Genomic DNA, 211093 nt, shown 5'->3' on the forward strand with positions numbered 1-211093 from the left:
GCAGTTCAGTCAACGCGGCGCGATCCTGCGGATTGGCCGACCAGCGCGGCAGGTATTCGTGGAGAACCTCAAGGACCTCGTCGGTCTCTTCGAGAAACACTTCGCGCAGTTCATCGTCGACCGGCTCTTCATCGGCCGGTGGCGGCATCAGGCTGCCAGGAGTAATCAGAGCCGGCGGGTTGAGCGCCGAAACCGGGCTGGCCAGAACATCGGCCAGCGACTGCACGGTTTCCGGATCATCGAGCGCCTGCATGTCCTGCATCACCAGCGCTTCGCTGGGGCTGAGAACGTCTTCAAGCACTGGCACATGCTGCGCGCCGGGCTGCTCATCGGGAAAGAAACCCAGACTGGCGAGGGACTTCTGCGCGACATCCAGCAATTGTTCGCCCGGTGCCTGCGGATCATCGCTCAAGCGTTCGAGGTAATACTCAAGGCTACTGATGACATCGGCCAGATGATCGAGTTGTTCCCAACCCGGCTCATGCGGATCGAGCAGCAAATGTTCGCGGATAAAACCGTTGCAGGCTTCGACCAGACTCGCCGCACGGCTGAGTGGAATCATCGCCAGCGCACCGCGCACTTGGGTCAGCAGCGCCGGCAGCGGTTGCAGTTGCTGGCGATCCCAATCGGCGTCGATGTAGTCGACGATCATGTCCTTGGCCTGTTGCAGGCAGATGCGCGCTTCCTTGATGACGATCTGATGGATCTGCGTCAGGTCGGTGGTCGGCAGGCGCGAATCTTCCGGGCTTTCCGGCTCGACGGTGCCGACCATTCCGGCCAACGTCGCTTCGACGTAAAGCAGCGCACCGGCAACGTCCATGAGGATCGCGTCATTCGGTTCGCGCTGGCCTTGGGCAAGGCTGAGTACCACGGCCAATTGATCGATGATGACTTTGCGCGGTTGGCCAAAACCGAGCACGGCCAACGTGTCGGCGATTTGCCGCAGCGGCGCCAGCAAGCTCTCCAGATCCGAGGTGTGCTGGCGGTCGCTGCGCACGAACAGATCGAGGCGCTCCTTGACCCGCACCAACTCTTCGCACAATGCCGCCAGCACCGAGCGCATCGCATCGCGGTCGGGGCCGGCCAGGCGTGCGCGTTCTTCGTCGACCATCGCGCTGTCGGGCAACGCGTCGTCCAGGGAGTAGCGATCTTTCATGGTCAGCATCTGCCCGGTGGGATGTTCGGCTTTGGCAATATAGAACAACAGGCTTTTCAGCAGCTCTGGCGGTGGCGGCCGGTTGAGGCCGGCCATGCCTTGTTCGAGCAGGCGCTTGAGCTCTTTGTCGGCGTCCTTGAACAGGCTGCGCAGCGCCGGGCTGTTGGCGATCACGCCCTCGCGCATGCCTTCGACCAGCGCCGAGGCGATTTGCCACAGCGGGCTCAGGGGCGAATCGCCGCTCAGCACTTCGAGGCGGGTAAAGACTTTGGCCAGATAACCGAGGTGGGTCTGGTCATCCTGCTCGCGCAGCAAACCGACCAAAGCCATTTGCAGCATCTGGCGTAATTTGCGCAGCACGTTCGGCAACTCTGCCGGCTCAAGCAGCGCCAGTGCTTCGGCGCTCAAGGGCGGTAACTCAGGCAGTTGCGGGCTGAACAGGCTGGTTTCAGACAACAGGCTTTCGCCACGAGCACTGCGCAGATCGTTGAGCAGCGGCAGCACCACGAGCGGCAAATCACGGCGAGCGCTCTGCACGCGGTCGAGGTAGATCGGCAATTGCCCGAGGGCTTGCAGCAACAGATGCAGGGCTTCGTCGCGATGGTTGACGCGCTCGTGCTGCAGGGCTTCGACCAGATGCTCCATTTCTTCGGCGAGCAAGGCTGCGCCGTAGAACTCGACCATCTGCAAACTGCCGTGGACCTGATGGATGTAATCCAGGCACTCGTCCAGCCCGGGAAAGGCCTGCGGATCATCAAGCACGGCTTCAATCGCCTGATGCGCCAGCCTCAGCGTTTCGGCAATTTCGCCTTTGACCCATTCGAGGGCCACATAGTCGTGCCGATCACCCATAACCACTCCACTCACGCTTTATCTGTCGCCGCCGGCAAGGTGAAGCCGGACACCGAACGCCGTAGCTGACTGGCCATTTTCGTCAGGTTGCCGATGCTTTCGGCGGTGGCCGTGGAGCCGGACGAGGTTTGCGAGGTGATTTGCTGGATCACGTTCATCGTCAGCGAGATCTGCCCGGCGGAAGTCGTCTGCTGCTGCGCTGCATTGGAGATGCTTTGAATCAGCGCCGCGAGGGTCTTCGATACGCCTTCGATTTCTTCCAGGGCCACACCGGCATCCTGCGCCAGTCGCGCGCCGCGCACCACTTCGGTGGTGGTTTGTTCCATCGAAATCACCGCTTCGTTGGTATCGGTCTGAATCGCCCGCACCAGGGTTTCGATCTGCCGGGTGGCGGCGGACGAGCGTTCGGCCAAGCGCTGCACTTCGTCGGCAACCACGGCAAAACCGCGCCCGGCATCACCGGCCATCGACGCCTGAATCGCCGCGTTGAGGGCGAGGATGTTGGTCTGATCGGCAATGTCGTCGATCAGGCTGACGATGTCGCCGATTTCCTGCGACGACTCGCCGAGGCGCTTGATGCGTTTGGCGGTGTCCTGAATCTGCTCGCGAATGTTGTCCATGCCGTGGATGGTGTTGTGCACCACCTCGTTGCCCTTGTTGGCGATTTCCACCGAACGCTCCGCCACCGCAGAAGACTCGGCGGCGTTGGCCGAGACCTGATCGATGGATTCGGCCATGTCGCTGATTGCCGTCGAGGCTTCGGAAATCTGCTGGGCCTGATGCTCCGAGGCCTGCGCCAGGTGCATCGCGGTGGCCTGGGTTTCCTGCACCGCTGCGGCGACCTGGCCGGCGGTGAGGTTGATCGTCGCGACGAGATCGCGCAGTTGGTCGACGGAATAGTTGATCGAGTCGGCGATGGTGCCGGTGAAGTCTTCGGTCACCGAGGCGGTCACGGTGAGGTCGCCGTCGGCGAGGTCTTCGATCTCGTCGAGCAGGCGCATGATCGCGTTCTGATTGCGCTCGTTCTTCTCAGCGGTTTCGCGCAACTGGCGATTGGTTTCCCGGACCATCACCAGACCAATGAGGATGATCGACGCCAGCGCCAGCAACCCGAGGACGTAACCGCCGATGGTGTCGGTATTGCGCCCGCCGGCAAGGTTCTCGAAACGAGTGGCCAGGTGCGAGGCTTCGTCGAGCAGGGTTTGCGAGAGGCTGAATATGTTGCTCGCCGATTCACGGACCTTGAACAGCTCTGGCGAGGTTTCGAGGATTTCATCGACGGAGCCGGAGACGAACTGGAACAGCTCAGAGATTTCACTCAGGCGCGCACGGGCGTCGCGGTCTTCGACCTGGCTGATTTTCAGTGCCGGGTTGCCTTGCAGCATGCCGTTGAGCACTTGGCCGAAACGGGTGGCGTCGCGGCCGAAGGCATCGGCGGCTTGCTGGGAGTTTTCGTCGCCGGCGAGCACGGTGTTGACCGCGCCGAGAATGCGTTCGGCCAGCAGCGACTGACGCTGGGCCATCGCCACCTGCGCCGCCGGGGCACCACGCTGGAGGAGTATTTCGACGACTTTTTCGTATTCGATCTGCAACTGCGGCACGGTTTCGGCCAGGGTTGCGGCGACCTGATGCAGCGACAGCACGGTCTGTTCGCTGGAAAGAATCGCGTCGGTGTTTTTCAGCAGGCGTTCCCAGTCGAGCTGCACGGCGCGCATTTCCGGGCGCACAGTGGCCGGCGCTGGAGGCAGGCCGGTGGCCGGGTCGCCCTTTTTCAGGTAACCCCAGCGCTGAGCGAAATCGTTGCGCGCATCGCTGAGCAACTTGAATGCGGCGGCCTTGCCGGCGGCGGCTTCGGTGGCGTTCTTGGCGATACGTTGCGAGAGCACGCGCAGCTCACCGGCGTGGCCGATGTACTGTTTGTCGTAGTTCGCCTGGGTGTTGAGGTACGCGAAGTTGGCGAACAGCAGCATGATGAACACGATCAGTGCGATGAACAGCACGATGATCTGCGAGCGACTGCGCGACCCTTCCGCCGGCTTGCCTGTTTTTGCTTTTGTCATCGGTCCTCGCCTTTAACCCACACCTTTGAGGCCTGCTGCAATCCCTGTGGGAGCGAGCCTGCTCGCGAAAGCGCTGGGTCAGCCAATATTTATCTTGCCTGACACGCCCTCTTCGCGAGCAGGCTCGCTCCCACAGGGGACGGTGTTGAATCGGTTATATCGCGACGCTCATGAACACCGGGGATTTCGCCAACGCGAACAAACTGAACACTCGCCAGTTCTGCTCACGGCGGAAATAGCCTTTGACGAACTCGGCCTTGGAGCCCTGGCGTTTGCTGATCGATAGCGGTTCAAAGCTGTTCTGCTCAAAGTGCTGCAGGCCGATGACTTCATCGACCATCAAACCGGCGAACACATCACCATGCTCGACCACCAGGACCCGTCGCTGTTTACGCAGCGGCGACAGTTCATGACCGAAAAATCCGCACAAATCCATGATCGGCAACAGCCGCCCGCGCAGGTTAGCCACGCCTTTGACCCACGGCTTGACCCCGGGCAACTGGGTGAAGCGCGGTTCATGCAGCACTTCGCTGACTTCGCCCATCGGCGCCACATACCAATGCTCGCCGAGGCGAAAGCCGATGCCGCTCCAGCGATCCTGGCGCGCCGGTTGCGACGGCAGGTCCGCCGCCAGCAAGCGGCAGCGCTGGTCGATCTGCCAGAGCAGTTCGAACGCGGTCAGCGATTCGCTCATGGTCGCGCGATCAGCCTTTGAGCACGTTGTTCAGGGTCTTGATCAGGGTGTCTTCGTCGACCGGTTTGGTCAGGTAGTCCTTGGCGCCCTGACGGGTGCCCCAGACCTTGTCGGTTTCCTGATCCTTGGTGGTGATGATGATCACCGGGATGTGGCTGGTGTCGGCATCCTTGGTCAACTGGCGGGTCGCCTGGAAACCGTTGAGGCCGGGCATGACGATGTCCATCAGTACCGCGTCGGGTTTTTCCTGACGGGCCAGGGCCACGCCGTCGGCGCCGTTTTCGGCCTTCAGCACTTCATGGCCGTGCTTTTCGAGCATGCCGGTGAGTTTGTACATTTCAGTCGGCGAATCATCGACGATCAGGATACGTGCCATGGTTTTCCCCATTTTTCTTGTCGACGCCCGGCCCGCTGGCCGAGCGTCACTGTACGTGTCTTACTGCGGCAAAACGGCGGCGAAGCCCGGAACATGGGCCTGGATCGCGTTGAGCAGTTCTTCCTTGCTGAAAGGCTTGGTCAAAAATTGATCAGAACCGACAATCCGCCCCTTGGCCTTGTCGAACAGCCCGTCACGCGATGACAGCATGATCACCGGCGTCGCTTTGAACGCGCTGTTGTTCTTGATTAAAGCGCAGGTCTGATAACCATCCAGACGCGGCATCATGATGTCGACAAAAATGATCCCGGGATGGTTATCGGCAATCTTCGCCAAAGCGTCGAAACCGTCGATCGCCGTGATCACTTCGCAGCCGACATTCTTCAACAATGTTTCGGCAGTGCGACGAATCGTTTTCGAGTCGTCGATCACCATGACCTTCAAGGCGCTGGACTGCTGTTCCATAAGAGGGCTCTACCGTCGCCTTTGCGAATCAAATTGTCCGTTTTGCGATGAGTAATGGCTGGAAACCCTTGATGTTCAAGGGCCAGCACCGCTTGGCAGCCTTTTTAGCACAGTCTCCAGATGCAATCTATCGACGGGTTTTTCCTTGACCGAAAACCCGCCCGGCGCCACTCTGGCGGCACTTTTTCAATACCGATCCGGTAGCCAATTTTCGAGGAAAACCCAATGAGCGTTCGCGTCGGGATTGTCATGGACCCTATCGCCAGCATCTCCTATAAAAAGGATAGCTCGCTGGCCATGCTGCTGGCCGCGCAGAAGCGCGGCTGGGAACTGTTCTATATGGAACAGCGCGACCTGTATCAGGGCGAAGGTCAGGCACGAGCGCGCATGAAGCCGCTGAAAGTCTTCGCCAACCCGGAAAAATGGTTCGAACTGGACGCCGAGCAGGACAACCTGCTGAGCGATCTGGACGTGATCCTGATGCGCAAGGATCCGCCGTTCGACATGGAGTTCGTCTACTCCACCTACCTGCTCGAACAGGCCGAAACCGCTGGCGTACTGGTGGTGAACAAGCCGCAGAGCCTGCGCGACTGCAATGAAAAGCTGTTCGCCACGCTGTTCCCGCAGTGCACGCCGCCAACCGTGGTCAGCCGCCGCGCCGACGTGCTGCGTGAGTTCGCCGCGAAACACGGCGACGTGATCCTCAAGCCGCTGGACGGCATGGGCGGTACTTCGATTTTCCGTCACCGCGCCGGTGATCCGAACCTGTCGGTGATCCTGGAAACCCTGACCGCCCTCGGTGGCCAGCAGATCATGGGCCAGGCTTACCTGCCAGCAATCAAGGACGGCGACAAACGCATCCTGATGATCGACGGCGAGCCGGTGGATTACTGCCTTGCGCGGATTCCGGCGCAGGGCGAAACCCGTGGCAACCTCGCTGCCGGTGGCCGGGGTGAAGCGCGGCCGCTGACTGACAAGGATCGCTGGATTGCTGCACAGGTCGGCCCGACCCTGCGTGAGAAAGGCCTGCTGTTCGTCGGTCTCGATGTGATTGGCGAAAGCCTGACCGAAATCAACGTCACCAGCCCGACCTGCATCCGTGAAATCGACAATGCCTTTGGCACCGATATCGGCGGCATGCTCATGGATGCGATCGAGAAGAAGCTGCAAGCCTCTAACCGTAAGCAGCAAGCCTGACGGCCAGCTACAAGCCGCAAGCCATGAGCTACAAGCTTTTACTTGCAGCTTGCCACTCGAAACTTGCAGCTGCCCTTATGCATCTTGTCGCTTGAAGCTCGTCGCTTGCAGCTAAAAACCAACATTGCGTTATCATGCCGTGCCTTTAAAAACGCGATGTTGGTTTTTCTGTCATGACCCTCCCGTCCGATCTGCCCGCAGAACTCGCCCACCGTGGCGTGCGCCCGGCCGATCGCCTCGGTTTTACCCTGTTCCTCGCGGCGCTGATTCATTTGGCGCTGCTGCTCGGCGTCGGCTTCACGATGGTCGAGCCCAAGCAAATCAGCAAAACCCTGGAAATCACCCTCGCCACCTTCAAGAGCGAAAAGAAGCCGGAGAAGGCTGACTTTCTCGCGCAGGAACACCAGGAAGGCAGCGGCACGCTGGACAAGAAGGCGATCCCCAAGACCACTGAAGTGGCGCCCTTCCAGGACAATCAGGTCAAGAAAGTCACCCCGCCACCGGCCGCCAAGCCGGAAGTGCAGGAGGCCGCGCCGAAGGCTGCGGTGACCACCGTCGCGCCGAAGCCAAAAAAGGCGCCGACCAAGAAAGAAGAAAGCAAGACCGAGGTCAAACCGACGGTCGATGCGCCAGAATTCGACAGCTCGCAGCTGTCCAGTGACATTGCCAGCCTTGAAGCCGAACTGGCCAAGGAACAACAGCTGTACGCCAAACGACCGCGCATTCACCGTTTGAGCGCGGCTTCGACTATGCGTGACAAGGGCGCCTGGTACAAAGACGACTGGCGCAAGAAGGTTGAGCGCATCGGCAACCTCAATTACCCCGAAGAAGCACGGCGCAAGCAGATCTACGGCAATTTGCGCCTGATGGTCTCGATCAACCGCGACGGTTCGCTGTATGAAGTGCTGGTGCTGGAATCGTCCGGCCAGCCGCTGCTGGATCAGGCGGCGCAGCGCATTGTCCGACTGGCGGCACCGTTTGCGCCGTTTACCGGGGACTTGTCGGACATCGACCGTCTGGAAATCATTCGCACCTGGAAATTTGCTCGCGGCGACAAGCTCTCCAGCAATTGACACACCACAGAACCCTTGTGGGAGCGAGCCTGCTCGCGAAAGCGGTGTGTCATCCAACATTGATGTGACTGATCCAGCGCTTTCGCGAGCAGGCTCGCTCCCACATTGGATCGGTGTGTCACCTGCATCTCCAGCTTGTCAGTTTGCCCCCCGAACGCCACACTAGCGCACATGAAAAACGTCAGCCCCAGCTACCTCAAGCATCAATTCCTGATCGCCATGCCACACATGGCCGACCCGAACTTTGCCCACACCTTGACCTACATCGTCGAGCACACGGCCAACGGCGCTATGGGGATTGTGGTCAATCGACCGCAAGAGCTGAATCTGGCCGACATCCTTGAGCAATTGCGCCCGGACATCGATCCGCCAGCACTGTGCCAGCACGTACCGATCTTTATCGGCGGGCCAGTGCAGACCGATCGCGGTTTTGTGTTGCATCCGGCGGGCAAGACCTTCCAGGCCACCGCGCAACTGGACGGTGATCTGGCCCTGTCGACCTCGCAGGATGTGCTGTTCGCCATCGCGGACGGCGTCGGCCCGGCGAAAAGCCTGATTGCCCTCGGTTACGCCGGTTGGGAAGCCGGGCAGCTGGAAGCGGAACTCGCCGATAACGCTTGGCTGAACTGCCCGTACGACGCCGATATCCTGTTCAACACCAGCAGCGAACTGCGCCTCGAAGCGGCGGCCAGGCATTTGGGGATCAACCTCAGCCTGCTGACCAGCCAGGCAGGTCACGCCTGATGGCCCTGCGCCTGATTCTCGGCTTCGACTACGGCACCAAACAGATCGGCGTCGCGGTCGGCCAGGTGATTACCGGCCAGGCCCGCGAGCTGTGCACCTTGAAGGCACAGAACGGCGTTCCCGACTGGAACCAGGTCGAAGCCCTTATCAAAGAATGGAAACCCGACGCCGTCGTTGTCGGCCTGCCGTTGAACATGGACGGCACACCGAGCGACATGTGCCTGCGCGCGGAGAAATTCGCCCGCCGCCTCAACGGCCGCTTCAATCTGCCCTTCTATACCCACGACGAACGCCTGACCACGTTTGAAGCCAAGGGCGAGCGCCTGGCCCGTGGCGGTCAGAAAGGCAGTTACCGCGACAACCCGGTGGACGCCATCGCCGCCGCTCTGCTGTTGCAGGGCTGGCTCGATGAAAACACTGCATTGTTTGAATCCTGACAAGCGCTTCGGCGCTTTTCTTTTGAGTGAAAAACCGAGTCGCGTCCAAGGACCTGACTCGCCCCTAACAAGGAGCAACCATGAGCCTGCCAAATCCCGCCGATCTGATCAGCCAGATGGCGACCCGCCTCAAGGCGCACCTTGCCCAGCGTGACATCACTGAACCGCGTTACATCGGCATCCGCACCGGCGGCATCTGGGTCGCGCAGGCCTTGCTCAAGGAACTGGGCAGCGACGCGCCACTGGGCACGCTCGACGTGTCTTTCTACCGCGACGACTTCAGCCAGAACGGCCTGCACCCGCAAGTGCGCCCTTCCGCCCTGCCCTTCGAGATCGAAGGCCAGCATCTGGTGCTGATTGACGATGTGTTGATGAGCGGCCGCACCATCCGCGCCGCCATGAACGAATTGTTCGACTACGGCCGCCCGGCCAGCGTGACCCTGGTCTGCCTGCTGGACCTCGACGCCGGCGAGCTGCCGATCCGCCCGAACGTGGTTGGCGCGACGCTGTCACTGGCCGCTCACGAACGGGTCAAGCTGTCGGGCCCCGAGCCGCTGACGCTCGAACTGCAAGACTTCAACCTTTAATCCGCCCTATTGAGAGTCCCCCTCGCGATGACGCCTCTAGATACCAAGCGCCCGCTGCAGCTCAATGATCAGGGCCAGCTGCGCCACTTCCTCTCGCTCGACGGCCTGCGCCGCGAGTTGCTGACGGAAATCCTCGACACTGCCGACTCGTTCCTCGAAGTCGGTGCCCGGGCGGTGAAGAAAGTCCCGTTGCTGCGCGGCAAGACCGTGTGCAACGTGTTCTTCGAAAACTCCACGCGCACCCGCACCACCTTCGAACTGGCGGCCCAGCGATTGTCGGCGGACGTGATCACCCTGAACGTGTCGACCTCGTCGGCAAGCAAAGGTGAAACCCTGCTCGACACCCTGCGCAACCTCGAAGCCATGGCCGCCGACATGTTTGTCGTGCGCCACGGTGATTCCGGCGCCGCGCACTTCATCGCCGAACATGTTTGCCCACAAGTGGCGATCATCAACGGCGGCGACGGCCGTCACGCCCACCCGACGCAGGGCATGCTCGATATGCTCACCATCCGTCGGCACAAGGGCGGTTTCGAAAACCTCTCGGTGGCCATTGTCGGCGACATACTGCACTCGCGGGTCGCGCGTTCGAACATGCTCGCGCTGAAAACCCTCGGTTGCCCGGACATCCGCGTGATTGCGCCGAAAACCCTGCTGCCGATCGGCATCGAGCAATACGGCGTGAAGGTCTACACCGACATGACCGAAGGCCTGAAGGACGTCGACGTGGTGATCATGCTGCGCCTGCAGCGTGAACGCATGACCGGCGGCCTGCTGCCGAGCGAGGGCGAGTTCTACCGCCTGTTCGGCCTGACCACCGCGCGTCTGGCCGGGGCCAAACCGGATTGCATCGTCATGCACCCGGGGCCGATCAACCGAGGCGTGGAAATCGAGTCCGCAGTGGCCGACGGCCCGCACTCGGTGATCCTCAATCAGGTCACCTACGGCATCGCGATTCGTATGGCCGTGTTGTCCATGGCCATGAGCGGGCAAACCGCCCAGCGCCAATTCGAGCAGGAGAACGCCCAGTGAAGCTCAGCATTCTCGGCGCACGCGTCATCGATCCAAGCAGCGGCCTGGATCAAGTTACCGACATTCACGTTGAAGCCTGCAAGATCGTCGCCCTCGGCGCGGCCCCAGCGGGTTTCACGGCAGTAGAAACCATTGATGCCCAAGGCCTTGTCGCCGCTCCGGGCCTCGTTGATCTGAACGTGGCCCTGCGCGAGCCGGGTTACAGCCGCAAAGGCTCGATCATCAGCGAAACCCGCGCAGCGGCCGCCGGTGGCGTGACCAGCCTGTGCTGCCCGCCGAAAACCAAACCGGTGCTCGACACCTCCGCCGTGGCCGAACTGATCCTCGACCGCGCCCGTGAGGCCGGCAACACCAAGGTGTTCCCGATCGGCGCGTTGAGTAAAGGCCTGGACGGCGAACAACTGGCTGAGCTGGTGGCGTTGCGCGACGCTGGTTGTGTGGCGTTCGGCAACGGTCTGGAGAGTTTCCGCAACACCCGCACTTTGTGCCGGGCGCTGGAATACGCAGCGACCTTCGACCTGACAGTGATCTTCAACTCGCAGGATCACGATCTGGCCGAAGGTGGTCTGGCTCACGAAGGCGCGGTGGCCAGTTTCCTCGGCTTGCCGGGGATTCCGGAAACCGCTGAAACCGTGGCATTGGCCCGTGACCTGCTGCTGGTCGAGCAGACCGGCGTGCGTGCGCACTTCAGCCAGTTGACCAGCGCTCGCGGCGTGGCATTGATCGCTCAGGCGCAGGCGCGTGGTTTGAAGGTGACGGCGGATGTCGCGCTGTATCAGCTGATTCTTACGGACGAAGCGCTGATCGACTTCAGCAGTCTGTACCACGTGCAGCCGCCGCTGCGTACGCGTGCTGACCGTGATGGCCTGCGTGAAGCGGTGAAGTCCGGCGTTGTGTCGGCGATTTCCAGCCATCACCAGCCGCACGAACGCGACGCCAAACTGGCGCCGTTCGGCGCGACAGAGCCGGGCATCAGCAGTGTTGAACTGTTGCTGCCACTGGCGATGACGCTGGTTGAGGATGGTTTGCTGGATCTGCCTACCTTGCTGGCGCGTTTGAGCGCAGGCCCGGCTGAAGCGCTACGTCTGCCGGCTGGCAAACTGGCGGTGGGTGGGGCGGCGGATATCGTGCTGTTCGATCCGCAGGCTTCGACGGTGGCCGGTGAAAACTGGTTGTCGAAGGGTGAGAACTGCCCGTTCATTGGGCACACTTTGCCGGGTGTGGTTCGCTACACGCTGGTGGATGGGCGGATCAGCCACCAGGCTTGATACCGGGTTGCCCCCATTCGCGAGCAAGCTCGCTCCCACAAGGATCACCGCGAACCCTGTGGGAGCGAGCTTGCTCGCGAAGACTTACTGGAAAGCGCCTCTGCCTTCGGCGTTACGCAACGAGACCTGATCATTCAGCGTCCAGAAGTCATACAACACCCCCAGAAAGAACAACCCGCCCGTCAGCAGATAGATCAGGCCACTGATCCACTTGCCCTGATACATCCGGTGCACGCCGAGCGCGCCAAGGAACGTCAGCAGAATCCACGCCACGTTGTACTCGATCGGCCCGGCGGTAAAACGCAGATCCGCCTCGCGATCCATTGCCGGGATCAAGAACAGGTCGATCAGCCAGCCAATACCCAGCAAACCGAAGGTGAAAAACCAGATCGTCCCGGTCACCGGCTTGCCGTAATAGAAGCGGTGAGCACCGGTAAAACCGAAAATCCACAGCAGATAGCCGATGATTTTGCTGTGCGTATCCTGCTGCTGAACAAATTGTTGATAGGGGTTCATGAAGACCTCGATTCACACGATAGATAAATATTCTTGAATTCTTTGTGACTTTTTTACAGGTAGCCGACGTACGGCAAATGTTACCGTTGCTACCGTCAAAGCCTTATAGCACCTGACTTCTGTCCGACAATTGCGTCCATTTGCCGCTTATTTGGTTCCGTTGGCCTCCAACTGAATCGACCAACGGCCTCGGAATGAAAAAAAACTCTGTTATAAAGTTGCGCGCTATCACTTAAGAGCCACGCCTAATGCGACCATTTTTCAAGACATGGCTAACCATCTGCCTATTAATGCCACTGGCCGCCCACGCCACCAATCGTGAGCAACGTCTTCCTAACGTTAACGGCTTTACCCCTAAATCCCATGCTTCGGCTCCTTCGAGCAAAAGCAGCAAAAGCAAAACCACCACGCTGAGCAGCAAGAGCCACAGCAAGCTGGTGCCACCGATGGCGAGCAAGGAAAGCAGCAATGTGCTGAGCCGCGCTGTGAACGTCCTCGGTACACCTTATCGTTGGGGCGGCAGCAGCCCAAGTAAAGGCTTCGATTGCAGCGGTCTGGTGAAATACGCGTTCAACGACGCTACGTTCGACCTGCCACGCACCTCCAACGCCATGGCCAGCGGTCACGGCGAGAAAGTCGAACGCAAGGATCTCAAGCCGGGCGACCTGATTTTCTTCAATATCAAAAGCCGTCGGGTCAACCACGTTGCCATCTACCTGGGCAACGACCGCTTCATCCACGCCCCGCGTCGTGGCAAAGCGGTGAGCATCGATACGCTGAACAAGCCGTACTGGCAGCAGCATTACGTGGTTGCCAAACGTGTGTTGCCGAAAGAACAACAGCAGATGCGCGTGGTTCAGCGCTGAGCTGACTGATCCGGAATCTGCTCAAGCAGTACTGGCCCCTTCGCGAGCAGGCTCGCTCCCACATTGGAATGCATTTCCATGTGGGAGCGAGCCTGCTCGCGAAGGGGCCGGTAATAGCAACACAACTCCCCCTCAGAAATTATCCGGCGTCCGCGCCTTCTCCCGCGCATGCTCGCGGCTGATCAAACCCTTGGTCACCAGATCCTTCAGGCACATGTCCAGTGTCTGCATCCCCAACGATCCCCCCGTCTGAATCGCCGAATACATCTGCGCGACCTTGTCCTCACGGATCAGGTTACGGATCGCCGACGTGCCCAGCATGATCTCGTGTGCCGCCACCCGCCCGCCGCCGATCTTCTTGATCAGCGTCTGCGAGACCACCGCCAGCAACGACTCCGACAGCATCGAACGCACCATCGACTTCTCGTCGCCGGGGAACACGTCGACCACCCGGTCAATGGTTTTCGCCGCTGAGGTGGTGTGCAGCGTGCCGAACACCAGATGCCCGGTTTCCGCAGCGGTCAGCGCCAGGCGAATGGTTTCCAGGTCACGCATCTCACCGACCAGAATCACGTCCGGGTCTTCGCGCAGCGCTGAACGCAAAGCCGTAGCGAAACTGCGGGTATCACGGTGAACTTCACGCTGATTGATCAGGCATTTGCGCGATTCGTGAACAAACTCGATCGGGTCTTCAATAGTCAGGATATGGTGATGACGGTGGGTGTTGAGGTAATCGATCATCGCCGCCAGTGTGGTCGATTTGCCCGAGCCGGTCGGCCCGGTGACCAGCACCAACCCGCGCGGGGCATCGGTGATCTTGCGGAAGACGTCGCCCATGGCGAGGTCTTCCATGCTCAGCACCTTCGACGGAATCGTACGAAACACCGCCCCGGCGCCACGGTTCTGGTTAAAGGCGTTAACCCGAAAGCGCGCGACACCGGGGACTTCGAAGGAAAAGTCGGTTTCCAGATGTTTCTCGAAGTCGACCCGCTGGGTGTCGTTCATGATGTCGTAGATCAGCTCATGCACTTGCTTGTGATCCAGCGCCGGCAGATTGATCCGCCGCACATCGCCATCGACACGGATCATCGGCGGCAGACCGGCCGACAGGTGCAGGTCGGAAGCGCCCTGTTTGGCGCTGAAGGCCAGCAATTCAGTGATATCCATAGCGCTCCTCAATTCCAGTAGAATGCCGCGAACCTTCAGACCGCTGGCGCCTCTTGATGTCCACGATAGCAGACAACATTTTCCACGTTGGTTCGCGCATCCAGACCGCGACCCAAGCCGCACACCGTCCTGAAAACAGCGTCCAGTTGCTCGCCGTGAGCAAGACCAAACCCGCCGAAGCGCTGCGCGAAGCGTATGCCGCCGGCCTGCGCGACTTTGGCGAGAACTACCTGCAGGAAGCCCTGGGCAAACAGCTCGAACTGGCCGGCCTGCCCTTGATCTGGCACTTCATCGGCCCCATTCAATCGAACAAGACTCGTGCGATTGCCGAGCATTTCGACTGGGTGCATTCCGTGGATCGCCTGAAAATCGCTCAACGTCTGTCCGAACAGCGCCCGGCTGAACTGCCGCCGTTGAACATCTGCATTCAGGTCAACGTCAGCGGTGAGGCCAGCAAGTCCGGCTGCACGCCTGACGATCTGCGGGCATTGGCCGCTGCCATAAGCGCTTTGCCGCGCCTGAAACTGCGCGGCTTGATGGCGATTCCCGAGCCAACCGACGACCGCGCCGAGCAGGACGCGGCCTTCGCCGCCGTGCAGAAATTGCAGGCCAGCCTCGAACTACCGCTCGACACGCTTTCCATGGGCATGAGCCACGACCTCGAGTCGGCCATTACCCAAGGCGCCACTTGGGTGCGGATTGGTACCGCCCTGTTTGGCGCCCGTGATTACTCCCAGTCTTGAACGTTTCCAGATAAGGACCACACATGAGCAACACACGTATTGCGTTTATCGGTGCGGGCAACATGGCGGCCAGTCTGATTGGCGGCCTGCGCGCCAAGGGGCTGGAAGCCGGGCAGATCCGTGCCAGCGACCCGGGTGAAGAAACCCGCGCCAAGGTCAGCGCCGAGCACAGCATCGAAACTTTCGCCGACAACGCCCAGGCCATCGACGGCGTCGATGTGATCGTGCTGGCGGTCAAGCCGCAGGCCATGAAAACCGTGTGCGAAACGATTCGCCCGAGCCTGAAGCCGAATCAATTGGTGGTATCGATCGCAGCGGGCATCACCTGCGCAAGCATGACCGCGTGGCTTGGCGAGCAGCCGATCGTGCGCTGCATGCCCAACACCCCGGCGCTGCTGCGTCAGGGCGTCAGCGGTTTGTACGCAACCAGCGAAGTCACTGCTGAGCAACGTCAGCAAGCCGAAGAGCTGCTGTCCGCTGTCGGCATTGCCCTGTGGCTGAATGAAGAACAGCAACTGGACGCCGTTACCGCTGTGTCCGGTTCCGGCCCGGCCTATTTCTTCCTGCTGATCGAAGCCATGACCGCTGCTGGCGTCAAACTCGGCCTGCCGAAAGACGTCGCAGAACAACTGACCCTGCAAACCGCACTGGGCGCGGCGCACATGGCGGTCTCCAGCGATGTCGACGCTGCCGAACTACGCCGCCGTGTGACCTCGCCAAACGGCACCACGGAAGCTGCAATCAAATCATTCCAGGCCAATGGCTTTGAAGCCCTGGTCGAAACCGCACTCGGCGCCGCCGCGCACCGCTCGGCCGAAATGGCCGAACAACTGGGCAAATAAGGAGCCTTACATGATTGGATTGAACACTGCAGCGGTTTACGTGCTGCAAACCCTCGGCAGTCTGTACCTGCTGATCGTGCTGCTGCGCTTCGTGCTGCAACTGGTACGGGCGAACTTCTACAACCCGCTGTGCCAGTTCATCGTCAAAGCGACCCAGCCACTGCTCAAACCACTGCGCCGGATCATTCCGAGCATGTTCGGTCTGGACATGTCGTCGCTGGTGCTGGCGATTCTGGTGCAACTGGCGCTGATGGCGCTGACCCTGCTGCTGACTTACGGCACCACCGGTAATCCGCTGCAACTGTTTATCTGGTCGCTGATCGGCGTGACCGCGCTGTTCCTGAAGATCTTCTTCTTCGCCCTGATCATCAGCGTGATTCTGTCGTGGGTTGCACCGGGCAGCCACAATCCGGGCGCTGAGCTGGTCAACCAGATCTGCGAGCCGGCGCTGGCGCCGTTCCGCAAAATCCTGCCAAACCTTGGCGGTCTGGATCTGTCGCCGATCTTCGCCTTCCTCGCGCTGAAGCTGATCGACATGCTGGTGATCAACAATCTGGCGGCGATGACGATGATGCCGGAAATCCTCCGTCTGCTGATGTGAGCTGGTTTCGATGGGACGGTGACGACTTGATCCTCGAGTGTCACCTGCAACCGGCAGCCCGCAGCGATGACTTCGCCGGGCTGCATGGGGATCGCCTGAAGATTCGTCTGACTGCGCCGCCGGTCGAGGGCAAGGCCAATGCTTATCTCATGGGCTTTCTGGCCAAGGCGTTTGGGGTGTCCAAGAGCCAGGTCAGTTTGCTCAGTGGCGAGTTGAACCGGCAGAAGCGAGTGAAGATTTGTTCGCCGAAGAAGTTGCCGGATTTGCCGGGGTTGGTTGGGCGCTTGTCTTGAGTTTGGCGGCGTCTGTACCCCTCACCCCAGCCCTCTCCCCCTGGAGAGGGAGCCGATCTATGGTGTTTTCAAAACTTGAGTTCGACTCGATATCTCACGTCGGCGTATCTCGAACATCCACCCCAGTCAGTCCCATCTCCCTCCGGGAGAGGAACCTGACTTGGCTGGTTTTCAAGGCCTGAGTTCAACTCGATAGATCAGGTCGGCGTAGCTCAAAAGAACACCTCGGTCAGTCCCCTATACCTCTGGGAGAGGGTTAGGGTGAGGGCTGCTTGCCGCTAACCCCCCCGGTCTTTAGACTTACGCCTCATTTCAACGAGAGCAGGGTCGATGCCAACTGCCTTTCCCCCCGATTCTGTTGGTCTGGTGACGCCGCAAACCGCGCACTTCAGCGTTCCGCTGGCGCTGGCCTGTGGCCGCTCGCTGGCCGCCTATGACCTGATCTACGAAACCTACGGCACGCTGAACGCGCAGGCGAGCAACGCCGTGCTGATTTGCCACGCCTTGTCCGGCCATCATCACGCTGCCGGCTATCACAGCGTCGACGACCGCAAACCCGGTTGGTGGGACAGCTGCATCGGCCCGGGCAAACCGATCGACACCAACAAGTTCTTCGTGGTCAGCCTGAATAACCTCGGCGGCTGCAACGGCTCCACCGGCCCGAGCAGCATCAACCCGGAGACCGGCAAACCGTTCGGCGCCGACTTTCCGGTACTCACCGTGGAAGACTGGGTGCACAGCCAGGCGCGTCTGGCCGACCTGCTCGGCATCGGCCAGTGGGCGGCGGTGATTGGCGGCAGCCTCGGCGGTATGCAGGCGTTGCAATGGACCATCACCTACCCTGATCGCGTGCGTCATTGCCTGGCCATCGCCTCGGCACCGAAGTTGTCGGCGCAGAACATCGCCTTCAACGAAGTCGCACGTCAGGCGATCCTCACGGATCCGGAATTCCACGGCGGTTCGTTCCAGGAAGCGGGCGTGATCCCCAAGCGCGGCTTGATGCTGGCGCGGATGGTCGGGCACATCACCTACCTGTCCGACGATTCCATGGGCGAGAAATTCGGCCGTGGCCTCAAGAGCGAGAAGCTCAACTACGACTTCCACAGCGTCGAGTTTCAGGTCGAAAGCTACCTGCGTTATCAGGGCGAAGAGTTCTCCGGACGCTTCGACGCCAACACCTATCTGTTGATGACCAAGGCACTGGATTACTTCGATCCGGCGGCGAACTTCGACGATAACCTGGCGAAAACCTTTGAGAACGCCACGGCCAAGTTCTGCGTGATGTCTTTCACCACTGACTGGCGCTTCTCCCCGGCCCGTTCGCGGGAACTGGTGGATGCGCTGATGGCGGCGCGCAAAGACGTCAGCTATCTGGAAATCGATGCGCCGCAGGGCCACGACGCCTTCCTGATTCCGATCCCGCGCTACTTGCAGGCGTTCGGTAATTACATGAACCGCATCACGCTGTGAGAAAGCCATGAGAGCTGATCTGGAAATCATCCAGGAATGGATCCCCGCCGGCAGCCGCGTACTCGACCTCGGTTGTGGTGACGGCGAGCTGCTGACCTGGCTGCGCGACAACAAGAATGTCACCGGTTATGGCCTGGAAAACGACGCCGACAACATCGCCGAGTGCGTGGCCAAGGGCATCAACGTTATCGAGCAGGATCTGGACAAGGGGCTGGGCAACTTCGCCAGCAACAGTTTCGACGTCGTCGTCATGACCCAGGCCCTGCAAGCCGTGCATTACCCGGACAAGATCCTCGACGAAATGCTCCGGGTCGGTCGTCAGTGCATCATCACCTTCCCGAATTTTGGTCACTGGCGCTGCCGCTGGTACCTGGCGAGCAAGGGCCGCATGCCTGTCTCCGAGTTCCTGCCGTACACCTGGTACAACACGCCGAACATTCACTTCTGCACCTTCGAAGACTTTGAAGAACTTTGCCGCGAACGTGATGCGAAGGTCATTGATCGGCTTGCCGTGGATCAACAGCACCGCCACGGGTGGGCCAGTAAGCTATGGCCTAATCTGTTAGGTGAGATCGGTATCTACCGCGTCAGCAGCCCGCAGCTTGCAGACCACAAAGTCGCGGTCTGAATCCCGTCATTTCGAGGAGCACGATCATGGGTCGTTTAGCGTTGTTGTTATTGACTGCCTGCCTGAGCGCCAGCGCTCTGGCGGCCGACGTCATCAAAGGTGAGCGCAAGGAAACCTTTGGCGACGTGACGGTGCACTACAACACCTTCAACTCGACGTTCCTGCAACCGGACATCGCCAAGGCCGCGGAGCTGATCCGCAGCAAGAATCAGGGCGTGATCAATGTCTCGGTGATCAAGGACGGCAAACCGCTGGTCGCCAACGTCACCGGCACGGTCAAAGACCTGACCAGCCAGAGCGTGCCGCTGAATTTCCGCCAGATCACCGAACAGGGCGCGATCTACTACATCGCCCAGTATCCGGTTGAGCAGCAGGAAACCCGCACCTTTGAAATCAAGGTGCAGAACGGCGACAAGATCCACACCATCAATTTCAACCAAGAACTCTTTCCCGGCGAATGATGAACATCAAGCAGCTCGTACTGGCCAGCCATAACGCCGGCAAACTCAAAGAACTCCAGGCCATGCTCGGCGAATCGGTGCAACTGCGCTCGATTGGCGAGTGGAGCAAGGTCGAGCCGGAAGAAACCGGCCTGTCGTTCGTCGAGAACGCCATTCTCAAGGCGCGCAATGCCGCGCGCATTTCCGGGCTGCCGGCGCTGGCCGACGATTCCGGTCTGGCGGTGGATTTCCTCGGCGGCGCGCCGGGCATCTATTCGGCGCGCTATGCCGACGGCAAGGGCGATGCGGCGAACAACGCCAAACTGCTCGACGCGCTGAAGGATGTGCCGGAAGCCGAGCGCGGCGCGCAGTTTGTTTGCGTGCTGGCGCTGGTACGTCACGCCGATGATCCGTTGCCGATCCTCTGCGAAGGCTTGTGGCACGGGCGCATTCTGACGGCTGCCAGTGGCGAACACGGTTTCGGCTACGACCCGTTGTTCTGGGTGCCGGAGCGTGACGTCTCCAGTGCCGAACTGAGCCCGGCCGACAAGAACCAGATCAGCCACCGCGCCCGTGCAATGGATCTGCTGCGCCAGCGTCTGGGCTTGAAATGACCCGTGACTCTTCCGCGTCGTCGCTGATTGTCGGCGGCGCCGCCTCTTCGCCTCGGGCGCCGCTGCCAACGCTGCCGCCCCTGGCGTTGTACATCCACATCCCGTGGTGTGTGCGCAAATGCCCGTATTGCGACTTCAACTCGCACACTGCCAGCCCGGTGTTGCCGGAGCAGGAATACGTCGACGCCTTGCTGGCCGATCTCGATCAGGATCTGCACGCGGTTTACGGCCGCGAAATCAGCTCGATCTTCTTTGGTGGCGGCACGCCAAGCCTGTTCAGCGCCGAAGCGCTTGGGCGTTTGCTTGAGGGCGTCGAGCAGCGCATCCCGTTTGCCCACGACATCGAAATCACTCTGGAAGCCAACCCCGGGACCTTCGAGCAGGAGAAGTTCGTCGCGTATCGCAAGCTGGGGATCAATCGCCTGTCGATCGGCATCCAGAGCTTCCAGCAGGAAAAGCTCAAAGCGCTGGGCCGCATTCATAACGGTGACGAAGCAGTGCGCGCGGCGGGGATGGCGCGGCAGGCCGGGTTCGATAACTTCAACCTCGACTTGATGCACGGCTTGCCCGATCAGTCGCTGGACGATGCCTTGAGCGATCTTCGCCAGGCCATCGAACTGAATCCGACGCACATTTCCTGGTATCAGCTGACACTGGAACCGAACACCGTGTTTTGGAACCAACCGCCAGTGCTGCCGGAAGACGACACGCTGTGGGACATTCAAGAGGCCGGGCAAGCGCTGCTGGCGGAACACGGTTATGCGCAATACGAAGTCTCGGCTTATGCACAGACCGGACATCCTGCGCGGCATAACCTCAATTACTGGAGTTTCGGCGACTTCATCGGCATCGGCGCTGGCGCCCACGGCAAGCTGAGCCATCCGGACGGACGCATCGTTCGTGCCTGGAAAACCCGTTTGCCGAAGGACTATCTCAACCCGGCAAAAAGCTTCCAGGCTGGCGAAAAAGCGCTGACCAATGACGAGATGCCGTTCGAGTTTCTGATGAACGCTTTGCGCCTGACCGCCGGGGTTGAATCGCGCCTGTATCCGGAGCGTACCGGGCTGTCGCTGGAAAGCCTCGCCGAAGGCCGGGCAGCAGCAGAACAAAGCGGTCTGTTGCAGGTCGAACCGTCACGTCTGGCGGCCACCGAGCGCGGACAGCTGTTCCTCAACGACTTGCTGCAACAATTTCTGACCTGACTTCAGTCCCAAGGGAAAACGCATGGATTTGATACTCGACCTGCTCGCCACCGTCTCCCGCTGGAGCCGCAGCAACCTCTCGGAAATCGCCCTGGCGCTGGTGGGCTGCCTGCTGGTGCTGTTCGGCGCCGACTTCAAAGGCTGGGTCGAACAACGCCTGGGCAGCATCGCCGGCGCCCTGCGCGTGCCGCTGATGGCCCTACTGTGCGTGATCGGCAGCGGCGCCGCGCTGATCTACGCCACGCCGTGGGTGATCAAAGGGTTGAGCCAATTCAACAACTACAGTTTGGCGCCGGTGCTGTTGGTGGTGCTGGTGCTGATCGGCGTAGTCGCCGACCGCCGCTGACTTTCAGTACATACAAAACAACTGTAGGAGCTGCGGCACGCTGCGATCTTTTGATCTTGAGACCAAATCAAAAGATCGCAGCGTGCCGCAGCTCCTACATGGGAATACGTCGAGAATCAGGGAAGTTCATGAGTAAGAAACGGCTGGACGAAACAAGTAAGTTTCTCAGTTTCGTGTTGCGCCACGAGCCTCAGGCGATTGGGCTGACGCTGGATTCTGAAGGCTGGGCGAATATCGACGCACTGATCAGCGGTGCTGCCGGTGACGGCCGAAACCTGGACCGCACACTGATTGAAAGCGTCGTCGCGAGCAGCGACAAAAAGCGCTTCTCGATCTCCGAAGACGGCCAGTCCATTCGCGCTGTTCAGGGGCATTCGACGAAAAGCGTAGCGCTTCAGCTTGAAGAAAAGCAGCCACCGGAAACGCTGTATCACGGCACGGCGACGCGCTTCATCGACTCGATCAACCAGCAAGGCCTGATCCCGGGATCGCGTCACCATGTGCATCTATCGGAAGAGTCCGCCACTGCCTCAGCCGTAGGGCAACGCTACGGAACCGTGGTCATTCTGAAAGTCGCCGCGCAACAGATGCAGGAACAAGGTTTCAAGTTTTATCAGGCCGAGAATGGCGTCTGGCTGACAGAACACGTGCCGGTCGACTTCATTTCCTCCTGACCATCCCCCAAAAACAACTGTAGGAGCTGCGGCACGCTGCGATCTTTGATCTTGAAAAACAAGATCAAAGATCGCAGCGTGCCGCAGCTCCTACCTTGGGTATTGCGTGATGCTCAGGACTGCTTTTCGAACTTCAGGTCCCACACGCCATGGCCAAGACGTTCGCCGCGGCGTTCGAACTTGGTGATCGGGCGTTCGGCCGGGCGTGGGACGCACTTGCCGTCTTCGGCGAGGTTGCGATAGCCCGGGGCGACGTTCATCACTTCCAGCATGTATTCGGCGTACGGCTCCCAGTCGGTGGCCATGTGCAGAATGCCGCCAACCTTCAACTTGCTGCGCACCAGTTCGGCGAACGAGGCCTGAACGATACGACGCTTGTGGTGGCGGCTCTTGTGCCACGGATCCGGGAAAAACAGCATCAGGCGATCGAGGCTGTTGTCGGCGATGCAGCGATTGAGCACTTCGATCGCGTCGCAATCGTAGACCCGCAGGTTGGTCAAGCCCTGAGTCAGCACGCCATTGAGCAGCGCGCCGACACCCGGACGGTGCACTTCAACGCCGATGAAATCCTGCTCCGGCGCTGCCGCAGCCATTTCCAGCAGCGAGTGGCCCATGCCGAAACCGATCTCCAGCGACCGCGGCGCCGAACGGCCGAACACTTGATCGTAATCCACCGGCGCATCGGCCAAAGGCAGCACGTACAGCGGCGCGCCCTGATCCAGACCGCGTTGCTGGCCTTCGGTCATGCGCCCGGCGCGCATCACAAAACTCTTGATGCGGCGGTGTTGGCGCTCGTCGCCTTCTTCCGTCTGGATAGGCGTGTCGTTCGATTCAGTCATCAATGGCTCTTACTTGATCAGACCATCCAGCGGCGAAGAGGCGCTGGCATAGAGTTTTTTCGGCATACGGCCAGCGAGGTAGGCCAGACGGCCTGCAACGATGGCGTGTTTCATGGCTTCAGCCATCATCACCGGTTGCTGGGCGTGGGCGATGGCCGAGTTCATCAGCACCGCATCGCAACCCAGTTCCATGGCGATGGTCGCGTCGGAGGCAGTACCGACACCGGCATCGACCAGCACAGGAATCTTGGCTTCTTCAAGGATGATCTGCAGGTTGTACGGGTTGCAGATCCCCAGACCGGAACCGATCAGACCGGCCAGCGGCATCACCGCGATGCAGCCGATTTCTGCCAGTTGGCGGGCGATGATCGGGTCATCGCTGGTGTAGACCATCACGTCGAAACCTTCCTTGACCAGCGTTTCCGCGGCCTTGAGGGTTTCGATGACATTAGGGAACAGGGTCTTCTGATCAGCCAGTACTTCCAGCTTCACCAGATTGTGGCCATCGAGCAGCTCACGGGCCAGGCGGCAGGTGCGCACGGCTTCGATGGCGTCGTAGCAACCAGCGGTGTTCGGCAGGAAGGTGTAGCGCTCCGGCGACAGCACGTCGAGCAGGTTCGGCTCGCCTTCGATCTGACCCAGGTTGGTGCGGCGCACGGCGAAGGTGACGATCTCGGCACCCGAGGCTTCGATGGCCTGACGGGTTTCTTCCATGTCACGGTACTTGCCGGTACCGACCAGCAAACGCGACTGGTAAGTACGACCGGCCAGCACAAAAGGCTTGTCGCTACGAACGATGCTCATGGGGAATCCTCTTTAGGAGTGAGGGTCTTGCAGAATTCTGTGCCCTCGCGGGCCGGGCGATCAGCCGCCGCCGATGGCGTGCACCACTTCAACGTTGTCACCATCGTTGAGCGTGGTGTCGGCATGCTGACTGCGCGGGACGATATCCAGATTGAGTTCGACTGCCACCCGGCGTCCAGTCAGTTCCAGACGGGTGATCAGGGCCGCAACGGTCTCGCCGTCGGGCAGTTCAAGGGATTCACCGTTCAACTGAATGCGCATGCGTAACGCCGCCATCATTTTTAGGGGCTGGCATTCTAGCCCGATCATGACCTAAAGGTCAGCACCAAGCGTCAAGCGGTTGGTTGCAAGCGCCAAGCGGCGAGCCCCAGGCACAGCCAGCCGACCAGAAATGCCAGGCCACCGAATGGGGTGATGATGCCGAGCTTGCTGATGCCGGTGGTGGTCAGCACGTACAGGCTGCCGGAGAACAGCAGGATGCCAATGGTGAACGACACGCCGGCCCAAGTGACCAGTCGGCCCTGAATCTGCGTGGCCAACAGCGCCACACCGAACAGCGCCAAGGTATGCACCAGTTGATAGGTCACGCCGGTGTGGAAGATCGCAAGATACTCGGGCGTCAGGCGGTTTTTCAGGCCATGGGCGGCGAAGGCACCCAAGGCGACCCCGGTGAAACCGAAAAAAGCGGCCAGCATCAAAAAGCCACGCAGCATTGGGAACTCCAGTCAGACGCGATCGGCAGGGTCTGTATAATGGCCCGCTCCACCGGTTCGGCCAAGCCATCTCTATGCTGCGTACTATTTTCCGTCGTCTCACGAAGGCCCTGCTCTGGTTCGCCGGTGGCAGCGTTTTGCTGGTGCTGGTGTTTCGCTTCGTGCCGCCGCCGGGAACGGCGTTGATGGTCGAGCGCAAGATCGAATCCTGGGTCGATGGCGAGCCGATTGACCTGCAGCGCACGTGGAAACCGTGGGACGAGATCTCCGATGATCTCAAAGTGGCGGTCATGGCCGGCGAGGATCAGAAATTTCCCGAGCATTGGGGTTTTGATTTCAGCGCAATCCAGGCTGCACTGGCGCATAACGAGCTCGGCGGCTCGATTCGCGGGGCCAGCACCTTGAGCCAGCAAGTGTCGAAAAACCTGTTTCTGTGGGCCGGACGTAGCTATCTGCGTAAAGGCCTGGAGGCATGGTTTACCGCGCTGATCGAAGTGCTCTGGCCCAAGCAGCGGATTCTTGAGGTGTATCTGAACAGCGTCGAGTGGGATGACGGGGTGTTTGGCGCCGAAGCTGCGGCCCGCCATCACTTTGGCGTGAGCGCGAAATCCTTGTCACGGCAGCAGGCGAGTTATCTGGCGGCTGTTTTACCCAATCCGCGTGTCTGGAGTGCCAGCCATCCGACGGCTTATGTGTCGCGCCGGGCCGGGTGGATTCGGCAGCAGATGAGTCAGTTGGGTGGGGATAGCTATTTGCTTGGCCTCAACGATTCGCGGCGGGCACCGTGGTCTCGATAACCAGTCACGAATCTTCCAAACCCTGAAGACCCCCTGTGGGAGCGAGCCTGCTCGCGAATACGGTGTGTCAGTCAACATCAGTGTTGAATGAACATCCGCTTTCGCGAGCAGGCTCGCTCCCACAGGGGCCAGTATGTCCGCACAAATGAAAACGCCCCGATCATCGCTGATCGGGGCGTTTTTTATTGCCTGCTCGCCGGTTATGCGGCAATCGACAACTTGAGCTTGTTCATCGCGCTCTTCTCGAGCTGACGGATCCGCTCGGCCGACACGTTGTACTTCTGCGCCAGGTCGTGCAGCGTGGCTTTCTCTTCTGCCAGCCAGCGCTGGTAGAGGATGTCGCGGCTGCGTTCGTCCAGCACTTCCAGCGCTTCGTGCAGGTTGTGGTTGGAGTTGTCGCTCCAGTCGGCATCTTCCAGTTGACGCGCCGGATCGTACCGGTGGTCTTCCAGATAGTTGGCCGGCGACTGGAAAGCACTGTCGTCGTCCGCTTCCGCGGCCGGGTCGAAGGCCATGTCATGGCCGGTCAGGCGACTTTCCATCTCGCGCACTTCCCGCGGTTCAACGCCGAGGCTTTCCGCCACACGGTGGACTTCCTCGTTGTTCAGCCACGCCAGACGTTTCTTCTGGCTGCGCAGGTTGAAGAACAGCTTGCGCTGGGCCTTGGTGGTCGCGACTTTCACAATGCGCCAGTTGCGCAGGATGAACTCGTGAATTTCCGCCTTGATCCAGTGCACGGCGAACGACACCAGACGCACACCCATTTCCGGGTTGAAGCGCTTCACGGCCTTCATCAGGCCGACGTTACCTTCCTGGATCAGGTCAGCCTGAGCCAGACCGTAGCCGGAATAGCTACGGGCGATATGTACAACAAAACGCAGGTGGGCGAGCACCATCTGCCGAGCCGCCCCCAAATCCTGCTCATAGTAGAGACTCTCGGCCAGTTCACGCTCCTGCTCCGGCGTCAGCAATGGAATGCTGTTGACGGTGTGCACGTAGGCTTCCAGGTTCGCACCCGGAACCAACGCATACGCAGGTTGCAAAGAATTGGTCATACGAAAAAACCTCCCACTTACATACTCGTGCCTCTCGGCACTGCGAAAAATTGACCGGGAATTCAAGTGCAAGTTCCCAAAAAAACCGCGAGGTCAATCACGCGCAAAAAAGATTCTACTTCGGCGCCAGCTCCCTGAGATGGCGTGCGACTGCAATCCATGCACCGATATAACCCAACAGCACCGCGCCAAGCAAGAGCGACAGACCGTCGGCAACTGGCACTCCGGCCAGCGCGAAATCACTGCCGTACAAGCCGGCCAACCCAACCACCGCATCGTTCAGCCAGTTCAGGCCAAACGCCAATACACCCCAGGACAACAGTCCCGCACCGAAGCCATACAACGCCCCCATATAAAGGAAGGGGCGACGCACATAGCTGTCAGTGCCGCCGACGAGTTTAATCACTTCTATCTCGGTGCGGCGGTTTTCAATATGAAGACGAATGGTATTGCCTATCACCAAAAGTAATGCAGAAACCAAAAGCACCGTCAGACCGAAAACAAAACGATCGCCAAGCTTGAGGATGGCCGCCAGACGCTCGACCCAGACTAGATCAAGTTGCGCCTGTTGTACCTTGGGCAGCTCGGAAAGTTTTTGTCTTAATGCTTCCAGCGTCGGCTTGTCGACTTCGTTCGGGGTCACCAGCACCACGCCCGGCAACGGGTTCTCCGGCAGCTCACGCAGGGCTTCGCCCAGTCCGGACTGTTGCTGGAACTCCTCCAGCGCCTGATCGCGGCCGACATATTCAGCATCAGCTACGCCGGGCATGCCTTTGATCTGCTCGCGCAACGACTCGCCTTGCTCCGGGCTGGCGTCGAGTTGCAGATACAACGAGATCTGCGCCGCCCGCTGCCACGAACCGCCAAGACGCTCGACGTTGTTGAGCAACAGCGAAAGCCCCATCGGCAGGCTCAGCGCCACCGCCATGACCATGCAGGTGAAAAAACTGCCGATCGGCTGTTTGCCCAAACGACGCAGGCTGTCGAGCAGGCTGGCGCGATGGCTTTCGACCCAGGCACGGAACAACGTGGCGAAATCCGGGCCATCGTCATCGTCGTGCTTTTTCTTCTTCGGCGGCTGCGGATCGGCGGCTTTCGGGGCCACGCGTTCGGAAACCTTCGGACTGCGTGTCGCACTCATACCCCGGCCTCCCCGTCACCGATCAATCGGCCACGTTGCAGGGTCAGCATGCGATGACGCATGCGCGCGATCAGTGCCAGGTCGTGACTGGCGATCAGCACGCTGGTGCCCAGACGGTTGATGTCTTCGAACACGCCCATGATCTCGGCCGCCAGACGCGGATCGAGGTTACCGGTCGGTTCGTCCGCCAGCAGCAAGGCCGGACGGTGAACGATGGCGCGAGCAATACCGACACGCTGCTGCTGACCGGTGGACAGGTCGCCTGGGTACAGATCGGTTTTATCCGACAGCGCCACGCGCTCCAGTGCCGAATCGACACGCTTGGCGATTTCGGCCTTGGACAGCCCGAGAATCTGCAGCGGCAAGGCGACGTTGTTGAACACCGTGCGATCGAACAGCAACTGGTGATTCTGGAACACCACGCCGATCTGCCGGCGCAGGAACGGAATCTGCGCGTTGCTGATAGTGCTCAGGTCTTGCCCGGCCAGCAGCAGTTTGCCGCTGGTCGGACGTTCCATCGCCAGCAACAGGCGCAACAAGGTGGATTTACCGGCACCGGAGTGGCCGGTGACAAACAAGAACTCGCCACGACGGACTCGAAAGCTCAGCTCATGCAAGCCGACGTGACCGTTCGGGTAGCGTTTACCGACCTGTTCGAAACGAATCATGAACGCTCCCGCTCGGCAAACAGTGCCTGGACAAAGGGTTCGGCTTCAAAGGTACGCAAATCGTCGATGCCTTCACCGACGCCGATGTAGCGGATCGGCAGGCCAAATTGCTTGGCCAGGGCGAAAATCACCCCGCCCTTGGCGGTACCGTCGAGTTTGGTCAGCGCCAGGCCGGTCAGTTCGACGGTCTGGTTGAATTGCTTGGCCTGATTGATCGCGTTCTGGCCAGTACCGGCGTCGAGCACCAGCAGCACTTCATGCGGTGCGTCGGCGTCGAGCTTGCCGATCACCCGGCGAACCTTCTTCAGTTCTTCCATCAGGTTGTCTTTGGTGTGCAGACGACCGGCGGTGTCAGCGATCAGTACGTCGATGCCACGAGCCTTGGCAGCCTGCACGGCGTCGAAGATCACCGAAGCCGAGTCGGCGCCGGTGTGCTGGGCGATGACTGGAATCTTGTTGCGCTCGCCCCAGACCTGCAATTGCTCCACCGCAGCGGCACGGAAGGTGTCACCGGCGGCGAGCATGACTTTCTTGCCTTCCAGTTGCAGCTTCTTCGCCAGTTTGCCGATGGTGGTGGTTTTGCCGGCGCCGTTGACGCCAACCACCAGAATCACGAAAGGCTTGTTCTGCGAGGCGATTTTCAGCGGTTGTTCGACCGGTTTGAGCATCGCGGCCAGTTCGGCCTGCAGGGATTTGTACAGCGCGTCGGCGTCGGCCAGCTCTTTGCGGGCGACCTTCTGGGTCAGGCGCTGAATGATCTGCGTGGTGGCTTCGACGCCGACGTCGGCGGTGAGCAGACGGGTTTCGAGGTCATCGAGCAGATCGTCATCAATGGTTTTGCGGCCAAGGAACAGGCTGGCCATGCCCTCGCCGATACTGGCGCTGGTTTTCGACAGGCCTTGCTTGAGACGGGCGAAGAAACCGGCTTTGGTTTCTTCGGTGCGCGGGGCTTCGACTGGGGCCTCGGCAACCACTTCGACCGGCACGGCTGGAGCTGCAACTACGGGAGCAGGTTCCGGCTCGGGCTGTTGCACGACTGGAGCAACAGGAGCAACAACGACCGGAGCAACAGGCTCAGGCGCAATCATTTCAGGAGCAGGTTCAGCAACCACCCGCACAGGTTCGATGATCGGCTCAACCACTGGCGCCGGCGCCACTTCAGGCACAAACGCAGCAGGTGCAGGAATTTCCGGGGTGATGTGCGGCGCAGCCTCTTCAACCAATGCCACCGGCTCTTCCGCCACTGGCAAGGTCAGCCATGGCTCAGCCGCCGGAGTCAGCGGCAGCTCAGCCGCCACAGGCGCTTCAGGCTCTGGTTCTGGCTCAGCCGGTTGCAACACCGGCTCGGCAATCGGCAGCACAATCGGAGCCGGCTCTTCTTCTATTAAAGGAGCAGGCGCCGGGGCCGGTTCAGGAATGGCGGGCGGCTGTTCGACGACGGGTTCCTGCGGTTTCTTACGCAGCCATCCGAACAGGCTTTTCTTCTCGCCAGCCGCAGCTGGGGTCTTCTTGTCGTCGTTGGAACCAAACATGGAGGACGGCTATCTCACGGTAGCGACGCGCCATAAGGGCGCCCCGGCAAATAAATATTCGATGCAGAACAGACTGTGTTTCATCCAGCTTGTTCACGCGCAACATTTTGTCGAGGCGCCACAGGCACCTCAAAGGTCGATTAATACGAAGGACTGGAACGGCATCGTCGGCGAAAACGCAGAGTTTAGCTGACAAACTCAAAGCTTCTTCCGGGAACCCATACAACCTATCGACCGATCAGTGGCTTGATAGGCGTGGCCGCCAGTAAAACGGATCAGTATCCTAGCACCCTCTCGCCCGCTGACGCTAAGACCAAGCGGGCAGCCCAACAGGTTAAAAAACGAATGAATGCTCTAGCCCGCCGCGCTGCAGGCCTGCTGCTCAGCACAGTCTGCCTGCCCCTTTCGGCCCTGGCGGCCGACCCGCAACCGACTCACGAATTCACCCTCGACAACGGCCTCAAGGTCGTCGTGCGCGAAGACCATCGCGCGCCAGTGGTGGTGTCGCAGGTCTGGTACAAGGTCGGTTCCAGCTACGAAACCCCGGGCCAGACCGGTCTTTCCCACGCGCTTGAGCACATGATGTTCAAGGGCAGCGAGAAAGTCGGCCCCGGCGAAGCGTCGCTGATCCTGCGCGATCTGGGCGCCGAAGAGAACGCCTTCACCAGCGACGACTTCACCGCTTATTACCAAGTGTTGGCGCGCGACCGTTTGGGCGTAGCCTTTGAACTGGAAGCCGACCGCATGGCCAATCTGCGCCTGCCGGCCGACGAGTTCGCCAAGGAAATCGAAGTCATCAAGGAAGAGCGCCGCTTGCGCACCGATGACAAGCCGATGTCCAAGGCTTACGAGCGCTACAAGGCCATGGCCTACCCGGCGAGCGGCTACCACACGCCAACCATCGGCTGGATGGCTGACCTTGACCGCATGAAGGTCGAAGAGCTGCGCCACTGGTACCAATCCTGGTACGTGCCGAACAACGCCACGCTGGTGGTGGTTGGCGACGTCACCCCGGACGAAGTGAAAACCCTCGCTCAACGCTATTTCGGCCCGATCGCCAAGCGCGACGTGCCACCGGCGAAACAACCGCTGGAACTGGCCGAGCCCGGCGAACGCAAAATCACTCTGCATGTGCAGACACAGCTGCCTAGCCTGATGCTCGGCTTCAACGTGCCGAGCATCGCCACTGCCGAGGACAAACGCTCGGTCAACGCGCTGCGGTTGATTTCGGCGCTGCTCGATGGCGGCTACAGTGGACGCATTCCCACACAACTGGAGCGCGGCGAAGAGCTGGTGTCCGGCGGCTCGTCGAGCTACGACGCCTACACTCGCGGCGACAGCCTGTTTACCTTGTCGGCCACGCCGAACACCCAGAAGAAAAAGACCATGGCGCAAGCCGAGGCCGGTCTGTGGAAGTTGCTGGAGCAGTTGAAAACCACCGCGCCGTCCGCCGAAGAACTGGAACGCGTGCGTGCACAAGTGATCGCCGGCCTGGTTTTCGAACGTGATTCGATCACCAGCCAGGCCACCGCAATCGGTCAACTCGAGACCGTAGGCCTGTCGTGGAAACTGATGGACACCGAACTCGCCGATCTGGAAAGCGTGACCCCGCAAGACATCCAGAACGCCGCCAAGCTGTATTTCACCCGCGAACGTCTCAGCGTCGCCCACGTCCTGCCACTGGAGACGACTCATGAGTGAGCGCAAAACCCCACGCCTGCTGCTCGGCTTGATCGCTGTCGCGGTGATCGGCTCCGCCGCGTTTTACCTGACACCAAGTGCTGACAGCAAAGCGAGTGAAGCCCTCGACAACGCCAAGACCAGCCAAAAGCTGCAATCGCTGGCCGAGCTCGACGGCAAGGCCCCGGCCAGCCGCAAACTCGACGTACAGACCTGGAGCACCGCCGCAGGCGCCAAGGTGCTGTTCGTCGAAGCCCATGAGTTGCCGATGTTCGACATGCGCCTGATCTTCGCTGCTGGCAGCAGCCAGGACGGCAGCGCTTCGGGTCTGGCAGTGCTGACCAACGCGATGCTCAACGAAGGTGTCGCCGGCAAAGACGTCGGCGCCATCGCTCAGGGCTTTGAAGGCCTGGGTGCGGATTTCGGCAACGGTGCGTTCAAGGACATGGCGCTGGCCTCGCTGCGCAGCCTGAGTGCTGCCGACAAGCGTGAGCCTGCTTTGAAGCTGTTCTCGGAAGTCATCGGCAAACCGACCTTCCCGGCCGACTCCTTCGCGCGCATCAAGAACCAGATGCTTGCCGGTTTCGAGTACCAGAAACAGAACCCCGGCAAACTCGCCAGCCTTGAGCTGATGAAGCGTCTGTATGGCGATCACCCGTACGCGCATTCGAGCGACGGCAATCCGCAGAGCGTGCCGAAGATCACTCTCGCGCAATTGCGTGAGTTCCACGCCAAGGCCTACGCGGCCGGCAACGTAGTGATCGCATTGGTCGGCGACCTGTCTCGCACGGAAGCCGAAGCGATTGCCAATCAGGTTTCCAGCGCACTGCCGAAAGGCCCGGCGCTGGCGAAAATCGCTCAGCCGCAGGAACCGAAAGCCAGCATCAACCACATCGAGTTCCCGTCAAAGCAGACCAACCTGATGCTCGCGCAACTGGGCATCGACCGTGACGACCCGGATTACGCGGCGCTGTCGATGGGCAACCAGATCCTCGGTGGCGGCGGTTTCGGCACACGCCTGATGAGCGAAGTGCGTGAAAAACGTGGCCTGACTTACGGCGTATATTCGGGTTTCAGCCCGATGCAGGCTCGTGGCCCGTTCATGATCAACCTGCAGACTCGCGCGGAAATGAGCGAAGGCACCCTGAAACTGGTGCAGGACGTGCTCGCCGACTACCTGAAAACCGGTCCGACGCAGAAGGAGCTCGACGACGCCAAACGCGAACTGGCCGGCAGCTTCCCGCTATCGACCGCGAGCAATGCCGATATCGTCGGCCAACTCGGCGCGATGGGCTTCTATAATCTGCCGCTGAGCTACCTGGATGACTTCATGCGTCAGTCCCAGAGCCTGACCGTCGAACAAGTCCGCGACGCCCTGAACAAACACCTGAGCACGGACAAAATGGTCATCGTCACTGCTGGCCCGACCGTGCCGCAAAAGCCGTTACCGGCCCCATCTGATAAACCTGCCGAGCAACCGCTCGGGGTTCCGGAGCATTAATGGCAACTCGTTCCCCTAAAAAACCTGCGCAAAACGTCCACAACGGTGTGAACCAGTTGCGCATCATTGGCGGCCAATGGCGCAGCCGCAAGCTGAGTTTCCCCGATGCGCCGGGCCTGCGCCCGACGCCGGACCGAGTGCGTGAAACCCTGTTCAACTGGCTCGCACCGTACGTTGAAGGGGCCAAAGTGCTCGACCCGTTCGCCGGCAGCGGCGCGCTGTTTCTCGAAGCACTGTCCCGCGGCGCGGCCATGGGTCAGGCGCTGGATGCCAGCAACATCGCTGTCTCCAGTCTGAAGGAACACCTCGGCACCCTGCGCTGCACCAACGGTCAGGTGCAGACCGCCGACGCCCTGCGTTATCTGGAAACCCAGACCGCCAGTGCGTTCGACCTGGTGTTCCTCGACCCGCCGTTCAATCAGAACCTGCTGCCGGCCGTTTGTACCTTGCTCGAAGAGCGTCAGTGGCTGGCGCCCGACTCGTGGATCTACACTGAAAGTGAAACAGCGCCATCAACGCTGGGCCTGCCGGGCAACTGGCGCCTGCACCGCGAGCAGAAATCCGGCCGGGTTTACTACGCGCTGTGGCAACGTACGGCAGAGATCGCCGGTTAACCGACCGGCCTGAACAAGCGGCGCGCCTCGACCGAGGCCGCCGCGCTGCATCGAGAACCATCGTGCCCCTTTCGTCAGAACGCTTCACACCCGCCTTCGGCCTCGGCAATCCGCACCTGCAAACCTTGTGGGGGCCGCTGTGGCGCAAAACCGTGCATATCGAACGTGAACGCGAACGCCTGTGGCTTGAGGATGGCGACTTCCTCGACCTCGACTGGCATGGCCCGCACACCGCCGATGCGCCCCTGGTGTTGGTACTGCACGGCCTGACCGGCTCCTCCAATTCGCCTTATGTGGCTGGTATCCAGCAGGCGCTGGCCGATCAAGGTTGGGCCAGTGTTGCGCTGAACTGGCGCGGCTGTTCCGGTGAACCGAATCTGCTGCCGCGCAGTTATCACTCCGGCGCCAGTGAAGACCTCGCCGAAACCATCAGACACCTGCGCGCCAAGCGACCGTTGGCACCGTTGTATGCCGTTGGCTATTCGTTGGGCGGCAATGTGTTGCTCAAACATCTTGGGGAGACCGGCAGCGCCAGCGGTGTGCTAGGTGCCGTGGCGGTGTCAGTGCCATTTCGCCTCGATCAATGCGCCGACCGCATCGGCCAGGGATTTTCCAAGGTCTATCAAGCGCATTTCATGCGCGAGATGGTCGCCTACATCAAGAACAAGCAACGGCAGTTTCAGCATGACGGCCGCGAAGACGGACTCGCCGCGCTAGCAGCCCTCGGTTCGCTGGAAAACATGCGCACCTTCTGGGATTTCGATGGCCGGGTGACCGCGCCGTTGCACGGCTTCAATGATGCCGAGGATTATTATCGTCGCGCCTCAAGCCGCTATTTCCTCGGTGAGATCCGCACGCCGACGCTGATCATTCAGGCGGCCGACGATCCGTTCGTGTTCCCGCACAGCTTGCCGCAGGCCAGTGAGCTGTCGCCGTCGACCGCCTTCGAATTGCAGGCACGCGGCGGGCACGTCGGCTTCGTCGATGGCTCGCTGCGCCAGCCCGGTTATTACCTGGAACGACGCATCCCACAGTGGCTGGCTCGCGTGCCCGCATGAGCGATCAGGGCGAGTCGATCCGTTTCTGGCAAACCGCGCCACTGGCCGGGGTCGAGTTGTTGTCGGCACGCTACATCGAGCATCGTTTCGCCCCGCATGTGCATGACGGCTATGTGATCGGCATGATCATGGCCGGCGCCCAGCGTTATCGCTATCGCGGCGCCGAACATCTGGCCGGCAGCGGCACGCTGGTGCTGATCAATCCGGACGAACTGCACACCGGGCACAAGGGCACCGAGGATGGCTGGCTGTATCGGGCGTTTTATCCCGATACCGCGCAAATCGTTTCGCTGCTGGATGAGCTGGAGCTGTCCACCAGCAACCTGCCGGCGTTCGGCGCCACGCTGTACCTCGATGCGGATCTGGTCAACGGCTTTGCGCAGTTGCACCGTTTGCTGGAAAGCCCTGCCACCGCACTGCAACAGCAAACGCTGTGGCGCGAGATGATGTTGCGGCTGTTGCAGCGCCATGCGGCAGTGCCGGTGCCCGGTCGAGCCGGCAAGGAACACCGCGCGGTGCTGTTGGGCAAGGAATTGTTGCACGCACAATTGGCGGCGCCACCGTCACTGGAAGAGCTGGCGGCGGCGGTCAATCTGTCGCCCTTCCATTTCGCCCGGGTGTTCCGCCGCGCCACCGGCATGCCGCCGCACACCTGGCTGATGCAGCAACGCATCGCTCAGGCGCGCGCACTTCTGCAACACGGCTGCCTGCCGGTGGAGGTCGCCACGCAATTGGGGTTTGCCGACCAGAGCCATTTGAGCCGGCAGTTCAAGCAGGCTTATGGCGTCGGCCCCGCCGCGTACCGCAGCGCCCGGATGGAAAGCTAAAAGATCGCAGCCTTCGGCAGCTCCTACAGGGAAATGCATTCCAATGTAGGAGCTGCCGAAGGCTGCGATCTTTTGATCTTATTCGCCGGTGGCGATACCGCGCGAAGGCTCGTTGATCCACTCGCTCCACGACCCGGCGTACAACGATCCCAGCGGATAACCCGCCAGGCACAACGCAAACAGGTTGTGACACGCCGTCACGCCAGAACCGCAATAAGCCACCAGATCCGCTGGCGAACGTTCACCGAGCTTCGCGGCAAAACGCTGCTTGAGCTGATCGGCGGGCAGGAAGCGCCCATCGCTGCCGAGGTTGTCGGTGAATGCCGCGCATTGCGCGCCGGGAATGTGCCCGGCAATCGGATCAATCGGCTCAACCTCACCTTTGAAACGCGGCAAAGCCCGGGCATCAATCAAGGTCAACGCAGGTTGACCAAGACGCTTTTGCAATTTTTCGGCGCTGAGCAGCAGGCTCATGTCCGGCTGACCACTGAAAGTGCCGCGACTGACCGTAGGCGCATCCAGACTCAGCGGCAGCCCCGCCGTATGCCACGCCTTGAGCCCGCCATCGAGAATGAACACGCCATCGCGCTTGCCCAGCCACGCCAGCAACCACCACGCCCGCGCCGCGTAGGCACCGGGACCGTCGTCGTACAAAACCACGTCGCTGTCAGCATTGATGCCCCACACTTGCAGCCGCTCGATCAACGCCGCTGGCTCGGGCAACGGATGCCGACCGGTCACGCCTTTGACCACTGTGCCGCTGAGGTCACGCTCAAGGTCGGCGAAGCTCGCCCCGGCAATGTGCCCTTCGGCATAGCTGCGCTGACCGTAGTCCGGGTCTTCGAGGGCAAAACGACAATCGAGAATCACCAGCCCCGGCTGCGCCTTGCGGGCATCCAGTGCTTCGGGGCTGATCAGTTGCGCAATCGGCATAACAGGCTCCTGAGGGATTTCAACAGAACGGTTTATTTCACGTCTTCGAGGGCCTGGGCCAGCGGCACGTAGAACTCCTCGAACAACGCATTGACCTCGTCACGCGCCTGCTCGGTGACAAACCCGGCTTCCAGCACCAGCACCTGGTACACGCCACGTTTAATGGCTTGCTCACTGAGGTGGTTGGAGTTTTCACGGGTGGTGCACAGGAAGCGCACCCACGACGTCAGGATGATCCAGGCATTGAGGGTCAGGGATTCAATCTGCACGCGGTCCATATCGAGAATCCCGGCGGCGACAAAACCTTCGTAGATCGCCGCTCCCTGAATCACGCAGCGTTGCGAGAAGCGCCGATAGCGGGCGGCCAACTCCGGATCGCTGTCGAGTAGGTGCTCCAGATCGCGGTGCAGAAAGCGGTAGCGCCACATCGCCGAAAGCAATTCCTTGAGATAGAAACGCTTGTCCTCGACCGTCGCCGCACGCCCCTGCGGCGGGCGCAGAAAACTGTCGACGAGGCTTTCGTACTCACTGAACAACACGGCGATGATCGCCTGCTTGTTGGGGAAGTGGTAGTACAGGTTGCCGGGAGAAATCTCCATGTGGGCAGCGATGTGATTGGTGCTGATGCTGCGCTCGCCCTGCTGATTGAACAGCTCAAGGCTGTTCAGCACGATACGCTCGCTGGTTTTTATTCGTGGGGCCATGGCTTGAGCTTTAATTCAGAGTGCGTTGGGGGGCATCTTACGACCTAACCGGAAATGGATAAAACACTGCTGTGCAAGGAAGTCATTTGACTTTCTAGAGCATAGACTCTAAAAAGTTCATCACTACAATAAATCCGGAGCAGACCATGACTGCCGACATTGCTTACCTGCAAACGCTGCAACTACCACTGGCAGAGCTGGATCGGTTGTTCGCGGCGCAGCGGGCCGCGTATGCCGCCAATCCGATGCCGCCCGCCGCTCAGCGCCAGCAATGGCTCAAAGCGCTGAGTGATTTGCTCAGCAACGAGCGGCAAGCGTTGATCGAGGCGATCAGCTCCGATTTCAGCCATCGCAGCGCCGATGAAACCCTGCTCGCAGAGTTGATGCCAAGCCTGCACGGCATTCATTACGCCAGCCGTCATCTCAAAGGCTGGATGAAAGCTTCGCGACGCAAGGTCGGCATCGCGTTCCAGCCTGCTTCGGCAAAAGTGGTGTATCAGCCTCTCGGCGTGGTCGGCGTTATCGTGCCGTGGAATTACCCGTTGTATCTGGCCGTCGGCCCGCTCGTCGGCGCCTTGGCGGCGGGTAACCGGGTGATGCTCAAGCTCAGCGAATCGACCCCGGCCACCGGGCAATTGCTCAAGGAATTGCTGGCGCGAATCTTCCCCGAAGACCTGGTCTGCGTAGTGCTCGGTGAAGCCGACATTGGCGTGGCGTTCTCGCGGTTGCGCTTCGATCATTTGCTGTTCACCGGCGCCACCAGCATCGGCAAACACGTGATGCGCGCCGCCGCCGAAAACCTCACCCCGGTGACACTGGAACTGGGCGGCAAGTCGCCGGCCATCGTCTCCCGCGATGTACCGCTCAAGGATGCTGCCGAGCGCATCGCCTTCGGTAAAACTCTCAACGCCGGGCAGACCTGCGTTGCCCCGGATTACGTGCTGGTGCCGGAAGATCGGGTCGGCGGCTTTGTCGAAGCCTATCGCCGGGCCGTGCAGGGTTTTTATCCGACACTCACCGACAATCCGGACTACACGGCGATCATCAACGAACGCCAATTGGCGCGACTCAACGGCTACGTCAGCGACGCGACCAGCAAGGGCGCGCTGTTGATTCCGCTGTTCGAGCAGGGCCAGGGCCGACGCATGCCGCACAGTGTGTTGCTGAATGTCAGCGACGAGATGACGGTGATGCAGGACGAAATCTTCGGCCCGCTGCTGCCGATCGTGCCGTATCAGGATCTCGAGCAGGCATTTGCTTACATCAATCAGCGGCCACGACCTCTGGCTCTTTACTACTTTGGCTACGACAAACGCGAACAGAACCGCGTGCTGCACGAAACCCATTCCGGCGGTGTGTGCCTGAACGACACCTTGCTGCATGTGGCTCAGGACGACATGCCGTTCGGCGGCATCGGCGCTTCCGGCATGGGCCACTACCATGGCCACGAAGGCTTCCTGACCTTCAGCAAAGCCAAAGGCGTGTTGATTAAACAGCGCTTCAACGCGGCCAGGCTTATTTATCCGCCCTACGGCAAATCGATTCAGAAACTGATCCAGAAGCTGTTCATTCGCTAAACCTTCGTCACCGCCGGGTAATAAAAACAATGCACCCAAGCCTGACCGAAACACCTGCTCTGTCACGCCGTGGCCTGCTGAAATTCAGCCTCGGCGCCACGGCATTCCTCGCCACTGCCGGGCTCGGCGCCAGCCTCAGCGGCTGCTCGTCGAGCGTCGCGGCCAACGGTTTTGTCTCGTTGCGTGACGGCGATCTGCTGTTTCTGCGCGCACTGATTCCGGTAATGCTCGATGGCGCTGTGGCGGCTGAAAAAATGCCGGGCGCTGTTGATGGCACGCTCAAATCGCTGGACTACAGCCTCGATCACCTGTCGCCGGAAATGCTCAAACTCACTCGGCAACTGTTCGACGTCCTCGGCATGGCGGTGACGCGCGGGCCGCTCACCGGGATCTGGGGCAGTTGGGAAAACGCCAGTGCCGAGGCCATGCGGCATTTCCTTGATCGCTGGGAAAACAGTTCATTGAGTTTGTTGCGCATGGGGCACAGCTCGTTGCAGCAGATGGTGATGATGGCCTGGTACACCCGCTCTGAATCGTGGGCGCATTGCGGCTATCCCGGCCCGCCTACTGTTTGAGATTAGCGGCGCGGCCTTCGCGAGCAGGCTCGCTCCCACAGGGGAATGCATTCAAATGTGGGAGCGAGCCTGCTCGCGAAGAGGTCGGCCGCCACACCGCCGCATCCAAAAATAATAAAGAGAACCTGATCGATGCCCGTACCCGACCCGTTCCGCGAAGGCCTCGCCCGAGGCTGGAAAACCTACAACGGCGCACAGCTGAGCGACGACCTCACCCTTGAGGCCGACGTGGCGATCATCGGCAGCGGCGCCGGTGGCGGCACCACCGCCGAAATCCTCAGCGCCGCCGGTTTCAAAGTGCTGTTGATCGAAGAAGGCCCGCTGAAAACCAGCTCCGATTTCAAAATGCTTGAAGACCAGGCCTACAGCAGCCTCTATCAGGAAGGCATCGGCCGCATGAGCAAGGACGGCGCGATCACCATCCTCCAGGGTCGCGCGGTTGGCGGTACGACGCTGATCAACTGGACCTCGAGCTTTCGCACCCCGCAACCGACCCTCGAACACTGGGCCAAGGAACACAACGTCAAAGGCCACAGCCCCGCCGAGATGGCGCCGTGGTTCGAGAAAATGGAACAGCGCCTCGGCGTCGCGCCGTGGATGGTCCCGCCCAATGCCAACAACGACGTGATCCGCAAAGGCTGTGAGCAACTCGGCTACAGCTGGCACGTGATCCCGCGCAACGTGCGCGGCTGCTGGAACCTTGGTTACTGCGGCATGGGCTGCCCGACCAACGCCAAGCAATCAATGATGGTCACGACCATTCCGGCGACGCTGGAAAAGGGCGGCGAGCTGCTTTATCTGGCCCGCGCGGAGAAGCTGCTGATCAACGGCGACAAAGTCACTGGCCTGCAATGCGTGGCGATGGATGAGCGCTGTGTCGAACCGACCGGGCGCAAGATCAGCGTCAAGGCGCGGCATTACGTATTGGCCGGCGGTGGCATCAACAGCCCGGCGCTGTTGCTGCGCTCGGACGCTCCGGACCCGCATAAAACCTTGGGGAAACGTACCTTCTTGCACCCGGTGAACATGTCCGCCGCGCGATTCGACGAGGTCATCAACCCGTTCTACGGGGCGCCGCAGTCGATCTATTCCGACCATTTTCAGTGGAAGGACGGCACCACCGGGCCGATGGCCTTCAAACTGGAAGTACCGCCGCTGCACCCGGCACTGGCGGCCACCCTGCTCGGCGGCTTTGGCGAGGAAAGCGCGCAACACATGGCGGACCTGCCGCACACCCACGCCATGTTGGCCTTGCTGCGTGATGGCTTTCACCCGGACAGCACCGGTGGCACAGTCGAATTGCGTGGCGATGGTTCGCCGGTGCTCGACTATCAGGTTTCGCCCTACGCCTGGGAAGGCCTGCGCCGGGCCTTTCAGGTCATGGCCGAAATCCAGTTCGCCGGCGGCGCAAAATCGGTGATGCCGATGCACGCCGACGCCCGTTACGTGAAAACCCTGGCCGAAGCGCGCACGCTGATCGATGGTTTGAGCCTGGAGCTGTACCGCACCCGCTTGGGCAGCGCCCACGTCATGGGCGGCTGCGCGATGGGTGAAGAGCCGAAAAGCGCGGTCACCGACAGTCTCGGCCGGCATCATCAACTGGCTAATCTGTCGATCCACGACGGCTCACTGTTCCCCACCAGTATCGGCGCCAACCCGCAGCTGTCGGTGTATGGCCTGACCGCGCAACTGGCGACATCCCTCGCCGATCGGCTGAGAAACCCGTGAAAAAACCCATTATCGCGATCGTCTATAGTGCTTTCTTACCCAACAGGCGACTTGGCCGACCGGGACGGCTGCGATACCATCCGACTCCCCAACGGACTCCCGCCAGGACGACGCGATGAACCGAGTGTTGTACCCAGGTACCTTCGACCCTATTACCAAGGGCCATGGCGATCTGGTCGAACGCGCCTCGCGCCTGTTCGACCACGTGATTATTGCGGTCGCTGCCAGCCCGAAGAAAAACCCGCTGTTCCCGCTGGAACAACGGGTCGAACTGGCTCGCGAAGTCACCAAACATCTGCCGAACGTGGAAGTGGTCGGCTTCTCGACGCTGCTCGCGCATTTCGCCAAAGAGCAGAACGCCAACGTTTTCCTGCGTGGTTTGCGTGCGGTGTCGGACTTCGAATACGAATTTCAGCTGGCCAACATGAACCGCCAGTTGGCCCCGGATGTGGAGAGTCTGTTTCTCACGCCGTCCGAGCGTTACTCGTTCATTTCCTCGACGCTGGTGCGGGAAATTGCCGCGCTGGGCGGCGATATCAGCAAGTTCGTCCACCCGGCCGTGGCTGATGCGCTGACCCTGCGCTTTAAAAAGTAGACGTTGCCGAAGGCTCGGGCTGCGATCCTGGCTGTTGATTACAGCCCTTGATCGCAGCAGCGTGCACTGCGCGCGCCAATGCGGCACAATTGCGCGCATTGATTTATAGCGCCCGGGCCTGCCGCCCCGGCTGGAGTTAGCATGTCCCTGATCATCACCGACGATTGCATCAACTGCGACGTCTGCGAACCCGAGTGCCCGAACGCCGCCATTTCCCAAGGCGAAGAGATCTACGTGATCGACCCCAACCTGTGCACCCAGTGCGTCGGCCACTATGACGAACCGCAGTGCCAGCAGGTTTGCCCGGTGGATTGCATTCCGCTGGACGAAGCGCATCCGGAGACTGAAGAACAGTTGATGGACAAGTACCGCAAGATTACCGGCAAGGCCTGATCCGCCGGATTTGTAGCGCTCTCTCGGGCCTCTTCGCGAGCAGGCTCGCTCCCACATTGGAATGCATTTCAAATTGTGGGAGCGAGCCTGCTCGCGAAAGGGCCGTCAGCCACACAGCAAAACCCTGATCAGCTCACTCGCGCTGCTCAAACCCCTCCCCGATACACCCCAGACACCGCACAAAAGCGGCTTTCGCCGGATCCACCACCAACGCCTGCCCGGCATCGCCAATTCCTCCACCCAGTGCGGTAAATGGCAAAGAAACGACAAACGCCCCCGCACCGATCACCGTCGCCACCACCAATAAAGGGCGGGCAATCAGCAGATCGCCAAGCATGGCGTAGGCCGGTGGATTCTGGATGGTGTAGCGCGGGTCACCGCTGCCATTTTCCGCGGCCTGAACAGTCAGACTGGAACACAGCAGCAGCGCAACAAAGAGGACTTGCAAGGACTTCATGGCACGATCCTTCGGGCTGAACAGTGAGACAACTCACTATAGACCGTAGGACTTTTTCAGCTTTTTGCCTCAGCTCTGACAGCGCGGGCAGAACACACTGGCACGCTGGCCCAGCTTCACTTCACGCAGCCCGGTGCCACAGACCTTGCAGTGTTCACCGCCACGGCCATAGACAAACAGCTCCTGCTGGAAATACCCCGGCTGACCGTCACCGCCAATAAAATCACGCAACGTGGTGCCACCGCGCTCGATGGCGGCGGCCAGAATGCGTTTGATCTCGATCGCCAGCTTCAGATAACGCCCCCGGGAAATGCTCCCGGCCTCGCGACGCGGGTCAATCCCGGCGGCGAACAATGCTTCGGTTGCATAGATATTGCCGACCCCGACCACCACCGCGTTGTCCATGATGAACGGCTTGACCGCCATCGAGCGCCCGCGTGACAGCTGAAACAAACGCTCACCATCGAACAGATCGGTCAGTGGCTCCGGGCCGAGGCGAATCAGCAGTTCGTGATTGAGTGGATCATTGCTCCACAACATCGCGCCGAACCGTCGCGGATCGGTGTAGCGCAGCGCCAGCCCCGACTCCAGTTCGATATCGACGTGTTCGTGTTTGAGCGCCGGCAAACCGGCTTCGACCAGACGCAAATTGCCCGACATGCCCAAATGGCTGATCAACGTACCGACCTCGGCGTTGATCAACAGGTACTTGGCGCGGCGCTCGACCAGCACGATGCGCTGCCCCGACAGGCGCACATCGAGGTCTTCGGGGATCGGCCAGCGCAACCTCCGGTCGCGAACAATCACCCGACTGACACGTTGGCCTTCCAGGTGCGGGGCAATCCCGCGACGGGTGGTTTCGACTTCCGGCAGTTCAGGCATAGCGTCCTCGAATCAATGCGCGCCGAGGTCGCGGATCGTTTGTTTGAGGGTTTCGAAGTCGTAATCCGACAGCCCTACATAGTCGAGTACCAACGGCCCGACGGCGTTCCATTCGAAATCTTCGGTCTGGTTGCCCAGCACGCGGTAAGACGCACAAATGTGCTCGGCCATCTTCAGGATCGCCAGCAGGTTTTTCAGCTGACTGTTGCGCGACGACTCATCGCTGAAAATTGCCAGGGCATTGTGGTGATTGGCGATGGCCGCGCTGACATGCTCCGGCAGGCGCCAGGATTTGGCGGTGTAGTAGCCGACCACCGCATGGTTGGTGTTGAACTCGCTGTTCTCGGTGTCCACTACTCGACATTCGGCGCTGGCATTGGCGTAGGCCGTTTCCAGCACCGTCATGTAATTGGGGAACCGCTGCAACATCAACGGCACGCCGCAATCGTGGAACAGGCCCAAGGCGTAAGCCTCATCGCCCGCCTGAGTGCCAATACGCTTGGCTAGCGTCAGGCACGTCATCGCCACGTCCTGGGCGGTGTCCCAGAAACGGTTGAGCGTGACGATGGTGTCGTCGTTCATCTCGCCTTTGATCGACTGCGCGTTGATCAGGTTGATGATCGAGCGGCTGCCCAACAGATTCACCGCGCGTTGAATCGAGGTGATCTTGTTGCTCAGGCCGTAATACGGCGAGTTGACGATTTTCAGCAGCGAGCCGGACAGACCGGGATCCTGAGCGATCAGCTTGGCGATCACCTCCAGGTCCGGGTCGGGCATGTACTGCTCCATTTGCAGATCCACCATGATCTGCGGTTGCGCCGGCACACTGATGCCTTGCAGCGATTGTTGAATCTGTTCGGTGGTCAGCTCTTGGGACATAAGTACACACTCTGGGACAGGCGGCGATTCTAACCTCTAAAAACCGCGAGACGACACACCAGTGGGCAATTGTCAGGAACTTTCATTCACGCGCAGGCTTCGGAATCTGTAATGCCCAACGGGTCACACCGGCCCATTGCGGCGGCAAACTCCCACAGACTCAGGAGCTTATCGATGGCCACTTCCCTCAACGGCAAACGCGTCGCCATTTTGGTAACAGACGGTTTCGAACAGGTCGAACTGACCGGTCCCAAGCAGGCACTGGAGCAAGCCGGCGCGCAAGTCGACATCCTTTCGGCCGAGGCTGGCAAGGTCAAAGGCTGGAATCACGACAAACCGGCGGATGACTTCAAGGTCGACCAGACCTTTCAAGGAGCCAGCAGCGAGCAGTACGACGCGATCGTCCTGCCGGGCGGCGTGCAGAACTCCGACACCATCCGCATTGATCAGGATGCCCAACATCTGGTCAAGACCGGCGCGTCTGCCGGCAAACCGATTGCGGTGATCTGCCATGGCGGCTGGTTGCTGATCTCGGCGGGGCTGGTCAACGGCAAAACCATGACCAGTTACAAGACGCTCAAGGACGACCTGGTCAATGCCGGGGCCAATTGGGTCGATAAAGAAGTGGTCAAGGATGGTCACCTGATCAGTAGCCGTCAGCCGGATGATATTCCGGCGTTCAACAAAGAGCTGATCGACGCACTGTCTGCGTAGCATTGGGGACCGCATTCGCGAGCAGGCTCGCTCACATTGGTCTTGTGTCCGCCACAAATCCCCTGTGGGAGCGAGCTTGCTCGCGAAGGCGTCGTCAGCGTTTCATCGCTCATCAAACCCGACACAAGTCGCAACACGCTATACTCCCGCTCTTTTTTCCGGAGCGACGTCATGTCCCTGCCTAGCTTGCGCCTCAAAGCCAACGCCGACCGTCGCCTGCGCGCCGGTCACCTGTGGGTCTACAGCAACGAAATCGATGTAGCCGCCACCCCTTTGCACGGCTTCCAGGCCGGCGATCAAGCCATCCTCGAAGCCGCTGGCGGCAAGCCGTTGGGCATCGTGGCGATGAGCCCGAACAACCTGATCTGCGCCCGCCTGCTGTCGCGCGACATTAAAGTTGCGCTGGACAAATCGCTGCTCGTGCACCGCCTGAACGTGGCCCTGTCGCTGCGCGAGCGCCTGTTCGACAAGCCGTTCTATCGTCTGGTCTACGGTGACTCCGACTTGCTGCCAGGTCTGGTGGTCGACCGTTTCGGCGACATCCTTGTGGTCCAGATCGCCTCGGCGACCATGGAAGCGCATAAAGATGACGTGATCGCGGCGCTGACCCAAGTGCTCAAGCCAAGCGGCATTCTGTTCAAGAACGACTCCGCCGCGCGTGACGCCGAAGGCCTCAACCGCTACGTCGAAACCGTGTTCGGCCTGGTGCCGGAGTGGGTGGCGCTGGAAGAGAACGGCGTGAAGTTCGAAGCGCCAGTCATTCAGGGCCAGAAAACCGGCTGGTTCTACGACCACCGCATGAATCGCGCCCGTCTGGCCCCTTATGCCAAAGGCAAACGCGTCCTCGACCTCTATAGCTACATCGGTGGCTGGGGCGTGCAGGCTGCCGCTTTCGGCGCCAGCGAAGTGTTCTGCGTCGATGCCTCGGCGTTCGCCCTCGACGGTGTTGAGCGCAACGCTGCGCTGAACGGTTTCGCCGACAAGATGACCTGCATCGAAGGCGACGTTTTCGAAGCCCTGAAAGAACTCAAAGCCAGTGAAGAGCGCTTCGACGTGATCGTTGCCGACCCGCCAGCGTTCATCAAACGCAAGAAAGACATGAAAAACGGCGAAGGCGCCTACCGTCGCCTGAACGAGCAAGCCATGCGCCTGCTCAACAAGGACGGCATCCTGGTCAGCGCGTCGTGCTCGATGCACCTGCCGGAAGACGATCTGCAGAACATCCTGCTGACCAGCGCCCGTCACCTGGATCGCAATATCCAGCTGCTGGAACGTGGCGGTCAGGGTCCGGATCACCCGGTGCACCCGGCGATCGCCGAAACGCGCTACATCAAGAGCATCACCTGCCGCCTGCTGCCTAACAGCTGATCAATGCGGATGACGGGGAGCCAGCAGGCTCCCCGTTTGCTGTACGCCTGGCCCTCGCAGTCATTCCGCGCCTGTTAATTCTTCCGACGTTTACGACTTCCTACACTTGCCTTCCTATGAACGTGCAGGATATTTCCTTACATCTTTTAATTATTGAAACTTACCCTACAAAATCGATCTCCAGCTAAAGATTATTCCGACAAAATTACTGGAGCATTCCTACTTAATATCCACTTGCCAATAATCCATTACAAACTATTATGAAGTCGTCACCACGAGGTGACTTAAAATTTCAACGAACAAGGAGTTCACATCATGAAAAAGATTTCTCTGGAAACCAACAAAATCGCAAACCTGGCTTTTCTGGTTGCTCCTAAAGCCCGTTAAGTAAGGCAGGACGCTGGGGAGTGCCGGCAACTCAGCGTCCTTTCGACTTCAGCCAGAGTGAACAGCCCCATGTACATCAACCCTTATCTTTTTATATTGCCGCGCTCACCAGGACAAATAGTATGGAATTACAAAGACCACACTCAACATGAACTCGATATCAACTATTCATCGCGCCTTGCCCAACTAATAAACAACCCAGACCTGTTCGACACCCACAACATCATAGATACACAACTATTAAGCGCGGGCATTCTAACCATTGCAAAAATCGACACCCCGCAATGGGGCTGGGATGAATTATCAAAGATCTATCACATCGGCACTCAAAACATTCCCTGCGAACACTCACCACAGAACATTCATGAGTGGTCCAGACAATATCTGGCGCACTGCAACGAAGTATTGGCTTGCCCGCCCCCCGCGACTGAACGCCTACAGCATGAGACTGATCAGCGCATTGCGCTGCCCGTCCCGTACGCATTGAGCAACGACAGCCTGAATAACGCGTTGCTTCAGCGAAAGACCTGCCGCTCCTTTACCGATGCAGCGATGACGCTCAGCGACGTCGGCACCCTGCTTTATCTTTCACTCGGTTATCTCCACGAGCGCGACATCGATCGCGACGACAGCATCGCCCAAGGCCTCGGCGCACGTCGCAGCAGCCCCTCCGGTGGCGGCCTGAACGCCTGTGAAGGCTTTCTGCTGGTACAAAATGTCGAGAATCTGGAACCCGGCATCTACGCCTACCACCCGGCGCAACACACCCTGAGCCGGGTCAATCCATTGCCACAACCGGCGCTGGGCGATTTGCTCGGCGGCCAGCATTTCATCAACAACCTGCCGCTTGGGTTGTTCATCACGGCCCGATTTGATCGGCTCTGGTGGAAGTACGAGCACTCACGGGCCTATCGAATGGCGTTCGTCGAAGCCGGTCATCTATCGCAGAGCTTTCAACTGGTTGCCACAGCGCTTGGCCTTAACACCTGGCTGACCGGTGCGTTTGCCGACAAGCAAGTCGAAACACTGCTCAAACTTGAGGGAAGCGCTGAACAACCGCTGTTCTTTGTCGGCTGCGGTGCGAGCGACGGGCACGTGATGTGCGCGGAAATGCGCGATCTGCTGCGCGAGGTCCAGGCATGACCCTGCTGATCCCCGATCCGAATGAAGTACCGGTGTCATGGGCGCTCAAGTTCACCCTCAGGGACTGGGACAGCCGAGCCTCGGTACGCAGCAGCACCCACGACTATCAATTGCCGGACGACGTGCAGCAGCAACTGCAAAGCCGCTACTGGTTCCCGCCCGCCTTCCTGCCCTACCTGGCTCATCCAGCAATCCAGGCTGCGGGGCGCGAGGTGTTGCATCGACTGACGGCCAATCACTTGGTGCACTTCCTCGACTACACCACGCTGCTCGAACACCGCATCGTCAACCGCGCGGTTGAAGTCATTGCGCATCGGGAACTGCCCATTTACGTGCCTCTGCCGATGAAGCACGCGGCGCTGCAACTCTACACCGATGAGGGTTACCACGCGCTGTTCTCCAATCGTCTCGCGGAGCAGATCGCCGGGCTTTACGGAATCACCGGACGGCCGACGATCCCCAGGCGGATCACCCGCATGAACGCAATGATCGCCCGCACCCCGGAGAAGAACCGCGCACTGGCATGGTTTCTGCTCGGCTTCGTCTCGGAGACCATCATTGCCCGCGAGCTGCTGGACATCTGCCGCGACACTCTGGTGTCCAGCGTGAACGACATGCTGCGCGACCATCTGGCCGACGAAGCCCGCCACAGTCGCTACTTTGCCGAAGTGTTCCACTACTGCTGGCTGTCCATGAACAGCCGCCAGCGTACGTTTGTGAGTAGAACGCTGCTGGAGATCATCGGGATTTTCTTCGAGGTCGACGAACGCTGGCTGCAACAGAGCCTGCGTGGCGCGGGCATCGCCGACAGTGACGTGATGGAGATAGTCGGCGGCATGGCAACGGTGCAGGCCAACCGCGCGCGTGCACGATCAGGTTGCATCGCTACGGTGGATGCATTGCGCAAGGCCGGATTTTTCGCCACACCCCATAACCAGACACTTTTTGCCAAGGCAGGACTGATCGATGGATAAAGGAAAATCCGTGGTAACTCCCCGTCAACGTCGCGGGGCGGTCAGCCTGTTGCTCGCAATGGTGCTGCTTGGCGTGTTTCCACTGGATGTCCTGCTGCCTTCGTTTCCGGCACTGGCGGCGCATTTTCGCAGTACACCGGCGGACATCGCACTGTCGATCAGTCTGTTCGCCGTAGGTATCGCGTTTGCCCAGGTGTTGATCGGCCCACTGTCCGACGTGATTGGCCGCAAGGGTTTGTTGCTCGCCGGCATGAGCGTATCGATGCTCGGTGCCGTCGGTTGCGTGATGACCAGCGATTACGCACTGTTCCTGGTGTTCCGGGTAGTACAGGCCTTGGGGTGCGGCTGCTTCGTACTGTCCCAGGCACTGGTGCAGGATCTGTTCGAAGGTGAAGAGCGTGATCGTCTGCGTATCCTGATGGTTACGGCCACCGGGATTTTCATCTCCGTATCGCCGCTGGCCGGCACCTTTCTGCAAGCAACCCTTGGCTGGCGCGGCAGCTTCTGGGTGTTCACTGCGCTGGCTGGCGCAGTGTTGCTCAAGGCCTGGATTTTCCTGGAGAACACCCGCCCCGTTGTCAGCGGCCCTCCCATGAGTTTCCTCAAGGCCTATCGACGGGTGTTGGGAGATTTCGACTTCGTCGGCTACTGGCTGATTTCAGCCTTCGCATTTGCCTGCCATTTTTCCTTTATCGTGATTTCACCGCTGATTTTCATGGACCAACTGCAAATGTCGGCCTATGAGTTTTCGCTGATCCTGCTGGTGTACGGCGCCGCGTATGTCGTGGGCGGCATCATTGCCACCGTATTGAACCGACGTATCACGCCGGGCCGGCAAATCATCACCGGGCTAAGCCTGATCCTGCTGTCGGGACTGGTCATGCTGTATCTCGCCGCCCACCATGCTTTGGCCCCCGCCACGGTGCTGATCCCGATGCTGATCTGCACCGCCGGCACCACCATCACGCGTCCAGCCGCCACCTCCCGGGCCATGGGGCTGTTTCCCGAAAATGCCGGCACATCAGCCTCGGCCGGCAGCACAATCATCTTCATCTGCGGCGGGTTGATCAGCGCATTGATCAGCCTGAGTCCGACCAATATGCAATCGACGCTGGGATACAGCTTCGTGCTGCTCAGCGGCATCGCGCTGATACTCAACAGCCGGATAAGCCAACGCGCCAGGAACCTTGCAGACAATGCGCTTGCGCAACCGGGTGGGGATTAAACCTGCCGATCGTCATCCCACACGCACCGTCGGCACTGGAACAACACTTTGCGCCATTCCCTCCAGACGCCAGCGGTGTAGAATCGGCTGATTCATCGCCATTCATCCCCCGGCGGGTTTATGAGCTCAGGCTGAGACCAGCGGCGATCCCGCAACGTCATCGGCAACATCACGGACACACGGCCATTTCTGAGTGTTCCAGACGTCAATAGAAGCTCACTCCCCTTTTGCACCTGATTAGTAAGCGATTAGCCGCCCGGAGTGCTCCATGCCAGATTACCGCTCGAAAACATCCACCCACGGCCGCAACATGGCCGGTGCCCGCGCACTGTGGCGCGCCACGGGGATGAAAGATGACGACTTCAAAAAGCCGATCATCGCCATTGCCAACTCGTTCACCCAATTCGTACCGGGCCACGTGCACCTGAAAGACCTGGGTCAACTGGTCGCCCGCGAAATCGAACGCGCTGGCGGTGTAGCGAAAGAATTCAACACCATTGCCGTGGATGACGGCATCGCCATGGGCCACGACGGCATGCTGTATTCGCTGCCGAGCCGCGAGATCATCGCCGACTCCGTCGAGTACATGGTCAACGCCCACTGCGCCGACGCCATCGTCTGCATTTCCAACTGCGACAAGATCACCCCCGGTATGTTGATGGCTGCTCTGCGCCTGAACATTCCGGTGATCTTCGTTTCCGGCGGCCCGATGGAAGCCGGCAAGACCAAACTCGCCTCCCACGGCCTCGACCTCGTCGACGCCATGGTGATCGCCGCCGACGAAAGCGCTTCTGACGAGAAAGTCGCCGAGTACGAGCGCAGCGCCTGCCCGACCTGCGGTTCGTGCTCCGGCATGTTCACCGCCAACTCGATGAACTGCCTGACCGAAGCCCTGGGTCTGGCCTTGCCGGGCAACGGTTCGACCCTCGCCACCCACAGCGACCGCGAACAGCTGTTCCTGCAGGCCGGCCGTACCATCGTCGAACTGTGCAAACGCTACTACGGCGAGAACGACGAATCGGTACTGCCGCGCAACATCGCCAACTTCAAGGCGTTCGAGAACGCGATGATGCTCGACATCGCCATGGGCGGTTCGACCAACACCATCCTGCACTTGCTCGCTGCTGCCCAGGAGGCAGAAATCGACTTCGACCTGCGCGACATCGACCGTCTTTCGCGCACCGTTCCACAGCTGTGCAAGGTTGCGCCGAACATCCAGAAGTACCACATGGAAGACGTGCACCGCGCCGGCGGCATCTTCAGCATCCTCGGCTCGCTGGCCCGTGGTGGTCTGCTGCACACTGACCTGCCGACCGTGCACAGCCGCAGCATGGAAGAAGCCATCGCCAAGTGGGACATCACCCAGACCACCGATGAAGCGGTGCATCACTTCTTCAAGGCCGGCCCGGCCGGGATTCCGACCCAAACGGCGTTCAGCCAGTCGACTCGTTGGGAAACTCTGGATGATGACCGTGAAAACGGCTGTATCCGCAGCTTCGAACACGCCTATTCGCAGGAGGGTGGTCTGGCTGTGCTGTACGGCAACATCGCTCTCGACGGCTGCGTGGTGAAAACCGCCGGTGTCGACGAATCGATCCACGTCTTCGAAGGCAACGCGAAGATCTTCGAGAGCCAGGACAGCGCCGTACGCGGCATCCTCGCTGACGAAGTGAAAGCTGGCGACATCGTCATCATTCGCTACGAAGGCCCGAAAGGCGGCCCGGGCATGCAGGAAATGCTCTACCCGACCTCGTACCTGAAATCCAAAGGCCTGGGCAAAGCCTGCGCCCTGCTCACCGACGGTCGTTTCTCCGGCGGTACTTCCGGTCTGTCCATCGGCCACGCTTCGCCAGAAGCCGCCGCCGGTGGCGCGATCGGTCTGGTGCAGGACGGCGACAAAGTGCTGATCGACATTCCTAACCGCTCGATCAACCTGTTGGTCAGCGACGAAGAACTGGCTGCACGCCGCGCCGAACAGGACAAGAAGGGCTGGAAACCGGTCGAGATTCGTCCACGTAAGGTGACGACCGCCCTCAAAGCCTACGCCCTGTTGGCGACCAGCGCCGACAAGGGTGCTGTGCGTAACAAAGCGATGCTCGACGGCCTGTAAGCGTCAAATCGCCGAAACAAAAATGCCCCGCCAAGTGCGGGGCTGATCGTTCCCACGCTCTGCGTGGGAATGTCTCAAGGGACGCTCCGCGTCCAGTGACGCGGAGCGTCACGGGCTGCATTCCCACGCAGAGCGTGGGAACGATCAATGGTGACTGACACTACGCTTTCGCGAGCAGGCTCGCTCCCACATTGGATCGGTGTGGCTTACTGAATTTCCTCAGGCTTGACGATCACCCAGTTCTTGTCCGCCGTCACCGGCAACCCTTCCTTGGCCTGCGCTGCCGCATGCTTGGCCATCATGCCGTTCAACTGCGTCATGTACTTGTCCTTGCGGTTGACCCACAAGTGAATCCCTCCCTTGGCCACGTCAACATCGTGGAACAGCATGTAACCATCGCTGGTCGGGGTATCGCCGCCAACCAACACCGGTTTTTTCCATTCATCGATGTAGGTGAGAATCGCCGCGTGCTTGCCGGCCATCCACGTCGCCGGCGTCCACAGGTACGGCGTCAGCTCAAGGCCGAGGTTGGCCTTCTCGTCATATTTGCCGGCGGTAATCTGCTTGCGTGCGGTGGTCAGTTCGTTGGTTTCGCGGTTCTTCAGCAGCGTGGTTACGCCGATGACGTTCTGCGGTTTGACGTTGTAGCCATACTTCGGATCCGCCGCGACCATGCGCACCAGCTCTTCAGACGCGGCGGTCATCACGTAGACCTCGATGCCGTTCTCCATCAGCTTGTTGTACAGCTCTTGCTGGCCGGTGAAGATCTTCGGCGGATTGACGTCGAGCTTCTTCACCACATCGCCTTCGTAATAAGTCGCCGGCACCGGTTTGCCCGAAGCCATCAGCTCATCGACGTAGCCTTTGAGTTCCTTGAGGGTGAAACCGGAGAACACCTGCGCCACCCACGGGTAGCAGACCATGTCGTCGACTTCGCAGAGGCGATAGTAGTAACTGAACAGGCTTTCCTTGTGGTCGGCGGTGTCCTTGAACGGCATCAGTTTCAGGGAAGGGTCGAGTTTGTCGCGGGTGATCAGGCCCTTGTTTTCCATGAACGGCAACAAGGATTCTTCGAGGTCGTAGCGGTAACTGGTGTTGTCCATGTCGAACACCGCGTAGTTACCTTTGTTGGCGTTGGCGGCGATCATCGCGTCCAGCGCCTTGGCCTGATCGGCCGGCCAGTGTTTCAGGTCGGTGGCGAAGGCCTGAGTGGCCAGGCCCATGCCCACAGCCAGTGCGACAGCCAGAAATTTCGGTGCGAACTTCATAAGCCTCTTCTCCCTGATTCAAAGAGATCGACGCTAACAAATATGTGTGACAGTCCTCGTCTGTCAGCGACCGCCCACGTCCCTATCGCGCCAGATGCATTGCCGAGAGCGACACGGGCTTATTCCAAAAACGACGGACGCCCTAAGATTTCGGTATTAAATCATTGCAAATCAAGCTGTTAGGCTTGCCGGTTCGCAGCAGCCCCGGAAGGCTGTTAGCAAAGTCTTTCTGGAGTTCTCATGAACCTACCGTTGATTCTCAACTTGCTGGTGTTCCTCGCCCTGCTCTTCGGTCTGGCGCAAACCCGCCACACCACCTGGAGCCTGGCGAAAAAAGTCCTGCTCGCGCTGGTGCTGGGCGTCGCGTTCGGCGTGGCCCTGCACACCGTTTACGGTGCCGGCAACCCGGTGCTGAAAGCGTCGATCGGCTGGTTCGATCTGGTCGGTAACGGTTACGTGCAGTTGCTGCAAATGATCGTTATCCCGCTGGTGTTCGCCTCGATCCTCAGCGCCGTGGCGCGTCTGCACAATGCTTCGTCGCTGGGCAAGATCAGCTTCCTGACCATTGGCACCCTGCTGTTCACCACCGCGATTGCGTCGCTGATCGGTATCGGCCTGACCAACCTGTTCGGCCTCACCGCTGAAGGTCTGGTCGCCGGCACCCAGGAAATGGCCCGTCTGCAAACCATTCAGTCCGACTATGCCGGGAAGGTTGCCGACCTGAATGTGCCGCAACTGCTGCTGTCGTTCATTCCGCAAAACCCGTTTGCCGATCTGGCGCGGGCCAAGCCGACCTCGATCATCAGCGTGGTGATTTTCGCCGCATTCCTCGGGGTTGCCGCGCTGCAACTGCTCAAGGATGACGTCGAGAAAGGTCAGAAAGTGATCAATGCCATCGACACCCTGCAAGCCTGGGTGATGCGTCTGGTACGACTGGTGATGAAACTGACCCCTTACGGCGTGCTGGCGCTGATGACCAAAGTGGTCGCCGGTTCCAACCTGCAGGACATCATCAAACTCGGCAGCTTCGTCGTTGTGTCGTACCTCGGTCTGGGCCTGATGTTTGTCGTGCACGGCTTGCTGGTGTCGGCCGCCGGGATCAACCCGCTGCGTTTCTTCCGCAAGATCTGGCCGGTGCTGACGTTCGCGTTCACCAGCCGCTCCAGCGCGGCGAGCATTCCGCTGAGCATTGAAGCGCAGACTCGGCGTCTGGGGATTCCGCAATCGGTGGCGAGTTTTGCCGCATCGTTCGGTGCGACCATCGGCCAGAACGGTTGCGCCGGTTTGTACCCAGCAATGTTGGCGGTGATGGTTGCGCCGACCGTAGGCATCAACCCGCTGGATCCGCTGTGGATCGCGACGCTGGTGGCGATTGTGACGTTGAGTTCGGCGGGCGTGGCCGGGGTCGGTGGCGGCGCGACGTTTGCGGCGCTGATCGTGCTGCCGGCGATGGGTTTGCCGGTGTCACTGGTGGCGTTGCTGATTTCGGTTGAGCCGCTGATCGATATGGGGCGGACGGCGTTGAACGTGAGTGGTTCGATCACTGCTGGCGCGATTACCAGTCAGGTGATGCAGCAGACTGATAAAGAGTTGCTGGATGCTGATGAGCATGCGGAACTTGCTCAGGCTTGATTAGCGCCTGACAGACCGCTATCGCGAGCAGGCTCACTCCTACATTGGAATGCGTTTCCCTGTAGGAGTGAGCCTGCTCGCGATGCTTTTTAGGCTTTTTCCCAGACTTCGAAGTTGTACGCTGGCTTATCTTCAACCGCCGGGTTTTCAACGTTGGAAACCAGTTTCCACTGGCTCGAATCAAACTCCGGAAACCACGCATCCCCTTCCGGGCTCAACGCCACGCGAGTCAGATACAGACGATCCGCCTGCGCCAGCCCTTGCGCGTACAACTGCGCGCCGCCAATCAGCATCAGCTCATCAACGCCCTGCGCCTTCGCCCATTCCTCGGCGCGAACCACGGCCGCTTCCAGCGACGGATAAACCTCGGCACCTTCGAGCACCAGACCGGCCTGACGGCTGACCACGATATTCAAGCGCCCCGGCAATGGCCGACCGAGCGAATCCCAGGTCTTGCGACCCATGATGATCGGCTTGCCCAAGGTGGTGGCCTTGAAGTATTTGAAGTCCCCCGGCAGGTGCCAGGGCATGCTGTTGTCGACGCCGATCACGCGGTTTTCACCGAGGGCTGCGATCAGGCTGAGGGGGAGTGATTTAGTCATGCCGGCGAGGATACCAGAGCCGCGCTTACCCCGATAAGCGCCACAGCGGTTATGCTCAGCGCTCATTTAAGCGACGGGACGCTGCGTGACTGAACTGACTCCACTGCAAAACCTCTGGCTCACCGAGACCGTGCGCCTGCGCGAAGAACACGCAGGCCCCTTGGATGATCTGGAAGCCAATCGTCTGGCCCGCACCGTCGGCGGCGATCTGCCGAGCCGCATTCAGCGCCGGGCGCTCTGGCTGGCCGAACGTGACGGGCTGACGGCCGCCCTCAAACACTGGCTGCAAGGCGCGCGTCTGGCACTGCTATTGATGGTGGTGCTGGCCTGCGTCACTGGCGCAGGCATGGCATTTTCTGCGCTCGGCGACGGTACGCGAGCAGTGAACATTTTCTGGGCGCTGGGCACCTTGCTCGGGGTCAATCTGATCCTGCTGCTGAGTTGGGCATTCGGTCTGCTATTCGCTGGCGAACATGCTGCTGCGCTTGGCAGGTTGTGGCTGTGGCTTAGCGAGAAATTTGCCCGGGACGCCAAAGCCGCGCAATTACCCCCCGCATTACTGGTCTTGCTGCAACGCCATAAACTCAATCGCTGGGCGATTGGCTCGCTGGTCAATGGCCTGTGGCTGCTGATCATGTTCAGCGCGCTAAGCATGCTGATATTGATGATGGCCACTCGGCAATATGACTTCATCTGGGAAAGCACGCTGCTGGGCGCTGACTTCTTCGCGGCACTGACTGATGCGTTGACGGTTATTCCCCATGCGCTGGGCTGGAGTGCGCCGAGCGTGGACATGATTCGCGTAACGCTGGACACCGATTACAACCGCGTCCTGGTTCGCCAGATGTGGGCGATTTGGCTGGTCGGCGCGGTGCTGATCTATGGCGTGCTACCCCGCCTTGTGCTGATGCTGTTCTGCCGTTGGCGCTGGAAACGTGGGCGTGATCGCTTGCGTCTGGAGCTGAACCTGCCCGGCTACGCGCATCTGCGCGAACGTCTGATGCCGACCAGCGAACGCCTCGGCGTCAACGACCCGGAGCCGGCGCAATTGCACCGTGTCGAAAGCGGCGTTGGTGAACGGGTTAGCGAAGGCGCGTTGTTGGTCGCGATTGAACTCGATGAGCAGCGCCCATGGCCGCCCGCGCTGCCGAAAAACGTCAGCAACGCCGGCATCCTCGACAGCCGCGAATCACGCCACAAACTGCTCGAACAACTCAGTCGCTTTCCGCCGGCACGCCTGGCGATTACCTGCGACCCACGGCGCTCGCCGGATCGCGGCAGCCTCGCCTTGATCGCCGAACTGGCGCGCAGTGCGGGCGAGACTCGCGTGTGGCTGCTGCAAGCGCCGCCCGGCGAAGCACTGGATGCCGAGCGTCTCGGCGACTGGCACGTCGCACTGCAACAACTTGACTTGAAGTTCGCCGATTGCGCGCCGTTGAACTGGCTGGAGACGGGTCATGACTGATGCCTGGAAAGCGCCGCTGAAACTCGCGGTGGTCGGCCACACCAACGTCGGCAAAACCTCGCTGCTGCGCACGCTGACCCGCGATGTCGGTTTCGGCGAAGTCTCCCATCGCCCGAGCACTACCCGGCATGTCGAGGGCGCGCGGTTGTCGGTGGACGGCGAACCGTTGCTCGACCTCTACGATACGCCGGGGCTGGAAGACGCCATTGCCCTGCTGGATTTTCTCGAACGCCTGGAACGCCCCGGCGAACGCCTCGATGGTCCGGCACGACTGGCGCGATTTCTCGACGGCAGCGAGGCACGCCAGCGCTTTGAGCAGGAAGCTAAAGTACTGCGGCAATTACTCGCCTCCGACGCCGGATTGTATGTGATCGATGCCCGCGAACCGGTGTTGGCCAAGTACCGCGACGAACTGGAAGTGCTCGCCAGTTGCGGCAAGCCGCTGCTGCCGGTGCTGAATTTCGTCAGCAGTGCCAACCATCGCGAGCCGGATTGGCGTGAAGCGTTGGCACGGCTTGGGCTGCATGCGCTGGTGCGTTTCGACAGCGTTGCGCCGCCGGAAGATGGCGAGCGACGGCTGTATGAAAGTCTGGCGCTGCTGCTGGAAAACGCTCGTCCGCAATTGGAGCGGCTGATTGCCGATCAACAGGCTCAGCGCCTCGCGCGTCAGCAAAGTGCGGCGCGCTTGATTGCTGAGTTGTTGATCGACTGCGCCGCGTGCCGACGCAGTGTGGTCAGCGAGGCGGAGCAGGAGCAGCAAGCCATCAGCGAACTGCGCAAGGCTGTGCGCCAGCGCGAGCAGAAGTGTGTTGAGGCGTTGCTCAAGCTGTACGCGTTTCGTCCGCAGGATGCGGCGGCGAGTGATTTGCCGTTGCTCGATGGACGCTGGGGTGATGACTTGTTCAACCCGGAAACCTTGAAGCAACTCGGCGTACGCGTGGGCGGCGGTATTGCTGCCGGTGCGGCGGCAGGGGCTGGCGTGGATCTGCTGGTTGGCGGAATCACCCTCGGCGCGGCGGCATTGGCCGGGGCGATTGCCGGTGGCGCGTTGCAGACGGCGCGCAGTTATGGCAGCCGGTTGCTCGGCAAGATCAAAGGGCAGCGCGAGCTGACGGTGGATGATGGGGTGTTGCGGCTGTTGGCGTTGCGCCAGCGGCAGTTGGTGTTGGCGCTGGATCAGCGTGGGCACGCGGCGATGGATGCGGTTCAGGTGGCGACCCCGCAGGATAAAACCTGGCGTGAGGGCAAGTTGCCGGAAGCGCTGAACAAGGCGCGGGCGCATCCGCAGTGGTCGTCGTTGAATCCGCAGGCGAAGTTGAATCAGGCTGAGCGGCAAGAGCAGATTGAGGGGTTGGTTGATCGGGTGCTTGAGCTTTAGATCGCTACCCCCTCACCTGATCTGGTCAAACGATACTGGACACGGTTATAGGGTTTTACCCTTTTTCATGCCGCCAGGGCCTCCATGTCCACCGGAGTTCGGTAGCCATTGTGACTGTGCAGCCTGATCCGATTGTAATAATGGGTCAGGTAGCGCAACACATCGGTACTGGCCTCGTCTTCGTTTCGGTAGCCTGTCTTGGGTATCCATTCAGATTTCAAACTGCCAAAGAAACGCTCCATCGGCGCGTTATCCCAGCAGTTTCCTCGTCGACTCATGCTTTGTTTTATGCGCATGTCCGCCAGCGTTTCACGAAACACTTTACTACTGTAATGACAGCCCTGATCCGAATGGAACATTAGGTTTTCAGGGCGTCCTCGCGACTCGAAAGCCATCTTTAACGCTCGACAGGTCAGAGCTGAATCCGGACTTCTGGACATCGCCCAGCCGACGATGCGGCGGGCATGCAGATCAAGTACAGCAGCCAGATAAACCCAGTAAGTACCGGCCCAAATGTAAGTCACGTCGCCACACCACACTCGATTGGGGGCCTCGACATTGAATTTACGCTCCAAATGATTGGGGGCGTATTGCGCCTCCGCACCGCTGGGTTTGTACCGATGCCTGCGCCGTTGCTGGCTCTTCAAACCGAGCTCGCGCATCAGGCTACGAGCCATGTAACGACCTACCGACTCTTTTTCGTTACACAGCGCTTTTGACAGGCTGCGCGCGCCCATTGAGCCGCGACTTTGCTCATGTAATTCGGCAGCCTTGATCTTTAGGCGATCGCGCCCGACATGCACTTTCGCCCGCTGTTTCAGACGCTCGTAATAACTGCTGCGGTTGATACCAAACACGCCACACAACTCGGATCTTGGATATTGCTCGCTTAACTCCTCGACCAGCCTTACCGATCGAGGGAATCCGACATCAAGAGAGCTGTAGCCTTTTTTAAAATTTCCTTCTCGCGCTCAATCCGTCGAATTGTTGCTTCCAGTTCTTGGATGCGTTGTTGGTCAACGGTCATGGCCTTGGACTTCTCAGGCGTCTTGCCGCTGCGCTCCGCACGCAGTTGCTCAACCCAGCGGCGCAGAGCTGTAGGGCCCACGCCCATTGCTTCACAGGCTTCACTCACCGAATAGTCTTTATCCAAAACCAGGCAAGCCGCATCCCGTTTGAAATCTGTCGAAAAATATCGTCTGGTCAAATCACACCTCGTCGTTGGGCGTAGATTAACGCCCTTTAGGGGTGTCCAGAATCATTAAGCCAGATCAACCCCAGCCCTCTCCCCCAAGGGGGCGAGGGGGAAAGGGAGCAGATCTGCATGCTGTCCAAACCTGAGTTCGACTGGATATTTCAGGTCGGTGTTTGGCTCAAAAACAACACGGTCGGCTCCCTCTCCCTCCGGGAGAGGGCTGGGGTGAGGGCGACAATCACTCAGCCAACAACAAAACCTCAGCCTTGCGCTTGAGCACCGCCAGATCCATCACCGGCACCGCCCTCTCCTTGGCCAACTCATCCCACTGCCGCATCCGCAAACTGACCGCACACAACGGATCCCGCTCAAACACATCCGCCTCAGCCTCGGTCATCACCCCGCCCTGATATTCCAACGTCCGCCGACTCGCCTCACTCAGCCGATCAAAATATCCCGGCTCCCGCAACGTCAGATACCGCTTGGCCTGTACGTGATACTCCACGAGCTGCGCCATACGCTCGCTGAAACCGGCCTCGCGCAAATAATCCGCACCCAGCCGTTCATGACTGACCACGCCAAAGCCGCCCATGTTCTCAGCGCCCTCGGCACACAAATGGCCGATGTCATGAAAGAACGCCGCCAGCACCACTTCATCATCAAAGCCCTCAGCCATCGCCAGTTCGGCCGCCTGAGACATATGCTCAATCTGTGACACCGGCTCGCCGATGTAATCGCTGGTGCCGAAGCGTTCGTACAGCCCGAATACCCGCGCAACGACTTGCTCATGACCTGTCATCAAATTTCCTCCAGCAACTGCGCAACGTTGCGCTCGGCCAACGCCGGGCCGACGCTCATGCCGACGCCGGTGTGCATCAGCGCCACACTCAACCCCGCTGCCGGGCGCAGGAACGAAAATGGCCCCGGCCCCCGTGAACCATAGACGCCCTGCCAGCGCTCGACCACTTGCACCTTGCAGCCCAGCGTCTGCTCGGCCAGCTCGATCATCCAGTTGTCCACTTGCTCGGCGTTGAACGGTGAAGGATCGCTGCCGTAGTGGTGCGAGTCGCCGATGATCAGCTCGCCGTAAGGTGTCGGGCTGATCAGCAGGTGAATGCCGTTGTCGTGCAGGTGCGGTTGCTCGCGCAGGATCTGCGCCTGCACCGCCGCCGCTTCTGGCAGATCGGCGAAGGCGCCGTAGTGCACGCAGCTCAGACCGGTGAGCAAGGCGTGTTGCAGGTTGAGATCGACCTGCGGTTTGGCGCGGAGCATTTGCAGACGGCAGATTTGCGGGTCGAGCGCGGCGATCGGTTCGGCCAGCAGGGTCTGATAGTCGTGGCCGGAGCAGACGACGATCTGCTTCGCGGTAAAGCTGCCGGCGGTGCTGTGCAGGTGTCCGGTTTCGACGTCGCGTACCAGCGTGGAGAAGTGGAACTCGACACCGAGGTCGCGGCGCAGGTAATCGATCAGCGCCGGGATTGCTTCGCGTGAGTACAGCTGTTGATCGTCGATGCCATGGAGGGCTGCGCGGTGGTGGCTGAACTGGCCGTGATACAGATCGCGCAAGGCCGCGCCGCGCAGCAACTGGATGTTGTAACCGTGCTCCACGGCGCGACCGTTGCAGAACACTTCCAGCAAGTGTTCTTCAACTTCAGTGCGAGCGAACAGGTACGAGCCGTTACGCTTGATCTGCAAGCCTGCGAGCTGCGCCCAGTCGCCCCATATCTCGCGGCTGGCCTTGGCCAGTTCGAGCATTGGGCCGGGTGGTTGGCCAGTGACCAGCGCCTGGCCGAAGTTGCGCACCGAGGCGCCGAGGGGGGTGGCGGTGCGTTCGAAAACGGCGACCTTGAGGCCGCGTTTGGCGGCGGCGTAGGCGTGGGACAGGCCGAGGATGCCAGCGCCGACGATGAGCAGGTCTTGGTGTTGTGTCATTTAGAAATGTCCTGCATGAGAGACCGCTTTCGCGAGCAGGCTCGCTCCCACAGGGGATTTTTAGTGCCCACAGAATTTGCGTTCACTGAAGATCCAATGTGTCAGCCCCCTCAGAGAATTGTGTTGTGAACACGGTCCAATGTGGGAGCGAGCCTGCTCGCGAAGGGGCCCTGTCAGTCGATAAAGATCTTACTTGGCCGCCACTTTCTCGGACTTGCCGTCATAACGCTTGCGCCACTCGGTCAGGATCTCGTCACGATTCTTCGAGGCCCAGGCGAAGTCGTTCTTGATCAAACGCTGCTCGTAATCGGCCGGCAATTCGGTCTGCGGCTTGGCGATCCCCGGTTGCGCGAGCACGGCGAAGTTCTCCTTGTACAGATCCATCGCCTCAGCACTCGCCGAGAAGTCAGCCAGTTTCTTCGCTGCCTCTTCATGCGGCGTGCCTTTGATCACGGCAGTCGCTTCGATCTCCCAGCCCAGGCCTTCCTTCGGCAGGATGATGTCCAGCGGCGCGCCCTGACGCTTCAGCTGTACCGCCGGGTATTCAAAGGAAATCCCAATCGGGAACTCGCCCGCCGCGGCTAACTTGCAAGGCTTGGAACCGGAGTGAACGTATTGGCCGATGTTCTGGTGCAGACCGTCCATGTACGCCCAACCCTGCTTTTCACCGAAGGTTTGCAGCCAGGCACTGACGTCGAGGAAACCGGTGCCGGACGACGCCGGATTCGGCATAACGATCTTGCCTTTGTACTCAGGCTTGGTCAGATCCTGCCAGCTCACTGGCTTGGTCAAACCCTGCTTCTCGGCCTCGACGGTGTTAAAGCAAATCGTCGCGGCCCACACGTCCATGCCCACCCACGCTGGCGGGTTGGCGGCGTCGCGGTAGTTCGCGCCGATCTTGCCGAGATCCTTCGGCGCGTAGCTTTGCAGCATGCCTTGCTGATCGAGGATCGCCAGGCTCGAAGCAGCCAGGCCCCACACCGCGTCAGCCTGTGGACGGGCCTTTTCGGCGAGCAGTTTGGCAGTGATGATCCCGGTGGAATCACGCACCCATTTGATCTCGACGTCCGGGTTGGCCTTTTCGAACGCCTCTTTGTAGGACTTCAGTTGCTCGGCTTCGAGGGCGGTGTACACCGTCAACTCGGTTTTTGCCGCGAAGGCATTCAGGCTGAAAGTAGCGAGCACAGCAGCGGCCAGGGCCAAAGGCTTGAACATGATCGGTATCCTGTCTTTTGAGTTGAGGGTGTGAATCAGTGACCGGGCGCGGTTTGCCGCCAGGCTTGAGAACGGCGCAGCAAGCCGCGCGAAGCCCACGCCAGCAGCAAGGACACGCCCGCCGAAGTGAACAGAATCAGGGTCGACATCGCCGCCGCGCCGCCGACGTTGCCGGCGTCATCCATGTTCAGCACCGCCACTGCCGCGAGAATGGTGTCAGGGCTGTAGAGGAAGATCGCCGCCGACACCGTGGTCATCGCCGAGACGAACAGGTAGCGCACGATGTCCAGCAGCGCCGGCAGGCAGATCGGTACGGTGACGCGCAGGTAGTGGCGGTACAGCGGCGCCTTCAGCGACAGCGCAGCGGCTTCGAACTCGGCGTCGAGTTGGCGCAATGCAGTGGTCGCGGTCATTTGGGCGGTGGTCAGGTAGTGCGCAATGGTGCAGACGATCAGCAGCGTCATCGTCCCGTACAGCACATGCAACGGGTTACCCGTGAGGTTGAAGAAGAAGACGTAACCCAGACCGAGCACCAGCCCCGGCACCGCCATCGGCACAAAACTGAGCATGCGCAGGGCCAGGTTGAGTCCGCGCTGACTGCGGGTTTTCTCCATCAGGTAAGCGCCGGTAAAGATCAGCACACTGCCGATCAGCGCCGTGCCCAACGCCATCTTCAGACTGTTGCTGTAGGCCAGCCAGCCACCGCCAGCAGTTTCGTTGAACTGGTAATGATTGAGTGACAGCGACAGGTTGTACGGCCAGAACTTCACCAGCGAGGAAAACACGGCCATGCCGAACACCAGAATCAACGCGGCGCTGATCAGCAAAACAATCGCCAGATAGCAGCCATCGCGCAGTTTCGACGGCGACGGTTTGAACACCTGCGCCCGACCGCTCATGGAATCGCCGTGTCGCCGACGCAACCACGCATCGACGCCGAAGCTGAACAGCGCCGGCAGCAACAGCACCATGCCGATCAACGCGCCGCGACCGAATTGCTGTTGGCCGACCACAGCTTTGTAGGCTTCCAGCGCCAGCACTTGATAGTCGCCACCGACCACCACCGGCACACCGAAATCGGTGATGGTCAGGGTGAACACCAGACAGAACGCGGCGAATACAGCCTGGCGCGTTGCCGGCCAGGTGATGCTGCGAAAGGCTTTGGCCGGACTGGCGCCCATGCTCGACGCCGCATCGAACAGTCGCGCATCGGCCAGCGACAAAGCCGAGAGCAGAATCATCAATGCATGCGGAAAGGTGTAAATCACCTCGCCCAGCACAATCCCCCAGAACCCGTAGATATTGTCCGAGAGCAATCCGCGCAACATGCCCTGGTTGCCGAACAGATAGACCAGCGCAATCCCCGGCAGCATCGACGGCGCCATCAGCGGCAACAACGAAATCCCGCGCCAGATGCCCTTGGCCGGAATCAGCGTGCGTTGCAGCGCATAGGCAAACAGGTAGGCCAGCGGTACGACGATGGCCGCGACGCTGAGGGAAACTTTCAGACTGTTGCCAAGCAGCCAGTGGAAATTCTCGCTGGTGACCAGCTCCTTCGCCGCGATCCAGCCACCGCCCTGCCCTGCCTCGCTGCTGAAACCACGCCAGAAGATCGCCAGCAACGGCAGCAATACCGCGACGCCGAGTAACAGCAGCAAGAGCACTTTGCCGCCGACGACAAAAATGCGATCGCCGATCTCGGCTTTCGAAGTCTGGCGCACCTGCTTGTGCGGTAGCGGCAGCGCGAGGTTGCTGTTCATCAGGCAAACACCTGCAGGCTGCGCGGCGGCAAGGCGACCATGATTTGCTGGGCGCCGAGGCGCGGCATGGCTTCCGGGGCGAGTTCGGCGAGCAACGCGTGGCCCGGCAGTTGATCGAGTTCGAAGCTCATGCGGCAGCGGTTGCCGAGGAAGGTGATCTCGCGGACTTTGGCCGGGAACAGGTTTTCTTCGTGCACCGGTGGATTGACGTTGATCGCTTCCGGGCGGCAAAACAAACGGCCCGAGGCACGCTGAATGCTGCCATCGCTGAGGCGCAGGTTCATCCCGCCGACCTGCGCGTGAGTGTCGCTGCTGCGCTGGAACGGCAGCCAGTTGCCCTGGCCGACAAACTCGGCCACGAACGGCGTGGCCGGGCGGTTGTAGATTTCCTGCGGGGTGGCGTACTGCTCGACGCGGCCGTTGTTCATCACCGCGATACGGTCGGCCATCAGCATGGCTTCGTCCTGATTGTGCGTGACCATCAGGGTGGTGATGCCGAGGTTGCGTTGCAGTTGGCGCAGTTCGGTGCACAGATGCTCGCGGACCCGGGCGTCGAGCGCCGACATCGGTTCGTCGAGCAACAGCAGTGACGGTGCCGGCGCCAGCGCGCGGGCCAGCGCTACACGTTGCTGTTGGCCGCCGGACAATTGGCCGGGGTACTTTTTCTCGCTGCCGGTGAGGCCGACCAGTTCGAGCATCTGTCCGACGCGGCGGCGCACTTCATCGCGGCCGCTGCCAGCGAGGCCGTAGGCAATGTTCGCTTCGACCGTCAGATTGGGGAACAGCGCGTAGGACTGGAACAGAATCCCGTAATCACGGGCTTGCGGGGCGAGGTGCGAGACGTCGCGCTCGCCGAGGTACAGCTCGCCGCTGTCCTGCTTTTCCAGACCGGCGATGCAGCGCAGCAAGGTGGTTTTGCCGCAGCCCGAGGGGCCGAGCAGACACACCAGTTCACCGGCGGCGACGTCGAGGGAGACGTTATCCAGCGCGGTGAAAGCGCCGAAGCGTTTCTGCACGCCGCGCACTTTCATCGGCGCACCGGGGTTGGTCAGGGCAGTTGCGATGGCAGGATTCATGGACAGACCTCATCAAGCAGATGGGGCCAATCCTAGAGTTGTAATGCGTCCGTCATGTGGCAGTGAGGCAAAAACGGCCGATAGTGGTATTCAGGGATTTTGGTTCAAGTGATGGGGTGACTGATCTGGCGCCTTCGCGAGCAGGCTCGCTCCCACAGGGGATAGTGTTCACAACCCAAATCCAATGTGGGAGCGAGCCTGCTCGCGAAGAGGCCAGCTCGCACACTGAAGATCTCAGGCCGGGGACATTTCCTGGGCCAAGCCGAGAAACGCCGCCGGCAACCGCGCGCCCTTGCGCTCTTTCAGGCAATACAGATATTCAGGAATCTGCGGCGCATTCTCGATGGTCAACACGCGCAACTGCGGATCATGCGGCACTTCCTGCCGGGCAATGATGCTGATGCCGATATTGCGCAATACCGCCTCACGAATCGACTCACGGCTGCCAATCTCCAGCAGCGGCCCGAAGCTAACCCCGGCAGTCGCCAGCAATTCTTCCGTCAGCCGCCGCGTGGTCGAACCGGACTCACGCATCAACAACGTATGCCCGGCCAGCGCACTCAACGCCACATGCTCCTGCACAGCCAGCGGATGATTGCGATGCACCGCCAGCACCAGCGGATCAGTGCCCAACACCCGACGAATCAATCGCGCGTCATCGAGCAATTGCGACGACGCGGCGATGTCCACGCGGTAATCCTCCAGCGCTTCCAGCACTTGCTGCGAGTTACCGATTTCCACCGACACTTCCACTTGCGGCAGACGCTCGCGAAAGGTCTTCACCAGATCGAGGATGTAATACGGCGCCGTCGCCGCGATGCGCAACGTGCCCTGCACCTGACCGCTGTTGCGCAGGAAGAACTCGATATCGGCCTCTTGCTGCAGCAGGGTCTTGACCATCGGCAGCAACCGCGCGCCTTCATCACTGACGCTCAGACGCCGGCCGCCACGGTAGAACAGTTCCACCGAGTACTGACTTTCCAGATTGCGAATCTGCGTGGTCACGGTCGGTTGGCTGAGGCCGAGTTTTTTCGCCGCCAGCGTGATGCTGCCCAGACGGGCGACCATGTAAAACGCTTTCAGCTCGGCACTCAGCACAACCTTTCCTCATCTATTTGCGCAGCAGGCGCAACCCGTTGAACACCACCAGCAGGCTCACGCCCATGTCGGCAAACACCGCCATCCACATGGTGGCGAGCCCGGCGAAGGTTACCGCAAGAAAGATAGCTTTGATCACCAGGGCCAGCGCGATGTTCTGTTTCAGGATGCTGGCGGTATTGCGCGACAGGCTGATGAACGCCGGGATCTTGCGCAGATCGTCGTCCATCAGGGCGACATCGGCGGTTTCAATCGCCGTATCGGTGCCGGCAGCGGCCATGGCGAAACCGATCTCGGCGCGGGCCAGTGCCGGCGCGTCGTTGATGCCGTCGCCGACCATGCCGACGCGATGACCCTGCTTGTACAGGTCTTCGATGGCTTGCAGTTTGTCGGTCGGCAGCAAGTCACCACGGGCCTCGTCGATACCGACCTGCGCAGCAATCGCCTGGGCGGTGTGCACGTTGTCACCGGTGAGCATCAGGGTTTTCACCCCGAGTTCGTGCAATTGGCGGATCGCTTCGCGGCTGGTTTCCTTGACCGTGTCAGCCACGGCGAACAGTGCCAGCGGGCCAGAGCTGTCGAGCAGCAGCACGACGGATTTTCCCTGCTTCTCCAGCGCGAAGAGTTTTTCTTCCAGCGCTGGCGAGCACAAACCGAGTTCTTCGACCAGGCGATGGTTGCCCAAGTGATAGGTCTGGCCGTTGATCTGGCCTTTGACGCCACGCCCGCCCAGCGCTTCGAAGTTATCCACAGTCAACGCTTGGAAGTTTTTATCCACAGCGGCGTTGGCGATGGCCAGCGACACCGGGTGATCCGAGCGCCCCGCCAACGCAGCAGCGATAGCCGGCGCGGAGGCATCGGCGGTTGGGTCCAGCGACAGGTAATCGGTCTGCACCGGTTTGCCGTGAGTGATCGTGCCGGTTTTATCCAGCGCCAGATAATCGAGCTTGAAACCGCCCTCCAGATACACGCCGCCCTTGACCAGAATGCCTTTGCGCGCCGCCGCCGCGAGGCCGCTGACGATGGTCACCGGAGTCGAAATCACCAGTGCACACGGGCACGCGACCACCAGCAACACCAACGCGCGGTAGATCCAGTCGAACCACACCGCGCCCATAAACAGTGGTGGAATAATCGCCACGGCCAGGGCAAATACGAACACCACTGGCGTGTAGATTTTCGAGAATTGATCGACGAAGCGCTGGGTCGGCGCGCGCGCACCTTGAGCCTGTTCAACGGCATGGATGATGCGCGCCAAGGTCGAGTTGTTCGCCGCTGCGCTGACCGCGTACTCCAGCGAACCGGCCTGGTTGATGGTGCCGGCGAAGACTTTGTCGCCGACGGTTTTTTCTACCGGCAGGCTTTCCCCGGTGATCGGTGCTTGATCAATGGTCGAACTGCCGCTGACCACTTCGCCGTCCAGCGCAATACGCTCGCCGGGTTTCACCCGAACACGGGCGCCGAGTTCGACGCTTTTCACGTCCTGCTCAATCCAGCTGCCGTCAGCCTGCAACACCGTGGCTTGTTCCGGTGTCATCTGCATCAGGCCGCTGATCGCGTTGCGCGCACGGTCCAGCGAGCGCGCTTCGATCAGCTCGGCAACGGTGAACAGGAACATCACCATCGCCGCTTCCGGCCATTGGCCGATAAGGATGGCACCGGTCACGGCGATGCTCATCAGCGCGTTGATGTTGAGGTTGCGGTTCTTCAGGGCGATCCAGCCCTTTTTATAGGTAGTCAGGCCACCGCTGAGGATCGACACCAGCGCGATGATCGCCACCACCCAGGTTGGCGCGGCGTTGGTGAAGTGGATGACTTCGGCGGCGAGCGCGCCGACACCGGACAGCGCCAGCGGCCACCAATGTTTTTTCACCGGGGCCGGGGCTGGCGCTTCGACACCCGCCTCCAGCGGCTCGGCGTGCATGCCGAGGGATTTGATCGCCTCGGTGATCGGCTCGGTACCCGGCAGATTATGGGTCACGCCAAGTACGCGGTTGATCAGATTGAATTCGAGCTGCTGCACACCGGCGAGCTTGCCGAGTTTGTTCTGGATCAGCGTCTGCTCCGTCGGGCAGTCCATCGCCTCGATGCGGAAACTGCTCAGGCGCGCATCGGCGCTGGTCTTTTCGCTCAGTTGCACCAACGCAGGCGCGGCGGCTGTCGACGAGCAGCAGGAATCTTCGTGCGAATGAACCGGTGCCGGTGCTGCGACTTTCGACCCGCAGCAGGAATCGCCGCCATGTGAATGTTTATGCACAGGCTGCAATTTATGGCTGTGATCGTGGCCGTCGCCGGGCTTGTGGGTGTGCTGGGAATCGCTCATTGGTCGCGTCCATGAAGGTGCCTGTTGCCAAGTAAAGACCCTGTAGCCACTATAGGGTCAAGCACCCTTTTGGAGATTGCCGTCATGAAGATCGGAGAACTGGCCAAACTCACCGACTGCGCCGTGGAAACCATCCGCTACTACGAGCGCGAAAATCTGCTGCCGGAACCGGCCCGTAGCGACGGCAACTATCGCGTCTACACCCAGGCCCACGCCGAACGCCTGACCTTCATCCGCAACTGCCGCACCCTCGACATGACCCTTGAAGAAATCCGCAGTCTGCTGGCCATGCGTGACAGCCCGCAGGATCAGTGTGAAAGCGTCAATACGCTGATCGACGAACACATCCAGCACGTGAAGGCGCGGATTGATGGCTTGTTGGCGTTGCAGACACAGTTGCTCGACCTGCGCCAACGTTGTGGCGAAGGGCCGGATGCGGAGCAATGCGGGATTCTGCAGCGGCTGGAAGTGAGTGGCGGTGTGGTGGCGACGGAGGTTGAGCACTCCCATGTGGGCAGAAGTCATGGTCATTAGTCCTGCGTCGCCAATGGCTCTCACACCAGCCTGAACTCCAATACACCCCGGTGCCCCATGCCGTAGGTCAAGCCGGGGACCATCCCCGTACCCAGAAAAAGACTGCAGAACAGGTGAACGGTCTCACCGCGATACGCCTGATAGACCGTAGGCTCAATCCAGAAGCCGAGGGATGAATCGGGACTGACCGTCAGCTTGCGCTGGTAATCCCTCCAGGCGCCATCCTGGCCGCCCTTTGCACTGCTTTTCCAGGTCATTTCGATGGCGTTATTGGTTCGCAGGTTTTCAATCCGGGGAATGGTCAGGCATACGCCATTGGGATGTTGATCAACTTGCAGGACACCTTGCGACACGGCATCAATAAAAACCGGGCCGGTCTGGAGCAGCTCCGCCGCGAACGTCAGATGCAACGACAAGGAAGGTAAAGCAATACCATCTCTTTCGATGACAAAGATTACCTCGACCCGATCACCTTCAAACTGACGCGCCGTTTTGTCAGGCACCGCAAAATGCAAAGAGGTGTACTCCACCACTGTTTGCGGCTGCGACGTATAACTGCCCCCGGAACCACCGAGCGCCTGCCACTGCACCCGAACCTGATCACCCCTGCGAAAATCCATCTCATTGACTGAAACGACGACCCGCAACGAGTCGATGAAGATCGGTGCGCCGCTGAGTATTTCCATGGGCACCACGCACCCCCACGGGTCGAGGCTGGGAATGGAATGGAAAAGCCCCGAGCGACTTTCACAGCCAATGAAGGGGCGATTGTTCACCGTGCCCTGCAAGCGCTGTGGTGCAAAACCGATTGAGACCTCCGAGAACCCGGCCGTTGCGCCGGATGCACTGATTGTCATGATGAAGCTCCTTGAATGAAAAAGAGGGTGTTTGACTGACCCATGCCCAGTAGGCCTGCAGTCAGTCAAACACCCTCTTTTTTACTTGCCTACTGTCAGACATGACAGTCCGGTAGACCTATACCGAATATAAAAGCTTCAGAGCCAGTCTTTCAGACCGCCATTGGCGCGGTCATTGGCGCGTGGTGCTCGTAGCCTTCCAGCGAGAAGTCGCTCGGCTCGACCAGCTCCAGCCATTCCGGCTGATAGACGCCAGTCTTGGCAAACTCCGGCACGCGGTCGGAGATTTTCAGTTTCGGCATGGCGAACGGCTCGCGCTTGAGCTGTTCGTTGAGCATGTCCAGATGGTTCTCGTAGACGTGCGCATCACCGATGAAATAGGTGAACCAACGCGGCGTGTAGCCGGTCAGGCGACCGATCAGGCTCAGCAGCGCGGCGCCTTCGGTGAGGTTGAACGGCGTGCCCAGACCCAGATCGTTGGAGCGGATGTAGAGGGTCAGAGAAATCTCTTTGGTCTCGACATTCGGGTGGAACTGGTACAGCAGGTGGCACGGCGGCAGGGCCATTTCATCGAGCTGAGCAACGTTCCAGCCGTGGAACAGAATACGGCGGCTGCCCGGATCCTTGATGATCGTGTCGACGCACTGACGCACCTGGTCGATGGCTTTGTACAGCACCACGTAGGCCTGGCCGTCTTCTTCGCCCTGAGCGATCTGCTTGTAGCCGTTGGCCAGGGTTTGTTCGATGGCGGCGCTGTTGCTCAGCGGGATCTGCTTGTACGCCGGCCATTTGCGCCATTGCACGCCGTAGATTTCGCCGAGGTCGTCGTCACCCTGACGGAACGGGTTGGCCAGCCACTGCGCGTTTTCGTTGGCGTTCTGGTCCCAGACCTTGCAGCCCAGCGCGCGAAATTCAGCGGCATTGTTCACGCCACGGAGAAAACCGCACATCTCGCCGATGGCCGATTTGAAGGCCATTTTGCGCGTGGTGATCGCCGGAAAACCTTCCTGCAGATCGAAACGCAGCATCGCACCCGGGAAACTGATGGTGTTGATGCCGGTGCGGTTGGCCTGTTTGCTGCCGTTCTGAATGACGTGCGAGACCAGTTCGAGATATTGCTTCATGAGTTACCTGTGTCCTTTGAGCCCCGGCGTCGCGCGCCGGGGTTCGTAGTTTAAGCCGTCGGCGCGAGCGGTGCTGCCGGTGCGCGACGATAGGCCAGCCAGATCAGGAACAGCCCGCCGACGATCATCGGCACGCAGAGCACCTGGCCCATGGTCAGCCAGTTCCAGGCCAGATAGCCCAACTGCGCATCCGGCACGCGGACGAACTCGACGATGAAACGGAAGATGCCGTAGAACAGCGCGAACATGCCGGAAACAGCCATGGTCGGACGCGGTTTGCGCGAGAAAATCCACAGGATCAGGAACAACGCCACGCCTTCGAGCGCGAACTGATACAACTGCGACGGGTGACGCGGCAGTTGTGCCGGGTCGCTGAATGGCGGGAAGACCATGGCCCACGGTACGTCGGTGGCTTTGCCCCACAATTCGGCGTTGATGAAGTTGCCGATACGTCCGGCGCCCAGACCGATCGGCACCATCGGCGCAACGAAGTCCATCAGCTGGAAGAACGACTTGCCGTTACGCTTGCCGAACCACAACGCGGCCAGCATTACGCCGATGAAACCGCCGTGGAACGACATGCCACCCTTCCACACTTCGAAAATCAGCGTCGGGTTGGCCAGGTAAGCGCTCAGATCGTAGAACAGCACATAGCCCAGACGTCCGCCGACGATGACGCCCATCGACATCCAGAAGACCATGTCGGAGAGTTTCTCCTTGGTCCAGGTCGGGTCGAAACGGTTGAGCCGGCGCGACGCCAGCAGCCACGCACCGCCGATGCCGATCAGGTACATCAGACCGTACCAGTGGATTTTCAGCGGACCGATGGCCAGGGCCACCGGGTCGATCTGCGGGTAAGGCAGCATTGCGACTCCTCGTTAGAGTTGAAACCAAAATTCCCGGGCGACGCTGCCACCTCAGGATTAAGCCAGGATTGCGACGCGATTAAAGCAGGAAGCTCACACCCACGCTGAACAGCAAAGCGGCGAACAGCCGTTTCAGCAAGCGCGGCGACAACCGATGCGCCAATCGCGCACCGATGCGGGCGAAGATCATGCTGGTCAGGGCGATGCCCAACAACGCCGGCAAATACACAAAACCGAGACTATGCGGCGGCAACAACGGATCGTGCCACCCCAGAATCATGAAACTTAATGCACTGACCAGCGCGATTGGCAGCCCGCAGGCCGACGAAGTCGCCACCGCTTGCTGCATCGGCACGCTGCGCCAGGTCAGGAACGGCACGGTCAGCGAGCCGCCACCGACGCCGAAAATCGCCGAGGCCCAGCCGATGATGCTGCCGGCCACGGTCAGACCGAATTTACCCGGCACCGTTCGGCTGGCCTTGGGTTTGATGTCCAGCGCCAGTTGCACCGAGATGATCAAGGCAAACACGCCGATGATCTTTTGCAGGTGCGGGCCGGAGATCGCTTCTGCAGTCAGTGCGCCGAAGCCTGCACCGAGCAGAATGCCGACGGCCATCCACATGAAGATCGGCCAGCGCACCGCGCCGCGTCGATGATGCTCACGCACGGCGTTGACCGAGGTGAAGATGATCGTCGCCAGCGACGTGCCGACCGCCAGATGGGTGAGGATCGACTGATCAAAGCCCTGCAAGGTGAAACTGAACACCAGCACCGGCACGATGATGATCCCGCCGCCAACCCCGAATAGCCCGGCCAGCACGCCCGCACAGGCGCCCAGCGCCAGATAGAGCAGAAATTCCATGACCGTCTCCCCAGACCGCATCCGCAAAACCGGAGCGGCATGGTAACGGATGCACACCCTTTGGCTCCACTGGCGATGGATGCACGGACGCCGGATGCGTAGAGTGAGCAAAAAACACACAAGGACCACCTTATGTGCCTGATTGTTTTCGCCTGGCGCCCGGGCCATGCCCAGCCGCTGATCGTCGCGGCCAACCGCGACGAGTTCTACGCCCGGCCGAGCCTGCCGCTGGCGCAATGGCCGGAAGTGCCGCACGTACATGCCGGGCGTGATCTTGAGGCCGGCGGCACCTGGCTGGGGATTGGCGCCAACGGCCGCTTTGCTGCGTTGACCAATATTCGCGATCCACATCAGCCGCCGGCGCGTAAATCACGGGGTGAGCTGGTGGCGCGGTTTCTGACTGGCGATTCGTCGATTGATGATTATTTGAGCGATGTGGTCGGGCGTGCGGCGGAATATGCCGGGTTCAATCTGCTGCTCGGCAACAGTCATGAGCTGTGGCATTTCAATGCGCGGATGTCGGAACCGGTGATGCTGGGATCGGGGGTTTACGGACTGTCGAATGCCGGTCTGGATACGCCGTGGCCGAAGTTGCTGAAGGCCAAGGCTGGGTTGAGTGCGGTGCTGGATGATCCGCAACCGCAGCACTTGCTCGATTTGCTAAGCGATGCCCAGACCGCGCCGGAAGCGGAATTGCCAGATACCGGCGTGGGTCTGGCCACTGAAACATTGCTGTCGAGTGTGTTTATTGCCAGCCAGAGTTACGGGACGCGGGCGAGTACGGCGTTGATCGTGAAGGCGGATGGGACTCGGCGGATGGTGGAGCGGAGTTATGGGCCGTATGGCGGGCATTTGGGCGAAGTGGAGATAACAGCTTAAAAGCTTACCCTCACCCCAGCCCTCTCCCGGAGGGAGAGGGAGCCGACCGTGGTGTCTTGAGCCGTACATCGACCTGAAAGACCGAGTTGATTATGGATTCAGCAGCATCTTCAGTCGCTGTGAGACGACTACGGCTTCAACCCAGCACCTTCGTCGGTGTGGGTCGATTATGGATTCGGCACAGCACTATCAGGTCGGTGCGCTTCGATTATGGATTCAGCACAGCACTATCAGGTCGGTGCGCTTCGATTATGGATTCAGCACAGCACTATCAGGTCGGTGCGCTTCGATTATGGATTCAATACAGCACTTTCAGGTCGGCGTACCTCTGCAGCATCCCCCGATCAGTCCCCTCTCCCTCCGGGAGAGGGTTAGGCGGGCGGCGTTCCGATGAGGGGCTTTTGATCTTCAGAGGGCCTTGACCACCGCCGGCGGATGCATCTTCGACAACCCAAGGTTCTTCAGCGCCAATTGCAGCGAGCTGTGGATTACTTGCGGGTTATCGATGGTCATCAACTCGGCCAACAACTCCTGGGCCTTGCTCAGATTGACCTGACGCAACATCCACTTGACCTTCGGCAAGTTGGTGGCGTTCATCGACAGACTGTCGAAACCCATCGCCATCAACAGCACCGCCGCCGCCGGGTCGCCGGCCATTTCGCCGCAGATACTCACCGGTTTACCTTCGGCATGGGCATCGCGCACCACGGTTTGCAGGGCTTGCAGCACCGCTGGATGCAGGTAGTCGTAAAGATCGGCCACACGCGGGTTATTGCGATCGACCGCCAGCAAATACTGGGTCAGGTCGTTGGAGCCGACCGAAAGGAAGTCGACCATCCGCGCCAGTTCCTTGGTCTGATACACCGCCGCCGGAATCTCGATCATCACGCCGATCGGCGGCATCGGCACGTCGGTGCCTTCGTCGCGCACTTCGCCCCAGGCCCGGTGAATCAGGTGCAGGGCTTCTTCGAGTTCGTGGGTGCCGGAGATCATCGGCAGCAGAATCCGCAGGTTGTTCAGGCCTTCGCTGGCCTTGAGCATCGCGCGGGTCTGCACCAGGAAGATTTCCGGGTGGTCGAGGGTGACGCGAATGCCGCGCCAGCCGAGAAACGGGTTGTCTTCCTTGATCGGGAAGTACGACAGCGACTTGTCACCGCCGATGTCGAGGCTGCGCATGGTCACCGGTTGCGGGTGGAACGCGGCGAGCTGCTCGCGGTAGATCGCCAGTTGTTCCTTCTCGCTCGGGAACCGCTGGTTGATCATGAACGGCACTTCGGTGCGGTACAGGCCAACACCCTCGGCGCCACGCTTCTGCGCCCGCGCCACATCGGCGAGCAAACCGGTATTGACCCAAAGCGGCATGCGGTGGCCATCGAGGGTCACGCACGGCAGGTCGCGCAGGGTGTCGAGGCCCAGCGCCAGTTGTTTCTCTTCTTCGACGACCTCGGCGAACTGCTTGCGCAGCACTTCGCTCGGGTTGGTGTAGACCTCGCCGCGGGTGCCGTCGACGATCATTTCGATGCCGTCGACCTTGGCGTACGGCAGGTCGACCAGACCCATGACCGTCGGGATACCCATGGCCCGGGCGAGGATCGCGACGTGCGAGTTACCCGAGCCGAGTACCGAGACCAGACCGACCAGCGTGCCTTCCGGCACCTCGCCGAGCATCGCCGGCGTCAGTTCTTCGCTGACCAGAATGGTTTTTTCCGGATAGACCAGGTTCTGCTGACGCTCTTCCTGCAAATAGGCGAGCAGACGGCGGCCAAGGTCTTTGACGTCCGATGCACGCTCACGCAGGTAGGCGTCGTCCATCAATTCGAAACGGTTGACGTGTTCCGTGACCACCTGACGCAGCGCGCCCTGGGCCCACTGGCCGGTCTTGATCACCGTGGTGATTTCGCTGCCCAGCGAGGCATCGTCGAGCATCATCAGGTAGACGTCGAACAGCGCGCGCTCTTCCGGGCGCAACTGCGTCGCCAGTTTGGCGGACAACGTGCGCATGTCGGCGCGCACGCCTTCGATGGCGGTCTTGAACAGCGCCAGCTCAGCGTCAATGTCGGTGATGGTCTTGTCTGGCACCACGTCGAGATCGGCCGGCGGCAGCATGACCACCGCCGTACCGACCGCCGCCCCCGGCGAACCCGGCACGCCGACAAACTTGGCTTCCTGAATACCCTTGCCCTGACGGCCCAGACCACGGATCGAACCGGTGGCCTCGGCGTGGGCGATAACCCCGGCGAGCTGCGCACTCATGGTCACGAGGAAGGCTTCTTCACCTTCGTCGAACTGACGGCGTTCTTTTTGCTGGATGACCAACACGCCGACGACGCGGCGGTGGTGAATGATCGGTGCACCGAGGAACGAGGCGTAACGCTCTTCACCGGTTTCGGCGAAGTAGCGGTAGCGCGGGTGAACCGAAGCGTTTTCGAGGTTCAGGGGTTCTTCACGCGTGCCGACCAGACCGACCAGACCTTCGTTGGGTGCCATGCTGACCTTGCCGATCGAGCGCTTGTTCAAGCCCTCGGTGGCCATCAGGACGAAACGGTTGGTCTCGGGATCAAGCAGGTAGACCGAGCAGACCTGGCTGCCCATGGCCTCTTTGACGCGCAACACAATAATCCCCAACGCCGCCTTGAGATCCTTGGCGGAGTTAACTTCCTGGACGATCTTGCGCAGCGTATTGAGCATGGCTCGGGGTCGAACTCCGTCGTCAGTCGCGCGCTAAAAGGCGCGGGGCAAGCTCTTTGAGGGCGCGGCGATACACCTCGCGCTTGAATGTCACCACCTGGCCCAACGGATACCAATAGCTGACCCAGCGCCAGCCATCGAACTCCGGTTTACCGGTCAAATCCATCCGCACCCGCTGCTCGTTGGAGATCAGGCGCAGGAGAAACCATTTCTGTTTCTGGCCGATGCACAGCGGTTGGCTGTGCGTACGCACCAGACGTTGCGGCAAACGATAGCGCAACCAGCCCCGAGTACAGGCCAGTATTTCAACATCTTCACGTTCCAGGCCAACTTCTTCGTTCAGCTCGCGGTACAAGGCGTCTTCCGGCGTCTCTTCAGGGTTGATTCCCCCTTGCGGAAACTGCCAGGCATCTTGATTGATACGGCGAGCCCATAGCACCTGGCCGGCGTCATTCGTCAGAATGATCCCGACATTGGGGCGGAAACCATCGGGGTCGATCACGGCAACAACCTCGCAAACGCATGTCGCCGCATTGTTCCACAAAGGTTGATAAGGCGGCAACGAAGCTTCCTACCTTATGTGCACTCTTGTGAAAAGACCGTATTCTTGTCGCCTTTTTACAGACTTATCAGCGGGTAACTGCAATGCGCCTGGCACTCTTCGATTTGGACAACACCCTTCTGGGCGGCGACAGCGATCACGCTTGGGGCGACTATCTGTGTGAACGCGGCTTCCTCGACCCGATTGCGTACAAAGCGCGCAACGACGAGTTCTATCAGGATTACCTGGCCGGCAAACTGGATAACGCCGCGTACCTGAACTTCTGCCTGGAGATCCTCGGCCGCACCGACATGGCCGTGCTCGAGCAATGGCACAGCGATTACATGCGCGACTGCATCGAACCGATCGTCTTGCCCAAAGCGCTGGAACTGCTGAAAAAGCACCGCGACGCGGGCGACAAACTGGTGATCATCACCGCAACCAACCGCTTCGTCACCGCGCCGATTGCTGTGCGTCTGGGCGTTGAAACCCTGATCGCTACTGAATGCGAAATGGTCGATGGCCGTTACAGCGGGCGCAGCACTGATATTCCGTGCTTCCGTGAAGGCAAGGTGACGCGCCTGAACCGTTGGCTGGAAGAGACCGGGTATTCTTTGGATGACAGCTATTTCTATAGCGATTCGATGAATGATTTGCCGTTGCTTGAGCAGGTGGCGAATCCGGTGGCTGTTGATCCGGATCCGAATCTGCGGGCTGAAGCGGAGAAGCGTGGCTGGCCGGTGATTTCGCTGCGCGGCTGATTACGCCTTCGCGAGCAGGCTCGCTCCCACAGGGGATCTGTGTAGGTCACAAATCCCCTGTGGGAGCGAGCCTGCTCGCGAATGGGGTCAACTCGGTCTCAAGCCTTAAACAGGCTTGGCACCCATCAACCCGGCAATGGCGAGAAATCCGATGCCGCTGACAATCGCCAGCGCCAACGTGAATTTCCAGTTACCAACCCCGCTAGTCCACAGCCGATTAAGCCGCACCAACAACCACACTGCACTCAACGTGGCCACGGCATAGATCACGCTGGAACCCAGAATCCACAACTGCCCCAGTGGCCAGCCGATCAGGTGCACCAACCACCAGCCGGTGAAAGGCATGCTCAGCATCCCGATCAGCATCAAACACCAGATAAACAGCCAGGGACGCTGCATCGTGCTGGCCGGCCCTTCGCTGCGATTACGCCAGGTCAGAGCGGCGAGCCCCAGCCCGCTCGCGAGTATGACCACGGTCGCCGCAACGTGAAGGACTTTCAGGGTGGTCAGGGTTTCCATGTATTTCTCTTCCTTGGGCCATGCCCATCAGCGTAGCCGTTCAGCCAAGAAACAGCTGATAGGCCGGGTTCTCGCTTTCATCCCAGTACGGGTAACCGATTTCCGCAAGCGCCGCCGGCACCAGATGACGCTCGTCGTGCGGCACTTGCAGGCCGGCGACCACGCGGCCATCGGCGGCGCCGTGGTTGCGGTAATGAAACATCGAAATGTTCCAGCGCCCACCGAGCTTATTAAGGAAGTTGAACAGCGCCCCCGGACGCTCCGGGAATTCAAAACGGAACACCACTTCATCGACCACCTGCGCCGCGCGGCCGCCGACCATGTGGCGGATGTGCAGTTTGGCCAGTTCGTTGTCGGTCAGATCGGTGACCGGGAAACCTTGCTCGGTCAGGCTCGCCAGCAATGCGCTGCGCGGGTCGTTTTCCGGGTGGGTCTGCACGCCGACAAAGATGTGCGCTTCGCTGCCGGTGTTGTAGCGGTAGTTGAATTCGGTGATCTGGCGCTTGCCGATGGCTTCGCAGAACGCCTTGAAGCTGCCGGCCTTCTCGGGGATGGTCACGGCGATGATCGCTTCGCGGCCTTCACCCAGTTCGGCGCGCTCGGCGACGTGGCGCAAGCGGTCGAAGTTGACGTTGGCACCGGAGTCGATGGCCACAAAAGTCTGGCCACTGACGCCGCGCAACTCGACGTACTTCTTGATCCCTGCCACGCCCAAGGCGCCGGCAGGTTCGGTGATCGAGCGGGTATCGTCGTAGATATCCTTGATAGCGGCGCAGATCTCGTCAGTGCTGACGATGATCACTTCATCGACATAGTCTTTGCAGATGTCAAAGGTGTGCTGGCCGATCTGTGCCACCGCCACGCCGTCGGCGAAGATGCCCACGGTCGGCAGCACCACGCGTTCACCGGCGGCCATCGCCGCTTGCAAGCAGTTGGAATCGTCCGGCTCGACGCCAATGACTTTGATGTCCGGGCGCAGGTATTTTACGTACGCAGCGATACCGGCGATCAAACCACCGCCGCCGACCGGAACGAAAATCGCGTCCAGCGGCTGCGGGTGCTGGCGCAGAATTTCCATGGCCACGGTGCCCTGCCCGGCGATGGTGTGCGGATCGTCGTACGGGTGGATGTAGACGTAGCCTTTTTCATCAACCAGTTTCAGCGAGTAGGCCAGGGCTTCCGGGAACGAATCACCGTGCAGCACCACTTTGCCGCCGCGTGAACGCACGCCTTCGACTTTGATTTCGGGGGTGGTCTTGGGCATGACGATGGTAGCTTTGACGCCCAGCACTTTCGCCGCCAGGGCCAAGCCCTGCGCATGGTTGCCCGCCGACGCGGTGACCACGCCACGGGCGCGCTCTTCATCGCTCAGTTGCGTCAGTTTGTTGTAGGCGCCGCGAATCTTGAACGAGAACACCGGCTGCAAGTCTTCACGCTTGAGCCAAATGTCGTTGCCCAGCCGCTCGGAGAGCTGGCGAGCGTTCTGCAGCGGGGTTTCTACGGCAACGTCATAAACGCGCGAGGTGAGGATCTTTTTGACGTACTGTTCGAGCATCGGAAAGCATCACTGAGCGGTTGAGCGGGACCGAGGAGTCTAACCCGGCTTTTGCCCGCACGACCACACGAATCCAGAGGTTTTAGCCGCGCTTGCGGCTATAATGCCGGCCTTTCCGTTCTCACCTTGCCCGCTTCCGGAGCCCGCATGACCCAGGATCAACTCAAACAGGCAGTGGCTCAGGCCGCCGTCGACTTCATCCTTCCGAAACTCGACGACAAGAGCATCGTCGGGGTCGGCACCGGCTCCACCGCCAACTGCTTCATCGACGCCCTGGCCCAGCACAAGGGCGCGTTCGATGGCGCGGTCGCCAGCTCCGAAGCCACCGCCGCGCGCCTGAAAGGCCACGGGATTCCGGTGTATGAGCTGAACACCGTCAGCGACCTGGAGTTCTACGTTGATGGCGCCGACGAAAGCGACGCGCACCTGAACCTGATCAAGGGCGGCGGCGCCGCACTGACCCGCGAGAAGATTGTCGCGGCTGTGGCCAAGACCTTCATTTGCATCGCCGACGCCAGCAAACTGGTGCCGGTGCTGGGCGAATTCCCGCTGCCAGTCGAAGTGATCCCGATGGCGCGCAGCCACGTTGCTCGTCAGTTGGTGAAATTGGGCGGCGACCCGGTGTACCGCGAAGGCGTTTTGACCGACAACGGCAACATCATTCTCGATGTGTTCAACCTGCAGATCACCAACCCGGTGGAGCTGGAAGCGCAGATCAATGCGATTGTTGGCGTGGTCACCAACGGCTTGTTCGCGGCGCGTCCGGCGGATCTGTTGTTGCTGGGTACTAGCGAAGGCGTGAAAACCCTCAAGGCTGAGTAAGCCCGGCCATCCACATATTTGTGGGCAGACAAATAAACCTGTGGGAGCGAGCCTGCTCGCGAAAGCGCCAGTTCAGCCAACATTTTCATTGGCTGACACGACGCCTTCGCGAGCAGGCTCGCTCCCACATTGTTTTGTGGTGTGAGTTAGGGCTGTGTTGGTTTTTTGAAGACGTAGAACAGGTTCGGCTCACTCACCAGATACAACGTCCCGTCATCATCCATGGCAATGCCTTCCGCCTGCGGCACGGTCTTCTTCAAACCCTGCCGACCGCCACTAATGGACATCGTGCTCAACGGTCGTCCACCGACATCCAGTTCCAGAATCAGCCGCGACTCATCCGACAGCGCCAATAAATGGCCGCTACGCTCGTCGTACTGCAAACTCGACAGATCGCGCACAAACATCCCGGCGTCACGCTTGGGATCATTGATCACATGCACCGCGTAGGACTTCTCCGGATTGAAATGCGGGAAACCGTGCACTTCGTAGATCAGCATCGGGTTACGTTCCTTCGCAACAAACAAGCGCTTGCCTACCGAGTCATACGCCAGGCCTTCAAAACCTTTGTTGCTCGCCATATGCACGCCGAGGGTCATCTGCTCGGCGTCCGCCGCATCGAGGAATGTGGTGTCTGCTTCCAGGTGAATCTTGATCAACCGCTGCTGACGCTCGTCAGTGATCACGTAGGTGTCGGCGCTGATGTACTCAACCGCTTCGGGATCGCCAAAACCAATCAGGGCAATGCGCCGCAGGATCTTGCCTTCGAGCGACAGTTCGACCAGTTCGGAATTCTTGTTGGTCACGGTGAACAGGCTTTTGCGCACCGGATCGAAGGTGAGCGCCGAAACATCGTCGTCCAACCCGTCAATCACCCGCGCTTCAATCTCGACGCGATACTGATCCAGCCCAATCGACTCGCTACTCTGCGGTTGCCACAGTGTGTGCAGGTTGAACCAGGCACGCTCGAACAGGCGCATGTATTGGCCGATCGCAATCAACGCGATCAGGGCAATCACCGCCAGGAAGATAATCAGAGGCTTGGGGCGGGCAAGTCGACGCATGTGGATGAGCTCGGGATCAAAACAGGCGGATGAAATATCACGCCCGTCTGAACTGAAGCTTAATGGCCACTTGCCTCAAACCACAAGCCAACCCGTGTAGGAGCTGCCGCAGGCTGCGATCTGATCGTTCCCACGCTCTGCGTGGGAATGCAGCCGGGGACGCTCTGCGTCCCACAGTCAAAAGATCGTCCGAACGCGGCCCGAACCTTCGGCAGCTCCTACACAGAGGCACTACCTCTGTTTCTCGAAGCGGTAGAACAGGTTTGGCTCGCTGACCATATACAGCGTGCCCGCCTCGTCCATGGTCACGCCTTCGGCGCGGGGGATGGTGTTCTTCAGGCCGTTGAAGCCGCCAAGCAGGGTCATGAAGCTGACCTGTTCGCCCTTCTCGTCCAGTTCCAGCAGCAGATGTGAGTCGGCGGACAGTACCAGTGTGTGCTGGGTGCGCGGGTCAATCGCCAAGGCCGAGAGGTTGCGAATATCCAGTTCATCACTGGCGAGTTTCTGCTTGTCGCCCTTGAGGGTCTGGCTGCCATCGCTTTTCCAGGTGAACAGCGCCGGCGGGCGCTCCTCGCCCAACAGTATTTGTTGGTTGTGCGGGTCCCAGGTGATGGCTTCAAAGGCTTTGTTCTGGTCTTTCGACGGGCCGAGATCGTATTTCGGGAAATCGGCGATGTTCAATTCGCGAGTATCAGCGTCGACCTTGACGATCGACAGCATGTGCTGGCGCTCGTCGACGATGGCCATCAGGCCGTTTTCCATCATCGTCAGGCCTTCCGGATTGCTCCAGCCCACCAGCGGCATCTTGCGCAGCACATCGCCCTGTAAAGTCAGTTCAGCAAGAAACGGGTTCTTGCCCATCACCGAAAACAGCGTTTTGGTCTGCGGGTTGTACGCCAGATCCGAAGCTTCGTCCTTCTCCATCCCCTTGAGCGGCTTGGCATCGATCACCACGCGATAGTCCGGCAGCCAGATGCTTTCTTTCTGCTCGGCCTGGCTTTCGAACCGCTCTTGCAGCCAAAGCACACCGCGATCATCCCAATGCATGGCAAACGCCACGGCATAAGCGGCGGCAAGGACCAGCAAAAGCCAGACATACCAGCGCAGGGCGAAACGTGAACGGCGAGTGGGTTTGAGCTGAGTTTGAGATGACATCGAGGGACGCGTTCCGAAAATTCAGGCTAAGGGTAATAGCACAAAGAGGCCGGCTCAGACGCCAGAATGAGAGGAATTATCCGTACAGGATGTGAAAAAAACGGCAAATGGCGGGATTGCCCTGCCCGTTTGCAAAATGGATCACATACAAATGTGGGAGCGAGCCTGCTCGCGAAGACGGAGTGTCAGGCAACAATGATGTCGACTGAACTGACGCTTTCGCGAGCAGGCTCGCTCCCACAGGGTGTTGCAGTATTGCGATTAGCGCACGCTGCTGGTGAAGCTGCTCGCACCGACCAGTTCGAGGACGATGTCATCGCCCACGTTCAGCGGGCCAACGCCCACTGGCGTGCCAGTGAGGATCACGTCACCGGCCTGCAGCGAGAAGCAGCCGGCCATGTGCTGGATCATCGGCACGATCGGGTTGAGCATCGCGCTGCTGTTGCCGTCCTGACGCACTTCGCCGTTGATGGTCAGGCGGATACCGATGTCGGTCAGGTCAGCAAAAGTGCTGCCGACCACGAACGGTGCAAGCACCGCCGCGCCGTCGAACGATTTGGCGATTTCCCACGGCAGGCCCTTGGCTTTCAGCTCGGCCTGCTTGTCGCGCAGGGTCAGGTCCAGCGCCGGGGCGAAACCGGAGATCGCGTCGAGCACTTCTTCACGGCTCGGCTTGGTCGACAACGGCTTGCCGATCAACACGGCGATTTCCGCTTCGTAGTGCACCGAACCGCGCTCGGTCGGAATGGCGAAACCGCCTTCCAGCTCAACCACGCAACTGCCCGGCTTGATGAACAGCAACGGTTCGGTAGGCACCGGGTTGTCCAGTTCTTTGGCGTGTTCGGCGTAATTGCGGCCAATGCACACGACTTTCCCGATCGGGAAGTGGATGCGCGTGCCGTCGACGTACTGGTGCTGATAGCTCATTTACCGACTCCTGCCTTCATTGATTCATCAAAGATTGCCGATCAAACCGCGAAAATCTTGCCCGGGTTCATGATGCCGTTCGGGTCGAACACCGCTTTTACCGCTTTCATGTACTCGATCTCAACCGGCGAGCGGCTGTAGGTCAAGTAATCGCGTTTGGTCATGCCGACGCCGTGTTCGGCGGAGATCGAACCGTTGTACTTCTCGACGGTTTCGAACACCCACTTGTTGACGGTCGCGCACTTGGCGAAGAACTCGTCCTTGCTGAGGTTATCCGGCTTGAGGATGTTCAAGTGCAGGTTGCCGTCGCCGATGTGGCCGAACCAGACGATTTCGAAGTCCGGATAATGTTCGCCGACGATCGCGTCGATTTCCTTTAGAAATGCCGGCACTTTCGACACGGTGACCGAGATGTCGTTCTTGTACGGCGTCCAGTGCGAGATGGTTTCGGAGATGTACTCGCGCAGTTTCCACAGGTTCTGCAGCTGGGTTTCGCTCTGGCTCATCACGCCGTCCAGCACCCAGCCCTGCTCGACGCAATGCTCGAAGGTTTCGAGGGCGCTGTTGGCCACTTCTTCGGTGGTCGCTTCGAATTCCAGCAACGCGTAGAACGGGCAATCGGTCTCGAACGGAGCCGGTACGTCGCCACGGCCCATGACTTTGGCCAGAGCCTTGTCGGAGAAGAATTCGAAGGCGGTCAGGTCGAGCTTGCCCTGGAAGGCGTGCAGCACCGGCATGATCGAGTCGAAATCGGCGGTGCCGAGGACCATCGCGGTGAGATTCTTCGGCGCGCGATCGAGGCGCATGGTCGCTTCGACGACGAAACCGAGGGTGCCTTCAGCGCCGATGAACAGCTGACGCAGGTCGTAACCGGTGGCGTTCTTGATCAGGTCTTTGTTCAGTTCCAGCACATCGCCCTTGCCGGTGACGACTTTCATGCCGGCCACCCAGTTACGGGTCATGCCGTAGCGAATCACCTTGATCCCGCCGGCATTGGTGCCGATATTGCCGCCAATCTGGCTGGAACCTGCCGAGGCGAAGTCGACCGGGTAGTACAGGCCTTTTTCTTCGGCGACGTTCTGCAAATGCTCGGTGACCACGCCCGGCTGACAAACGGCGGTGCGGTCGGTGAGGTTCACGTCGAGAATCTGATTCATGTAGTCGAACGACACGACCACTTCGCCGTTGGCCGCTACCGCAGCCGCAGAAAGCCCGGTGCGCCCGCCCGACGGCACCAGCGCAACCTTGTGCGCGTTGGCCCAACGGACCACCGCCTGCACCTGCTCGATAGTCTTGGGAAACACGATGGCGCTGGGCGCCGGGGCGAAGTGCTTGGTCCAATCCTTGCCGTACGCATTCAGGGAGTCGGCGTCGGTCAGGACCTTGCCAGGCTCGACCAGGGTCTTCAGTTCATCAATCAGGGCAGGATTGGTCATCGACAGAACTCTCGAACAATTCATGGTCATCCTGAGAACGCTTCACGTCGCAGGAATGAGTGTTTAGCGGGGAGGCTATGCTAGCATATCGACCCCGCAGGACAGTGCCCAAGGCCAGATCCGCGGAGACGACATTCTTGTCGTCCGGGTCAGCGTCTGTTGACCATTTCCTGCCATTTTTCTCCGGGATACAGGTTTACGCAGATGAGCAAGACTTCTCTCGATAAGAGCAAGATCAAGTTCCTTCTTCTCGAAGGCGTCCACCAATCGGCTGTCGACGTCCTCAAGGCGGCGGGCTACACCAGCATCGAATACCTGACAGGTTCCTTGCCGGAAGCCCAGCTCAAGGAAAAGATCGCTGACGCTCACTTCATCGGCATTCGTTCGCGCACCCAACTGACCGAAGAGATCTTCGATCACGCGAAGAAGCTGGTTGCGGTCGGCTGTTTCTGCATCGGCACCAACCAGGTTGACCTGAGTGCTGCCCGTGAGCGCGGTATTGCCGTGTTCAACGCGCCGTACTCCAACACCCGCTCCGTTGCCGAGCTGGTGCTGGCCGAAGCGATCCTGCTGCTGCGCGGCATCCCGGAGAAAAACGCTTCCTGCCACCGTGGCGGCTGGATCAAATCCGCAGCCAACTCCTTCGAGATCCGTGGCAAGAAGCTCGGCATCGTCGGCTACGGTTCGATCGGTACTCAGCTGTCGGTTCTGGCTGAAGGTCTGGGCATGCAGGTGTACTTCTACGACACCGTGACCAAGCTGCCGCTGGGCAACGCGACTCAGATCGGTAGCCTGACCGAGCTGCTGGGCATGTCCGACATCGTCACCCTGCACGTTCCGGAAACCGCTGCGACCCAGTGGATGATCGGCGAGAAGGAAATCCGCGCCATCAAGAAGGGCGGCATCCTGATCAACGCTGCTCGCGGTACCGTGGTCGAGCTGGACGCTCTGGCGGACGCGATCAAGGACAAGCACCTGATCGGCGCGGCCATCGACGTATTCCCGGTGGAGCCACGCTCCAACGACGAAGAGTTCGAAAGCCCGCTGCGTGGCCTCGACAACGTGATCCTGACCCCGCACATCGGTGGTTCGACCGCCGAGGCGCAAGCCAACATCGGTCTGGAAGTGGCAGAAAAACTGGTCAAGTACAGCGACAACGGTACGTCGGTTTCGTCGGTGAACTTCCCGGAAGTGGCCCTGCCGGCTCACCCTGGCAAGCACCGCCTGCTGCACATCCACGAGAACATCCCGGGTGTGATGAGCGAGATCAACAAGGTCTTCGCCGAAAACGGCATCAACATCTCCGGTCAGTTCCTGCAGACCAACGAGAAGGTTGGCTACGTGGTGATCGATGTCGACGCCGAGTACTCGGACCTGGCGCAAGAGAAGCTGCAGCACATCAACGGCACTATCCGTAGCCGGGTTCTTTTCTAAGAACAGCTACAAGCCTCAAGTTACAAGCGGCAAGTGATGTTCGCTTTTGCTTGAAGCTCGCAGCTTGCAACTCGCCGCTGATAAAAAAGGGAGCCCCGAAAAGGGCTCCCTTTTTTATTCCACGTTGATGGTGATTTTCTTCGAGACGATTGGCGGGTCGAATGCCATGTGACCGCTGTCGCCAAGTTCCAGCTGCAAGGTGTGTTTGCCCGGGGCGAGCTTGATGTCAGCCTGGGTCTGCGCCTTGCCGAAGTGCATATGGTTGGCATCGGTAGGGACGACCGAACCGGCAGGAACAATTTCCTTGGCGTCGATCAGCAGGTGATGGTGACCGGTGTTCTTGGTGACGTCACCGGCCGGTGCCAGTGCGACGTCCTTGGTACCGAACTTGACGGTAAAGGTCTGCGAAACCGTGGCCCCGTCCTCGGGAGAAACGATGAACACTTCGGCACCTTTTGGCGCCGGTGTGGCGGCACTGGCCAGCACCGAAACGCCCATCAGCACACCCGCGAACGCTGCACGTGACATAAAGCTTTTCATTTTCTTCTCCAGTTTTTCCGTAAAATCCGCACGGTCATGACAACTTCATGACCATTCGTTGTCGAAGGCACTCGACAACCATAGCAAAGCGAGCCTGAATCAGAGCGTCGCGATAATGATTTCAAAGGAGTGACCATGCGTTTTCTGCCTGGCCTGATCTGCCTGCTACCCCTTTTGAGCCCTTTGGCTCACGCCGAACTGATTGATGACGTCAACGACCGTGGCGAGCTGCGCATAGCCCTGGAGGCTAATACACCGCCCTTCAATTTCAAGGAAGGTGACACACTCACGGGGTTCGAGGTCGAGCTTGGGCAACTGCTCGCCAACGAGCTGGATGTGCGCGCCGACTTTATCGTCACCGACGAGGCCGACCTGCTCCAGGGCGTTGAAAGCGGCAAGTACGACGTCGCGCTCAACCACATAGCACTGACACCTGAACTCAAGGATCGTTTCGACGTAGAGCCTTATGGCAAGGTCGAGGCGCAGATGCTGGCGAAGAAGGATGAGCCGGCACAGCCGCAACCGATGGTGCTGGTGCAGGCGTTGACGGATGCCAAACCGAAGGCGAGCGCGCCGGTGGAATTGGCGATTCCGTTTCAGAAGGGTAACCCGGCGTTTCACGCCAGCCTTGAAAGCGCGATGCAGCGGATCAGGGCGGATGGGCGCTTGGCGGCGCTGACCGAGAAGTGGTTGAAGCCTTAAAAGCCCCTCACCCTAACCCTCTCCCAAAGGGAGAGGGGACTAATCTGGGGATGCTTTAGAGGTATGCCGACCTGAAACTGCCTCGCCGAATCCAAAATCGTCTGGTCATTGCTTTGTCGACTCAATAATCGATCGGCAATGGCTGTGTCGAATCCATAGTCGATAAGGTCTTTCAGGTCGATGTAAGACGCCGAACAACTCGGTCGGCCCCCTCTCCCTCCGGGAGAGGGCTGGGGTGAGGGCAACGATTTCGGATCAGTTCAAAGCAGCCAAAGCCACCGCCGTCTCAGCCAATTCAAGTTCGCTGAAAACCTGCACGCCATGGCGCTTGAGCAGTGCAGCCGTCACGCCTTCGCCAGTGACTTTCACGCCACTGAAAGTCCCGTCATAAGTCAGCAGGTTTCCACAGGATGGACTGTTGGCTTTCAGCACCGCCACCCGAATGCCATGCTTCTGCACGAGAGCCAGCGCCTGCCGCGCACCATCGAGAAACTGCGCACTGACATCCTCGCCCTCAGTGGTGACCACCGCCGCGACACCATCGAGCACTTCACCGCCCTGCCCGCCCGGGATCTCCGCCGCCGCCCGTGGCGTTGGCAAACCACCCGCAACCTCCGGACACAACGGCACCACCCGCCCTTCGGCAATCCACTGTTCAAGCAAATCAAACGGCCCGCTCGCACCGCCGTCATAACGTACGCGATGCCCCAGCAGGCAGCGACTGACCAGAATCCTGTCCATCTCAGAACGGCTCGTTGCCACGGCGACGAAACCAGCCAGTCAGCGACAAGCGCTCGCGGTGCGCCGGCAGCACTTCATGAGGCACCTCACCAGAGAGAAACACCACCAGACACCCGCCAGTAGGCTGCACGTCATGCACACGCTCATCATTCAGGTACATGCGTAACTGACCGCCATCCTCCGGCAGCCAGGCGTCATTGAGGTAGACCACCACCGAGACCATGCGCTTGTCATCGTCGCGAAAACGGTCGACGTGCTTGCGATAGAACGCACCCGGCGGATACAGCGCGAAATGGCACTCAAAGTCCTCAAGACCAAGAAACAGGCCACGGTTGAGCGCCTCGCGCAGGCTCTCCATCAGGTTCAGATAGCGGTCGCTGGCCTCGGCCTGACCGGGATCGATCCACTGAATGTGGTCGCCACGAATCCCCTCGCGTATCTCCGAAAACGGCCCACGCCCCACCGCCGCCGGCGCCAGTTCACCTTCGGCCTCACGTTTACGGCACTCGGCCGCCAGCTCGCGGGTCAAACCGGCGGGCAGGAAAATGTTCTGCTGCGACCAGCCGTGGTCGGCCAGGTCATCGACAATGCGTAACAGCAGTGGGTGTTCAGAGGATATTTGCATGGCGCGCATAGTATGTCGGCGGCAAGAAATCCGACAGAGCCACGCGGCGGCTTGCTACGAATTCTCGACAAGTACCGGCACCGCACGGAGAATAGTCCGCTGCTGACAGGAGTCCCTATGCGCCGTTTGCTTTTTTCACTGTTGATGTTCTGCGTTTTGCCCGCCTGGGCGGACGGCCACGATCAGTTGTACAAGGTCGCCGGCTGGCCAGATCAACGTGCGCATTTCAACGATGCCCTGACGGCCGCACAGCAGCGCTATCAGAACAGCCTGCCGCCGGCGGTGTTTCAAGCATTGGTGAATAACAGCAATCAGCGCTTCGCCCCGCAGGCTGTCGATCAACGCGCCGAAGCGCAACTGCGGCAGAAGCTCGCCGACCCGAAACCGGCGCTGACTTTCTTTCAATCGCCACTGGGCAAGAAAATCGTCGCCGCTGAATTGCTCGCGACTCGCCGCGATCAACTGGCGAAAAACGCCAAGGGCCTGCCGAAGATGCAGGTCAGCGACAGCCGTCTGCTGATCATCGGCCACCTCGCCCAAGCCTTGCCTGCCCGTGAAGCCGGCGCCGAAGTCAGCCTGGCGATTGCCGGCGTGGCGGCGGACAGTTTGAGTTCGATGATTCCGGGGCTGCTCGGTGGCGGTCAGGCGCAAGGCATGCTCAATGGTCAGCGCCAGCGCTTGATGGATCAGATTGGCGCGGACATGAACAACACGTTGCTTTACGTCTATCGCGATCTGTCGGATGAAGAGCTCGAAGAGTTCGCGACGTTTGCCGAGTCGGCTGAGGGTAAGGCGTATTACCAGGCGGCGTTGGCAGCGATTCGCGCAGGACTTGCGGTCGGGCAATGATCTTCAGCGCCTGATAAGCCGCCTTCGCGAGCAAGCTCGCTCCCACATTGGATTTTCTGTGGACACAAAATTTGTGAATATCCCCAATCCCCTGTGGGAGCGAGCCTGCTCGCGAAGAGGCCTTCACAGACGCTAAAGATTCCGCCCCCTGATCCGCTTGCTGAGAAATTCGAAATACTCCTCACGCATCTCCACCGTCTCATTCGCCAGATGATGCCGCGCCTCGGCCAGCAGCAAGATCTGCGGTCGATCAAACTTCCATTTCAATACCTGCAAATTGTGCTGCCAGTCGACCGTCATGTCCGCCTGCCCCTGAATGATCAGCGGCCGTCGCGGACTTTTCTTCGCGTGCTCGACGCGAATGATCCAACGCGACAACGCCCCCACCCATTTCGTCGGCAAGCGCCGTGGCTGCAACGGATCAGCCTGGAGAAACGGCAGGAAATCCGGATCATTGGAGTTCTCGCTGAAGCGTCGCGCGACACCTCTGACGAAAGGTCTGAGCAGGTAATAACTCAGCTGCGACCAGCCCCAAGCTCGCGGCCGAACCAGCGGCGCCATCAAAATCACCTGGCCTTGCGCCGGGCTGTTTTCGCCATGGTTGAGCAGGTGATCGACCACAATCGCCCCGCCGGTGCTTTGTCCGCACAGATGCCACGGCTGCGGCAAGGAAATTGACTGCGCTTCGGCGAACAGCGCTTGCAGGGTGTCCTGGTATTCAGAGAAATCGCGAATGCTCGCGCGCGGCCCGCTCGACAGGCCATGGCCCGGCAAATCGCAGGCGATCACGGCAAAATCCTGATCCAGCGCCCACTCGATCACATGCCGGTAGAGCCCGACGTGATCGTAGTAGCCGTGCAGCAGAAACAGCGTCGCCTTGACCTTCTCCGGCCACCAGCAATGGCTGACCAGTTCATAACCATCGACTTCGAAACGGCCCATGCCACGCCAGACATCGCGATGGGGAAAATCGGTTTTATAAAACCGCTGATAAGCCTTGGCCTCGTCCGACAACGGCTGCCACTCGGCCAAAGGCTTGAGGCTGGCGCGGATTTGATCGGGATCGAAAGTGGCAGGCATGCGGGAATTCCAAAGCGGTAAACAGACTTTATCGGCCTGCGATATTCATCTGTAGTGACAGACATGGCAAGCTAGCCGACCTTCCGAGGATCGAAAACCATGCGTTCGCCCTACCGCACCGCACTGTTTGCCAGCCTGCTCGCGCTGATTTGCGCCGGGGTGCTGTGGGCGGCGTATGACTGGTTTCAGGGACGTTATCTGCGTGCTTTCAGCGAACACACGGCAGTGTTTTCCGGTGATCCGCTGCGCCTGCCGGACAACCTCGCCGGCCCTGGCAAGATTCGCCTGGTGCACTTCTGGGACCCGGCCTGTCCGTGCAACGTTGGCAATCAACAACACCTGACCGAGATGGTCGAGCAGTTCAGCGCCAAGGGCGTTGAGTTCTTCGCCGTGCAAAAGACTGGCAGCCACGGGCAGTTGCCCGCGACCCTCAGCAGCCTGAAAACCATCACGATACTGCCCGGTTCCGAACAGGTGCCCGCCAGCCCGGCCGTGGCGATCTGGGATCGCAGCGGCAAACTGGCGTACTTCGGCCCGTACAGCGAAGGCCTGACCTGCAACTCCAGCAACAGCTTTATCGAACCGATTTTGAATGCCCTGACAGAAGATCGCCCGGTCAATGCCACGCACACCCTGGCGGTCGGTTGCTACTGCCCGTGGCCGGTGGAGGCGCAGTAAGGCATTCCGGACTTTTCAAGGACAGCGCTGCACGGCACAGAAGGTCTGTGCTAATTGTTTGCAGCCCGACGGGCGGCAATCCCGCCTGCACAAGGAGTCACCATGAAGCGCGTGTTCACCGTACTTGGCTTGCTCATCGTTGTCCTGCTCGCCGGCGTCGGCTGGTATGTCTACAGCAAACAACCGACGCGCCAGGGCCAGGTCGAACTGCGCAACCTGCAAGGTTCGGTGACCGTACGCTACGACGAGCGCGGTGTGCCGCACATTCGTGCCGAGAACGAAACCGACCTCTACCGCGCCCTCGGCTACGTGCATGCCCAGGATCGCCTGTTCCAGATGGAGAGCATGCGCCGCCTCGCCCGGGGCGAACTGGCCGAAGTGCTCGGGCCGAAGCTGCTCGACACCGACAAACTGTTCCGCAGCCTGCGCATCCGTGAGCGCGCTGCCAGTTACGTCGCCAGTCTCGATAAACAGTCGCCGGCGTGGAAGGGCCTGCAAGCCTATCTGGATGGCATCAACCAATATCAGGACAGCCACGCCGCGCCGATCGAGTTTGACGTGCTGGGCATCCCCAAACGACCTTTCACGGCAGAAGACAGCATCAGCGTCGCCGGCTACATGGCCTACAGCTTTGCCGCCGCATTTCGCACCGAGCCGCTGCTGACCTACGTGCGCGATCAGCTCGGCGCCGATTACCTCAAGGTCTTCGACCTCGACTGGCAGCCAAAAGGCGTCCTCGCCAAGGATCACGGCAAATCGACTCCACCCCTGGCCGCTGGCGACTGGAAAGACCTCAACGCCCTCGCCCGCCTCAGCGAACAGGCGCTGATCGACAATGGCCTGCCGCAGTTCGAAGGCAGCAACGCCTGGGTCATCGCGGGCAGCCGCAGCCAGAGCGGCAAACCGCTGCTGGCGGGTGATCCGCACATTCGTTTCTCGGTGCCGTCGGTGTGGTACGAGGCGCAACTGTCGGCGCCGGGCTTCGAGTTGTACGGTCATCATCAGGCGTTGGTGCCGTTTGCTTTTCTGGGGCACAACCTCGATTTCGGCTGGAGCCTGACCATGTTCCAGAACGACGATCTCGATCTGATCGCCGAGAAGGTCAATCCGGATAACCCGAATCAGGTCTGGTATCGCGGCCAGTGGACCGACATGGTCGTCACCCAACAGCAGATCAATGTGAAGGGCCAAACACCGGTAATCCTCACCCTGCGTCAATCGCCCCACGGGCCGATCGTCAACGATGCACTGGGATCTGCTGCCGGGAAGACACCGATTGCGATGTGGTGGGCCTTCCTCGAAACACCGAACCCGATCCTCGAAGGCTTCTACCAGCTCAACCGTGCCGACACCCTGGCCAAGGCCCGCGCCGCTGCCGCAAAAGTCCAGGCGCCGGGGCTGAACCTGGTTTACGCCAACGCCAAAGGCGATATCGCCTGGTGGGCCTCGGCGTTGCTACCCAAGCGCCCGGCCGGGGTGCGGCCGGAATTCATGCTCGACGGCAGCAGCAATCAGGCCGACAAGGACGGTTTCTACCCGTTCAGCGCCAACCCGCAGGAAGAGAACCCGGCGCGCGGCTACATTGTCTCGGCCAACTTCCAGCCGCTCTCGCCGACCGGCATGGAGATTCCCGGTTACTACAACCTCGCCGATCGCGGCCAGCAACTCAATCGCCAGCTCAGCGACAAGAGCGTGAAGTGGACCAACGAGGCCAACCAGAAACTGCAACTGGGCACCGCCACCGGCTACGGCCCGCGCTTGCTGGCGCCATTGCTGCCGGTGCTGCGCGAGGTGGTCAGCGATCCGGCACAGTTGAAACTGGTCGAGCAACTGGCGCAGTGGCCAGGCGACTATCCGCTGGATTCGGTCAGTGCGACAGTGTTCAACCAGTTCCTCTACGACCTCGCCAATGCGGCAATGCGGGATGAGTTGGGCAATGACTTCTTCGAGACATTGCTGTCGACGCGGGTGATCGATGCGGCGCTGCCGAAACTGGCGGCGAATGCCGATTCACCGTGGTGGGACAACCGCAGCACGCCGAACAAGGAGACCCGCGCCGATATCGTCCGCGCGGCGTGGCAGGCGAGCATGCAGCACTTGAAGCTGACCCTGGGCGATAACTCTGCCGAGTGGAAATGGGGCGCTGCGCACACGCTGACTCACGGCCATCCGCTGGGACAGCAGAAGCCGCTGGAGAGGATTTTCAATGTCGGGCCGTTTGCGGCGCCGGGCAGTCATGAAGTGCCGAACAATCTGTCGGCGAAGATCGGCCCGGCGCCATGGCCGGTGACTTACGGACCGTCGACGCGTCGGCTGGTGGATTTTGCCGATCCGGCGCATGGCTTGACGATCAACCCGGTCGGTCAGAGCGGTGTGCCGTTTGATAGCCACTATGACGATCAGGCTGAGGCGTATGTCGACGGGATGTATGTGCAGGCGCATTTCAATGCCGAAGAGGTGACGGCGAATACGCGCAGTACGTTGAAGCTGTTGCCGGCGCGGGCAGCGCCTTAAAAGCCCCTCACCCTAACCCTCTCCCGGGGGGAGAGGGGACTGACCGAGGTGTCTTTCGCTATGCACCGACCTGAGAGATCGAGTCGATTATGGATTCGGTACAGCAACATCACGTCGGCGTATCTCCCCAATATCCCCCAATCGGCCCCCTCTCCCTCTGGGAGAGGGCTGGGGTGAGGGTCAAAGCAACACCGCAAAATTCAACCGAAACTGCTGCGGCGTCACCCCCAGCCGCCGGTTGAACACCCCGCGCATATGCTGCGCATCGCGAAACCCACACTGATACGCCACCGTCTTCAACGGCGCCGCCGTGCTCTCCAGCATCACCCGCGCCGCATCCACCCGCGCCCGCTCGACGAACTCCGCCGGCGTGACTTTGGTTTCCCGGGCAAACACTCGGGAGAAATTGCGCGCACTCATGTTCGCCGCATTGGCCAGATCGGCAATCGTCAGATCGCCCGTGAGATTGGCCAGCACATACAACTGCACCAACGCCACCGCCGACGTCGGCTCCGCGTGCGGCGTCAGGAACGGACTGAACTGCGACTGGCCACCGGAGCGCTGAGTAAACACCACCAAGCGCTTGGCCACGCTCAGCGCCACTTCAGCACCGTGATCACGCGCCAGCAGGTACAGCGACAGATCGATCCCCGCCGTCACCCCCGCCGAGGTATAGAGCGTGCCGTCCTCGACGTACAAGTGATCCGCTTCGACCTGCGTCGTCGGGCACAACTGCGCCAACGCGACGGCGTCGTTCCAGTGCGTGGTGACGGTGCGCCCCTCCAGCAACCCCGCGCGAGCGAGCATGAACGCACCATTGCAGATCGAACCGAAGCGCTGCGCCCGTGAACACGCCCCGCGCAGCCAATCATCAAACGTCGCGCCAAAATCCATGAATGGCAGTTGCGGGCCGCCAGCGACCAGCAACAGGTCGTAGGCCTCAAGGGCTTCGCTGAAATGCCAATGGGCATTCAGGTTCAAACCGTTGGAGCAGGCCATCGGGCCACGTTCGACGCCGATCACTTCGAGCCGATAGTGATCCTCGGGCGCCAGGAAGCGATTGGCCTCGGCGAACACATCCATCGGGCCGCTGACATCCAGCGACTGCACGCCGGGAAACACGACGATGGCGACGGTTTTGCTCATGGCTGTGGATTCCCCCTTTAAGAGCAAAAGATCGCAGCCTTCGGCAGCTCCTACAGGTGTCCGCGTTCCCATGTAGGAGCTGCCGAAGGCTGCGATCTTTTAGCTTGGCACGATTTGCAGGTCGATTGGCAAGGATCGCAGCCATGCATCGATTGTCCCCTTTCAGCGTCGGGAACAGACTTTCCCCAGCAGCGCCACAACGGCGTTTCAGTGAGGAAACCTGCCATGAGCACAACCATCGCCGGCATCAAAATCCCCGACAGCGCCCTCGCCCGGGCCACCACCGAGTACATCCGCGATATCGAGTCCGATCTGCTCTACCACCACTCGCGCCGGGTATTTCTGTTCGGTGCATTGAGCGGCGAGCGCCAGCAATTGGCCTACGATCCGGAGTTGCTCTACGTCGGCGCAATGTTCCACGACCTCGGTTTGGTCGAAGGCCACCGCAGTGATGACGAGCGTTTTGAAGTCGACGGTGCCAACGCGGCAGCGGCGTTTCTCAAACCGTACGGGTTGAGCGATGACGATATCGAACAGGTCTGGCTGTCGATTGCCCTGCACACCACGCCGGGCGTGCCCAAGCATCTGCGCCCGACCGTGGCACTGGTCACCGCAGGCGTGGAGATGGATGTGCTGGGGATGGATTACGCAGCCTTCAGCACCGTGCAGCGTGAGGCAGTGGTGCATGCGCACCCGCGTGGAGAGGGTTTCAAGGAATGCATCATCTGCGCGTTTGCCGATGGTTTGCGCCATCGTCCGCAGACCACGTTCGGCAATGTGAAGACCGATGTGCTGAGGGATCAGGAGCCGGGGTTCAAGCCGATGAACTTTGTTGAAGTCATCCGCCAATCTCCCTGGACTGCGTAAAACCCATGTAGGAGTGAGCCTGCTCGCGATGGCGTCCTGTCAGTTGGAAATTTCCTGACTGACAGGACGCCATCGCGAGCAGGCTCACTCCTACAGTTTGAATTGGGTTGGCCTCGAGAATGAGGCCAACCCATTAGTGCTTACGCGGCTTCCGGGCTTGGTGCGCGACGCACGTCCGGCTGCTTCCACGAATCGGCTGCGCTTTCTTCGATGGCTTGCTGGATGGCTTTCTTGCGCGCTTCTTCGGCACGGCGGCTGAAGAACCAGACCATGAAGGTCACGATCGACACCGCCAGCAAAATCAGACTGGCCACGGCGTTGATCTCAGGCTTCACGCCCAGACGCACCGCCGAGAACACTTCCATCGGCAGGGTCGTCGATCCCGGACCGGAGACGAAGCTCGCCAGTACCAGGTCATCCAGCGACAGCGCGAACGACATCATGCCGCCCGCCGCCAGCGACGGCGCGATCATCGGGATGGTGATCAGGAAGAACACCTTCCACGGCCGCGCACCGAGGTCCATCGCCGCTTCTTCGATCGACAGGTCCAGCTCACGCAGGCGCGCCGACACCACCACCGCCACATACGCCGCGCAGAACGTGGTGTGAGCGATCCAGATGGTGACGATGCCACGCTCCTGCGGCCAGCCGATCATCTGCGCCATGGCCACGAACAGCAGCAACAGCGACAGACCGGTGATCACTTCCGGCATCACCAACGGCGCTGTCACCAGGCCGCCGAACAGCGTGCGGCCCTTGAAACGGGTGATGCGCGTCAGCACGAACGCCGCCAGCGTGCCCAGCGCCACCGCAGCAACCGCGGTGTAGCAGGCGATTTCCAGCGAGCGCAGCACCGAGCCCATCAGTTGGGTGTTGTCGAGCAGGCCGACGTACCACTTGATCGACCAGCCGCCCCACACCGTTACCAGTTTCGAGGCGTTGAACGAATAGATCACCAAGATCAGCATCGGCAGGTAGATGAACAACAGACCGATGATCAGCATCAGGCTGGAGAAACGGATGCGCTTCATTCTTTGCCCTCCATTTCTTTGGCCTGACTGCGGTTGAACAGAATGATCGGCACAATCAGGATCGCCAGCATCACCACTGCCAGCGCGGATGCCACCGGCCAGTCACGGTTGTTGAAGAACTCTTGCCAGAGCACTTTACCGATCATCAGGGTTTCCGGACCGCCGAGCAGTTCCGGGATCACGAACTCACCCACCACCGGGATGAACACCAGCATGCAGCCGGCAATGATGCCGTTCTTGGACAGCGGAATGGTGATTTTCCAGAAACTGTTGAAAGTGCTCGAACCCAAGTCCGATGCGGCTTCGAGCAGACTGTTGTCGTGCTTCACCAGGTTGGCGTACAGCGGCAGGATCATGAACGGCAAGTACGAGTAAACGACACCGATGTACACCGCAAGATTAGTGTTGAGGATCTGCAGTGGCTCGTCGATGAAGCCCATGCTCATCAGGAAACCGTTGAGCAGGCCGTTGTTGCTGAGAATGCCCATCCACGCGTAAACGCGGATCAGGATCGCCGTCCAGGTCGGCATCATGATCAGCAGCACCAGCACCGTTTGCAGCTCTTTACGGGCGGTGGCGATGGCGTAGGCCATCGGGTAGCCGATCACCAGACAAAGGATGGTGCTGATCAGCGCCATCTTCAGCGAGCCGAGGTAAGCGGCGATGTACAACTCGTCGCCCGCCAGCATCGCGTAGTTGCCCAGGTTCAGCAGCAGTTGCAGCTTCTGCTCGGCGTAGGTGTAAATCTCGGTGTACGGCGGGATGGCCACGTCGGCTTCGGCGAAGCTGATCTTCAGGACGATGAAGAACGGCAACATGAAGAACAGAAACAGCCAGATGAACGGAACCCCGATGACCAACTGCCGGCCATTGGGGATTATTCGGTTGATGCGGCGTTTGAATTTGCGCATGTTCATGAGCGAAGTACCACGCCGCTGTCGTCTTCCCACCACACGTAAACCTGATCGCCCCAGGTCGGACGTGCGCCGCGACGTTCGGCGTTGGCCACAAACGACTGCACCAGTTTGCCGCTCGGCAATTCAACGTAGAACACCGAGTGTCCGCCGAGGTAGGCGATGTCGTGCACCTTGCCACTCGACCAGTTGTATTCGCAGGTCGGTTGATCGGCGGTGACCAGCAGCTTCTCCGGACGAATCGCGTAGGTGACCGACTTGTCCTGCACCGAAGTGCTGATGCCGTGGCCGACATAGATCTGCCGGTCGAGGTCCTTGCAGGTGATGGTCGCGTGGCCTTCGGCGTCGTCGATCACTTCGCCTTCAAAGATGTTGACGTTGCCGATGAATTCGCAGACCAGACGGCTGGTCGGGGTTTCGTAGATGTCGATCGGGCTGCCGATCTGGGCGATCCAGCCCAAGTGCATGATCGCGATGCGCTCGGCCATGGTCATGGCCTCTTCCTGGTCGTGGGTCACCATCACGCAAGTCACGCCGACGCGCTCGATGATTTCCACCAGTTCCAGCTGCATCTGCGAACGCAGTTTCTTGTCCAGTGCGCCCATCGGTTCGTCGAGCAGCAGCAACTTCGGCCGCTTGGCCAGCGAACGTGCCAGCGCCACGCGCTGACGCTGACCGCCAGACAGTTGATGCGGCTTGCGCTTGGCGTACTGGCTCATCTGCACCAGCTTGAGCATCTCGGCCACGCGAGCGTCGACTTCAGCCGCCGGGATCTTGTCCTGCTTGAGGCCGAAGGCGATGTTCTGCGCCACGGTCATGTGCGGGAACAAGGCGTACGACTGGAACATCATGTTGATCGGACGTTCGTACGGCGGCATGTCGGTGATGTCGACGCCGTCGAGGAAAATGCGCCCCTCCGTGGGCCGTTCGAACCCTGCCAGCATCCGCAGCAGAGTGGATTTGCCCGATCCCGAACCGCCGAGCAGGGCGAAGATCTCGCCCTTTTTGATTTCCAGGGACACATCGTCCACGGCAATCGTCTCGTCGAATTTCTTCGTGACCCGGTCGATTTTGACCAACACCTGTTTCGGTGTCTGGTCGCCCTCGAGGGCTTTCTTATAGGCGCCGGAGGCAACTGCCATTTACGAAACTCCCAGAAAAAAACAATGCAGTTCGCCCCGCAAGGCGAACCCAGGATAGTGTGTGCCTTACATCCCCGACTTGACCTTGGTCCAGCTGCGGGTCATCAGGCGCTGAATGTTCGGTGGCAACTCGGTCGATACGTAGGCCTTGTCGATAACGGCCTGCGGCGGATACACCGACGCATCGGTACGGATGGATTGTTCCATCAGCTTGTCCGAACCCGGATTGGGGTTGGCATAACCGACGTAATCACTGACCTGGGCGATCACCTCAGGTTTCAGCAAATAGTTGATGAAGGCGTGGGCTTCTTTGACGTTGGACGAGTCCTTCGGAATCGCAAGCATGTCGAACCACAACGCGCCGCCCTCTTTCGGCACCGCGTAGGCGATGTTCACGCCTTTCTTGGCCTCCGCTGCGCGGTTCTTCGCCTGGAAGATATCGCCGGAGAAACCAATCGCTACACAGATGTCGCCGTTAGCCAGATCACCGATGTATTTCGAGGAGTGGAAGTAGGTCACGTAAGGACGCACCGCGAGCAGCTTGGCGGTGGCCTTTTCGTAGTCCTTCGGATTGGTGCTATTGGCATTCAGGCCCAGATAGTTGAGCACGGTCGGCATCATTTCATCCGCCGAATCGAGGAATGCCACGCCACAGCTTTGCAGCTTCTTGATGTTCTCAGGCTCGAACAAAACGCCCCACGAATCGATCTTGTCGACACCCAGCACGGCCTTCACTTTATCGACGTTGTAACCGATGCCGTTGGTGCCCCACAGGTACGGCACGGCGTACAGGTTGCCCGGATCGTTCTGTTCCAGACGCTTGAGCAGCGCCGGGTCGAGATTGGAATAATTCGGCAGCTGCGACTTGTCGAGCTTCTGGAACGCGCCCGCCTTGATCTGCTTACCGAGGAAGTGGTTCGACGGCACGACCACGTCGTAACCGGTACGCCCGGCCAGCAACTTGCCTTCCAGGGTTTCGTTGGAATCGAAGACGTCGTAGACCGGTTTGATCCCGGTTGCCTTTTGGAAGTCGGCCAACGTCGATTCGCCGATGTAATCGGACCAGTTATAAATATGCACCGTACCGGCGGCCTGGGCTCCGACAGCAATCGTCAGGCCGGCAGTGGCCAGCAGGGCTTTGCGCAAAGAAGAAAAAATAGGCAAGTGGAGGTCCTCTAAATTAGTTGGGCCCAAGTTGCCCCGCGCTGCATGACAGCCGTGGCTGCCCGGCAACAAAACCGGCGCGCAACTTACCCTCGAAAAACCGTTCCTGCAAAACTTCCTGTCATTTAATTGATCCACTGGCCGCCTTCGCGGGAGACGACAGCCAGTGGTTGTTGCTTCAAACCGGCTTATTTACCGGATTTGATCTTGGTCCAGCTGCGAGTGATCAGGCGCAGGGTCGCTGCGTCCAGATCGCTGATCGCGTAGAGCTGCTTCTTCACTTCAGCCGACGGGTAGATGCTCGGATCGCTGGTGATGTCCTTGTCCACCAGTGGCGTGGCAGCTTTGTTGCCGTTCGGGAAACGCACGGCGTTGGTGATGCCGGCCATCACTTGCGGCTCAAGCAGGTAGTTCATGAACTTGTAGGCGGCTTCGACGTTTTCGGCATCCTTGGGAATGGCGACCATGTCGTAGAACGTGCCAGCACCTTCTTTTGGAATGGTGTAGGCCAGTTTGACCTTGTCACCGGCTTCCTGGGCGCGGGTCTTGGATTGCTCCAGGTCACCCGAGTAACCGACGGCGACGCAGATGTTGCCGTTGGCCAGGTCGGAGATGTACTTGGAGGAATGGAAGTAGGCAACCGAAGGACGAATCTTCAGGAACAGGTCTTCGGCGGCTTTCAGGTCAGCCTTGTCCTTGCTGTTGGTCGGCTTGCCCAGATAGTGCAACGCCGCCGGAATCATTTCGGTCGGTGCGTCGAGGAAGCTTACGCCGCAGCTTTTGAGCTTCTCGATGTTTTCAGGCTTGAACACCACGTCCCAGGAATCGATCTTGTCGATGCCCAGCGCAGCCTTGACCTTCGCCGGGTTATAGCCGATGCCGATGGAACCCCACATGTACGGGAAGGCATGCTTGTTGCCCGGGTCGCTGGCATCGCCAACAGCCTTGAGCAGGTCTTCGTCGAGGTTCTTCCAGTTTGGCAGCTTGGACTTGTCCAGCTCCTGGTAAACACCGGCCTTGATCTGCTTGGCGAGGAAGTTATTGGAAGGCACCACAATGTCGTAACCGGATTTGCCGGCCAGCAGCTTGGCTTCCAGGGTTTCGTTGCTGTCGAAGACGTCATAGACGACTTTGATCCCGGTGGCTTTTTCGAAGTTGGCCACAGTGTCCGGGGCGATGTAGTCGGACCAGTTGTAGACGTGCAACACCTTGTCGTCCGCCTGCGCCGCAGCCGCCATGACTCCCATCAGGGACATGGCGAGCAGAGTCTTGCCAGCGAGCTTTTTGCCTAATGCCTTCATGCGTTAATGCTCCAAATTTTTCTTTTTTGAACCACTTTGTTCAGCGGCCGAACCCGGACAACTGGAACCGCGGCTAGTCTGGCAAGATCCGAGGCGGTCTTTCAAGAAAAGACCAGCCTTTCCGACAGCTTTGAGCGCGAGCGCCACGGCTCCCCCGCTCAAAGCCTAGCACTTAGCCCTGCAACGCACTGAGGGTCAGGTCCAGACACTTGCGTGCCTTTGTAACCAGCTCATCGATCTCGGCTTTGCTGATCACCAGCGGCGGCGCGATGATCATGGTGTCGCCCACAGCGCGCATGATCAGGCCGTTGTCGAAGCAGAACTGGCGGCAGATCATGCCGACGCCCTTGCCTTCGTAACGCTTGCGCGTGGCCTTGTCCTGCACCAGCTCGATCGCGCCCAACAGACCGACGCCGCGAACTTCACCCACCAACGGGTGATCGTTCAGTTCCCGCAGACGTTTCTGCAAATACGGTGCCGTTTCGTTGTGCGCGTTCTCGATAATTTTTTCGTCGCGCAGGATGCGGATGTTTTCCAGGCCCACCGCCGCTGCCACCGGGTGACCGGAGTAGGTGAAGCCGTGGTTGAAATCGCCACCTTCGTTGAGCACCGCAACAACGGTGTCGCGAACGATCAGCCCACCCATCGGGATGTAACCGGAGGTCAGACCTTTGGCGATGGTCATCATGTCGGGCTTGAGGTCGTAGAAATCGCTACCGAACCACTCACCGGTACGGCCGAAACCGCAGATCACTTCGTCGGCGACGAAAAGGATGTCGTACTTGGCAAGGATTTCCTTGATGCGCGGCCAGTAGCTGTCGGGCGGAATGATCACGCCACCGGCGCCTTGAATTGGCTCGGCAATAAAGGCACCGACATTGTCGACGCCGACTTCGAGAATCTTTTCTTCCAACTGATTGGCCGCCCAGATGCCGAACTCTTCCGGGGACATCTCGCCACCCTCGGCGAACCAGTACGGCTGCGCGATGTGGACGATGCCCGGGATCGGCAAGTCGCCTTGCTCGTGCATATAAGTCATGCCACCGAGGCTCGCGCCGGCCACGGTCGAACCGTGATAACCGTTCTTGCGGCTGATGATGACTTTTTTGTTTGGCTGGCCTTTGATCGCCCAGTAGTGGCGGACCATACGCAGCATGGTGTCGTTGCCTTCGGAGCCGGAACCGGTGAAGAACACATGGTTCATGCCTTCCGGTGCCACGTCGGCGATGGCCTTGGCCAGTTCCAGCGCTGGCGGGTGCGCGGTCTGGAAGAACAGGTTGTAGTACGGCAGTTCGCGCATCTGTTTGGCGGCCGCGTCGGCCAGCTCATCGCGACCATAACCGATGGCCACGCACCACAGACCGGCCATACCGTCGAGAATCTTGTTGCCTTCACTGTCCCACAGGTAAACGCCCTTGGCGTTGGTGATGATCCGCGGGCCCTTCTCTTTCAGCTGCTTGAAGTCGCTGAACGGGGCTAGGTGGTGATCATTGCTGAGGGCTTGCCACTCGCGGGTTTGCGGGTTGTTGCTGGTCATGCCAATTCTCCTTGTTATCGGTGAAGACGCGGCCGGTGAGGACCGCGTCCGGCGTATCAGACGGCGAAGAGCAGGTACTCACGCTCCCAGGAACTGATCACGCGCTTGAAGTTTTCATGCTCGGCCCGTTTTACCGCGACGTACCCAGTGATGAAGGTTTTGCCCAGGTACTTCTCGATGGTCGCGCTGTTTTCCATGCGCTCCAGCGCGTCTTCGATGGTCAGCGGCAGGCGCAGGTTGCGGCGCTCGTAACCACGGCCCACCACTGGTGCGCTCGGGTTGAGGCCTTCGACCATGCCGATGTAACCGCAGAGCAGGCTCGCGGCGATCGCCAGATACGGGTTGGCGTCGGCGCCCGGCAGGCGGTTTTCCACGCGACGGTTTTGCGGGCCGGCATCCGGTACGCGTAGGCCGACGGTACGGTTTTCTTCGCCCCACTCGACGTTGACCGGTGCCGAGGTGTCCGGCAGGAAGCGGCGGAACGAGTTGACGTTCGGCGCGAACAGCGGCAACAACTCAGGAATCAGTTTCTGCAAACCACCGATGTGGTGCAGGAACAACTGGCTCATGGTCCCGTCTTCATTAGAGAAGACGTTCTTGCCGGTCTCGATGTCGATGATGCTCTGGTGCAAGTGCATCGCGCTGCCCGGCTCGCCGGTCATCGGTTTGGCCATAAAGGTCGCAGCGACGTCGTGCTTGAGCGCGGCTTCACGCATGGTGCGTTTGAACACCAGAATCTGGTCGGCCAGCGACAGTGCGTCGCCGTGACGGAAGTTGATTTCCATCTGCGCCGTGCCGTCTTCGTGGATCAGCGTGTCGAGGTCCAGCTCCTGCAGTTCGCACCAGTCGTAGACGTCTTCGAACAGCGGGTCGAATTCGTTCGCCGCTTCAATCGAGAACGACTGACGACCGATTTCCGGACGACCCGAACGGCCAATCGGCGGCTGCAACGGATAGTCAGGGTCGTCGCTGCGCTTGGTCAGGTAGAACTCCATTTCCGGCGCCACGATTGGCTGCCAGCCCTTGTCGGCATAGAGCTTGAGGACTTTCTTGAGGACGTTGCGCGGCGACAGCTCGATCGGGTTGCCCTGCTTGTCGTAGGTGTCGTGGATCACTTGAGCAGTTGGCTCGATGGCCCACGGCACCAGGTACACGGCATTCTGGTCGGGGCGGCAGATCATGTCGATGTCGGCCGGGTCGAGCAGTTCGTAATAGATGTCGTCTTCGACGTAGTCGCCGGTCACGGTCTGCAACAGCACGCTTTCTGGCAGACGCATGCCTTTTTCGGCGATGAACTTGTTGGTCGGCGAGATCTTGCCCCGGGTGATCCCGGTCAAGTCGGCGATCATGCATTCGACTTCTGTGATCTTGTGGTCTTTCAACCAATCGGTGAGCTGGTCGAGGTTGTTACTCATAAATGCCTCTGGGCTGAGTCTCCTGACATGATGTCAGGCAAAGTTTGACGCTTGGAGCGTCGCGTTAAAGGGGGCTTGCTCGCGCAGTACCGGCTTACGCCCGGCACCGCGCATAGACAATGAAAGAGGAGCTTACCTGCCCTTTACGCTGGCGTTGCATTTCCTGTGCACACTCAAGGCGTGCAGAATCATGAGCACGGCTTGGCAAGCGGCACAGGCTTTGGGAGTGAAAGCGATCTATATTGGAAGGAGACGCCATAAACAGGATGCTTTCCCGTACGTCCAGAATATCGGACGCTGACGCTTGAGCGGTCATGGACGGGAACATCGTCGCTAACGGGCGAGCCATGCTGGCTGCGCTACGGACGGATTGGTCGCCACTGATGTGATGAGCATGCAGACCGGACTGTTGCGAGCAGTCGGTGATGCCGATTAACGGCAGGCGAGACATGAAGCACCCCGGTATTATTGCTGTTATGGGTTTGATCGGAGCTTAGCCTTGTTCATTTTTTTACACAACACCCCCGTAAAAAATACAACACGGCCTGCTCAAGCCCGCGGATGCACAGTCTTCCAAGGACAAAAAAACGCCCGAAAGTGCCCCATAAATGCCCTCACAGCGCTTTTTTAGGGCAAAAAAGGCCTCGCTTGACTTCGGCAGGCCGTTCGGGTTGACTGAAACCAGAAAAGATCAATGATTGATATTTTTAACAACAAAGGTGTTGCATCATGTCGGTACCCCCGCGTGCCGTTCAGCTTAACGAAGCGAACGCGTTCCTTAAGGAACATCCTGAGGTTCTGTACGTTGACCTTCTGATTGCGGATATGAATGGTGTGGTGCGCGGCAAGCGCATTGAACGCACCAGCCTCCACAAGGTTTACGAGAAAGGCATCAACCTGCCGGCCTCTCTATTTGCTCTGGATATCAACGGCTCTACGGTGGAAAGCACCGGCCTGGGCCTGGACATCGGCGACGCCGATCGTATCTGCTATCCGATCCCCGATACCCTGTGCAACGAGCCATGGCAGAAGCGCCCGACCGCGCAACTGTTGATGACCATGCACGAACTCGAAGGCGACCCGTTCTTCGCCGATCCGCGCGAAGTGCTCCGTCAAGTTGTTGCAAAGTTTGACGAGCTGGGCCTGACCATCTGCGCGGCATTCGAACTCGAGTTCTACCTGATCGACCAGGAAAACGTGAACGGCCGTCCACAGCCGCCACGCTCGCCGATCTCCGGCAAACGCCCGCACTCGACGCAGGTCTACCTGATCGACGACCTCGACGAATACGTCGACTGCCTCCAGGACATTCTGGAAGGTGCCAAAGAGCAAGGCATCCCGGCCGACGCCATCGTCAAGGAAAGTGCCCCGGCGCAGTTCGAAGTGAACCTGCACCACGTCGCCGACCCGATCAAGGCATGCGACTACGCGGTACTGCTCAAGCGTCTGATCAAGAACATCGCCTACGACCATGAAATGGACACCACCTTCATGGCCAAGCCGTACCCGGGCCAGGCAGGTAATGGTCTGCACGTACACATTTCGATTCTGGATAAAGAAGGCAAAAACATTTTTGCCAGCGAGGATCCCGAGCAGAACGCCGCGCTGCGTCACGCGATCGGCGGTGTGCTCGAGACCCTGCCCGCGCAGATGGCTTTCCTCTGCCCGAACGTCAACTCCTACCGTCGTTTCGGCGCACAGTTCTACGTGCCGAACTCGCCGTGCTGGGGCCTCGACAACCGCACCGTGGCGATTCGCGTACCGACCGGCTCGTCCGATGCCGTGCGTATCGAACACCGCGTCGCCGGTGCCGACGCCAACCCGTATCTGTTGATGGCTTCGGTGCTGGCCGGCGTGCACCACGGTCTGACCAACAAGATCGAGCCGGGCGCGCCAGTCGAAGGCAACAGCTACGAGCAGAACGAGCAAAGCCTGCCGAACAACTTGCGCGATGCCCTGCGTGAGCTGGACGACAGCGAGGTGATGGCCAAGTACATCGATCCGAAGTACATCGATATCTTCGTCGCCTGCAAGGAAAGCGAGCTGGAGGAGTTCGAACACTCCATCTCCGACCTTGAGTACAACTGGTATCTGCATACCGTTTAAGCGGATTGCAGCTTCAGGAAAAAACGCCGTTGGCTAATTCAGCCAGCGGCGTTTTTTTATGGCCGCCTGCGGCGGTTCGCGAGCAGGCTCGCTCCCACAGGGGGCTGTGTGTACAAATGCTCAAGTTCACTGGAGATCAAATGTGGGAGCGAGCCTGCTCGCGAAAGCGGCCGACAAGACAACACAAGAGCCGGCTCGTACAATGCCCGCTGCCCCGCAGGAGACTTCCATGACGCGTCCCGCCCCCGTCCGCAAACCCCGTGCCCGCAGCCAGGCGCGCATCGATTCGATACTCGACGCCGCGCGTACGCTGCTGGCCGCCGAGGGTGTGGCGAGTCTGTCGATCTACAGCGTCGCCGAGCGCGCGCAGATTCCGCCCTCTTCCGTGTACCACTTTTTCGCCAGCGTCCCGGCGCTGCTTGAGGCACTGACGGCGGATGTGCACGCGGCGTTTCGCGCTTGCCTGCAAGCGCCGATCGATCACGAAGCTTTGCGTGACTGGCGTGATCTGTCGCGGCTGGTCGAACAACGGATGCTGGAGATCTACGACGAAGACGCGGCGGCGCGTCAGTTGATCCTTGCCCAGCATGGTCTGACCGAAGTGACTCAGGCTGACCGTCAGCACGACATCGAACTGGGCGACCTGATGCACAAGCTGTTCGATCATCACTTCGAGTTGCCGAGGCTGCCGGTGGATGTCGATGTGTTTGCCTTGGCCATGGAGTTGGGTGACCGGGTTTATGCGCGCTCGGTGCAGCAGCATGGGCAGATCACGCCGCGCATGGCCGAGGAAGGGATGCGGGTGTTTGATGCCTACATTGGATTGTATCTGCCGCCGTATCTACCCAAAAGATCTCTAGTGATCTGACTGACCTCTTCGCGAGCAGGCTCGCTCCCACATTTGGAATGCGATCCCCTGTGGGAGCGAGCATGCTCGCGAAGGCCGCACCGCAGTTTTCAGATCAGGCACAAAAAACCCCGCAGGGCTCACGCCCTCCGGGGTTGTTTTTTACTCACTGGCTTACAACTTGGCGATCGACACCTCGGTGGATTTCACAAAGGCGATCACTTCGCTGCCAACCACCAGTTCCAGCTCCTTGACCGAGCGGGTGGTGATCACCGAAGTGACGATGCCGGAAGCGGTTTGCACGTCGATTTCCGACAGCACGTCGCCGAGGACGATTTCCTTGATCGAGCCTTTGAACTGGTTACGGACGTTGATGGCTTTGATAGTCATGATATTTCTCCTGAGGTCGAAATAAGCGGCAAGTGGCAAGCTTCAAGCGGCAAGCAAAAGCACAGCGCTTCTACTTGTAGCTTGTAGCTTGAGGCTCGCAGCTGCTTCATTGCGCCCAACGCAGTTGCGTAGGCAGTGGTGAAACAGGTTCCGGCGCCGGCGGTTCGCCGGGCAGGGAGAGAACACGGTTAAGCACTTCGGTTTCCAGCGCTGCGAGTCTGTGCGAACCACGCACTCGCGGCCGCGGCAGTTCGACATGCAGATCAAGACCGACTTCGCCGTCCTCGATCAGAATCACCCGGTCGGCAATCGCCACCGCTTCGCTGACGTCGTGGGTCACCAGCAGCACGGTGAAGCCGTGTTGCTGCCAGAGACGCTCGATCAGTTGCTGCATTTCAATGCGGGTCAGCGCATCCAGCGCACCGAGCGGTTCGTCGAGCAACAGCAGACGCGGTTGGTGGATCAGCGCCCGCGCCAGTGCGACGCGTTGTTTCTGTCCGCCTGACAAAGCCGCCGGCCACTCATTGGCACGATCCGCCAGACCCACCGCGTCCAGTGCTTCGAGAGCCTTCGGACGCCAGTTGCCTTTGAGGCCAAGACCGACGTTGTCGATGATCTTTTTCCATGGCAGCAGACGTGCTTCCTGGAACATCAATCGGGTGTCTTCCCGCGCATCGCTGAGCGGCGCCGAACCTGCGAGCAAGTCGCCGCCAGTCGGTTGATCGAGGCCGGCGAGCAAGCGCAGCAAGGTACTTTTGCCACAGCCGCTGCGCCCGACAACGGCGACAAATTGCCCCGCCGGAATGTGCAGATCAATGTCACGCAGCACCTGCCGCGTGCCGAAGGTTTTCTGCAGGTTGCGCACCGCCAGCGGAATCCCGCGCAGCAGGCGTGGAGGTTGTTGAGCGGTCATGCCGCACCTCCTTTGGCAACCTGATAGGCCGGGTGCCAGCGCAACCACACACGCTCAAGTCCACGGGCCGCGAGGTCGGCGAGTTTGCCCAGCACCGCGTAAAGCAGGATCGCCAGCACCACCACGTCGGTCTGCAAAAACTCGCGCGCGTTCATCGCCAGATAGCCGATGCCCGAGCTGGCCGAGATGGTTTCGGCGACGATCAGCGTCAGCCACATAAAGCCCAGGGCGAAACGCACACCGACCAGAATCGAAGGCAGCGCGCCCGGCAGAATCACCTGCCAGAACAGGCTGAACCCGCTCAAGCCATAACTGCGCGCCATCTCCACCAGCGCCGGGTCGACGTTGCGGATGCCGTGATACGTGTTGAGGTAGATCGGGAACAACGTGCCCAGCGCCACCAGAAAGATCTTCGCCGACTCGTCGATGCCGAACCACAGGATCACCAGCGGAATCAGCGCCAGATGCGGCACGTTGCGGATCATCTGCACCGAGCTGTCGAGCAGGCGTTCGCCCCATTTCGACAGGCCGGTAATGAAACCCAAGACCAGACCGATGCTGCCGCCGATGGTGAAACCGAGCGCCGCGCGCCAGCCGCTGATCGCCAGGTGCGTCCAGATTTCGCCGCTGCGCACCAGGCTCACGCCGGCTTCGATCACCGCCACCGGTGCTGGCAGAATCCGTGTCGACAACCAACCGGCCGACACCGACAACTGCCACACCGCCAGCAACAACACCGGCAACGCCCAGGGCGCGAGGCTGTGGATGATTTTCTTCATGGCGCGCCTCAGCTCTGCGACGCGGCTTTGGGAAGAATGTCGTTGGCGACCATCTCGCCGAACGGGCTGACGTAACCGGCGCTTTTCGGCAGTTCCGGGCGCTCGATGTCGAGGTGCGGGAACAGCAGTTCTGCGACGCGATACGACTCTTCAAGGTGTGGATAACCGGAGAAGATGAAGGTGTCGATGCCCAGATCGGCGTATTCCTTCACGCGCGCTGCGACGGTCGGGCCATCGCCAACCAGCGCCGTACCGGCACCGCCGCGCACCAGACCGACGCCGGCCCAGAGGTTCGGGCTGACTTCGAGGTTGTCGCGACTGCCGCCGTGCAGTGCGGCCATGCGTTGTTGACCGACCGAATCGAAACGCGCCAGCGACGCCTGAGCGCGAGCGATGGTGTCGTCATCCAGATGCGAGATCAGCCGATCCGCCGCTTGCCACGCTTCAGCGTTGGTTTCACGAACGATCACGTGCAGACGAATGCCGAAGCGTACGGTGCGGCCGAGCTTGGCGGCTTTGGCGCGAACTTGGGCGATCTTCTCGGCCACCGCTGCTGGCGGCTCGCCCCAGGTCAGGACCATTTCCACTTGTTCGGCGGCCAGATCTTGCGCCGCTTCCGAAGAACCACCGAAGTACAGCGGCGGACGTGGTTGCTGGATCGGCGGATAGAGCAATTTCGCGCCTTTCACGCTGATGTGCTGGCCGTCGTAATCAACGGTTTCGCCTTCCAGCACACGGCGCCAGATGCGGGTGAATTCCACCGAAGCCTGATAGCGTTCTTCGTGGCTGAGGAACAGCCCGTCACCGGCCAATTCTTCCGGGTCACCGCCGGTCACCAGGTTGAACAGCGCACGCCCGCCGGACAGACGATCCAGCGTGGCTGCCTGCCGCGCCGCGACCGTCGGGGAAATGATCCCGGGGCGCAGGGCAACGAGGAATTTCAGGCGCTGGGTCACCGGGATCAGCGACGCTGCCACCAGCCACGAGTCTTCGCAGGAACGGCCGGTGGGAATCAGCACACCGCCGAAACCCAGACGATCCGCCGCTTGCGCGACCTGTTGCAGATAACCGTGGTCAACGGCGCGAGCGCCTTCGGCGGTGCCAAGGTAATGGCCGTCGCCGTGGGTGGGCAGGAACCAGAAGATATTGAGGCTCATGGAGTGGTCTCCTTGGGGATTCGAGTTACTGCGCTTTAGCCACAGCGGCCGGTGGTGTCCAGATCACATCCTTGATGCTCAGCGGCTTGGGAATCAGCTTGAGCTGGAAGAACGTGTCAGCGATTTTCTGCTGTGCGGCGACCACTTCCGGGGTCAGGAACAGCGCGCCGTAGCCCTGGCGTTTCACCGAGGTCAGGGTGATGTCTGCCGGCAGGCCGAGCAGTGGCGCGACTTGTTGGGTGACGTCTTCAGGGTTGGCTTTCGACCACTCGCCGACGGCGCGCACCTCTTCCACGAGGGTCTTGATCACCTCGGGGTTTTTCTGTGCGTATGGCTTGGTCGCGAGATAGAACTGATGGTTGTCGACGATGCCTTTGCCGTCGCGCAGGGTGTGCGCTTGCAGTTGTTTCTCGGCGGCAGCCTGGTACGGATCCCAGATGACCCAGGCGTCGACGCTGCCACGTTCGAACGCGGCGCGAGCATCGGCTGGCGGCAGGAATACGGTTTGAATGTCGGTGTACTTGAGACCGGCGTCTTCCAGCGCACGCACCAGCAGGTAGTGCACGTTGGAGCCTTTGTTCAAGGCGACTTTCTTGCCTTTGAGATCGGCCACCGATTTGATCGGCGAGTCTTTCGGCACAAGGATCGCTTCGCTGTTCGGCGCGGGTGGTTCATAAGCGACGTAAAGCAAATCGGCGCCGGCAGCCTGGGCGAAGACTGGCGGGGTTTCGCCGGTGACACCGAAGTCGATCGAGCCGACGTTCAGGCCTTCGAGCAGTTGCGGGCCACCGGGGAACTCAGTCCATTGCACGTCGACGCCTTGAGCGGCCAGACGTTTTTCCAAAGTGCCCTTGGCTTTGAGCAGCACCAGCGTGCCGTACTTCTGATAACCGATCCGAAGAGTCTCGGCTTGAGCTTGAGTGATGGCGCCGAAGGTGACAGCCGCAGCAAACAGAGCGACCAGACCACGACGCAAAAATACAGTGCGCATAGCGCTCTCCTTTTTGCTGTTGGGTTTTGGCTGCACCTGCTTGGCCGTTAGCGGCTGAGTAAGGTGAAGTACATCAAATGCGGGTGTGGCTTAAATGCTCCAGCGAGCACTCAACAAACGTTCGTTCAACAGGCCCGGTTCCAGCGGTTTCGGCCGGCGGGCCATGGCGCCGACAAACTGATCCAGCGCTTCATGCAGACGCTGCTCCAACGCCGGTGCCAGTTGCGCGGCGGCACTGCCTTCGCCGTAAGCGATCTGGCTGTCCTCGGCGAAAATCCCCTGGAGCATTTCCTGGGCTTTCAACGCCGACAACACAGGCTTGAGGGCGTAATCGACCACCAGCATGTGGGCGATGCTGCCGCCAGTGGCCATCGGCAAGACAATCTTGTGGTTCAGCGCGCGCTCGGGCAGCAGATCCAGCAGGGTTTTCAGGGCGCCGGAGAACGATGCTTTGTAAACCGGTGTGGCGATCAGCAGGCCGTCGGCGTTTTCAATCTGTTGCAGCAGGTCGAGCACCTTCGGGCTGTCGAAGCGGGCATGGAGCAAATCTTCGGCCGGGAAGTCCCGCACCTGATAACTCACCACTTCCACGCCTTGCTGCTGCAACCAACGTTGCGAGCGCTCCAGCAGCACCCCGGAACGGGAGCGCAGGCTGGGACTGCCACCGAGTGAGACGACCAGCATTGAGACCATTCCTTAAGCGTTACAGGCGATTCGCGGGTTGCGATCTCGCTTCGATGGGAGAGACCTTACCAGCTGATTTATATATCCATAAATCATATTTATTCATTTGGTTATGCATTTTGGAGATATAAGATTCGGGTTTTCAAGGCGAAAAAAAAGGCCGTCGAAACGGCCTGAAATCCCCTGCTTAGTGGTTCCGTGGTGACTGGACTAACGCCATCGCGAGCAGGCTCACTCCTACATTTGGAATGCGTCTCCCTGTAGGAGTGAGCCTGCTCGCGATGGCGGTGGTGGCTACACCGCAAATCTCACTTGTTCGGCTGTGGCGTCAGGCGCAGGTACGGTTTCACCGCGCGATAACCCTTCGGAAAGCGCTGCTTGATCTCTTCCTCATCCTTGAGCGAAGGCACGATCACCACCTCTTCACCGTCCTGCCAGTTGGCCGGGGTGGCCACCTTGTAGTTGTCGGTGAGTTGCAGCGAATCGATCACCCGCAGAATCTCGTGGAAGTTGCGCCCGGTGCTCGCCGGATAGGTGATGGTCAGGCGAATCTTCTTGTTCGGATCGATCACGAACAGCGAACGCACGGTCAGCGTGTCGTTGGCGTTCGGGTGGATCAGATCGTAGAGGTCGGAAACTTTGCGATCGGCATCGGCCAGGATAGGAAAGTTGACGATGGTGTTCTGGGTTTCGTTGATGTCTTCGATCCACTTGTGGTGCGAGTCCACCGGATCGACCGACAGCGCGATGGCTTTGACGCCGCGCTTGCTGAACTCATCCTTGAGCTTGGCGGTGAAGCCCAGCTCAGTGGTGCACACCGGTGTGAAATCCGCCGGGTGGGAGAACAGCACGCCCCAGCTATCGCCCAGCCATTCGTGGAAACGAATCTTGCCGGCGCTGGAATCCTGTTCGAAATCGGGGGCGATGTCGCCGAGTCTGAGGCTCATGGTGCTGCTCCTGATGAGTTGTTCGAGACCTCAACTGTAGCCCGTGATTTGCCATCGTGAAAAAGAATAAATAATGAGATATCTAGATCATTAACGAATATTAAACATCTGTTCACTGGACGCTGGCAGGCATCCCGACGAATATCGGCCGCAAGGTTCGAGAAGGCCTTGAGTTGCTGTAAAGAGGGAAATCGGGGATGGCTTACGGGGGTGGGCCTGACTCGAAAACGCAAAAGCCCCGTCCGGCGCGATGCCGGACGGGGCTTTTTTTACATCAGGTGCAGGAACTCGCTATTACAACAGCGGGATCGAGTAGCTGACGATCAGGCGGTTTTCGTCCTGCGAACGGGTGTTCGGCAGATCGGTGCGCCATACAGCGTTTTTCCACATCAGGCCGACGTTTTTGAACGGGCCTTCAGGTACGACGTAGCCGATGGTGAAATCGCGTTCCCACTCGGAACGGTTCGATGCACTTTCGCGACCATTGGTGCCAACGGTGTCGATCGAATCGCCTTTCAGGTAAACCACACCAGCGGTCAGGCCAGGTACGCCAACTTTAGCGAAGTCATACGAGTAGCGAGCCTGCCAGGTTTTCTCGCCGGCACGACCGAACTTCTGGATCTGCATGTCGGTGATGGTGTAGTTCGACGAGCCGTCGCCCTGGTTCAGCCAAGGGAAGTCGCTGCTGCCATTGGAAACCTGGTAGCCGCCACCGAAGGTGTGACCTTCAACGGTGTACAGGAACAGACCGCTGTACAGGTTGTTGTCAACTTCGCCACGACCGTTACGGAAACCGGTGTAGTTGCCGCTGCTGTAGTAAGCCGAATCAGTGCCGTTCTTGCCGTCGTCGGAGCTGTTGAAGTAACGGAAGTCGGACTTCAATACGCCCGGGCCGATTGCCCAGTTGTGAACCAGACCCAGGAAGTGCTGCTTGTAGAAATCTTCCAGGTTGCCGTAGTAGTACTGGGCAGTCAGGTCTTTGGTGATCTTGTAGTCACCACCGGCGTAGATGAACTTGTTGCTGTCACGGAACGCAGTACCACGGGTGTTGGCGCCACCGATCGACAGGTTTTCGTTGTTGCTGGAGTTACGACCTTTCACGGCTTCGATCTGACCACCGACCAGGGTCAGGTCCTTGATTTCGCCGGAAGTGATCTGGCCACCCTGCCAGGTTTGTGGCAGCAGACGACCGTCGTTGGTCACGATGACCGGGTTCTTCGGCTGCAGAGTACCCAGCTTCAGTTCAGTCTGGGAGATCTTGGCTTTGGCAGTCAGGCCCAGGCTGGAGAAGTTGTCCACCGCTTTGCCGTTGGACTCGCTCGGGAACACAGTGCCGCCGTAAGCGGTACCGCTGTTGCCGTTAGTGCCGCCGCCCGAATCCAGACGTACGCCCAGCAGGCCGATGGCATCGATACCGAAACCTACGGTGCCTTGGGTATAACCGGAGATGAAACGCAGATCGAAGCCTTGGCCCCACTCTTCGTTCTTGTTGGCGCCAGCGCCATCACGGTTATCGGTGTTGATGTAGAAGTTACGCAGCCCCAAGGTAGCTTTGCTGTCTTCGATGAAACCGGCGGCGCCTGCCTGCTGCGCCATAACCCCTACGGCCACAGCCAGGGCCAAGGTGGACTTGTTCATGTAAAGCTCCTCTCGTTTCTAATTCTTGTGTTCCTGGCCCGGGGTCTGATGCCCTGGATCCTAAGATGCGCGATTAGCGCCAGACCGTGACTGACAAGTCAATCGTAACCTTGTGTGTCTACGACCAAGGTCTAATCGCAGTGATTTGGTCCGTGCAGAGTAAAGATTTCCTGATAAACCCAAAAAGAATTTATTCATTCTTTTTCATATCATTTCGGAATATGGCCATTATCGTGCCATCTCCGCCGGGAAACAGCGTATCGGCGACTAAGCTCATTCCTAAATGGTATTTGTTAGCCTTTTTTTATATCGATTAGCTTTGGCGCAACCCCGAATCGTCAAACCCTATCGAAAAGGCGACGCCATGATGGCCAAACGCGCACTATCTAGTCAATTTGTTACAGTTTGTGTGTCGGCGATGATTAGTTTTTCCGCCCATGCCGCCAACCTCACCGTGGGTTATCAAACCGGTATCGACCCGAGCAAAGTCCCCCAGGCCGACGGCGTCTACGAAAAAACCATCGGCGAGAAAATCGACTGGCGCCGCTTCAACAGTGGCCCGGAAGTTGTGACAGCCATTGCTTCCGGTGACGTGCAGATCGGCAACCTCGGTTCCAGCCCATTGGCCGCTGCCGCTTCGCGTAATCTGCCGATTGTGGCGTTCATCGTTTCGGCGCAGATCAATGCCGCCGAAGCGTTGGTGGTGCGCAATGGCAGCGGCATCAACACACCCCAGGATCTGGTCGGCAAGACCATCGCCACGCCCTTCGTTTCCACCTCCCACTACAGCCTGCTCGGCGCACTCAAGCATTGGGGGCTGGATAGCTCGAAAGTCAAAGTGGTGAACCTGCAACCGGCAGAGATTGCAGCGGCGTGGAAACGTGGCGATATCGATGGCGCGTTTGTCTGGTCGCCGGCGCTGGGGGAAATCCGCAAGACCGGCAAGACTCTGACCGATGCCGCACAGGTCGGTCAGTGGGGCGCGCCGACCTTCGAGGTTTGGGTCGCGCGCAAGGATTTCGCCGAGAAGCACCCCGACGTCGTAGCGAAATTCGCCAAGGTCACGCTGGATTCATTTGCCGATTACGCGGCGCATAAAGACAGCTGGACAGCTGACTCGGTGCCGGTACAGAAAATCGCCAAACTGACCGGTGCCAATGCCGCCGATGTGCCGGAATTGCTCGCAGGTTCAGCGTTCCCGGATGCCAAGGCGCAGCAAACTAAAGCGCTGCTGGACGGCGGCACAGCAAAGGCGATTGGCGAGACGGCGAAGTTTTTGAAGGAACAGGGCAAGGTTGAGACGGTGCTGCCGGACTACTCGCCGTACGTCAGCGCGAAGTTCATCGCCCAGTAAAAAGCTTCGCGAGCAGGCTCGCTCCCACATGGGTTCATTGAACAAATGTGGGAGCGAGCCTGCTCGCGAATGGAGCGCCTCGGTTACAGAGTCTTTTCGAAGATCTTCGAATTGCGCTGGAAGTTGTACAACGAAGCCCGCGCCGCTGGCAGGCGTTCAACGCTGCTCGGTTCGAACCCGCGCTCACGGAACCAGTGCGCGGTGCGCGTGGTGAGAACGAACAAGGTCTTCAAACCCTGCGCCCGCGCACGGGTTTCAATGCGTTCCAGCAGTTCATCACCGCGACCGCCGTGGCGATACTCCGGATTCACCGCCAGACACGCCAATTCACCGGCATCGGAATCGGCAATCTGATACAGCGCCGCGCAGGCGATGATCATGCCTTCACGCTCGACCACGCTGAACTGCTCGATCTCGCGTTCCAGCACTTCGCGCGAGCGACGCACCAGAATCCCCTGCTCTTCCAGCGGACTGATCAAGTCGAGCAAACCACCGACGTCTTCAATTGCCGCCTCGCGCACCAGTTCGAATTGCTCTTGCGCGACCAGCGTACCGCCACCGTCACGGGTGAACAGCTCGGTCAGCAGCGCGCCGTCTTCGGCGTAACTGACGATATGGCTGCGCGCGACACCGCCACGGCAAGCCTCGGCGGCAGCATCGAGCAGTTCCGCCTGATAGTTGCTGCCCAGACGCTGTAAATGCGCCGGCACTTGCTGTGGACGCAGCTCGCGCACCAGTTTGCCGTTCTCGTCGATCAGACCGAGGTCAGCACCGAACAGCAGCAGTTTGTCCGCGCCCAGGTCGATGGCGGCGCGGGTGGCGACGTCTTCGCAGGCGAGGTTGAAGATTTCACCGGTCGGCGAGTAGCCCAGCGGCGACAGCAGCACGATCGAGCGCTCGTCGAGCAGGCGGTTGATGCCCTTGCGGTCGACCCGGCGCACTTCGCCGGTGTGGTGATAGTCGACGCCTTCCAGCACGCCGATCGGCCGTGCGGTGACGAGGTTGCCGCTGGCCACGCGCAAACGCGAACCCTGCATCGGCGACGACGCCATGTCCATCGACAAACGCGCTTCAATGGCGATGCGCAATTGGCCGACCGCGTCGATCACGCATTCCAGGGTCGCGGCATCGGTGATGCGCATGCCGTGGTGGTAATGCGGGGTCAGCCCACGCGCGGCGAGGCGGGTTTCGATCTGCGGGCGCGAACCGTGCACCAGCACCAGGCGCACGCCAAGACTGTGCAGCAAGACAAGGTCGTGGACGATGTTGCCGAAATTCGGATGCTCCACGCCGTCGCCGGGCAGCATGACGACGAAGGTGCAGTCGCGGTGGGCATTGATGTAAGGGGACGCGTGACGAAGCCAATTGACGTATTCGGGCATGAACCTGGGCCTGTAATAAATAGCAGCCTAAAAAGGGGCGAAACGGAAAACGCACAGCGGGCTGATGGTTATCGTCGGAACAGGCTTGGCGACACGCGCGCTCTCCTCATGAATACGGGTTGGATTCCCACTAATTTAGCGGCTCACCCCTGTAGGAGCTGCCGCAGGCTGCGATCTTTTGATCTTCAGAACAAAAGCAAAAGATCGCAGCCTTCGGCAGCTCCTACAAGGGATGCGTTCAATTCTTCAGGCAGTAATGTTCAATCAGTTGCCGTAATAGATGCACGGTAGGCTGCAAACGTGACATTTCAAGGTACTCGCCGGGCTGATGCGCACAGGCAATGTCGCCGGGGCCGAGCACGATGGTTTCGCAGCCAAGGCGCTGAAGATAAGGCGCTTCGGTGCCGAACGCTACTGCTTCGGCGCAATGACCGGTGAGCTTTTCGGCGATGCGCACCAGTTCGGCGTCTTCCGACTGCTCAAACGGTGGCACTTCCGGGAACAACGGCTTGTAATCGATCTTCACCTGATGCCGCTCGGCGACCGGGTTGAGCTTGCGCAGGATCTCTGCGCGCAGGACTTTCGGGTCCATGCCCGGCAACGGCCGCAGATCAAACTCCAGCGAACACTGACCGCAGATACGGTTGGGATTATCGCCGCCATGAATGCAGCCAAAGTTCATCGTCGGCTGCGGCACGCTGAACTGCGGATTATTGAATTCACGCTGCCACAACAGGCGGAGGCCGCGCAGTTCGCCGATCGCATCGTGCATCGCTTCGAGGGCGCTGTGGCCCAGGCGCGGATCCGACGAATGGCCGCTCTGCCCGAGGATATCAATGCGCTCCATCATGATGCCTTTGTGCATGCGGATCGGCTTGAGCCCGGTCGGCTCGCCGATCACCGCTGCGCGGCCCAGCGGACGCCCGGCCTCGGCCAGCGCGCGGGCGCCGGACATCGAGCTTTCTTCATCGCAAGTGGCGAGGATCAGCAGCGGCTGCTTGAACGGCTGATCGAGCAGCGGCAGCACGGCTTCGATGATCAGCGCGAAGAAACCTTTCATATCGCAACTGCCCAGCCCGACCCAACGGCCATCGACCTCGGTGAGCTTCAGCGGATCGGTCTGCCACAACGCATCGTCGTACGGCACCGTGTCGCTGTGCCCGGCCAGCACTAGCCCGCCGGGGCCGCTGCCAAAACTGGCGAGCAGGTTGAATTTGCCGGGGCTGACCTGCTGGATATCGCAGCTGAAACCCAGGTCGCCCAGCCAACCGGCGAGCAAATCGATCACCGCACGATTGGACTGATCGAGGCTCGGTTGGGTACAGCTGACCGATGGCGCGGCGATCAGCGCAGCGAACTGGTCTTGCATGGACGGCAAAGGCATCGCTGACTCCAACTCCCGATTTGAAGTCCATCATAGAACCATCCGGCGTCAGGAATAAACCGCCGCAGGGCGTAGGACGAATCAGTCCTGTACACTGCACGGCCTTGGCAGCCACACATTCCCCCGGCTGCGCTCCCGATCCTGGATTTTCCGGCCATGCAGAAAGAAACCGAAATCAAACTCCGCGTCAGCCGCGAAACCCTCGCCGCTCTGCGCGAGCACCCGTTACTGAAAAAACGCAACAAAAGTGGCTGGGAACGCCGTGAGTTGATGAACCAGTACTTCGACACCCCCGAGCGCGATCTGGCTCAGGCCAAAGTCGCCCTGCGCCTGCGCAAGGACGGTGACGAAGTGATTCAGACCCTCAAGACCCGTGGCCAGAGCGTCGCCGGTCTGTCCGAGCGTAACGAGTACGACTGGAAGTTGCCGAAAGCCAAGCTCGACGTGAAGAAACTCGACGGCGAATGCTGGCCCGAGTCGCTGGCCGAGCTGGACAAGAAAACCCTCAAGCCGATCTTCACCACCGACTTCGTCCGTGAGCGCGCCGAAATCGCCTGGGGCCGTGGCAAGAGCAAAGTGGTCATCGAAGCCGCGCTGGATCTTGGTCACGTTGTCGTCGGCAAGCAGAAAGAAGAAATCTGCGAACTGGAACTGGAATTGCGCGAAGGCGAGCCTGCCGCGCTGCTGGAACTGGCCGCTGAACTGGCGGAAACCCTGGCGCTGATGCCGTGCGACATCAGCAAGGCTGAGCGCGGTTATCGTCTGTACGACGCCAACAGCTACTCGCTGAGCCTGCCGGCGCCGGAGCTGACCCCGGAAACCCAACTCGACGACGCCTTCGCTGCGCTGAGCTGGCACTTGCTCGGCAGCAGCCAGCGTCTGGCTGAACAATACCGTTTCAACGGTCACTGGCGCCTGTTGCTCGACTGGGTCGAAAATCTCGTGGAAATGCGCGCCCTGCTCAGCAGCCTCGGCCAAGCCGCGCCGCGTCAGTCGACTCACGACTTGCGCGTTGCCCTCGATGCTTTGCTGGAAGACTGGCGCCCGCTAGTGCAGGCCGGTATCGAAGACGAAGACGTGCGCAAAGCCGCACCGGAGCAGTTCCTCGAAGAACTCGAAGACCCGCGCTGGGGCTTGTTCTCGCTGAACACTTCGCGTTGGTTGCTGGCCCGCACCTGGACCGCCGAGCGCAACGTGCGTGGCAACCGTCAGGGTGGCGCGCAGTTGCACAGCTGGCTGCCGCGTACCTTGGGCGAAGAAGCGACGGCCCTGCAATTGCAGCGTTATCAGCAGCAGCCGGAAGATCTGGCTGAACAACTGCCGCGTATCGAGCGCATTCAGGTCTGGCTGCACCATGCACGCAATGTGCTGGATATCCCGGAAATGGATCGACTGTACGGTGAACTGAACAAGCTGGCGCAACTGGCCAACGAGCCGACGATCACTGACGAACTGCTCGACGCACGCAAGCAGCAGGCGATTGCGGTTTACCAGAATCGCGCTTGGAAAATGCTCCTGCGCATGTAAAACCGCTTTCGCGAGCAGGCTCGCTCCCACAGGGGATTGCATTCCAATGTGGGAGCGAGCCTGCTCGCGAAGAGGCCAGCAGCCTTGCCTCAAACCGGCAGGCTGGTGGTGGACTTGATCTCCGACAGCGCCACAATCGAATTCACCTCCTGAATCCCCGGCACCAGCGACAGCTTCTCGAAGAAGAACCGCTCATACGCCTCAATGTCCGCCGCAACAATGCGCAGTAAAAAATCCACCGCGCCCATCAGCACATAACACTCCAGCACTTCCGGAAAGCCGCGAATCGCTTCGGTGAACTCAGTGAAGTTCGAACGCCCGTGCGCGTTGAGTTTGATCTCGGCAAAGATCTGCGTATTCAGGCCAATCTTCTTGCGATCGAGCAAAGTCACCTGGCCGCGAATGATCCCCTCCTCCTTCATCCGCTGAATCCGCCGCCAGCACGGCGATTGCGACAGGCCGACCTGCTCGGCGATCTGCGCACTCGACAGTGAAGCGTCCTCTTGCAGCAGGGCGAGAATCTTGCGGTCGTAGCTGTCCAACTCGCTGTGCATAGAAAAACCTCAATAACCGGATTATGCGAATTGATCTTTTCGATCAGCCGTCATTAACGCCGATCATAGCCAAGAAATACCCCGCGCCGAATGTAAAAATTCCTCCAGAGATTTTGGAGACTCGCCATGCCGCACCTCGAAGCCGTAACCACCGCGCCAACCCGCGCCGATGTCTGGAGCGTCAGCAACACCCATTGCCTGGCGCAGTATCAGATTCTCGCCGAGGCTGAGCCGGACTTGCTGGTGCGGGTGCTCAACCTGTTCGCACTGCAATTCCTCACACCGGAACAAGTCACCGTGCAGCGAATGGATGACTTGATGTCGATCGACATTGTCATGGGCGGTTTCAGTTGGCATCGCGCGCAAGTGATCGCGGAAAAACTTCGTAACTTGATCAGCGTTTGCTCGGTGAACCTGCAAAACGCCGACAGCTTCTGGGATGCACCCGCGCAAGCCGCTGGCTGACAAATCCGGCAACGGCTTCGTCGGGTAGTGGCCCAACGGTCTGCGGGGCCACGACTATCCTTTTGCGCACTGTCGCTCAAAAGGAAGCCCGCATGTCCGTTCAACTCGCCACTCAGGACCGCTGGCTGGAACTCAACGAGGTGCTGCGTGAACTGGTCGCCCAAGGCTTTATCGGCCAGGACTCGGCGGAGCAGGCACTGAATGCCCGCCGTCGCCATGCAGCCCACGGCCAGATGCACCCGCTGGAATTCATCGCCAGTCAGCAACTCGATGACCTTAGCCGTCCAGGCAAACACCTCGATCTGGAAAGCCTGACCCTGTGGCTGGCGCAGCAGGCCGGTCAGCCGTACCTGCGCATCGATCCGTTGAAAATCAACGTCGCCGCGATCACGCCGTTGATGTCTTACGCCTTCGCACAACGGCACAAGATTCTCGCCGTAGCGGTCGACCGCGACTCCGTCACCGTGGCCAGTGCCCAGCCTTACGTCACCGGATGGGAAGCCGATCTCACCCACGTATTGAAGCTGCCGATCAAGCGGGTGGTGGCCAACCCGGCGGATATCCAGCGCTTCAGCGTCGAGTTCTTCCGCCTGGCCAAATCGGTCAGCGGCGCCAGCAATGGCGATCAGCAGAGCGGTAACCTCGGCAACTTCGAACAACTGCTCAACCTCGGCGCCAGCGATCAGGAGCCGGACGCCAACGACGCGCACATCGTCAACATCGTCGACTGGCTGTTCCAGTACGCCTTCCAACAGCGTGCCAGCGATATCCATATCGAACCGCGCCGCGAGCAAGGCACCGTGCGTTTTCGCATCGACGGCGTGCTGCACAACGTCTATCAATTTCCGCCGCAGGTGACCATGGCGATAGTCAGTCGCCTGAAAAGCCTCGGGCGGATGAACGTCGCCGAAAAGCGCAAACCCCAGGACGGCCGGGTCAAGACCAAGACCCCGGATGGCGGCGAAGTCGAGTTGCGCCTTTCAACGCTCCCCACCGCGTTCGGCGAAAAAATGGTCATGCGGATTTTCGACCCCGAAGTGCTGCTCAAGGACTTCGATCAACTGGGTTTCAGCGCCGATGACCTGCGCCGCTGGCAAGACATGACCCGCCAGCCCAACGGCATCATTCTGGTCACCGGGCCGACTGGTTCGGGCAAGACCACCACGCTGTACACCACGCTGAAAAAACTGGCGACGCCGGAAGTGAACCTCTGCACCATCGAAGACCCGATCGAAATGGTCGAACCCGCGTTCAACCAGATGCAGGTGCAGCACAACATCGACCTGAGCTTCGCCGCCGGGGTGCGTGCGCTGATGCGGCAGGACCCGGACATCATCATGATCGGCGAGATTCGCGATCTGGAAACCGCTGAAATGGCGATTCAGGCAGCGCTCACCGGGCACTTGGTGCTGTCGACGCTGCACACCAACGACGCCCCCAGCGCGATCAGCCGTCTGCTCGAACTCGGCGTGCCGCACTACCTGATCAAAGCCACCGTGCTCGGGGTCATGGCCCAGCGTCTGGTGCGCACCTTGTGTCCGCATTGCAAGGCGCCGCTAACGCTGGAAGACGAAGACTGGCAAACCCTGACCCGCCCCTGGCAAGCGCCACTGCCAGGTAACGCGCAGCGTGCCATCGGTTGCGTGGAATGCCGCGACACCGGTTATCGCGGTCGCGCCGGGGTTTACGAAATCATGCAATTGAGCGACAGCCTCAAAGCCTTCATCACTCCGGATACCGACCTCACCGCCATTCGGCGGCAGGCGTTCAAGGAAGGCATGCGCAGTTTGCGTTTGTCCGGCGCGCAGAAGGTTGCGGCAGGGATGACGACGGTAGAGGAAGTGCTACGGGTGACGCCGCAGAGCGAGCAGAAATGAGCCGCCACGGAACCGGATCGGGGAAATGGCGATCCAAGGCCCTAGTTAACCCCCAGGAGTCATCTCATCATGCGTCTCAAACTTGCTGTCGCCACTCTGGCCTTGCTGTCCCTTCCCGTTGGTTCGGCCATGGCGGACAGCTTTTGGCGTAACGTCATCTCGTCCGGTGCCACCACCGGTTCGACCTACCTGACCTTCAAGGACCACAAACTGATCATCGCCGCGCAGGACGATGCCGGCAGTTTCGTTGCCAGTGACGGCAGCATTCGTGGCCCATATCTGGAAGCGGCGATGCAGAAAGTCCGCGCCGACAATCCGGGCCTGCAGGCGTCGGACATGGAGCTGGCGAATGCGATTCTGGCGAAGAACGCCGTGGCTTCCGAGTAAGCCGTTCGCAAAGAAAAATGCCGCTCAATCGAGCGGCATTTTTTTGCCTGAATTTCAGACCCACCCCATTAACCCTGTGGGAGCGAGCCTGCTCGCGAAAACAATCTTTCACTCAACATTTTCGGTGACTGAATCACCGCTTTCGCGAGCAGGCTCGCTCCCACAGGGGAAGGTGTGCTTGCCGGGAAATCAGCGGTAATCATCCACCGGGACACAGGCGCAGAACAGGTTGCGATCGCCATAGACATTGTCGACCCGATTCACCGCCGGCCAATACTTGTGCGCTTTGGTGTGCGCATCCGGGGTAATGCCCTGCTCGATGCTGTAGGGACGCTCCCAAACCCCGGTGACATCCGCCAGAGTATGCGGCGCCCGTTTCAACGGGTTGTCCTCGGCCGGCCAGTTGCCGTTCTGCACTTCGGTGATTTCTGCACGAATGCTCAGCATCGCACCGATAAAGCGATCCAGTTCAGCCTTGGATTCACTCTCGGTCGGCTCGACCATCAACGTGCCCGGCACCGGGAAGGACATGGTCGGCGCGTGGAAGCCGTAATCCATCAAGCGCTTGGCGACGTCTTCCTCACTGATTCCGGTCAGCGCCTTCAGCGGCCGCAGATCGAGAATGCATTCATGCGCGACTCGTCCATTGCGGCCGGTGTACAACACCGGGAACGCACCGGATAAATGCTGCGCCAGGTAATTCGCCGCGAGAATCGCCACTTCACTGGCGTCCGCCAATTGCGGGCCCATCATGGCGATGTACATCCAGCTGATCGGCAAAATACTTGCACTGCCCCATGGCGCCGCGCTGACGGCGCCGTTCTGCGCCAACGGCCCATCGATTGGCACCACAGGGTGATTGGCGACGAACGGCGCCAGATGCGCGCGAATCCCGATCGGTCCCATGCCCGGGCCGCCACCGCCGTGTGGGATGCAGAAGGTCTTGTGCAAATTCATGTGCGACACGTCGGCGCCGATGTCCGCCGGCCGCGCCAGCCCGACCTGCGCATTGAGGTTGGCGCCGTCCATGTACACCTGACCGCCGTGTTTGTGAATAACTTCGCAGATCTCGCTGATGCCCTCCTCGTACACACCATGGGTCGACGGATAGGTCGCCATCAGGCACGACAACTTATCCCCAGCCTCGGCGGCTTTCGACTTCAAATCTTCCAGGTCGACGTTGCCGGCCTCGTCGCACTCGACGATCACCACACGCATGCCGGCCATTTGCGCCGAGGCCGGGTTGGTACCGTGAGCCGAGGACGGAATCAGGCAGATATCCCGCGCGCCCTGCTGCCGGCTCTCGTGATATTTGCGGATCGCCAGCAGCCCGGCGTATTCGCCTTGGGCGCCGGAGTTGGGCTGCATGCAGATCGCATCGAACCCGGTGATTGCGCAGAGCCAGCGCTCCAGTTCTTCGATCATCAATGTGTAACCGACGGCCTGCTCGCGGGGCGCAAACGGATGCAGTTCGGCGAATTGCGGCCAGGTGATCGGGATCATCTCGCTGGTGGCGTTGAGTTTCATCGTGCACGAGCCCAATGGGATCATCGACTGGTTGAGCGCGAGATCCTTGTTCTCCAGTTGTTTGAGATAGCGCAGCATCTCGGTTTCGCTGTGATGAGCGTTGAATACCGGATGGCGCAGATAAGGCGTCTTGCGCTGAAGTTTGTCGGGGATGCCGGAAACCAGCACTTCGGCGTCGAGATCGTCGACGTTCAGCCCATGATCGGCACCGAGCAGTACATCGAACAGTTTCGCCACGGTGCGTTCATCGCAGGTCTCATCGAGACTCAGCCCGACGCGACCACGGCCGAGAATCCTCAGGTTGATCTGCGCAGCCTGAGCACTCTCGATAATCGCGGTTTGCGCACCGCCGACGTCCAGCGTCAGCGTGTCGAAGAACTGCTCATTAACCCGGCTGATGCCTTTGCGCTCAAGCCCCGCCGCCAGAATGCAGGTCAACCGGTGCACACGCTGGGCGATGCGTTTCAAGCCTTCCGGGCCGTGATAGATCGTGTAGAAACTGGCGATGTTGGCCAGCAGGACTTGTGCGGTGCAGATGTTCGAATTGGCCTTCTCCCGGCGGATATGTTGTTCGCGGGTTTGCAGGGCCATGCGCAGCGCCACGTTGCCCCGGGCGTCCTTCGACACACCGATGATCCGCCCCGGAATCGCCCGTTTGTATTCCTCGCGACTGGCAAAGAACGCTGCGTGCGGCCCGCCGTATCCCATCGGCACGCCGAATCGCTGAGACGAACCGAACACCACATCGGCGCCCAGCTCCCCCGGTGGTGTCAGCAATAGCAAGCTCAATAAATCGGTAGCGACACAAGCCAATGCCTGTTGCGCATGCAAGTGATCGATCAGTGGACGCAGATCGCAAACCTCGCCATGGGTGTCCGGATACTGCAGCAGCGCACCGAACACCTGATGCTGTTTCAGGTTATCCACAGCGTCGATGATCAGCTCGAAACCGAAGCCTTCGGCGCGGGTCTGCACCACGGAAATGGTTTGCGGATGACAGTTCTCATCGACGAAGAACAGATTGCTCTTCGACTTTGCCACGCGCTTGGCCAGTGCCATGGCTTCCGCCGCCGCCGTGGCTTCATCGAGCAGCGAGGCGTTGGCCAATTCGAGGCCGGTGAGGTCGATGGTCAACTGCTGGAAATTCAGCAGCGCTTCGAGTCGGCCTTGAGCGATCTCCGGTTGATAGGGCGTGTACGCGGTGTACCAGCCTGGATTTTCCAGCACGTTGCGCAGGATGACGGTCGGCGTGAGTGTGCCGTGGTAACCCATGCCGATCAGACTGGTCCAGACCTGGTTCTGCTCGGCGTAACCGCGCAGTCTGGCCAGCGCGGCCTGTTCATCGAGGGCGGGCGGCAGATCCAGTGCGCGATTGAAGCGAATGCCCGGCGGCACGGTCTGCTCGATCAGTTCGACCCGGCTGCCGAGGCCGAGGCTGTCGAGCATCGCCTGTTGTTCGGCAGCATCGGGGCCGAGGTGACGGCGCAGGAAGGCATCGGGGTCGCGTAACTGGCTCAGGGACGGCAACTGGGACATGACGGGCTCTCTCTTGGCTGGCGCTCGGCGTCAATGCAACACGGTCAAACCAGCATAGCAGCCCCCATCGCCGCCAATTTTCAGAGCAACCGCTTTCCCCTTGTGGGAGCGAGCCTGCTCGCGAATGCGGTGTGTCAGTCAATTCAAATGTTTCTGACAGAGCGCATTCGCGAGCAGGCTCGCTCCCACAGGGGAAAATCATCGTGCATGAAAAAGCCCCGACAAGTCGGGGCTTTGGGTATTGCTTAAAGCTTACTCGCCGATGGCAGCCTTATAAGCAGCGGCATCGAGCAGCTTGTCCAGCTCAGCCTTGTCGCTTGGCTTGAGCTTGAAGATCCACGCGCCGTACGGGTCGGAGTTCAACAGCTCTGGCGAACCGCCCAGCTCTTCATTGACCGCGATGACTTCACCGCTGATCGGCGAATAGATGTCGGAAGCAGCTTTCACCGATTCAACGACGCCAGCCTGATCTTCAGCGGCGAACACCTTGCCCACTTCAGTCAGCTCGACGAACACCACATCGCCCAGCGCTTCCTGCGCGTGATCGCTGATGCCCACGGTGACGGTGCCGTCAGCTTCCAGACGTGCCCATTCATGACTTTCGGCAAAACGCAGTTCAGCGGGGATATTGCTCATCTTCGGTGTCCTCGGAATTGGGTCAGCGGTCATGCCCGCCGGAAAAAGGTTAGATCAAAGTTTTGCCATGGCGGACGAAGGTCGGTTTGACCACCCGTACCGGGTACCACTTGCCACGGATTTCCACTTCGGCGCGGTCGGCGGTGGCCATCGGAACACGCGCCAGGGCAATCGATTTGCTTAGCGTAGGAGAGAAACTACCACTGGTGATCTCCCCTTCGCCAACATCGGCGATGCGAACCACCTGATGGGCGCGCAAAACACCGCGTTCTTCCAGCACCAGACCAACCAGTTTGTGCGCGACGCCAGCGGCTTTTTCCGCTTCCAGAGCAGTGCGACCGATGAACTGGCGCGAGGCCGGTTCCCAGGCAATGCTCCAGGCCATATTGGAGGCCAGTGGCGAAACATCCTGATGAATGTCCTGACCGTAGAGGTTCATCCCGGCTTCGACGCGTAGCGTGTCACGGGCGCCGAGGCCGATCGGGGAAATGCCGGCGCCGACCAGATCGTTGAAGAACCCCGGCGCCTGACTGGCCGGCAGGCAGATTTCCAGACCATCTTCACCGGTATAACCGGTACGGGCGATAAACCAGTCACCGTCGGTGTAGCCTTCGAAGGGTTTGAGGTGCTGGATCAGCGTGGCGCGCGACTGGGTCACCAGTTCGGCAATCTTGTGCCGGGCCTGCGGTCCTTGAATGGCGAGCATCGCCAGCTCGGCGCGTTCGTGCAGTTGCACGTCGTAATCGCCGCGCTGCGCGTTCATCCAGGCCAGATCCTGATCGCGGGTGGACGCGTTGAACACCAGACGATAAGCGTCATCGAGGCGGTAGACGATCATGTCGTCGACGATGCCGCCGCGCTCGTTGAGCATGGTGCTGTACAACGCACGGCCGGGGCGGTGCAGGCGGTCGACGTCATTGGCCAGCAAATGCTGCAGCCAGGCTTTGGCCTGGGGGCCGGTGACATCGATCACGGTCATGTGGGATACATCGAACACCCCGCAATCGCGGCGCACTTCGTGGTGCTCCTCGACCTGCGAGCCGTAATGCAGGGGCATGTCCCAACCGCCAAAATCGACCATCTTCGCGCCGAGGGCGAGATGCAGGTCATACAGAGGCGTACGCTGTCCCATGGGTTTCTCCTTCCGGGCGTGGCGAAGGTGCGGACAGTCGCTGCACAGCGTGAAAGCCTTGTAATAGAAGGCCTTCAGCCAATTTCAGCGAAAAGATCTGTCAGACGAACCGCACCGAATGCCGCGCATTGTAGCCGCATGATTCAGGACTCACTACTAAGTGTTTCGATGGGCGGAGCGGCGAATCAGGCCGATGACCGGTAACAATCCAACCAGAACCAGAGTCAGCGCCGGCAAAGACGCCCGCGCCCATTCGCCTTCGCTGGTCATTTCAAAGATGCGTACGGCCAGCGTATCCCAGCCAAACGGGCGCATCAGCAGGGTCGCGGGCATTTCCTTGAGCACGTCGACGAACACCAGCAACGCCGCGCTCAGCGTGCCGGGCAGCAACAACGGCAGATACACTTTGAAAAACAGTCGCGGCCCACTGACACCCAGGCTACGTGCCGCTTCGGGCAAAGAGGGCCGTATACGCGCCAGACTGCTTTCCAGCGGGCCGTAAGCGACCGCAATGAAGCGCACCAGATACGCCATCAGCAACGCTGCCAGACTGCCGAGCAGCAACGGCTTACCGGCGCCTCCCAACCAAGCGGAGAGCGGAATCACCAGCTCGCGATCCAGATAACTGAACGCCAGCATGATCGACACCGCCAGCACCGAACCCGGCAAGGCGTAACCGAGATTAGCCAGACCCACCCCGGAGTTGATCGCCGGTGTCGGCGCCAGTCGCCGGGCGAAGGCCAGTAACAACGCAACGCTGACGGTGATCAGCGCCGCCATGCCACCTAAATAAAGGGTGTGCAGGATCAACCCGGCGTAGCGTTCATCGAGATCGAAACGCCCGCGCTGCCAGAACCAGACGATCAATTGCAGCAGTGGAATGACGAAGGCGCAGGCGAACACCAGGCCGCACCAGCTCATTGCCGCGAAGGCCTTGAGCCCGCGCAGGTGATACAGCGCTTTCATCCGAGGTCGCTCGTTACTTGCCCGGTTGGCGCCACGCGCGCGACGTTCGCCGTACAGCACCAGCATCACCACCAGCAACAACAGACTGGCCAATTGCGCGGCACTCGGCAGGCTGAAGAAGCCGTACCAGGTCTTGTAGATTGCCGTGGTGAAGGTGTCGAAGTTGAACACCGACACTGCACCGAAATCTGCCAGGGTTTCCATCAGCGCCAGCGCCACACCCGCGCCAATCGCAGGGCGCGCCATTGGCAACGCCACTCGCCAGAACGCTTGCCACGGCGATTGCCCGAGCACCCGCGCCGCTTCCATCAGGCCTTTACCCTGGGCGAGGAACGCGGTGCGCGCCAGCAGGTAAACGTACGGGTAGAAGACCAGCACCAGCACGATAATCACCCCGCCAGTGGAGCGCACCCGTGGCAGGCGCAGACCGGTGCCGAACCATTCCCTGAGCAGTGTCTGCACCGGGCCGGCGAAATCCAGCAGGCCGACGAAAACGAAGGCCAGCACGTACGCGGGGATGGCGAAGGGCAGCATCAGCGCCCAGTCGAGCCAGCGTCGGCCGGGGAATTCGCAGAGGCTGGTGAGCCAGGCGAGGCTGACGCCGAGCAGCGTCACACCGACACCGACGCCAACGACCAGCGTCAGGGTGTTGCCCAGTAGGCGCGGCATCTGGGTTTGCCACAGGTGCGACCATATCTGCTGATCAATGGTCTGCCAGGAGAGCAGCAGAACGCTCAGGGGCAACAGCACCAGCGCGGCGATGGCGAAGACGATGGGGTACCAGCGGCGTTGGGCGGGGTGGGCCACTTTTGGGTCTCTGGGGGGGGGTGGGGTGTTCTTGGATTGGGTATTTCAGGTTGGGATTTTTGCCCTCACCCTAGCCCTCTCCCGGAGGGAGAGGGGACTGACCGCGTAGTTTATGGGAATTACGCCGACCTGAAACATCGAGCCGAACTCAGGATTTGAATTCAACATAGATCGACTCCCTCTCCCGGAGGAACAGAGGACTGACCGAGGTGCTCATGCAAGCTACATCGACCCGAGATATCGAGTCGAACTCAAGTTTCGAAAACAACACAAGTCGGCTCCCTCTCCCTCCGGGAGAGGGCTGGGGTGAGGGCAGCGATCTAACGTGAACAGCGTTATCGGAACAGACTCAATTCCACCCCGCCCGATCCATCATCCGAATCGCCTCAGCCTGACGCTTGCCCGCCACTTCCACCGGCAAGGTATCAGCAATGAACTTGCCCCACGCAGCCACTTCTTCGGAAGGCGCCACCGCCGGGTTGGCCGGGAATTCCTGGTTCACGTCAGCAAAAATCTTCTGCGCCTCTGGCGTGGTCATCCACTCGACCAAAGCCTTGGCCGCTTCCGGGTGCGGCGCATGTTTGGTCAGGCCAATGCCCGACAGATTCACGTGCACACCGCGATCGGCCTGATTCGGCCAGAACAGCTTCACCGGCAGCTCCGGCTTCTGCTTGTGCAGGCGACCGTAGTAGTAAGTGTTGACGATGCCAACGTCGCACTGCCCGGCATTGATCGCTTCGAGCACCGCAACGTCATCGGAGAACACGTCGGTGGACAGGTTGTTGACCCAGCCCTTGAGGATCTTCTCGGTCTTCTCGGCGCCATGGACTTCGATCATGGTCGCGGTCAGCGACTGGTTGTAGACCTTCTTCGCCGTGCGCAGGCACAGGCGCCCTTCCCAGTTCTTGTCGGCCAGTGCTTCGTAGGTGGTCAGTTCGCCCGGCTTCACCCGCTCGGTGGAGTAGGCGATGGTCCGCGCGCGCAGGCTCAGGCCGGTCCAGGCGTGGCTGGACGAGCGATATTGCAGCGGGATATTGGCGTCGATGGTCTTCGAGGTGAACGGCTGGAGGATGCCCATCTGCTCGGCTTGCCAGAGGTTGCCGGCATCGACCGTGAGCAACAGGTCGGCAGTGGCGTTTTCACCTTCGGCCTTGATGCGCTGCATCAGCGGCGCTTCCTTGTCGGTGATGAACTTGATCTTCACCCCGGTCTTGGCGGTGTAGGCATCGAACACCGGTTTGATCAGCTCATCGATGCGCGACGAGTAAACCACCACCTCATCAGCGGCCTGGGCCGTTGTGCTACCGATCAGGGTCAGGGCCAGTGCGGTCAGAAGACGCTTGGGTGCCAACATGGGAGTGGTCTCTCGGTCGGGAATTGTGGGCCAAATGATAAGGACTCACATTTACCACCTCAATCGAACTCTTTTTGAAGGAGTTACCAGATGTTGCACAGCCTGAAATTTGTGGTGGCTGTTCTGGCCCCTTCGCGAGCAGGCTCGCTCCCACATTGGAATGCATTTCAAATGTGGGAGCGAGCCTGCTCGCGAAGAGGCCATCAGCCTTAATGAAGATGTCAGGCTTTGGCGAGGGCCGGAAGATCACCGGTCAACCCTAGGGCTTCACGCACAAACAGCGCCTTCGCCTCCGGCATCTGCTCCACCAGCTTCAACCCGGCATTCCTCAGCCAACGCACCGGCAACGGATCAGCCTGGAACAACCGCTCAAAGCCCTCCATCGCCGCCATCAACGCGAGGTTATGCGGCATGCGCCGACGCTCGTAACGGCTCAGCACTTTCACATCGGCCAAACGCTCACCGCGCTCCGCCGCCTGCAACAGCACTTCGGCCAGCACCGCCGCATCGAGGAAGCCCAGGTTCACACCCTGCCCCGCCAACGGGTGAATGGTGTGCGCCGCATCGCCGATCAACGCCAGGCCTTCCGCCACATAACGCTTGGCATGGCGCTGACGCAGCGGCACGCACAGTCGCGGATCGGCACTGATGACTTCGCCGAGACGCCCCTCAAAGGCACGCTCCAGCTCACGGCAGAAAGCCGCCTCATCCAGCGCCATCAATCGCTCGGCCTCGCTCGGCGTGGTCGACCAGACGATCGAACACCAATCCTGCTGCCCGTCACGTTCCAGCGGCAGAAACGCCAGCGGCCCGTGATCGGTAAAGCGCTGCCACGCAGTCATCTGATGCGGCTTGCTGCTGCGCACGCTGGTAACGATGGCGTGATGCAGGTAATCCCACTCACGCGTCGCCACACCGGTGAGACGGCGAACAGCTGAGTTGGCACCGTCAGCGGCAATCACCAGCGGCGCGCGCAACTGTCGACCATCGGCCAGCGTCAGCAGCCAGTCATCACCGGAGCGACGCATCTGCTCCAGCCGCGCATTGGCGAGCATGCCCAGATCGCAATCGTGCAAACGGTCGAGCAAGGCGTCCTGCACCACGCGGTTTTCGACGATGTGGCCCAGCACCTCGGCGTGCACGCTGCTCGCCGAAAAGTGAATCTGCCCGGTGCCGCTGCCATCCCACACGTGCATGTCGGTGTACGGGCTGCTGCGGCGTGCGGCGATGCCATCCCACACACCGAGGCGTTCAAGAATGCGCTGGCTCGCCGCTGACAGGGCGCTCACGCGCGGTTCAAACGCAGCTTCAGCGTCGAACGGTTTGACGCTCAGTGGGCTGCCGTCGAGCAGCAGGACTTCGAGCCCGCTGTTCTGCAACGCCAACGCCAGGGCGCTGCCGACCATTCCGGCTCCGACAATCAGCAGATCTGCGCGCATGTCCATGCTTTAAGCCTGTCTCGCTTGCGGCTTGAGCCGCACATAAAGGGTTTTACCGACCCGCGCCACCAGATTGCCGGCGCCGTCATGAATGTCGACCTGCAACTGCGGCAGGTACTTCTCGCCATTGGCGGTTTGCCGGCGAATCTCGGCGAGCAAGGTCTCGTCGATATTGAACCGGGCGAACACCGGGCCTTTGCCCGGCGCAATGAAATCGATATCGGCGGCCTTGTCCCAGACGATGTAGCGCGAGCCGAGGTTTTCCATGAGCATCAGCATGAAGAACGGATCGACCATCGAATACAGACTGCCGCCAAACTGCGTGCCGACGTAGTTGCGGTTGTACCAGCCAAGGCCCATCGACACCTGAACGTCGCGGAAGTCATCGCTGATGTGCCGAACGCGTACGCCAGCGCCGAGGTACGGCGGGTAGAACGTCATCACCCAGCGCATCAACCGCGCCTTGCCGAATTTAGCGGTCAACCACTTAAGCATCCGGACGCGTTCCCAAACCCATGGCCTGACGGGCAAACCAGCGCTTGGCCGGCGGCAACAGATCGAGGCCGAGCAGGCCGATATTTCGCCCCAGCGAGACCAATGGCTGCGTGCTGCCGAACAGCCGCGTGACCTGATCGGAGAAACCGACGGTGAGATCCTGATCGAGACGCTGACGCTCGCGATACGCCTGCAACGTGGCGAAATCGCCCAGTGGCTTATCGCTGCCGAGCAAGGCAGCGGCCAGTGCATCGGCATCACGCAGCGACAAGTTGAAACCCTGACCGGCAATCGGGTGCAGGCTGTGCGCCGCGTTGCCGAGCACGGCCAGATGCGAGCGCACTTGCTCTTCGGCCTCGACCAGCGTCAGCGGATAAAGATGCCGCGCGCCAACCTGTTTCAACGTGCCGAGGCGATATCCGAACACGCCCTGCAATTCGCTGAGGAAATCGCGCTCGCTCAAATCGGCCACACGCTGCGCATCCATGCCCAAACGGGTCCAGACCAAAGCACAGCGATTTTCCGGCAGCGGCAGCAGGGCCATCGGCCCCTCGTCGGTGAAGCGCTCAAAGGCCATGCCGTTGTGCGCTTCGCTCGGGGTGATGTTGGCGATCAGCGCGCTCTGGTTATACGGACGCTTACGCACATTGATGCCCAACTGTTCGCGCAGCCCGGAGCGACCGCCATCGGCGAGTACCGCGAGGTCGCATTCAAGGGTGGTTTCATCGTTGAGGGTCAGGCGATAGCCGTCGGGCAACGGCTCCATGCGCGTGACCTCCGCCGGGCAGCGCCAGCTGATCACGTCTTTATCGATGTGCTGCCACAGGCACTGGCCGAGCCAGGCGTTTTCCACCACATAACCGAGCGCTGGCACACCCTCTTCCATCGCTGACAAACGCGCGGTAGAGAAGCGACCACGGTCGGAGACGTGAATCTGTTTGATCGGCTCGGCGCGGCGGGAGATTTCCTGCCACACGCCCAGACGTTGATAAATCTGTCGCGAACCGAAGGACAGCGCCGACGAACGTGCGTCATAGCTCGGCTGCCAGCTGTCGCCGGGAGCGAACGGCTCGATCAGCACGATTTTCCAGCCACGCGCCTTGGCCCCGGCCTGCAAGGCCAACGCCAGGCTCGCGCCGACCAGACCGCCACCGATGATTGCCAGATTGACTCGACTCATGCCGCGTGTGTCCTTGCTTGCGCCATCAGCGCTTCGATGTCGGCGACGGTTTTCGGTACGCCGGTGGTGAGGATTTCACAGCCCGTTTTGGTCACGACCACGTCGTCCTCGATACGCACGCCAATGCCGCGCCATTTCTTCGCGACGTTCTGATTGTCCGGGGCGATGTAGATGCCTGGCTCCACGGTGAGTGCCATGCCGACCTCGAGCACGCGCCATTCGCCGCCGACCTTGTACTCGCCGACGTCGTGTACATCCATGCCCAGCCAGTGACCGGCGCGGTGCATGTAAAAGGCTTTATAGGCTTCGCTGGCGATCAACTCGTCGACCTCGCCTTGCAACAATCCGAGCTTCACCAGCCCCGTGGTGATCACTCGCACTGTGGCTTCATGCGCCTGATTCCAGTGCTTGTTCGGGGCGATTTCGGCGAACGCGGCTTCCTGCGAAGCCAGCACCAATTCGTAGATTGCTTTCTGCTCGGGTGAAAACTTGCCGTTGACCGGCCAGGTGCGGGTGATGTCGCTGGCGTAGCAGTCGATCTCGCAACCGGCGTCGATCAACACCAGATCGCCGTCCTTGAGCAACGCGTCATTCTGCTGGTAATGCAGGATGCAGCTGTTGCGTCCGGCGGCGACGATCGAACCATAGGCCGGCATCTTTGCCCCGCCCTTGCGGAATTCGTAATCGAGTTCGGCTTCGAGGCTGTACTCATAGAGCCCGGCCCGACTGGCCTGCATCGCGCGGATATGGGCTTGCGCCGAGATCCGTGCGGCTTCGCGCATCACCTTCACTTCTGCCGCCGATTTATACAGACGCATGTCGTGCAGCAGATGATCCAGGGCAACGAATTCGTTCGGCGGCTGGGCGCCGAGGTGCGCTTTGGAGCGGATCACGTTGATCCAGTCCATCAGGTGGCGATCGAATTCAGGGTTGCTGCCCATCGCCGAATACACCCGGTCGCGGCCTTCGATCAGGCCCGGGAGGATGTCGTCGATGTCGGTGATCGGGAAAGCGTCGTCGGCGCCGAAGTCGCGGATCGCGCCTTCCTGCCCCGCGCGCAGACCGTCCCACAATTCGCGTTCGGCGTTGCGTTCACGGCAGAACAGCACGTATTCGCCGTGCTCACGGCCGGGCATCAGGACGATAACGGCTTGCGGCTCGGGAAAGCCGCTGAGGTACTGAAAATCGCTGTCCTGACGGTAGACGTGCTCGACGTCGCGGTTGCGAATCGCCACCGCGGCGGCCGGCAGGATCGCGATGCTGTTGGGTTCCATCTGCGCCATCAGGGCCTTGCGGCGACGGCTGTATTCCGCTTTCGGGATATGGGTCATGGGCAGATGGCTTTCCCTGGCACGCGATTAATGCAGCGACGGCTTGGCGGCTGGCGGCACGTCGGTTTTCTTGGTTTCCGAGAACAGCAGCAGCGGCGCGACGCGCAGGTATTCCATGACTTCCATGTAGTCGGTTTCGCCGTCTTCGGATTCTTCGAGGGCGTCTTGCACCTGGGAAATGGCGGCCAGATCCTGCAGCACTTCGGTGGCTTCCGTGCTGAGCATGCTGCTGTCGCGGCAGTTCAGGCCGAAACCGCTGAGGAAGCCCTGGCACCACTCGCCCAGTGCAGCGGCGCGGTCGGCCAGCGGTGCGTCATCGGTCGGCAGCAACAGAACGACGGTGACGTCGTCGCCGGTCAGCTCGCCTTTGACCATCTCTTGCAAGCCGATCAGGGCGTTGCGGACGTTGTCCTGGATGTCGCCTTCGAGCAGTTCGGCGGCGTCGATCAGCCAGCCTTCGTTATCGAAGCCGGCACCGGCGCAACTGCGTCCGAGCAGCACGCCATGCAGTTCGGCAGGCGAGACGTTGTGGCCGCTGGAAGTCAGCAGGGTGGCAAAGGCTTGGTACGGGGAATTCGCAATGGTCATGGGCAGCTAGGCGCCAGACGGCGCTATGTCTAGAATGAAGGCCTTGTATCCTACATCGACAGACTCGCCAAGACTATTAAAGGCTGTCCGCCAGCTAACCCATCAGACAGTGAAACCAATGGAAGACAACGACCTGCAAGCGCTGATGGCCAGACTCGAACTGCTGATTGGCCGAGTCGAGCAACTAAAGAGTCAAAATGCACTCTTACTAGCTCAGGAAAAGACCTGGCGCGAGGAACGCGCTCACCTCATTGAAAAAAACGAAATCGCCCGGCGTAAGGTCGAATCGATGATTTCGCGCCTCAAGGCCCTGGAGCAAGACTCATGAGTTCAAGCAATAGCGTCACCGTGCAGATCCTCGATAAAGAGTATTCGATCATCTGCCCGCAGGAAGAACGCAGCAATCTGGTCAGCGCCGCGCGTTATCTGGATGGCAAAATGCGCGAAATCCGCAGCAGCGGTAAAGTCATCGGCGCCGATCGCATTGCCGTGATGGCCGCGCTGAACATCACCCATGACCTCTTGCACAAAGAAGAGCGCCCGGATATCCAGGCCAGCGGTTCGACCCGTGAACAGGTGCGCGACTTGCTCGATCGTGTCGATCTGGTGCTTGCCGACGATCAGAACACCACCAAGGGCTGATTCGACTGGCCGCTTGCGGTATACTCGCGGCACTCCCTGGGGTGCTTGCCAGTTGACGATGTCCCTGAGCCGATTCGCACTACCCTGGAAGTTGCACGTTGGGCTGGTGTGCATGTCCGCCAGACGGAAAGCCTTAAAGTCTACTGCATCTTCCACCTTGAACTTTCGGGTTCAAGGGCTAAGTTGACAGCGGTTCATCCGGGGAGCCTGATTCGAATCCGATGTCGGTGAATGCCGACATCGGATTTTTTATGCGTACGTTTTCGTCCAACCTGCCGAAGCCGAACCATGACCGAACCCGCGCTGCTACCCCGCCCGCAACTTCGTCGCCTGCTGCGCAAGGCGCGCCGCGCGCTCACGCCGGGCGAGCAACGCCAGGCAGCCAAAGGCCTGTTCCGGCAATTGGCCCAAGACCCGCACTTTCGTCGGGCGAAACACATTTCCCTGTACCTGCCCACCGACGGTGAAATCGATCCGCGCCTGCTGCTGCGTGAAGCCCAGCGCCGAGGCAAAGCCACGTACCTGCCAGTGCTCAGTGCCTGGCCGCGAACCAAAATGGTCTTTCAGCGCATTCGCCCCGGCGAGAAGCTCAAAGCCAATCGCTTTCGCATTCTTGAGCCGCGGGCCAATCTGGCTCGGCAACGCAAGGTCTGGGCGCTGGATCTGGTGTTGTTACCGCTGGTGGGTTTTGATGACGTCGGCGGACGCCTGGGAATGGGCGGCGGCTTCTACGATCGCAGCCTCGCGTATCTGGCCCGACGCCAGAACTGGCGCAAGCCGACGCTATTGGGGCTGGCTCATGAATGTCAGAAGGTCGAACGCTTGGCGCAAGCAAGCTGGGATGTACCGTTGCAAGGCACGGTCACCGATAAGGCGTGGTATTTCGCGGGATAGGACGCCGCACAGAACAGCGGCGTCGAGAAAGCAGTTTCAGCGCTTGAAAGCGGTCGACTGTTGAACCTGTTGCGCGACTTCAATCGGCGCATCGGCCTTGTTCGACCACAGGCTCTGCGCGTAACCGGTGGTCACGACACCCAAGCCAAACAAAATTACCAAAGTCCATAGTAAATCCGGTTTGCGTTTCATCGATTGCCCCCCTCAAGGCACATCATCACGATGACAGCAGCGGTTTCCGTTTGTAGGCCGTGCAGCAGCGTCAAGCTTTAAAGGCCGGCATTTTGCGACAACGTGAACCTACGCGCAAACGCTGACGTCAACCGACCGTCGGTTTGTCATAAAATTGCCCGACAACCTGCCCAATGACCGTTTCAGGAGCAAAAACCATGGCCTATTGGCTGATGAAGTCCGAGCCCGAAGAACTTTCGATCAAAGGCCTGGAAAAACTCGGCAATGCGCGCTGGGATGGGGTTCGCAACTATCAGGCGCGTAATTTTCTGCGCGCGATGGCAGTGGGCGATGAGTTCTTTTTCTACCATTCCAGCTGCCCGGAGCCGGGGATTGCCGGGATTGGCAAAATAATCGAGGCGGCGTACCCGGATCCCACCGCGCTGGAACCGGAGAGTCATTACTTCGATCCCAAGGCCACTCCGGAGAAAAATGCCTGGAGTGCGATTGACGTTGAACACGTCGAAACGTTTGCGCGGGTGTTGAAGCTGGATTATCTGAAACAGCAGACGGCGCTGGCGGAGATGCCGTTGGTGCAGAAGGGTTCGCGGTTGTCGGTGATGCCGGTGACGGCGGAGCAATGGGCGGCGGTCATAACGCTCAAACCCTGATTCATTGGCGCCTGATAAATCGCTTTCGCGAGCAGGCTCGCTCCCACAGGGTTATTCGGTGAATGCAAAAATGTGCATCACTACAAATCCACTGTGGGAGCGAGCCTGCTCGCGAAGAGGCCCGCCCGGACAACGAATGGCTTACTGAATGATCAGGTTGTTGAACAACAGATCTTCAACCACAGGCTTGCCGGTCTCGTCATTCATCACTTGCTGGGTCTGTTTCAACGCTTCCTGACGCAGCTTCTCTTTACCCTCGATGCTGCCCATCGCATCGGTGGTCTGCTGCGTGAACAATGCCACCAGTTGATTGCGGATCAGCGGCTCGTTGGCCTTGACCAGTTTGCTCGCCTCTTCACCGATCACGCGCAGTGCCACATCGGCCTTGTAGACCTTGAGCTTCGGCGTGCCGTCCAGTCCATAGTTACCCACGAACGGCGGGCTCAGGGTGATGTAGCTTACCTTCGGCGCCTCGCCTTCTTTGGCTTCTTCGGCCAGCGCTGCCACAGGCAGAGACAGGGCCAGCAACAACATGATCCACGCTTTCACAATTCGCTCCTTATCCGGTTTGCGGCCTAGCATAACGACCCGCCGCGCAAGCACAAGCTTATGGCTGACTATCAGGGCCGGGCATGCTCGTTGACCCGTTGACTGACACACCTACACTTATCGGCCATCACTCCCAAAGGAATAGCCCTGATGAAAGCCGTGCTGTGCAAAGCCTTCGGCCCTGCCGAATCGCTGGTGCTGGAAGACGTCGCCAGTCCTGTCGTGAAGAAGAACGAAATCCTGCTGGACGTGCACGCCGCCGGGGTCAACTTCCCGGACACGCTGATTATCGAGGGCAAGTACCAATTCAAGCCGCCCTTTCCGTTTTCACCGGGTGGCGAAGCGGCCGGCGTGGTCACGGAGGTCGGGGAAAAGGTCAGTCATCTGAAGGTCGGTGACCGGGTCATGGCCCTGACCGGCTGGGGCAGTTTTGCCGAACAGGTCGCGGTGCCGGGCTATAACGTGCTGCCGATTCCGCCGTCGATGGATTTCAACATCGCTGCCGCCTTCAGCATGACCTACGGCACCTCGATGCACGCGCTCAAGCAACGCGCCAACCTGCAACCGGGCGAAACCCTGCTGGTGCTTGGCGCATCCGGTGGCGTCGGCCTCGCGGCGGTGGAAATCGGCAAAGCCATGGGCGCCCGCGTCATCGCTGCCGCCAGCAGCGCGGAGAAACTGGCGGTGGCCAAAGCTGCCGGCGCCGATGAGTTGATCAATTACAGCGAAACCAGCCTCAAGGACGAAATCAAACGCCTCACCGACGGCCAGGGTGCCGATGTGATTTACGACCCGGTCGGCGGCGATCTCTTCGATCAAGCCATCCGCGCCATCGCCTGGAATGGTCGTCTGCTGGTGGTCGGCTTCGCCAGCGGGCGCATCCCGGAGTTGCCAGTCAACCTCGCCCTGCTCAAAGGCGCGGCGGTGCTCGGCGTGTTCTGGGGTTCCTTCGCCCAGCGCCAGCCGCAGGACAACACGGCGAACTTCCAGCAGTTGTTCGCCTGGTTCGCCGAGGGCAAGTTGAAACCGCTGGTGTCGCAGGTGTACCCGCTGAGCAATGCAGCGCAGGCGATCAATGATCTTGGCCAGCGCAAGGCTGTGGGCAAAGTGGTGGTGCAAGTGCGCTGAAACACCTCAACTAGCGGGCGACGCTGGCATGTCGCCCGGCATCAGATGTTCCTGAACCTTTTCGCTACGCGACTGGATTAACTGCCCCTTGTCATCGAAGCGCAGAACAATCAGCCAATCGAAAACATCGACCGGCCATTTCGGCTGGCCGATCAGTGCCGGGCCATCACCACCGAAAGCGGCAATCAGTTTGTTGATATGGCTGTGGTGCCAGGCGATCAACACGGTTTTCGCCTGATTATTCTTGCGCAGCGAGCTGACCAGTTTGTCGACGTCGTTATTGGCGTAGGGCTGCTCGATCGGCAGTTGCAGGCGTTGGGACAGTGGAATCAGCGTCTGTCGCGGGCGGATGCTTTCCGGACTGTCGGCAGTAGCGATCAGACGTTGGGGTGTGAGTGTCTGGTCGTCCAACTGCAAAGAGGTGAAATAGTCCGCGTAAGCGGCGGCGCGCTGTTCGCCCCGGGCATTGAGTTCTCGGCCGACATCAGGCTTTTCCGCATGGCGGACGATCAATACGGTGACATTGCGCAGGCCTGGTGCTGCAGAACCTTGGGCGAAGCTCAGTGCCAACACTGAAACAGTCACCGCTGCGACCATCAACAGCCTGGGCAATAGCCTGCGAATTTTCGGGGTCATCGTTTATCTCGAGATATCAGTCGATCTGAAGATCGCGAGTCTAAGTCACAACGTCCCGAGCGCGACAAAAACGCCCCGTTCTTACAGCTGAGCGACAGGTTCGTAAAGGAACACGCGACATCCAACATTTTCCGCTATTTGCTCGATGCGAACCGGTGCTATTTTCGGTAACGAAACTGTAACATTCGCATCCGCAGTCAAAACAAGAAATCTGGAGCTCTTGAATGTTTGCTTTCTTTCGTCCTGCCGCACATCAGGCTCCATTGCCTGAAGAAAAAATAGACAGCACCTACCGACGCCTGCGCTGGCAGATCTTCGCCGGTATTTTCTTTGGCTACGCGGGTTACTACCTGCTGCGCAAAAACTTCTCGCTGGCCATGCCGTACCTGATCGACGAAGGCTACAGCCGCGGCGATCTGGGTCTGGCAATGTCGGCGATCGCCATTGCCTACGGTCTTTCCAAGTTCCTCATGGGCCTGGTGTCCGACCGTTCCAACCCGCGTTACTTCCTGCCGTTCGGCCTGCTGGTGTCGGCCGGGGTGATGTTCATTTTCGGTTTCGCACCTTGGGCAACATCCAGCGTGACCATGATGTTCATCCTGCTGTTCATCAACGGCTGGGCCCAGGGCATGGGTTGGCCGCCTAGTGGCCGGACCATGGTGCACTGGTGGTCGCAGAAAGAACGTGGTGGCGTGGTGTCCGTGTGGAACGTGGCGCATAACGTCGGCGGCGGCCTGATCGGCCCGCTGTTCCTGCTCGGCATGGGCTTGTTCAACGACTGGCATGCAGCGTTCTACGTACCGGCAGCCGTGGCGTTGGGCGTGGCCGTGTTCGCGTTCATCACCATGCGCGACACCCCGCAATCGGTTGGCCTGCCGCCGATCGAGAAGTACAAGAACGATTACCCGGAAGGCTACGACGCCAGCCACGAAGACGAATTCAGCGCGAAAGAGATCTTCGTCAAATACGTGCTGCGCAACAAAATGCTCTGGTACATCGCCATGGCCAACGTTTTCGTCTACCTGCTGCGCTACGGCGTGCTGGACTGGGCACCGACCTACCTGAAAGAAGCCAAGGGTTTCACCGTCGATAAAACCTCGTGGGCGTACTTCTTCTACGAGTGGGCGGGGATTCCGGGCACACTGCTGTGCGGCTGGATGTCGGACAAGATCTTCCGTGGCAACCGTGGCCTGACCGGCATGGTGTTCATGGCGCTGGTGACCGTTGCGACCCTGGTTTACTGGCTGAACCCGGCCGGCAACCCGACCGTCGACATGATCGCGTTGTTCTCGATCGGCTTCCTGATCTACGGCCCGGTGATGCTGATCGGCCTGCAAGCGCTGGAACTGGCACCGAAGAAAGCCGCTGGCACCGCTGCCGGGTTTACCGGTCTGTTCGGTTATCTGGGTGGCTCGGTCGCGGCGAGTGCGGCGATGGGTTACACCGTTGACCATTTCGGCTGGGACGGTGGTTTCGTACTGCTGGTGGGCGCTTGCCTGCTGGCGATGGCCTTCCTCGCCCCGACGCTATGGCACAAGCAAGTCGCCAGTCAGAGCCGTGAAGCGGTCGCTTGATCAGTCTGTGACTTACAGCGCTTGAGCCGCGCCTCCAGATTTCGATCTGGCATGGCGTGGCTGCGCAGGGCGTGTGCGGTCTGCTCGACATAATCGCGAGTGGTGCCGTAACGCCCGCTGGCGCTTTCGAACACCTGGCTCAGCACGTGATCCGGCAAGTTGCCGGCATAGCTGGGCAGGTGTCGCTCCAAAACGAATCCCAACGCCTGCACCTGAGTGCCATCTTCGAGCCGGCAGTTGAGCCAGTGTGGCCGATAGGACGGCACCGGCATTTCGCGTTTCCACAAGGCGTACAGCGCAGTGTCGAGATTGTCTTCCGGCAAGCGATAGGCGAAGCCGCTGCACGAACCGCCACGATCCAGACCAAACACCAGACCGGGCATTTCCGGCGTCCCGCGGTGCTCGTGGGACCACAGGTACAAGCCGCGATGGTAGCCGTGCACGCGTCCGCGCACCCGTTCTACCGCCGAGCATTCGGGCCGCCAGATCAGCGAACCGTAGGCGAACAGCCACACCGGCCCGCCCTTGTGGCGCGCCATGGTCGATTGCATGGAAGCGAGAAGTTGTTCGTGCGTCAGCTGCGGCCCAAGATCGAGCCGCGGAGGGTAATTCAAATTCAGAAAAGCGTTTTCAATGGCGCTCATGGCGAATAGCGTTCAGCTCCCCGCGGGTAAAGAATTACTTAATAGAACGCACCGCTGTAACAATAAGGCACATATGTTTTAAGGCAATTTGAGTGCCATGGCACAGTTCTTAATTGATTGCCTGATTGATATATAACCTAGCGGTATTTATGCAATTACATAAATACCGATCGGCTATATAGCGAGTTATAACGGATTCAGGAGCGGGGAGCGTAAGCGAACACGTCGGCACGCATTTGATGAGCGTCCATCCCCGCTTCAACCAGAGCGTCCAGCGTGCCGTAGACCATGGCCGGCGAGCCGCTGGCATAGACGTGCAGCGGTTTCAGGTCAGGGAAGTCTTCACAGACCGCCTCGTGCAGCATGCCGCAGCGCCCTTCCCAACCGCATTGATCACTGACGACTTTGTGCAGGAACAGATTGGGCAACTTCAGCCATTCATCCCAATGTTCGATCTCATAGAAATCTTCCGGACGGCGCACGCCCCAGTACAGATGCACCGGGTGTTTGAAGCCGTTGGCGCGGCAGTGTTCGATCAGGGCGTGAATCTGGCCCATGCCGGTACCAGCGGCAACCAGCACCAGTGGCCCATCGGGCAGCTCGGCCAGATGCGTATCGCCGAACGGCAGCTCGACCCGCACCATCGCGTTGCGTTGCAGCTGTTCGATCAGGCTCAGTGCACTGGCTTCGCGCGCCAGCACATGGATTTCCAAATCACGCCCACCGTGCGGCGCCGAGGCCATGGAGAACGCTGACTTCTCACCGTTCTCACGCTCGATCATCAAGTACTGTCCGGCGTGATAGCGCGGTGGCTTGCCCGCCGGCGCACGCAGACGCACGCGCCAGGTATCACCACCCACATCGCGGCATTCGATGACCTGACACGACAGGCTGCGCACCGGCAGTTCTCCCAGCGCGAGCACGCCATCCCACAGCAGGACGCAGTCTTCCAGCGGCTCGGCTATGCAAGTGTAGAACTCGCCGTGGTCATGCACCTTGCCGTCCTGCGCGACACTACCTTCAACCAGCAGCGCCGCACACACATGACAATTGCCGTTGCGGCAGCTTTGCGGGCATTCGTAGCCCAAGCGCCGCGCGCCGTCGAGAATCCGCTCACCGGGCTGTATCTCAAGCACTGCTCCGGAGGGCTGCAGGGTTACACGCATCAATCTATTCCTAACTGATTCCAGATGGCATCGATCCGTTGAGTGACGGCGTCGTCCTTGACGATCACGCGGCCCCACTCGCGAGTGGTTTCGCCCGGCCACTTGTGGGTGGCATCGAGGCCCATTTTCGAACCCAGGCCGGAGATCGGCGAGGCGAAGTCGAGGTAGTCGATCGGCGTGTTATCGATCATCACCGTGTCGCGCTTGGGGTCCATGCGCGTGGTGATGGCCCAGATCACGTCGTTCCAGTCACGGGCGTTGATATCGTCGTCGGTGACGATAACGAACTTGGTGTACATGAACTGTCGCAAAAACGACCAGACACCGAGCATCACGCGCTTGGCATGCCCCGGATACGACTTCTTCATGGTCACGATGGCCATGCGGTACGAGCAGCCTTCCGGCGGCAGGTAGAAGTCGGTGATCTCCGGGAACTGCTTCTGCAGGATCGGCACAAACACTTCGTTCAGCGCCACGCCGAGAATCGCCGGCTCATCCGGCGGCCGGCCGGTGTAGGTGCTGTGGTAGATCGGTTTGATCCGGTGGGTGATGCGTTCGACGGTGAACACCGGGAAGCTGTCGACTTCGTTGTAGTAACCGGTGTGATCGCCGTACGGGCCTTCATCGGCCATTTCGCCCGGGTGGATCACGCCTTCGAGGATGATTTCGGCGGTGGCCGGCACTTGCAGGTCATTGCCACGGCACTTGACCAGTTCGGTACGGTTACCGCGCAAGAGCCCCGCGAAAGCGTATTCGGAAAGACTGTCCGGCACCGGCGTCACGGCGCCCAGGATGGTCGCCGGATCCGCGCCAAGGGCCACGGACACCGGGAACGGCTGACCCGGGTGCTTCTCGCACCACTCACGGAAGTCGAGGGCGCCGCCACGGTGGCTGAGCCAGCGCATGATCACCTTGTTGCGGCCGATCACTTGCTGGCGGTAGATGCCGAGGTTCTGGCGATCCTTGTTCGGGCCTTTGGTGACGGTCAGGCCCCAGGTGATCAGCGGGCCGACGTCGCCGGGCCAGCAGGTCTGCACCGGCAGCATCGCCAGATCGACGTCGTCGCCTTCGATGACCACTTCCTGGCACACCGCGTCTTTGACGACTTTCGGCGCCATCGAGATGATCTTGCGGAAGATCGGCAGTTTCGACCACGCGTCTTTCAAGCCCTTCGGTGGCTCCGGCTCCTTGAGGAAGGCCAGCAGCTTGCCGATTTCGCGCAGCTCGCTGACCGACTCGGCGCCCATGCCCATGGCTACCCGTTCAGGCGTACCGAACAGATTGCCGAGCACCGGAATGTCATAGCCAGTCGGTTTTTCGAACAGCAGCGCCGGGCCCTTGGCTCGCAGCGTGCGGTCGCACACCTCGGTCATTTCCAGCACCGGCGAGACGGGAATCTGGATGCGTTTCAACTCTCCGCGCTGCTCAAGCTGCTGCACGAAATCCCGAAGATCCTTGAATTTCATTGACGATGGCACCCTCAAAATAGGCGTACATCCTACCTGCTCTGACGGGCAAACAGCAGCCCGTCAGGCACCGGCATCGCTCAATTGTGCCTCGTGCCCAGCAGCAGCGGTGCAAACAGCGGGCTCAGTCGGGCACTGCCGGCATCCGACAGGTGATCCTCATCCTTGTACTGCGAATGACCATTGACCTCGATACTGCAGACTCCGTTCGCACACATCAGCGGTGTTGGATCGATCACGTGAACCCCCGGATCGGCGGCGCTCATGGCGTCGAACAAGGTACTGAGGAACTGCTGTCGCGCCAGATGCTCTTCAAGCGGACGGCCCAGCCCTTCGGCCGAACGCCCGATGCGCGCCAGACTGGTCAACCGGTTGATGATGCCTTTACGTTGTAAAGGCACTTCTTTGAACAACCAGACTTGCGCGCCCGCCGCTCTCAGCGCGGCCACTCGCGCCTTGAGTGCAACGGCCATGCGTTGCTCGGCCTGGGCAGTAGTGTCGTGGGCGTTGAGCAGTACTTTTTTATCGCCGTCTTCACGGCCGTACACATAAAGGCTCCAGTTCGAGGCCAGCACTACGTCCTTGATACCTAGGCTGCGCACACGCTCCATGGTTTGTTCGTTGAAGTCTTTGCAACGCTGACGCGGATCATCGCTCAGAATCGGTGGGCAGGCACTCATGCTGTACAGCCACACCGGACGCCCTTCGCGGCGGGCATTGCTTTCGATGGCCGGCAGCAACGCAGCGGTGTGGCTGTCGCCCCAGAACAATTGCGTGGCCGGGACATCCTCGCGACCACCCACCAGGCATGCCTTGTCCAGCGACTTGTCCTGGGTGACCAACATGCACTTCATCTGCCCGGCGCGCCATTCCCGCGACTGTGCATATTCCAGCGCTTTGCCGGTCAGCCGTTGTGGCACACCGTCAGCTGAACGGATCGCCGAGCCCGTCGCCACCAACACGACAATCGCAGCCACAGCCCCGGCCAATATGGCGTTACGTCCGGCCAGCAGGCGTTTTTCCCGAAACGGCAACTCGACATAGCGCAGGCTCAGCCACGCCAGTCCCAGCGCCATGGCCATCCAGGCGAACGCCTCGACAGGCTGAATACCGTCGATGGAAATCGCGTTGGCGTAGACAAAGACCGGCCAGTGCCACAGGTACAGCGAATAGGAGAGCAACCCGACCCAGACCAACGGCCGCAGGCTCAAGAGTTGCGCGGTCCAGCTCTGACCCTGCGCGCCCGACCAGATCAATGCCGTGGTACCCAGTACTGGCAGCAACGCCGCCCAGCCCGGAAACACCGTAGATTTGTCGAACGCAAACACCGCAAACAGCACGGCAGCCAGACCCGCGATGCCAACCGTTTGATACAACCATGGGCGCACCGCCTGCTTCGGCGCCGGCGTCACCGCGAGCATCGCGCCGCAGAGCAGCTCCCAGGCCCGGGTCGGCAGCGAGAAGAAGGTGAATTCCGGTTTGTGTTCGATATACGCGATATTCAAGCCGAACGACACCAGCAACACCGCAAACAACATCCAGCGCCAATGCCGGACATAACGGATCAGCACCGCCATCAGCAGTGGAAAGAAGATGTAGTACTGCTCTTCTACCGCCAGCGACCAGGTATGCAGCAGCGGCTTCAGATCGGAGGCCGGCTGGAAGTAGCCATCCTCACGCATGAACAGGATGTTGGAGATGAACAATGACTGATAGCGCACCGTTCGCCCAAGCTCGGAGAAGTCCTTGGCCGTCAGCAGCAGCCAGCCCAGCGCCAACGTGACCAGCATGACCACGCTCAGCGCAGGAATGATGCGACGGGCACGGCGCGCCCAGAAATCAATGAAACTGAAGCGCTGTGCGCTGATTTCTCGGAACAGAATGGTGGTGATCAGGAATCCGGAAATGACGAAAAAGACGTCCACCCCGACAAATCCGCCACTGAATGTACTGAATCCGAAATGAAACAGTACGACAGGAATAACCGCCAGTGCCCGTAATCCGTCGATATCACGGCGATTGCCAAACGTGTGCATGAAAACCTTTCTCTTTTTGGATACAGCGTCCCTGGAAAGCGCGAAAGTTATCAGCAGCGTACATTTCAATCCAGACACAAATAATCCGGCGCAAAAAAAAACGCCCCTTTCGGGGCGTTCTTTTTCAAACCGCTTACGTATTACTTGCGCTTCATCGACAAGAAGAACTCGTCGTTGGTCTTGGTCGTTTTCAGCTTGTCGACCAGGAACTCGATGGCAGCCACTTCGTCCATCGGGTGCAGCAGCTTGCGCAGGATCCACATACGCTGCAGTTCGTCGTCGGCGGTCAGCAACTCTTCGCGGCGGGTGCCGGAGCGGTTGATGTTGATCGCCGGGAACACGCGCTTCTCGGCGATCTTGCGATCCAGAGGCAGTTCCATGTTGCCGGTACCCTTGAACTCTTCGTAGATCACTTCGTCCATCTTCGAGCCGGTTTCAACCAGCGCGGTGGCGATAATGGTCAGCGAGCCGCCTTCTTCGATGTTACGCGCAGCACCGAAGAAACGCTTCGGCTTCTCCAGGGCGTGGGCATCGACACCACCGGTCAATACCTTGCCGGAGCTCGGGATCACGGTGTTGTAGGCACGGGCCAGACGGGTGATGGAGTCGAGCAGGATCACCACGTCCTTCTTGTGCTCGACCAGGCGCTTGGCCTTCTCGATCACCATTTCGGCAACCTGCACGTGACGGGTCGGCGGCTCGTCGAAGGTCGAGGCAACCACTTCGCCGCGCACGGTGCGCTGCATTTCGGTCACTTCTTCCGGACGTTCGTCGATCAGCAGCACGATCAGGTGAACTTCAGGGTTGTTACGGGCGATGTTCGCTGCAATGTTTTGCAGCATGATCGTTTTACCGGCTTTCGGCGGTGCAACGATCAGACCGCGCTGGCCTTTGCCGATCGGGGCGCACAGGTCGATTACACGACCGGTCAAGTCTTCAGTGGAACCGTTACCGGCTTCCATCTTCATGCGCACGGTCGGGAACAGCGGGGTCAGGTTCTCGAAGAGAATCTTGTTTTTCGCGTTCTCGGGACGATCGAAGTTGATCGTATCGACCTTGAGCAGAGCGAAATACCGCTCGCCTTCCTTCGGAGGGCGGATCTTGCCAACGATGGTGTCACCGGTGCGCAAGTTGAAGCGGCGGATCTGGCTTGGCGAGACGTAGATATCGTCCGGGCCGGCCAGGTAGGAAGCGTCAGCGGAGCGCAGGAAGCCGAAGCCGTCCTGGAGAATCTCCAGCACGCCATCACCGGAGATTTCCTCGCCGCTTTTCGCGTGCTTTTTCAGCAGGGAGAAAATCACGTCCTGCTTGCGCGAACGGGCCATATTTTCTATGCCCATCTGTTCGGCCAATTCGAGCAGTTCGGTAATCGGCTTTTGCTTGAGTTCAGTCAGATTCATATAGGAATGACGTAATCATTTATGGAGGGGGGGAAATTAAGCTTTTGGCTTAATGAGGCCGCGCCGCGGAGAAGGCGACAGGATCGCGAACTAATTCGAAAAGGAGTGCGTCGGCGACGGCTAGCAGGGGGCAATGGAGAAACCAGTGCGGGGCCGAATGTACCACCTGAGTTTCGGAGCGTCTAGCCCTGAATACGCAAAAAGCCCCGCTATTTTGCGGGGCTTTTTTTCAGGCACTTTACAGCGACGCTTAGATGTTGGCGTCGAGGAAAGCAGCCAGTTGCGACTTCGACAGGGCGCCGACTTTGGTCGCTTCAACGTTGCCGTTCTTGAACAGCATCAGCGTCGGGATACCACGCACGCCGTGCTTGGCCGGGGTTTCCTGGTTCTCGTCGATGTTCAGTTTGGCAACGGTCAGCTTGCCTTTGTAAGTCTCGGCAATCTCGTCCAGAACCGGAGCGATCATTTTGCAAGGACCGCACCATTCGGCCCAGTAATCGACCAGGACAGCGCCTTCGGCCTTGAGGACGTCAACGTCGAAGCTAGCGTCGGTGACGTGTTTGATAAGATCGCTGCTCATGGAATTCTCCAGGTTGTAAGCAAAAAAACGTGGCCCATCATAGCCGCCCTTCCCCTGTTCAGGAAGCCGCAGTTGATTGAGTCTTGCTATGGCACTCGATGAGTTTGGGTATAGCTCAAGTCACGCCGTGGCGGGGGCGATGAAGGAAATTCCGGTACGCAGGGCGGCGTTGCGCACGTGTTCCTGCATGGCTTTTTGCGCCGCACCCGACGCCCGGCGCGCGAGGGCGCGGAGGATCTTGCGGTGTTCCTGCCAGGTTTCCATGGCGCGTTCGGCACGGATGAACGGTAGTTTCTGGCTTTCCAGGAACATTTCAGCGCTGGCCGTAAGGATGCTCAGCATCGCCTGATTGCCGCTGGCCAGTAGAATGCGTCGGTGGAACTCGAAGTCGAGTTTCGCCGCCGCGTCAAAGTCGCCGGCCTTCAACTGATCGCGCATGGCCGCGACATTGTCTTCCAGCGCATCCAGATCGAACGTGCTCAACGTCACCGCCGCCAGCCCCGCCGCAAATCCTTCCAGCGCATAGCGCAGTTGAAAGATGTCCAGTGGCGACGCCTGCGCCGCGAACGACCAGCCCGGTGCGTTTTCGCCACGCGACAATTCCACTGGCGACTGCACGAACACGCCCTTGCCCGGCTGAATACTGACCACACCCAGCGCACTCAGCGACGACAACGCCTCACGCAACGACGCCCGACTCACGCCCAATTGCAGCGCCAGATCCCGCTGCGACGGCAAGGCATCACCCGCGCCGAAACCCTGCTCGGTGATCAGTTTGCGGATCGCTTGCAGCGCCACTTCGGGTACCGCACGGGAAATCGAATTCATGGTTTTTCAGACGCGCCAGGCCAATGTGCGGCTAGTTGTAAAGCTATTCGCCGAGTCCGGCAAGTCGTGCCCCAGCGGGGTTCGGTGCTGCGGAGCGATGCGCGATAGCGGTGCGAAAAACAACCTGACTGTTCAGACCAGTAAGACCGAACAAACCCGCTGAAACCGCGGCCTGCCACGACGAAAGCCACGTATTGGCACGGCCCATGCTCTGTCCGAACGCAGAAATCACTTCCCGCCGATCCGGAGATTGTTCATGACTAAGCGTTACAGCGCCCTCCTCGCCGCCCTGTTTTCTTCTTTGTTGCTCAGCCAGGCTCCCGCTCACGCCGACGGTCTCGACGACGTGGTCAAACGCGGCACGCTGAAAGTCGCCGTGCCCCAGGACTTCCCGCCGTTCGGCTCGGTCGGCCCGGACATGAAACCTCGTGGTCTGGACATCGACACGGCGAAATTGCTGGCCGACCAGCTCAAGGTCAAACTCGAACTGACCCCGGTCAACAGCACCAACCGCATTCCGTTCCTGACCACCGGCAAGGTCGACCTGGTGATTTCCAGCCTCGGCAAAAACCCTGAGCGCGAGAAAGTCATCGACTTCTCCCGCGCTTATGCACCGTTCTACCTCGCCGTGTTCGGCCCGCCGGACGCCGCCATCACCAGCCTCGACGACCTCAAGGGCAAGACCATCAGCGTCACCCGTGGCGCCATCGAAGACATCGAACTGACCAAAGTCGCCCCCGAAGGCGTGACCATCAAACGCTTCGAAGACAACAACTCGACCATCGCCGCCTACCTCGCCGGCCAGGTCGACCTGATCGCCAGCGGCAACGTGGTGATGGTCGCGATCAGCGAAAAGAACCCGAAGCGTGTGCCGGCGCTGAAAGTGAAGCTCAAGGATTCGCCGGTCTACGTCGGTGTGAACAAGAACGAAGCGGAGCTGCTGGCCAAGGTCAACGACATCCTGACCACCGCCAAGGCTGACGGCGCGCTGGAAAAGAATTCGCAGACCTGGCTGAAAGAGCCGCTGCCGGCCGATCTCTGATCGACTGAGCGGGAGACCTTCATGGCTTATCAGTTCGATTTCATGCCGGTGGTGGAAAACACCGACCTGTTGCTGCGCGGGGCGCTGTTTACCCTTGAGCTGACGGCCATCGGAGCGCTGCTCGGGGTTGGCGTCGGGATTGTCGGGGCGCTGGTGCGGGCGTGGAACATCCGCCCGTTCTCGGCAATCTTTGGCGTCTACGTCGAGTTGATCCGCAACACGCCGTTTCTGGTGCAGTTGTTCTTCATCTTCTTCGGTTTGCCGTCGCTTGGCGTGCAGATTTCCGAATGGCAGGCGGCGGTGCTGGCGATGGTGATCAACCTCGGCGCCTATTCGACCGAGATCATTCGCGCCGGCATTCAGGCGATCCCGCGCGGGCAACTGGAAGCCGCAGCGGCGCTGGCGATGACGCGCTTCGAGGCGTTTCGTCATGTGGTGCTGCTGCCGGCACTGGGCAAGGTCTGGCCGGCGCTGAGCAGCCAGATCATCATCGTCATGCTCGGCTCGGCGGTGTGTTCACAGATCGCCACGGAAGAGCTGAGCTTCGCCGCCAACTTCATTCAGTCGCGCAACTTCCGCGCTTTTGAAACCTACGCGCTGACCACGCTGATCTATCTGTGCATGGCGCTGCTGATCCGCCAACTGCTCAACTGGATCGGTCGCCGCTACATCAGCAGGAGCCGCGCATGAGCGATTTCACCTTCTGGGACATCCTGCGCAACCTGCTCGTCGGCCTGCAATGGACGCTGGCGCTGTCGCTGGTGGCGTTCATTGGCGGTGGGATCGTCGGGCTGCTGATCCTGATCATGCGCATCTCGAAAAACTCTCTGCCAAGCAGCATCGCCCGCACCTGGATCGAGCTGTTCCAAGGCACGCCACTGTTGATGCAGCTGTTTCTGGTGTTCTTCGGCGTGGCGCTGGCCGGGATCGAAATCTCGCCGTGGATGGCCGCAGCGATTGCGCTGACCTTGTTCACCAGCGCCTATCTGGCAGAGATCTGGCGCGGCTGCGTCGAGTCGATCTCCAATGGCCAGTGGGAAGCCTCGGCGAGTCTGGCGCTCAATCCGCTGGAGCAGCTGCGCTACGTGATCCTGCCGCAAGCGCTGCGCATTGCCGTGGCGCCGACCGTGGGCTTCTCGGTGCAAGTGGTCAAAGGCACCGCCGTCACCTCGATCATCGGCTTCACCGAGCTGACCAAGACCGGCGGCATGCTTGCCAACGCCACGTTTGAACCGTTCATGGTCTACGGCCTCGTCGCCCTCGGCTACTTCCTGCTCTGCTACCCCTTGTCCCTCAGTGCGCGCTACCTGGAAAGGAGACTGCATGCCTCTGCTTAGAATTTCCGCCCTGCATAAATACTACGGCGATCACCACGTGCTCAAAGGCATCGACCTCAGCGTCGAAGAAGGCCAGGTCGTGGCAATCATCGGCCGCAGCGGCTCGGGCAAATCCACCCTGCTGCGTACGCTCAATGGTCTGGAGTCGATCAACGACGGCGTGATCGAAGTCGACGGCGAATACCTCGACGCCGCCCGCGCTGATCTGCGCAGCTTGCGGCAGAAGGTCGGCATGGTGTTTCAGCAATTCAACCTGTTCCCGCACCTGACCGTGGGCGAAAACGTCATGCTCGCGCCGCAGGTGGTGCAGAAAGTGCCGAAAGCCAAAGCGGCGGAACTGGCGCGGGAGATGCTTGAGCGGGTTGGTCTCGGAGAAAAATTTGATGCCTTCCCGGATCGGCTGTCCGGCGGGCAACAGCAACGCGTGGCGATTGCCCGGGCGCTGGCGATGTCGCCGAAGGTTTTGCTCTGCGACGAGATCACCTCGGCGCTCGACCCGGAACTGGTCAATGAAGTGCTCAGCGTGGTGCGGCAATTGGCCAAGGAAGGCATGACGCTGATCATGGTCACCCACGAAATGCGCTTTGCCCGCGAGGTGGGAGACAAATTGGTGTTCATGCACCATGGCAAGGTGCATGAGGTGGGGGATCCTAAGGTGTTGTTTGCCAATCCGCAGACGGCGGAGTTGGCGAACTTTATTGGCACGGTGGAAGCGACAGCCTGAAATAGCCGTAGTGATGGGGCGGACGCCTTCGCGAGCAGGCTCGCTCCCACAGGGGATATGCATTCCAATGTGGGAGCGAGCCTGCTCGCGAATGGCCACGCTGCGGTCTCAAGCTTTTCTGCGCTGAATCAACGGTTTGAACCGTGCGCGTTGGCGCCAGCGTTTGATCGTGGCACGATGACGGGGTTATCGACCGAGACCCCCTGACCATGCCGCAATCCCAAGCCAAGAATCTGTCCCTGATCGCCGCAATCGACCTGGGCTCGAACAGCTTTCACATGGTCGTGGCCAAGGCCCAGAACGGCGAAATCCGCATTCTCGAGCGCCTCGGCGAGAAGGTTCAACTGGCTGCCGGCATCGACGATGAGCGCAAACTCAACGAAGAATCGATGCAACGCGGCCTCGATTGCCTAAAGCGTTTTGCCCAACTGATCAACGGTATGCCGCTGGGCGCCGTGCGCATCGTCGGCACCAACGCCCTGCGTGAAGCGCGCAACCGCCTCGAATTCATCCACCGCGCCGAAGAAATCCTCGGCCACCCGGTGGAAGTCATTTCCGGCCGTGAAGAGGCGCGACTGATTTATCTGGGCGTGTCGCACACCCTCGCCGACACCCCGGGCAAACGTCTGGTCGCCGACATCGGCGGCGGCAGTACCGAGTTCATCATCGGCCAGCGCTTCGAGCCACTGCTGCGCGAAAGTCTGCAAATGGGCTGCGTCAGCTTCACCCAGCGTTACTTCAAGGACGGCAAGATCACCCCGGCCCGCTACGCCCAGGCATACACCGCGGCGCGGCTGGAGATCATGAGCATCGAACACGCCCTGCACCGCCTGACCTGGGATGAAGCCATCGGCTCCTCGGGCACCATCCGCGCCATCGGCCTGGCACTGAAGGCCGGCGGCCATGGCACTGGCGAAGTGAATGCCGAAGGTCTGGCGTGGCTCAAGCGCCGGCTGTTCAAGCTCGGTGACGTCGACAAGATCGATTTCGAAGGCATCAAGCCTGATCGCCGGACCATTTTCCCGGCGGGCCTGGCGATTCTCGAAGCGATTTTCGACGCCCTCGAACTGCAACGCATGGATCACTGCGACGGCGCGCTGCGTGAGGGCGTGCTCTACGACCTGCTCGGCCGCCATCATCACGAAGACGTGCGCGAACGTACGTTAACTTCGCTGATGGAGCGCTATCACGTCGATCTGGAGCAGGCGGCGCGTGTGGAACGCAAAGCGTTGCACGCATTTGATCAGGTGGCGGTGGACTGGGAACTGGATGACGGCATCTGGCGCGAACTCCTCGGTTGGGCAGCGAAAGTGCACGAAGTCGGCCTCGACATCGCGCACTATCATTACCATAAGCACGGCGCTTATCTGATCGAGCACTCGGACCTTGCCGGGTTCTCCCGCGAAGACCAACAGATGCTCGCGCTATTGGTGCGCGGCCACCGCCGCAACATTCCCAAGGACAAGTTTGCCGATTTCGGCGACGACGGCGACAAGCTGATTCGCCTGTGCGTGCTGCTGCGCTTTGCGATCCTGTTCCACCATATTCGTGGCACCCAAGCGATGCCGCAGGTGGTGCTGCACGCCAAGGGCAACACCCTGGATGTGGAATTCCCGGAGAACTGGCTGGATGAGAATCAGCTGACTCAGGCGGATTTCGGGCTTGAGGCGGATTGGCTGACGCGGGTGGGGATTGTGCTTACGGTGCATTGAGTTAGTGAGTCAGGCACAAAAAAGGCGATCCGTTGGGATCGCCTTTTTATTGGGTTCGACTTGAGTGAAGAGGTGAACCTTCCCCCTCACCCCAGCCCTCTCCCGAGGGAGAGGGAGCCGATCGCCGTTGGCTTCAAGGCCTGAGTTCGACTCGGTAGTTCAGGTCGGCGTAACTCGCCCATCCAACCCGGTCAGTCCCCTCTCCCTCCGGGAGAGGGCTAGGGTGAGGGGCTTTTGACCTTCAAGGCTTTAGCTGCTCACCGGCAATATCGGACTACCCAACCGCTCCAGCAACGTCGCCTGCGCACTCCTCGGGTTCTGGTTACCGGTCGGCGTGTTGCGGATGTAACGGCCATCCGACTGCAAGCTCCAGCTATGAGTGTTATCAGTCAGATACAGCTCCAGCTCTTTCTTCACCCGGGTCAGCAGTTTCTTGCCTTCGACTGGGAAGCAAGTCTCGACACGCTTGTCGAGGTTGCGCTCCATCCAGTCGGCACTGGAAAGGAACATCTGCTCATCACCGCCATTGAGGAAGTAGAACACCCGCGTGTGCTCAAGGAAGCGGCCGATGATCGAGCGCACATGAATGTTGTGCGAAACCCCGGCAATCCCCGGACGCAGACAGCACATGCCGCGCACCACCAGGTCGATACGCACACCGGACTGGCTGGCCTTGTACAGCGCGCGAATGATCTTCGGATCGGTCAGCGAGTTGAACTTGGCAATAATGTGCGCCGGCTTGCCTTCAACAGCGAACTGGGTCTCGCGGGCAATCATGTCGAGCATGCCCTTCTTCAGGGTGAACGGCGCATGCAGCAGCTTCTTCATGCGCAGGGTTTTACCCATGCCGATCAGCTGGCTGAACAGTTTGCCGACGTCTTCGCACAAGGCGTCGTCGGAGGTCAGCAGGCTGTAGTCGGTGTACAGCTTGGCGTTGCCGGCGTGGTAGTTACCGGTGCCGAGGTGCGCGTAGCGGACGATTTCGCCGGCTTCGCGACGCAGGATCAGCATCATCTTGGCGTGGGTCTTGAAGCCGACCACACCGTAAATCACCACCGCACCGGCCGCTTGCAGACGGCTGGCCAGTTGCAGGTTGGACTCTTCGTCGAACCGCGCACGCAGCTCGATGACCGCCGTCACTTCCTTGCCGTTACGCGCGGCATCCACCAGCGCATCGACGATCTCGGAGTTGGCGCCGGAGCGGTACAGGGTCTGACGCACAGCGAGAACGTGCGGGTCTTTCGCCGCCTGACGCAGCAGGTCGACCACCGGGGTGAACGACTCGAATGGGTGCAGCAAGAGGATGTCCTGCTTGCTGACCACGCTGAAGATGTTTTCACTGTTCTGCAGCAGTTTCGGGATCTGCGGGGTGAACGGCGTGTATTGCAGCTCCGGATGGCTGTCGAGCCCGGTGATGCTGAACAGCCGCGTCAGGTTGACCGGGCCGTTGACCTGATACAGCTCGCTCTCGCTCAGGTTGAACTGCTTGAGCAGGTAGTCCGAAAGATGTTTCGGGCAAGTGTCGGCGACTTCCAGACGTACCGCATCACCGTAACGACGCGAGAACAACTCGCCACGCAGGGCGCGGGCCAGGTCTTCTACATCTTCGGAGTCGAGCGCCAGGTCGGCGTTTCGGGTCAGACGGAACTGGTAGCAGCCTTTTACCTTCATGCCTTGGAACAGGTCATCGGCGTGGGCGTGGATCATCGACGACAGGAACACATAGTTGTCGCCCGGGCCGCCAACTTCTTCCGGCACCTTGATGATCCGTGGCAGCAGGCGCGGCGCCGGGATGATCGCCAGACCGGAGTCGCGACCGAAGGCGTCGATGCCTTCCAGTTCGACGATGAAGTTCAGGCTCTTGTTCACCAGCAACGGGAACGGGTGCGTCGGGTCGAGGCCGATCGGCGTGATGATCGGTGCGATCTCGTCGCGGAAATAACGGCGCACCCAGGTTTTGATCTTGACCGTCCAGTGCCGGCGACGAATAAAGCGCACCTGATGCTTTTCCAGCTCCGGCAACAGAATGTCGTTGAGGATCGCGTATTGACGGTCAACGTGACCATGGACCAGCTCGCTGATCCGCGCCAGCGCCTGATGCGGTTGCAAGCCATCAGCTCCGGCCTGCTCACGGGCGAAGGTGATCTGCTTCTTCAGACCGGCGACGCGAATTTCAAAGAATTCGTCAAGGTTGCTGGAGAAGATCAGCAGGAACTTCAGGCGTTCCAGCAACGGATAGGACTCGTCCAGCGCCTGTTCCAGCACGCGGATATTGAATTGCAGTTGCGAAAGCTCACGGTGGATGTACAGGCTGCTGTCATCCAGGCCCGGTATCGCAATCACTGGCGCCGCCGCGACAGGTTCGGTGACTGGCGCGGGTGGCGCAGGCTCCAGTTCCGGCGGGGTCTCGGTGATTTGCTCGACCACCGGTTGAGCTTCTTTTACTGCAACTTCCGTGAGTCCTTCGGTATTCATTGAATGTTCCTGGGAGGGCTATTTCTGCTCTCGTAACAATTGAGCGGCGCGGACAGCAAAGTAAGTCAGGATGCCATCAGCGCCGGCACGTTTAAAGGCGGTCAGTGATTCGAGAATCACCGCCTCGCTCAACCAGCCATTCTGGATCGCCGCCATGTGCATGGCGTATTCGCCGCTAACCTGATAGACGAAGGTCGGCACTTTGAAGGCATCTTTTACCCGGAAAAGAATGTCCAGATACGGCATGCCCGGTTTGACCATGACCATGTCCGCGCCTTCAGACAAGTCCGCACCGACTTCGTGCAGCGCTTCGTCGCTGTTGGCCGGGTCCATCTGATAAGAGGCCTTGTTGGCCTTGCCAAGGTTCGACGCCGAACCGACAGCATCGCGGAACGGGCCGTAATAGGCGCTGGCGTACTTGGCCGAGTAGGCCATGATCCGCACGTTGACGTGGCCGGCGATTTCCAGCGCTTCGCGGATCGCCTGAATGCGACCGTCCATCATGTCCGAAGGCGCGACTACCTGAGCGCCGGCTTCGGCATGGGACAAGGCCTGGCGGACCAGTGCGTCGACGGTGATGTCGTTCTGTACGTAGCCTTCTTCGTCGAGAATGCCGTCCTGACCGTGGGTGGTGAACGGATCAAGCGCAACGTCGGTGATCACCCCCAGTTCCGGGAAACGCTCACGCAGCGCGCGGGTGGCGCGCTGGGCGATGCCTTCGGGGTTCCAGGCTTCAGCAGCGTCGAGGGACTTCAATTCAGGTGGGGTGACCGGAAACAGCGCCAGCGCCGGAATCCCCAGCTCGACCCACTTCGCCGCGTCTTCGAGCAGCAGATCGATAGTCAACCGCTCTACCCCGGGCATCGAAGCCACGGCTTCGCGGCGGTTTTCACCGTCGAGCACGAACACCGGCAGGATCAGGTCATCGACCGTCAGCACATTTTCCCGCACCAGCCGACGCGAAAAATCATCACGACGATTGCGGCGCAGGCGTGTGGCAGGGAACAGACGATTGGCAGGGGTAAAGCTCACGGCGGACTCCTGAGCCCGCGCAAACGGGCGAGCGTGACAGTTATAGACGGCCATTATGACGAACAGATGACAGTTATGTGTGCCCCGTGACATGTAGCCGCATTCCATTGTCAGTGTAGGAATTGTTCACGTCGAGACACATTTGGACACTTTCATGAATGTGTCCGAAGGGTTAGGCTGCGCGTTCATTTCGCCAGCACCCAGACAATGCTCCAACAATTTCTGCATGACTTTGGCTACTTTGCCTTGTTCCTCGGCACGTTTTTCGAAGGCGAAACCATTCTGGTGCTCGCGGGCTTCCTCGCGTTCCGTGGATACATGGACATCAATATGGTGGTGGTCGTGGCGTTCTTCGGCAGCTATGCCGGTGATCAGCTGTGGTATTTCCTGGGACGCAAGCACGGACGCAAATTGCTCGCGCGCAAACCGCGCTGGCAGATGATGGGCGACCGCGCGCTGGAGCACATTCGCAAGCATCCGGACATCTGGGTTCTGAGCTTCCGCTTCGTCTATGGCTTGCGCACAGTGATGCCCGTGGCGATCGGCCTGTCGGGTTATCCGCCGGGGCGTTATCTGCTGCTCAACGGCATCGGTGCAGCGATCTGGGCGACCGCGCTGGCCGCTGCGGCTTACCACTTCGGGGCGGTGCTGGAAGGCATGCTCGGCAGTATCAAGAAGTACGAGCTGTGGGTGTTGGGTGCATTTCTGGTGCTGGGCGTTGGCTTGTGGCTGCGCCGTCGTTTCAAGAATGCCCGTCTCGCCAGGCAGGTCTACGCCGACGAGCAAGCCGCAAAAGCTGCACTGCTGAATCAAGCTGAAGTGACCAAACCTGCCGAACCGAAGACGCCAGCCGAGTAACTCGCTGGCGACTGGCGTACAGCCCTGTGCACAGCGCGGGCTGGCCGCCTCTTTCAGTCATTTATCCCCCTCTGCGCTCGCGGACTTCCGTTCGTCAGCGGCGTTCTCACGCCAAAAATCACCCGTTCATCACGCAACAGACTTGCCAAATAATGAACACCCCGCCGTTGTTGCGATCCATGTAGAAAGCGCTCCATGCAGGTGCAGCCGCGACTTGGGCCTATGGCAACGCGCGACAATTTAGTGGACATTTAGCGCCATGAATCTGGAGAGAAACCCATGAGCAAAAAAGTTGCAGTGATCCTGTCCGGCAGTGGCGTGTACGACGGCGCCGAGATCCATGAAAGCGTCATCACCCTGCTGCGCCTCGACCAACGCGGCGCGCAGGTGCAGTGCTTCGCCCCGAACATCGCGCAATTGCATGTGATCAATCACCTGACCGGCGAAGAAATGCCCGAGTCGCGCAACGTCCTGGTGGAATCGGCACGCATTGCCCGAGGCAACATCAAGGACATCCGTGAAGCCGATGTCGACGACTTCGATGCGCTGATCGTGCCGGGTGGGTTTGGTGCGGCGAAGAACCTTTCGAACTTTGCTGTTGAAGGCGCTGGCTGCAGCGTGCAGCCGGAAGTGCTGGCACTGGCCGAGGCGTTTGCCGAAGCGGGCAAACCGGTGGGCCTGATGTGCATCTCGCCGGCATTGGCGGCGAAGATCTATGGCCCAGGCGTAACTTGCACCATCGGCAACGACGCCGACACGGCCACGGCAATGAACAAGATGGGCGCCACCCACGAAGACTGTGCGGTGACGGAGATTATCGAAGACAAGGCGCGCAAACTGGTGACAACCCCGGCTTACATGCTGGCGCAGAACATCAGTGAAGCGGCGTCGGGGATCAATAAACTGGTCGACCGCGTCCTCGAACTGACCCACGAAAACGACGCCTGATCTCCAACTGCGTACAAAACCAAAGGTGGGAGTGAGCCTGCTCGCGAAGGCGGTGTGTCATTCAACTCTATGTTGTCTGATACAACGCATTCGCGAGCAGGCTCGCTCCCACAGAGGATTTGTGTAGGGCTTAAGGTTTGCGCGTCAGTCGAGTGAGGATCCGGTCCAGCGCATTGGCAAACGCTTGTTTCTCGCGATCGCCAAACGGTGCAGGTCCACCGCTCATCTGGCCTTGTTCACGCAGGTCAGTGAACAGATTGCGCACCGCCAGCCGCTCACCCATATTTTGCGCATCGAACTCCTTGCCGCGCGGATCCAGCGCCGCGACGCCCTTCTTCACCAGCCGGTCGGCCAGCGGGATATCGCTGCAAATCACCAGCTCACCCGGTACCGCGTGCTCGACCAGATAGTCGTCTGCTGCATCCGGGCCGCTCGGCACCACGATCAGTTTGACGATGGCCAGCCCCGGCTTGATCTGCGGCTGCCCGGCCACCAGCACCACTTCAAACTGGCGCTTGAGCGCAAACTTCACCACCAGATCCTTCGCCGCCCGTGGGCAGGCGTCGGCATCGATCCATACACGCATTTTTCTAACCTCCAAAAACAATTCGCGAGCAAGCTCACTCCCACAGGTTACGCGTAAACCCTGTGGGAGCGAGCCTGCTCGCGAATGTGAGCGCAGCGAATGCTGTTAAGCGACTACCCGTCGCTTCTCAGCCATCCAACTGCGCCCGTACAACACCACAATCGCCAGAATCGCCACCGCCTGCGCCGTCAACGAATACGCATCGGCATGAATGCCCAGCCAGTCGAATTCAAAGAACGCCACCGGCCGCGTGCCGAAGATCCCGGCTTCCTGCAAGGCCTTCACACCGTGCCCGGCAAACACCACCGACAGCGCACACAGCAGCGCCGCGTTGATGCTGAAGAACAGCGTCAGCGGTAGTTTCGCCGAACCGCGCAGAATCACCCACGCCAGACCCACCAGCAGCACCAGCGCCGTCGCCCCGCCCGCAAGCACCGCGTCATGCCCGGCCGGGCCAGCCTGCAGCCACAGGGTTTCGTAGAACAGGATCACTTCGAACAACTCGCGATACACCGAGAAGAACGCCAGAATCGCGAAACCGAAACGTCCGCCGCCACCGACCAGACTGCTCTTGATGTAATCCTGCCAGGCCGCTGCGTGGCGACGGTCATGCATCCACACACCCAGCCACAAGACCATGACACTGGCGAACAGCGCCGTCGCGCCTTCGAGCAGTTCACGCTGCGAACCACTGACATCGATGACATACGCCGCCAGCGCCCAAGTGCCCAAACCCGCCAGCAGCGCGAGGCCCCAACCGACGTTGACGCTGCGCACCGCCGATTGCTGGCCGGTGTTGCGCAGGAACGCGAGGATCGCCGCCAGCACCAGAATCGCTTCCAGACCTTCGCGCAGCAGAATCAGTAAACCGGAGATGTAGCTCAGCGACCAGCTCAGACCATCGCTGCCAAGCAGGCCGGCAGACTCTTTCAACTTGGCCTTGGCCACGTTCAGGCGCTGCTCGGCCTGCTCGACCGGCAAGCCGTCCTGCAACGATTGCCGATACGCCATCAGCGATTTTTCAGTGTCCTTGCGCACGTTGGCGTCGACGTTATCCAGCGAACTCTCGACCAGTTCGAAGCCTTCCAGATACGCCGCGACCGACAGGTCATAAGCCTGATCGTGTTCGCCGACGCGGTATGCGGCGAGGCTCTTGTCCAGGGTTGCCGCGGTGTAGTCGAGCAACTGCGCCGGGCCACGCTTGACCTGCGGCGGCTGCGCGCGTTGCGCACGGAACGTCGCCGCCGCTTGCGGGCCATCGGCGGCCTGTACCTCGGCCGGTGTCTGGCGAGCCAGATCGGCGATGTTGTAGCTCTTCTCCGACTTGGCCGCCGCCGGATCGGCGCTGAAGCCGGCGATGTAAGTCGCCAGATCCCAACGCTGGCGATCATCGAGCTGATCGGCAAACGCCGGCATGTCGGTGCCTTCGACGCCTTGGCCGAGGGTGTTGTAGATCGCGTACAGGCTCAGGTGATCCAACCGCGCCGCATCACGCAGATTGGCCGGTGCCGGGGTCATGCCGAGTCCCGCCGGGCCGTCACCCGCGCCGCTGTCACCGTGGCACACCGAGCAATTCTGCGCATAGAGCGGTGCGCCGCGGGTCGGATCCGGAGTGATGATCGGTGCCTGGCTGACTTCATACGCCACCGCCAGTTGCGCGCCCAGTTGCCGCGCCTGACGGGCCACTTCGGCGCCGTCCTGCTTCGCGGTGATCGCTGTTTTCAATGCGCTGACACCTTGCTCCAACGCAGCTTTTTCAGGCTTGGCCGGCATGCCGGCGATCAAGCCTTGCAGCGCTTGGGTGAACTCCAGTTGCTCGCGATATTCGGAGTCATCGACCACCTTGCCTGCGGCTACCGTCGGCGGGTAGTCGGCGCTGATGTAGTCGAGCAGGTGCAGCGCTTGCGGTGCGCCTTCCACGGTATCGGCCAGCAGATTGAAGCTGCTCAGGGCAAACAGCGGGAACACCAGCCAGGCCAGAAAACGGGACGAGGCAGTCATGGAGGATTCTCAAATGGAAATGCGAAGTTACATATTGTTCACTTCGAACGCGTTTCCCTCAAGCTTTGTCGACGTAGCGCCACACATGACGCGAGCCATCGGCCTACAAAAATGCCACATCACTTAGCCACTATTGCACCCTATACTGCGCGACCTGTCGCATTTCCCGCTCAAGGATGAACCCCTTTCATGCGCCATCGCTTGCACTTGCCCCTGTTGATCGCCGCCGTTGTGCACCTGAGCGGCTGCGGTGCGTATCGCAATTACGATCTGGAACTGCAACAGACCACCGATCAGTTCAAGGCCGGCAACATCGACAGCACCCTGTCCGTGATCGAGGCGAACAACCCGGCTGCGGAAAAAGACCTGCTCTACTATTTCGAAAAGGGCACTGTACTGAGTGCCGGCGGCGAGTTTGCGCAGAGCCAGACAACCTGGCGCAGCGCCGAGCAGATGATCATCGAGCGCCAAGACACCATTGAAACCACCGGCGACAAGTTGCTCGCCGCCATGGGCGATCACTGGGGCAGCATCATCAATGACAAGCTGCGCCGCTACGATGGCTACGACTACGAAAAAGTCATGCTGACCACGCAAATGGCCCTCAACCAACTGGCCATGAATGACTTTGACGGTGCTCGCGCCGACATCAAGAAAACCCACGAGCGCGAAGCGCTTATAGCCCGCCAGCGGGAGCTGGAATACGAGCGTGTCGAAGAAGCGGCCAAGGCCCAGGGCGCGCGCGTGCATTACAAGGATCTGCAGGGTTACCCCGTGGTAATGCTCGAATCGCCTGCGGTGATTGCTCTGAAAAACGGTTACCAAAGTGCATTCAGTCACTATCTCGCCGGCTTCACTTACGAAGCGCTGGGCGAGAAAGATCTGGCAGCGCCCGGCTATCGTCAGGCAATAGAACTGCGCCCGGACATGGCGTTTTTCCAACAGGCATTGCGCGACCTCGACAGCCCTGGCTTGAAGGCAGACGAAAGCGATGTGCTGATCATCGTGCAGAGCGGCCTGGCGCCGGCCCGCAGTTCCGTGCGCGTGCCCTACCCGGTGAAGCTCGCGGACGGGCAAGTCATCGTCGCCAATGTTTCGTTTCCCGTGATGGTGCCCGACACCTCGACCCCGGCATTCAATCAAGTGGCCATTGATGGTCGACAGAAAAAGCTGATTGCGGTCAACAGCATTACCGACATGTCCCTGCGCACCCTGCGTGACGACATGCCGGGCATTATCCAGCGCACAACCTATCGGGCATTTCTGGCGGCCGATGTTCAGGCTACGGACAATCGACGCGATCCGAGCAAAGCCTCCTACGTCACGCACTGGGATGGCTTCGAGCAGGCCGACACCCGCACCTGGCGCACCCTGCCCAACCTCACCCAGGTCGTGCGCCTGCGCCTGAAAAAAGGTGACCACCTGATCAGCCTGCCTAACGCGTCCGGGGCTGCGCCACTGAAAATCCGTATCGACCAGAACCGCCAGGTTATCGGCCTGCGTGCCTTGGGTGATCGGGTGTTTGCCAATGGCAGCGCATTTCAGTCGGATGGGGCGCCGGCAAAGAGCGTGGTATCCAACCTGAAATAAGTAATGGCACCAAACTAACAAGTGCGATTAAAAAGCTATTACATAGCCAGCACCGCCTGCTTATAATGCCGCGCCCGCGTTATTGCGATCGGGCATTAAAGCTCCTCAGGTTATGAGGAATTGGCAGGAGGCCAACGCCACTGTCGATGGGTCACACCAGCCCGACCAGCATTCGCGGCTGTTTTACTCCAGGGAAGAAGTACCCCCATGGCATTCCGCGCCCCCACCTTGATCGCGCTCAGCGCCGTCACTCTGCTGTCCGGCTGTTCGGCGTTTCGCAACTACGACTCCGAACTGGCACAGACCAACCAGCAACTGGCCTCCGGCAACGTCGACGCCGCGCTGACTCTGCTGGAAAAGAACAACACCGGCCCAGACAAAGACCTGCTCTATTACTTCGAGAAAGGTGAGTTGCTGCGCGCCAAGGGTGACCTCTCCGGCAGCCAGAATGCCTGGAGCAGCGCCGATGGGGTGGTCGGTCAGTGGGAAGACGCCGTCAAGCTCGACACCGGGAAGTACCTGGCCCAGTTCGGCAGCTTCATCGTCAACGACAAAGTGCGTCGCTACGAAGGCTACGACTACGAAAAAGTCATGCTGACCACGCAGATGGCCCTGAATCTGCTGGCGGTCAATGACTTCGACGGTGCGCGTACCGCGATCAAGAAGACTCACGAACGTGAAGCGGTGATCGCCGAGTTGCGTGACAAGGAATACCTCAAGAGCGAAGAAGAGGCCGAGAAAGAAGGCATCAAGACGCAGTACAAAGACCTGCAGGGCTATCCGGTCGCCAGTCTCGACGCGCCGGAAGTGGTCGGTCTGAAAAACAGCTACCAGAGTGCGTTCAGCCATTACCTGTCCGGTTTCGTCTATGAAGCCCTGGGCGAAAAAGGCCTGGCTGCACCGGGCTACCGCAAGGCCGCCGAACTGCGTCCGAACACGCCGCTGCTGGAGCAGGCGCTGGTCAATCTCGACAAGCCGAGCAAGTCCGACGACAGCGACATCCTCATCGTTGTCCAGAGCGGTCTGGCCCCGGCCCGTGACTCGATCCGAGTGCCGTTGCCATTGCCGATCTCCAACAACGTGGTGATCACACCGTTGTCGTTCCCGATCATCAAGCCTGACACCTCCACGGCGACTTTCGCGCAGATCGGCGTCGACGGTCAGCAGGTCGATCTGACCGCGCTCAACAGCACCACCGCGATGTCCCGCCGCGCCCTGCGCGACGATATGCCGGGAATCATTGTGCGCACCACCGTGCGGGCGATCACCAAGGGTGTAGCGCAGAAGCAGATCAACGAAACCAACCCGCTGGCCGGTCTGGCCGTCGGTATCTCTTCAGCTGTGCTCGAAGGTGCCGATACCCGTACGTGGCGCACCCTGCCGGATTACACCCAAGTGGTGCGTCTGCGTCTGAAAAAGGGTGAGCATCAGGTTACCCTGCCAAGCGCCGTCGGCGGTTCAGTGGTCAAGGTCACTGTCGATCAGCGTTATCAAGTGATCACTCTGCGCGCCGTGGGCAACCAGGTGTTCGCCGGTGGCCTCGCCGCACACGTCATCCCGAGCGCCAGCGCGACCAACGTCGCCAGCCTCAAACAACCTTAAGAACGGAGTCTTTGCATGCGCTTCAAACTCATCGCCGTCGCCGCCCTCGCCTTGTTGGCGAGCGGCTGCGCCACCCCGCCACCGCCAGAGCCGGGCAGCGCCGCGAGCAAAGTCGTGGCCATGGGTCCGCAGAAACACATCGTCGTCGGCGCCATGCGCGTCGCTCGCGAAAATGGTTTCATGACGGTCAATGTGCAGTTGAGCAACACCCTCAACAGCAACAAGATTTTCTACTACCGCTTCGCCTGGCTCGGCGCGGAAGGTTTCCCGATCGCCGAAGAAGAAGTGTGGAAAAGCCAAATGATGTACGGCGCCCAGACCAGCTTCATTCAAGGCATCGCCCCGACCCCGAAAGCCGTGGACTTCCGTCTGGAAATCAAGACGCCGTAAGCCTGCCACCCTATTCCTGATTTAGAGAGCATTCCCATGTTTGCACGCTTTTCCTGCATCGCCGTTATCGCCCTGCTGGCCTCCGGTTGCGCCAACACTTCGCCGACCCTGGGCAGCAAGAACATCAGCTACGGCGACACCAAAGCGGTTGAAACCGTGACCAACGAATTCGGTTCGACCGACCTGCAAATGATCGCCGAGTCGATGACCCGCTCGCTGGCTCAGTCCGGCATCCTGCAGGGCCGTCCGGTGGTTCAGGTCTACGACGTGAAGAACAAGACCAGCGAGTACATCGATACGCGCGAAATCACCACCAGCATCAAGACTCAGTTGATGAAGACTGGCGTAGCGCGCTTCGCCAGCGACAACAACGCAATGCAAAGCCAGGTTGACCAGCTCAAGCTGCAAAACCAGAGCGGTCTGTACAAGAAAAGCACCGTGGCCAAGACTGGCAACATGGTTGCCGCCAAGTACCGCATCGAAGGTTCGATCAGCTCGATCGTCAAGCGCAGCAGCGACTACAAGGACGTCTTCTACAAATTCAGCCTGCAACTGATCGACGTTGAAAGCGGTCTGGCCGAGTGGATGGACGAAAAAGATATCCGCAAAACCACGGAGCGTTAATTGATGCGCGCATGGATTGGCATGATGGCCCTGGCTTGCGCGTTCAGCGCGCAAGCGGCCCCAAAAGTCGCGGTGACGGATCTGGCTTACCAGGAACGTGTGGAGCAATACATCCACATCGTTTCGGCCCAGAGCAATCATCGCGAGGGTTACTACAGCTCCAGTGGCTCTTCGAGCTACAACGAGATTGAAGCAACGACCAGCTACATCGAACAGACCGAGCTGCGCAAATTCACTGGCGACATCAAGGGTGAAATTCTGCGTACCGGCATGTTCCAGCTGGTGCAGGGCACGCCGTACACCGCGTCGTCCAAGGGTGACGTCTACGACGTGATCAAGCGCATCAAGGCCGGCAACTTCAAAGGCGCCGACTATGTGCTGTTCGGCACTGTTTCGGACATCGACTTCACCCAGGACATCAACGAGCTGGCGAACACCGACAGCTATTCGGCGGTGCTGGGCCTGACGCTGGTGGCGGACTTCAGCCTGATCAACACCAAGACCTTCGAAATCACCTCGGCCTTCACGGCGATGGGTGAAGCGCAGGACACCAAACTGGTGAACCACCGCGACATCAAGATCTCGCTGAACCGTCCTCGGGTGGTGCGTGACGTGTCCAAGGCCTTGGGTGAAGACGTGGCCGGGCAACTGAGCATGCAGCTCGGTGGCGGCGGTTACGAGCAGCCGCGCGAAGCACCGCAGCGCAACAATCTGCCGCGTGATACCGCGCCGGTGATTTTGCGCTGATGACTGGCCCCTGATCTTTCCCATGCACCGCGTGGGAATGCATCCCGGAACGCTCCGCGTTTCAGCCACAAAAAAGGCGACCCGCAAAGGTCGCCTTTTTTCTGCCTGCGATGTTTACGCCGCCGCTTTACGCAACGTCGCCATAAACGCCGCGGCACCGATGAACAGCCCGGCAAACGTGCGGTTCATGCGCTTCTGCTGCTGCGGTGTGCGCAACAGACGCAACACCTTCGACGCCAGACCGGTGTAGCCGGCCATCACGATCAGGTCGACGCAGACCATGGTCACGCCAATCACCAGATATTGAATCAGCAACGGCGCATGCGGGTTGATGAACTGCGGCAGCACCGCGAGCATGAAGACCAAAGCCTTGGGGTTGCTGATGTTCACCAGAAAGCCACGGAATATTAGCGCCAGCGGTTTGCCGATCGGCCGCACCGCCGCGTCATCACTCATGTCCATGGGCTCTGCGCGCCATTGCTTGATGGCCAGATACACGAGGTAAGCCACACCAAACCATTTGATCGCGTGGAAGGCCGTTGCCGAAGCGGTCAGGATCGCGCCAACACCGGCGCCGACAATCGCGATTTGCACCGCCAGGCCAATCTGCAGGCCGAGGGCGTTCCAGTAACCGCGCCAGAAACCGTATTGCAGACCGCTGGACATCGACGCAATGGCGCCAGCACCCGGAGACAGACTGATCACCCAGCAGGCGGCAAAAAACGCCAGCCATGTTTGAAGCTCCATCGCACACCTCGCATCTGAATCGTGACAGACGCTCAAGCTAATGCGGATTGGGGCTAAAAGCAAAAGATCGCAGCCTGCGGCAGCTCCTACACGGGATTGACGTTCACCCTGTAGGAGCTGCCGAAGGCTGCGATCTTTTGATCTTGCTTGGAAAATCTACTTCTCGAATCCGCTGGAAGGAAACACATCCGTCCCGCGCCAACGCCGCACCGAGCGCTGGAAGAACAGACTGTTGGGCACTTGCACCATGGCGCTGCCAGTCCCCAGCTCTTCAGCCTCGATCAACGTGGTGTAGAGCAGATTGATCGCCACCACCCGGCCTTTGACGCCCGGCTTGTCCGTGGTGTCCACCAGCTCAACGATATCGCCCAGCCGAAACGGCCCGACCGTGAAGATCAGAATCGCGCAGAGCAAATTCGACAACACACTCCACATCGCGAAGAACGCCACCGCTGCCACCGCAACGAAACCCGACAGCGCCGTCCACAACACCGTGGCCGAGACACCGAGGCGCTCCAATACGAAGATCAGCGCGCTGCCCATGATCAACCAACGCAGCACGCCACGCAGCGGCATCAGCAACTGCGGCGGGAACGGATAGCGCTCGCCCAACCGGGTCAGGCCTTTGGCGACGAAGCGCTGGGTGAGATAGCCGGCCAGCAGGATCAGCAGAATCTGCACCGTAAACCAGATCGGCTCGACCCACACCGCCGGCAGCGGCAGCTTGAACGCTTCCATCAGGACAGCGCCTCCAGCTCCGCCTGCATGCTTTCCAGCACCTCGAGGGCTTCCATCCACGCTTCTTCCAACTCGCCTTCGCGAACCTTCAGTTTGGCCTGCTCGGCCAACAGATCGCGTAATTCGTTCTTGCGCGCTGGCTCGTAGATGTCGCTGTCGCCAAGGCTCGCATCGACCTTGGCGAGTTTCTCGTGGAGCTTGCCCAGTTCGGCTTCGAGCTTGTCGGCTTCACGCTTGTGCGGGGCCAGTTGCTGACGCAACGCGGCGGCCGCCTGACGCTGAGCCTTCTTGTCGGTCTTGTCCGGATTGACCGGGGTGTTGCTGACCGGCGCGTTGCGCTGGCGGTATTCCACCAGCCAGCGTGCGTAGTCTTCGAGGTCGCCATCGAACTCTTCGACCTTGCCGTCAGCGACCAGGTAGAAATTGTCGGTGGTGCTCTTGAGCAAATGCCGATCGTGAGACACCACCAGCACCGCGCCGCTGAATTCCTGCAGCGCCATGGTCAGCGCCAGGCGCATTTCCAGATCGAGGTGGTTGGTCGGTTCGTCGAGCAGCAACAGGTTCGGACGTTCCCAAGCGATCAGCGCCAAGGCCAGACGCGCCTTTTCGCCACCGGAGAAATTCAGTACCGGCTCATCGATGCGCGCGCCACGGAAGTCGAAACCACCGAGGAAATCACGCAGGGTCTGCTCGCGTTCGGTCGGCGCCAGACGCTGCATGTGCAACAACGGGCTGGCCTTGGAATCCAACGAGTCGAGTTGATGTTGAGCGAAATAGCCGACCACGGTGTTCTCGCCACGGGTCAGGCGCCCGGCGATCGGTGACAGTTCGCCGGCGAGGTTCTTGATCAGTGTCGATTTACCCGCGCCGTTCGGGCCAAGCAGGCCGATCCGCGCACCCGGGGTCAGTTGCAGCTTGACCTTCTCGAGGATGGTTTTTTCGCCGTAACCCAAGCTGGCATCGGACAGGTCGATCAGCGGGCTGGAGATCTTGGTCGACTCGCGGAAGACGAAATCGAACGGTGAATCAACGTGGGCCGCCGACAACTCTTCCATCCGTTCCAAGGCTTTGATCCGGCTCTGCGCCTGACGGGCCTTGGTCGCTTGCGCCTTGAAGCGGGCGATGTAGCTTTCCATGTGCGCACGTTGCGCCTGCTGCTTCTCGTAGGCCTGTTGCTGCTGGGCCAGACGTTCGGCACGGGCGCGCTCGAACGCGGTGTAGCCGCCGCGATACAAGGTGATTTTGCGCTGATCGACGTGGGCCACGTGATCGACGACTTCGTCGAGGAAATCGCGGTCGTGGGAGATCAGCAGCAAGGTGCCCGGATAGCTTTTCAGCCAATCTTCGAGCCAGATGATTGCGTCGAGGTCCAAGTGGTTGGTCGGTTCGTCGAGCAACAACAGGTCCGACGGGCACATTAATGCCTGCGCCAGGTTCAGACGCATCCGCCAGCCGCCGGAGAAATCCCCGACCTGACGATCCATCTGCTCGTTGGTGAAACCGAGACCGGCCAGCAGCTTGCGCGCCCGCGCATCGGCGGTGTAACCGTCGGCGCTGTCGAGTTCGGAATGCAGACGGGCCTGAGCGGCACCGTCGTGCGCCGCTTCGGCGGCGGCGAGGTCACGTTGCACCTCACGTAGACGCAAGTCGCCATCGAGCACATAGTCGACGGCAAGGCGCTCAAGCGTCTCGATTTCCTGGCGCATGTGGGCGATGCGCCAGTCAGCCGGCAGGAAGCAATCACCCGAGTCGGGGTGCAGCTCACCCCGAATCAGGGCAAACAGGCTCGATTTGCCGGCGCCGTTGGCACCGATGAGGCCGGCTTTGTGGCCGGCGTGCAGGGTCAGCTCGGCGTCTTCTAGCAGACGTTGCGGGCCACGCTGTAAAGTCAGGTTCTGAAGTCGGATCATAATGGCGGCGGAGTCTACCAGCTTCGCTCACAACTGGCGCGAGTAGCACGATGTCCTCTGACCTGTGGAGCTTTTCCCTTGCCACCTACGCCCGACCGGGCGTGGAAGATGCTTGTCTGCAACTGCAAACGGCGGGCGCGAATGTGTGCCTGCTGCTGTGTGGTTTGTGGCTGGAACAACGCGGGGTGACTTGCGATGAACAACGCGTAAGGCAGCTTCAGGCGCTGACCGGTCAGTGGGATATCGAGGTGGTGCAGCCGCTGCGAACCCTGCGCATGCAATGGAAAGCGCGGGCGGTGGATGACGCGGTTTTGAAAGGCATGCGCGAGCAGATCAAATCACTGGAGCTGGAAGCTGAGCGAGCGTTGCTGTCACGGCTTGAGGGTGTGGCGCAGGAGTGGATGGAAAACGACGCAGGCTCGGAAACCTGGCTGGAAGAATTGGCCGGCACGGCAGCCAGCCCGAACCGCGACGCGCTGCAAGTGCTGCGCGTCGCGGCAACCGACACTTAGGAAGCGCTGGTTGGGTTGTTGCTGGTGCTCGACACAGCGGCTGGCGATGGCGCAGTCGATGGCGTCGAGGTAGTCGCGGCTGGAGCAGCTGCCGATGGCGCAGCCGACGCTGCCGGTGCGGCAGGCTTAGCGGCAGGCGCGGTAGCCGGTTTAGCGGCAGCTGGTTTGGCAGCGGCTGGTTTGGCAGCGGCTGGCTTTTTAACGGCTGGTTTTGCAGCTGGTTTTGCAGCTGGCTTGGCGGCTGGTTTTGCAGCAACAGGTTTGGCAGCAGCATTCGCTGGCTTGGCAGCAGCGGCCGGTTTAGCGGCTGGCTTGGCTGCCGGTTTGGCGGCGGCATTCACGGCTGGCTTGGCAGCAGCTTTTGCTGGTGCTTTTGCAGCTGGTTTGGCGGCAGCTGGTTTAGCGACAGTCTTGGCAGCTGGTTTTGCAGCAGCAGTTTTAGCAGCAGGTTTTGCGGCAGCTTTGGCAGCAGGTTTAGCTGCGGCGGTTTTCGCTGGAGCAGCTTTTGCTGCAGCTGGTTTGGCGGCTGGTTTTGCAGCGGCGGCACGGGTAGCCGGCTTGGCAGCGGCAGTACGCGCAGCAGGTTTTGCCGCCGTGGTTTTAACCGCTGGTTTTGCAGCGCTCGCCGCAGCAGGTTTCTTCGCTGCAGGTTTTGCGGCCGCTTTGGCAGCTGGTTTTGCAGCGGCTTTTACCGGTGTTTTTGCAGCTGGCTTGGCAGCGGTTTTAGCAGCAGGCTTGGCCGCTGCGGTTTTCGCTGGAGCTTTTGCAGCAGCAGGTTTGGCTGCAGCTTTCTTCGCCGGTGCCGCTGCCGGTTTGGCTGCGCGGGTGGACAATACTTTGCCCACGGCTTCTTGAACGCGACCAACACCCTGAGCCAGTTTCAGGCTTTCCTGGGCATCGCGCTTGAGTTGCAGAATGTAGCTGCGAGTGTCGGACTGACGATCCTTCAAGGCATCGAGCAGGTCTTCCAGTTCTTTCACGGCGCCTTTGGCTTTGGTCTGTGCCTTGGCTTTGCCGGCGGCAGCTGCGTCCTGCAATTTGGTGCGGGACTTGTGCAGTTTTTCTTGCGCCTTGCCGCGTTGCTTTTCCAGTTTGGCGAGCAGTTTTTCAGCATCAGCCAAAGCTTGAGAGCAAGCGTTTTCCAGATGCTCGAGCAAGCTGCCCGAGAGTTGTTGGAGTAAGTGCAACGGAGTATTTACAGGCTTCTTGGTGGCCGACATGGTTTACCTCCTGGCTGACGTGAGTGCGGCTCATACTAGACCTCTGCAGTTACCGCCGCTAGGGCATCTTGACAGTATCGATTGCGTTGCGTTGCACCGAATCGAAAATGTTCTGCGCGAAGTCAAAAGCAGTTCACCGTTGGCGACGTTCGCGCTGGCATAATCCACCCCATCTCAGGACGGAGAGTGCCCATGTCGCGCTACTTTTTTTTATCCCTCTGGATGATTTTTTCGGCCGCTCATGCGGACGAAAAAACCACCGCGAATGATGCTCACGATCTGGCCTACAGCCTCGGTGCCAGCCTCGGTGAACGGCTGCGCCAGGAAGTCCCGCAATTGCAGATTCAAGCGTTGGTCGACGGCTTGCAGCAAGCCTATCAAGGCAAGCCGCTGGCATTGAGCGAGGCCCGCATCGAGCAGATTCTGGCCGATCACGAATCGCAGAATGCCGAACACTCGGCACAGCCTTCGAGCGACGCGGCGATGGAAAACGAACAGCGTTTTCTCACCGCTGAAAAAGCCAAACCAGGCGTGAAGGAACTGGCCGACGGCATCCTGCTCACCGAGCTGACGCCTGGCACCGGCACCAAGGCCGGGCCTGACGGAAAGGTGCAGGTGCTGTATGTCGGGCGACTACCCGACGGGACAGTGTTCGATCAGAACACTCAGCCGCAATGGTTCAATCTCGACAGTGTGATTGCCGGGTGGCGCACTGCGTTGCAGAACATGCCGGTGGGCGCGAAATGGCGTCTGGTGATTCCATCGGATCAGGCCTATGGCGCCGACGGTGCCGGCGACTTGATCGCACCGTTCACACCGCTGGTGTTCGAAGTCGAATTGCGTGGTGCGACCAGTTGATCGGGCAACAAAAAACGGTGCGCTTGGGGGCGCACCGTTTTTTTGATCAGGGTTCGGATCAGGCCTGAACCGGATCCTCTTCCTTGTGTGCTGTGTGCAGCACTTCAATCAGGCAGTCTTCGAGTTCGAAGCGCTCGTGCAACAGGCCACCGAGTTCCTTGAACTTCTCGGCTACGCACTTGCCTTCATCGCACAGATCGTTGAAGGCGAGCAGCTTCTCGGTGATGACGTCGATGCGCGGATAGATCGTCTCGGCGAGCTCCAGACCGCGCTTGTCGTTGAACGCCTTGGCTTCGCCAGTCAGCTGTTCATAGATTTCGAAGTGCCCGGCCGATACATAATCGACCAACACACCGCAGAATTCCTGCAAGGGCTTGCGGCTCTCGGACAGCGACTCAGGCTGTGCGCCGAGCTTGTCGTAGGCGCCGATCAGCTCTTCACGCTCCTGCAACCAGCGGTCGATCAGCAGATGAACTCCACCCCAGCGTTCCTGAGCATTCTGACAACTTTCGAGCATGGCGATCTCTCTTCCCTTGTGGGTCATGCTGCTCTACACCCGCGCCCCTCTTTTGATTTTGACTTGGGGGACGGCCGGGCAGAGCGTCATCGAGCAACATAAATCCAATGACACGTGCGGGCCAGATTATGCCCGCACGCCTATGGCTTCAAGGTACGCAGGAGATAAAGTTCATACAAGTGTTTAATCCCGCAGCAGCTGCCGGTGCGACGCTTCGCCGCTGAGCGGGCGTTGCAGAGCACTCCAGACCAGCCGTAACAATTGATATACCGCCAGTATCGATACCGCGACAAAGAACAACAGGCTCCACTCCGGGATGCTCAGGTCGAACAGCGTCCAGGATATTTCCGCGCAATCGGTGCCGCCGCTAAACATCCTTTGCAAGGCGCAGATCCAAGGCAGACCACTGAACAATGTCTCGGGGTGCGGGGTACATTTGAGCAGTTGCAGCATCGGGTCACTCTGTATCAATACCTGTCGCCAGGCAGCCGTAGTGCCGCCCAGGCTCGCGACCAGCGTCAACAGCCAGTAGAACCACAAACCGACACGCCCGGGGCCGTGCACCGCTGCCATGCCACTGGACACGCACAGCAGCGTGAGGAACAGGCGCTGCACCAGACACAGGCTGCACGGCGTCAGACCGACAGCATATTCAAGATAATAGGAAGCTCCCAGAGCAAAGGCCCCCGCAGTGAAAGCCATGAAGAACAAGGAGCGTGAGCAGGCCAACGACATGGCTTTTCCGTAACAGTAGAGACAGACGGTTACGGTAGAGGAAAGCGTGTCAGCCTTTCAAGGCGAGGCCCTGCCGACAGTTCACCAGAGGTGTAGGGAAAACCCGACAGATTCAAGAGGAAATGGTGTAGCCCGCTGTAGGACTTTGCCTGGGACGATTGCTGAAGTTGAAATTTCAGCCACAAAAGGTAAGCGAGGGAGCGAGCTCCCTCGCCACTTCAGACCTGCGCTGGAACCGGCAACGGCGCGGCCAGCAGGCGTTCGTCCAGCAGACCGAGGCCTTCCTGGAACAACTGATTGCTGCGTTCGGTATCGCCCAACTGTGCAAGCAGGCGCGCCAGCTCTGCACAGGCCTCCGGATTGCGCTGCACACGCAGGCTGCTTTCCAGATAATCCCGCGCTTTACCCCAAAGGCTGGTTTGCAGACACAACCGACCGAGGGTCAACAGCAAGCTCGGATCGTTCGAATGTTCCTTCAGCCAGCCTTCGGCAGTTTGCAACTGACGGGCCGGATCGCTGCCGCGCACCAGACCATAGAGACGGGCCAGATGGCTGTCGTACTTGCGCTTGAGGGCAGTGCGCAGCACTTCTTCCGCTTCGACCTGAGCGCCCAACTGCCGCAACTGTTCGGCATACGCCAGCACCAACGGCGGTTCCTGACGCTGTGCCGAGGTGAGTTGCTCCCAGGCGCGCGTGAGCGACTGCAAACCAACGCTGCCATCCTCTTCACGCTGTGCGGCCAGCGACAGGTTTTCACCCCAGGCGCGGCGTTCGAGTTCGGCCAGTTCAGCACGCGGCAGGACTTTGTCCTTGCGCAATTCCGGCAGCAAACGAATCACCGCCGACCATTCGCCGCGCTGCTGATACAAGCGCTGCAACTGACGCAGTGTCTGCGCATTGTGTGGATGCCGATCATGCATCGCTTGCAGGGTCACCAAGGCACCGTCGGTATCACCACGATCGGTCTGCAACTGCGCATGGCTCAGAGCGATCGCCAGCTCTGCCTGCGGCTGACGCTCCAGTGCGCGCTCCAGCAAACGATCGCACTCTTCGTAATTGCCTTGCTCGTTGGCCGCGCGGGCAGCGCCGAGGTAATACAGCAATGGCTGGCGCTCGGCTTCAGCCGCTCGATACAGATGACGCTGCGCGCTGGCCCAGCGACCTTCGGCCAGATCCAGTTGACCGTGCTCGATCGCCACTTGCACGCGACGACTGCGGTTGCGTCGCGACCAGGGATTGACCACGCCACTGGAGGTCATGACCAGCTCGACCAAGGCCTTGATGCCCCAGATCAGCAGCCACAACACCGCGATCACCGCCAGCGTTGCCCAAAGACTCGCTTCGTAACGGAAGCTCTTGTAGGCAATCAGCACGTAGCCGGAATGCTGGGCCACTGCAAAGCCCAGTGCCGCCGTCGCCGCGATCACCAGAAACACGATCACATACAGGCGTTTCATGGCGTGGCCTCCTGCGCAGTATTGGCCGCAGGTTTGGCAAAGGGTTTCACCGACTCTTCGGCGTTGACGTTGCGTCGCTCAAGGTAGGCTTGCACGGCACTGAGGGTGCCGGCCAGATCAGGCGTCGTGACTGTGACCGGTTCCTTGCTCAACTCACCGACCTGTTCCAGCATCACTTTGCTTTGCGGATTGTCCGGATTGAAATTGCCCTTGAGCACATCGCGCGCTTCGGCCAGTGCCTGGGTGTAGACCGGCGCCTGCCCGTTGAGGGCGGCCCACTGTGCCTGCTCCAGTGCCAGGCTCAGCGCCAGGCGCACCTGACTCAGGCTCTGCCCGGCCAGCAGCGGCCGCACATTTTTGTCGGCGTTGAAATCGATACGGATGTAGCGCGAGACCTGATCCCACCATTGCGCCCAACGACTGGCACCGTCACCGTCAGCGGTCAGGCCCAGCAGTGATTCGCCGCGATCCTTGTACTCCGGCGCCAGCTCGGTGAGTTCGATGACTTGATCACGCAGTGCGCCGAGACGCAGGAACAGTCCGGTGCGATCCGGCTGCGCGGTGCTGCGCAGCGCCACCAGGGTTTTTGCCACTTGCTCGCGAGCAGCAAAAGAGCCGGGATCGTTCTGCTCACGGAGGATTTCGTCAGCGCCCTGCACCAGTGCCTGAGCACTGCTGATGTCCTGCAACGCCGAAAGACGCAAGCTGGCCAGACGCAGCAGGTGCTCGGCCTCGGCCAGACGCCAGTCCTTGCGGCTGGCACCGAGAACCGTTTCCAGACGCTGATTAAGGCGCTGTTGATCGCCCTGAAGTTGCGTCACCAGACGCTGGCGCTCGGCAAGTTCGTCGGCCCCCGGTAGCTGCGCGAGGCGCTCGGTCAGGCGCTGCTCATTGAGCTTCAGGCTCTGCGCCTGATCGTTCAATGCCTGCACTTCACCGGACTGCTGCTGAGTATTGGTCTGCAGGTGACGGACCTGCCAGACACCCCAGCCACCGATCGCGACGCCGGCAGCGCCGAGCAACAGGGCGACGATGGCCAGTCCATTGCCTCGGCGCGGCTCTATGGCCGGCGGTGGAGTTTCAACCTGGGTTTCAATCACAGGTTGCACATCATCTTTAGGCAAGGCTGTTTCGCTCACGTATCCATCCTTTGCATTAGAAAACGGGTACGGGATGCTCCCGTAGCGCCGTCAGCAAAGCCGCGGCACTCGCGCCGCGGCAATCCACAACTGTTTGAGCCCCGGTGGCAAATGCCTGCTCGGCGACTCTTGGGCTTGGTACAAACAACGGCAATTGCGCGATTGTCGGCCAGGCATCGCCGGCCATCTGACGCAGGTGCTCGAAACCCTGTCCACTGCTGACCACCAGCCCGTTCAAGCGTTCCGCTTCGATCCGCCGCGACAGTTCCTTCGGGGCGTAGGCTGGCAGATCACGTCGATACAACTCCAGATACTCGACACTAGCACCTAGCTCGCGCAGGCGCTCGGCGAGTAGTTCGCGGCCGCCCTCACCGCGCAGGATCAACACCCGCGCACCGGACTGGCCGACCGCCTCACGCAGACGCGGCAATTGCAGCAAGGCTTCGCTGTCATCACCGGCGGCCGGGAAATTCGCGTCCAGACCGTGATCCAGCAGAATCTGCGCGGTCGCCGCGCCGACACTGAACCAAGGCATCGTCAGCGCAGAACTGCCGTCGAGCAGATCCAGCGCAATACGTGCCGCGGGCTTGCTGACGACGATCACTGCGCTGCAACCGGACAGTTGCGCCATCGACTGACGCATTTTGTCAGAGACTGGCAGCGGGACAATTTCCAAAAGCGGCAGGCAACTGCTGAAAATCCCCTGCGCGGCCAACGTCGCGGCCAGCGCCGCACAGTCTTGCGCAGGGCGTGTCAGCAGCAGGCGCCAGCCAGTCACTCGTGACCTGCCTCGCCGTAGACCGCTTTGAGAATGTCGTCGGCGCCCTGGCTGAGCAAGTCTTCAGCGACCTTGACGCCCAATGCTTCGGCATCGGTACGCGGCGCGCGCGCCTCAGCGCTCAGCAGCTTGCCGCCACTCGGTTCACCGACCAGACCACGCAACCATAACTGCTCGCCTTCGAGCACCGCATAGCAGGCGATCGGCACTTGGCAGCCGCCATTCAAATGTTTGTTGAGGGCACGTTCAGCGGTGACCCGCGACGAGGTATCGGCGTGATGCAGCGGCGCGAGCAAGGCGTGGATTTCAGTGTCGGCGCTACGGCATTCAATGCCGACCGCACCTTGGCCACCGGCCGGCAGACTGTCGTCGACGCTGATCGCCGAGGTGATGCGGTCTTCGAAACCAAGACGGATCAGACCGGCCGCCGCGAGGATGATCGCGTCGTACTCACCGGCATCGAGCTTGGCCAGGCGCGTGTTGACATTGCCACGCAAGAAGCGGATTTGCAGGTCCGGACGACGGGTCAGCAACTGTGCCTGACGACGCAGACTCGACGTGCCGACAATGCTGCCGGCAGGCAACGCCTCCAGGCTGGCATAGGTGTTGGAGACGAAAGCATCACGCGGATCTTCACGCTCGCAGATGCAGAACAGGCCAAGGCCTTCAGGGAAGTCCATCGGCACGTCTTTCATCGAGTGCACAGCGATATCGGCTTCGTTTTCCAGCAGCGCGGTTTCCAGTTCTTTGACGAACAGGCCCTTGCCGCCGATCTTCGACAGGGGCGAATCAAGCAGCTTGTCGCCGCGACTGACCATGGGCACCAGCGTCACCAGCAAACCCGGATGGGCCGCTTCCAGACGAGCTTTGACGTATTCGGCCTGCCAGAGGGCCAGCGCACTTTTACGGGTGGCGATGCGGATTTCGCGAGAGGACATGGATCAATCCGTACTGAATAGATACGGCGGATAATAACAGCTCAGCCAAATCCACTTTGACTTGAATCAGAAACGGCGTGGCCTCCCTGGCCGGCAATGCCTGGTAAATAGAATGAAGAACCGCCCGGAATGACCGGGTTACAGCCCCTGCATCATCTTGCGCACACCGGCCACATGCCGACGGCTGACGATCAGCGCATCACCATTGAGACCTTTGAGGAACAACTGGAAATGCCCCAGCGGCGTACGTTGCAGCCGCTCGATACGATCGCGGGCAACCAGCGCGTTGCGGTGGATACGCACGAAGCGTTCACCGAATTCGTCTTCGAGGGCCTTGAGCGGCTCGTCCAGTAACACTTCACCGGCCTCGTGACGCAAGGTCACGTATTTGTGGTCGGCGATGAAGTAGACCACCTGATCCAGCGGGATCAGTTCGATGCCTTTGCGGGTACGGGCACTGATGTGGCTGCGCGGGCCGGTGCCGCTTTCGGCAGCGGGACGGGTCAGGGCCGAGAGTTGCGTCCGATTGGGACGTTCAGCCCGTTTCAGGGCGTCATGCAGATGTTCAGTTCGCACGGGTTTCACCACATAGCCCACGGCGCTGGCCTGCAGGGCTTCCACGGCAAATTCATCGGGGCTGGTGCAAAACACCACGGCCGGCGGCGTTTCGCGTTCGCACAGACGGGCAGCGACCTGCAGGCCATCGAGGCCTGGCATACGGATATCGAGTAGCACGATATCCGGCTTGTGGCTGTCGATCAGTGCCAACGCCTCTTCGCCATTCGTGGCGCTGGGCTCCAGAACTGTATAACCCTCGAGCTCGCTCACCATTCGGCTGAGGCGCTCGCGAGCCAGTGGTTCGTCATCAACGATCAGGACATTCATATTGCGCTGGATTCCTGCGTGAGTCTCGCACAAGGATAGCGTAGACAGGTGAAGTGACGTCCGTCACCGCGATCCACGCTAAGACTAGCCCGAGCGCCAAAAAGTGCCGTACGTCGGCCAGCAATATTTGCCAGTGTCCGGGTCGTACTGCTCAAAGCCCGCTGTTTCCTGCGTTTTTCACGGGGATTGCCGAAGGACAATTACACCCATCCCCTCTTCTTATAGTCGGCGTCCAGGCCTTTGCCCGATCCAAGTCACACCGACCCTTATGTCCAACTGTAGACGCTCGCCGGGCTGATATTGCTCAATCGAAAAATATCCTTGCGCAAAACCTCCGGGGCCAGCGCCGACTATGACTGAGCGGATGAGAAAAAAACGTATCGACCAGTGTCAGCGACAGGATTGGCAACCCTGTTATCATCCGCGCCAGCGTTTCACGCCTTTTTTCTTCAAGCCGATACGAGCGAATTCATGAGCACTGACAAGACCAATCAGTCCTGGGGCGGCCGCTTCAGTGAACCCGTCGACGCCTTCGTCGCCCGCTTCACCGCCTCCGTCACTTTCGACCAGCGCCTGTATCGCCACGACATCATGGGCTCGATCGCCCACGCCACCATGCTGGCCAAGGTCGGCGTGCTGACCGATGCCGAGCGCGACAGCATCATTGATGGCCTGAACACCATTCAGGGAGAAATCGAGGCCGGCCAGTTCGACTGGCGCATCGACCTCGAAGACGTGCACATGAACATCGAAGCACGCCTGACCGATCGCATTGGCGTCACCGGCAAAAAGCTGCACACCGGGCGTAGCCGCAACGACCAGGTCGCCACCGACATCCGCTTGTGGCTGCGTGACGAAATCGACCTGATCCTCGCTGAAATCACCCGCCTGCAGAAAGGCCTGCTGGAGCAAGCCGAGCGCGAAGCTGCGAGCATCATGCCCGGCTTCACCCACCTGCAGACCGCGCAGCCGGTGACTTTCGGGCACCACATGCTGGCCTGGTTCGAGATGCTCAGCCGCGACTACGAGCGCTTGGTCGACTGCCGCAAGCGCACCAACCGCATGCCACTGGGCAGCGCCGCCCTGGCCGGCACCACCTACCCGATCGACCGCGAATACACCGCGCAACTACTCGGCTTCGACGCTGTCGGCGGCAACTCGCTGGACAACGTTTCCGATCGCGACTTCGCCATCGAATTCTGCTCGGCCGCGAGCATCGCGATGATGCACTTGTCGCGCTTCTCCGAAGAGCTGGTGCTGTGGACCAGCGCGCAATTCCAGTTCATCGATCTGCCGGATCGTTTCTGCACCGGCAGTTCGATCATGCCGCAAAAGAAAAACCCTGACGTGCCAGAGCTGGTGCGTGGCAAGACCGGCCGTGTATTCGGCGCACTGATGGGCCTGCTGACCTTGATGAAGGGCCAACCGCTGGCCTACAACAAGGACAATCAGGAAGACAAAGAGCCGCTGTTCGACGCCGCCGACACCCTGCGCGACTCGCTGCGGGCCTTTGCCGACATGATCCCGGCGATCAAGCCGAAACACGCGATCATGCGTGAAGCGGCGCTGCGTGGCTTCTCCACCGCGACTGACCTGGCGGATTATCTGGTGCGCCGTGGTCTGCCGTTCCGTGATTGCCACGAGATCGTTGGTCACGCCGTGAAATACGGTGTCGACACTGGCAAGGATCTGGCCGAGATGAGCCTGGAAGAACTGCGTCAGTTCAGCGATCAGATCGAGCAGGATGTGTTTGCCGTGCTGACCCTGGAAGGCTCGGTGAATGCCCGTGACCATATCGGCGGCACTGCGCCGGCGCAGGTCAAGGCAGCGGTGGTACGCGGCCAGGCGCTGATCGCCAGCCGCTAAAAGCCAAAAGCTTCGCGAGCAGGCTCGCTCCCACAGGTTCTGCGTCGAACACGTAATCGTGTTTCAGCACATAATTCTGAGGGAGCGAGCCTGCTCGCGAATGCGATCTTCAGAACAGCAAAAAACTCACTTCTTGGCAGCGATCATCGCCAAAAACGCCGGCATCGCCGCTTCCTTGTCCGCCGCAATCTTCTGCACATGCGGATTCTGCTCAAGCCGCTCCAGCAGCGCCTTCGCCTGTGGCATTTCCGCCAGCAAATCGATCCCGAACAGCTTCTGCCCGACCGCACAGGCCAGCGGCACGCTGTAAAGGAAGTACAAATCGGCAATGCTCAAACTGTCGCCCGCCACGTACGGGGCGAATTTGCCATGCCGGCCCAGCGCCGCAAAACCCAGCTGCAATTCAGTCTTGGTCTTTTCCTTGATCGCCTCCGGCAGGGTCATGCCAAAGAACGCTTCGCCGTAACAAGCGCGTCCCGGCAACTCGATGTACAGCTCGATTTCCTTGGCAATTGCCAGCACCTGTGCGCGCTCGAACGGATCGCTCGGCAGCAGCGGCGTGCCCTTCTGGGTCTGTTCGACGTATTCGAGAATGATCGCGGTCTCGTTAATGAAACCGGCGTCCACGCCCAGCACCGGTACCTTTCCGCGCGGGCTGATGGCCAGTGATTCCGGGGTCTGCGCCGGGTAGAACGTGACCTCCTCGAACGGCAGGCCTTTTTCCAGCAGCGCCAGTTTGACCATGTTGTAGTAGTTGCTGACTGAGAATCCGTAAAGCTTGAACATCACATAGCCTCCAGGCCGTGCGGGGTGGGCAGTGCCTGTTTATAGATCGCTCAGGCGATTCCCGCTAGCAGCATCACGCCGCTGAATGCGGGTAAACTGGCGCCTTTCCTTGAGGAGCCTGCCATGAGCGAGCCGACAGACATCGACAACGACAATGACGAAGAAGAGTTCGCCGAGGCTACGTTGATCGAAGCCATCGAGAACCAGATCGAAAGCGACAACCCGCCAGCGGCCAAAGCGACTTTCAACAAGCTGACACTGGTCGGAACCGAGCGTGAAGAAATCCTCAACCTGATGGCGCATGTGCTGGCCTATGAGATTGACGCGATGCTCGATGAAGACCGCGCGTTCAATACCGAATGGTACGAAGCGGCGTTGCGTGCATTGCCGGAATTACCGCCAGAAAAGCATTAAGCCAAACACATCACCCTGTGGGAGCGAGCCTGCTCGCGAATGCCGTGTATCAGCAAAAACCACGCTAAATGACACACCGCTTTCGCGAGCAGGCTCGCTCCCACACAATTTGTCACCCATCCATCCAGCCAACTCCCCGGCCGCGACTACACTGGAATCCGCCTCAAGACAAAATCCCTGATCTGAGCACTGGACATGCCGCAAAAGCGGGTTCACCTTAGGGACGCTGTCGTCCAATTCCTAGAAAGTCTGGAGTCCTTATGTCGCTTACCCCTGAGTTGGTTGCCGAACTGGAAGTCCTCGCACTCTTCAACCTGGACAGTTCCCAGGAAGGTCTGAAAATTCATCAGACCGCTGCCCCGAAACACATTGCTGCAGCCAAACGCCTCTTTGAAAAAGAACTCACCGACCAGCCCGATGGCGGTTATCTGACCAGCCTCGGTCGCGACGCTGCACAAAATGTGCAAACCGTGCTCACTATTCTGAGAGAGCAGGAAACCGCCTGATCCCCCTGACTTCGCCCACGGGAACTCCTGCCACGGGATTTCCGCGGGCCTGCCCGGCCTACCGCGATATAAATCTGACGTCAAAAAACAAATTCAGCTTAAAAGTCCCGCTGCGCTAAGGCTAAACTGCCTGACATTCCGAGACCCTCTACGTCCGAGCCTGCGAGCCGGTTTGAGCTGACATGACGCGCACCCACGAAATCCGCCCCGACCTGGACGAAGGCATTGACCGCAAGGTCCTCAGCCAGCTGCGCGCGCGTTTTCTCAAACTCAATGAAGGCCGCCTGGGCCGCGCCCTGGAAGGTTTGTCGACGCGCCAACAGAGCGTGTTGACGCTGTTGCCGCTGTTCTTCCACGTCAACCATCCCCTGCTGCCGGGTTATGTCTCGGGCAGTACACCGGCCGGTCTGTCGAATTACGAGCCGGACACCAATACGCTTGCCGAAGCGCAACGCCTGACCCGCTCGTTCTCCTACAAGCCGCGCCACGGCAGCAACCCGCCACGACCGATCCACGGCCTGTTCCTGATGGGCAGCCTTGGCACGCTGGCACAGGCCGATCAGAGCGACATGGACGTGTGGGTCTGCCACGCGCCTGACTTGAGCGAAAGTGAACTCAGTGAGCTGAGCAAGAAATGTCAGTTGCTCGAAACCTGGGCTGCGAGCCAAGGCGCCGAAGCGCATTTTTTCCTGATCGACCCGGAGCGCTTCGTCAAAGGCGAACGCGACACCCAGCTCAGCTCGGAAAACTGCGGCAGCACTCAGCACTATCTGTTGCTGGACGAGTTTTACCGCACCGCAATCTGGCTGGCCGGGCGCACGCCGATCTGGTGGCTGGTGCCGGTTTACGAAGAAACCGCCTACGACCTCTACACCCACACCCTGCTGTCCAAGCGTTTCATCCGCGCCGACGAAACCCTCGACCTTGGCCATCTGGCGAGAATCCCGCCAGGCGAGTTCATCGGCGCCGGATTGTGGCAGTTGTTCAAAGGCATCGAGTCACCGTACAAATCGGTGCTCAAACTGCTGCTGACCGAGGTCTACGCCAGCGAACACCCGCAGGTGCAGTGCCTGAGCCTGCGCTTCAAAAAAGCCGTGTTCGCCAACCAACTGGATCTGGATGAACTGGACCCGTACATGGTCGTGTACCGGCGTATCGAGGAATACCTCACCGCGCGCAACGAGCCGGAGCGGCTGGAACTGGTGCGCCGCGCGCTGTACCTGAAGATCAACCGCAAGCTCACCGGCAACAGCCGCACCCAGAGCTGGCAACGCACGTTGCTGGAACGGCTTGCCAGCGAGTGGCATTGGGATCAGCGACAACTGACCCTGCTCGACAGCCGCAGTCAGTGGAAAGTCCGCCAGGTCAGCGCCGAACGCCGCGCGCTGGTCAATGAGCTGAACTACAGCTATCGCTTCCTGACCCAGTTCGCCCGCACCGAGCAGACCGTCAGCCTGATCAACAAGCGCGACCTCAATGTGCTCGGCCGTCGGCTCTACGCAGCCTTCGAGCGCAAGGCCGACAAGGTCGAGTTCATCAACCCCGGCATCGCCCCGGATCTGGCCGAAGACACCCTGACGCTGGTGCAGTCGCGTAACAAAAAGGAACCGGGGCAAACCCAGTGGGGCCTGTACAACGGCAGCCTGACCGCATTGGAGTGGGAACACTTCGCGCCAATCAAGCGCAGCCGCGAGTTACTGGAGCTGTTGACCTGGTGCCACCGCAACGGTGTGATCGACAGCAGCACTCGCCTGGCTTTGCATCCCGGCACCAGCGACCTGAGCGAATTTGAGCTGTTCAACCTGCTCGGCAGCCTGCAACAGTGCATCGCCCTGCCCCTGCCTACAGTGGCTGAAGAGCCATTGCTGCGCGCCGCGGTGCCGAGCGAAGTGCTGATTCTGGTCAACGTAGGGATTGACCCGCTAAAACATCACCGCGACCTCAATATCCTGATGACCACCGAGCGTACCGACTCGCTGAGTTACGCCGGCGTGCGCGAAAACCTCGTGTTGACCCTCGATCAAGTCACGCTCAACAGCTGGAACGAAGTGCTGGTCAACCGCTTCGATGGCCCCCACGCCCTGCTCGATTGCCTGCGCGATTACCTCAACAACCTGCCACGCGGGGCCTTGCAGCCGTCGTTGAAGGTGCGCTGCTTCTGCCACAACCGTGCACAGTTCATCGCCCGTCGCGTCGAGGAAATCATCGACACCGCGCAGAATCTGTTGCTCAGCGAGTTGAATCATCGCTACCTGATTCAGGTGCAGCAGCACTATCACGTGCTGGAGTTGGTGCCGGGCCAGGTCAACCATATCGCCCTCGCCACCCTGCCGGCCCTGCTCGATTACCTCGGTGAAGAACAGCCGCGCTACAGTCCGCTGCACCTGGATCCGATGGCGCTGGAAGATCACGACCTCGCGCTGATCCTGCCGATGGGTCAGCCGGAATGTATTCAAGTGTTCTACCGGATCACCGAACAGCAGGCCGAGTTGTACGTATTGGATGAGTTCAATGCGCTGTGGCAGCAACATTTGCCCTATCACGACGAGCAGAGTCTGTTGGTGCCGTTGCAGCGTTTCCTGCAATCGATTCTGTTCCGCCGCGAAGCCGTGCTGCCGATGGACGCCGGCCCGGATAGCCGCCTTGAAACTTTGTATTACCAGTTATTGCCTTCCGGCCCGGGGCGCGCACGACGGGTCGAAGCACGGCCGGCACCGCAGACGCCAGTGAACAAGCCGTTCTACGACGTGCAGGCGATCGTCGGCAAAGCCGCACCGGGCGAAGTGCAGGTCACCCTGTATTGCAATCAACGGGAATTCAGCGAGCTGGAACATGGCGACCAGCTGTTCAGCGTGGTCGCCCGGGAGATTGTCGAACAGCGCCGCGAGAGCGAACGCTATCGCTGCTACATCACCGACCTCGACCTTTCAGGCCTGCTCGGTGACGGGCAGAGTTCAAGCAATCTGTATCTGCGCTACAAGGCTGACCTGGAGCGCGCCCTGAACGAGGCACTCGAACAGGTCTGAGGCGGGTTACTCGGGAAAAGCGCCACCATTGGCCGGTTGCGATTCGACTTCGAGCAAGGTTAGTTTGAGGGTCTTGCCACCGGGTGCCGGCCAGTCAATGTGCTGACCGACCTTCAGACCCAACAGCGCGCTGCCGACCGGGGCCAGGATCGAGATCTTGCCTTCATCGGCGTTGGCATCCTTCGGATAGACCAGCGTCAGGTGGTAATCCTTGCCACTGCCTTCTTCGCGGCAATGCACACGGGAATTCATCGTCACGACATCGGCGGGCACTTCATCGTGGCCGACCACGGTATCGGCGCGGTCCAGTTCGGTTTGCAGCGCAATCACGCCCGGCGCAGCCTGGTCTTTATCGTTCAGGCTATCGATCAGGCGCTCCAGACGTTGCACGTCCAGACGGGTAAGGGTGATGGAAGGTGCGGTCATGATCCGGGCAGACTCCTTTCTTCTGCACACAAAAAAAGCAAAACCCCGCCAAAAAAGACGGGGTTTTCACCAGGCCTCGATGGGTTGAGGCGTGTTCGGACACTATCACAGCTCAAAAAATATACAAGTCACCCACCCGGCCGGCCCCTACATTGAGGAATTGCGGCGGTCTGCGGCTTGGGCGCAGATGACCCGGCGGCGTTGATCGTCCGCCGAACGCCATTCGCGAATGTCTTCGACATGGCGGAAGCAGCCGAGGCAGACCTTTTGCTCGTCCAGTCGGCATACACCGCTGCACGGCGAAGGCACTGCCGGGCTGATGTTGCTGTAGAGCGGCTTCGGAGGCCGGGCGGGAGCAGTCTCAGTCACGGAATCACAGACCTTCGAAATCGAATTCGGCGCCGGCCTGCTGCTTGACGATGCGCTCGAGCATTTCGCCCAATTGCTCTTCGCTCTTGTCGCACATCCAGCGCTCGCTTTCTTCGTCGTAGTCGAAGTGGAAACCACCGGATACCGCCGCCAGCCACAGCTGACGCAGCGGCTCCTGGCGGCTGAAGATCAGCTGCGAGCCGTTTTCGAACTTGACGGTAAGCACACCGGCCGAGCTCTCCAGATCGATATCCAGATCACTTTCGTCAAAGATGTCTTCCAGTTTTTCCTGGGTTTCATCGACCAGATCGTGAAAACGGGCTTCGGACAAACTCATTGCGGCAACCTCAAAAAATGTCTGATCAGGCACAAGCGCCGAAAGATACGGACGCTGCCGGCCGATTGCAAAGATTAACGACCAAGCACCGGTCAGGGCATCGAACACCCAACCCTGTGGGAGCGAGCCTGCTCGCGAATGGCCGGCACATTCAACATTATTGTTGCCTGACACACCGCCATCGCGAGCAAGCTCGCTCCCAAAGGGTTACCAGTGCTCACGAACAAGCCCCGCCGGACGGGAGGGCCATCACATAGGCAAGCCGCCGGGTGGCCGGTATACTCCGGCGCAATTAACGCATTTTCAAGGATTTCGCCATGAAGCGCCTGATCTCTTCCCTTGCTGCGCTCGTCGCGGTTGCCTGCCTTGTTTCGGCCTGCGGTCAAAAAGGCCCGCTGTACCTGCCCGATGATGATCAGGACCCAGCCGAGCAAGCCCAGTCTTCGCAAAAGCAGCCTGCTTCGAAAGCACACAAGCACGACGTTTACTAAGGGATCGCCATGGACGCTTTTAACTACCGTGGCGGGGAGCTGTTCGCGGAAGGCGTGGCGCTGTCAGCCATCGCCGACCGTTTCGGCACGCCCACTTATGTTTATTCGCGCGCGCACATCGAAGCCCAGTATCTGGCCTACGCCGATGCGCTGGCCGGCATGCCACATCTGGTTTGCTTCGCGGTCAAAGCCAACTCCAACCTCGGCGTGCTGAATGTCCTGGCCCGTCTCGGGGCCGGTTTCGACATCGTTTCCCGTGGTGAGCTGGAACGCGTTCTCGCCGCTGGCGGCAGTGCTGACAAGATCGTCTTCTCCGGTGTCGGCAAGACCCGTGACGACATGCGTCGCGCACTGGAAGTCGGCGTGCACTGCTTCAACGTCGAATCCACCGATGAGCTCGAGCGCCTGCAAGTGGTTGCCGCCGAACTGGGCGTTCGCGCACCGGTGTCGCTGCGGGTGAACCCGGACGTCGATGCCGGCACCCACCCGTACATTTCCACCGGTCTCAAAGAGAACAAGTTCGGCATCGCCATCGCCGACGCCGAAGACGTGTACGTGCGCGCCGCGCATCTGCCGAACCTCGAAGTGGTCGGCGTCGACTGCCACATCGGTTCGCAACTGACCACGCTGCCACCGTTCCTTGATGCCCTTGATCGCCTGCTGGATCTGGTCGATCGCCTCGGCGACTGCGGCATTCACCTGCGCCACATCGATCTTGGTGGTGGTTTGGGCGTGCGTTATCGCGATGAAGAGCCGCCATTGGCTGCCGACTACATCAAAGCCGTACGCGAGCGTCTCAACGGTCGTGATCTGGCGCTGGTGTTCGAGCCGGGCCGTTTCATCGTTGCCAACGCCGGCGTGCTGCTGACGCAGGTCGAGTACCTCAAGCACACCGAACACAAAGATTTCGCCATCGTCGACGCGGCAATGAACGACCTGATTCGCCCGGCGCTGTATCAAGCGTGGATGGACGTTACCGCGGTCAAACCGCGTGACACCGCTGCGCGCAAATACGACATCGTCGGCCCGATCTGCGAAACCGGCGACTTCCTCGCCAAGGATCGCGAACTGGCCCTGGCCGAAGGCGATCTGCTGGCCGTGCATTCGGCCGGTGCCTACGGTTTTGTAATGAGTTCCAACTACAACACCCGTGGCCGTGCGGCCGAAGTGCTGGTAGACGGTGACCAGGTTTTTGAAGTGCGCCGCCGCGAAACCGTGGCTGAGCTGTTTGCCGGCGAAAGCCTGCTGCCGGAGTAACCCATGCTGCTGCGTTTTACTAAAATGCACGGCTTGGGCAATGACTTCATGGTTCTCGACCTGGTCAGCCAGCACGCGCATATTCAGCCAAAGCACGCCAAGCAATGGGGCGACCGCCACACCGGTATCGGTTTCGACCAGTTGCTGATCGTCGAGGCGCCGAGCAACCCGGACGTGGATTTCCGTTACCGGATCTTCAATTCCGATGGCTCGGAAGTCGAGCAGTGCGGCAACGGTGCGCGCTGTTTTGCGCGCTTCGTGCTCGACAAGCGTCTGACCGCCAAACGGCAGATTCGCGTCGAGACCAAGGGCGGCATCATCGAACTGGACGTGCGTAACGACGGCCAGATCGGCGTAAACATGGGCGCCCCGCGCCTGGTGCCGGCGGACATTCCGTTCGAAGCGCCGGCGCAGGCCAGCAGCTATCAGCTGGAAGTCGACGGCACCACGGTCGAACTGGCCGCCGTGTCGATGGGCAACCCGCATGCGGTATTGCGCGTGCAGGACATCAACAGTGCACCGGTGCATGAACTGGGGCCGAAAATCGAACACCATCCGCGCTTCCCAGCGCGAGTGAACGTCGGTTTTCTCCAGGTCATCGACCGCAACCGTGCGCAGTTGCGCGTGTGGGAACGCGGTGCTGGGGAAACCCAGGCCTGCGGTACCGGTGCCTGTGCAGCGGCTGTCGCTGCGATCAGCCAAGGGTGGATGGATTCGCCGCTATTGGTCGACCTGCCCGGCGGGCGTCTGTCCATTGAATGGGCAGGCCCTGGCCAACCGGTACTGATGACCGGTCCGGCAGTGCGTGTATACGAAGGACAAGTGCGTCTTTGAGTGAGCAGAAACCATGACCGATAAGCCTCAGGTACCCGCCCGACAGTCCGACGAATCAGCGTCCGAGAGCCTCGAGGCGGCAGCGGTTGCCGCATACCTCGAGGCGCATCCGGACTTCTTCGTCGAGCACGAAGAACTGCTGCCCGCCCTGCGCATTCCTCACCAGCGCGGTGACACCGTTTCGCTGGTCGAGCGGCAGATGACTATCCTGCGCGACCGCAACATCGAGATGCGTCACCGCCTCTCGCATTTGATGGACGTCGCCCGCGACAACGATCGCCTGTTCGACAAGACCCGTCGTTTGATCCTGTCCCTGATGGACGCCAGCAGCCTGGAAGACGTGGTGATCAGCGTCGAAGACAGTCTGCGCCAGGATTTCCAGGTGCCTTTTGTCAGCCTGATTTTGCTCGGTGACAACCCGGCACCGGTTGGCCGCTGGGTCACTCACGCCGACGCGCAGGTCGCCATCGGCGGCTTGCTCACCGAAGGCAAAAGCGTCAGCGGCAGCCTGCGCGAGCACGAACTGGACTTCCTCTTCGGCGAAGAACAGCGCAAGCAGATCGGCTCCACCGCCGTGGTCGCGGTCAGCCATCAAGGCATCCACGGCATTCTGGCGATCGCCAGCCGTGATCCGCAGCACTACAAGAGTTCGGTGGGTACGCTGTTTCTCAGCTACATCGCCGAAGTCATGGGCCGCGTGCTGCCACGGGTCAACAGCTCCCTGCGCTCGGTACGCTGAACATGGAACGGCAACTGGACGCTTACTGCGAACACCTGCGCAGTGAGCGACAGGTGTCGCCGCACACGCTGTCGGCCTACCGCCGCGACCTCGACAAAGTCCTCGGCTGGTGCGTGAAACAGAACATCGGCAGCTGGGCCGCGCTGGATATTCAACGCCTGCGCAGCCTGATCGCCCGTTTGCATGCGCAGGGACAATCCTCGCGCAGCCTCGCGCGGCTGCTGTCGGCAGTGCGCGGGCTCTATCACTATCTCAATCGCGAAGGTCTTTGCGACCATGATCCGGCCACGGGTCTGGCACCGCCGAAAGGCGAGCGCCGACTGCCGAAAACCCTCGACACCGATCGTGCGCTGCAACTGCTTGAAGGTGCGGTCGAGGATGATTTTCTTGCGCGGCGCGATCAGGCGATTCTGGAGTTGTTCTATTCCTCCGGCCTGCGCCTTTCCGAACTGACCGGGCTCAATCTTGATCAGCTGGATCTTGCTGACGGTATGGTTCAAGTGCTCGGCAAGGGCAGCAAAACCCGCCTGCTACCGGTGGGTAAAAAGGCCCGCGAAGCACTGGAACAATGGCTACCGTTACGGGCCATGACCAACCCCGCAGACGACGCCGTATTCGTCAGCCAGCAAGGTCGACGCCTTGGCCCGCGAGCGATTCAGGTGCGGGTCAAACTGGCCGGCGAACGTGAGCTGGGGCAGAACCTGCACCCGCACATGCTGCGGCACTCTTTCGCCAGCCACTTGCTGGAATCCTCGCAAGACCTGCGTGCGGTGCAGGAACTGCTCGGCCACTCCGACATCAAGACCACGCAGATCTACACCCATCTGGACTTCCAGCATCTGGCGGCGGTCTACGACAGTGCCCATCCACGGGCCAAACGCATGAAAGGCGACGATTCATGAGCATCCAGTTAATCACCTTCGACCTCGACGACACGCTATGGGACACCGCCCCGGTGATCGTCAGCGCCGAAGCGGTATTGCGCGAATGGCTGAGCGAACATGCGCCGAATCTGGGCGCGGTGCCGGTGGAGCATTTGTGGGCGATTCGCGAGCGGGTGCTGGCCAACGAGCCGGGACTCAAGCATCGGATCAGTGCTCTACGCAGGCGGGTGTTGTTTCATGCAATGGAAGACGCCGGGTACGCCCATAGCGAAGCATCCGACCTGGCCGACAAGGGTTTTGAAGTGTTTCTGCATGCGCGGCATCAGATCGAAGTGTTTCCTGAAGTCGAGCCGGTGCTGGAGATTCTTGCCAATCACTACTCGCTTGGCGTAGTCACCAATGGCAATGCCGATGTGCGCCGGTTGGGGTTGGCGGATTACTTCAAATTTGCGCTGTGTGCGGAAGATATCGGCATCGCCAAACCGGATGCCCGGTTGTTCCACGAAGCCTTGCAGCGCGGTGGAGCCACGGCCGAAACCGCCGTACATATCGGTGATCACCCGGGCGATGACATCGCCGGGGCGCAGCAGGCCGGATTGCGGGCGATCTGGTTTAACCCGGCGGGTAAAACCTGGGAAGCGGATCGCTTGCCGGACGCCGAAATCCGTAGCCTGAGCGACCTGCCAGCGGTGCTCGCACGCTGGAATGCCCCCTCGAACTGATCTACTACACCCTGTGGGAGCGAGCCTGCTCGCGAAGGCATTCTGTCATTCAATACTGATGTTGACTGACCCACCGCTTTCGCGAGCAGGCTCGCTCCCACAAGGGAATTGCATTTACTTCAGTTGCTTTATTCCAGACATGAAAAAGCCCGCAGCGACGGCGGGCCTTTTCAGCAAGCCAGCGGCACGCCTCAGATAGGGCGGCTGCCGTACTTGTTGTCTGGCTTCTTCGGTGGATCGGCGACCACATTGGCCTCCACTTCCTGCACTTTTCCGCCGCGCGACAGGAACTCTTCCATGGCCTTGGCCAGGGCGTCGCGCTCCTTGTTCTTGGCTTCAATGCTCGGCAACTCATCAACCGACACCGCAGCCTTGGCTTTGCCTTTGGCAGCCGGGGCCGGCGTATCGTCACCGCCATCGTCGTCAGCAACGTCTTCCGCTGCTGCTTCCAGGCCTTCCTCGGCCTCGTCTTCGTCGCCTACTTCGAGGTCGTCGTTTTCCAGATCATCGTCGCTCATGTTCTACCTCATGACTTGCGAAAAGCAGATTAGTTATAGACCAGCTTTGGCAACTGTCGAAAGTCGCCGTTAAAAAATCAGTAACCATTGGTGACCAACGGTTTATGCCCCTTCACCGTGCAAGGTGTCGAGGACTTTTCGGGCACCGCCATGATCACGGTGCTCGCCCAGATAAACGCCTTGCCAGGTCCCCAGTGCCAGTCGCCCTGCCGACACCGGCAGACTGATCTGGCAGCCAAGCACGCTGGCCTTGAAGTGCGCCGGGAGGTCGTCCAGGCCTTCGTCGTTATGCTCATAGCCGTCTGTTCCTTGTGGGATCAGACGATTGAAAAATCGTTCGAAGTCGCGACGTACCGCCGGATCGGCGTTCTCGTTGATGGTCAACGACGCCGAGGTATGCTGCAGCCACAAATGCAACAGACCGACCCGGCACTCCCTGAGTTCAGGCAGCCCCGCGAGTAACTCGTCCGTTACCAGATGAAAGCCCCGGGGCCGAGCCCGCAGGGTTATCAGAGTCTGTTGCCACATACAGTTCTCCGCACGTTCGGGGCGCATTCTAGCGCGCTCTGGGAAAAAACAAAGGCCCTAATATTCCTGCAATGATGTAAGCCATTGGCCGCAGAAAAACGCTCGTCGTAAACACGACCAAAGCCGTACGAAAAATCCTTTCAGCTGTTCTCTCTGCGACAAATTCCAGACAAAAAAATGCCCGGCGAACCGGGCAAGTTTTTTAATGCGCGTACTTACAGGTTGTAGCCGCGTTCGTTGTGTTGTGCCAGATCGAGGCCAACCGACTCTTCTTCCTCGGTCACACGCAGACCCATGACGGCGTCCAGGACCTTGAGGATGATGAAGGTGACGATCGCGGTGTAGATCACCGTGAAGCCAACGCCTTTGACCTGAATCCAGACCTGCGCGCCGATATCGGTAACGGTGCCGAAACCACCCAAAGCAGGTGCAGCGAACACACCAGTGAGGATTGCGCCGAGGATACCGCCGATACCGTGTACGCCAAATGCGTCGAGGGAATCGTCATAACCGAGTTTGCGTTTCAGGGTGGTGGCGCAGAAGAAGCACACCACGCCCGCCGCCAGACCGATCACCAGTGCGCCCATCGGGCCCACGGTGCCGGCAGCCGGAGTGATCGCTACCAGACCGGCAACCACACCCGAAGCGATGCCCAGCGCGCTTGGCTTGCCGTGGGTGACCCACTCGGCAAACATCCAGCCCAGTGCAGCAGCAGCGGTCGCGATCTGGGTGACCAGCATCGCCATGCCGGCGGTGCCGTTGGCCGCTGCAGCGGAACCGGCGTTGAAGCCGAACCAGCCGACCCACAGCATCGCCGCGCCCATCAGGGTGTAACCGAGGTTGTGCGGGGCCATCGGGGTGGTCGGGAAGCCTTTACGCTTGCCCAATACCAGGCAGGCAATCAGACCGGCGACACCGGCGTTGATGTGCACCACGGTGCCGCCCGCGAAGTCGAGCACGCCCCAGTCCCACATCAGGCCGCCGTTGCCGGACCAGACCATGTGCGCGATCGGTGCATAAACCAGGGTGAACCAGATAGCCATGAAGATCAGCATCGCGGAGAACTTCATCCGCTCGGCGAACGCACCGACGATCAGCGCCGGGGTGATGATCGCGAAGGTCATCTGGAAGGTGATGAATACCGCCTCAGGGAACAGCGCCGCAGGACCAGTCAGGCTCGAAGGCGTGACACCGGCGAGGAACGCCTTGCCCATGCCGCCGAAGAACGAGTTGAAATTGACGACGCCCTGCTCCATGCCGGTGGTGTCGAACGCAATGCTGTAGCCATAAATGACCCACAGGATGCTGATCAGACCGGTAATGGCGAAGCACTGCATCATCACGGAAAGAATGTTTTTCGAGCGAACCATGCCGCCGTAGAACAGCGCCAGGCCGGGGATGGTCATGAACAGCACAAGTGCCGTTGAGGTGAGCATCCAGGCAGTGTCGCCAGAATTGAGGACTGGGGCCGCCACTTCGTCTGCCGCCATAGCAAGGCCGGGCATTACGATAGACAACAGGGCTCCTAGCCCTGCGAATTTACGCAGAGTCATATTGTTTTCTCCTGGGGCGTTGGGGTTTGTGGCGGCGCTTAGATCGCGTCGGTATCGGTTTCGCCGGTACGGATGCGAATCGCCTGTTCCAGATTGACCACGAAGATCTTGCCGTCACCGATCTTGCCGGTGTTGGCCGCTTTGGTTATCGCCTCGATAACCCGATCCAGATCCTTGTCGTCGATGGCCACGTCGATTTTCACCTTGGGCAGAAAATCGACCACATATTCCGCGCCGCGATACAGCTCGGTGTGACCCTTCTGCCGGCCGAAGCCTTTGACTTCAGTAACGGTAATGCCCTGCACGCCGATTTCGGACAGCGACTCGCGCACGTCGTCCAACTTGAACGGCTTGATGATGGCAGTGACTAGCTTCATGAAAACTCTCTCCCGAATTGGTGGACTTGCCCCAGGAAAACAAACCCGACTCAAGTCTAAGCGCAGTGCCTGGCTTTGTAACGCATCGTCGGGCTTACCTGCCCGACTGACGCCAGCTAACCGCTGCTGACGAAACTCCCCGCTTCGTCTGCCGCACTGCATTCGTCACAGCGACTGCATCAGTGCATGGGTCGAAGGTGACTAAGCAGAAACCTTGCCATCTCGCCAAAATCCCCTGATTTCAATCCCTTGGCCGCTGCCGCAAGCCATCCCGTGCAAAAGGCCCTGCGGATACGCACAACAACGGTGCGTCGCCGTCCGTCCGCCTGCGCGAAAAGCGTGCATCCCTGACCACGAGATTGACTATAGACACTGCGTGATACACTGCCGGCCATTGTTTCCAGGACATCCACCATGCTCGCGCCCAAAGACTTCCTCGACGCCCTGAGCGGCACCGCCTCCCGCCTCTTCAGCGGCGACACCCCGCTGCCGAAAGCCGAAATCGAAAGCCAGTTCAAGATGCTGCTGCAGAGTGCCTTCAGCAAACTCGACCTGGTCAGCCGCGAAGAATTCGACAGCCAGATGGTCGTACTGGCCCGCACTCGCGCCCGCCTCGAAAGCCTCGAAGCCAAAGTCGCCGAGATGGAAGCCAAGCTGACACCGCCCGCTGAATAATCCGCGCCCCCTGTAGGAGCTGCCGAAGGCTGCGATCTTTTGATCCTCAGCCCTTCAACCATCCCGGCAACGTCCTACAACCTGCACCACCGCCGTCCGATTGCGCCGAAAAGCCCAGGTTTCTAAGCTCACCCGATGCTGAAAGTTCAGCACCGGGTTTGGCGACCCGAACAGCTTAAGGCGCACGACAACCATGATGGCGGCTACATTTACCGCCACATCGTTTCATGGCGGTTGTGCGTGGGAGACCTTCGGGTCTGCCGGGTTCCTTTTGCTCCGGTTCGCCAACCCGCGTACAACTGCCACCCAATCGTTTGGCGACGATTGAGGGCAGCCCCTTAAGCAAGAGGAACTGCTCAATGAATCAAGAAGAGACTTATCTGACCCCGCACATCTTTACCCGCCACAAACTCCCCCTCCACGCCCTCCTCATCCAGAACCAACCCTGGTTCTGCGCCCGAGACCTGAGTCGCCTGCTACACATCTACCTCAACGAACGCATGCTGCGAAAACTCGACCCCGACCAATACCAGACCCGCAAAACCCTGATCCACAATCAAATCGAAAACACCCTGCTGATCAGCGAATCCGGCATCTACGCCCTCCTCGTCTACCACTACTGCCCCGAATACCGTGCGCTACGCGAATGGCTCACCCACCAGGTCATCCCCACCCTGCGCGACGCCCAACACCCCACCACAAGCGAACGTCCACACCTCAGCTTGCTCAGTTGGCCGGACATGACGTTGAGTTTGTTGCACTGGAATAACCAGCCGTGGATACGGCTGCAGGATGTGCCGTTGATGGTGGTGGAACGGGAACAGACCAAGCGCCCAATGACGGGGCCATGGTGGAAAAGAGCTTCGCGGATGCTGCAATCGCTATAAACCCGCATGCCGGAACTGGGCTCTGCGCAAATCGTAAGTCGATTGGAGATTCATCCAGAACTCAGGCGTAGTGTTGAGATGAATGGCAAGGCTGATTGCCAGATCGGCGCAGATCCTGAGCTGGCATTTCACAAGCTTTTCGATCTCACTTTCGGGCCAGTTCGTGGGCATGGCCAGATCCATGACAGTCATGCCCAACGGCTCCATGAATTCCTTATTCAAAACCTCGCCCGGATGAATCGGGCGCATACCATTGCGATCCATTTTTCGCCTCCAGAGGCTGCGTTGAGTGGCCAAACTGGAACATCCGACTCCCGGATACAAGACCTTCACCCCCCTTTCGCCGGCGTCCTACAACTATTAGGGCATGGCCCTACAAACATCAGCGTCTGCACCCAGTTACGCAGCCCTTACGCATGTCATTACATTGGCAAACGAAATATGCCCGTCAAGATGGAGGTATCTGTGAAAGATAAGAAGAGGAAAGAAAAGCTATTTCAAATTGTTGATTTGCACCTCGAAGCACTCCGTTTGGCTGGGAATATGTCAGCCAACCAACGGCGATTTATTGAAGTTGCTGTTACATGTGGGCCAGCGCTTGAGCCCAGCGGCGCGCTGGCCGGTAGAAGGTCCTGAGTGAAAAATAAAAAAGGCGTCCATAGGACGCCTTTTTTTGTTCGGAGGAATAGTCGCAGCGATTCTTTAGCTCCTGGCTTTACGGCCTTGGGTTCAGAATCCGACAGGCTAGCCCGTCGTCACTACTTCAGAGAAACCAGCTTTCTCTGCTGCCAAAAATGCGGGGGAGCTTTGCTGGTGCCCAGTCCCGACGAATGCGCAGTTGCAGTCCTCGAGCGTGAGGATCCTTCAGTACCGCTCAGGAGTCAAAGCTCATTTACGATCGAGAGCAGCGCAAAACCCTCATCCATGCCGGTATAAAGTATTGCCTCTCCGCCCTCTCACACCCTGAACTGCCATCTCCAACGTCCTTCACTAACGCAAGCACAGTCCTACGAGGACCGTCCCCTACGTCTGATTACGTAAGCATCAATGCCTTCGATATCGTCTGCATATTGATCCCGACAGAACAAGACGATGCGAAGAAAAGGCAAAGGTACCGAGCTTCGAAATCAGACACTCAAATCTGAATCGCGCAAACTTGCACATCAAACAATGTCCATGGACCCAGAAGCCCTGGCAGCTGGAGTTGATACCCTATCACTCAGGATCGATCCGATTACTCCAGTAGCAATCAACGCATTCCACCAGTGGACCGGCCCCGTTGGGTATCCCTGGGACGCTGTTTTGGACTGGAAGACCAAAGATGCAAAAGGGCTGGACTTGGCGTTTTGGTACGAAGAAGAACTGTGCGGACTGTGCTACGCAACGCCGCGAAGAAGCACGATCTGCGTGAAAATCGTTTTACAGGGACACACATGCAAGACGAATACCTTGCGGGGCTGGATCGCGCCGATGGCATTGCTGACAACAGAGTTCTACGCCCGGAAGCTGGGGTGCACGCAAATCGAAGTACAAGAGCCAGACTCAGGCGCCATTCCTTACTATCAAACGCTGGGATTTTATTTTGATACAACCGGTCGCCTTGTCTTTCCATTGGACGACCAATAAGATCGAATCAAGCATCCCGGCACGTGAGGTGTTTATGAAGCAGAAGAAGCAGAAAACCCAACCGGCACGGGTGTCCAAACCGGGTACCGAGGCACTCGGTTTGCCGGACAGAGTTTCAGCCAGTCAGCGACATTTTTTGAAAGTGGCCGCGACCTATGGCAAGGAAATGGAGCCCGACGGTTGGCTCGCCGGTGGTGGAACCTGAGTACCGCAAAAATGACCGCCTAACAGGCGTTTTTTTTATACCTGCAGGTTATTGTCTCCTGCAACATCCGGTGAAAATTCGCTCATAGAACCCACCTACCAACATCCCCTCCCCCGACTACCCTTCAAAAAACCCGCAGGAAGCGGCTCCCCGATTCAGCTCAAGGAACGACCATGTCCCTCTCCATCGTCCACAGTCGCGCCCAGATAGGCGTGGAAGCCCCCGCTGTCACCGTCGAAGTCCATCTGGCCAACGGTCTGCCGTCGCTGACCATGGTCGGCCTGCCCGAGGCGGCGGTGAAGGAGAGCAAGGATCGGGTGCGCAGCGCGATCATCAATTCCGGGCTGCAGTTTCCGGCGCGGCGGATCACTTTGAATCTGGCGCCGGCGGATCTGCCAAAGGATGGCGGGCGGTTTGATCTGGCGATTGCCTTGGGGATTCTGTCGGCGAGTGTGCAAGTGCCGTGTCTGACGCTGGATGATGTGGAATGTCTGGGTGAGTTGGCGTTGTCCGGCGCCGTACGAGCGGTGCGTGGCGTGTTGCCGGCAGCACTTGCGGCGCGCAAGGCGGGTCGTGCGCTGGTGGTGCCGCGGGCGAATGCCGAGGAGGCGTGCCTGGCTTCGGGGTTGAAGGTGTTTGCGGTGGATCATTTGCTGGAGGCGGTGGCGCATTTCAATGGGCATACGCCGGTTGAGCCCTATGTATCAGACGGGTTGATGCATGCCAGCAAGCCTTATCCCGACTTGAATGAAGTGCAGGGGCAAGTGGCGGCGAAACGAGCGCTGCTGATTGCTGCTGCGGGCGCCCATAACTTGCTGTTCAGCGGGCCGCCTGGGACGGGTAAGACATTGTTGGCGAGTCGCCTGCCGGGGCTGTTGCCGCCGCTGGCCGAGAGTGAAGCGCTAGAGGTGGCGGCGATTCAGTCGGTCGCCAGTGGCGCGCCGCTGACCCATTGGCCGCAGCGTCCCTTTCGTCAACCGCACCACTCGGCATCCGGGCCAGCGCTGGTGGGTGGCAGTTCGAAACCGCAACCTGGTGAGATTACCCTCGCCCACCATGGCGTGCTGTTTCTCGATGAGCTGCCGGAGTTTGATCGCAAGGTATTGGAGGTTTTACGCGAGCCTTTGGAGTCAGGACATATCGTCATCGCCCGGGCCAAGGATCGCGTGCGCTTTCCGGCGCGATTCCAGCTTGTGGCAGCAATGAACCCCTGCCCCTGTGGATATCTTGGTGAGCCCAGCGGCAAGTGCTCGTGCACACCGGACATGGTGCAGCGCTATCGCAACAAGCTATCGGGGCCGTTGCTGGATCGGATTGATCTGCACCTGACGGTGGCGCGGGAGGCGACGGCGTTGAATCCGGCAATTAAACCCGGCGAGGACAGCGCCAGCGCCGCAGCACTGGTAGCCGAGGCTCGCGAACGACAGCAAAAGCGTCAAGGCTGCGCCAACGCGTTTCTCGATCTGCCAGGACTGAAAAAACACTGCAAGTTATCCACAGTCGATGAGAAATGGCTGGAATCAGCCTGTGAACGGCTGACGTTATCGCTGCGCTCAGCACACCGGCTACTCAAGGTCGCCCGCACTCTGGCAGACCTTGAGCAAGTCGATGCAATCAAACGCGAACACTTGGCCGAGGCGCTGCAATATCGGCCGGCGACACCTTAATGCTCGGTCAGATCCACCAACGGCGTCTGCCGCACTTCGGTCTCGCGCCCCGCCTGAATCTCGGTCACACGCTTCAAGGCCTTATCCACAGCACCTTTGTCCGCGAGCAGGCTGTAGCTGATCTGGAACTGTTTGTGTTCCTTGGGTGCGATGGTCGGCACCAGATTCAGCGGACGCTGATAGCGGCGGTTGTAAGAAAAACTGGTGCCCGGTTCCAGCCCCGTGACATAGCCCTGCCCTTGGGTGTCAGTGTTTTTCCACAGGGAAAACACCGGCAACTGCTGGGTATTGAAGCCAACAGAAACACCCAGGCTGCCGGCCTTGTTATGCAGAACAGTCAGGGTTTCGCCTTTGGCGTCGGCATAGGGCACGACGTTGTAGACGGTTTCGTCGTAGTCCTTGGTCGGTGCGCGGTAGGTCTGCCAGTCTGGCAAATCACCCTTGGCCTTGTCGTTGAACGGCGACACCTGTTTCACCGGAGCGGCAAATCGTGCGCCTTGCTCGAGGAACGGCGTACTGAAGTTGCTGTGATACAGCGCCTGGTATTCCTTCGGATAGTCGCCGTTGTTGGTCAGCGTATCGTTGAGTGCAAAGCGCACGCTGCCAGGCTCGGTGACCAGTTCCGTGACCACCGAAAAGTCGACTTTCTTGAAGGCTTGCTCTTTCAGCTCGCCGCGCAGACTGATGGCGTACGGTGGCTTTTCGTCGATGTGCAGCATGACGGTACTGGCCGGGATGTTGGCGGCGCGGCCGTGCAGGGTCAGCAGTTCGCCATTGTCCATGCCGGGATGGCCGACCCATTCGTACCCGCAGCGGGTCACCAGCTCGTTGAAACCTTCCAGCCAGCCCAGCCCACCGCGTCCGTTGAGTTCGATGAACGCCGGGTTGACCACGTCCTTGACCGGCGAATCCCACCCCATGCGCACATTGCCGACAGAGGCTTGCAAGACATTCATGCCTCGGGTTGGTACCACCGAGAGTTTCATCGTGCCGTTATCGATATCAACGATGCTGACACCTTCCTGCCGCCCACCGTGCAAGGTACGCAGGCTTACGGAGAAGGGTTTGTCGGTTTTCACACCGAGCTGTTCACTGGTGATGCTCCAGTTTTGTGCGGGCTTGTTGGTATCGAGAAGGACGTAATCCCAAGCCATGGCGTGGGAAGCAGCAGTGAAAGCGCCGAGGGCGACGGCGAGTTTGAGCGGGGTCATGGCAGCAGCCTTTATTGGAGTTGTGCCATTTTTATAGCGCTGCGGAAACGTTTCAGCAAGTGTATTAGATCGACAGATCGCATGTTCTGCCGAAGATCTTCATTGATGCAATCGCGAGCAGGCTCGCTCCCACAGGGGATCCGGGTCTTCACAAAATCTGTGAATCACACCGAACACTGTGGGAGCGAGCTTGCTCGCGAAAGCTATATCAAGGCTGTATCAACGGAAGCGATCAACCTCGGAACGCAAATCCGCCGCCAGTTTCTCCAGCTCTTTAGCCGTAACAGCCAGGTTCGACACAACCTCACGCTGCTCACTGTTGGCCAACGCAATGCTCTGCAAATTACTGCTCAACAACGTCGCGGTGCTGCTCTGCTCCTGAGTCGCCGTGGTAATCGCGGCAAACTGTTGCCCCGCCGAACGGCTCTGCTCATCGATGCGAGCCAGCGCCGAGGCGACATTGGCGTTGCGCGACAAGCCTTCCTGCATCAGCACATTGCCCTGCTCCATGGTGCTGATCGCGTTGCCGGTTTCCTGCTGGATGCTGTGGATCATGCTGGAAATTTCATCGGTGGCCTGACGAGTACGCGAGGCCAGGCTGCGCACTTCATCGGCTACCACGGCAAAGCCGCGACCTTGTTCGCCGGCGCGGGCAGCTTCGATTGCTGCGTTAAGTGCCAGAAGGTTGGTTTGCTCGGCAATCGACGTAATCACACCGACGATGCCGCCAATTTCCTGCGAACGCTGACCGAGGGTGTTGATCACCGTTGCGGTGCTGTTCAGGGCGCCAGCGATTTGCTCCAGCGAGGACGACGCTTCTTCCATCGAGCTGCGGCCAATTTGGGTTTGCTGGGCATTTTCCTGTGCCAGACGCTGGGTTGCGCCCATGTTGTCGGCAATGTTCAGCGAGGTCGCGCTGAACTCTTCCACCGCACCCGCCATGCTAGTGATTTCGCCAGACTGCTGCTCCATGCCTTCGTAAGCACCACCGGACAGACCGGACAGGGCCTGGGCACGGCTGTTGACCTCTTCCGAAGAGCGGCGGATATGCTCGACCATGGTCGACAGCGCCTGGCTCATCTGGTTGAACGCGCGGGACAACTGACCGATTTCGTCATTGCTCGATACGTTCAGACGCACGCTCAGATCGCCAGCACCCAAAGCTTCGGCCTGACGCACCAGGTCACTCAGTGGCGCCAGTTTGCTGCGCAGCAGCCAGACCACCGAACCGACCGCCAACAGCATCGCCAACAGACTGCCGATCGCCAGTTGCGTACCGACGCTCCAGGTCACTGCACGGATTTCGGCTTTCGGCATGCTCGCCACCACCGACCACGGCCCGCCGTCGAAAGGTACGGCAACGCTGTAGAAATCCTCGGATTTGTCAGCCCAGAACTGACCTTTGCCCGGCGTCTTGGCCAGACCAGTGATCACCGGAATCGACTGATCCAGCGCCTGCACACTGGCTGGCGCGACCAGCCATTTGCTCTGCTCGTCGAGCAGCGCCAGCGAGCCGGTCTGACCGATGCGGAAACGCTTGAGGTTGTCGAACTGGGCGTTCTGCGCGTCGGTGTAATCGAAACCGACGAACAGCACCGCAATCACCTTGCCGCTGCCATCGCGCACCGGGGTGTATTGGGTCATGTAGGAGCGCTCGAACAACAAGGCGCGACCGACGTAGCTTTGTCCTGCCATCAGCTTCGCGTAGGCCGGGTGCGCGTGATCAAGCAAGGTGCCGATGGCGCGAGTGCCGTCCTGTTTGGTCAGCGAGGTGCTGACCCGTACGAAGTCTTCGCCGCTGCGCACAAACAACGTGGCGACGCCGGCAGTCATTTGCTTGAACTCGTCGACTTCCTTGAAGTTGTTGTTCAACACTTCGCTGCCCAGGTGCAGGCCCGGGGTCTGGGTGCCGGCGACTGTCACCGGTTCACTCGGGTGAATGCTCAGACCCGCGCTGAAGCGCTTCTCGAACAACCCGCTCAGGCGCTGGGTGCTTTCACGCAGCGTGCCGTGAAAGGTGCTCAGTTGGTCGGCCAGCAGCCGCGCCTCACTGGCCAGATGCTCTTCACGGGTAGCGAGGTTGGCGGAATCCAGCGAACGCAGGGCGAACACCGTACTGCCACTGATGACTATCGCCAGTATCACGGCGAGGGCGAGGCCTAACTGTGAGGCGATCCGAGCGCGAGGTTGAGACATGACAGCTCCTGGCCGAACTTTCCGATCCTCCTTGATCGCAGCTCGGATAATTTTTAATAGTGGGGGTGAATCGTGGATACCGGCACGACGGTTCCACATGCACGTATTCGGCGGTAAAGCGGAATACTTGAGCGAGCAGCAGGGTTATGGCACAAGGCCGCCATTGTGGCGGCTCGAACGTTTCAGCTCAAGCGTGTTACAGCCGGAAGTTCCATGGCGCGGACTTCGCCTTGCAGGAAGTCGCTGAGGCGGCGCAAACGTTCACCTCCCGGACGGGTTTTTGGCCACACCAGGTAATAATTCAGTCCGCTGGCGACGGCCGTCGGCCACGGCAAGCTCAGTCGTCCCTGCGCCACATCTTCGGCGACCATCAACAGGTCGCCCATCGACACACCATAACCGCGCGCCGCGGCGATCATCCCTAACTCGAGGGTATCGAACACCTGTCCGCCCTTGAGCGACACCTGATCGGACAGCCCCATGTGCTCCAGCCAACTGCGCCAGTCACGACGATCCGGGGTCGGGTGGAGTAATTCGGTGGACGCCAGCCGGGCCAAATCCCATGGCTGATCATTCAGCAGGTTTGGCGCACCCACCGGAATCAGTTCTTCGGGAAATAACAGGCTCGCCTCCCAGTCCGGTGGAAAATGCCCGTCACTCAACAGCACAGCGCAATCAAAAGGCTCATCGTTGAAGTCCACCGAATCCACATCCATCCAGGCGCTGGTCAGTTGCACTTCGTTGCCCGGTTGCAAATGGCGGAAGCGACTGAGCCGCGCCAACAGCCAGCGCATGGTCAGGGTTGACGGGGCCTTCATGCGCAAGATGTCGTCCTCGGCGCGCAAGGTATTACAGGCCCGCTCAAGTGCCCCAAACCCTTCGCGGATTCCCGGCAACAGTAACCGCGCCGCTTCGGTCAGCTGCAGATTGCGCCCGCTGCGATGAAACAGCCGACAGGCGAAGTGATCTTCCAGGGTGCGAATATGCCGACTCACTGCACTTTGGGTAATCGACAGTTCCTCGGCAGCCCGGGTGAACGAACTGTGTCGCGCCGCCGCTTCAAATGCGCGCAGGGCATACAAGGGAGGAAGACGACGAGACATGCAGAAAGCTCCTACAGCGGGATGCAGCCGACGTGAAAGAATGTGTTCAAGATGAGTTTTAATCATGCCACCCATCCTTTTTATCCCTTTGTGCAAAGCCTGCCAAGCGCCGAGAATCCTCGATCTCCTGTTCCCTCTGAAAATCGAGTGGTGATGACCATGCAGCATCCTGTGCGTACTGAACTCTGGGCCATTCTGCGGCTGTCGGGGCCGTTGATTGCTTCACAGTTGGCGCACATGTTGATGGTGCTGACCGACACCCTGATGATGGCGCGCATCAGCCCCGAAGCACTGGCCGGCGGCGGTCTGGGCGCGGCGAGCTATTCGTTCGTGTCGATCTTCTGCATCGGCGTGATCGCAGCCGTCGGCACGCTGGTGGCGATCCGCCAAGGCGCAGGCGACATTCTGGGCGCTGCACGCCTGACCCAAGCAGGGTTGTGGCTGGCGTGGCTAATGGCGCTGGGCGCCGGTTTATTGCTGTGGAATCTGAGACCGGTGTTGTTGCTGTTCGGCCAGACCGAAACCAACGTCAACGCTGCCGGGCAATTCCTGATCGCCCTGCCCTTCGCCCTGCCCGGCTACCTGAGCTTCATGGCCCTGCGCGGCTTCACCAGCGCAATTGGCCGGGCGACACCGGTGATGGTCATCAGCCTCGGCGGCACAGTGGCTAACTTTCTGCTCAATTACGCGCTGATTACCGGCATGTTCGGCCTGCCGAAACTGGGGTTGATGGGGATCGGGCTGGTCACAGCGATTGTCGCCAACTGCATGGCGCTGGTGCTGGCTTGGCATATTCGCCGGCATCCAGCCTACGACGCTTATCCGTTGCGCGCGGGCCTGTCGCGGCCCAATCGGCAATATCTGAAGGAACTGTGGCGCCTCGGCCTGCCGATTGGCGGCACCTACGCGGTGGAAGTCGGGCTGTTTGCCTTTGCAGCGCTGTGTATGGGCACCATGGGCAGCACGCAAATGGGCGCGCACCAGATTGCCCTGCAGATCGTTTCGGTAGCGTTCATGGTGCCAGCCGGTATGTCGTATGCGATCACCATGCGTATCGGCCAGCATTACGGCGCCGGTCAGTTGCTGGATGCACGCATGTCGGGCCGGGTCGGCATCGCGTTCGGCGCGGTGGTGATGCTGGCGTTTGCCATGGTGTTCTGGCTGTTGCCGAATCAGTTGGTCGGCTTGTTCCTCGACCATAACGATCCGGCGTTTGCCGAGGTGATCCGCCTCGCGGTGAGCCTGCTGGCCGTGGCGGCGTGGTTTGAGTTGTTCGACGGCACGCAGACGATTGCCATGGGCTGCATTCGTGGGCTCAAGGATGCGAAAACCACGTTCCTCGTCGGGCTCGCCTGCTATTGGCTGATCGGTGCGCCGGCGGCGTGGTGGATGGCGTTCCACCTCAACTGGGGGCCGACGGGCGTCTGGTGGGGATTGGCGTTGGGGTTGGCGTGTGCGGCGGTGAGTTTGACGCTGGCGTTTGAATGGAAGATGAAGCGGATGATTCGGCTGGAGCCTGCGTCATCAAGTCAGTTCACTGTCCCGCAGACCGACTGAGATCCCTTGTAGGAGTGAGCCTGCTCGCGATAGCGGTGTGTCAGACAACTCATCATTTCTGACACACCGCTATCGCGAGCAGGCTCACTCCTACAGGGGTTATGCGTTTAACTGACGATTTCGAGGGCTGGCTGCTGGCTTGAGCCGAAAGTTAGATATTCAACCAGTTCCGCCAACGGCAACGGCCGACTGATCAGATATCCCTGCACCTGATCGCAGCCAAACCCGCGCAACAGCTCCAGTTGCTCCGGCGTCTCAACCCCTTCCGCCACCACTTCCAGATGCAGGTTGTGCGCGAGATTGATCATCGCGTGCACCAGTTTGCGGTTCTCTTCGCGCTGCTCCATGCCACCGACAAAGCTCTTGTCGATTTTCAGCAAGGTGATCGGCAGGCTGTTGAGGTGCACGAACGAGGAAAACCCGGTGCCGAAGTCATCCAGCGAAAAGCGCACGCCGAGGCGACCAAGCGCATCCATGGTCTGCTTGACCAGATCGCTGCGGCGCATCACCGCGGTTTCGGTCAACTCGAATTCCAGCCATTGCGCCTCGACGCCGCGTTCGGCGATCAAGCGGCTCAATGTCGGTAACAACTGACTGTCCTGAAACTGGCGGAACGACAGGTTGATCGCCATGTGCAGCGCCGGCAATCCGCGTTCGCGCAGCGCCTGCATATCGCGCAGGGCCCGGGAAATCACCCAGTAACCCAACGGCACGATCAAACCACTCTGCTCGGCCAGTGGCACGAACTCGCTCGGCGGCAACAGGCCGCGCTCGCTGTGACGCCAACGTACCAACGCTTCGAGGCCGACAATCTGGCCGTCCTGCATGTTCAGACGGGGCTGGTAATGCAGCTCCAGCTCATCGCGGCGCAAAGCCCGGCGCAGCTCGCTTTCCAGATCAGCCATGCTCCGCGCATTGCGGTTGATGCGTTCGTTGAAGATATGAAAGGTGCAGCCCTGCGTACTCTTCGCCTGCTGCATGGCGATGTGCGCGTGCCACATCAACGGATCGGCACCGCCCTGCGCACGGGCATGGGCGATGCCGAGGCTGGAGCCGATCAGCAGGCTTTCGCCATCGACCCAATACGGTTCGGCGAGCGCTTCGGTGATGCGTTCGGCCATCCACTCGGCGCGCTGCGGCGCACGGCGGGTGTCGATCAGCAAAGCGAATTCATCGCTGCCCAGCCGCGCCAGTTGATCACCGGCCTCCAGCTGGCTTTTCAGCCGCGCGACCACTTGCAGGATCAAGCGGTCGCCGGCCTGATGGCCAAGCGCATCGTTGGCATGACGGAAGTTGTCGAGATCGAGATGCCCGAGAGCCAGGCCGCGACCATCGTTTTCCGCGAGGCGCGCGGCGAGCAAGGTCTGAAAACCCTGGCGATTGGCGATGCCGGTCAACGGATCCTGTTCGGCGAGGCGTTGCAGGGTGTTTTCGAGAACGCCGCGTTCGCGCACATGGCGCAGGCAACGGCGCAGCATGCCGGCGTCGAGAGCGTCGAACACCAGCCAGTCGCTGACGCCAACCGGTGCGGTGTCCGGTTCGTGTTCCAGCAGCAAGACCGTCGGCAGGCTGCAACGGCCCGGTGCCGGTTGCAATGCCGGAAGGGTCAACAACACCGCATTGCGGTTGTCTTCGAACAAACTGCTGACCGAGTCCCAGCTCGGCGCGCTGATCAGCACCGCCGCGCTCCCCATCGGAGCCAGACACTCGCGCAATAACGCTGTCCACGCTGGCTCTTCGGCCAGTAGCAGCAAACGCAAGGGTTCGACAGGCGTAGACAAGCTAGCTCCCTAGACTCTGCAATGATGTGGGCGGGGCATTATGCCGTTGCGCCGTTCAATGACCAAATGACAACGGTTATCAAAACGTTATTTTGTGTCACGAATGAGAACATTAGCCGCAAAATCACCGCGCATCCTCCGCGAAAGTAACAAAACCGGCAAATTTGAATCGCGTGGTACGTCACAAGTCGGAGAGAGCAGCACAAATCGCTGAGCCTGTTAAAATGCCGGCCCATTTCGTCAACGACTCCCGAATTTTCGT

Annotated in this window: 206 protein-coding genes and 1 other RNA gene (1 of these 207 cut by a window edge); 94 read left to right on the top strand and 113 right to left on the bottom strand. The window is 60.1% G+C overall.

Features of this window, described 5'->3' with window-relative positions:
- The 5 genes from HU718_RS28545 to pilG all read right to left on the bottom strand — a co-directional run.
- Nucleotides 1-2008, bottom strand: the beginning of a protein-coding gene (locus HU718_RS28545; RefSeq protein WP_186616151.1) for an Hpt domain-containing protein. 3902 nt of this gene lie to the left of the window's left edge; the window shows 2008 of its 5910 coding nt (coding positions 1-2008); it begins with the start codon at nt 2006-2008; the stop codon falls past the left edge of the window.
- A gap of 11 nt (nt 2009-2019) precedes the next feature.
- Nucleotides 2020-4068: a methyl-accepting chemotaxis protein gene (locus HU718_RS28550; protein ID WP_007913676.1), complete on the bottom strand. Its 2049-nt coding sequence runs from the start codon at nt 4066-4068 to the stop codon at nt 2020-2022.
- A 154-nt stretch (nt 4069-4222) separates the two neighbouring features.
- Entirely contained in the window at nt 4223-4762 is a 540-nt protein-coding gene (locus tag HU718_RS28555; protein WP_095049470.1) for a chemotaxis protein CheW, read from the bottom strand.
- Between the two features lie 10 nt (nt 4763-4772).
- Entirely contained in the window at nt 4773-5138 is a 366-nt protein-coding gene (pilH, locus tag HU718_RS28560; protein ID WP_007913674.1) for a twitching motility response regulator PilH, read from the bottom strand.
- Nucleotides 5139-5198: 60 nt separating this feature from the next.
- The gene (pilG, locus tag HU718_RS28565) at nt 5199-5603 is read right to left on the bottom strand and encodes a twitching motility response regulator PilG (protein ID WP_007913673.1); all 405 of its coding nucleotides are present in this window, start codon (nt 5601-5603) and stop codon (nt 5199-5201) included.
- 225 nt (nt 5604-5828) lie between these two features.
- Here pilG and gshB point away from each other — a divergent pair, with 225 nt between their 5' ends.
- The 7 genes from gshB to HU718_RS28600 all read left to right on the top strand — a co-directional run bounded on the left by gshB (nt 5829) and on the right by HU718_RS28600 (nt 11941).
- On the top strand, nt 5829-6800 hold the full coding sequence (gene gshB, locus HU718_RS28570; RefSeq protein ID WP_186616150.1) for a glutathione synthase: 972 nt from the start codon (nt 5829-5831) through the stop codon (nt 6798-6800).
- Nucleotides 6801-6973: 173 nt separating this feature from the next.
- The gene (locus HU718_RS28575; protein WP_038358807.1) at nt 6974-7873 is read left to right on the top strand and encodes an energy transducer TonB; all 900 of its coding nucleotides are present in this window, start codon (nt 6974-6976) and stop codon (nt 7871-7873) included.
- Between the two features lie 171 nt (nt 7874-8044).
- A complete protein-coding gene (locus tag HU718_RS28580; RefSeq protein ID WP_016985971.1) occupies nt 8045-8617 on the top strand; it encodes a YqgE/AlgH family protein in 573 nt (190 codons plus the stop codon).
- Complete coding sequence (gene ruvX, locus HU718_RS28585) at nt 8617-9054, top strand: Holliday junction resolvase RuvX (RefSeq protein ID WP_016985972.1); 438 nt, start codon at nt 8617-8619, stop codon at nt 9052-9054. The genes HU718_RS28580 and ruvX overlap by 1 nt, the downstream gene beginning before the upstream one ends.
- A gap of 80 nt (nt 9055-9134) precedes the next feature.
- Nucleotides 9135-9641, top strand: a complete 507-nt coding sequence (pyrR, locus tag HU718_RS28590; RefSeq protein ID WP_064116261.1) for a bifunctional pyr operon transcriptional regulator/uracil phosphoribosyltransferase PyrR — start codon at nt 9135-9137, stop codon at nt 9639-9641.
- A gap of 27 nt (nt 9642-9668) precedes the next feature.
- On the top strand, nt 9669-10673 hold the full coding sequence (locus HU718_RS28595; protein ID WP_007913665.1) for an aspartate carbamoyltransferase catalytic subunit: 1005 nt from the start codon (nt 9669-9671) through the stop codon (nt 10671-10673).
- Nucleotides 10670-11941: a dihydroorotase gene (locus tag HU718_RS28600; protein WP_134176071.1), complete on the top strand. Its 1272-nt coding sequence runs from the start codon at nt 10670-10672 to the stop codon at nt 11939-11941. Before HU718_RS28595 ends, HU718_RS28600 begins: the two co-directional genes overlap by 4 nt.
- A gap of 84 nt (nt 11942-12025) precedes the next feature.
- On the opposite strand, the gene HU718_RS28605 is transcribed toward HU718_RS28600, so the two are convergent.
- Nucleotides 12026-12457, bottom strand: a complete 432-nt coding sequence (locus tag HU718_RS28605; RefSeq protein WP_150706378.1) for an NINE protein — start codon at nt 12455-12457, stop codon at nt 12026-12028.
- 248 nt (nt 12458-12705) lie between these two features.
- Here HU718_RS28605 and HU718_RS28610 point away from each other — a divergent pair, with 248 nt between their 5' ends.
- Nucleotides 12706-13323: a C40 family peptidase gene (locus HU718_RS28610; RefSeq protein ID WP_007913648.1), complete on the top strand. Its 618-nt coding sequence runs from the start codon at nt 12706-12708 to the stop codon at nt 13321-13323.
- A 132-nt stretch (nt 13324-13455) separates the two neighbouring features.
- On the opposite strand, the gene HU718_RS28615 is transcribed toward HU718_RS28610, so the two are convergent.
- On the bottom strand, nt 13456-14490 hold the full coding sequence (locus HU718_RS28615) for a type IV pilus twitching motility protein PilT (protein WP_007953348.1): 1035 nt from the start codon (nt 14488-14490) through the stop codon (nt 13456-13458).
- A 56-nt stretch (nt 14491-14546) separates the two neighbouring features.
- Here HU718_RS28615 and HU718_RS28620 point away from each other — a divergent pair, with 56 nt between their 5' ends.
- The 11 genes from HU718_RS28620 (at nt 14547) to HU718_RS28670 (ending at nt 22343) form a co-directional block, all read left to right on the top strand.
- Nucleotides 14547-15233 carry a YggS family pyridoxal phosphate-dependent enzyme gene (locus tag HU718_RS28620; protein ID WP_186616149.1) on the top strand — a complete coding sequence of 229 codons (687 nt, stop codon included), beginning with the start codon at nt 14547-14549 and terminating at the stop codon, nt 15231-15233.
- A gap of 23 nt (nt 15234-15256) precedes the next feature.
- On the top strand, nt 15257-16075 hold the full coding sequence (proC, locus tag HU718_RS28625) for a pyrroline-5-carboxylate reductase (protein ID WP_186616148.1): 819 nt from the start codon (nt 15257-15259) through the stop codon (nt 16073-16075).
- Nucleotides 16076-16085: 10 nt separating this feature from the next.
- Nucleotides 16086-16676: a YggT family protein gene (locus tag HU718_RS28630; RefSeq protein ID WP_077574901.1), complete on the top strand. Its 591-nt coding sequence runs from the start codon at nt 16086-16088 to the stop codon at nt 16674-16676.
- Entirely contained in the window at nt 16673-16969 is a 297-nt protein-coding gene (locus tag HU718_RS28635; RefSeq protein WP_007913642.1) for a DUF167 domain-containing protein, read from the top strand. Before HU718_RS28630 ends, HU718_RS28635 begins: the two co-directional genes overlap by 4 nt.
- 330 nt (nt 16970-17299) lie before the next feature.
- The gene (gene metX / locus HU718_RS28640; protein WP_016983244.1) at nt 17300-18439 is read left to right on the top strand and encodes a homoserine O-succinyltransferase MetX; all 1140 of its coding nucleotides are present in this window, start codon (nt 17300-17302) and stop codon (nt 18437-18439) included.
- A 7-nt stretch (nt 18440-18446) separates the two neighbouring features.
- Nucleotides 18447-19067 (top strand): methionine biosynthesis protein MetW, encoded by a 621-nt coding sequence (gene metW, locus HU718_RS28645; protein WP_127930113.1) that lies wholly within the window; start codon nt 18447-18449, stop codon nt 19065-19067.
- Nucleotides 19068-19093: 26 nt separating this feature from the next.
- A complete protein-coding gene (locus HU718_RS28650) occupies nt 19094-19528 on the top strand; it encodes a DUF4426 domain-containing protein (RefSeq protein WP_038358835.1) in 435 nt (144 codons plus the stop codon).
- Nucleotides 19525-20121, top strand: coding sequence for an RdgB/HAM1 family non-canonical purine NTP pyrophosphatase (gene rdgB, locus HU718_RS28655; RefSeq protein ID WP_008083802.1), 597 nt, complete (start codon nt 19525-19527; stop codon nt 20119-20121). Before HU718_RS28650 ends, rdgB begins: the two co-directional genes overlap by 4 nt.
- Nucleotides 20118-21323, top strand: a complete 1206-nt coding sequence (gene hemW, locus HU718_RS28660; RefSeq protein WP_225936829.1) for a radical SAM family heme chaperone HemW — start codon at nt 20118-20120, stop codon at nt 21321-21323. The genes rdgB and hemW overlap by 4 nt, the downstream gene beginning before the upstream one ends.
- A 22-nt stretch (nt 21324-21345) precedes the next feature.
- Nucleotides 21346-21669: a DUF3392 domain-containing protein gene (locus HU718_RS28665; protein WP_007913629.1), complete on the top strand. Its 324-nt coding sequence runs from the start codon at nt 21346-21348 to the stop codon at nt 21667-21669.
- Between the two features lie 128 nt (nt 21670-21797).
- Nucleotides 21798-22343 carry an RNA 2'-phosphotransferase gene (locus HU718_RS28670; RefSeq protein ID WP_186616147.1) on the top strand — a complete coding sequence of 182 codons (546 nt, stop codon included), beginning with the start codon at nt 21798-21800 and terminating at the stop codon, nt 22341-22343.
- 113 nt (nt 22344-22456) lie between these two features.
- On the opposite strand, the gene trmB is transcribed toward HU718_RS28670, so the two are convergent.
- From trmB to HU718_RS28690, 4 genes are all read right to left on the bottom strand, one after another.
- A complete protein-coding gene (gene trmB, locus HU718_RS28675) occupies nt 22457-23182 on the bottom strand; it encodes a tRNA (guanosine(46)-N7)-methyltransferase TrmB (protein ID WP_064388069.1) in 726 nt (241 codons plus the stop codon).
- Between the two features lie 9 nt (nt 23183-23191).
- The gene (locus tag HU718_RS28680) at nt 23192-23986 is read right to left on the bottom strand and encodes a thiazole synthase (RefSeq protein ID WP_007913621.1); all 795 of its coding nucleotides are present in this window, start codon (nt 23984-23986) and stop codon (nt 23192-23194) included.
- A gap of 60 nt (nt 23987-24046) precedes the next feature.
- On the bottom strand, nt 24047-24247 hold the full coding sequence (gene thiS / locus HU718_RS28685) for a sulfur carrier protein ThiS (RefSeq protein ID WP_122604433.1): 201 nt from the start codon (nt 24245-24247) through the stop codon (nt 24047-24049).
- Nucleotides 24248-24318: 71 nt separating this feature from the next.
- The gene (locus tag HU718_RS28690; RefSeq protein ID WP_186616700.1) at nt 24319-24699 is read right to left on the bottom strand and encodes a DUF423 domain-containing protein; all 381 of its coding nucleotides are present in this window, start codon (nt 24697-24699) and stop codon (nt 24319-24321) included.
- Nucleotides 24700-24773: 74 nt separating this feature from the next.
- On the opposite strand from HU718_RS28690, the gene mtgA reads away from it, so the two are divergent.
- On the top strand, nt 24774-25496 hold the full coding sequence (mtgA, locus tag HU718_RS28695) for a monofunctional biosynthetic peptidoglycan transglycosylase (protein WP_150648901.1): 723 nt from the start codon (nt 24774-24776) through the stop codon (nt 25494-25496).
- A 200-nt stretch (nt 25497-25696) separates the two neighbouring features.
- Here mtgA and rpoH read toward each other — a convergent pair whose 3' ends face one another.
- The 4 genes from rpoH to ftsY form a co-directional block, all read right to left on the bottom strand.
- Complete coding sequence (rpoH, locus tag HU718_RS28700; protein ID WP_003229146.1) at nt 25697-26551, bottom strand: RNA polymerase sigma factor RpoH; 855 nt, start codon at nt 26549-26551, stop codon at nt 25697-25699.
- Between the two features lie 115 nt (nt 26552-26666).
- A complete protein-coding gene (ftsX, locus tag HU718_RS28705; protein ID WP_034153670.1) occupies nt 26667-27692 on the bottom strand; it encodes a permease-like cell division protein FtsX in 1026 nt (341 codons plus the stop codon).
- Nucleotides 27689-28360, bottom strand: a complete 672-nt coding sequence (ftsE, locus tag HU718_RS28710; RefSeq protein ID WP_003229148.1) for a cell division ATP-binding protein FtsE — start codon at nt 28358-28360, stop codon at nt 27689-27691. Before ftsE ends, ftsX begins: the two co-directional genes overlap by 4 nt.
- The gene (gene ftsY, locus HU718_RS28715) at nt 28357-29892 is read right to left on the bottom strand and encodes a signal recognition particle-docking protein FtsY (protein ID WP_186616699.1); all 1536 of its coding nucleotides are present in this window, start codon (nt 29890-29892) and stop codon (nt 28357-28359) included. The genes ftsE and ftsY overlap by 4 nt, the downstream gene beginning before the upstream one ends.
- On the opposite strand from ftsY, the gene HU718_RS28720 reads away from it, so the two are divergent.
- From HU718_RS28720 to HU718_RS28745, 6 genes are all read left to right on the top strand, one after another.
- Entirely contained in the window at nt 29891-30085 is a 195-nt protein-coding gene (locus HU718_RS28720) for a hypothetical protein (RefSeq protein WP_025112092.1), read from the top strand. The two genes, ftsY and HU718_RS28720, sit on opposite strands and share 2 nt — an antisense overlap.
- 152 nt (nt 30086-30237) lie before the next feature.
- Nucleotides 30238-31593 (top strand): M16 family metallopeptidase, encoded by a 1356-nt coding sequence (locus HU718_RS28725; protein ID WP_150749757.1) that lies wholly within the window; start codon nt 30238-30240, stop codon nt 31591-31593.
- The gene (locus tag HU718_RS28730) at nt 31586-33073 is read left to right on the top strand and encodes a M16 family metallopeptidase (RefSeq protein ID WP_186616698.1); all 1488 of its coding nucleotides are present in this window, start codon (nt 31586-31588) and stop codon (nt 33071-33073) included. The genes HU718_RS28725 and HU718_RS28730 overlap by 8 nt, the downstream gene beginning before the upstream one ends.
- Nucleotides 33073-33687, top strand: a complete 615-nt coding sequence (gene rsmD / locus HU718_RS28735; protein WP_016983230.1) for a 16S rRNA (guanine(966)-N(2))-methyltransferase RsmD — start codon at nt 33073-33075, stop codon at nt 33685-33687. The genes HU718_RS28730 and rsmD overlap by 1 nt, the downstream gene beginning before the upstream one ends.
- Nucleotides 33688-33749: 62 nt before the next feature.
- Nucleotides 33750-34745 carry a hydrolase gene (locus HU718_RS28740; RefSeq protein ID WP_186616697.1) on the top strand — a complete coding sequence of 332 codons (996 nt, stop codon included), beginning with the start codon at nt 33750-33752 and terminating at the stop codon, nt 34743-34745.
- Nucleotides 34742-35572: an AraC family transcriptional regulator gene (locus HU718_RS28745; RefSeq protein ID WP_186616696.1), complete on the top strand. Its 831-nt coding sequence runs from the start codon at nt 34742-34744 to the stop codon at nt 35570-35572. The genes HU718_RS28740 and HU718_RS28745 overlap by 4 nt, the downstream gene beginning before the upstream one ends.
- Before the next feature lie 78 nt (nt 35573-35650).
- On the opposite strand, the gene HU718_RS28750 is transcribed toward HU718_RS28745, so the two are convergent.
- Together HU718_RS28750 and HU718_RS28755 are read right to left on the bottom strand one after the other, a co-directional pair.
- Entirely contained in the window at nt 35651-36505 is an 855-nt protein-coding gene (locus HU718_RS28750; RefSeq protein WP_186616695.1) for a sulfurtransferase, read from the bottom strand.
- A 32-nt stretch (nt 36506-36537) separates the two neighbouring features.
- Entirely contained in the window at nt 36538-37209 is a 672-nt protein-coding gene (locus HU718_RS28755) for a TetR/AcrR family transcriptional regulator (RefSeq protein ID WP_007913599.1), read from the bottom strand.
- A gap of 146 nt (nt 37210-37355) precedes the next feature.
- Between HU718_RS28755 and HU718_RS28760 the strand changes: the two genes are divergently transcribed.
- From HU718_RS28760 to HU718_RS28780, 5 genes are all read left to right on the top strand, one after another.
- Nucleotides 37356-38786 carry a coniferyl aldehyde dehydrogenase gene (locus tag HU718_RS28760; RefSeq protein ID WP_186616694.1) on the top strand — a complete coding sequence of 477 codons (1431 nt, stop codon included), beginning with the start codon at nt 37356-37358 and terminating at the stop codon, nt 38784-38786.
- A 29-nt stretch (nt 38787-38815) separates the two neighbouring features.
- Nucleotides 38816-39361, top strand: a complete 546-nt coding sequence (locus tag HU718_RS28765; RefSeq protein WP_150730931.1) for a twin-arginine translocation pathway signal protein — start codon at nt 38816-38818, stop codon at nt 39359-39361.
- A 132-nt stretch (nt 39362-39493) separates the two neighbouring features.
- Nucleotides 39494-41089 (top strand): GMC family oxidoreductase, encoded by a 1596-nt coding sequence (locus HU718_RS28770; RefSeq protein ID WP_186616693.1) that lies wholly within the window; start codon nt 39494-39496, stop codon nt 41087-41089.
- A 115-nt stretch (nt 41090-41204) separates the two neighbouring features.
- Complete coding sequence (coaD, locus tag HU718_RS28775; RefSeq protein WP_003229157.1) at nt 41205-41684, top strand: pantetheine-phosphate adenylyltransferase; 480 nt, start codon at nt 41205-41207, stop codon at nt 41682-41684.
- Between the two features lie 141 nt (nt 41685-41825).
- A complete protein-coding gene (locus tag HU718_RS28780) occupies nt 41826-42077 on the top strand; it encodes a YfhL family 4Fe-4S dicluster ferredoxin (protein ID WP_017734768.1) in 252 nt (83 codons plus the stop codon).
- A 133-nt stretch (nt 42078-42210) separates the two neighbouring features.
- On the opposite strand, the gene HU718_RS28785 is transcribed toward HU718_RS28780, so the two are convergent.
- The 3 genes from HU718_RS28785 to HU718_RS28795 all read right to left on the bottom strand — a co-directional run bounded on the left by HU718_RS28785 (nt 42211) and on the right by HU718_RS28795 (nt 44241).
- The gene (locus tag HU718_RS28785; protein ID WP_150706362.1) at nt 42211-42534 is read right to left on the bottom strand and encodes a multidrug transporter; all 324 of its coding nucleotides are present in this window, start codon (nt 42532-42534) and stop codon (nt 42211-42213) included.
- Between the two features lie 69 nt (nt 42535-42603).
- On the bottom strand, nt 42604-43416 hold the full coding sequence (mutM, locus tag HU718_RS28790) for a bifunctional DNA-formamidopyrimidine glycosylase/DNA-(apurinic or apyrimidinic site) lyase (protein WP_150706361.1): 813 nt from the start codon (nt 43414-43416) through the stop codon (nt 42604-42606).
- A 12-nt stretch (nt 43417-43428) separates the two neighbouring features.
- Nucleotides 43429-44241 carry an HDOD domain-containing protein gene (locus HU718_RS28795; protein WP_186616701.1) on the bottom strand — a complete coding sequence of 271 codons (813 nt, stop codon included), beginning with the start codon at nt 44239-44241 and terminating at the stop codon, nt 43429-43431.
- A gap of 228 nt (nt 44242-44469) precedes the next feature.
- Between HU718_RS28795 and HU718_RS28800 the strand changes: the two genes are divergently transcribed.
- The 6 genes from HU718_RS28800 to ilvD all read left to right on the top strand — a co-directional run bounded on the left by HU718_RS28800 (nt 44470) and on the right by ilvD (nt 52216).
- A complete protein-coding gene (locus HU718_RS28800) occupies nt 44470-45009 on the top strand; it encodes a type 1 glutamine amidotransferase domain-containing protein (RefSeq protein WP_095121544.1) in 540 nt (179 codons plus the stop codon).
- Nucleotides 45010-45180: 171 nt separating this feature from the next.
- Nucleotides 45181-46377: a class I SAM-dependent rRNA methyltransferase gene (locus tag HU718_RS28805; protein ID WP_095121546.1), complete on the top strand. Its 1197-nt coding sequence runs from the start codon at nt 45181-45183 to the stop codon at nt 46375-46377.
- 456 nt (nt 46378-46833) lie between these two features.
- The gene (locus tag HU718_RS28810) at nt 46834-47907 is read left to right on the top strand and encodes a SagB family peptide dehydrogenase (RefSeq protein ID WP_186616692.1); all 1074 of its coding nucleotides are present in this window, start codon (nt 46834-46836) and stop codon (nt 47905-47907) included.
- Nucleotides 47904-48881: a diiron oxygenase gene (locus HU718_RS28815; protein ID WP_095121549.1), complete on the top strand. Its 978-nt coding sequence runs from the start codon at nt 47904-47906 to the stop codon at nt 48879-48881. The genes HU718_RS28810 and HU718_RS28815 overlap by 4 nt, the downstream gene beginning before the upstream one ends.
- On the top strand, nt 48874-50106 hold the full coding sequence (locus HU718_RS28820) for a multidrug effflux MFS transporter (RefSeq protein ID WP_150706357.1): 1233 nt from the start codon (nt 48874-48876) through the stop codon (nt 50104-50106). Before HU718_RS28815 ends, HU718_RS28820 begins: the two co-directional genes overlap by 8 nt.
- Before the next feature lie 268 nt (nt 50107-50374).
- On the top strand, nt 50375-52216 hold the full coding sequence (gene ilvD, locus HU718_RS28825) for a dihydroxy-acid dehydratase (RefSeq protein WP_008088424.1): 1842 nt from the start codon (nt 50375-50377) through the stop codon (nt 52214-52216).
- A gap of 206 nt (nt 52217-52422) precedes the next feature.
- Here the strand turns inward: ilvD and HU718_RS28830 are convergent, their stop codons facing one another.
- Nucleotides 52423-53484 (bottom strand): HAD family hydrolase, encoded by a 1062-nt coding sequence (locus tag HU718_RS28830; protein ID WP_099757434.1) that lies wholly within the window; start codon nt 53482-53484, stop codon nt 52423-52425.
- 240 nt (nt 53485-53724) lie between these two features.
- Between HU718_RS28830 and HU718_RS28835 the strand changes: the two genes are divergently transcribed.
- The gene (locus tag HU718_RS28835; protein WP_186616691.1) at nt 53725-55116 is read left to right on the top strand and encodes an L-cystine transporter; all 1392 of its coding nucleotides are present in this window, start codon (nt 53725-53727) and stop codon (nt 55114-55116) included.
- An 89-nt stretch (nt 55117-55205) separates the two neighbouring features.
- Here the strand turns inward: HU718_RS28835 and HU718_RS28840 are convergent, their stop codons facing one another.
- Entirely contained in the window at nt 55206-55718 is a 513-nt protein-coding gene (locus HU718_RS28840; protein ID WP_186616690.1) for a dihydrofolate reductase, read from the bottom strand.
- Nucleotides 55719-55803: 85 nt separating this feature from the next.
- Between HU718_RS28840 and HU718_RS28845 the strand changes: the two genes are divergently transcribed.
- On the top strand, nt 55804-57183 hold the full coding sequence (locus tag HU718_RS28845) for a DUF2868 domain-containing protein (protein WP_186616689.1): 1380 nt from the start codon (nt 55804-55806) through the stop codon (nt 57181-57183).
- The gene (locus HU718_RS28850) at nt 57176-58561 is read left to right on the top strand and encodes a GTPase/DUF3482 domain-containing protein (RefSeq protein WP_160042231.1); all 1386 of its coding nucleotides are present in this window, start codon (nt 57176-57178) and stop codon (nt 58559-58561) included. Before HU718_RS28845 ends, HU718_RS28850 begins: the two co-directional genes overlap by 8 nt.
- A 65-nt stretch (nt 58562-58626) precedes the next feature.
- Here HU718_RS28850 and HU718_RS28855 read toward each other — a convergent pair.
- The 8 genes from HU718_RS28855 to HU718_RS28890 form a co-directional block, all read right to left on the bottom strand.
- Nucleotides 58627-59768 (bottom strand): IS3 family transposase gene (locus HU718_RS28855; protein ID WP_437180867.1). Its coding sequence is split into 2 segments (ribosomal slippage): nt 58627-59507 and nt 59507-59768, totalling 1143 coding nucleotides; the frame shifts between segments, so codons are not numbered across the junction.
- Between the two features lie 226 nt (nt 59769-59994).
- Nucleotides 59995-60555, bottom strand: a complete 561-nt coding sequence (locus HU718_RS28860) for a phosphonate degradation HD-domain oxygenase (protein WP_186616675.1) — start codon at nt 60553-60555, stop codon at nt 59995-59997.
- Entirely contained in the window at nt 60555-61688 is a 1134-nt protein-coding gene (locus HU718_RS28865) for a TIGR03364 family FAD-dependent oxidoreductase (RefSeq protein ID WP_186616676.1), read from the bottom strand. Before HU718_RS28865 ends, HU718_RS28860 begins: the two co-directional genes overlap by 1 nt.
- 189 nt (nt 61689-61877) lie before the next feature.
- Complete coding sequence (locus HU718_RS28870) at nt 61878-62903, bottom strand: putative 2-aminoethylphosphonate ABC transporter substrate-binding protein (RefSeq protein ID WP_053124777.1); 1026 nt, start codon at nt 62901-62903, stop codon at nt 61878-61880.
- Nucleotides 62904-62938: 35 nt separating this feature from the next.
- Nucleotides 62939-64663 (bottom strand): putative 2-aminoethylphosphonate ABC transporter permease subunit, encoded by a 1725-nt coding sequence (locus HU718_RS28875; protein ID WP_150730919.1) that lies wholly within the window; start codon nt 64661-64663, stop codon nt 62939-62941.
- The gene (locus tag HU718_RS28880; RefSeq protein WP_095112817.1) at nt 64663-65739 is read right to left on the bottom strand and encodes a putative 2-aminoethylphosphonate ABC transporter ATP-binding protein; all 1077 of its coding nucleotides are present in this window, start codon (nt 65737-65739) and stop codon (nt 64663-64665) included. The genes HU718_RS28875 and HU718_RS28880 overlap by 1 nt, the downstream gene beginning before the upstream one ends.
- Before the next feature lie 234 nt (nt 65740-65973).
- Nucleotides 65974-66837, bottom strand: a complete 864-nt coding sequence (locus HU718_RS28885; RefSeq protein WP_122594640.1) for a LysR family transcriptional regulator — start codon at nt 66835-66837, stop codon at nt 65974-65976.
- Between the two features lie 13 nt (nt 66838-66850).
- Nucleotides 66851-69160, bottom strand: coding sequence for a heavy metal translocating P-type ATPase (locus HU718_RS28890; protein ID WP_150731211.1), 2310 nt, complete (start codon nt 69158-69160; stop codon nt 66851-66853).
- 84 nt (nt 69161-69244) lie between these two features.
- On the opposite strand from HU718_RS28890, the gene cadR reads away from it, so the two are divergent.
- The gene (gene cadR / locus HU718_RS28895; RefSeq protein WP_150706348.1) at nt 69245-69694 is read left to right on the top strand and encodes a Cd(II)/Pb(II)-responsive transcriptional regulator; all 450 of its coding nucleotides are present in this window, start codon (nt 69245-69247) and stop codon (nt 69692-69694) included.
- Nucleotides 69695-69714: 20 nt separating this feature from the next.
- Here the strand turns inward: cadR and HU718_RS28900 are convergent, their stop codons facing one another.
- From HU718_RS28900 to HU718_RS28915, 4 genes are all read right to left on the bottom strand, one after another.
- Nucleotides 69715-70551 (bottom strand): hypothetical protein, encoded by an 837-nt coding sequence (locus HU718_RS28900; RefSeq protein WP_186616677.1) that lies wholly within the window; start codon nt 70549-70551, stop codon nt 69715-69717.
- A 152-nt stretch (nt 70552-70703) separates the two neighbouring features.
- Nucleotides 70704-71675: a thymidylate synthase gene (locus HU718_RS28905; RefSeq protein WP_150706346.1), complete on the bottom strand. Its 972-nt coding sequence runs from the start codon at nt 71673-71675 to the stop codon at nt 70704-70706.
- Nucleotides 71676-71725: 50 nt separating this feature from the next.
- Nucleotides 71726-72541 (bottom strand): prolipoprotein diacylglyceryl transferase, encoded by an 816-nt coding sequence (gene lgt / locus HU718_RS28910; protein ID WP_007913003.1) that lies wholly within the window; start codon nt 72539-72541, stop codon nt 71726-71728.
- 79 nt (nt 72542-72620) lie between these two features.
- Nucleotides 72621-73403, bottom strand: coding sequence for a sulfite exporter TauE/SafE family protein (locus tag HU718_RS28915; protein WP_150706344.1), 783 nt, complete (start codon nt 73401-73403; stop codon nt 72621-72623).
- Between the two features lie 132 nt (nt 73404-73535).
- On the opposite strand from HU718_RS28915, the gene HU718_RS28920 reads away from it, so the two are divergent.
- Nucleotides 73536-74282 (top strand): NRDE family protein, encoded by a 747-nt coding sequence (locus tag HU718_RS28920; protein ID WP_186616678.1) that lies wholly within the window; start codon nt 73536-73538, stop codon nt 74280-74282.
- Nucleotides 74283-74690: 408 nt separating this feature from the next.
- Here HU718_RS28920 and ptsP read toward each other — a convergent pair whose 3' ends face one another.
- Both ptsP and HU718_RS28930 read right to left on the bottom strand, forming a co-directional pair.
- Entirely contained in the window at nt 74691-76970 is a 2280-nt protein-coding gene (gene ptsP, locus HU718_RS28925; RefSeq protein WP_150731210.1) for a phosphoenolpyruvate--protein phosphotransferase, read from the bottom strand.
- A 22-nt stretch (nt 76971-76992) separates the two neighbouring features.
- Complete coding sequence (locus HU718_RS28930; protein ID WP_003229203.1) at nt 76993-77472, bottom strand: RNA pyrophosphohydrolase; 480 nt, start codon at nt 77470-77472, stop codon at nt 76993-76995.
- A 143-nt stretch (nt 77473-77615) separates the two neighbouring features.
- Here HU718_RS28930 and HU718_RS28935 point away from each other — a divergent pair, with 143 nt between their 5' ends.
- Nucleotides 77616-78272, top strand: a complete 657-nt coding sequence (locus tag HU718_RS28935) for a histidinol-phosphatase (protein ID WP_150706341.1) — start codon at nt 77616-77618, stop codon at nt 78270-78272.
- A 105-nt stretch (nt 78273-78377) separates the two neighbouring features.
- On the opposite strand, the gene HU718_RS28940 is transcribed toward HU718_RS28935, so the two are convergent.
- Together HU718_RS28940 and ilvA are read right to left on the bottom strand one after the other, a co-directional pair.
- Nucleotides 78378-78791, bottom strand: coding sequence for a DUF2269 family protein (locus HU718_RS28940; protein WP_102901372.1), 414 nt, complete (start codon nt 78789-78791; stop codon nt 78378-78380).
- A gap of 40 nt (nt 78792-78831) precedes the next feature.
- A complete protein-coding gene (gene ilvA, locus HU718_RS28945) occupies nt 78832-80346 on the bottom strand; it encodes a threonine ammonia-lyase, biosynthetic (protein ID WP_186616679.1) in 1515 nt (504 codons plus the stop codon).
- 147 nt (nt 80347-80493) lie between these two features.
- On the opposite strand from ilvA, the gene rpiA reads away from it, so the two are divergent.
- Nucleotides 80494-81168 (top strand): ribose-5-phosphate isomerase RpiA, encoded by a 675-nt coding sequence (gene rpiA / locus HU718_RS28950; protein WP_007913886.1) that lies wholly within the window; start codon nt 80494-80496, stop codon nt 81166-81168.
- A gap of 146 nt (nt 81169-81314) precedes the next feature.
- Here the strand turns inward: rpiA and HU718_RS28955 are convergent, their stop codons facing one another.
- From HU718_RS28955 to HU718_RS28970, 4 genes are all read right to left on the bottom strand, one after another.
- Complete coding sequence (locus tag HU718_RS28955) at nt 81315-82232, bottom strand: SdiA-regulated domain-containing protein (protein WP_186616680.1); 918 nt, start codon at nt 82230-82232, stop codon at nt 81315-81317.
- 231 nt (nt 82233-82463) lie between these two features.
- The gene (locus HU718_RS28960; RefSeq protein WP_186616681.1) at nt 82464-83387 is read right to left on the bottom strand and encodes an SdiA-regulated domain-containing protein; all 924 of its coding nucleotides are present in this window, start codon (nt 83385-83387) and stop codon (nt 82464-82466) included.
- Between the two features lie 261 nt (nt 83388-83648).
- Entirely contained in the window at nt 83649-84314 is a 666-nt protein-coding gene (locus HU718_RS28965) for a fumarylacetoacetate hydrolase family protein (protein WP_007913879.1), read from the bottom strand.
- Nucleotides 84315-84355: 41 nt separating this feature from the next.
- A complete protein-coding gene (locus tag HU718_RS28970) occupies nt 84356-85750 on the bottom strand; it encodes a D-2-hydroxyglutarate dehydrogenase (RefSeq protein ID WP_110718062.1) in 1395 nt (464 codons plus the stop codon).
- A 204-nt stretch (nt 85751-85954) separates the two neighbouring features.
- Here HU718_RS28970 and serA point away from each other — a divergent pair, with 204 nt between their 5' ends.
- Nucleotides 85955-87184: a phosphoglycerate dehydrogenase gene (gene serA / locus HU718_RS28975; RefSeq protein ID WP_008085296.1), complete on the top strand. Its 1230-nt coding sequence runs from the start codon at nt 85955-85957 to the stop codon at nt 87182-87184.
- Nucleotides 87185-87298: 114 nt separating this feature from the next.
- Here the strand turns inward: serA and HU718_RS28980 are convergent, their stop codons facing one another.
- Complete coding sequence (locus tag HU718_RS28980) at nt 87299-87724, bottom strand: DUF4399 domain-containing protein (protein ID WP_102901377.1); 426 nt, start codon at nt 87722-87724, stop codon at nt 87299-87301.
- Between the two features lie 135 nt (nt 87725-87859).
- Here HU718_RS28980 and HU718_RS28985 point away from each other — a divergent pair, with 135 nt between their 5' ends.
- Nucleotides 87860-88426, top strand: coding sequence for a transporter substrate-binding domain-containing protein (locus tag HU718_RS28985; RefSeq protein WP_186616682.1), 567 nt, complete (start codon nt 87860-87862; stop codon nt 88424-88426).
- 255 nt (nt 88427-88681) lie between these two features.
- Here the strand turns inward: HU718_RS28985 and HU718_RS28990 are convergent, their stop codons facing one another.
- Both HU718_RS28990 and HU718_RS28995 read right to left on the bottom strand, forming a co-directional pair.
- Entirely contained in the window at nt 88682-89167 is a 486-nt protein-coding gene (locus tag HU718_RS28990) for a 2-thiouracil desulfurase family protein (protein ID WP_186616683.1), read from the bottom strand.
- Nucleotide 89168: 1 nt separating this feature from the next.
- Nucleotides 89169-89801: a 2OG-Fe(II) oxygenase gene (locus HU718_RS28995; protein WP_102901380.1), complete on the bottom strand. Its 633-nt coding sequence runs from the start codon at nt 89799-89801 to the stop codon at nt 89169-89171.
- Between the two features lie 108 nt (nt 89802-89909).
- Between HU718_RS28995 and HU718_RS29000 the strand changes: the two genes are divergently transcribed.
- Nucleotides 89910-90641: a DUF2059 domain-containing protein gene (locus tag HU718_RS29000; RefSeq protein WP_123593566.1), complete on the top strand. Its 732-nt coding sequence runs from the start codon at nt 89910-89912 to the stop codon at nt 90639-90641.
- A 132-nt stretch (nt 90642-90773) separates the two neighbouring features.
- On the opposite strand, the gene bipL is transcribed toward HU718_RS29000, so the two are convergent.
- Nucleotides 90774-91721: a phospholipase BipL gene (gene bipL / locus HU718_RS29005; protein WP_186616684.1), complete on the bottom strand. Its 948-nt coding sequence runs from the start codon at nt 91719-91721 to the stop codon at nt 90774-90776.
- A 99-nt stretch (nt 91722-91820) separates the two neighbouring features.
- Between bipL and HU718_RS29010 the strand changes: the two genes are divergently transcribed.
- Nucleotides 91821-92399: a DUF6436 domain-containing protein gene (locus HU718_RS29010; protein WP_186616685.1), complete on the top strand. Its 579-nt coding sequence runs from the start codon at nt 91821-91823 to the stop codon at nt 92397-92399.
- Between the two features lie 102 nt (nt 92400-92501).
- Complete coding sequence (locus tag HU718_RS29015; protein ID WP_186616686.1) at nt 92502-94913, top strand: penicillin acylase family protein; 2412 nt, start codon at nt 92502-92504, stop codon at nt 94911-94913.
- 180 nt (nt 94914-95093) lie between these two features.
- Here the strand turns inward: HU718_RS29015 and HU718_RS29020 are convergent, their stop codons facing one another.
- Nucleotides 95094-96059: a GlxA family transcriptional regulator gene (locus HU718_RS29020; protein WP_186616687.1), complete on the bottom strand. Its 966-nt coding sequence runs from the start codon at nt 96057-96059 to the stop codon at nt 95094-95096.
- A gap of 225 nt (nt 96060-96284) precedes the next feature.
- Here HU718_RS29020 and HU718_RS29025 point away from each other — a divergent pair, with 225 nt between their 5' ends.
- Nucleotides 96285-96926: an HD domain-containing protein gene (locus HU718_RS29025; protein WP_186616688.1), complete on the top strand. Its 642-nt coding sequence runs from the start codon at nt 96285-96287 to the stop codon at nt 96924-96926.
- Nucleotides 96927-97066: 140 nt separating this feature from the next.
- On the opposite strand, the gene HU718_RS29030 is transcribed toward HU718_RS29025, so the two are convergent.
- The 7 genes from HU718_RS29030 to HU718_RS29060 all read right to left on the bottom strand — a co-directional run bounded on the left by HU718_RS29030 (nt 97067) and on the right by HU718_RS29060 (nt 105430).
- Entirely contained in the window at nt 97067-97957 is an 891-nt protein-coding gene (locus HU718_RS29030) for an ABC transporter permease subunit (protein ID WP_186613413.1), read from the bottom strand.
- Nucleotides 97954-98835 carry an ABC transporter permease subunit gene (locus HU718_RS29035; protein WP_176091783.1) on the bottom strand — a complete coding sequence of 294 codons (882 nt, stop codon included), beginning with the start codon at nt 98833-98835 and terminating at the stop codon, nt 97954-97956. The genes HU718_RS29030 and HU718_RS29035 overlap by 4 nt, the downstream gene beginning before the upstream one ends.
- A gap of 35 nt (nt 98836-98870) precedes the next feature.
- Nucleotides 98871-100013 carry an ABC transporter ATP-binding protein gene (locus tag HU718_RS29040; RefSeq protein ID WP_007913856.1) on the bottom strand — a complete coding sequence of 381 codons (1143 nt, stop codon included), beginning with the start codon at nt 100011-100013 and terminating at the stop codon, nt 98871-98873.
- A 66-nt stretch (nt 100014-100079) separates the two neighbouring features.
- Nucleotides 100080-101177, bottom strand: a complete 1098-nt coding sequence (locus tag HU718_RS29045) for a polyamine ABC transporter substrate-binding protein (protein ID WP_150706330.1) — start codon at nt 101175-101177, stop codon at nt 100080-100082.
- A gap of 188 nt (nt 101178-101365) precedes the next feature.
- Nucleotides 101366-102478: a polyamine ABC transporter substrate-binding protein gene (locus HU718_RS29050; protein WP_150706329.1), complete on the bottom strand. Its 1113-nt coding sequence runs from the start codon at nt 102476-102478 to the stop codon at nt 101366-101368.
- Between the two features lie 172 nt (nt 102479-102650).
- The gene (locus HU718_RS29055) at nt 102651-104015 is read right to left on the bottom strand and encodes an aspartate aminotransferase family protein (protein ID WP_110718071.1); all 1365 of its coding nucleotides are present in this window, start codon (nt 104013-104015) and stop codon (nt 102651-102653) included.
- Between the two features lie 56 nt (nt 104016-104071).
- On the bottom strand, nt 104072-105430 hold the full coding sequence (locus HU718_RS29060; RefSeq protein ID WP_034151968.1) for a glutamine synthetase family protein: 1359 nt from the start codon (nt 105428-105430) through the stop codon (nt 104072-104074).
- 729 nt (nt 105431-106159) lie between these two features.
- On the opposite strand from HU718_RS29060, the gene HU718_RS29065 reads away from it, so the two are divergent.
- Nucleotides 106160-107536 carry a glutamine synthetase family protein gene (locus HU718_RS29065; RefSeq protein WP_007913842.1) on the top strand — a complete coding sequence of 459 codons (1377 nt, stop codon included), beginning with the start codon at nt 106160-106162 and terminating at the stop codon, nt 107534-107536.
- Between the two features lie 229 nt (nt 107537-107765).
- Nucleotides 107766-108404, top strand: a complete 639-nt coding sequence (locus tag HU718_RS29070) for a TetR/AcrR family transcriptional regulator (protein ID WP_150706327.1) — start codon at nt 107766-107768, stop codon at nt 108402-108404.
- Nucleotides 108405-108557: 153 nt separating this feature from the next.
- Here HU718_RS29070 and HU718_RS29075 read toward each other — a convergent pair whose 3' ends face one another.
- From HU718_RS29075 to HU718_RS29110, 8 genes are all read right to left on the bottom strand, one after another.
- A complete protein-coding gene (locus tag HU718_RS29075; protein WP_003229256.1) occupies nt 108558-108773 on the bottom strand; it encodes a TOBE domain-containing protein in 216 nt (71 codons plus the stop codon).
- A 106-nt stretch (nt 108774-108879) separates the two neighbouring features.
- Complete coding sequence (gene ssuB / locus HU718_RS29080; RefSeq protein ID WP_095112834.1) at nt 108880-109686, bottom strand: aliphatic sulfonates ABC transporter ATP-binding protein; 807 nt, start codon at nt 109684-109686, stop codon at nt 108880-108882.
- A complete protein-coding gene (gene ssuC / locus HU718_RS29085) occupies nt 109683-110465 on the bottom strand; it encodes an aliphatic sulfonate ABC transporter permease SsuC (RefSeq protein WP_003229260.1) in 783 nt (260 codons plus the stop codon). The genes ssuB and ssuC overlap by 4 nt, the downstream gene beginning before the upstream one ends.
- An 8-nt stretch (nt 110466-110473) precedes the next feature.
- Entirely contained in the window at nt 110474-111622 is a 1149-nt protein-coding gene (gene ssuD, locus HU718_RS29090; protein ID WP_018928626.1) for an FMNH2-dependent alkanesulfonate monooxygenase, read from the bottom strand.
- Between the two features lie 25 nt (nt 111623-111647).
- Entirely contained in the window at nt 111648-112613 is a 966-nt protein-coding gene (locus HU718_RS29095; RefSeq protein WP_038358995.1) for a sulfonate ABC transporter substrate-binding protein, read from the bottom strand.
- Between the two features lie 90 nt (nt 112614-112703).
- The gene (ssuE, locus tag HU718_RS29100) at nt 112704-113297 is read right to left on the bottom strand and encodes an NADPH-dependent FMN reductase (RefSeq protein ID WP_034151973.1); all 594 of its coding nucleotides are present in this window, start codon (nt 113295-113297) and stop codon (nt 112704-112706) included.
- A gap of 308 nt (nt 113298-113605) precedes the next feature.
- Complete coding sequence (locus HU718_RS29105) at nt 113606-114244, bottom strand: peroxiredoxin (protein WP_077574963.1); 639 nt, start codon at nt 114242-114244, stop codon at nt 113606-113608.
- 294 nt (nt 114245-114538) lie between these two features.
- Entirely contained in the window at nt 114539-115882 is a 1344-nt protein-coding gene (locus HU718_RS29110; RefSeq protein WP_150706323.1) for an OprD family porin, read from the bottom strand.
- Between the two features lie 418 nt (nt 115883-116300).
- Between HU718_RS29110 and tauA the strand changes: the two genes are divergently transcribed.
- Nucleotides 116301-117236 carry a taurine ABC transporter substrate-binding protein gene (gene tauA, locus HU718_RS29115; protein WP_437180868.1) on the top strand — a complete coding sequence of 312 codons (936 nt, stop codon included), beginning with the start codon at nt 116301-116303 and terminating at the stop codon, nt 117234-117236.
- 83 nt (nt 117237-117319) lie between these two features.
- On the opposite strand, the gene argA is transcribed toward tauA, so the two are convergent.
- Together argA and argE are read right to left on the bottom strand one after the other, a co-directional pair.
- Nucleotides 117320-118618 carry an amino-acid N-acetyltransferase gene (gene argA / locus HU718_RS29120; RefSeq protein ID WP_095119881.1) on the bottom strand — a complete coding sequence of 433 codons (1299 nt, stop codon included), beginning with the start codon at nt 118616-118618 and terminating at the stop codon, nt 117320-117322.
- 238 nt (nt 118619-118856) lie between these two features.
- Entirely contained in the window at nt 118857-120002 is a 1146-nt protein-coding gene (gene argE, locus HU718_RS29125) for an acetylornithine deacetylase (RefSeq protein WP_186613411.1), read from the bottom strand.
- 156 nt (nt 120003-120158) lie between these two features.
- Here argE and HU718_RS29130 point away from each other — a divergent pair, with 156 nt between their 5' ends.
- Nucleotides 120159-121529, top strand: coding sequence for a CYTH domain-containing protein (locus tag HU718_RS29130; protein WP_186613409.1), 1371 nt, complete (start codon nt 120159-120161; stop codon nt 121527-121529).
- An 89-nt stretch (nt 121530-121618) separates the two neighbouring features.
- Here the strand turns inward: HU718_RS29130 and HU718_RS29135 are convergent, their stop codons facing one another.
- Entirely contained in the window at nt 121619-122083 is a 465-nt protein-coding gene (locus tag HU718_RS29135; RefSeq protein ID WP_016983809.1) for an Lrp/AsnC family transcriptional regulator, read from the bottom strand.
- Between the two features lie 126 nt (nt 122084-122209).
- Between HU718_RS29135 and HU718_RS29140 the strand changes: the two genes are divergently transcribed.
- The 3 genes from HU718_RS29140 to HU718_RS29150 all read left to right on the top strand — a co-directional run bounded on the left by HU718_RS29140 (nt 122210) and on the right by HU718_RS29150 (nt 124812).
- Nucleotides 122210-122548, top strand: coding sequence for an ACT-like domain-containing protein (locus HU718_RS29140; RefSeq protein WP_095119878.1), 339 nt, complete (start codon nt 122210-122212; stop codon nt 122546-122548).
- Between the two features lie 92 nt (nt 122549-122640).
- Entirely contained in the window at nt 122641-124425 is a 1785-nt protein-coding gene (gene tfpB, locus HU718_RS29145) for a type IV pilus assembly ATPase TfpB (RefSeq protein ID WP_186613407.1), read from the top strand.
- A 66-nt stretch (nt 124426-124491) separates the two neighbouring features.
- Complete coding sequence (locus HU718_RS29150; protein WP_176470061.1) at nt 124492-124812, top strand: DUF2388 domain-containing protein; 321 nt, start codon at nt 124492-124494, stop codon at nt 124810-124812.
- 189 nt (nt 124813-125001) lie between these two features.
- Here the strand turns inward: HU718_RS29150 and gcvP are convergent, their stop codons facing one another.
- The 10 genes from gcvP to HU718_RS29200 all read right to left on the bottom strand — a co-directional run bounded on the left by gcvP (nt 125002) and on the right by HU718_RS29200 (nt 137803).
- Complete coding sequence (gcvP, locus tag HU718_RS29155; RefSeq protein ID WP_186613405.1) at nt 125002-127875, bottom strand: aminomethyl-transferring glycine dehydrogenase; 2874 nt, start codon at nt 127873-127875, stop codon at nt 125002-125004.
- A 252-nt stretch (nt 127876-128127) separates the two neighbouring features.
- Nucleotides 128128-128511 (bottom strand): glycine cleavage system protein GcvH, encoded by a 384-nt coding sequence (gcvH, locus tag HU718_RS29160; protein ID WP_064389477.1) that lies wholly within the window; start codon nt 128509-128511, stop codon nt 128128-128130.
- Between the two features lie 49 nt (nt 128512-128560).
- Entirely contained in the window at nt 128561-129643 is a 1083-nt protein-coding gene (gcvT, locus tag HU718_RS29165; protein ID WP_077574971.1) for a glycine cleavage system aminomethyltransferase GcvT, read from the bottom strand.
- A gap of 156 nt (nt 129644-129799) precedes the next feature.
- On the bottom strand, nt 129800-131416 hold the full coding sequence (locus tag HU718_RS29170) for an ABC transporter permease (protein ID WP_186613403.1): 1617 nt from the start codon (nt 131414-131416) through the stop codon (nt 129800-129802).
- A gap of 349 nt (nt 131417-131765) precedes the next feature.
- Nucleotides 131766-132770, bottom strand: a complete 1005-nt coding sequence (locus HU718_RS29175; protein WP_077574973.1) for an extracellular solute-binding protein — start codon at nt 132768-132770, stop codon at nt 131766-131768.
- A gap of 221 nt (nt 132771-132991) precedes the next feature.
- The gene (locus HU718_RS29180; RefSeq protein ID WP_186613425.1) at nt 132992-134209 is read right to left on the bottom strand and encodes a 2-octaprenyl-3-methyl-6-methoxy-1,4-benzoquinol hydroxylase; all 1218 of its coding nucleotides are present in this window, start codon (nt 134207-134209) and stop codon (nt 132992-132994) included.
- A gap of 9 nt (nt 134210-134218) precedes the next feature.
- Nucleotides 134219-134704: a DUF4442 domain-containing protein gene (locus HU718_RS29185; protein WP_127930175.1), complete on the bottom strand. Its 486-nt coding sequence runs from the start codon at nt 134702-134704 to the stop codon at nt 134219-134221.
- Nucleotides 134697-135884 carry a 2-octaprenyl-6-methoxyphenyl hydroxylase gene (ubiH, locus tag HU718_RS29190; RefSeq protein WP_150706315.1) on the bottom strand — a complete coding sequence of 396 codons (1188 nt, stop codon included), beginning with the start codon at nt 135882-135884 and terminating at the stop codon, nt 134697-134699. Before ubiH ends, HU718_RS29185 begins: the two co-directional genes overlap by 8 nt.
- Nucleotides 135881-137215, bottom strand: coding sequence for a Xaa-Pro aminopeptidase (pepP, locus tag HU718_RS29195; RefSeq protein ID WP_102901403.1), 1335 nt, complete (start codon nt 137213-137215; stop codon nt 135881-135883). Before pepP ends, ubiH begins: the two co-directional genes overlap by 4 nt.
- A 27-nt stretch (nt 137216-137242) precedes the next feature.
- Nucleotides 137243-137803: a YecA/YgfB family protein gene (locus HU718_RS29200; RefSeq protein WP_016985920.1), complete on the bottom strand. Its 561-nt coding sequence runs from the start codon at nt 137801-137803 to the stop codon at nt 137243-137245.
- Between the two features lie 118 nt (nt 137804-137921).
- Between HU718_RS29200 and HU718_RS29205 the strand changes: the two genes are divergently transcribed.
- The 4 genes from HU718_RS29205 (at nt 137922) to HU718_RS29220 (ending at nt 139339) form a co-directional block, all read left to right on the top strand.
- Nucleotides 137922-138131: a TIGR02449 family protein gene (locus HU718_RS29205; RefSeq protein ID WP_016985919.1), complete on the top strand. Its 210-nt coding sequence runs from the start codon at nt 137922-137924 to the stop codon at nt 138129-138131.
- Nucleotides 138128-138445, top strand: coding sequence for a cell division protein ZapA (locus tag HU718_RS29210; protein WP_034151990.1), 318 nt, complete (start codon nt 138128-138130; stop codon nt 138443-138445). The genes HU718_RS29205 and HU718_RS29210 overlap by 4 nt, the downstream gene beginning before the upstream one ends.
- A gap of 30 nt (nt 138446-138475) precedes the next feature.
- Nucleotides 138476-138654, top strand: a non-coding RNA gene (ssrS, locus tag HU718_RS29215) — 6S RNA.
- Between the two features lie 79 nt (nt 138655-138733).
- On the top strand, nt 138734-139339 hold the full coding sequence (locus HU718_RS29220; protein WP_016985918.1) for a 5-formyltetrahydrofolate cyclo-ligase: 606 nt from the start codon (nt 138734-138736) through the stop codon (nt 139337-139339).
- 36 nt (nt 139340-139375) lie between these two features.
- Here HU718_RS29220 and HU718_RS29225 read toward each other — a convergent pair whose 3' ends face one another.
- On the bottom strand, nt 139376-139531 hold the full coding sequence (locus tag HU718_RS29225) for a hypothetical protein (protein ID WP_016985917.1): 156 nt from the start codon (nt 139529-139531) through the stop codon (nt 139376-139378).
- 197 nt (nt 139532-139728) lie between these two features.
- Here HU718_RS29225 and HU718_RS29230 point away from each other — a divergent pair, with 197 nt between their 5' ends.
- Nucleotides 139729-140181: an EVE domain-containing protein gene (locus HU718_RS29230; protein WP_186613401.1), complete on the top strand. Its 453-nt coding sequence runs from the start codon at nt 139729-139731 to the stop codon at nt 140179-140181.
- 141 nt (nt 140182-140322) lie between these two features.
- Here HU718_RS29230 and HU718_RS29235 read toward each other — a convergent pair whose 3' ends face one another.
- Nucleotides 140323-140730: a flagellar basal body-associated protein FliL gene (locus HU718_RS29235; protein ID WP_186613399.1), complete on the bottom strand. Its 408-nt coding sequence runs from the start codon at nt 140728-140730 to the stop codon at nt 140323-140325.
- Between the two features lie 150 nt (nt 140731-140880).
- On the opposite strand from HU718_RS29235, the gene HU718_RS29240 reads away from it, so the two are divergent.
- On the top strand, nt 140881-141858 hold the full coding sequence (locus HU718_RS29240) for an NADPH:quinone oxidoreductase family protein (RefSeq protein ID WP_150706311.1): 978 nt from the start codon (nt 140881-140883) through the stop codon (nt 141856-141858).
- 6 nt (nt 141859-141864) lie between these two features.
- Here HU718_RS29240 and HU718_RS29245 read toward each other — a convergent pair whose 3' ends face one another.
- Nucleotides 141865-142494, bottom strand: coding sequence for a flagellar basal body-associated protein FliL (locus tag HU718_RS29245; RefSeq protein WP_150706310.1), 630 nt, complete (start codon nt 142492-142494; stop codon nt 141865-141867).
- A gap of 224 nt (nt 142495-142718) precedes the next feature.
- Here HU718_RS29245 and glpT point away from each other — a divergent pair, with 224 nt between their 5' ends.
- Nucleotides 142719-144068 (top strand): glycerol-3-phosphate transporter, encoded by a 1350-nt coding sequence (glpT, locus tag HU718_RS29250; RefSeq protein WP_016985912.1) that lies wholly within the window; start codon nt 142719-142721, stop codon nt 144066-144068.
- Here glpT and HU718_RS29255 read toward each other — a convergent pair.
- The 7 genes from HU718_RS29255 to HU718_RS29285 form a co-directional block, all read right to left on the bottom strand.
- The gene (locus HU718_RS29255) at nt 144044-144712 is read right to left on the bottom strand and encodes a gamma-glutamylcyclotransferase (RefSeq protein ID WP_095119866.1); all 669 of its coding nucleotides are present in this window, start codon (nt 144710-144712) and stop codon (nt 144044-144046) included. The two genes, glpT and HU718_RS29255, sit on opposite strands and share 25 nt — an antisense overlap.
- A gap of 197 nt (nt 144713-144909) precedes the next feature.
- On the bottom strand, nt 144910-145878 hold the full coding sequence (locus tag HU718_RS29260; protein WP_095119865.1) for a CDP-6-deoxy-delta-3,4-glucoseen reductase: 969 nt from the start codon (nt 145876-145878) through the stop codon (nt 144910-144912).
- Nucleotides 145878-147344, bottom strand: coding sequence for a 4-hydroxy-3-polyprenylbenzoate decarboxylase (gene ubiD / locus HU718_RS29265; protein WP_007911173.1), 1467 nt, complete (start codon nt 147342-147344; stop codon nt 145878-145880). Before ubiD ends, HU718_RS29260 begins: the two co-directional genes overlap by 1 nt.
- Before the next feature lie 80 nt (nt 147345-147424).
- On the bottom strand, nt 147425-149380 hold the full coding sequence (locus tag HU718_RS29270; RefSeq protein ID WP_186613397.1) for an acyltransferase family protein: 1956 nt from the start codon (nt 149378-149380) through the stop codon (nt 147425-147427).
- A 140-nt stretch (nt 149381-149520) separates the two neighbouring features.
- Nucleotides 149521-150780: a transcription termination factor Rho gene (rho, locus tag HU718_RS29275; protein ID WP_003229334.1), complete on the bottom strand. Its 1260-nt coding sequence runs from the start codon at nt 150778-150780 to the stop codon at nt 149521-149523.
- A 250-nt stretch (nt 150781-151030) separates the two neighbouring features.
- Complete coding sequence (gene trxA, locus HU718_RS29280) at nt 151031-151360, bottom strand: thioredoxin TrxA (protein ID WP_008150340.1); 330 nt, start codon at nt 151358-151360, stop codon at nt 151031-151033.
- 120 nt (nt 151361-151480) lie between these two features.
- Nucleotides 151481-152188: a FadR/GntR family transcriptional regulator gene (locus tag HU718_RS29285; protein ID WP_102901411.1), complete on the bottom strand. Its 708-nt coding sequence runs from the start codon at nt 152186-152188 to the stop codon at nt 151481-151483.
- 256 nt (nt 152189-152444) lie between these two features.
- Here HU718_RS29285 and HU718_RS29290 point away from each other — a divergent pair, with 256 nt between their 5' ends.
- From HU718_RS29290 to ppx, 5 genes are all read left to right on the top strand, one after another.
- On the top strand, nt 152445-153230 hold the full coding sequence (locus HU718_RS29290; protein ID WP_186613395.1) for a transporter substrate-binding domain-containing protein: 786 nt from the start codon (nt 152445-152447) through the stop codon (nt 153228-153230).
- Between the two features lie 21 nt (nt 153231-153251).
- Entirely contained in the window at nt 153252-153920 is a 669-nt protein-coding gene (locus tag HU718_RS29295; protein WP_007911165.1) for an amino acid ABC transporter permease, read from the top strand.
- The gene (locus HU718_RS29300; protein ID WP_077574990.1) at nt 153917-154567 is read left to right on the top strand and encodes an amino acid ABC transporter permease; all 651 of its coding nucleotides are present in this window, start codon (nt 153917-153919) and stop codon (nt 154565-154567) included. Before HU718_RS29295 ends, HU718_RS29300 begins: the two co-directional genes overlap by 4 nt.
- Nucleotides 154554-155291, top strand: coding sequence for an amino acid ABC transporter ATP-binding protein (locus tag HU718_RS29305; RefSeq protein WP_007911148.1), 738 nt, complete (start codon nt 154554-154556; stop codon nt 155289-155291). The genes HU718_RS29300 and HU718_RS29305 overlap by 14 nt, the downstream gene beginning before the upstream one ends.
- Nucleotides 155292-155500: 209 nt before the next feature.
- A complete protein-coding gene (gene ppx / locus HU718_RS29310; RefSeq protein WP_016985904.1) occupies nt 155501-157003 on the top strand; it encodes an exopolyphosphatase in 1503 nt (500 codons plus the stop codon).
- Between the two features lie 249 nt (nt 157004-157252).
- Here the strand turns inward: ppx and ppk1 are convergent, their stop codons facing one another.
- Nucleotides 157253-159478, bottom strand: coding sequence for a polyphosphate kinase 1 (gene ppk1, locus HU718_RS29315; protein WP_077574992.1), 2226 nt, complete (start codon nt 159476-159478; stop codon nt 157253-157255).
- An 18-nt stretch (nt 159479-159496) separates the two neighbouring features.
- Complete coding sequence (gene hemB / locus HU718_RS29320; protein WP_186613393.1) at nt 159497-160510, bottom strand: porphobilinogen synthase; 1014 nt, start codon at nt 160508-160510, stop codon at nt 159497-159499.
- 207 nt (nt 160511-160717) lie between these two features.
- Here hemB and HU718_RS29325 point away from each other — a divergent pair, with 207 nt between their 5' ends.
- Nucleotides 160718-161368: a DedA family protein gene (locus HU718_RS29325; protein ID WP_095119857.1), complete on the top strand. Its 651-nt coding sequence runs from the start codon at nt 160718-160720 to the stop codon at nt 161366-161368.
- Between the two features lie 279 nt (nt 161369-161647).
- Nucleotides 161648-162316 (top strand): isoprenoid biosynthesis glyoxalase ElbB, encoded by a 669-nt coding sequence (elbB, locus tag HU718_RS29330; RefSeq protein WP_038359087.1) that lies wholly within the window; start codon nt 161648-161650, stop codon nt 162314-162316.
- 130 nt (nt 162317-162446) lie between these two features.
- Here elbB and HU718_RS29335 read toward each other — a convergent pair whose 3' ends face one another.
- On the bottom strand, nt 162447-162902 hold the full coding sequence (locus HU718_RS29335; protein ID WP_007911138.1) for a YaiI/YqxD family protein: 456 nt from the start codon (nt 162900-162902) through the stop codon (nt 162447-162449).
- Between the two features lie 105 nt (nt 162903-163007).
- Entirely contained in the window at nt 163008-164903 is a 1896-nt protein-coding gene (locus HU718_RS29340; protein ID WP_186613390.1) for an FTR1 family protein, read from the bottom strand.
- A 189-nt stretch (nt 164904-165092) separates the two neighbouring features.
- On the opposite strand from HU718_RS29340, the gene HU718_RS29345 reads away from it, so the two are divergent.
- The 5 genes from HU718_RS29345 to HU718_RS29365 all read left to right on the top strand — a co-directional run bounded on the left by HU718_RS29345 (nt 165093) and on the right by HU718_RS29365 (nt 169856).
- A complete protein-coding gene (locus tag HU718_RS29345) occupies nt 165093-166493 on the top strand; it encodes a COG3014 family protein (RefSeq protein WP_095119855.1) in 1401 nt (466 codons plus the stop codon).
- 207 nt (nt 166494-166700) lie between these two features.
- Entirely contained in the window at nt 166701-168095 is a 1395-nt protein-coding gene (locus HU718_RS29350) for a COG3014 family protein (RefSeq protein WP_150730807.1), read from the top strand.
- A 15-nt stretch (nt 168096-168110) separates the two neighbouring features.
- Complete coding sequence (locus tag HU718_RS29355) at nt 168111-168485, top strand: YcfL family putative periplasmic lipoprotein (protein WP_007911131.1); 375 nt, start codon at nt 168111-168113, stop codon at nt 168483-168485.
- Between the two features lie 36 nt (nt 168486-168521).
- Nucleotides 168522-169109 carry a penicillin-binding protein activator LpoB gene (lpoB, locus tag HU718_RS29360; RefSeq protein ID WP_186613388.1) on the top strand — a complete coding sequence of 196 codons (588 nt, stop codon included), beginning with the start codon at nt 168522-168524 and terminating at the stop codon, nt 169107-169109.
- 3 nt (nt 169110-169112) lie between these two features.
- Entirely contained in the window at nt 169113-169856 is a 744-nt protein-coding gene (locus HU718_RS29365; protein WP_186613386.1) for a penicillin-binding protein activator LpoB, read from the top strand.
- Nucleotides 169857-169970: 114 nt separating this feature from the next.
- On the opposite strand, the gene rhtB is transcribed toward HU718_RS29365, so the two are convergent.
- From rhtB to HU718_RS29380, 3 genes are all read right to left on the bottom strand, one after another.
- Nucleotides 169971-170603 (bottom strand): homoserine/homoserine lactone efflux protein, encoded by a 633-nt coding sequence (rhtB, locus tag HU718_RS29370; RefSeq protein WP_150706303.1) that lies wholly within the window; start codon nt 170601-170603, stop codon nt 169971-169973.
- A gap of 156 nt (nt 170604-170759) precedes the next feature.
- Entirely contained in the window at nt 170760-171341 is a 582-nt protein-coding gene (locus HU718_RS29375) for a mechanosensitive ion channel family protein (RefSeq protein ID WP_016985893.1), read from the bottom strand.
- Complete coding sequence (locus tag HU718_RS29380) at nt 171341-173251, bottom strand: ATP-binding cassette domain-containing protein (RefSeq protein WP_150731369.1); 1911 nt, start codon at nt 173249-173251, stop codon at nt 171341-171343. Before HU718_RS29380 ends, HU718_RS29375 begins: the two co-directional genes overlap by 1 nt.
- A 50-nt stretch (nt 173252-173301) precedes the next feature.
- Between HU718_RS29380 and HU718_RS29385 the strand changes: the two genes are divergently transcribed.
- Entirely contained in the window at nt 173302-173763 is a 462-nt protein-coding gene (locus HU718_RS29385) for a TIGR02444 family protein (protein ID WP_186613384.1), read from the top strand.
- Here HU718_RS29385 and HU718_RS29390 read toward each other — a convergent pair.
- Nucleotides 173760-174983 (bottom strand): AlgP family protein, encoded by a 1224-nt coding sequence (locus HU718_RS29390; RefSeq protein ID WP_186613382.1) that lies wholly within the window; start codon nt 174981-174983, stop codon nt 173760-173762. The two genes, HU718_RS29385 and HU718_RS29390, sit on opposite strands and share 4 nt — an antisense overlap.
- 192 nt (nt 174984-175175) lie before the next feature.
- Between HU718_RS29390 and HU718_RS29395 the strand changes: the two genes are divergently transcribed.
- Nucleotides 175176-175841 carry an FKBP-type peptidyl-prolyl cis-trans isomerase gene (locus tag HU718_RS29395; protein ID WP_095119846.1) on the top strand — a complete coding sequence of 222 codons (666 nt, stop codon included), beginning with the start codon at nt 175176-175178 and terminating at the stop codon, nt 175839-175841.
- A gap of 58 nt (nt 175842-175899) precedes the next feature.
- On the opposite strand, the gene HU718_RS29400 is transcribed toward HU718_RS29395, so the two are convergent.
- The 7 genes from HU718_RS29400 to HU718_RS29430 all read right to left on the bottom strand — a co-directional run bounded on the left by HU718_RS29400 (nt 175900) and on the right by HU718_RS29430 (nt 182290).
- Nucleotides 175900-176358, bottom strand: coding sequence for an Rsd/AlgQ family anti-sigma factor (locus tag HU718_RS29400; protein ID WP_016985889.1), 459 nt, complete (start codon nt 176356-176358; stop codon nt 175900-175902).
- A 183-nt stretch (nt 176359-176541) separates the two neighbouring features.
- The gene (locus HU718_RS29405) at nt 176542-177093 is read right to left on the bottom strand and encodes a disulfide bond formation protein B (RefSeq protein WP_150706298.1); all 552 of its coding nucleotides are present in this window, start codon (nt 177091-177093) and stop codon (nt 176542-176544) included.
- A 218-nt stretch (nt 177094-177311) separates the two neighbouring features.
- On the bottom strand, nt 177312-178550 hold the full coding sequence (locus HU718_RS29410; protein ID WP_186613380.1) for a heme biosynthesis protein HemY: 1239 nt from the start codon (nt 178548-178550) through the stop codon (nt 177312-177314).
- Complete coding sequence (locus HU718_RS29415) at nt 178547-179689, bottom strand: uroporphyrinogen-III C-methyltransferase (RefSeq protein WP_102901426.1); 1143 nt, start codon at nt 179687-179689, stop codon at nt 178547-178549. The genes HU718_RS29410 and HU718_RS29415 overlap by 4 nt, the downstream gene beginning before the upstream one ends.
- Before the next feature lie 16 nt (nt 179690-179705).
- On the bottom strand, nt 179706-180467 hold the full coding sequence (locus tag HU718_RS29420) for a uroporphyrinogen-III synthase (protein WP_186613378.1): 762 nt from the start codon (nt 180465-180467) through the stop codon (nt 179706-179708).
- Nucleotides 180464-181405, bottom strand: coding sequence for a hydroxymethylbilane synthase (gene hemC, locus HU718_RS29425; protein ID WP_102901428.1), 942 nt, complete (start codon nt 181403-181405; stop codon nt 180464-180466). Before hemC ends, HU718_RS29420 begins: the two co-directional genes overlap by 4 nt.
- Before the next feature lie 138 nt (nt 181406-181543).
- A complete protein-coding gene (locus HU718_RS29430) occupies nt 181544-182290 on the bottom strand; it encodes a LytR/AlgR family response regulator transcription factor (protein WP_095119840.1) in 747 nt (248 codons plus the stop codon).
- Nucleotides 182291-182761: 471 nt separating this feature from the next.
- On the opposite strand from HU718_RS29430, the gene argH reads away from it, so the two are divergent.
- On the top strand, nt 182762-184156 hold the full coding sequence (gene argH / locus HU718_RS29435; RefSeq protein ID WP_008084559.1) for an argininosuccinate lyase: 1395 nt from the start codon (nt 182762-182764) through the stop codon (nt 184154-184156).
- A gap of 126 nt (nt 184157-184282) precedes the next feature.
- On the opposite strand, the gene HU718_RS29440 is transcribed toward argH, so the two are convergent.
- On the bottom strand, nt 184283-184942 hold the full coding sequence (locus HU718_RS29440; RefSeq protein ID WP_186613376.1) for a glutathione S-transferase family protein: 660 nt from the start codon (nt 184940-184942) through the stop codon (nt 184283-184285).
- Nucleotides 184943-185065: 123 nt separating this feature from the next.
- On the opposite strand from HU718_RS29440, the gene HU718_RS29445 reads away from it, so the two are divergent.
- The 3 genes from HU718_RS29445 (at nt 185066) to HU718_RS29455 (ending at nt 188888) form a co-directional block, all read left to right on the top strand.
- Nucleotides 185066-185356: a hypothetical protein gene (locus tag HU718_RS29445; protein WP_186613374.1), complete on the top strand. Its 291-nt coding sequence runs from the start codon at nt 185066-185068 to the stop codon at nt 185354-185356.
- Between the two features lie 260 nt (nt 185357-185616).
- Nucleotides 185617-185862: a TIGR02647 family protein gene (locus tag HU718_RS29450; protein ID WP_003229392.1), complete on the top strand. Its 246-nt coding sequence runs from the start codon at nt 185617-185619 to the stop codon at nt 185860-185862.
- Between the two features lie 182 nt (nt 185863-186044).
- Nucleotides 186045-188888 carry a class I adenylate cyclase gene (locus HU718_RS29455; protein WP_186613372.1) on the top strand — a complete coding sequence of 948 codons (2844 nt, stop codon included), beginning with the start codon at nt 186045-186047 and terminating at the stop codon, nt 188886-188888.
- Nucleotides 188889-188894: 6 nt separating this feature from the next.
- On the opposite strand, the gene rnk is transcribed toward HU718_RS29455, so the two are convergent.
- The 3 genes from rnk to cyaY all read right to left on the bottom strand — a co-directional run bounded on the left by rnk (nt 188895) and on the right by cyaY (nt 190020).
- Nucleotides 188895-189314 (bottom strand): nucleoside diphosphate kinase regulator, encoded by a 420-nt coding sequence (rnk, locus tag HU718_RS29460; RefSeq protein ID WP_016985881.1) that lies wholly within the window; start codon nt 189312-189314, stop codon nt 188895-188897.
- Between the two features lie 147 nt (nt 189315-189461).
- Complete coding sequence (locus HU718_RS29465; protein ID WP_150776008.1) at nt 189462-189683, bottom strand: DUF1289 domain-containing protein; 222 nt, start codon at nt 189681-189683, stop codon at nt 189462-189464.
- A gap of 4 nt (nt 189684-189687) precedes the next feature.
- Nucleotides 189688-190020, bottom strand: coding sequence for an iron donor protein CyaY (gene cyaY / locus HU718_RS29470; RefSeq protein ID WP_077575013.1), 333 nt, complete (start codon nt 190018-190020; stop codon nt 189688-189690).
- A 317-nt stretch (nt 190021-190337) separates the two neighbouring features.
- On the opposite strand from cyaY, the gene lptM reads away from it, so the two are divergent.
- From lptM to HU718_RS29500, 6 genes are read left to right on the top strand one after another with little or no spacing between them, the layout of a single operon-like run.
- Nucleotides 190338-190511, top strand: coding sequence for an LPS translocon maturation chaperone LptM (gene lptM / locus HU718_RS29475; protein WP_042561715.1), 174 nt, complete (start codon nt 190338-190340; stop codon nt 190509-190511).
- A gap of 9 nt (nt 190512-190520) precedes the next feature.
- A complete protein-coding gene (lysA, locus tag HU718_RS29480) occupies nt 190521-191768 on the top strand; it encodes a diaminopimelate decarboxylase (RefSeq protein ID WP_064389521.1) in 1248 nt (415 codons plus the stop codon).
- Between the two features lie 3 nt (nt 191769-191771).
- Entirely contained in the window at nt 191772-192602 is an 831-nt protein-coding gene (gene dapF / locus HU718_RS29485) for a diaminopimelate epimerase (RefSeq protein ID WP_150731359.1), read from the top strand.
- A gap of 13 nt (nt 192603-192615) precedes the next feature.
- A complete protein-coding gene (locus tag HU718_RS29490; protein ID WP_102901433.1) occupies nt 192616-193341 on the top strand; it encodes a DUF484 family protein in 726 nt (241 codons plus the stop codon).
- Between the two features lie 2 nt (nt 193342-193343).
- Nucleotides 193344-194243: a tyrosine recombinase XerC gene (gene xerC, locus HU718_RS29495; protein WP_007950060.1), complete on the top strand. Its 900-nt coding sequence runs from the start codon at nt 193344-193346 to the stop codon at nt 194241-194243.
- Nucleotides 194240-194947: an HAD family hydrolase gene (locus HU718_RS29500; protein ID WP_186613370.1), complete on the top strand. Its 708-nt coding sequence runs from the start codon at nt 194240-194242 to the stop codon at nt 194945-194947. The genes xerC and HU718_RS29500 overlap by 4 nt, the downstream gene beginning before the upstream one ends.
- A 191-nt stretch (nt 194948-195138) precedes the next feature.
- Here HU718_RS29500 and sutA read toward each other — a convergent pair whose 3' ends face one another.
- The 4 genes from sutA to glnK all read right to left on the bottom strand — a co-directional run bounded on the left by sutA (nt 195139) and on the right by glnK (nt 197923).
- A complete protein-coding gene (gene sutA / locus HU718_RS29505) occupies nt 195139-195465 on the bottom strand; it encodes a dormancy-specific transcriptional regulator SutA (protein ID WP_007920420.1) in 327 nt (108 codons plus the stop codon).
- Between the two features lie 102 nt (nt 195466-195567).
- Entirely contained in the window at nt 195568-195993 is a 426-nt protein-coding gene (locus HU718_RS29510; protein WP_186613368.1) for a secondary thiamine-phosphate synthase enzyme YjbQ, read from the bottom strand.
- 215 nt (nt 195994-196208) lie between these two features.
- On the bottom strand, nt 196209-197546 hold the full coding sequence (locus tag HU718_RS29515) for an ammonium transporter (protein WP_186613365.1): 1338 nt from the start codon (nt 197544-197546) through the stop codon (nt 196209-196211).
- Nucleotides 197547-197584: 38 nt separating this feature from the next.
- Complete coding sequence (glnK, locus tag HU718_RS29520; protein ID WP_002555808.1) at nt 197585-197923, bottom strand: P-II family nitrogen regulator; 339 nt, start codon at nt 197921-197923, stop codon at nt 197585-197587.
- A gap of 414 nt (nt 197924-198337) precedes the next feature.
- On the opposite strand from glnK, the gene HU718_RS29525 reads away from it, so the two are divergent.
- Both HU718_RS29525 and HU718_RS29530 read left to right on the top strand, forming a co-directional pair.
- Nucleotides 198338-198598, top strand: a complete 261-nt coding sequence (locus HU718_RS29525) for an accessory factor UbiK family protein (RefSeq protein WP_007920416.1) — start codon at nt 198338-198340, stop codon at nt 198596-198598.
- A gap of 359 nt (nt 198599-198957) precedes the next feature.
- Nucleotides 198958-199485, top strand: a complete 528-nt coding sequence (locus HU718_RS29530) for a BRO-N domain-containing protein (RefSeq protein ID WP_186613363.1) — start codon at nt 198958-198960, stop codon at nt 199483-199485.
- Here the strand turns inward: HU718_RS29530 and HU718_RS29535 are convergent.
- Nucleotides 199480-199749, bottom strand: coding sequence for a HigA family addiction module antitoxin (locus HU718_RS29535; protein WP_102901437.1), 270 nt, complete (start codon nt 199747-199749; stop codon nt 199480-199482). The two genes, HU718_RS29530 and HU718_RS29535, sit on opposite strands and share 6 nt — an antisense overlap.
- 828 nt (nt 199750-200577) lie before the next feature.
- Between HU718_RS29535 and HU718_RS29540 the strand changes: the two genes are divergently transcribed.
- The 3 genes from HU718_RS29540 (at nt 200578) to HU718_RS29550 (ending at nt 202983) form a co-directional block, all read left to right on the top strand.
- The gene (locus HU718_RS29540) at nt 200578-201111 is read left to right on the top strand and encodes an N-acetyltransferase (RefSeq protein ID WP_186613361.1); all 534 of its coding nucleotides are present in this window, start codon (nt 200578-200580) and stop codon (nt 201109-201111) included.
- A gap of 34 nt (nt 201112-201145) precedes the next feature.
- Nucleotides 201146-201316, top strand: coding sequence for a hypothetical protein (locus tag HU718_RS29545; RefSeq protein ID WP_171057229.1), 171 nt, complete (start codon nt 201146-201148; stop codon nt 201314-201316).
- A gap of 173 nt (nt 201317-201489) precedes the next feature.
- Entirely contained in the window at nt 201490-202983 is a 1494-nt protein-coding gene (locus HU718_RS29550; protein ID WP_186613359.1) for a YifB family Mg chelatase-like AAA ATPase, read from the top strand.
- Here the strand turns inward: HU718_RS29550 and HU718_RS29555 are convergent.
- The 3 genes from HU718_RS29555 to HU718_RS29565 form a co-directional block, all read right to left on the bottom strand.
- The gene (locus tag HU718_RS29555; RefSeq protein ID WP_186613357.1) at nt 202980-204194 is read right to left on the bottom strand and encodes an aldose 1-epimerase family protein; all 1215 of its coding nucleotides are present in this window, start codon (nt 204192-204194) and stop codon (nt 202980-202982) included. The two genes, HU718_RS29550 and HU718_RS29555, sit on opposite strands and share 4 nt — an antisense overlap.
- A gap of 219 nt (nt 204195-204413) precedes the next feature.
- Nucleotides 204414-206390, bottom strand: a complete 1977-nt coding sequence (locus HU718_RS29560) for a methyl-accepting chemotaxis protein (RefSeq protein WP_150706286.1) — start codon at nt 206388-206390, stop codon at nt 204414-204416.
- A gap of 182 nt (nt 206391-206572) precedes the next feature.
- The gene (locus tag HU718_RS29565; protein WP_186613355.1) at nt 206573-207493 is read right to left on the bottom strand and encodes a LysR substrate-binding domain-containing protein; all 921 of its coding nucleotides are present in this window, start codon (nt 207491-207493) and stop codon (nt 206573-206575) included.
- A gap of 159 nt (nt 207494-207652) precedes the next feature.
- Here HU718_RS29565 and HU718_RS29570 point away from each other — a divergent pair, with 159 nt between their 5' ends.
- A complete protein-coding gene (locus HU718_RS29570; protein ID WP_186613353.1) occupies nt 207653-209050 on the top strand; it encodes a NorM family multidrug efflux MATE transporter in 1398 nt (465 codons plus the stop codon).
- A 107-nt stretch (nt 209051-209157) separates the two neighbouring features.
- Here HU718_RS29570 and HU718_RS29575 read toward each other — a convergent pair whose 3' ends face one another.
- Nucleotides 209158-210831, bottom strand: coding sequence for a putative bifunctional diguanylate cyclase/phosphodiesterase (locus HU718_RS29575; RefSeq protein WP_016985835.1), 1674 nt, complete (start codon nt 210829-210831; stop codon nt 209158-209160).
- Nucleotides 210832-211093: the final 262 nt, after the last annotated feature.

Origin of the sequence: Pseudomonas tensinigenes (assembly GCF_014268445.2) — a bacterium.
Lineage (GTDB): Bacteria > Pseudomonadota > Gammaproteobacteria > Pseudomonadales > Pseudomonadaceae > Aquipseudomonas > Aquipseudomonas tensinigenes.

Coding starts and splice junctions, on each gene's coding strand:
- HU718_RS28550 (WP_007913676.1), bottom strand. CDS start 4,068: ATGACAAAAGCAAAAACAGGCAAGCCGGCGGAAGGGTCGCGCAGTCGC.
- HU718_RS28555 (WP_095049470.1), bottom strand. CDS start 4,762: ATGAGCGAATCGCTGACCGCGTTCGAACTGCTCTGGCAGATCGACCAG.
- pilH (WP_007913674.1), bottom strand. CDS start 5,138: ATGGCACGTATCCTGATCGTCGATGATTCGCCGACTGAAATGTACAAA.
- pilG (WP_007913673.1), bottom strand. CDS start 5,603: ATGGAACAGCAGTCCAGCGCCTTGAAGGTCATGGTGATCGACGACTCG.
- gshB (WP_186616150.1), top strand. CDS start 5,829: ATGAGCGTTCGCGTCGGGATTGTCATGGACCCTATCGCCAGCATCTCC.
- HU718_RS28575 (WP_038358807.1), top strand. CDS start 6,974: ATGACCCTCCCGTCCGATCTGCCCGCAGAACTCGCCCACCGTGGCGTG.
- HU718_RS28580 (WP_016985971.1), top strand. CDS start 8,045: ATGAAAAACGTCAGCCCCAGCTACCTCAAGCATCAATTCCTGATCGCC.
- ruvX (WP_016985972.1), top strand. CDS start 8,617: ATGGCCCTGCGCCTGATTCTCGGCTTCGACTACGGCACCAAACAGATC.
- pyrR (WP_064116261.1), top strand. CDS start 9,135: ATGAGCCTGCCAAATCCCGCCGATCTGATCAGCCAGATGGCGACCCGC.
- HU718_RS28595 (WP_007913665.1), top strand. CDS start 9,669: ATGACGCCTCTAGATACCAAGCGCCCGCTGCAGCTCAATGATCAGGGC.
- HU718_RS28605 (WP_150706378.1), bottom strand. CDS start 12,457: ATGAACCCCTATCAACAATTTGTTCAGCAGCAGGATACGCACAGCAAA.
- HU718_RS28610 (WP_007913648.1), top strand. CDS start 12,706: ATGCGACCATTTTTCAAGACATGGCTAACCATCTGCCTATTAATGCCA.
- HU718_RS28615 (WP_007953348.1), bottom strand. CDS start 14,490: ATGGATATCACTGAATTGCTGGCCTTCAGCGCCAAACAGGGCGCTTCC.
- HU718_RS28620 (WP_186616149.1), top strand. CDS start 14,547: ATGTCCACGATAGCAGACAACATTTTCCACGTTGGTTCGCGCATCCAG.
- proC (WP_186616148.1), top strand. CDS start 15,257: ATGAGCAACACACGTATTGCGTTTATCGGTGCGGGCAACATGGCGGCC.
- HU718_RS28630 (WP_077574901.1), top strand. CDS start 16,086: ATGATTGGATTGAACACTGCAGCGGTTTACGTGCTGCAAACCCTCGGC.
- metX (WP_016983244.1), top strand. CDS start 17,300: ATGCCAACTGCCTTTCCCCCCGATTCTGTTGGTCTGGTGACGCCGCAA.
- metW (WP_127930113.1), top strand. CDS start 18,447: ATGAGAGCTGATCTGGAAATCATCCAGGAATGGATCCCCGCCGGCAGC.
- HU718_RS28650 (WP_038358835.1), top strand. CDS start 19,094: ATGGGTCGTTTAGCGTTGTTGTTATTGACTGCCTGCCTGAGCGCCAGC.
- rdgB (WP_008083802.1), top strand. CDS start 19,525: ATGATGAACATCAAGCAGCTCGTACTGGCCAGCCATAACGCCGGCAAA.
- hemW (WP_225936829.1), top strand. CDS start 20,118: ATGACCCGTGACTCTTCCGCGTCGTCGCTGATTGTCGGCGGCGCCGCC.
- HU718_RS28665 (WP_007913629.1), top strand. CDS start 21,346: ATGGATTTGATACTCGACCTGCTCGCCACCGTCTCCCGCTGGAGCCGC.
- HU718_RS28670 (WP_186616147.1), top strand. CDS start 21,798: ATGAGTAAGAAACGGCTGGACGAAACAAGTAAGTTTCTCAGTTTCGTG.
- trmB (WP_064388069.1), bottom strand. CDS start 23,182: ATGACTGAATCGAACGACACGCCTATCCAGACGGAAGAAGGCGACGAG.
- HU718_RS28680 (WP_007913621.1), bottom strand. CDS start 23,986: ATGAGCATCGTTCGTAGCGACAAGCCTTTTGTGCTGGCCGGTCGTACT.
- thiS (WP_122604433.1), bottom strand. CDS start 24,247: ATGCGCATTCAGTTGAACGGTGAATCCCTTGAACTGCCCGACGGCGAG.
- HU718_RS28690 (WP_186616700.1), bottom strand. CDS start 24,699: ATGCTGCGTGGCTTTTTGATGCTGGCCGCTTTTTTCGGTTTCACCGGG.
- mtgA (WP_150648901.1), top strand. CDS start 24,774: ATGCTGCGTACTATTTTCCGTCGTCTCACGAAGGCCCTGCTCTGGTTC.
- rpoH (WP_003229146.1), bottom strand. CDS start 26,551: ATGACCAATTCTTTGCAACCTGCGTATGCGTTGGTTCCGGGTGCGAAC.
- ftsX (WP_034153670.1), bottom strand. CDS start 27,692: ATGAGTGCGACACGCAGTCCGAAGGTTTCCGAACGCGTGGCCCCGAAA.
- ftsE (WP_003229148.1), bottom strand. CDS start 28,360: ATGATTCGTTTCGAACAGGTCGGTAAACGCTACCCGAACGGTCACGTC.
- HU718_RS28720 (WP_025112092.1), top strand. CDS start 29,891: ATGGAGGACGGCTATCTCACGGTAGCGACGCGCCATAAGGGCGCCCCG.
- ftsY (WP_186616699.1), bottom strand. CDS start 29,892: ATGTTTGGTTCCAACGACGACAAGAAGACCCCAGCTGCGGCTGGCGAG.
- HU718_RS28725 (WP_150749757.1), top strand. CDS start 30,238: ATGAATGCTCTAGCCCGCCGCGCTGCAGGCCTGCTGCTCAGCACAGTC.
- HU718_RS28730 (WP_186616698.1), top strand. CDS start 31,586: ATGAGTGAGCGCAAAACCCCACGCCTGCTGCTCGGCTTGATCGCTGTC.
- rsmD (WP_016983230.1), top strand. CDS start 33,073: ATGGCAACTCGTTCCCCTAAAAAACCTGCGCAAAACGTCCACAACGGT.
- HU718_RS28745 (WP_186616696.1), top strand. CDS start 34,742: ATGAGCGATCAGGGCGAGTCGATCCGTTTCTGGCAAACCGCGCCACTG.
- HU718_RS28750 (WP_186616695.1), bottom strand. CDS start 36,505: ATGCCGATTGCGCAACTGATCAGCCCCGAAGCACTGGATGCCCGCAAG.
- HU718_RS28755 (WP_007913599.1), bottom strand. CDS start 37,209: ATGGCCCCACGAATAAAAACCAGCGAGCGTATCGTGCTGAACAGCCTT.
- HU718_RS28760 (WP_186616694.1), top strand. CDS start 37,356: ATGACTGCCGACATTGCTTACCTGCAAACGCTGCAACTACCACTGGCA.
- HU718_RS28765 (WP_150730931.1), top strand. CDS start 38,816: ATGCACCCAAGCCTGACCGAAACACCTGCTCTGTCACGCCGTGGCCTG.
- HU718_RS28770 (WP_186616693.1), top strand. CDS start 39,494: ATGCCCGTACCCGACCCGTTCCGCGAAGGCCTCGCCCGAGGCTGGAAA.
- coaD (WP_003229157.1), top strand. CDS start 41,205: ATGAACCGAGTGTTGTACCCAGGTACCTTCGACCCTATTACCAAGGGC.
- HU718_RS28780 (WP_017734768.1), top strand. CDS start 41,826: ATGTCCCTGATCATCACCGACGATTGCATCAACTGCGACGTCTGCGAA.
- HU718_RS28785 (WP_150706362.1), bottom strand. CDS start 42,534: ATGAAGTCCTTGCAAGTCCTCTTTGTTGCGCTGCTGCTGTGTTCCAGT.
- mutM (WP_150706361.1), bottom strand. CDS start 43,416: ATGCCTGAACTGCCGGAAGTCGAAACCACCCGTCGCGGGATTGCCCCG.
- HU718_RS28800 (WP_095121544.1), top strand. CDS start 44,470: ATGGCCACTTCCCTCAACGGCAAACGCGTCGCCATTTTGGTAACAGAC.
- HU718_RS28805 (WP_095121546.1), top strand. CDS start 45,181: ATGTCCCTGCCTAGCTTGCGCCTCAAAGCCAACGCCGACCGTCGCCTG.
- HU718_RS28810 (WP_186616692.1), top strand. CDS start 46,834: ATGTACATCAACCCTTATCTTTTTATATTGCCGCGCTCACCAGGACAA.
- HU718_RS28815 (WP_095121549.1), top strand. CDS start 47,904: ATGACCCTGCTGATCCCCGATCCGAATGAAGTACCGGTGTCATGGGCG.
- HU718_RS28820 (WP_150706357.1), top strand. CDS start 48,874: ATGGATAAAGGAAAATCCGTGGTAACTCCCCGTCAACGTCGCGGGGCG.
- ilvD (WP_008088424.1), top strand. CDS start 50,375: ATGCCAGATTACCGCTCGAAAACATCCACCCACGGCCGCAACATGGCC.
- HU718_RS28830 (WP_099757434.1), bottom strand. CDS start 53,484: ATGAAGTTCGCACCGAAATTTCTGGCTGTCGCACTGGCTGTGGGCATG.
- HU718_RS28835 (WP_186616691.1), top strand. CDS start 53,725: ATGAACCTACCGTTGATTCTCAACTTGCTGGTGTTCCTCGCCCTGCTC.
- HU718_RS28840 (WP_186616690.1), bottom strand. CDS start 55,718: ATGACTAAATCACTCCCCCTCAGCCTGATCGCAGCCCTCGGTGAAAAC.
- HU718_RS28850 (WP_160042231.1), top strand. CDS start 57,176: ATGACTGATGCCTGGAAAGCGCCGCTGAAACTCGCGGTGGTCGGCCAC.
- HU718_RS28860 (WP_186616675.1), bottom strand. CDS start 60,555: ATGACAGGTCATGAGCAAGTCGTTGCGCGGGTATTCGGGCTGTACGAA.
- HU718_RS28865 (WP_186616676.1), bottom strand. CDS start 61,688: ATGACACAACACCAAGACCTGCTCATCGTCGGCGCTGGCATCCTCGGC.
- HU718_RS28870 (WP_053124777.1), bottom strand. CDS start 62,903: ATGTTCAAGCCTTTGGCCCTGGCCGCTGCTGTGCTCGCTACTTTCAGC.
- HU718_RS28875 (WP_150730919.1), bottom strand. CDS start 64,663: ATGAACAGCAACCTCGCGCTGCCGCTACCGCACAAGCAGGTGCGCCAG.
- HU718_RS28880 (WP_095112817.1), bottom strand. CDS start 65,739: ATGAATCCTGCCATCGCAACTGCCCTGACCAACCCCGGTGCGCCGATG.
- HU718_RS28890 (WP_150731211.1), bottom strand. CDS start 69,160: ATGAGCGATTCCCAGCACACCCACAAGCCCGGCGACGGCCACGATCAC.
- cadR (WP_150706348.1), top strand. CDS start 69,245: ATGAAGATCGGAGAACTGGCCAAACTCACCGACTGCGCCGTGGAAACC.
- HU718_RS28900 (WP_186616677.1), bottom strand. CDS start 70,551: ATGACAATCAGTGCATCCGGCGCAACGGCCGGGTTCTCGGAGGTCTCA.
- HU718_RS28905 (WP_150706346.1), bottom strand. CDS start 71,675: ATGAAGCAATATCTCGAACTGGTCTCGCACGTCATTCAGAACGGCAGC.
- lgt (WP_007913003.1), bottom strand. CDS start 72,541: ATGCTGCCTTACCCGCAGATCGACCCGGTGGCCCTGGCCATCGGTCCG.
- HU718_RS28915 (WP_150706344.1), bottom strand. CDS start 73,403: ATGGAATTTCTGCTCTATCTGGCGCTGGGCGCCTGTGCGGGCGTGCTG.
- HU718_RS28920 (WP_186616678.1), top strand. CDS start 73,536: ATGTGCCTGATTGTTTTCGCCTGGCGCCCGGGCCATGCCCAGCCGCTG.
- ptsP (WP_150731210.1), bottom strand. CDS start 76,970: ATGCTCAATACGCTGCGCAAGATCGTCCAGGAAGTTAACTCCGCCAAG.
- HU718_RS28935 (WP_150706341.1), top strand. CDS start 77,616: ATGCGCCTGGCACTCTTCGATTTGGACAACACCCTTCTGGGCGGCGAC.
- HU718_RS28940 (WP_102901372.1), bottom strand. CDS start 78,791: ATGGAAACCCTGACCACCCTGAAAGTCCTTCACGTTGCGGCGACCGTG.
- ilvA (WP_186616679.1), bottom strand. CDS start 80,346: ATGCTCGAACAGTACGTCAAAAAGATCCTCACCTCGCGCGTTTATGAC.
- rpiA (WP_007913886.1), top strand. CDS start 80,494: ATGACCCAGGATCAACTCAAACAGGCAGTGGCTCAGGCCGCCGTCGAC.
- HU718_RS28955 (WP_186616680.1), bottom strand. CDS start 82,232: ATGCGTCGACTTGCCCGCCCCAAGCCTCTGATTATCTTCCTGGCGGTG.
- HU718_RS28960 (WP_186616681.1), bottom strand. CDS start 83,387: ATGTCATCTCAAACTCAGCTCAAACCCACTCGCCGTTCACGTTTCGCC.
- HU718_RS28965 (WP_007913879.1), bottom strand. CDS start 84,314: ATGAGCTATCAGCACCAGTACGTCGACGGCACGCGCATCCACTTCCCG.
- HU718_RS28970 (WP_110718062.1), bottom strand. CDS start 85,750: ATGACCAATCCTGCCCTGATTGATGAACTGAAGACCCTGGTCGAGCCT.
- serA (WP_008085296.1), top strand. CDS start 85,955: ATGAGCAAGACTTCTCTCGATAAGAGCAAGATCAAGTTCCTTCTTCTC.
- HU718_RS28980 (WP_102901377.1), bottom strand. CDS start 87,724: ATGAAAAGCTTTATGTCACGTGCAGCGTTCGCGGGTGTGCTGATGGGC.
- HU718_RS28985 (WP_186616682.1), top strand. CDS start 87,860: ATGCGTTTTCTGCCTGGCCTGATCTGCCTGCTACCCCTTTTGAGCCCT.
- HU718_RS28990 (WP_186616683.1), bottom strand. CDS start 89,167: ATGGACAGGATTCTGGTCAGTCGCTGCCTGCTGGGGCATCGCGTACGT.
- HU718_RS28995 (WP_102901380.1), bottom strand. CDS start 89,801: ATGCGCGCCATGCAAATATCCTCTGAACACCCACTGCTGTTACGCATT.
- HU718_RS29000 (WP_123593566.1), top strand. CDS start 89,910: ATGCGCCGTTTGCTTTTTTCACTGTTGATGTTCTGCGTTTTGCCCGCC.
- bipL (WP_186616684.1), bottom strand. CDS start 91,721: ATGCCTGCCACTTTCGATCCCGATCAAATCCGCGCCAGCCTCAAGCCT.
- HU718_RS29010 (WP_186616685.1), top strand. CDS start 91,821: ATGCGTTCGCCCTACCGCACCGCACTGTTTGCCAGCCTGCTCGCGCTG.
- HU718_RS29015 (WP_186616686.1), top strand. CDS start 92,502: ATGAAGCGCGTGTTCACCGTACTTGGCTTGCTCATCGTTGTCCTGCTC.
- HU718_RS29020 (WP_186616687.1), bottom strand. CDS start 96,059: ATGAGCAAAACCGTCGCCATCGTCGTGTTTCCCGGCGTGCAGTCGCTG.
- HU718_RS29025 (WP_186616688.1), top strand. CDS start 96,285: ATGAGCACAACCATCGCCGGCATCAAAATCCCCGACAGCGCCCTCGCC.
- HU718_RS29030 (WP_186613413.1), bottom strand. CDS start 97,957: ATGAAGCGCATCCGTTTCTCCAGCCTGATGCTGATCATCGGTCTGTTG.
- HU718_RS29040 (WP_007913856.1), bottom strand. CDS start 100,013: ATGGCAGTTGCCTCCGGCGCCTATAAGAAAGCCCTCGAGGGCGACCAG.
- HU718_RS29050 (WP_150706329.1), bottom strand. CDS start 102,478: ATGAAGGCATTAGGCAAAAAGCTCGCTGGCAAGACTCTGCTCGCCATG.
- HU718_RS29055 (WP_110718071.1), bottom strand. CDS start 104,015: ATGACCAGCAACAACCCGCAAACCCGCGAGTGGCAAGCCCTCAGCAAT.
- HU718_RS29060 (WP_034151968.1), bottom strand. CDS start 105,430: ATGAGTAACAACCTCGACCAGCTCACCGATTGGTTGAAAGACCACAAG.
- HU718_RS29065 (WP_007913842.1), top strand. CDS start 106,160: ATGTCGGTACCCCCGCGTGCCGTTCAGCTTAACGAAGCGAACGCGTTC.
- HU718_RS29070 (WP_150706327.1), top strand. CDS start 107,766: ATGACGCGTCCCGCCCCCGTCCGCAAACCCCGTGCCCGCAGCCAGGCG.
- HU718_RS29075 (WP_003229256.1), bottom strand. CDS start 108,773: ATGACTATCAAAGCCATCAACGTCCGTAACCAGTTCAAAGGCTCGATC.
- ssuB (WP_095112834.1), bottom strand. CDS start 109,686: ATGACCGCTCAACAACCTCCACGCCTGCTGCGCGGGATTCCGCTGGCG.
- ssuC (WP_003229260.1), bottom strand. CDS start 110,465: ATGAAGAAAATCATCCACAGCCTCGCGCCCTGGGCGTTGCCGGTGTTG.
- ssuD (WP_018928626.1), bottom strand. CDS start 111,622: ATGAGCCTCAATATCTTCTGGTTCCTGCCCACCCACGGCGACGGCCAT.
- HU718_RS29095 (WP_038358995.1), bottom strand. CDS start 112,613: ATGCGCACTGTATTTTTGCGTCGTGGTCTGGTCGCTCTGTTTGCTGCG.
- ssuE (WP_034151973.1), bottom strand. CDS start 113,297: ATGCTGGTCGTCTCACTCGGTGGCAGTCCCAGCCTGCGCTCCCGTTCC.
- HU718_RS29105 (WP_077574963.1), bottom strand. CDS start 114,244: ATGAGCCTCAGACTCGGCGACATCGCCCCCGATTTCGAACAGGATTCC.
- HU718_RS29110 (WP_150706323.1), bottom strand. CDS start 115,882: ATGAACAAGTCCACCTTGGCCCTGGCTGTGGCCGTAGGGGTTATGGCG.
- tauA (WP_437180868.1), top strand. CDS start 116,301: ATGATTAGTTTTTCCGCCCATGCCGCCAACCTCACCGTGGGTTATCAA.
- argA (WP_095119881.1), bottom strand. CDS start 118,618: ATGCCCGAATACGTCAATTGGCTTCGTCACGCGTCCCCTTACATCAAT.
- argE (WP_186613411.1), bottom strand. CDS start 120,002: ATGCCTTTGCCGTCCATGCAAGACCAGTTCGCTGCGCTGATCGCCGCG.
- HU718_RS29130 (WP_186613409.1), top strand. CDS start 120,159: ATGCAGAAAGAAACCGAAATCAAACTCCGCGTCAGCCGCGAAACCCTC.
- HU718_RS29135 (WP_016983809.1), bottom strand. CDS start 122,083: ATGCACAGCGAGTTGGACAGCTACGACCGCAAGATTCTCGCCCTGCTG.
- HU718_RS29140 (WP_095119878.1), top strand. CDS start 122,210: ATGCCGCACCTCGAAGCCGTAACCACCGCGCCAACCCGCGCCGATGTC.
- tfpB (WP_186613407.1), top strand. CDS start 122,641: ATGTCCGTTCAACTCGCCACTCAGGACCGCTGGCTGGAACTCAACGAG.
- gcvP (WP_186613405.1), bottom strand. CDS start 127,875: ATGTCCCAGTTGCCGTCCCTGAGCCAGTTACGCGACCCCGATGCCTTC.
- gcvH (WP_064389477.1), bottom strand. CDS start 128,511: ATGAGCAATATCCCCGCTGAACTGCGTTTTGCCGAAAGTCATGAATGG.
- gcvT (WP_077574971.1), bottom strand. CDS start 129,643: ATGGGACAGCGTACGCCTCTGTATGACCTGCATCTCGCCCTCGGCGCG.
- HU718_RS29175 (WP_077574973.1), bottom strand. CDS start 132,770: ATGTTGGCACCCAAGCGTCTTCTGACCGCACTGGCCCTGACCCTGATC.
- HU718_RS29180 (WP_186613425.1), bottom strand. CDS start 134,209: ATGCGCGCAGATCTGCTGATTGTCGGAGCCGGAATGGTCGGCAGCGCC.
- HU718_RS29185 (WP_127930175.1), bottom strand. CDS start 134,704: ATGCTTAAGTGGTTGACCGCTAAATTCGGCAAGGCGCGGTTGATGCGC.
- ubiH (WP_150706315.1), bottom strand. CDS start 135,884: ATGAGTCGAGTCAATCTGGCAATCATCGGTGGCGGTCTGGTCGGCGCG.
- pepP (WP_102901403.1), bottom strand. CDS start 137,215: ATGACCCATATCCCGAAAGCGGAATACAGCCGTCGCCGCAAGGCCCTG.
- HU718_RS29200 (WP_016985920.1), bottom strand. CDS start 137,803: ATGACCATTGCGAATTCCCCGTACCAAGCCTTTGCCACCCTGCTGACT.
- HU718_RS29205 (WP_016985919.1), top strand. CDS start 137,922: ATGGAAGACAACGACCTGCAAGCGCTGATGGCCAGACTCGAACTGCTG.
- HU718_RS29210 (WP_034151990.1), top strand. CDS start 138,128: ATGAGTTCAAGCAATAGCGTCACCGTGCAGATCCTCGATAAAGAGTAT.
- HU718_RS29220 (WP_016985918.1), top strand. CDS start 138,734: ATGACCGAACCCGCGCTGCTACCCCGCCCGCAACTTCGTCGCCTGCTG.
- HU718_RS29225 (WP_016985917.1), bottom strand. CDS start 139,531: ATGAAACGCAAACCGGATTTACTATGGACTTTGGTAATTTTGTTTGGC.
- HU718_RS29230 (WP_186613401.1), top strand. CDS start 139,729: ATGGCCTATTGGCTGATGAAGTCCGAGCCCGAAGAACTTTCGATCAAA.
- HU718_RS29240 (WP_150706311.1), top strand. CDS start 140,881: ATGAAAGCCGTGCTGTGCAAAGCCTTCGGCCCTGCCGAATCGCTGGTG.
- HU718_RS29245 (WP_150706310.1), bottom strand. CDS start 142,494: ATGACCCCGAAAATTCGCAGGCTATTGCCCAGGCTGTTGATGGTCGCA.
- glpT (WP_016985912.1), top strand. CDS start 142,719: ATGTTTGCTTTCTTTCGTCCTGCCGCACATCAGGCTCCATTGCCTGAA.
- HU718_RS29255 (WP_095119866.1), bottom strand. CDS start 144,712: ATGAGCGCCATTGAAAACGCTTTTCTGAATTTGAATTACCCTCCGCGG.
- HU718_RS29260 (WP_095119865.1), bottom strand. CDS start 145,878: ATGCGTGTAACCCTGCAGCCCTCCGGAGCAGTGCTTGAGATACAGCCC.
- ubiD (WP_007911173.1), bottom strand. CDS start 147,344: ATGAAATTCAAGGATCTTCGGGATTTCGTGCAGCAGCTTGAGCAGCGC.
- HU718_RS29270 (WP_186613397.1), bottom strand. CDS start 149,380: ATGCACACGTTTGGCAATCGCCGTGATATCGACGGATTACGGGCACTG.
- rho (WP_003229334.1), bottom strand. CDS start 150,780: ATGAATCTGACTGAACTCAAGCAAAAGCCGATTACCGAACTGCTCGAA.
- trxA (WP_008150340.1), bottom strand. CDS start 151,360: ATGAGCAGCGATCTTATCAAACACGTCACCGACGCTAGCTTCGACGTT.
- HU718_RS29285 (WP_102901411.1), bottom strand. CDS start 152,188: ATGAATTCGATTTCCCGTGCGGTACCCGAAGTGGCGCTGCAAGCGATC.
- HU718_RS29290 (WP_186613395.1), top strand. CDS start 152,445: ATGACTAAGCGTTACAGCGCCCTCCTCGCCGCCCTGTTTTCTTCTTTG.
- HU718_RS29295 (WP_007911165.1), top strand. CDS start 153,252: ATGGCTTATCAGTTCGATTTCATGCCGGTGGTGGAAAACACCGACCTG.
- HU718_RS29300 (WP_077574990.1), top strand. CDS start 153,917: ATGAGCGATTTCACCTTCTGGGACATCCTGCGCAACCTGCTCGTCGGC.
- HU718_RS29305 (WP_007911148.1), top strand. CDS start 154,554: ATGCCTCTGCTTAGAATTTCCGCCCTGCATAAATACTACGGCGATCAC.
- ppx (WP_016985904.1), top strand. CDS start 155,501: ATGCCGCAATCCCAAGCCAAGAATCTGTCCCTGATCGCCGCAATCGAC.
- ppk1 (WP_077574992.1), bottom strand. CDS start 159,478: ATGAATACCGAAGGACTCACGGAAGTTGCAGTAAAAGAAGCTCAACCG.
- HU718_RS29325 (WP_095119857.1), top strand. CDS start 160,718: ATGCTCCAACAATTTCTGCATGACTTTGGCTACTTTGCCTTGTTCCTC.
- elbB (WP_038359087.1), top strand. CDS start 161,648: ATGAGCAAAAAAGTTGCAGTGATCCTGTCCGGCAGTGGCGTGTACGAC.
- HU718_RS29335 (WP_007911138.1), bottom strand. CDS start 162,902: ATGCGTGTATGGATCGATGCCGACGCCTGCCCACGGGCGGCGAAGGAT.
- HU718_RS29340 (WP_186613390.1), bottom strand. CDS start 164,903: ATGACTGCCTCGTCCCGTTTTCTGGCCTGGCTGGTGTTCCCGCTGTTT.
- HU718_RS29345 (WP_095119855.1), top strand. CDS start 165,093: ATGCGCCATCGCTTGCACTTGCCCCTGTTGATCGCCGCCGTTGTGCAC.
- HU718_RS29350 (WP_150730807.1), top strand. CDS start 166,701: ATGGCATTCCGCGCCCCCACCTTGATCGCGCTCAGCGCCGTCACTCTG.
- HU718_RS29355 (WP_007911131.1), top strand. CDS start 168,111: ATGCGCTTCAAACTCATCGCCGTCGCCGCCCTCGCCTTGTTGGCGAGC.
- lpoB (WP_186613388.1), top strand. CDS start 168,522: ATGTTTGCACGCTTTTCCTGCATCGCCGTTATCGCCCTGCTGGCCTCC.
- HU718_RS29365 (WP_186613386.1), top strand. CDS start 169,113: ATGCGCGCATGGATTGGCATGATGGCCCTGGCTTGCGCGTTCAGCGCG.
- rhtB (WP_150706303.1), bottom strand. CDS start 170,603: ATGGAGCTTCAAACATGGCTGGCGTTTTTTGCCGCCTGCTGGGTGATC.
- HU718_RS29375 (WP_016985893.1), bottom strand. CDS start 171,341: ATGGAAGCGTTCAAGCTGCCGCTGCCGGCGGTGTGGGTCGAGCCGATC.
- HU718_RS29380 (WP_150731369.1), bottom strand. CDS start 173,251: ATGATCCGACTTCAGAACCTGACTTTACAGCGTGGCCCGCAACGTCTG.
- HU718_RS29385 (WP_186613384.1), top strand. CDS start 173,302: ATGTCCTCTGACCTGTGGAGCTTTTCCCTTGCCACCTACGCCCGACCG.
- HU718_RS29390 (WP_186613382.1), bottom strand. CDS start 174,983: ATGTCGGCCACCAAGAAGCCTGTAAATACTCCGTTGCACTTACTCCAA.
- HU718_RS29395 (WP_095119846.1), top strand. CDS start 175,176: ATGTCGCGCTACTTTTTTTTATCCCTCTGGATGATTTTTTCGGCCGCT.
- HU718_RS29400 (WP_016985889.1), bottom strand. CDS start 176,358: ATGCTCGAAAGTTGTCAGAATGCTCAGGAACGCTGGGGTGGAGTTCAT.
- HU718_RS29405 (WP_150706298.1), bottom strand. CDS start 177,093: ATGTCGTTGGCCTGCTCACGCTCCTTGTTCTTCATGGCTTTCACTGCG.
- HU718_RS29410 (WP_186613380.1), bottom strand. CDS start 178,550: ATGAAACGCCTGTATGTGATCGTGTTTCTGGTGATCGCGGCGACGGCG.
- hemC (WP_102901428.1), bottom strand. CDS start 181,405: ATGTCCTCTCGCGAAATCCGCATCGCCACCCGTAAAAGTGCGCTGGCC.
- HU718_RS29430 (WP_095119840.1), bottom strand. CDS start 182,290: ATGAATGTCCTGATCGTTGATGACGAACCACTGGCTCGCGAGCGCCTC.
- argH (WP_008084559.1), top strand. CDS start 182,762: ATGAGCACTGACAAGACCAATCAGTCCTGGGGCGGCCGCTTCAGTGAA.
- HU718_RS29440 (WP_186613376.1), bottom strand. CDS start 184,942: ATGTTCAAGCTTTACGGATTCTCAGTCAGCAACTACTACAACATGGTC.
- HU718_RS29445 (WP_186613374.1), top strand. CDS start 185,066: ATGAGCGAGCCGACAGACATCGACAACGACAATGACGAAGAAGAGTTC.
- HU718_RS29450 (WP_003229392.1), top strand. CDS start 185,617: ATGTCGCTTACCCCTGAGTTGGTTGCCGAACTGGAAGTCCTCGCACTC.
- HU718_RS29455 (WP_186613372.1), top strand. CDS start 186,045: ATGACGCGCACCCACGAAATCCGCCCCGACCTGGACGAAGGCATTGAC.
- rnk (WP_016985881.1), bottom strand. CDS start 189,314: ATGACCGCACCTTCCATCACCCTTACCCGTCTGGACGTGCAACGTCTG.
- cyaY (WP_077575013.1), bottom strand. CDS start 190,020: ATGAGTTTGTCCGAAGCCCGTTTTCACGATCTGGTCGATGAAACCCAG.
- lptM (WP_042561715.1), top strand. CDS start 190,338: ATGAAGCGCCTGATCTCTTCCCTTGCTGCGCTCGTCGCGGTTGCCTGC.
- lysA (WP_064389521.1), top strand. CDS start 190,521: ATGGACGCTTTTAACTACCGTGGCGGGGAGCTGTTCGCGGAAGGCGTG.
- dapF (WP_150731359.1), top strand. CDS start 191,772: ATGCTGCTGCGTTTTACTAAAATGCACGGCTTGGGCAATGACTTCATG.
- HU718_RS29490 (WP_102901433.1), top strand. CDS start 192,616: ATGACCGATAAGCCTCAGGTACCCGCCCGACAGTCCGACGAATCAGCG.
- xerC (WP_007950060.1), top strand. CDS start 193,344: ATGGAACGGCAACTGGACGCTTACTGCGAACACCTGCGCAGTGAGCGA.
- HU718_RS29500 (WP_186613370.1), top strand. CDS start 194,240: ATGAGCATCCAGTTAATCACCTTCGACCTCGACGACACGCTATGGGAC.
- sutA (WP_007920420.1), bottom strand. CDS start 195,465: ATGAGCGACGATGATCTGGAAAACGACGACCTCGAAGTAGGCGACGAA.
- HU718_RS29510 (WP_186613368.1), bottom strand. CDS start 195,993: ATGTGGCAACAGACTCTGATAACCCTGCGGGCTCGGCCCCGGGGCTTT.
- HU718_RS29515 (WP_186613365.1), bottom strand. CDS start 197,546: ATGACTCTGCGTAAATTCGCAGGGCTAGGAGCCCTGTTGTCTATCGTA.
- glnK (WP_002555808.1), bottom strand. CDS start 197,923: ATGAAGCTAGTCACTGCCATCATCAAGCCGTTCAAGTTGGACGACGTG.
- HU718_RS29525 (WP_007920416.1), top strand. CDS start 198,338: ATGCTCGCGCCCAAAGACTTCCTCGACGCCCTGAGCGGCACCGCCTCC.
- HU718_RS29530 (WP_186613363.1), top strand. CDS start 198,958: ATGAATCAAGAAGAGACTTATCTGACCCCGCACATCTTTACCCGCCAC.
- HU718_RS29535 (WP_102901437.1), bottom strand. CDS start 199,749: ATGGATCGCAATGGTATGCGCCCGATTCATCCGGGCGAGGTTTTGAAT.
- HU718_RS29540 (WP_186613361.1), top strand. CDS start 200,578: ATGCGAAGAAAAGGCAAAGGTACCGAGCTTCGAAATCAGACACTCAAA.
- HU718_RS29545 (WP_171057229.1), top strand. CDS start 201,146: ATGAAGCAGAAGAAGCAGAAAACCCAACCGGCACGGGTGTCCAAACCG.
- HU718_RS29550 (WP_186613359.1), top strand. CDS start 201,490: ATGTCCCTCTCCATCGTCCACAGTCGCGCCCAGATAGGCGTGGAAGCC.
- HU718_RS29555 (WP_186613357.1), bottom strand. CDS start 204,194: ATGACCCCGCTCAAACTCGCCGTCGCCCTCGGCGCTTTCACTGCTGCT.
- HU718_RS29560 (WP_150706286.1), bottom strand. CDS start 206,390: ATGTCTCAACCTCGCGCTCGGATCGCCTCACAGTTAGGCCTCGCCCTC.
- HU718_RS29565 (WP_186613355.1), bottom strand. CDS start 207,493: ATGTCTCGTCGTCTTCCTCCCTTGTATGCCCTGCGCGCATTTGAAGCG.
- HU718_RS29570 (WP_186613353.1), top strand. CDS start 207,653: ATGCAGCATCCTGTGCGTACTGAACTCTGGGCCATTCTGCGGCTGTCG.